Below are 230,686 nucleotides of genomic sequence, written 5' to 3' on the forward strand. Positions count from 1 at the left end.
GAGGAAATAAACAAAGCTTTGGAAGTGCTGAAAGCGGGCGGTGTAATTCTTTATCCAACTGATACCATTTGGGGTTTAGGCTGCGATGCAACCAATCCGGAAGCGGTAGAAAAGGTATTGAAAATAAAAAATCGACCGGCAGAAAAAAGCCTGATTGTTTTGTTAGATACAGACAGTAAATTACAAAGTTATGTAACCGAAATTCCCGATGTTGCTTACGATTTGATTGAATACGCGGAAAAACCCTTAACCATCGTTTTCTCAGGTGCAAAAAACCTGGCAAACAATGTAATCAATACAGACGGAAGTGTAGGCATCAGAATTGTCAAACATGATTTTTGTACACCCCTCATTCAACGGTTCAAAAAACCGGTTGTATCTACTTCTGCTAATCTCAGTGGTGAACCGTCTCCTAAATTTTTCGATGACATTGAACCTGCCATTGTCGATGCTGTAGATTTGGTAGTTAATTTTGAGCAGGAAAATCGTACAGCAAAAACGCCTTCAACTATTATGAAGATATCTTCTGGTGGCCAATTTGAATTTTTACGAAGATAGACAATCGAGCCAAATGCCCTTTTATTCGCCTTAAAGGCAGCAACGCCAAATGTTTTTCTTAATTTCGTGCGGTAAAAGGTACACACAATTATGCAGGAAAAATTAACTGATGGCGATAAGGACTTTTCGTTGGAAGACATTCCCTTTTTAAAAAAATCGATCTTTCAGAATTCAGGCGTAAAAAACGAACCCGGAGATTTAACGCCTATTTTTAGAACCTTATCGATCATTGCAGACAAAAGTGAACTGAAAGCTTTTGTAATTGGTGGTTTTGTACGCGATCTGTTTCTTCAGCGCCCGTCTAAAGATATCGATGTTGTTGTTGTGGGCAGTGGGATTGAATATGCAGAAGCTGTAGGTAAAAAACTAAACAGCAAAGTTGCCGTTTTTAAAAACTTCGGCACAGCTAATATCAAATATCAGGATATTGAAGTAGAATTTGTTGGTGCCAGAAAGGAATCTTACCGATCGGACTCGCGTAAACCAATTGTTGAAGACGGGACTTTAGAAGACGACCAACTTCGCCGTGATTTTACCATTAATGCATTGGCCATAAACCTAAATAAAGACAATTTTGGTGAATTACTGGATCCTTTTAATGGATTGGATGATTTAAACAATAAAATTATCCGTACACCTTTAGATCCTGAAATTACCTTTTCTGACGATCCTCTACGTATGATGCGTGCCATTCGTTTTGCATCGCAGCTAAAATTCAGCATCGATCAAAACGCATTGATAGCAATTAAAGCACAAAGAAAAAGAATTTCAATCGTTTCAAAAGAACGTATCACAGACGAACTCAATAAAATTATCCTTTCACCAAAACCTTCTATAGGATTTAAACACCTCTTTGACACCGGTTTACTGGAAATTATTTTCCCTCAAATGGCGCAACTTTATGGTGTAGATATCATTAAAGGGAAAGGCCATAAAGATAATTTTTACCATACATTAGAAGTATTGGATAACATTTGTGCAGATACAAACGATCTTTGGTTAAGATGGGCTGCCATTTTGCACGACATTGCCAAACCCGCTACCAAACGATTTGAAGAAGGCCATGGTTGGACTTTTCACGGCCACGAAGATAAAGGCGCCAGAATGGTTCCAAAAATTTTCGCGCAGCTAAAACTTCCGCTAAATGAAAAAATGAAATATGTGCAAAAATTGGTTCAGCTTCATTTAAGACCAATTGTACTTGCACAAGATACCGTTACAGATTCTGCCGTAAGGCGCTTATTATTTGATGCTGGCGAAGAAATAGAAAGCCTGATGCTGCTGTGCAATGCGGATGTAACCACAAAAAACGAATACAAAAAAACCAAATACCGCAACAACTTTGAGCTTGTTAAACAGAAGCTGAAAGATGTAGAAGAACGGGACAAAATTCGCAACTGGCAACCGCCAATTACCGGATTAGACATTATGGAAACCTTTAATTTGCAGGCGGGCAAAGAGGTTGGTTTAATTAAAAATGCGATTCGCGAAGCGATTCTGGAAGGCGATATTGCAAATAATTATGCTGAAGCCTTCAATTTTATGCTCAATCAAGCAAAACAAATGGGATTGAATCCTGTTAATAAAAATTAATTGCCGAAAGGATTGTTACAGCCGCAACTTTGTGGTGCAATAAAATAATTTTACTTTTACGGTTCCAAAATACAATAATGGCTATTTATAAATTTAGAATTACTTTTGAAGATTTTGATGATGTTGTAAGAGAGATCGACATTAAATCAAACCAAACATTTGAGGATTTGCATCGCGCAATCCATAAATCTACAGGTTATAATGCAGAAAAATCTTCTTCATTCTATGTAAGTACAGACAACTGGTTAAAAGGCGATGAAATAGCCTACTTACCAAGCGATCGTAAAAAAGACCGTGTGGTGTTGATGGAGAAATCCAAACTAAGTGGTTTTATCGAAGATCCGCATCAGAAATTCTATTATACCTACAACTTCGATCGTCCATATGATTTTCATGTAGAACTGATTAAAATTGTACTGGATGCTGATCCAAGTATTGAATACCCTTTTCTGGCTAAAAGTGCCGGAGAAGCACCAAAAATTATGGAACGCAACAGTCCGCAAGCAGTTGATCCGCGGGGAGCAGCTGCAACAGCCAGCGAATTTGATTTTTTAAATGAAATGAATTTTGTTCCGGAAGATACCGATGAACTGGAAGCAATGGGCGAAATGGGCATCAATAAAGAAGAGCGTGAAGATGATGATGACGAAAGTGAGGAAGACGATGAATTTGGGGATGAATTTTCGGATAACGACAATTATGACGAAGACCACAAAGAAGATTACTAATCGAAAATAAAACGTTGCAAAAGCTGTCAAATGAAAAATTTAGACAGCTTTTGTTTTAAATACACGAACCATTGAATACCTCACCAACACGTAAAAAAACACTTATCTCTGTAGTTGGCCCAACAGCAATTGGCAAAACAGCGTTAGCTATACAACTGGCTAAAGAATTTCAGACAGAAATCATCTCATCAGACTCCCGGCAGTTTTTCAAAGAAATGGCTATAGGCACGGCAAAGCCGGATGAAAGTGAACTTGCTGCAGCCAAGCATCATTTTATTAACTCTCATTCCGTTACACAATTATTTAGTACCGGCGATTTTGAAGTTGAAGCGCTAAAAACTTTAGACCAGATTTTCTTGGATCATGATGTGGCCGTTATGGTTGGTGGTTCTGGTTTGTATATAAATGCACTATTAAATGGTTTGGACGAAATGCCGGAAATTGATTTGAATATCCGCGCATCTTTGAACCAAAAATTTGAAAAAGAAGGTCTATCGGCCATTCAAAAAGAACTTGCAAAGCTTGATCCCGAATACTTTGCAAAAGTAGATCAGAATAACCCTCAAAGAATGATTCGAGGATTGGAAGTCATTCTTTCTACTGGACAAAAGCTCTCATCTATGTTATCTGCAACTAAAAAAGAACGTTCTTTTCATGTTATCAAAATCGGATTGAACACAGACAGAGCTGTTTTATATGATCGAATTAACAAACGTGTAGATCAAATGATTGAAAGTGGTTTAATAGCAGAAGTCGAGTCGCTTCTTCCCTATCGGCACTACAATGCTTTAAATACCGTTGGATACAGTGAAATATTTGATTATCTCGACGAAAAAATCTCTCTTGAAGATGCCATTTCAGCAATCAAGCAAAATACCCGTCGGTTTGCAAAACGCCAGCTTACTTGGTTTAGAAGAGATGAGGGAATTACCTGGTTTCAGCCTGAACAATGTGAGGTTATTGTATCCAAAATTAGGAAAGATTTGAATGCATAAAAAAAGAGACATTGGCTAATGTCTCTTTTAAATTTAGTCTCTATCACCCGATTAATTCGGAAATTTTACTGCTCTATACTTTGTAATATCGATAGTTGGGATTGCTGAACCATATTTCCCATTGATTGCATCGATAAAGAAATTTGCAATTACCGCGTTTCCTCTTGGGGTTAAATGTATTCCGTCAAGAGAAAATGCGCCGCCGGATATAAATGCAGAGGTCAGATTAATCCCCTGGATAGGCAATCCACCCGGAATACTTAATCTGTTCATGTACGTATATGTATCTGCAACTGCAAGATCCTTACTCGCTGCTAACGATTTGATTGATGCATTGTAACTGTTCACATAATCCTTAACGCGGGCAACTTCTTCGCTATCTAAAACCCAGCTGCTTGCAATTGGATTAGTTGGCGTTAAACCAATACCTTGCGCAAATTGTGTAGCTGCAGAGAAATCAAGACGAAATAAATCCTGATTAGTTGCTGCTCTTGAACCAGAAGCCGTTTGAATATAAATATTCGTCAATGCCGGATTAATTGCTGCTGCACCAGCTTTTAATGCTGCTGTAGTTACCGTGTGGAAATACGGAATTGTAGTTACATCAGGTATTGTGGCAACAATACCTTTTTGGCCGCTCGCTGTCAATACAGTTAATAAACTAGAATAAGCGGCAGCAAAGGCAGTTTTATCTGTTAGATTGTTGGTTGCTCCGGTTACTACACCACCATTTGTTGCATAACCTAAAACATCGTTATTTCCCAACCATAATGAGAAAAACGTGTGACTTCTACCGCCAATAAAAGCAGCGTATGAAGTTGTACCAACACTGGCATCAGCCAATACACGTTCAAAATACGGATTTAATGCACTATATGCAGGTACAGTTGCCAAAGCAACACTCATACCTGGTATTCCAAGATTTTGAATTTCAGTAGTGTATTTGGTTAGTAAAGTACTGCTTGAATTTCGCCAAGCATTACCCGAATTTCTGCCTAATGTTGGCGTGCCATTTACCAAAGCGGTTAAAGTTATGTAACCCGAACCATCAGATTGTGCATCTGTAAAAAACGGAGATGTGAAACTTCCTCCACCTACAGAAGCCATTTTCTCTGCAATGAGATTTGGATAGGCAACTTTTTGCCCTTCTAAATACAATCCTCCATCTGCAAAGCCTGCTGTAAGGGAGTTACCAACTGCAATGTATTTGCTAAAGTTAGCAGAACCGGCTGTAGTTCCCGCAGTTGTATCAATTTCTGGTTTACATGATGCTACGAATAATACGGCAGCAGCAACAAAACTATTTAATATAATTTTTTTCATTTGTAAATCTCCTACCATTTATAAGTTAATGAAAGTCCTGGTGCATACACCAAAGTTTTAAAGGTGCCGTCTAAACCAGTTTCCAGATTTTTTTGAGTACGTGCTTTAACATCTTCAAATAAGAATGATGCGTTTAACTCAAAATGGCTTGTGGGTGCATAACCCAAACCTACGCTAAGTAAATAACGATCAGCATCTGGTGCCTCTGGTGTAACATAGCCATCTTGAACAGGTGTAAAAGCATAACCAACACCTGCACGCAATGCCAATTTCTCACTCGCCTGATGATTAATACCCAATTTTACAGATGCACCATCGCGATAGTTGCGCTCAGAACGTGTGTCCAATAAGGCAGAAGTATTAGTAGCATAATCAAAAGCCAATTCCTGATATACACGCCATTGCACCCAACTCGCATCAAAAGCAAGTTGCGTTTTCGACGATAATGGAATACCAATACCTAAGGTAGTGGTTGAAGGAAGTGGTAATTCGGCATTAAATGTATTCCCGGCAGGAAACGAAGTCCTAAGTGACTCTGGAACATCAAATGTTGCAGAACCTCCATTCAATTTTGTATTTACTTTAGATTTGTGTACTACCGCGAATGAGATATTACTAAGTGTTTTGATATAAATACCTGCATTCCATCCCCATCCGTCACCGGTTCCATCTAGTGTTGCCAAACCAGATCGGCCATCAGGATAGTTAACGGGTAATGCACGTTGAAGATTAACTTCTCCATGGTTATAAACCAAACCAGCGCCAATACCTATTGCATCCGTTATTTTAACGCTTAATGTTGGCTGAAAGTAAATTGCCTTTAGATTAAGTGAAGTTAAGGCATAACGGCCAGACCAGTTTTGTCCCCAATCTACCATTCCGCCAAATGGAGTGTAAACACCTAAACCGAGTTTCCATTTATTCGATTTTGGCCCCCAAACTGCGTAAAATTCAAAAGGAGGTGCAATATTATTTTCTACGTTCTCGTTTACATTTGAACCCCTTAATTGAAATGTTGATTTGAATAATAACGGGCTTACACCTGCTGACACGGAATTCTTCTCTAAGAAGGATACTGCACCAGGATTATAAAAAACAGAAGCTTCATCTAAAGCCAATGCAGAACCTGCACCCGCCATAGCATTTTGCTTTTGTCCTTGTAAATTTACCTGGAACCCCTGCCCAAAAACCCACAATGGAGCAGAGAGTAAAACGCTCAATAAAATTTTTCTCATATTATAAATGGTTATATAACAAATATATATTATGTATGCATAGTATCCAACTATTTATGCAAAAGTTTTGCCTTTAAAAATCTAAGCCTGAGCGGTTGGGCCTCCAAACCCCATTGGATATGGAGATTCATTCTGCGCCTTAATCCTACCGTTTACAGCTTCAAATTTTTCTATATTATCCTCTAGTGCTGCCAGTAATCTTTTCGCATGCTCTGGTGTTAAAATGATTCTTGATTTCACTTTAGCTTTTGGAATACCCGGCATTACGCGAATAAAGTCCAATACAAATTCGGTATTGGAATGGGTAATAATGGCCAGGTTTGAAAAAATCCCTTCTGCTATCTCTTCGGATAGTTCAATGTTTAATTGGTTTTCGTTGTTTTGTTCTTCCATGATGATCAAAAGTAAAAAAATCTTCCGCTATGCACTGATTAAACAGGAGATTTTATGAAGTGTTTTAAAGATACCTTCGCATTAGGTAACTTTTATGAAACTATATTTTTCGGTTTAATATAGTCAGTGCCTCTTCGTCTTCATATTTAAGAATAAGAGATTTTAACTTGACTTTAAGCGACTCTTTAATTGTTTGATAGGCTGGATCTGCAATCAAATTCCGAACCTCGGTCGGATCCTTCTTTAAATCGTAAAGTTCCCAGGTTTCCACACCATTATAGAAACGAATTAGTGTATAGTTATCTGTTCGTATACCAAAATGAGGCGATACGTAATGCGGGCCAGGATATTCGTAATAATGATAATATGAACCTTCAGGGCTCCAGTTTTTAATTTTAGGATTTTTCAGTACGGGAAGAAAAGATTTTCCCTGCATACTTTTAGATGGCGCAATTCCAGCCATGTCCAGTATGGTCGGTGCCCAATCCACGTTTGAAACCAGCTGATTTATTTTCTTTTTCTCAATTTTAAAAGAGTTGGGCATTCGTATAATCAGGGGTGTACGAAGCGATTCTTCATACATAAATCTCTTGTCAAACCATCCATGTTCTCCTAAATAAAAACCCTGATCGGACGCATATATAATGATCGTATTCCCCATCAGGCCGTTTGTCTCTAAATAATCCATGATGGCACCGATGTTTCTATCAAGAGACTTCGCTGTAGAATAATAGTCTCTATTATATTGCTGAAATTTCCATTCTATCAATGCTTTTCCTTCTAATTTTGAAGCAGCGAAGGTCTTCGAGCGTTTTCCAAAATAATCATTGTACGCACGGCTTTGAACGCTATCCATTCCTGCATATTCACCTTGCTCATAATATCGTGCAGTGGACGCCTGAATATCATTCGGATCAAAGCTTGATGATAAGGTTTGCTTTTTTGAAATTAAGGGTACACCAAAGGGCTGCCCCACTTTCAAGTCAGACTTTAAAGTCATACTTTTATCAATACTCATTTGTTGTCTGGCAGCGGCCTGCCTTTCTGCATAATTGTCATAAAAATTTTGCGGAAGCGGAAACGTAACCGAATCGAACGCACCTAAGTCTTGAATAGCTGGTAACCACTCCCGATGAGTTGCCTTTTCTCCTACTACCAAAAAAAACGGTTTATTCGGATCTCGTTTATCCAGATAGTCTGTCGTTAAAGAAGTAATCAGATCACTTACATAGCCATGATAAGCGATAGTATCATTATTTTGGTTGATAAAATCCGGATTAAAATAATGCCCTTGAGCTGGCATCACATTCCAATAACTGAATCCTCTTGGTAAGCTACCTAAATGCCATTTTCCGATCCATGCTGTTTGATATCCGTTGTTTCCCAGAATTTCGGGCAAAAAAACCTGATTGGTGTCGAGAACACCATCGTTAACTTTATAGCCATTTTTATGGCTGTACTGACCAGTAAGTAAACTTGCACGGCTAGGTCCACAGATAGAATTAGTTACAATAGCATTATCAAACCGCATCCCTTCTTTTGCAAGCCTGTCAATGTTTGGCGTGCTGGCTAAGGCATTACCGTAGGCGCCAATGGCCTGAAAAGCGTGATCATCAGAAAGAATAAAGATAATATTTGGCTGTTTTTTTTGAGCAGATGCCAGGGAGTTAAGCAGAATAAACACCCAGAATATATAATTTTTCATTGTAGTAGAAATTGATTAAGTACTGGGATGCGTTACAAAATTAAACTTTCTTATGAGAAGGCTTACAAAAGATACCAAAAAAAATCCCCCAAGATCTGAATCTTGAGGGATTTTAAATATTGAATCAATCAAATTAAGCTTCTACTTCTTCTTGTTTCGAAGCTAGTAACTTATCGTATTCTTCTTGAGAACCAACGATGATTCTTTCGTATCCACGAACACCTGTTCCTGAAGGAATCAAGTGACCAACGATCACATTTTCTTTCAAACCAAGCATATTATCGCGTTTACCTGCAATCGCCGCCTCATTCAATACTTTCGTTGTTTCCTGGAACGAAGCCGCAGAAATGAATGATTTAGTACCTAATGATGCACGCGTAATCCCTTGAAGGATTGAACTTGCTGTAGCTGGTCTGGCGTCACGTACTTCAATTTGTTTTAAATCTTTACGTTTTAATTGAGAGTTTTCATCTCTTAATCTACGCAATGAAACAATTTGACCTGGTTTAAACTCAGTAGAATCACCTGCTTCAACAATTACTTTTTTATCAAAAATCGCATCGTTTTCTTCCGCGAAATCCCAACGGTCTACCGCATTGTTTTCTAAGAAAATGGTATCTCCCGGATCTTCAATGTGTACTTTCTGCATCATCTGGTGAACAATAACCTCGAAGTGTTTATCATTGATTTTCACACCTTGCAAACGGTAAACCTCTTGGATACCATTTACTAAGTACTCTTGTACTGCAGCCGGGCCTTTAATTGCCAGGATATCAGCAGGAGAGATTGAACCATCTGATAAAGGCATACCTGCTTTAACAAAGTCATTATCCTGTACTAGAATGTGTTTAGACAATGGAACAAGGTATTTTTTAACTTCACCATCTTTAGATTCAATTGTGATTTCGCGATTACCACGTTTAACACCACCTAAAGTTACAACACCATCAATTTCAGTTACTACTGCTGGATTAGATGGATTACGTGCCTCAAATAACTCTGTTACACGAGGCAAACCACCCGTAATATCACGTGTTTTACCAGTAGCACGAGGGATTTTAGCAATAATCTGTCCGGTTTGGATTTTTTCACCTTCGTCTACCGAAACGTGAGCACCTACCGGAATGTTGTATCCTTTAACAAACTCGCCTTTCTTATCAACAATCTGAACAGAAGGGTTTTTAGTTTTATCACGGGTATCGATAATTACTTTTTCACGGTGACCAGTCTGCTCGTCAGATTCTTCACGGAAGGTAACACCTTCAATGATCGCATCAAACTGCGCTTTACCCGCAAATTCAGAAATGATAACCGCGTTGTATGGATCCCAAGAACAAATCTTATCGCCTTTTTCAACTTTATCACCTTCTTTAACGAATAAGAATGCACCGTAAGGAATATTATTGGTTACGATCACCCGACCTGAACCTGGCTCAACAATTCTGAACTCACCTGAACGGCCCAATACAACTTGTACTTTACCATCTTCAGTTTCTGTATCTACTGTACGGATATTTTCAAATTCAATTACACCTTCAAATTTCGCAACGATGTTAGATTCTGCAGCAATGTTTGATGCAGTACCACCCACGTGGAAAGTACGAAGTGTTAACTGTGTACCCGGCTCACCGATGGATTGTGCAGCAATTACACCAACTGCCTCACCACGCTGAACGCGTTTACCAGATGCAAGGTTACGTCCATAACATAATGCACAAACACCACGTTTAGATTCGCAAGTTAATACCGAACGGATTTCGATGCCTTCTAATGGAGATTCTTCAATTAGTTTAGCAACATCTTCGTTGATATCTTCACCCGCACCTACCAACAATGAATTATCCAAAGGATTGTAAACATCGTGTAGTGAAGTACGACCTAAAATTCTGTCATATAATGGTTCAACAATATCCTCATTATCTTTCAATGCTGTAGTGTACATACCTCTTAAAGTACCACAATCTACATCATTAACGATCATATCCTGAGCAACATCATGTAAACGACGAGTTAAGTAACCCGCATCCGCCGTTTTTAACGCCGTATCCGCCAAACCTTTACGCGCACCGTGAGTAGAGATAAAATACTCTAATACCGATAAACCTTCTTTAAAGTTTGATAAGATCGGGTTTTCAATAATATCGCCACCTGAACCTGATTTTTGAGGTTTTGCCATCAATCCCCTCATTCCGCATAGCTGACGAATCTGCTCTTTAGAACCACGGGCTCCAGAATCAAGCATCATATATACAGAGTTGAAACCTTGGTTATCGCTAGAAAGTTGATTCATAACGAAAGTGGTTAATCTGTTGTTGATACGTGTCCAGATATCGATAATTTGGTTGTAACGTTCGTTGTTTGTAATGAAACCCATGTTATAGTTGTTTCTTACTTCTTCAACTTCGTTAGCTGCCTGCTCCAATAATGTATGTTTTTCTACCGGAATGTTTACGTCTTGTAAGTTGAACGATAAACCTCCCTGGAAAGCCATTCTGAAACCAAGTTCTTTGATATCATCTAAGAACTGAGAAGCACGGGCCATACCGGTCATCTTAACTACTTCACCGATAATATCTCTTAACGATTTTTTAGTTAATAATTCATTGATATATCCAACTTCTTCTGGCACCATTTGGTTAAACAATACCCTACCAACTGTAGTTTCTGTTAATTTATTCACGATAGAACCATCGTTTTGCTTAACATTAACTCTTACTTTGATAAATGCATGTAAATCAAGTTCTTTCTCGTTATAAGCAATAATAACTTCTTCCGGAGAATAGAAATTTGAATCCTGTCCTTTAACAACACGAGTTTCATCTGTTCTACGGCCTTTAGTAATATAATAAAGACCCAAAACCATATCCTGAGAAGGTACAGTAATTGGCGTACCGTTTGCAGGGTTTAAGATATTATGTGCAGCCAACATCAAAACTTGGGCTTCCAAAATTGCTGCATTACCTAATGGTAAGTGGACAGCCATCTGGTCACCATCAAAATCCGCGTTGAAGGCCGTACAAACAAGTGGATGTAATTGGATCGCTTTACCTTCTACCAACTTAGGTTGGAAAGCCTGAATACCCAAACGGTGAAGTGTAGGTGCCCTGTTCAGAAGAACCGGGTGGCCTTTCAACACGTTTTCTAGGATATCCCATACCAAAGGATCTTTTCTATCTACAATTTTTTTGGCTGATTTTACCGTTTTTACCACACCTCTTTCGATCATTTTACGAATGATGAATGGTTTGTACAGCTCAGCAGCCATATCTTTTGGCAAACCGCACTCGTGTAATTTAAGGCTTGGCCCTACAACAATTACCGAACGTGCTGAATAATCCACACGTTTACCCAATAAGTTTTGACGGAAACGACCTTGTTTACCTTTCAAAATATCTGAAAGTGATTTTAAAGCACGGTTACCTTCAGTTTTTACTGCATTAACTTTACGTGAGTTATCGAATAATGAATCTACAGCTTCCTGCAACATCCTTTTCTCGTTACGTAAAATTACTTCTGGTGCTTTAATCTCAATCAAACGTTTTAAACGGTTGTTACGGATAATTACACGACGGTATAGATCATTCAAATCTGAAGTCGCGAAACGACCACCTTCCAAAGGAACCAACGGACGCAATTCTGGTGGAATAACCGGAACAATTTTAACAATCATCCATTCCGGACGATTCTCAATACGTGTGTTAGCACCACGGAAAGCTTCAACAACCTGAAGGCGTTTTAAAGCCTCATTTTTACGTTGTTGAGAAGTTTCATTTGCCGCTTGGTGACGAAGATCGTAAGATAAGGTATCTAAATCAATACGTTTCAATAAATCTTCTAATGCCTCTGCACCCATTTTGGCTACAAATTTGTTAGGGTCTTTATCATCCAGATATTGATTTTCTTTAGGTAATTTATCTAAAATATCTAAGTACTCTTCTTCTGTTAGGAAATCCATGTAGTTGATTCCTTCTTCGGCCATTAAACCAGCCTGAATCACTACATAGCGCTCATAATAGATAATTAAATCTAATTTTTTAGTAGGCAAACCTAATAAATAACCGATTTTATTTGGCAAAGAACGGAAATACCAGATATGCGCAACAGGAACCACCAAACTGATGTGTCCCATACGCTCTCTACGTACTTTCTTTTCAGTTACCTCTACACCACAACGATCACAAACAATACCTTTATAACGGATGCGTTTGTATTTACCGCAATGGCATTCATAATCCTTAACCGGACCAAAAATACGCTCGCAGAACAAACCATCACGTTCCGGTTTGTACGTACGATAGTTAATGGTTTCTGGTTTCAACACCTCACCGCTTGAACGTTCCAAAATAATTTCCGGAGACGACAAACCAATAGTGATGGATGTGAAATTGCTTTTTAATTTATTATCCTTTTTGTAAGACATATCTCTTGTATAAGGTTAAAGCTTAAAGCTTAAAGACCAAAGTTTTAAGCTCTAGTCTTTAAGCTTTTCGCTTAATTAATCTAACGTAATATCTAAACCTAAGCCGCGCAACTCATGTACCAATACGTTGAACGATTCTGGTACACCTGGAGTAGGAAGGTTTTCACCTTTAACAATGGCTTCATAAGTTTTTGCTCTTCCGATTACATCATCAGATTTAACGGTTAAGATTTCCTGAAGGATATTGGCCGCACCGAAGGCTTCCAATGCCCAAACCTCCATCTCACCAAAACGCTGACCCCCGAATTGGGCTTTACCACCCAATGGTTGTTGTGTAATTAATGAGTAAGGTCCGATTGAACGGGCGTGCATCTTATCATCAACCATGTGACCTAGTTTCAACATATAGATGATACCAACAGTAGTTGTTTGATCGAAACGCTCACCAGTTAAACCATTGTACAGGTAAGTTTTACCTGATGCAGGAACATTAGCTTTGGCAATCCATTCTTCTACCTCATCATGCGTTGCTCCGTCAAAAATTGGTGTTGCAAATTTAACCCCCAATTCTTTACCGGCCCAAGCCAATACAGTTTCATAGATCTGACCGAGGTTCATACGTGAAGGTACACCCAGTGGGTTCAACACAATATCAACCGGACTACCATCTGATAAGAAAGGCATATCTTCATCACGTACAATACGTGCAACAATACCTTTGTTACCGTGGCGTCCTGCCATTTTATCACCTACTTTTAACTTACGTTTTTTAGCAACATAAACTTTTGCCATTTGTACAATTCCGGATGGAAGCTCATCACCTACACTAATCGCAAATTTATCGCGTTTGTAAGCACCAAGTTCTTCGTTTACACGAATACCGTAGTTGTGAAGCAACATTTTAATCAGCTCATTTTTGTCGTCATCAGTAGTCCATTTGTTCGGGCTAATGTGTTCATAATTAAGCTCTGCTAAAATTTTCTGTGTAAACTTAGCGCCTTTAGCAACCAATAATTCTTTGTAAATATTGAATACACCTTGTGATGTTTTTCCATTTACAATGATGAATAATTTGTCTACCAATTCTGCTTTTAGTTTCTCTACAACGTTATTGTAGTTTTTATCCAACTTCTCAATTGCAGATTTTTCTTCTGCTTTTGAAGTTTTCTTGGCACGGCTGAATAATTTAGTATCAATTACAACACCCTGGATCGAAGGCGGAGTTTTTAAAGACGCATCTTTAACATCACCGGCTTTATCACCAAAAATTGCACGTAGTAATTTCTCTTCCGGTGAAGGATCAGATTCACCTTTTGGTGTAATCTTACCAATTAAAATATCACCTTCTTTTACTTCAGCACCAACGCGGATAATACCGTTTTCATCAAGGTCTTTCGTAGCCTCTTCAGAAACGTTAGGAATATCTGGTGTCAATTCCTCTTCTCCACGTTTGGTATCACGTACTTCTAATTCAAACTCTTCAATATGCAATGAAGTGAAAACGTCATCACGAACAATACGCTCGTTAATTACAATCGCATCCTCAAAGTTGAAACCTTGCCAAGGCATGAATGCCACTTTCAAGTTTCTACCTAAAGCCAATTCTCCGTTTTCTGTTGCATAACCTTCGCAAAGTACTTGTCCTTTTGTAACTTTCTGACCTTTTCTAACAATCGGTTTTAAGTTGATACAAGTATTCTGGTTGGTTTTTTTGAACTTGATTAAACGATATGTTTTGCTATCACCTTCAAAAGAAACTAAACGATCGTCTTCGTTCCGTTCATATTTAATGGTAATTTCATTTGCATCAACATATTCTACAACTCCATCACCTTCTGCGTTGATCAAAGTTCTTGAGTCACGTGCAACGCGACCTTCCAAACCTGTACCTACAATTGGCGCTTCAGGACGTAACAAAGGTACGGCCTGGCGTTGCATGTTAGATCCCATCAAAGCCCTGTTCGCATCATCATGTTCCAAGAAAGGAATTAATGAAGCTGCGATAGACGTAATCTGGTTTGGTGCAACGTCCATCAAGTCTAATTTCTCAGGCTCGATAATCGGGAAGTCACCTTCGTAACGTGCTTTAACACGTGGAGTAACAAAATTACCCTGATCGTCATATTCCGCATTTGCCTGAGCAATGGTTTTACCATCTTCATCTTCAGCAGAAAGATAAATAACGTCAGAATCTACAACAACTTTACCATCTTCTACACGTTTGTAAGGTGTTTCAATGAAACCCAGGTTGTTGATTTTAGCATGTACGCATAAAGAAGAAATCAAACCAATGTTCGGTCCCTCTGGAGTTTCAATTGTACACAAACGACCGTAGTGGGTATAGTGAACGTCACGAACCTCAAAACCAGCACGCTCACGAGATAAACCACCTGGACCTAAAGCTGAAAGACGACGTTTGTGCGTAATCTCTGCCAAAGGATTGGTTTGATCCATGAATTGTGACAATTGGTTGGTACCAAAGAATGAATTGATTACAGAAGATAATGTACGCGCATTGATTAGATCAGTTGGCGTAAATACTTCGTTATCGCGAATGTTCATACGCTCACGGATTGTTCTGGCCATACGTGCCAAACCAACACCAAACTGTGCGTACAATTGCTCACCTACCGTACGTACACGACGGTTTGATAAGTGATCGATATCATCCACTTCTTCTTTAGAGTTGATCAATTTGATCAGGTATTTAACAATTGCAATAATATCTGCTTTTGTTAACACTTTTACATCATCCGGAGTATCCATTTTTAATTTACGGTTGATGCGGTAACGACCAACATCGCCTAAATCGTAACGTTTATCCGAGAAGAATAAACGATCAATGATACCACGTGCAGTCTCCTCATCAGGTGGTTCTGCGTTACGCAAAGCCCTATAGATGTTTTCAACAGCCTCTTTTTCAGAGTTTGATGTATCTTTTTGTAATGTATTATAAATAATGGTATAATCTGCCTGGCTTGCACCGTCATCTTTAGATAAGATAATGGTTTTAACACCTGCATCAATTACCATATCAATGTGTTCGTCTTCTAAAATGGTTTCTCTTTCAAGAATCACTTCATTACGATCGATAGAAACAACCTCACCAGTATCTTCATCTACAAAATCTTCTACCCATTTTCTCAATACCCTTGCCGCAAGTTTACGTCCGATGTATTTTTTAAGGCCAGATTTACTAACCTTCACTTCATCAGCAAGGTCAAATAATTCTAAAATGTCCTTATCAGAATCGTATCCAATAGCACGTAATAGTGTAGTAACCGGGAATTTCTTCTTACGATCGATGTACGCGTACATCACGTTATTAACGTCTGTAGCGAACTCAATCCATGAACCTTTAAAAGGAATAACACGTGCAGAATACAATTTGGTTCCATTAGTGTGACGGCTTTGGCCGAAGAACACACCTGGTGAACGGTGCAACTGAGAAACGATAACACGTTCTGCTCCGTTGATTACAAATGTACCTTTAGGTGTCATGTAAGGAATAGTACCTAAATACACATCCTGGATGATGGTTTCGAAATCCTCATGTTCCTCATCATTACAAGAAAGCTTAAGCTTTGCTTTTAATGGAACATTGTAGGTTAAACCACGTTCGATACACTCATGTATATCATAACGAGGTGGATCAACAAAATAATCAAGAAACTCTAATACGAAGATGTTTCTTGAATCTGTGATCGGGAAGTTTTCGGCAAACACTTTGAACAAACCTTCGCTAGAGCGATCGTCTGATGTAGTATCTATCTGGAAAAATTCTCTGAATGATTGCAATTGCACATCCAAGAAATCTGGATAGTCTATGATGTGCTTACTCGTTGCAAAATTTACTCTTTGTTCGACTTTCTTTGCCAATGGACTAAAAGTTTTTTAGTTTAAGAATAAACTATTTGTTTGGCTTTGGTTAAAGCACCTCATCAACCAAACAAAATGAGATGTTTATAAACAGGTAAAGACACCGACATTTTCAGTCGGTGTCTGATACTTTTTTAGCGAAGCTAAATTAAGTGATTACTTAATTTCAACTACTGCTCCAGCTTCTTCTAATTGTTTTTTCAAAGCTTCTGCTTCGTCTTTAGCAACACCAGCTTTTAATTCTTTTGGTGCACCATCAACTAAATCTTTAGCTTCTTTCAAACCTAAACCAGTTAAGTCTTTAACCAATTTAACAACTGCTAATTTCTGACCACCAGCTTCTTTCAAGATTACGTCGAAAGAAGTTTTCTCAGCAGCAGCAGCAGGTGCATCACCACCAGCAGCAGGTGCTACAGCTACAGCAGCAGCTGCAGGCTCGATACCATACTCGTCTTTTAAGATTTGAGCTAATTCATTAACTTCTTTAACTGTTAAGTTTACCAATTGCTCAGCAAACGCTTTTAAATCTGCCATTTTATTAAGATTTTAAAAATTTACGTAAAAATAATTTTGTTTAATTTGCGAACTTAAGGTGTTCGTTAACCTTCTCTTTCCTGAAGAGTTTTAACAATTCCTGCAATTGTGGTACCACCTGATTGAAGTGCAGATAGAACATTTTTAGCTGGCGATTGTAATAGACCAACAATTTCTCCAATAAGCTCTTCTCTTGATTTCAGGCTTACTAATGAATTTAATTGATCGTCACCAACGTAAATAGATGAATCTATATAAGCTGCTTTCAATAGAGGTTTTTCACTTGTTTTTCTCAAAGCTTTGATCAACTTAGCCGGAGCATTAGCTGTTTTTGAGAATAATAATGATGAAGAACCTTTTAAGGCTTCGAATATCTCAGAAGAATCGCCATCTAAACTTTCGATCGCTTTGCGGATCAAAGAGTTTTTAGCAACTTTCATTACGATATCGCTTTCAAAACATTTGCGACGGATTTCATTAATCTTCTCAACAGAAAGGCTAGAGGTATCAGCAATATAGAAATTGCCGTACTCTTGCATTTGTCCTTGTAGTTCTAAAACTACTTCGTTTTTTTCTTCTCTGTTCATGATTAAATCCCCGCTACTGATTTGGTTTCAACTGCAATTCCAGGACTCATTGTAGAAGACACGTGAATGCTCTTAAAATAAGTTCCTTTAGCAGCAGATGGTTTTAATTTAGAAATCACTTGAATTACTTCTAAAGCGTTTTCATAAATTTTCTCTGCTGGGAATGATACTTTTCCTATCGAGGCGTGTATGATACCCGTTTTGTCTACTTTAAAATCGATCTTACCACCTTTAACATCTGTTACAGCTTTACCAACTTCGTTAGTTACTGTTCCAGATTTCGGGTTTGGCATTAAGTTCCTTGGTCCTAAAACACGGCCCAATTTACCTACTTTTGCCATACAAGCTGGGGTAGTGATAATAATGTCTACATCGGTCCAACCACCTTCAATTTTAGCCACATATTCGTCTAAACCTACGAAGTCTGCGCCGGCTGCTTTTGCTTCTTCTTCCTTATCAGGAGTTACCAAAGCTAAAACACGTACAGTTTTACCTGTTCCGTGTGGTAAAGTAGCAATACCACGTACCATTTGATTGGCTTTACGTGGATCTACACCTAATGAAACATCAATATCAACTGATGCATCAAATTTAGTTGTAGTGATTTCTTTTACCAAAGCAGCAGCAGCCTGTAAAGAATAAGCTTTACCAGCTTCTAATTTAGCATGTGCCTTTTTTTGATTTTTAGTTAATTTCGCCACTGTTGTAAACTGTTTTTTAATTAATTGTTCCAGGGTGCGTCACCAGAAACGGTGATTCCCATACTGCGTGCTGTACCAGCAACCATACTCATTGCGGATTCGATAGTGAATGCATTTAAATCAGGCATTTTATCCTCAGCAATAACTTTAATTTGGTCCCAGGTCACCGATCCAACTTTTTTACGGTTAGGCTCAGCAGAACCACTCTGTAATTTAGTCGCGTCTTTCAACTGAACTGCTACAGGAGGGGTTTTGATGATGAAATCGAATGACTTATCAGCATAAACAGTAATTACAACCGGCAATACTTTACCTGCTTTATCTTGGGTACGAGCATTGTACTGTTTGCAAAACTCCATAATGTTTACCCCTTTAGCACCTAATGCAGGCCCTACTGGTGGCGATGGATTTGCAGCTCCGCCCTTGATCTGTAATTTGATCATTGCACTGACTTCTTTTGCCATTTTGTGTTTTTAATTTATTTAAAACTCAATGTTAAATTTGGAAGCATGTAACATTTTATTTTCCAGCGGTTTTATACAAAACCAAAAGGACTGCAAAGATATGAATAATCTTGCAGTCCCCAAATATTTTTGAAAATAAATTCTATTCTTTTTCTACTTGCATGTAGTTCAACTCAAGTGGCGTTTTTCTTCCGAAAATCTTCACCATAACTTTGAGTTTTTTCTTCTCTTCATTCACTTCTTCAATAATTCCAGAGAAACCGTTGAAAGGTCCATCCATTACTTTGATGTTTTCACCAACATAATAAGGAACATTCATCATCTCGCCTTGCTCACTCATTTCATCAACCTTACCTAAAATACGGTTAACTTCTGCCTGGCGCATTGGAATTGGATTACCTTCTTTATCACCCAGGAAACCAATAACACTATTGATACCTTTAATGATGTGTTCCAGCTCTCCATCAAGAGTTGCTTCGATAAGTACGTAGCCTGGATAATAGTTGCGTTCTTTAGCAATTTTTTTACCATCTCTCATCTGGTAATATTTTTCCATCGGGATCAATACCTGAGGTACCAAATGCGAAAAACCTAAACGGCTAATCTCTGCATCTATGTATTGTTTTACCTTTTTCTCTTTACCGCTAACAGCTCTTACTACATACCACTTTAGATCGCTCATTACAGGAAATTATTAATTAGAAAGTGATTTATAAAAAGTATCTAAAACAAAGGTAGATCCTTTGTCCATTGCAAAAATTACAATTGCAATAATTAATGAGGCAACCAACACAAGAACTGCAGAGCTTTGCAATTCTCCCCATGTAGGCCATGTAACCTTTTGAGTCATCTCCTCGTATGATTCCTTTATAAACTGAACTACCTTAGCCATATCAAAATTGTTGAATGTGTGAATGAGTAAATGAGTGAATGATAATATCTGAAAGCTATCTTTCAAATTCAATCATTCACTCATTTAAATACTCAATTCTTAATTAAGCACGGGAACAAGGATTCGAACCCTGATCAAAGGTTTTGGAGACCTCTATTCTACCGTTGAACTATTCCCGTGTATTTTAAAAAGAGCTAGCCGAAACCAGCTCTTTTTTATTATTGTAGCTTAAAATTAAGCTAAGATTTCAGTTACCTGACCAGCACCTACTGTTCTACCACCTTCACGGATAGCGAAACGTAGACCTTTTTCCATTGCGATTGCGTTAATCAACTTTACAGTGATTGTAACGTTATCACCTGGCATTACCATCTCAGTACCTTCAGCTAGAGAGATCTCTCCAGTTACGTCTGTGGTACGGAAATAGAACTGAGGACGGTATTTGTTAAAGAATGGAGTGTGACGACCACCTTCTGCTTTTGACAATACATAGATCTCAGCTTTGAAATCAGTGTGAGGAGTTACTGAACCTGGTTTACAGATTACCATACCACGACGGATATCAGTTTTCTCAATACCACGTAACAATAAACCTACGTTATCACCTGCTTCACCATAATCAAGGATTTTACGGAACATCTCAACACCTGTTACAGTAGATTTCAAGTTCTCAGCACCCATACCTAAGATCTCAACTGGATCTCCAGAGTTGATTACACCACGCTCGATACGGCCAGTTGCTACTGTACCACGACCAGTGATTGAGAATACGTCCTCAACTGGCATCAAGAATGGAAGATCAGTTAAACGTGGAGGAATTGGAATGTAGCTATCTACAGCATCCATTAATTCCATGATTTTACCAACCCATTTAGCATCACCATTTAATCCACCCAAAGCAGAACCTTGGATTACTGGAATATCATCACCTGGGAATTCGTAGAAAGATAACAATTCACGAACTTCCATTTCAACTAGTTCTAATAATTCAGGATCATCAACCATATCCACTTTATTCATGAATACAACTAATGAAGGAACACCAACCTGACGAGCCAATAAGATGTGCTCACGAGTTTGTGGCATTGGACCATCAGTAGCAGCAACAACGATAATTGCACCGTCCATCTGAGCAGCACCAGTAACCATGTTTTTCACGTAATCCGCGTGACCTGGACAGTCAACGTGTGCATAGTGACGGTTAGCAGTTGAATACTCAACGTGAGCTGTATTGATAGTGATACCTCTTTCTTTTTCCTCTGGTGCAGAGTCAATTGAATCGAATGAACGTGCCTCAGTTAAACCAGCATCAGCCAAAACTTTTGTAATAGCCGCTGTTAAAGTTGTTTTACCGTGATCGACGTGACCGATTGTACCGATGTTTAAGTGCGGTTTACTGCGGTCAAATTTTTCTTTTGCCATTTTATTTATAACTAATTAGTAGGTTAACTTTTTTATTATTTTATTTATCGTTTTGATACAATTTGTAACACAAAAAACCTTGTCTTTTCTGCTTGTACAGATTAACAAAGTTTTCTTTAGAGCCAAAGATGGGACTTGAACCCACGACCTCTTCCTTACCAAGGAAGTGCTCTACCGCTGAGCTACTTCGGCTTTTTACTTTTTCGCTCTTTAGTTCATTTGCTCCTTCGTTCATCAGTGAATGAACCGCTGAACCAATTTACTATTGAACATTAATGAGCGGAAGACGAGGTTCGAACTCGCGACCTATAGCTTGGAAGGCTATCGCTCTACCAACTGAGCTACTTCCGCTTTAAACAATGAAGACTGATTGTTTCTGGAATGATGGAATGTTTACACTCACTCATTTACATATTCACTCATTCACTCATTAGATTTAGTGGGGAGAGAAGGATTCGAACCTTCGAAGTCTTACGACAACAGAGTTACAGTCTGTCCCATTTGGCCGCTCTGGTATCTCCCCATCTTTATCTTAATCGTTTACACGTTTAAGATAAAAGAGCCTCCTATCGGAATCGAACCAATGACCTACTGATTACAAGTCAGTTGCTCTACCAGCTGAGCTAAGGAGGCTTTTAAATTTTGTGCAAGTATACGAAAAAAGTTCATTTTTCATACACTCAACGTGTTTTTTTTAAAATTTTATCTTTTTAAAGAACAACCCTTTTTTGTTTGGCTTAACGCCCTTTCCGAAAGGGAATGCAAATATACACACTTATATTTCACTTCAAAATTATTTTAAAAAAAAATAAACAAACCAACATTTCGGCTGGCTTGGTTTTTCCACACTTTAGTAAATATGATATTCATAATCAGATATTTCTATGACGCATTTTTTCTTAAAAAAAAATCATTTTTTTTTGACTCCTTTAGGTTTACAGATACCTCTACCCTACTTAATCCGATTAATCTTTCTTATTTTTTTATTCAGGCTGAGAGATAATCTTCAATTTTTCATCCGTCAAAAGCTAAATCCAGCATCTTTTTTTTCAAAATATCTTAAGAAAAAAAAATATCCCGTCATATATAAGGAATAAATATTGGAGTTTTACTGGCTATCCCTTTATTTTAAACGAAGAGAAAACCCAATTTTTTAAGAAGTACCAATTGCTTTTCTATTAAAACAGATAAAATATCAAGATAACGATCTATGCCAAGCACATATTTTTTTGCTTATCGGCTCTACGAAGTTTTAAAAACAAAGGAGCGGTAAACTTTACCGCTCCTTTGTTTTTATATGCTATTTCAGCCTTAAAATTCCGAAGCTTCACTTTCGGTTAACATGGCTTTGTGTTCGCTTAGTTTTGCGCGCGTCTTATCTTTATATTTAGTGATTTGTTTTCTAAGTGATTCGATAGCCAGATCTGTGGCTTCTTCAAATGATTTACATTGTTCTTTAGCAAATAGCGTTCCGCCAGGTACAATCAGTTTAATTTCACTAATTTTATTGGCCTCATGTTCTACATTCTCTAACTTTAAATACACTTCGCCGCTAATGATCTGATCAAAAAACTGATCCAGTTTATTCGCTTTCTTCTGGATAAAATCTAACAACTTACTGTCTGCATTGAAATGGATTGATTGAACTCCGATTTTCATTTTTCCTCCTTTTTTTACGCCTTTGGATGGGCTTGTTTATAAATTGTTTTTAATCTTTCGATTGAATTATGTGTATATACCTGAGTAGCTGCCAGGCTTGAATGCCCCAGCAGTTCTTTAATTGCATTTAAGTCTGCACCGGCGTTTAGCAATGACGTTGCATAACTGTGGCGTAGTACATGTGGACTTTTTTTATCCTGCGTAGATATATACTTTAAATATCCGGTAACAATCCGGTAAATCAATTTTGGATATGCTGCAGCTCCTGAATTGGTAACGATTAATATAGGCAAATTGTTATTATATTTTTGCAACTTTTTTTGTTCTATATAGATATTTAGCTGATTGATAAGCTGTTTATTTATCGGAACTATACGTTGTTTATTTCTTTTACCCAGAACTTTAAGCGTATTTGCATAGAAATCAACGTCGTGTTCTTTCAATTGTATTAATTCTGCAAGACGAAGTCCGGCGCCAAACAACAATTCAATCACCAAGTGATCTCGTAAGCCATTAAAATCGTCTTTGAAGTACACTCCAGAATCTAAAAGATGATCCATTTTCGTTGCATCAACAAATACCGGTAAACGTTTTGGAACTTTTGGTGCACGGATTAATACAGTAGGGTTTTCTTCTATTTTTCCCTCTCGCAGCAAAAACTTATAGAAACTTTTTAAACTGGATATTTTTCGGTTTATAGTTGTGGCAGAGTTTTTTTCTTCAAGCAGAGAAACCATATAGCTGCGCAAATGTGTATGCTTAACCTCTGTAAGCGGTAATGCATATTCCTGATCGATATAGGCAGAAAATTGCGTCAAATCTGCCTGATAAGAAGTGATGGTATGCGGAGATGAACGTTTCTCGTGGGATAAATAAATGATGAAACTTTTTAACAACATAGGGTATCGTTTACTCTGCCATTATGATGAAGGTACGAATACTTTTGATATAAAGAAATTGTTAAATCAATGAAAATGTCATATAAATAAAAACCCCTCAAGGAAACTTGAGGGGTTTTGAAAATCTATATAGAACAACTTAGATAGCTGTATCTTGATTCATGTTTTGAATATAAACAGCATGTTTAATTTCAGTACGACGAGCTACAGATTTTTTCTCGTAAGCCTGACGGCTACGCAACTCTCTTAAAACGCCAGTTTTCTCGAATTTCTTCTTGAAACGTTTAAGGGCTTTATCTAATGATTCGCCGTCTTTAATATTAATCATAATCATAACGCTGAAATACCTCCTCTCTTTTGGGATTGCAAACATAAGGATTAATTTCTGAATTATGAATTATTTTTTCAATCTGCATATCCTGTTCAAAATATTCATAAGATTGATATAAGTTGTTTTCAAAATTTCTACAGAGAAATTAATTATCGGTCATTAATCTGTTGTATAACAATTCTGCTTGCGAAATTGGAAAAATATAAGATCTGCTGGTAGAAGGCACAGAAGATACAGTTCCTTTCGCTGGCAAATCTAATCCGAGGCGCAGTAAGTCCGGGCTTCTCAAACCTTCACCAAGCAATTCAATATTTCTTTCTTTTAAAAAAGCATCACAAAGTGCTTGCGCGCTCGCAAAACTTCCTGCTGTAAAAGTGGTTGTGGCATCAGAACGCTGGCGAACAGCATTTAGCAGGGCAACCGCTCTCGCATCTACAGAGTTGGTATTTCTGGCAATTGCTTCTCCCAAACTCAGCAATACTTCGGCATAGCGAATAACGGGCACATAATCTATATATGGCGAAGGTGTTGGAAATTTACCCATCAGTTTGCTCGAAACATTACTTATGGTTGCGGTTCCAATCAAATTTCTTCTGGCGTCAGTCGTTTTCCAGCCTGCATCGGCTATAATGCCGGCATCATTCAACTTAAATTCACGTACCGAATAAAAGTAAGAACCCAATGCCGATTGCCCCGTTGCCACGTCTGTTCCGGCATTCATTGGCGCAGACATTATGGATTCTGTAGTTGTATATGGCGCTTTAAAAACATTAGCAACATCTGCCTGAAGTGCATTTGCAACACCAGTTGTGGCGGTAAATGGCGCAGCTGTACTCACAATTTTATTGGCTTCTGTAATTACATCGGCATAACGTTGCATACTTAAATACACGCGGGTTTTGAGTGCGATGGCAGTATTGCGGTGCCCGCGAACAGTATTGTCATACGCTGTAGTATACGTTAATGGTAATCCGGTTTCTGCATCGTTCAAATCCGAAATAATTTGCGCATATACTTGAGCTACCGTACTTCTCGCCAAATCGTAATTTCCGGCGCCCTGGTTTCCGGTAAGCCTCAAAGGCAAACCTGGTTTACTTCCATTACCGTCCCAATACGGGCGTGCGTAAAGCTGCAATAAACTATAATATGCAATCGCGCGAACCATTTTTGCTTCAGCTACGTAATTTGTAGCAAGCGTTGCACTTACTGTCGCGGCACCACCAGCGGCCATTCCGTCGATAAACAAATTACACCTGTTAATTACAGTATATGCAGCAGACCAAAGATCTGTAACTTCTTGTGAATTGTTTGATGACGTAAAATTCCAAACCTGATAAGCAGTTACTGCATTTGTAGTTAAATTGATGTAATTATCAGCGCGGACTTCATTATATACAATATATCTTCCGCCATAAAAATTGTTTACTTTTAAACCTGCATAAAAACCGAGCACCTGCGCTTTTATTCTATCGGCTGTTGCAAATGAGGCTTCAAAATCGACAGCGCTCAACGATTTAGGATTTAGATCTTCTTCCTTTCTGCACGATGAAGCCACAACAATCATCAATGCAAATGTGTATAAAATTACTTTTTTCATTCTGATGTACTTAAAATTTGAAATTCACGCCTGCTGTTACTACTCTACCACTCGCTACAGAGTTACGTTCTATACCTTGGGCACCGTTTGATCCTCCGTTGGAAGATACTTCTGGGTCAGTTCCATTGTATTTGGTTAGGATAATCAAGTTTTGTCCACTTACATAAAACCGGGCGCTTGAAATTTTTAATTTAGATAAGAAACTGGCTGGAATTGTATAACCTAATGATATATCTCTTAATTTGATAAAATCGCCTTTGTATACATTAATATCTAATGGAACTGCAGAACCGTTAGACATGTTATCACCTGCGACAACTCTGGGAACTGAAGTAATCTGACCTGGAGTTGTCCATCTGTTTAAAATATCTGTAGAGTTATTCCAGAAACGCTGATCCATAATAGATGCCTGAGTACCATTATAAATATAGAATCCGCCTTGATAGGTAAAGGTTAATCCCAGATCAAAGTTCTTATAATTGAATGTATTTGTAAAACCACCATAAAATTTTGGCTGTGAGTTTCCGTAGATGGTTTGATCTACCGAACTGATTGCCGGCGCAATTGTACCATCTTCATATCTCCATCTGTTGGCAACTGCAGCGCTATGGTCATAAAGCACTCTGCGACCTGCGGCATTAATAAAAATTCGTCGGCCTGTTGCCGGATCAACACCATCTGTTCTGGCAACATAAATCATTCCGAGCGAAGTACCGACTTTAGAAATACTTGCCGTTTCTAAGGAAGATGTTGCCGTGGTGAATTGCGTAATATCTGGCGTAAGTGCGGTAATCATATTTTTATTGTAGGTGAAGTTGAAAGACGGACTCCATCTGAAACTGCCTGTATTAATTGCCTGTACATTTACTGCAAATTCGACACCGCGGTTGTACATAGAGCCGATATTCACCTGAGGATTATTTGGCAAACCGGCAGAAGGCGCTTGCTGAACATTATAGATTAAACCATCAATATCATTACTGTAATAAGCAGTTTCGAAAGTGATTTTATCTTTCAAAATTCCAAAGTTGATACCTATATCGAGTTTTTTACTCGTTTCCCAGCCTATTTCGCTATTTCCTGCAAAGTTAAATGCTAAAGTTGGCGCTCCACCAAATAATCCGGCAGAATAAGTAGAAAGCGATGCATAATCATTCAATCCGGCAAAATTTCCTACTTCGCCATAACTACCTCTTAAACGGAAGCTGCTGAACACCTTTCCAATTCCATTATTTTTCCAGAAATCTTCTTGTGCAATTTCATAACCCGCACCTACGCTATAGAAATATCCAGCTTTTTTATCAGGGCCAAATGCAGAATATTCATCTCTACGCAAGGTTGCGTTGATAATATATTTTTTCTTAAAATCATACGCCAACCTGCTGAAGAAAGAAACCAGGTAATTTTCTCCATATGTGCCATCGTTGGTAAATTGTGTGTAACCAGCAGTAAAATCGTCAAAAGCTTTATCAGACAATCCGGTTCTTGTGGCGCTGAAAAATCTTGAAGTTGTTTTTTGCTGTTCTGTTCCTAACAAGAGCGAAAACGTATGCGCGTCATTGAAGGTTTTATCAAATTGCGCAGTTGTAGTCCAAACCCAGCGTTTATTCTGGTTATTGCTTAATGTTGCAGATCCGCCACCGGCAAAACCATCGCCATTAATCGGATTGGCAAAAGAATCGTTGTTGGCCAGTAAATAATCTATTCCGTAAACACTTCTCAAAGTAACCCACGAAGCGGGTTTGTACTGAACAAATGCGTTAGATTGAATCCTGTTTAGATAATTATTAGAACGATCTAAATCTATCTGCACTACAGGATTGTAAAAACCCACCTGAGAAACTTTGTTGTTCATTAAACCGAGATTATTTCCGCTTAAATTGTAAGAACCATCATTGAGATACGGAGAAACGTTTGGCGCATTAACCAAGGCAACACGGCCCAAACCTGCAGTAGAAAATGCTTGTCCGTTTAATGATCCGGAGCTAATTACCGCAAGATTAGATTCTGAGGCATACTGCAATTTAGCGCCAACACTCAATGCTTTACTAATGTTATGTTCTATATTAAAAATACCGCCAATTCTTTTATAATCATTTTTTTGAATGATACCTTGCTGAGCAGTTTGATTGATAGACATGTAATACCTGGTAGATTCACTTCCGCCAGAAACACTTAAAGCATTACTATAAGATGTACCTTGACGATAAGCATAATCATACCAATTGGTATTGATGGGTTGTCCATCTGGCCCATTGGTTAATGCATATTGGTTGGTTGCACTAAATGTACCGGCATTACGCAATCCTTCGTTTTTGATGTCTGTATATTGGAAAGCATCCAATATCTTCGGCAAACGCTGTACGTTTGTTAATCCGGCCCAGCCATCATAAGTAACTACAGCTTTGCCCGATTTACCTTTTTTAGTCGTAATCACCACTACGCCATTTGCCGCGCGACTACCATAAATTGCGGTTGCAGCGGCATCTTTTAAAATATCCATCGTTTCGATGTCATTCGGGTTAATACTCGCTAAAGGATTTGCCGCCGCATTCGTATTGCTCACATTTTCCGTAAACGTTGCGACACCATCAATAATAATTAAAGGATAAGAGCTTAAAGAAATGGAATTTGTGCCGCGAATACGAAAAACAGGCGGGTTATTCAACACGCCGTTTGGAATTGAAACCTGAACACCAGCGGCTTTACCGCCCAAAGCCTGGTCAAAACTTTGTACAGGTTTATTAGCCACCTGGTCTCCTTTAATTGTGGCAACAGAGCCAATAAGATCTCTCTTTTTTACGGTACCATAACCCGTTACTACTACATCATCTAAATCATTCATTTCTTCAGTTAAGGAAGCATTGACTGTAGATGAGGTGATGGAAATCGTTTTACTTTTAAAGCCTACAAAACGAAAAATAAGGCTATTGGTAGATGTGGGAACAGAAATGGTATACATACCATCTGCTCCGGTTTGGGCAACAATTCTGGTTCCCGGAGCAATAACAGAAACACCCGGCAAAGGCAATCCGTCGTTAACACCAGTTACTTTTCCTGAAATTTTCTTCTGTTGGGCCTGCGCTGAAAAGCAAAGCAGAACAAAAAGGAAGACGAGTAATTTTTCTTTCATGCTGTTTGGTTTAGTTAAATCGATTATTTATTAAAAGTTTAGGGTATTCTTCAATAAAAACCTAATAATCGACCAACAAGCCAAAAAGCCCATCTATAAAACAAAAATCCGCACGGATCTGATTAAAAACTTTGTAAAATAAAAAAGTATTGCAAAAAAATTTAAAAAGAGCATCATGACCTTTTAAATATTCGCAATACTTGATTAGTTTTTTAGTTTAGTTTAGGTTACTGAGATAAAAAAACGAAAAATTTTTATTAAAAAAGAAGATTCTATAAATTTTAACGTTTTTATTTATAAAGAATCAAACAAAAATAATATTTATTCGATTATATCAACTATAAAAAATAGAAAAATTACTTTATAAAATATAAAATCAACAGAAAGAATAAAAGATTTTAAATTTTAATCTTTAAATCCCAAAAAAAACGAAACTAAAATCCAAAAAAAATCCGGAGACCTTAGGGTCATCCGGATTTGCTCATACTATATTTGGTTTGTTGTTTCTTTTTATCTTGCTTAGCTTAGAATTTCACGTGCAATTACAATTTTTTGGATTTCGGAAGTTCCCTCTCCTATCGTACACAATTTACTGTCTCGATAAAATTTCTCTACTGGAAAATCTTTTGTATAACCATAACCACCGAAAATCTGAACTGCGTCTGTCGATACTTTAACTGCCACTTCTGAAGCAAAGTATTTTGCCATTGCAGATTGTTTGGTTACGGGTTGATGCCTGTTTTTTAAATCTGCAGCCTGCCTGATCAACAATTCGGCAGCTTCAATTTCTGTAGCCATGTCGGCAAGCTTAAAACTTATTGCCTGATAGCTTGAAATTGGTGCACCAAACTGATGTCTTTCTTTAGAATAATTTACCGCAGCATCAAAAGCGCCTTTCGCAATACCCAAAGAAAGTGCCGCAATAGAAATTCTTCCGCCATCTAAAACCTTCATTGCTTGCTTAAAACCTTCGCCTATATTCCCCAGCAAATTCGCTTTTGGCACACGGCAATTGTCAAAAATCATTTCTGTCGTCTCTGAGGCACGCATACCCAATTTATTTTCCTTTTTTCCGGCAGAAAACCCAGGTGTTCCGCGCTCCACAACAATTGCAGAAATGCCTTTAGAACTGCCAGATTCTCCTGTGCGCACCATTACTACTGCAACATCGCCACTTTTTCCGTGCGTAATCCAGTTTTTAGATCCGTTTATAATATAATCATCACCATCTTCAATAGCGGTAGTCATCATTCTTAAGGCATCAGATCCAGTATTCGCTTCTGTTAAACCCCAGGCGCCAATCCACTCTGCAGATGCCAATTTCGGCAACCATCTATGTTTTTGTTCATCGTTTGCAAAAGCAAGAATATGCCCGGTACATAAAGAATTGTGCGCCGCTAGTGATAAACCAACCGAGCCGCAAACGCGGGCAACTTCTACAATAACATCTACATATTCCTGATAGCCTAAACCAGAACCACCAAATTCTTCCGGAACCAAAACCCCCATCAAACCCAATGCGCCCAGTTCTTTAAAAACATCTACCGGAAAATGTTGGGTTTCATCCCAATCCATTACATTCGGTCGGATTCTCTTTTCCGCAAATTCGCGAACCATTGCCTTTACGCTTTGTTGCAATTCAGATTCTGAAAAATTAAATGTTACGCTCATTGCTTTTTTTGTTAGCCTAAGCACAATTATAAACAATTATTTGCGAGAACATTACCATTAAATATTTGCTTGGCGATAGAATAAAATGGTATTCGGTTCAATTCTTTTGAACCGAATTTTTAAAGGCCTAAACCGTGACCATAATTAAAAAATGAGATAAGGCGAAATTTTTTCGATGATTGATGGGTTTAACAGAATAACTTTAGCCAAATCGCTTTTATCCCGATAAACGCCGTGTTGTTTGCGGTATTGAATAATGGCATTCATCTGTTTATAACTTAAATAAGGAAAAGCTTTCAGGTCTTCAAATTCAGCAACATTAATTTTAATTGCTTTCATTTTTGTTGCATCTACATAAAACTGATCTTTTATCTGAGCAAACTTCACAGAATCTAGGCCATACACCTCCATAAGTTGCGTTTTGGCATAAAAACCGCCAAGTCGTTGCCGATAGCGTAAGATTCGATTTGCAAAAGTTCCGCCAATTCCGCTAATTCGATCTAAAGCAGCAGAATCTGCACCATTAATTTCGATGTAAACCGGTGCCTTCTTTTCGAATGCAGGATTCATCGGCTTTGCCTTTGAATCGTATGCAGTTTCTTCCGGAATATTCACATACGGGTACAACTCTTTATACAAGCCTGGAGAAATGGTATACATTTTTTGAAGATCTGCAGGCTGGCGAAATTTACCACCTTTGCGCACATAATTTAAAACTGCACCAGCTTGCTTCTCTGATAAACCCAATGCAACCCAACCGGTTTGATCTAAAGTATTTGGGTTAAAATAAAAAAGTTTCTTTTTTTTAGCAGTATTTTTTGGGACCGCAGAATGTAACGCTTTGCTTTTTTCTAAAAATTCCAACTCTTGCAGATTTGCACGCAAATTAATGTCATTTATTGGCGGCGATTGCAAATACCTATATAAATAAGGTATACATTTTACCAGCAAAACAATCAGAATAAGTACAATGAGGCCATTATACTGGCTTCTGCTAAAACCAAAAGATTTGTTGAGCCAAGTTCTCATACCATTTTAACATACCTTATTCTAAATATAAATCTTATTTTTGGGATTGCAAAACTGCATCGTTTTGCCATCAACACCTTAATAATTTTATCTTATGAAGATCATTACAACCTCAGAATTTGCTAAAGCCACGAAGATTGATAAACTTGGCGTACCGGGTTTGGCAGGATTACTGATGGAGATCATGAAATTGAACGACATTAATGATGTTTTCGCTCAAAATCAACACTTTAAAGGACTTGAATTTGTAGATAAAATATTGGAAACCATTGGTGTTTCCATCGAATTTGATGAAGATGATTTAAACTCAATTCCTAAAACAGGTCCATTCATCGCAATAGCCAACCATCCTTATGGCGGCGTAGAAGGTTTAGCCTTGGTTAAACTTTTATGCACTGTGCGGCCAGATGCGAAGGTAATGGTGAACTTCATCCTGAAAAAAATACCCAATCTGGATGAATTTTTCGTTGCCGTTAATCCCTTTGAAAATGTTCAGCATTCCTCCAGCATCAGCGGTTTAAAGACTACTTTTGACTTGTTAAGAAGCGGTACACCTATCGGGATTTTTCCGGCAGGAGAAGTATCTACATTTAAAATTGATGCACAGCAAGTAACAGATAGAATGTGGCATCCCGTGGTTGGAAAATTGATTTCAAAAGCGAAAGTTCCAGTTGTTCCCATTTATTTCCACGGAAATAATGGTGTTTTCTTTAACATCCTGAGTTTTATTCACCCAACATTACGTACAGCAAAACTGCCTTCAGAATTTCTCAATAAAAGTGGCCGCACCATTAAAGTACGTGTTGGAAAAGCGATTACCGTGAGGGAAATTGCCGCGATGAGCAGTACAAAACTGCTGGATTATCTGCGCGCAAGAACCTATTCATTAGGTGTTGGTTTGGATACCGATAAAAAACTTTTCAATCCTTTAAAACTGTTTAAAATCAGGAAAAGTCCGGCAGCGATTATCGAAGAAACCTCAAGAAACCTGATTAAAGCTGAAGTAGAAACACTGGAAGATTTTAAAGTGTGGACCGAAAAAAACTATGAAGTGTATATCGTTCCGACGCTAAAAATCCCTAATATTTTGCGGGAAATTGGCAGGTTAAGAGAAATTACCTTCCGCGAAGTAGGCGAAGGCACAAACAAACAAATTGATCTTGACAATTACGACATTTACTATAACCATTTATTTATTTGGGATAGAGAGCTGGAAAATATTGTTGGTGCGTATCGCATTGGAAAAGGAGATGAAATTTTAGAAAGCCTGGGCAGACGTGGTTTTTACCTTTCAGAATTATTTAAAATGAAAGACCAGTTTTATCCAATGTTGAGACAAGGTATAGAATTGGGACGTTCGTGGATCAGGAAAGAATATCAAGGAAAACCGCTTCCATTATTCTTGCTTTGGAAAGGAATTTTAAAATACCTGATCGATAATCCTCAGTATCGTTATATGTTTGGCCCTGTAAGTATCAGTAATAATTTCTCGAAATTTAGCAAAGCACTGATTGTGGATTTCATCACCAGAAATCATTTCGATTATGAAATGGCTAAATATGTGAAGCCAAGAAATAAATTCAAGGCAGATCTTTTGCCTATGTCTACAAATCCTTTAGTAGAAAGCAGCGAATCTTTCAAAGATCTGGACGGCATTATTGGCGACATAGAAAATACACACATTAAAATTCCGGTATTGTTGCGCCAGTACATGACGCTGAATGCTAAAATAATCTCATTTAATATAGATCCGAAATTCTCGGATTGCCTTGATGGATTTCTGGTTGTAGATACGCACAATATCCCGGCAGAGATGATTGAAAAGTTAGGCAAAAATTTATAGTCATCTTATTTAAAATAAAAAACCCAGACATCCATCTGGGTTTTTTTTTATCAACTAACCTAAACTTTATAAATACTAACCAAATATTTATACCACAAAAGTAGGTTTAGAATATTAATTAGATATTAATTCAACGTTATTGTTAAATCTAAAAAACCTATCGGAAAAATCTCCAATGTTAACTTTCCGTAACTTCCACAGCCACTTATTCACGTAAACATATTGTTGATTTCACGTTAATTTATTGTAAATTCATTCTACCAAATATAAGCAGAATGATTACAGCGGGGCATTTCTTAAAAACAGTACTTTGTATCTGTTTGTTTATCTCTTTAAATAATAGAGCGAGCCATGCACAACAACATGCTATAGAATTTTACGACGGAACTTTCAATTTCGAAACCGACAGCTCCTTACAGATCCATGTGCCTAATCGCCCAGAAAAATCAGAAATTTTAAAATTTTATACGAATATCTCCGCGCTACCACAAAGTGCCATCATTGAACAACTGAAAATATTTAGAGCTAAATATGAATTAAACGATTGGATATTTTACCAGCTCATTCGCAAAACAGCGGAAGAAATTAGTCCGAAAGCCCAGAACTATTTCAGATACACATTATACAAATGGTATCTGCTTTGCAAAACCGGCTATGATGCACGTTTGGCTGTAGGGGATAATCAGGTAATATTTTATGTGAGAAATGAAGAAGACATTAGCGATATTCCATACTTTGAAATTTACGGAAGAAAATACACCTGCTTAAATTATCACGATTACGGTAAACTTTTTAAACGGGCTGATGCATATGTACCTATAGCAATTGACATTGGTGGCGCAGACAATGCTTTCTCGTACAAAATTAACCGAATGCCAGATTTTAAACCAGCAAATTATTCTGAACGTGATCTGGCCTTTAATTACAAACACACCACCTATCATTTTAAACTAAAAGTAAATAAAGATGTAAGCAGCATTTTTGCCAATTACCCTGGAGTAGATTTTGAAACGTATTTTAATATTCCGGTTAGTCAGGAAACCTATAGTTCTTTAATTCCTGTACTAAAGAAAAATACTGTTGGGATGAGCAAAAAAAAGGGTGTAGATTATTTGATGCGATTTACCAGATATGCTTTTTTGTATGAAGATGATGAACAAAATTTCGGCAAGGAGAAAAGGTTATCGCCAGAAGAAACATTGCTCAATCAATACAGCGACTGTGATGATCGTGCTGCGTTATTTTTCTATCTGGTAAAGGAAATTTACAACTTGCCAATGGTTGCCGTTCTGTATCCCACGCACTTAACTATGGCTGTTGGTTTTGATCAGGCTGTGGGCAATTTTATTGTATATAAAGGAAAAAAATATTCGTTCTGCGAACCTACACCACAAGTAGAGAAACTAAATATTGGGCAGCTTTCTTCAACACTGAAAAACGTACCTTACCAAATCGTCTATGCATACGAGCCTATCAAACGTTAATTAAATATTTATATTTAATGTTATCGTTAAGTTAAACGAAGGCAATGCAATTTATTTATTCTATTTTTATTTTCGCTGTGCTAAAAAGCAGCGTATCCCTTATGGCTGCTAATGTGTTCATCGTTGTAAAAGAATATTTTGCTAAAATCCAACAACATTCAATCAAAGCCCGCATATTATCGCAAATAAATGACGATAATACCTTTATCTTTCAGTTAAGTCATTATTATAAACGTACGAGCGAGCTTGAGGCAAAAGTGCCATCTTCTCATTTTACTTGCTTTTCAAACGCAGAACGTCATTTGCTTCAATATTTGGATGAAATGCAGAATACACTTGATTTAGGTGGCGCAGTAGAAACAGCAATGGCATTCTAAAGTATGTTTCTTGTAATTTGTACCAGTTGTGTTAACCATTATTTTATTTGTTAACATAATGATAATATTAATTTAATATTTCGAAATTCTATCTTTGGCGAGTAATTATTCCGTAGCGCTAATGAAAAAAGAGAAGAAGAAGTCGTCCAAAACTTCCGCCCGTAAACAAATCCGAAAAGAAATCGAAGTTCAATTATTTGCCGAATTTCTAAGCATTGCGAATCAGTTTGGAAAAGTAAAGAAAGCCGATAAGCTTATCGAAAAATTTGCAAAACAGATGGCAAAAAAAATCACTATAGAACCTAAAGACGATTCGCTAGAAGGTTTTGTAAAAGAAGATGAAGTATCTATTGTCGCGCCTGAGGTTAAACCTATAATTAAAAAGGCAACTGCAAAAAAGAAAATAACAGCACCAGCAGAAGCTGAATAACAATATTTATGAACAAAAATGACTTCTAGTCGGAAATTCATAATAGCGTGATAGATTCAATAGAATAGGAACATACATTTGATTGATTGGGTAATTACAGGAGGTTACAACTCTTTCACTGACAACTCTCTCCTGTTTCTTGAAAAAAAGGATTCATATTTGAGCGGCTGTCACAAGACACTGCCTCTACTCCGATTACCGGCGAACTATACGCGCAAAAAGCGATTTTGTTTGGCGCATTATTCCAAAAGCTTACTATTAAAGGTTCGCCCAGATTTTGATTGAATACAGTTTTCAGAAATGGTAATTGGCAGATCTTTATACAACTTTATCAATAAAGAGCCTTAATCATAAGAATTAAGGCTCTTGAGTGCAGAGTGTCTACAGAATATAATATTTTTTTAACTGAACGACTGAGGTGAAATCGACTCCAGACAAAGCGACAGCAGAAGTAAAGTAAAAAATAGTCAAATCCAACCACAGGCAGAAATGGTAATGCCGCGGATGGTTTGATTATTGTTAATTCACAGTAAGCGTTTTACTGGCAACCGATGAACCGGTATATTTTCCACCGATGATTGTGCATTTTAACTCATAGTTCCCCGATTCGAAACCAACTTCATCTAAAATAGAATCCGTATTATCAGTAAATTCATAGTGGTAATTGGTTCCGTTGATCCCATTGATCTCCCATTTATAATAGATTCCACTTTCTAATGAAGAATAACTAGAATGAAAAGTAGATTGTCCGTAACGCCCTACAGTTGATGGTCCGGAAATATATGCATTTACCTGCCCTGTAGTAATTAATGGGTACATCGATGATATTGCAATATCGTCATAAATTGAAGGTAAAGCAGGATAGCTTCCATATTCAGTAAGAGCTGTTCCTCCATTCATTACCGAATTTGGATCACTTGATAAACTACTTGGTGTATTGGCAATATCTGTAACTCCACCGCTCGGAATAGGGTCATTTAGATACCTCCAGTTAGTGTGAACTAAACCTAAAGTATGGCCAATTTCATGAATCATGTTCCATGCTGCATTTAAAGGATTTAAGCCGGGAAAATCAGAGTTTATGTAGATCGTATTTCCAACCTTATTATTTCCGTTGGGAACTAATGCAGCTGCAGCGGTATTTTGTGATAGTGTACCATTATCTGCATATATTGTAATATCTATTGCGGGACTATTGGTGTACTGCGAACTCGAATTCAACAAATGTAACTTAATATTATTGCCTGCGGTCGAATTCCATACACGTACTGCGGTGAGCAATCCACTGTACCATGAGCTGTTGCCCCAAACGCCCTCGCCAAATGATATATAAACGTTCTGGTTATTTGCTGGACCTGCAATATAATTGGTACGGGTTTGAGATATTTTACCCGAGTTACCTGTGGTGGCAGTTGTTTTAACCGGATTATTTTGTAAAGATTTCTGATCCAATAAAATGTCACCTTCAACCAGATAAAAGTCTTTTAATACTTCGATATTTTTTGTGTCGAAGCCCATTGCACTGATTTTGGAGAGCACTAAAGCGTCTACCTTTGAGAAATCCGTGCTTTCGATATTGGTTTCAGTTTTTTTACAAGATACAATGATTAGTGTGAGTGCTAAAGCGCATAAGCCAACAATCCTAGAATGCGTGCTTAATTTAGATGTTCTTTTCATGATATGATTTACATCATTCAATATAAAGATCTCATTGTTAAATATTTAACACCATAACATTAATTTATCAGGATTATACTTAGGCACACTTCAGTGCAAATTGAATCCATATTCTTCTAACAAAAAAGGTGTTTACCCTTACGGTGAACACCTTTTAGTTATAGTTGCCCATTAAGGACGTCCATTAGATAGATTTACTGGTTGCTTTTTTAAATATTAAGGTCCGCTTACATCGTAAGCAGACCTTAGTATTAACTCTTTAAAGAAAGATTAGTATGTATTTGATTTTGGAGTCCAACTTGCCCAGCCTGTTGTCCAATCGGTTGTGCCAAAAGCACCTTTGTATGTAACTTTTTCAAAGAAAGCGTCTGTTTGATCTCCTGTAAACGCAGCGCCTGTTAAGGCGATAGAACCTGTTGTAGGAAGCAAGTTCGGCGATGTTAAATTGAATGGATTAGTCAAACCTGCAGCAGCAGATGATGAAATACTCACTGTACCTGAAGCTAAAGCTTTGGCCTGAATAGCTGCTGCAGATGCACCAGCAACGGTTACATCACTTCCCAATTTGAATGGATCTGCGAGTGCAAATAAGATGTTATTATTAAATAGAGAAGTCCCGTCGATAAAAGCACTATATGTACCGTTAGACTCTAGAGACAATCCACCTTTAGGGTGGCCAAGTAATATAGAGTTGTTTAACACAAATGCGGTATTTCTTCTCCATCTGTTAGCAAAATTGTGGTTTGCTGCTGTGTTTGCTGCTCCATTTGGGCCTAATATGGTAAAGTTAGATAAGTTAGGTCTTGTACGAGGAGTACCATTAGAACCATTGGCATCGTTATCGCACTCAATACCATTTCCAGCGTCCCCACCATCTACAAAACTTGGATCTCTCAAAGACATCGCAAATTGAATCTTACCACGGTATCCGTTGTCAAAATCGAAATCATCATCCGCAGTTGCATAAGCGATTAGATATTTTGCGTTAACAGTACCACCAAAGAATTCAAATGCATCATCATTACCATATGAAACCATGATATGATCGATTGTAGTGCCAGATCCAACACCACCTAAAGTCAATCCGTTAATTTCTGAGTTCGGTTGTGCTGCAATACCTGCAAATTCTATACGGATATATTTTAATGTTCCAGAGTTGTCTGTATCAATAGTACCCCCATATTGTTTACCAATTCCGCCTTCAATAGTAGGATTGGTCAAATTTACAGTTGCTTTACCCAATATCACAATTCCACCCCAATCGCCAGGAGCTCTTTCTGCCGCTGGTCTGCCAGAAGTGAAAATAATCGGTGAGCTGGCTGTACCTTCGGCCATAATCTTTGCGCCTCTTTCAATAATCAAAGCGCCCTTAGACGATACACTTGATTTAATGATAGTACCTGGTTCAATTGTTAACGTAGCACCCTCCTCAAAGTAGGTATAGCCAGATAAAGTAATTGTTCCTCTTCTAACAATCACATTTTGGCCTGCAGTATAGGTTCCTGTTAAAGTTCCTCCATTAGCGATTTCTACCGTACCTTGTTCGTTTGTTTCTTCGTTATTCTTCTTACACGAAGTAAAATAGATCATAACTGCTGCCAGAATGAATAATGGTTGTTTAATTTTCATGTTACCCTGTTTTTTGATTTTAATTATAATGTCTATGCTATAGGAATAAAAATTGTCTTGATATCTTTTCTAGATTTTTTACTTATTAAATGATAAGTTGTAACTAAAGCTTAATGTGAAGTTAGTGCCATATTTTGTAGAGATATATTGTTTATCGACACTACTGTCAAAAGCTGTTTTGTCATCCATATTTAAGTAAAAGATGCTTCGCTGATTTAGAATATCACCAGCATTCAATTTTAACTCTGCCTTGTTTTTGAGAATTTTTTTGCTGATCTGAAAGTCGAGAACATCTCGCGCATTTTCCCATATATTTGGAATCAGAGTATTGCCAACAAAAGCAATTCGCTGTCCTACCCGGTTGTAGAGTCCAGTAAATGTGAGTCCGGTTGAAACGTTTGCATATTGCAACCCGGCATTAATCAAATAGGGAGATTGGCCTTGTAACGGACGGTCTGAGGCACCTAAGTTACCAAAACTTACTTTTGATTTAATATAGCTTAAATTGGCAAATACGGTTAAATCATTGAAAAAACCAGTGTCTTTAATAAAGTCAAATCGTTTACGAACATCAATTTCGGCTCCAAATGAGTAAGCTTTTTCTACATTCATGTAGTTAACTTCTCGTCGTTCCGGCGTACCCCCTTCATCTAAAGTTTGCTCAATTGCATTATTAAAATCTTTATAGAACAGAGAAAATGTTAACACTTCACCAGCACTTGGATAAATCTCATATCTCAAATCAGCATTATTGATTGCTCCACGTTTTAAAGATGGATTACCAACTGTAGAAGTTTGACTTACGAAATCATAAAATGCAAAAGGAGCCAATTCCCGAAGTTCAGGTCTCGAAACTGTCCTAGATGCAGACAATCTGAAATTACTTTTTTCGTTGATAGAATATGTATAATTGGCAGAGGGAAGAACATCGATAAAAGTTTCGTCAGAACTCGTAGAAACTCCGCTCAAATTTACATAATCAATATTTTGATAATAATGCTCTAAACGAGCTCCCCAACTTAGCCGAGATTTCTCACCAATATGATTATCAAACATCAGGTAGCCGGCATTCAACATAGATTGTGCTTCATATGAATCTGTATTACCTGTAAAATCCGTGAGATAAAAACCCCCACTTGTAGAAATATTCTGAGGTTGAAAAATCTGATCTTTCGGTAAGCTTAAAATAGTCTCATCATAAGAAGCAGATCCAGAAGAATTAAATTGGTAGTTGAATATTCTAGCATTAAAATCTCTAGTTTTATACATACTCAAAAAGCCAGCCTTTAAAGTGCTTTTTCTTTTGAACATGGTAAAAGGTAATGTATAATTAGCCAATGCGCCAAAGTCATTTTCCTTCATATCTGAAAAGAATCTACGACTATTTCGATCTACCAAAGAATAGCTGGTAGACCCTTCGCCACCTACCTGACGATAATATATTGATCTTAAATCTGGTTGATCGCGACTAATATTTGAATAATTCAGGTTCCAGTTGATCTTTTGGTCGGGCTTTTCAAATTGGTGTTCCCCTTCCAGTTGCGAATTAAATATTGTTTTGCGGCTTTTATCTGAGTTATTTAGGCGTAGGTTTGCATCAATATTGGTATTAAACCCATTACGATCTACATAAATATCTTCAAGCACATTATTGAGTAAATTCTTAAAACTGAACTTATTTTTCCCTTTCTTGTAGGTAATGTTTGCTAATGCACCAACATTCGTTGTGAAAACATTCTGGGTGTCGTTATAATCGTAATAAATGTCTCGGAAATCATTTTGGTAATCATTACGCGTTACAGGATTGATGTTCTGCGAATTCCTGTACGATAAAGACACTACGCTTCCGAGGGATCCTCCATTACTAAAGTCCTTACGATTACCCCATGTAATTTGATGGTTTTGCGAAGGTAAGGCTTTATAAATCTGCTCTCCGTAAGCATTTGGAAGTTGCTTAGTAAAATTAACTTTCTGTTGTGCGGTTAGCGGATTGTATTGTTGAAAAGATGAGGGAAATGAGGTGGGCAAATTTCGATCGGATCCGATTAATCCGAGATAATCTGAACCTTGACGTTGACTTGCTGTAAAGTCTTTAAATGTTGATTGTGTATTATATCCCCAACTCGTTGAAAAATTCAGGTAACTTTGATCTGGTACATCTTTCGTAACTACCTGTATAATTCCACCTGCAAAATCTCCGGGTAGTTCGGGAGATGCCGTTTTGTAAATGATAAGGTTATCAATCAAATTTGCTGGGATAATATCAAAAGAGAATGCTTTTTTATCTGGTTCTGTGGAAGGAAGCAACGAATTATTCAACATAGTTGTATTGTATCGATCTGCCAAACCTCTTATTACAACAAATTTATTATTTTGAATACTTGCCCCGCTTACACGCTTTAAAACCTCCGAAGTATTTCTATCTGGAGATCTTTGGATAATCTCTGATGATATTCCACTGGAAATAGCGATGCTATTTTTTTGCTGAGCATAAAGTGCATTGATGCTTTCCTTTTTGAATGAACCTTTAATGACTACATCAGAGAGATTTTGCGAATTTGATTCTTCTAAAACCACGTTTAGGCTAGTCACTTTGCCATCTATAACTTCGATATCCGAAATTTCTTTACCAAGATAACCTACATATTGATAGGTTAGAGCATATTTTCCTTTGGACAAATTTGATATTGAATACTTTCCATCAACATCCGTTGCTATTCCTTTATTTGTTCCTTTAACCTTAACGCTAACCCCAATCAGGGTTTCGCCGGTTTTCTTATCCGTTACTGTACCGGAAATTTTAGCCGTTTGAGCATAAACAGCTACGCTTATAAAAGATACCAGTAAAGTTAGTACTGTCTTTTTTAGATTAGTAATAATATTCAAGTTGCCTTATTTTAGTTTCCGCCACAAAACTATTACGGCAATGTTAGCTTTAAGTTAGATGTTAATTAACATTTGCTTAGCTTAAAGTTAAAATAATGTTAGCCAACTTCAGCTTAGTACTGAATACCTGCCCTCTTACATATAAAATGCAATAACCAGATTGGCCCGATTAATAAAAACTTAACATCATCCAAAAAACTCGGCTTTTTGCCTTCAATTTTATGACCGATAAATTGGCCAAGCCATGAAGCAATAAAAATGAATGCATATATGGCATATGCAGTGCCACTACCCAATCCTACCAATTGTTCTATTTTAACAATTATGTAGCTCATTAAACCTACAACCCAAATCATCATAAAAAAAAGAACAGGCGATAGCGTAAAATAGTAGTATAAACTGAAAGCCAGCAAAAAAGAAGCCCAATTGAAGAAACCATTATAAGCTCCTAAAAAACCAATATGCGGAAATGGAATCTGCCAAACTAACCCCAACAAGCTAAATACGATTAACGGAACACAGATCCAGTGTACCATTTTGTTGGTTGGGTTCTGATGGCTCTCTGCATATTTATCAAACAACACATCAATCGGGCGTTTTGCCTTTAAGTTTTTTATACTCGGTTTACTCATTTGTGGTAAAATTAAGAAAAAATTCAATGTTCAGTTTAACAATAGCTGCTGTCTTTTTTGATCATAAAAAAAGCGATGATAAAATCATCGCCTTTAACCTAATAATTAATTGTTACTATTTTGCAAAAGCTACCGATCGCGTTTCACGGATTACGGTTACTTTAATTTGGCCGGGATACGTCATTTCCGTTTGGATACGGGTAGAAATATCTGCTGCCAGCAACTCAGCCTGCGCATCTGTTACACGTTCGCTTTCTACCACAACACGCAACTCACGACCGGCCTGAATGGCAAATGTCTTTTCTACACCTGGATAAGACAAAGCAAGTTCTTCCAAGTCTTTCAAACGTTTGATGTAACTTTCTACAACTTCCCTACGTGCACCCGGACGCGCGCCAGAAATGGCATCACAAGCCTGAACGATTGGAGAAATTAACGATGTCATTTCTATTTCATCATGGTGGGCTCCAATTGCGTTACAAACTTCAGGATGTTCTTTATATTTTTCTGCAAGTTGCATACCCAAAATTGCGTGTGGCAATTCCGGATTATCATCCGGAACTTTACCAATATCATGCAGCAATCCGGCACGTTTAGCTAATTTTGCATTTAATCCAAGTTCTGCTGCCATAGTTGCGCAGAAATTAGCTACCTCTCTAGAATGGTGTAATAAATTTTGACCATAAGATGAACGGTAACGCATACGCCCAACCATTCGGATAAGTTCTGGATGAAGACCATGAATACCCAAATCAATTACAGTACGTTCACCGATTTCAATAATTTCATCTTCAATTTGTTTCTTGGTTTTGGCTACAATTTCTTCAATACGCGCCGGGTGTATACGACCGTCTGTAACCAAACGGTGTAAAGCCAAGCGGGCAATTTCACGTCTTACCGGATCAAATCCCGATAAGATAATTGCCTCTGGTGTATCATCAACAATAATTTCAATTCCTGTAGCGGCTTCAAGTGCGCGGATATTCCGGCCTTCACGACCAATAACACGGCCTTTAATTTCGTCACTTTCAATATGAAATATAGAAACAGAATTTTCGATCGCAGCTTCTGTAGCTGTACGCTGGATGGTTTGAATAACTACTTTCTTAGCCTCTTTGCTGGCGGTTAACTTTGCTTCATCAACAATGTCTTTTACTTGCATCATCGCTTGTGTACGGGCTTCCTGTTTCAGATTTTCAACCAATTGTTCCTTGGCTTCATCAGCAGAAAGGCCAGCAATGCTTTCTAGTTGTGTTAGATGCTGTTTTTTTAAAACTTCAACTTCATCTTGTTTTTTTACAGCCAAATCGGTCTGTTTTTCAAGATTAGACTTTACTTTATCAATTTCCTGTTCTTTTTTATGCAGGTTTTCAGTACGTTGATTTACAGATTGTTCTTTCTGTTTTATTGTATTTTCGCGTTGATTAATGGTATTATTCTTAGAGTTAACCTCTTGCTCATGCTCCGCCTTTAACTGTAAAAATTTCTCTTTTGCTTCTAAAAGTTTATTCTTTTTTAAAATTTCTGCATTATTTTCTGCGTCTTTTAAAATCTTCTTCACTTTGTTTTGAGCGGCAATTTCCTGTTGTTTTAACAGGTTGCGAAGTAGGTATCTCCCCACCACTATCCCGATAACCAAACCTGTAATTAAGGCAAATAGGTATCCTAATATTTCAACTGTTTCCATTTTGTTTTATAAGTAAAAAAAAACCGCAACTAATTTTTTAAAGTTTCATCATTTTAAACCTCAACTAAGCATAATTAGGATTTAAGCCATTTTCAGATGAATGAACAAATGAAATCCGCCCTCTTAACCCTATAGATATTGAAGTGTTAAGTTTTATAAATTTTGAAACTCAAAAACTAGCTGCGGCTATATTTTTGTGCTAATATAATAAAGCATTAGCCATATTGATATGATCAGTATAACCAGTACTTTAAAAGAACGTACCTTTTTTTTATTTAGTGAAGAACCCGTTTAATAAACCATCCAACTCTTCGACTTTATCGGCAACAGCAGTATCTTGGTTTTGAACTTTATTTTCTGTTCTCAAAACGGCAGTTGCATAATGCAAAACGGCCATTGAAAGTAGATCCTGCTTATCTCTAACCGCATAATTTTCCTGATAGTCTTTTATGCGTTCATTGATCATTTTTGCCGCCCGTCTCACAATTTCTTCTTCTTCCATGTTTACCTTTAAGGGGTAAATGCGGTCGGAAATGGTTATTTTAATCGAGATTTCTCCCATTGTTTAGCTTAGTTTCAGATTTTTACGCATTGTGTTATTTTTTCAGCAATGCGATACTTTTATCAATCTCCCGCACAAAATCGTTAATTTTCTGTTTAATATCAAGCGATTTCTCACTTGTTCCCTCAATGCTTTTCGCCAATTTTGTAACTCTGATTTTTTCTTCCAGATCTACATTTTTGGTTTTTGCGGTATCCACTGCAACTTTTAACGATTGATTTTCAAGCTTTAATAAATCATTTTCTTCCTGTAACGCATTACACAACTCGATCAATCGGGTTGTTTTTTGTAATACTTTATCTAATTGATCTGCAACAGAAGCCATGAATTTATTTCTAAAAATACGAATTAATATTTTATTTCCTAATTTCTGCGCCGGCTTGTTGCGTTAAATTCGCCATTAACTTCTGCATTGTGCTATCTATCTGCTTATCTGTCAATGTTTGCTCTTCATCTTGCAAAATAAAGTTCAAAGCGTAAGATTTTTTGCCTTCTGGCAGTTTATCGCCTTCGTACACATCAAAAACACCAACATCCTTAATCAGTTTCTTGTCGGTTTTAAAGGCAATACCTTTAAGTGTTTCAAAAGTAACAGACAGATCAATCAACAAAGATAAATCTCTTCGTACCTGAGGGTATTTTGACACCTCTTTATTTACGATTTTATTTTTACGGATAATATCCAACAAAGTTGCCCAATCAAAATCTGCATAGAAAACCTCCGCATTTACGTCGGCAAGTTTCCGATCAGCTTTTGTTGCTGCACCGAAATTTACCAGGGTTTTGTCTCCTCGGAAGTATTTAATTCCGTAAGCGAAATTTTCATCATTTAATACGTCAGTCTGGAAACTTGAAATGCCCAAACGCGAAATAATTGCATCTACCGCTGCTTTTAAGTTATAAAAACTTACCGACTTTGAAGCCTGGTTCCATTGTTCGCTTTGTTTACCTCCAGAAATAAGCAATAACAAACGCGGGCGTTCTACATATTTTTCGTTAATGAGGTGATAGGTTTTACCAAATTCATAAAACTTCACATCTGCATTTTTACGGTTTTGATTGTATGTTACACTCTCTAACGCGGGCATTAAAAGATTTTGGCGCATTACATTCAAATCGCTGCTTAATGGATTTAAAATAAAAACGGCTTCATTCAGATTTTTAGAATACGCAGATTTAGTTAAAGAATTGCATAAAATTTCTGCGTAACCATTAGCGGCCAACATATCTGCAACCACATTTTGTGTATTTTCTTTATCCGGATGATTAGAATAAGACAAAGATGCATTTACCTTTTTCGGGATTTCAATGTTATTGTATCCATAAATCCTCAAAACCTCTTCTGTAATATCACACTCGCGGGTAACATCAACTTTATATGAAGGCACTCTTAGCGCCAAAGTATCTTCTGATGTTTTGCTTGCGGAAATGCCAAGTGCGGTAATAATACTTTTGATTTCTGCCGAAGGGATATTTGCTCCAATCAATTTATTGATGTTTGTGAAACTTACTTCAAACTCGAAAGGTTTTATGTGTTTTGGATAAAAATCAGAAATAGATGAAGAAATTTCGCCGCCGGCAATTTCTTTAATCAGCAAAGCAGCATATTTTAAGGCAATTACTGTAATCTCCGGATCAGTACCGCGTTCGTAACGGAACGATGCGTCTGTTTTCAGGCCATGTTTTTTTGATGTTTTACGTACAGATACGGAGTTAAAATATGCACTTTCCAGAAACACATTTTTAGTCTCCGTACTAACACCAGAGCTTTTACCGCCAAATACACCAGCAATACACATTGGTTCTTCAGCATTGCAAATCATCAAATCTTCTGCATTCAGCTTGCGTTCAACATCGTCTAAAGTAGTAAAAGGTGTACCTTCTGCAACTTTTTTAACGATAACTTTTCCTCCAGCAATCCGATCGGCATCAAAAGCATGTAACGGCTGCCCCAAACCATGTAAAATATAGTTCGTAATATCAACCACATTATTAATAGGACGAAGTCCGATAACTTTCAGTTTGTCTTTCAACCAGTCTGGCGATTCTTTTACCGTAACGTTTGAGATGGTTAAACTGCTGTACCGCGGACAAGCGTCTTCGTCTTCTACAGTTACAGGAATAACCAGATTTTCATTATCTACTTTAAATTCAGCAAGATCCGGAATTTCATAAGTAGATCTGAAATAGGCAGCCAAATCGCGGGCAACGCCTAAATGCGAAGCAGCATCAGCACGGTTTGGCGTTAAGCCGATTTCAAAAACGAAATCGTCTTCCATCTCAAAATAGTCTTTTGCCCGTTGGCCAACCTCAGTTTCGGCCGGTAAAACCATAATTCCGTCGTGAGATTTGCCAAGTCCAATTTCATCTTCCGCGCAAATCATTCCTTGAGATACTTCTCCTCTGATTTTGGATTCCTTAATTTTGAAAGGTTCTCCTTCTAGCGGATATACCGTTGTACCAACTGTGGCGACAACAACTTTTTGTCCGGCGGCAACATTTGGTGCGCCACAAACAATTTGCAGATTTTCTGCCCCACCTACACTTACTGTAGTAACCCTTAACCGATCTGCATTTGGATGCTGAACGCAGGTTAAAACTTCGCCAATAACCAAACCTTCCAAACCGCCAATCACTGGCTGAACTTTTTCTACACTTTCAACCTCCAAACCAACATTGGTCAGAATTAAAGAAAGTTCTTGTGGTGTTTTGTCTATTTGAACGAACTGTTTTAGCCAGTTATATGATATTTTCATTTTAGCGTATGAAGTTTAAGTTGGGCGTAAAGATCTTTCTTATGGCTACAACTCGGATTTTATAAAACGCAAAGATAATATTCTAGCCGAAACGTTTAATGTAAAGATGAGATTTATAGCAAAAAGCTGAGAATTTTTAGCGTTTAAAGCTATATAGAACAGTCATGTTTAATGTGCGATCTGGGGTTTATGGATAAAAACATCCTTTCTGAGGTAAACGCAACGCTAACGGATAAACATTTTAAATACAGTCATGATCGCGATAGCTGTAATAATCATTTAAACCAAACACAATATGATCTGCAACAAAAAGATTAAGGGCCTGCCCTACGCTAACCAGATTCTTCGTGATTTTATTATCCGCATCGCTTGGTTTAACATTGCCAGATGGATGATTGTGGGTCAAAATCAGGCTGGCAGCATTGTGCTGCAGGGCAATTTTAAAAATAATTTTTGCATCTACAACTGTGCCCGATTGGCCTCCTCTACTGATCAAATGTTTACCCAATACATGATTGGCACGATTGAGCAAGATAATCCAAAACTCCTCATGATCCAGATCAGCGAGCGTATTGCGCATGTAATCGTAACCATCTCTTGCCGTTGTAATTTTAAAGGCGGTTTCGGTATCCTTTTCGCGCCGCCTTAAGCCCAATTCCAGTGCAGCAACTATAGATATTGCTTTAGCTTCTCCAATACCTTTAAACTTAGATAAATCTGCAATAGAGGCTGTTCCAAGTTTAAAAAGGTTATGGCCATAAGAAGCCAAAATTCGTTTACTCAGATCTACAGCAGTTTCCTGAGCATTTCCTGAACCGATAAGTATGGCAATAAGTTCTGCATCTGTTAAATGCCGCCGACCGTGCAGAAGCAATTTTTCACGCGGCCGATCTTCTTCTGCCCACAGTTTGATCCCCAGTTTATGATTGTAGTTCTCCATTTTTTACGAAACAAAAAAAGCATCCCAACTTTTGGTTGGGATGCCGTTTCTAATATCGTAAAAAATTGGCTTATTTTAAACCGTTAACGAATTTCGTTAATTTTGATTTATTGTTAGCCGCTTTGTTTTTGTGGATTACATTTTTCTTAGCTAAACGATCTAGCATAGAAATTACTTTAGGCAATAATTCTGAAGCAGAATTTTTATCTTCAGCTGCACGTAATCTTTTAATAAAAGTACGAGTAGTTTTTGCCTGATACCTGTTACGTAAACGTTTTGTTGCGTTTGCTCTAATTCTTTTTAATGAAGATTTATGATTTGCCATTTTTATTTAGCCTTTATTTTTTTCTTTAATCGTTTCCTATAATTCGGGTTGCAAATATAGAGTTATTGTTTTAAAATAACAAAACAGTTTTCAACTTTTTTCTTCTTTATATTTTTTTCCCTTCAGCACGGCAAATATAAGGGTATTGGATGATTTTCAGCGATTTAGTTTATGCCTTTGTTATAATGCCATTCTATGCGATCGCATTCTATCGGTAACATTATCAATTTTTATTAGAATAAAAACATTAAAATATTAATTTTGGAAAAACGAATCTGAGTGAAAAAACGAATAGCCATCTTTGCATCCGGTTCTGGGTCTAACGCACAGAAGCTCATGGAGCATTTCAAAAGGAGTAACGAAATCGAAATTGCTTTGGTTTTAACCAACAATCCGGATGCATATGTATTGCAACGCGCAGACAATTTCGAAATCCCGACACATATTTTTGATAAGAACGAATTTTACAAAACCGAAGACGTTATTGATCTACTCAGAAATCTCGATATAGATTTTATAGTCTTGGCGGGCTTTTTATGGCTAATCCCTAAAAGTTTGATCAGCGCATATCCTGGCAGAATTGTAAATATCCATCCGGCTTTATTGCCTAAATATGGTGGCAAAGGCATGTATGGAGATTTTGTACACCATGCCGTACTGGCTGCAGGCGAGCCTGAAGGCGGCATTACCATTCATTATGTGAATGAACATTATGATGAAGGAGAATACATTTATCAGGCGCGCTACAAAATTGACAAGGGCGACAGCCTGGAGATGGTAAAATTTAAAGGCCAGCAACTGGAGCACCTGCACTATCCCAAGGTTGTAGAAACGCTGGTAAAAAAAGTCAAGAAATAGGGTTTTAGCCTGCTAGAGCTGAGCAAATGATCGTTTCTGAATCTAAAAACCCTCCATTTAAACAAAGTTTTTTTATTCACACAAAAAAAATACAATAACAGAGGGTTTACATTTCATAAACCGTGGGGTTTTACTACCTTTGCGGCTCAAAATTTCGAGTAGAATGAGTCAATCCATTAAAATCAAAAACGCTTTAATTTCAGTATATTATAAAGATGGTTTAGCGCCATTGGTAAAATTGTTAGCCGAACAGGGTGTGCAACTATTCTCTACAGGTGGTACAGAACAATTTATCAGGGATTTGAATTTACCGGTTACAGCCGTTGAAGATTTAACGGGTTACCCGTCAATTTTAGGTGGAAGGGTAAAAACCTTGCATCCAAAAGTATTTGGTGGTATTTTAAACCGCAGAGCTTTAGCTGGCGATCAGGAACAGATTTCGCAATATGAAATTCCGGAAATTGACCTTGTGATTGTAGATCTTTATCCCTTTGAAGAAACAGTAAAAGCAGGTGGAACAGCTGAAGAAATTATTGAGAAAATAGATATCGGCGGAATTTCACTTATCCGCGCAGCTGCAAAAAACTTTAACGATGTAGTTATCATCGCATCTAAAAATGATTATCCAAGATTACAGGCACAGTTAGAAGAACAAAATGGCGAAACAACCATAGCACAACGCAAAGCTTACGCTAAAAAAGCTTTCCATACCTCTTCTCATTACGATACTGCAATATTTAACTACTTTAATCAGGAAGATCCTCTTTATGTTTTCAAACAAAGTGTAACCGAAGCCAAAACACTTCGCTACGGAGAAAACCCTCACCAGGGCGGTGTATTTTATGGCGACCTGGATGCAATGTTTACCAAATTAAATGGGAAAGAACTTTCCTACAATAACCTGGTAGATGTTGATGCGGCTGTTGCGCTTATTGATGAGTTTGAAGAACCAACTTTTGCTATTTTAAAACATACAAACGCTTGCGGTGTAGCCTCACGCGAAACGGTTAAACAAGCATGGATTGATGCTTTAGCCTGCGATCCGGTTTCTGCTTTTGGGGGTGTGTTAATTACCAACAGAGAAGTAGATTTGGCTACAGCAGAAGAAATCAACAATTTATTTTTCGAAGTGTTAATCGCGCCTTCTTATCAAAAAGAAGCAGTAGAATTGTTCAGCAAGAAGAAAAACCGCGTAATATTACAACGCAACGAGGTAGAATTGAGTAAAAAACAATTCAAAACCTTATTAAACGGTGTGATTGAACAAGATAAAGATTTGGTAATTGAAGGACCAGAGCAAATGACTACCGTTACGGAAAAAGCACCAAGCGAACAGCAATTAAAGGATTTATTCTTCGCAAATAAAATTGTTAAACATACCAAATCCAACACAATTGTATTGGTTAAGGACGATGTTTTAATCTCGAGCGGCGTTGGTCAAACTTCACGTGTTGATGCTTTAAAACAGGCAATAGAAAAAGCGGCTTCTTTCGGTTTTTCTGTTCAGGGTGCTGCAATGGCCTCTGATGCTTTTTTCCCTTTCCCGGATTGTGTAGAAATTGCTGCTGAAGCCGGAATTGCTGTGGTTTTACAACCTGGTGGTTCTATTAAAGATGCAGATTCTGTTGCAAAAGCCAATGAAAAAGGAATTGCAATGGTAACTACAGGAGTAAGACACTTTAAACACTAACCGCTTTAGCGGAGAGCGGAGAGCGGCAAGAAAAAGCTTAAAGCAAAAAGTAGACAGATTAAGGCGCTTTTTAAGAAACTTTAGGCCTGAGGCTTTCAGCTTTAGGCGCTCAGCTTTAATACAAATTAATTGCCTGTAAAACAATTTATTGATTGAAGAGATAGGACTTGAGACAATAAAAAAGCTATTTTTACATTTAGGATATATATAGTTTAAAAAACATAAAGACATACACCTTACATGGGATTATTCAATTGGTTTACGCAAGAGGTTGCCATAGATTTGGGCACAGCGAACACCCTAATTATACATAACGACAAAGTAGTTGTAGATGAACCATCTATTGTTGCTTTTGATCGTACGACAAACAAGGTTATTGCCATTGGCCGTCAGGCGATGCAAATGGAGGGAAAAACCCACGATAATATTAAAACTGTGCGTCCGCTGAAAGATGGAGTTATTGCCGATTTCAATGCTGCTGAAGCAATGATTAAAGGCATGATCCGAATGCTGAATGGCGGTAAAGGCTGGATGTTTCCATCCTTACGTATGGTAATTTGTATTCCTTCTGGGATTACTGAAGTGGAAAAACGTGCCGTGCGCGATTCTGCCGAAATTGCCGGTGCAAAAGAGGTTTACCTGATTCACGAACCTATGGCTGCTGCCGTTGGTATTGGAATTGACGTAGAAGAACCGATGGGTAATATGATTATCGATATTGGTGGCGGAACTACAGAAATTGCAGTTATTGCTTTATCTGGTATTGTTTGCGATCAATCTATCCGCGTTGCGGGAGACAATTTCGACTCTGATATTGTAAACTACATTCGCCGCCAACACAACATTATGATTGGCGACCGTACGGCAGAAAAAATTAAAATTGAAGTTGGTGCTGCCTTGCCAGAATTGCAGGATGCGCCTTCTGATTTTGCGGTTCAAGGTCGTGATTTAATGACTGGTGTACCAAAACAAATCACCGTGTCTTATACAGAAATAGCACACTGTCTGGATAAATCCATTTCCAAAATTGAGGAAGCGATTTTAAAAGCTTTGGAGATTACCCCACCAGAACTTTCTGCAGATATTTATCAAACCGGGATTTATTTAACCGGTGGTGGCGCTTTACTTAGAGGTTTGGATAAACGCGTTGCAGCCAAAACAAAATTACCGGTACATGTGGCAGAAGATCCATTACGTGCTGTGGTACGTGGTACCGGAATCGCCTTAAAAAATATTGGCGGATATAAATTTTTAATGCAGTAAATTAGATGCGAGATAGGAGATTTAAGAATAAAACCTGAATCTCCTATCTCAAATCTTCCGTCTTAAATCTCAATAGCAATGCGTAACCTTTGGATTTTCATAAGCAGATACAACGCATTTTTCCTGTTCATCATTTTTTTCCTTATTGGCATTTACCTAACGGTGAAAAATAATGGTTATCAGCGCAGCATTACTTTAAACTCCACAAATGAAGTTGTGGGTACAGCTTACGAACGTTTAAATGTTTTTAAACGTTACCTTAATCTGGGCATCGTGAACGATAGTTTGGCGGCAGAAAATGCCAGACTTAAAACACATATTTTAGCTTTAACTACGGTAGATTCTGCCAAAGATGTTAAGGTTATTGATACACTTACCAACCAACAATATACCTATCTTGCAGCAAAAGTGATCAAAAATTCAATCACCTTGCGCAACAACATCATTACCATTAACAAAGGAAAACTAGATGGAATAGCCGAAGGAATGGCCGTTATTGCACCCCAAAAAGGTGTTGTTGGCTTTATTCGCGATGTTTCTGATCATCTGGCAACTATACAATCGCTTTTGCACAAAGATACAAAGGTGAGTGTAACACTTAAAAAAAGTAATGCGCTCGGATCTTTGGTTTGGGGCGATAACAACTTCGATATAAGAAAGGGCTTTATCAAAGAAGTGCCCAATCACATTAAAATGTTCGTTGGCGATACCGTCGTAACCTCCGGTTTTGCATCTTTTCCTGCCGGAATCCTGGTGGGCAAAATTACCAAGACAAATGTCGTAACCAATGATAATTTCTTATCGGCAGAATTAAATCTTTTTACCGATTTTGGAACCTTACAGTATGTTTATGTAATTAAGGACAAGCTGGCTCCAGAACAAAAAACATTAGAAAGCGTAGCAAAGGCAAATGAACAGTAGAATCATCATTGTAAATGTAATCCGTTGGTTCATCCTTCTTTTTGTGCAGATTTTCCTGCTCAAAAATATGGGCTTTTATGATCTATCTACTCCTTTTATTTACATCTTATTTTTATTATTGCTGCCCTTTGGCATGCCAAATATCATCCTTTTTCTCCTGGCATTTGGCACCGGTTTAACCTTAGATGCTTTTTACGATACACTAGGCGTACATGCTACTGCCTGCGTAGTACTTGCATTTGTACGAATATCGTTTATCAACATCAGCTTAAACCGCGATTCTATCGATGATCCCGAACCTTCGTTAAGTTATATGGGCTTCAGGTGGTTTGCACTTTATGCTTTACTTTGTGTGCTTGCGCATCATTTGGTCCTATTCTTTCTGGAGACATTTAAATTAACCGAAATTGCCTATACATTGATGAGATGCGGCCTAAGTTGTATCTTTACCTTACTGCTGATTTTATTGGTAGAATTTATATTCTTTAGAAGAAGGGCGCGTTAATGGATCAGTTGTTCAACCGAAAATACATCATCCAGGGTTTATTTATTGTTGTTGTACTCATTTTGCTGGGAAAGTTGTTTTATATCCAGATTGTGAGTGATAAATATTTTCTTTCTGCAGAAAGTAATGTCTTACGCCGGATTTATAAATATCCCGCACGTGGAGCCATTCTGGATCGCAATATGAAAGTTATTGTACAGAATGAACCCGTGTATGATTTAATGGTTACACCAAATGAGGTGAAGGAATTTGATACCGTTGCTCTCGCAAAAGCCTTAAATATCGAAATTGACGGTGTGCGCGAAAAAATGCGGAGAGCGAAACTAAAATCTACTTACCAGGCCACTTTCTTTGAACGCCAGATTTCCGTGCAAAGTTATGCCCGTTTACAGGAAATTATGTACAAGTTTCCGGGTTTCAGAACTCAGGACAGAACCATCAGACATTATCCGGATAGTGTGGCGGGCCAATTATTCGGTTATGTGAAAGAGGTAAGTCCGAAAGACATTGAAAAATCTGAAGGGTATTATCGCCCTGGTGATTTTATCGGAAAAAGCGGACTTGAACTTTCTTACGAAGAATATCTGCGTGGCGAAAAAGGCGTCATCAACACGCTTTACGATGTACATAATGTGCCGCAAGGGAGTTATGCTGATGGAAAATACGACATTAATGCCGTTACCGGCGAGCGCCTAATTTCTTCTTTGGATATCCGCATCCAGCGACTGGGAGAAGAATTGATGCAGAACAAAGTTGGTGCAATTGTAGCCATTGAACCTGCAACAGGTGAAATTTTAGCTTTTGTGAGCAGTCCGGGTATAGATCCAAACCAGTTTGTAGGAAAAGACTGGGGTAAAAACTACATGAAATTATTGGCTAATCCGTATCGCCCGCAACTTATTCGGCCAGTTGCTGGTCAATATTCTCCAGGTTCTTCATTTAAACCAGTGGATGCTTTGGTTGCCCTTCAGGATGGAGCAATAGATCCAAGCACCACTTTTAATTGTCCGGGTTATTATATGGCCGGAAATCACAAGGTGAAATGTGAACACGTAGATGGAACAATCAATATGCAACGCGGCATTGCCCGGAGTTGTAATACCTATTTCTGCCACGTTTTCCAAAATATCATTACTAAGAATGGTATGAAAAACCAACGCCAAACCTATGCGAACTGGCATGAACAAATTTCTAAGTGGGGTTTTGGTAAAGAATTGGGCATAGATATGCCTTTTGAAAAGAAAGGTATCTTTTATCCGGCAGAGCATTATGATAAAATTTATGGCAAGCGCTGGGGCTATACTACTGTAATTTCGCAAGCTATTGGTCAGGGCGAAATTACTTCTACCCCACTCCAAATGGCAAACGTTATGGCGGCAATTGCCAACCGTGGATACTATATTAAGCCGCATTTAATTAAAGGCATTGGCGATAAGAAAGTAGTAAAAAAAGAATATGTAGAGAAAAACTATGTTGGTGTTGATGCGAAATATTTTACGCCGGTTATTGAAGGTATGCGCGATGCAGTAAATGCACCTTGGGGAACTGCAAAGCAATCGCAAATCAATAACATCTTAATGTGCGGAAAAACCGGAACGGTTCAAAATCCACACGGTAAAAACCACTCTGTATTTATTGGTTTTGCCCCAATGGATAATCCAAAAATCGCCATTGCTGTAATTGTGGAAAATGGTGGTTTTGGCGGAAGTTATGCCGCGCCAATTTCGAGTTTTATCGTAGAAAAATATCTGACAGACACCATTAAGCCTAGAGGGAATGGTTACACGGTTAAAGCTTTTGCAGAAACCAATTTGCTCCCAACTATTATCGATAAAACTAAAAAACCGAAATTATCTAAAATAGATAGCCTGCAAATTAAAAAAACAGATTCTTTAAAGCGTGTAAAAGACAGCTTGAAAATAAAAACACCGGTTCTGAAACAAACTGTTGCAATTAAACCCCGGTTAATTAACACACTAAACACCAATAAAACAACCGCTCAACAGTAATGCAACAGCAGCAAGGAAACCGTTTCTTTTTTAACGTAGATTGGATTACCGTACTCATCTATATTGCCTTGTGTGCCGTAGGTTTTGTAAACATTTATGCTTCTATTTACAATCCGGATAAAGCCATCGGTTTTGATTTTACCAGCAGTTATGGCAAGCAATTAATCTACATTATCACCGGATTAATTCTGGGTTTATCTATATTACTTTTTGATGGCCGTTTATTTAATGTATTTGCACCTTTTATTTATGGCGCTACGATTTTATTGCTCATTGCAGTATTATTTGTTGGTCGTAATGTTGGTGGCAACCAGGCTTGGATTCCGTTGGGGTCTTTCCGTTTACAACCTTCAGAATTTGCAAAATTTGGTACTTCATTATTGTTGGCCAGGTACGTCAGTACTTTCAACCCGAAGTTTAGAGACATTAAAACCATCGCCATTGCCGCATTAATTGTGCTTATGCCTTTAATGCTGATTATGCTACAACCAGATACCGGTTCTGCTTTGGTATTTTTGGCCTTTATGTTCCCGCTCTATCGCGAAGGTTTATCCGGATATTTTTTATTGGTTTTTTTGGGTATGATTGCCCTGTTTATTGCAGATTTCCTTGTTCCTACATCAATACTCATTACCATTATTGTTGCCATTGGTGCGCTATTTATTTATGCCAATAAACGCAAACAAAAACTAATAATCACAACGGTGCTGGTTACTATTGTTGCGGTTGCTTACCTGTTTGTTGTACGTATTGCTTTTGACAAGGTTTTACAGCCTCACCAAAAAACACGTATTGAGTTAATGCTTGGATTAAAAACCGACAATAAAGGTGCCGGTTACAATGTAATTCAATCGCAGATTGCGATTGGCTCCGGACAGGCAACGGGCCGCGGATGGTTGCAAGGAACGCAAACCAAATACGGCTATGTACCCGAACAGAGCACAGATTTTATTTTCTCAACAGTAGGCGAAGAATGGGGTTTTGCTGGTTGCGCCGTCGTTGTCGGACTATATACTTTTCTCCTGCTGCGTTTGGTTAACATGGCAGAAAGACAACGTTCTACTTTCTCTCGTGTATACGGCTACAGTGTAGCTTGCATTTTATTTTTCCACGTGTTTATTAATGTCGGCATGACGATTGGCATCATTCCAGTTATTGGAATCCCTTTACCTTTAATAAGTTACGGAGGTTCTTCATTATGGAGTTTTACCATACTCTTGTTTATCTTCCTTAAATTGGATTCTAACCGGATGGGTTTTATTTAAACTGAAAGAAATACCGATACGGGCCTAAAAAAGGCAGAATACTTAACGACTTTATCCAAAAGAATACATCGCTTTAGGAAAAAGTCTTAAAGAATTACAGGCGAGATTATTTATTTACTGAATCTTCTGTTCAGCAATTCATAAAACTGATCTACCGTATTTTGTTTAGAAGCCCAATTATTTTTAACGGCATAATTTTTCTGTAGAAAAGTATCTGCAGTTTCAAAACTTTCCATTTTATTAATAATATCGATCACTTCTGAGTACGCCAGATTGTAGCCATTAAACAATTCGCGGATAAACAACAATTTCTCGTTCAGGTTTATCGCCTGTTTTAAATCTCCTATTGGTGCTTTAACTTCTTGCGGTTGGGCATTTGTTTTTGCAAGCAAATCATTAAGTGTAGGTGCAGGATTTGAAGAAATTGGCTTTTCTACAGGTTTTACAGGCACAGCCTGAGGCGTAAAAACTGGGCGGTCATCAACCTTTGGCGAAATAATTGCATCATCAAAACTAATCGTTTTTAAGGGTGCAACTGGCGTGTTTTGTTCTGCAACTGGTGTTTCCGGTTCTTCCTCATCTTCTTCCTCTTCCATCACCACCATAGCCATTTCTGTCTCATGCGGAATTAAAAATGGTTCTGGTCCAATTTCATCTTCTTCTGTAACTTGAGCTGTGCCGGAAGCGGTTTCAGTTTCTTGCTTTTCATGAATGCGTTTCTTTTGCGCTAAAATTTCTTCTTCAGCTTCGCTCAGTTTGCGGTCAAAAATTTCTTCAACAGGTTTCGCTTCATAATCAAACTGATCGTGTTCGCTGTGGTTACCCAAATCAAATTCAAATGTATAATCATCCTGATCGGGTTTAAAGAAATCCTTATTCAATACTTCTTCGGCTATCTCCTCTTTATGTTGTTCATCGTTCTGTAATTCCAATTGGGTTTGTAGATCTACCCTTTCCTCCTCTTCTTCTGCTTTCACAATTTCTTCAAGCTGAATGGGATCGGTTTCTTCTTCAACCTTGTTGTTTTGTGGCAAGGGAAGAATATTCGCGACAGGGGTTTGAGGTTCAATAGCTTTAACCGGCTCTTGTGGATTTTGTTCACTCAGTTTCTTTACAATCTGAACATGATCCGACAGAAAACTGGCATTTGCAAGAAACAGCTCCAACTCCAAACCATTTAACTGTTTTGGATTTTGAGCCAGAAACTCATATTGTTCATTTAGTTCTGAAAGAATGTTGCCTATTTTCCGGAAGATATCTTGCTGGTTCATCATAAGGTATAAACGAATTTTAGATCGATTTATGTTGGTAACTAAGTGCCCAAAAATAACACATAATTCTCATATTTGTTCGGTTTAAATAATTTAGAATTAACTCGGGAATCAAACAAGCGGCATGTTATTTAGTGAACAAAATTTTAGGAGACGTGGAGAATTTTCAGGAAGTATAGAAGTAGTATGTGGCTCTATGTTTTCTGGAAAAACAGAAGAACTTATCCGCAGACTAAAACGAGCACAGATTGCCAAATTGAATGTTGAAATTTTCAAACCCAAAACCGACACTCGTTATCACGAATCTGCAGTAGTTTCTCATGATCTAAATTCCATCTCCTCTACGCCGGTAGACAATGCATCTGCCATACTTTTACTGGGCGCCAACACGCAGGTTGTAGGCATTGATGAAGCTCAATTTTTCGATGATGAATTACCCGATGTCTGTAACAAACTGGCAATGAAGGGAATCCGCGTAATTGTTGCCGGTCTGGATATGGATTTCACCGGAAAACCGTTCGGTCCAATGCCTGCGTTAATGGCTATTGCAGAACATGTTACCAAAGTGAACGCAGTTTGCGTTTGTTGCGGAAACCCGGCTTTATACAGTTACAGAACGGCAAATAACGATGCTACAGTACTTCTGGGCGAAAAAGAAAGTTATGAGCCAAGATGTAGGGCATGCTATAATGTTGACAATGGATAAACTTTTGTATCAAAAATCAATTCTCGTTTAGTTAAGAAAATGATTGGTCTTTCTCATTAACATTAGAACGGGATTAGATTTCTATCATTTTTTTTGCACGGTGATAACATTTTGCTGACGGCTGCATGAATGCACAGACTTATCTTTGTAAAAGTGCTTAGATTCCTTAGAAACTCACCTTTAAGAAATGTGATCGGTATCATACTGATTGGCTTGTTTACCCTAAAAATGGGTGGACCGGTTTCTACCTTTCTGGTAGGGAAATACTGCTGCTGTATGAAATCTGAAAGTGACCTTGAAAAGGCAGAGAAAGAGGAAAAAAAACAGTACGAAAAACAATTCAAATCATTTGAGTATTTAAGCATCCTGGAAAGCAGAATTGTATGGGCAAATGACTTAAATCTTTATGTAAATAAAGACCATCAGAATACCTTCTACAGGATAGATCATTTCGGTACTGTACCTACGCCGCCTCCAGATGTCATCGTCTGATTTTTGAAGAAGTATGCGTTTGAACAGGCGCAAAATCATCACTTATATCCGGAAATTTATTTAAATGAAAAAAACAAATTCAGGTTCTGCACCTACGCCTTTGCGCAGGCTGCTCTCTATGTTACATCCAGAGCGCAAAACCATAAACTATATATTTTTATATGCCGGTATTATCGGTATTTTAAGTCTGTCTATCCCCGTTGGAATTACGGCTATTTTTAACCTGCTTAGCAATGGCGCAATGTACAGCTCAACTTATATTCTAATTCTTGCTGTATTGGTGGGTGTTGTTTTGGGAGGAATTATGCTCATTGGCCAACTCAGCCTGGTAGAATATCTGGAACAGAAAATTTTCCTTAAATCTTCTTTAGAATTTGCGTATCGCCTGCCTAGAATTAAAGAATCGGAATTGGAGGGCGAAAATCTTGCCGAATTGGTGAACCGTTTTTTCGACGTTATTACCATTCAGAAAGGTTTGATCAAATTGCTTATCGATATTATTGCAGCTATTGTAACAGTTTGCTTCAGTGTGGTATTACTTTCTTTTTACCATCCGCTATTTCTCGCCTTTGGCGTAATTGTAATCATTGCCGTTGCACTTGTTTTGGTATTGTATTATAAACGCGGCATGGACACCAGTATTCAGGAGTCGGAGCACAAGTATGAAACGGTAGCTTATCTGGAAGATGTAGCCTCACGCATCCAAGAATACCGTGGAAATGAGGAAATGATGTTGAAAGTGATTGCGGATACCGACAGAATTACCGGGAAATATCTGGCATCGAGGAATGACCATTTTACCATACTGAAACGCTTTTTTACGGCTTCGGTTCTCATCAGAACTTTTCTATTTGGTGCAATGCTTTTATTGGGTTCTTATTTTGTTGTAGAACGTCAAATGACTTTCGGCCAATTTGTGGCTGCAGAAGTTGTGATAGTTCAAATCGGCTATGCCATAGAAAAATTTCTAACCACCTTAGATACTATTTTTGATATGCTAACCGGAAGTGAAAAACTGGCTGTTGTGACAGACCTTGAATTGAATGAGGAGGTAGAAAAACATGGGTAGTAAAAAACACAAAGTGATGAGAAGACCCTTAAACTGGGAAAACCTCTCTCAAACCGGAAAATCGCAATTATTAAGCAATAGAGGTTCTATTTTACTTGGCCGCGTTCTGGCCGTTGCCGGTATTTTATTTATCATTATCCTGTTTCTTCCGTGGCGCCAAACTATCCCTGGTAAAGGAACAATTACTGCGCTAAGACCGGAAGATCGCCCGCAAACCGTGCAAAACCAAATTGGTGGCCGTATTGAACGTTGGGCAGTTAAAGAAGGAGACGAAGTTAAAAAAGGCGATACCATTTTAGTTATTTCTGAAACCGCACAATCTTATTTTGATCCTGAACTGCCCGTTAGACTGGATGAACAATTATCGGCCAAGCGAAGCAGCGAATTGGCTGCCGATCAAAAAATGACGGCAACAAATGCACAAATTGCCGCTTTAACTTCTGGTTTACGTTTTCAACTGGCTTCTGCGCAAAACAAAGTCATCCAATCCAGAAACGTAGTTAAAATAGATAGCGCAGATTTGATCGCGACTGAAAGTTTTTATCAAACCAGTAAGGTGCGTTTAAAGCGTTACGAAGAAGGTTATAAAAATGGTTTGTTTTCCTTAACAGATATTGAAACACGCCGTTTGAATCTTCAGGATGATGAAGCGAAAGTAGTAAGTGCGCAAAACAAACTTACAAATTCTCGCCAATCGCTCATTAATGCGGTAATTGATTTGGATAATATTCGTGCAAAATACAATGAATCTTTAGCGAAAGCACAGTCAGATTTAGGTTCGGCATTGTCTAGCAAAGCATCTGCGCAGGGCGATATCTCAAAACTCAGAAATGAAATTGCCAATATTGATGTACGTCGCGGCTTATACATTGTACGCGCACCGCAAAGCGGATTTGTGGTAAAAACCATGAAAGCAGGTATTGGAGAAAACATTAAAGAAGGCGAATCTATTGCTACACTTCAACCTGCAACACCTTTAATGGCGGCAGAAATTTTTGTAGATGCCATGGATGTTCCGCTAATTCTTGGCGAAAGTCCTGTTCGGTTGCAATTTGATGGCTGGCCTTCGGTGCAATTTTCTGGCTGGCCATCAGTGGCTGTTGGGACTTTTGCCGGTACAGTAACGGTAATTGATAAAGTAAGCAGTGCGAATGGCAAATACCGTTTGCTGGTTAGGCCTGCAAACCCATTGCCTGAGAAAGATGAACCTTGGCCAGAGCAACTTAGATTGGGTTCTGGTGTTTATGGCCGGGTTATTTTAAGAAGCGTACCGGTTTGGTATGAAATCTGGCGGAAACTCAATGGTTTCCCTCCAAACCTGGAAAGAGAACCTAAGCTGGAAAATGGAAAATAGTGTGTTATGACGAGAAAGAAAATCATTTTCCTTTTATTATGCCTGTTTTCCCTGCAATCTGTTTTTGCGCAAAACAATTTTCTTCAGCAAAAAATCTTTACGCTAAATGATTTGGAAGAATTGTTAATGGCAAACCATCCCGTTGTTAAGCAAGCAAAATTGCTTAGTGAAACGGCAAAAGCGCAAGTGGCGCAGGCCAGAGGAAAATTTGACCCAGCTTTAAAAACAGAGTTCAGAAACAAATACTTTGGCAATACCGATTACTACAACAATTGGAATAGCGAACTGAAAGTACCTTTATGGCTTGCTGGTGCAGATTTAAAAGTAGCTTACGACCGTAATGTGGGCACATATGCAAATCCAGAAACGCGTACCTCTACCGCAGGTTTGAGCGGTGTGGGTATCAGCATTCCGCTTGGACAGGGATTTATTATAGATGAACGCAGAAATACGTTAAGGCAGGCAAAAGCAATGCAAGATTATGCAGAAGCAGAACAGGTAAAAGAAATTAACTCCGTTTGGTTTACTGCTGTAAAAGATTACTGGAACTGGTATTATGCTTTCAAACAATATGAATTACTGCAAGAAGGCGTTCAGCTTGCAGAAAAACGTTTCCGGGCTATTGCCTTGCAAACAGAACTTGGCGACAAACCAACAATCGACTCGGTAGAAGCCTCTATCACTGTTCAGGAACGAAAAATTCAGTTGGAAAAATACAGCATCGAATTTCAGAATACAAAATTGTTGCTGTCTAACCACCTTTGGAATGAAAATCAGCAACCTAGTGAGTTGCCCGATATCGCAATTCCGGTTTCCGTAGACGATAAGAATTTAATTCCGAATGCCTCGTTACTCAATTCATTAATGGTGCAGGCCCAGGATCAACATCCTGAATTGCGTAAATTAGAGAGCAAAAGCCAACAATTAACGTTCGAAGAATCTTATCGGAAAGAAATGTTAAAACCGAAATTAAATGTTACCGGAACATTGATATCCAGTCGGCGAAATTTTAACGAATATGTGCCCGATTATTATGATTTCAACTTTAGCAATTACAAGTTTGGTTTTGAGTTCGCAATTCCTCTTTTTCTGCGTACCGAGAGGGCAAAGCTGAAAGAAGTACGGCTTAAACAAACCGCGTTGCGTTACGATCAATTATTGGTGGGGAGAAATATTCGGAATGATATTATGACCAAATATAATGATTTATCGGCTTACAGCAAACAATTGCAGTTACAGGTTATGAGTATCGGCAATCAGCAAACTTTATTAAATGGAGAACTTCAGAAGTTTGAGCTGGGAGAAAGTACGCTCTTTATCATCAACAGTCGGGAAAGTAAATTGATTGATATGAAAATGAAAAGGGAAGATCTGATTTCCAGTTACAACAAATCTCTGGCAGAACTTTACTACAAAGCCGGAACAAGGTTATCAGAAAAATAAAACAAAAAAATGGCGCAGGAGATTATGCCTGCGCCATTTTTATACTTTAAGCTTATATTCTTTAACAAGAATTTTAATCGGGATTTTCAATATTGTGCTGAATTGTCTGATCATAGATAACGACAAGCTGCGCTGATCATTCAACACTTTACTTAAATTGCCTTTATCTCCGTAATCTTTGGCCAAATCAGATGGCTTTGGATCAAATTCTTCCATTCTTATTTTTATGTTTTCTATCGGATCAACTTCAGGCAAATCCCAATAATCTGCTTCATATTTTTGAATCAAATGAATTAAAAGTATTTTTTCTTTATAGTCATCAGACTCTTTTGGCACATATTTAATTGTTTCGTATCGCGCTGATGCCAGGCTGTAATCGTCCTCATTCTCCAATAAAAACCACTGATTCTGTGTCTTCATAATTTGATGTCGTTTTGATTATATATTTTTTGCATCGACCCTATTGTAGGCAGCATGTGTACCTACAAACCTAATTTCTACTAATTGATCGTCGAAATCGCATGTTGCCGGCCAAAGTCGGCAACCCTTTCAAATAGATAATTCTCATCGTAAACTTTAAATACTTCAGATCGCAACTGGATAACTAAATAAAGATGAGAAAAAGCAAAAAATGTCTTGCTGGCACAAGTCAACATTTCTCCTTGTAAACAAATGTTTATATTGCCTGAAATGAACAATACAGAAAAGCTCAGCAAATTTAGAAATGCCTTATCAAAATTCGTTGAATTTGATGCGCTAGAATGGGAAATTTTCTGTGCACACATTCAGTTTTCAACTTTAAAGAAAAAAGAATATTTTGCTACAGAAGGGAAAGTTTGCACCGATATGGGATTTATAGCAAGCGGTGGTGTTCGATATTATTATCTGAAAGATGGAGTAGAAATTACAGGTTATTTTAGTTTTGAACATGATTTCGTCAGTTCCTATAAAAGCTTTTTAACCGGCGAACCTTGCCTCAACAATATTCAGGCATTGGAAGAAACTGAATTGATCTTGATCTCAAAAGACAACATTCACGCTTTGCAAAACCATCCAAAACTGGCCTATAAAATGGAACGTTTTGGCCGTTTAATGGCCGAATATTATATCTGTTGTTACGAAGATCGTGTAACGGCATTCATTACTCAAACTGCTGAAGAACGTTATCTCGATATGGAAAGGACAGCAAAAGCGCTTTTTCAAAAAATCCCTCAGCATTACATCGCTAATTTTTTAGGCATTACGCCGGTTTCTTTATCACGCATCAGAAAACGTACGCTTTTGCAAAAAGCATAAGGTTTGTAGGCTTCGCATTTTACCTTTCATTTATCACATCAAACACCTACAAATTCTAAACAAACCAGCCCAAACTAACCAAACTCTTAATCAACTTGTAGCATAAACCTTATCTTTTGTTAACGTTTTCTTCGCTTGGCCTGCATTAACTTTGTTTTACCAACACAGAAAAATTATGCACACTATATTGGGCGCCGGCGGGCCAACAGCAAACGCACTAACAGCAGAACTTATCGCCAATAATGAACATGTTCGTTTGGTTAGTCGCAGGGCGATAAATTACCACAATGAAAATGTTCAGTGGATGAAAGGCGATCTGCTGAACCAACAAGAAACGATAGACGCTACAAAAGGATCGGCGATCATTTACATGTGCGCCGGATTGGTATATGACACCAAAATATGGCAAGAACAGTGGCCGATTGTAATGCAAAACATAATTGCCGCCACAAAAGCCAGCGGCGCAAGATTAATTTTCTTTGATAACGTATACATGTACGGATTGGTAAAAGGCGAAATGTGTGAAGATTCACCAAATCATCCAAGCAGTAAAAAAGGCGAAGTTCGGGCTAAAATTGCAGAAATGCTGATGAAAGAAGTAGCAGAAGGAACTATCAATGCAACCATTGCCCGCGCAGCAGATTTCTACGGAACGGAATCTACAAATAGTTTTTTCGATATGATGGTTCTGAGCAAATACGCAAAAAAAGAATCGGCGCAATGGATTGGCAATCCAAAGACACTACACAATTTTACCTATATTCCTGATACGGGCAAAGCACTTTATTTGCTGGCCAAAGCACCAGAATCTGCCAATCAAATCTGGCATTTACCCACAGCAAAACCTTTGTGCGGCGAGGAATTTATACAATTAGCTGCAGAAGTGTATGGTGTAAAACCGAAATTTAGTGCAATTAATAAAACTATGCTTTGGCTGGTTGGACTTTTTAAAAAAGTTGTTGCGGGCACCGTAGAAATGTATTATCAATATGAAAACGATTACAATTTCAACTCTGATAAATTTGAGAAAAAATTCAATTTTGAGCCAACAAGCTATCGCGATGGCATAATGCAGATGTCTAAAACATTGTATAAAAAGCAGGATTAATACAAATTTTGGTTAAAAAATTTGAAATCTTATCTTTAACCGAAATGCAAAATACAACTACCGGCTTGCCGGCAAAAACCATATCTGTTTTAGGATGCGGATGGTTTGGGTTAGCGCTAGCCAAAGAATTGGTTGCCAAAGGATATAAAGTTAACGGTTCTACAACTACGCCAGAAAAGCTGAACCTGTTAAAAGCCGAAAACATAACACCATTTTTAATTAATTTCTCTGCAAACCAACAACATGCAGATGAAGTTTTTTTCAACTCTGATGTGCTGTTTATTTGCATCCCACCGAAAAGAAACAGTTCAGAGTTGACGGATTATCCTGAAAAAATCAATTCTATTCTGCACCGGGCTAAACCGAATCAGCAAGTTGTACTGATCAGCTCAACAAGTGTTTATGGCGATTGTAATGAAGTGGTAAATGAACACAGCGAAACACAGCCGGATACAGCATCTGGTAAAATAATTCTTACTGCAGAACAGAATCTTCATCGCCTTCGGCCAGAAAATGCCACAATTATCCGCTTTGCGGGATTGATTGGACCAGACCGAAATCCCGGAAGGTTCTTTGCTGGCAAAACAAATATCGCGAATGGATTGGCTCCTGTAAACCTGATTCATCAGATTGATGCCGTTGGTTTCGCCTGTGCTTTGTTAGAAAAATCAGCATTCGGCCATACCTTCAATGCCTGTAATCCCAATCATCCTTCAAAAATGGATTTTTATACCGCTGCTGCAAAAGAAAGTAACTTGCCGTTGCCAGCGTTTATTGCAGAGAAAATTAGCTGGAAAATTGTAGTGAGTTTAAACGTTAATTTATTGGGTTACATGTTCCAAAAGCAATTGTAAGACACGCTTTAGAACCGAAATTTAACTCAACAAACCTAAAAGTTCTTTCTTGTTCAGTTTTTTAAAAAACGAGCCATCGGTTTGAATTACGTCGCGCACAAGATCTTTCTTAGTGGCTTGCAGTTTCATGATTTTCTCTTCTATCGTATCCGGACAAATCAACCGTACGGCCATTACATTTTTCTTTTGGCCAATGCGATATGCACGATCTATGGCTTGATTTTCTACAGCCGGATTCCACCACGGATCAACCAGATAAACATAATCTGCTTTGGTTAAATTTAGTCCGGTTCCGCCAGCTTTCAGGCTGATTAAAAATACGGGCACATCATCATTCTCCTGAAAATTATCTACCGCAGCTTTTCGGTTTCTGGTTTGGCCAGTTAAATAAGCATATTTTATGCCTTTTAATTCCAACTGTTTTTTAACCAGTTCCAGCATGGTTACAAACTGCGAAAAAACTAAAATCTTATGGTTTTTAGCTTTGCTTCGAATTTGTTCAATCAGTATTTCAATTTTAGATGAAGATTGAAGATAAGATTTCCCATCGGCCAATAAAGCTGCAGAATTACAAATCTGGCGCAATCTTGTAATACCTTTAAGCACATGCATTGCACTTTTAGGCAATTCATCGTCCGTTTTTTTCAGAATATAATCCTGTATTTCCTTTTTGTTGGCTTCATAAACTTCGCGTTGCTCCTCTCCCATTTCGCAGTACAATACAATCTCTGTTTTCTCTGGAAGCTCTTTTGCTACGCGTTCTTTTGTTCGCCTTAAAATAAAAGGTTTAATCTTTCGCTGAAGTTCTGCAGCACGTTTACTGTCTTTAAACTGATCAATTGGTGTAGAATATAAATCGGCAAATTGTTGCTTGCTGCCAAACAAACCCAAACAAGCAAAAGAAAGTTGCCCATACAAATCAAAAGTATTGTTTTCTATTGGCGTGCCCGTTAGCACAATTTTATTGCGCGATTGCAACATTCTCGCCGCTTTGTATCGCTGCGATTCCGGATTTTTGATATTTTGCGATTCATCCAGAAAAATATAATTAAAGCGGTAATCTTTTAAGAAACGAATATCAGAAAGCAAAGTTCCGTAAGATGTGAGGATGACATCGTAGCGATCAAAATCTTCTACAACTTTGCTTCTGTCGCTTCCATAAATAGTTTTTACCCGCAATGATGGTGCAAATTTTTGTATTTCATCTATCCAGTTAAAAATCAATGAAGCCGGTACTACAACAAGGTTGGTGTTAAAAGAAACTTTCTCGCGTTGCGACAGAATAAAAGCCAGAACCTGTATGGTTTTTCCCAATCCCATGTCATCTGCCAGGCATCCGCCGAAATTAAAATCATCCAAAAAGTTTAACCAGTTTAAACCTTCTTGTTGATAGGGGCGCAATTCTGCTAGTAAACCTTCTGGTACTGCAACATCTGCAATAGCATTGGTATCGTCAAACTTCTGTTTATAACTGATAATTTCATTGCGTACATTTCCGTCAAGCAAAGCATCTTCGTAGATTTCATCAAGTGTGGCGAAACTAATTTTTGGTGTTAGAATTTTATTGTCAACAATTTCGCCGGCATTAAAATACTGTGTAAACTTAACCAACCATTCTTCTGGCAGAATACCTTGTGTGCCATCATCAAGTGTTACAAACTTGCTTTTGTTGCGGATAGATTTATGCAGGTATTTCAGCGCAACTTTCTGCTTACCAAATTTCACTTCGGCTTTGGTTTCAAACCAATCTGTTCCGCTTAAAACCTCAATATTAACTTCGGCTTTGAAAGGATTAAGTTTATTGTTTTTGAGCTGATTAAAACCCAGAATATGAATGTTTTTGCTTCGCCAGGTTTCAAAAGTTTCCAGAAACCAATCCAATTCAAGAAATCTTTTGCGGTGGAGGTAAAATGCATCATTCGTTTCCTGCTCATAAAAAAAATCATGCTGCCTCATAATTTCTGCGATAAACTGCAACTCGGCATTTTCATCCCGATGAACGGTAAAAACATTACCCAATTTATCTTGTGCCTGAATTTGTTTTTTAGACAATACCGGAATTTCGATATTGCCGTAACGCATTACCGGGGTTATAAGTACGTAGTCTTCTGATTCTGACAGGTAAAGCAATTTTTCATTTTCAAGATCAAAACCTTTTTCTTCGATCTGCCTTTTGGTGGCCGGTTTTAGATAAGAATAATCTACACGGAGATTGCCCTCAAGTGGAATGAGAATGCTTTTTTGAAATTCAGGGTATTTGCTTTTATGCAAAATAAGCCGATTACTTTGTTTGATGAAATAACCAATTACACGCAAGAAATCCAATCGTGGAATGAGGTACAATTGATCTTTAAGTTGAATAAAGTACTGATATTTCAGCATTAGATTATCCAGTTCATATGTTTTACCTTCTAAAGAAATCCGGCCGGTAATTTCATAAAAATCATCTTTTTGATTAACAGAAAGGCGCAAATCAATATCCAGAATTTGCAGATTAACCGGCAAAACAGAACTGGACTGAATATTTGCCGATATTTTCGGCTCGTGAATATAAAAAGGCCAGTTAAGCGGATTTTTAACTACCGCTTTTATGGCATTCATTTCTTTTTGAGAAAAGTCTGAATCGTAATTTTGCTGAAAACCCGCCACTGCACCAAAAAATTTAGCCTCATCTGTATCTGTTGTTGTAAAGATCAAATCTGCCGGATCTAATCTGTTCATCGGATTTTTTAACTTATTATTTTTGGTTTTAGCGGCTTCATACAACTCTACAACAAGATGGTTATAATAGCGATGCGGTGTAAGTACAATCAGTTTGTTGTTATCGTTTTGCGCCGATTTACCAGCTATTTCCGGTTTTGACGAAGGAAGTAAAATGCTTTTCAGTTCTTCTTCTGCCTGTTTATCAAAAGCCTGAAAAGGAATTTTTGGCATAATCTTAAAGGCATCTTCTTTATATTGAACAACAAATAAATCGTCCAAATCTTTTTCATTTTCCAATCCGTAACTTTGCGCTACGCGCTTTATCTCTTGCTTACGAAGTACTTCATCAAAGAAAATCCGCAGCGCATCTCTTTTCAGAATATTGTATAAAACCTGTGCCTGGTGGCTGCAAAGCCTATTTTTAGATTCGGTACATCTGCAAGAAAGCTTTAATCCATTTTGGTTTTGCCAAAGTTGAACGATAGGAAAATATTCTTCTGCATCGGGCTGACTGAACGCAGCATAATCGATTTCGATTTGTACCGGAAGCAAAGAAAAATATCCGCGCAGATTGGTATCTACTTGTGTGCTGAGGTGTTTAAGAATGAAAATTGCATTCAAATCCTTCAGATTAAAACCGTTGATGTTGTAGGTATTCTGATTTTCTTCTGAAGGATTTTGATCTGCCATAGAAAACTACAAATGAGATTTTAAATCGGCAGGAGAATAGTTAATGGATTTTAAAGTTTTGTCATCCGCTTTGCGGAAAACAAGAAACAAACCATCAATTTCTTTATAATAAGATTCTGTTTGGTCTTTATCAAAATAGTGCTGAATTGTTGCTTCTGCTTCTTCTACAGTTTTGCAGGCTTTGCTCATGTTAGAACGGTGCACTTCATCAAAAAGGGTTTTAAATTTTTCACCAAGGCCAAACTCATGTATGGCGCCGGCTAAAACATACTGCAAATCGCAAAGTGCATCGGCAACCTCAACCAAATCATCATTTTCTATGGCTTCTTGTAATTCTTTCAATTCTTCTGCAAGCAAAGCAACGCGTAAATTGGCTCTTTGTTTTGAAGGAATTATTGGTGTTTCTAGTATTGGATGTTTAAAAGTTGTGTGAAATTCGGCAACTTGGGTTAATGCGTTTGTTTCTTGCATGGTGAGTTTTTTTATTCTGGGAGACAAACTTAAAAAAATCTTTGTGTTTACCGGAGATCTTAATAAAATCCCGGAGATTTTGAGGGCAAATGTATATAAATACGAATCTGCGCTTTTCAGCAAAAAACTAAGAAACAACCTTTATCTTCTTTCTCGGATCATTTTAAAGAACTCTTCTTTATATGTATCTCCTACCGGAATGGCCTGCTCGCCAATAAAAACGGTATTTCCATCAACCATTCTGATCTTATCAACAGAGATGATGTATGATTTATGCACGCGGTAAAACGGTGGCTGTGGTAAATCTGTTTCCAACTCTCGTAGCGATTGGTAAGTGATTATCCGCTGATCTGCGGTGTAAACGGAAACGTAGTTTTTTAGACCTTCTATGTATAAAATATCGCTGTAATTTATTTTCAGGAATTTGTTTTTAGTATCGCCTTTTATAAAAATATAGCCGGGTTGGTTGTTGTGATTTGCCGCCACATGATCTGTTTTTACCGCTAAAACAGGTTCTAATATTTGCTGCGCTTTTGTTGCAGCCTGGTAGAAGCGCTCATAAGAAATTGGTTTTAGAAGATAATCAACAACATCGAGATCAAACCCGTCCAAAGCATATTCCGGATAAGCGGTTGTGAGGATTACTTTACATTTACCGCCGCAAATTTTTAGAAACTGGATTCCGGTAAGTTCAGGCATTTGAATATCGAGAAAAACCAAATCAACTTTTCCTTCTTGTACCATTGCAAGGGCGTCAAAAGCATTTGTTGTGGTCCCAATCAATTCTAAAAAAGGCGTTCTTTTGATAAATGTGGCGATAATATCTGATGCATACGCTTCATCATCAACAGCAAGGCAACGGATCATTTGAATTTAAAGTTTAGAATCAGACTTATAAGATATTTTTATTTCTTCGGTACCTCAAGCTTTGAGCTTTCGGTTCTTCAACTACAAATTTAAAATTAAAGTTGATTTGTAGGTATTTCCATTGTTGGCGACGAGTAAATCGTGTTTATCGGGATAAATTAAATCTAAACGGCGGTAAATATTCACCATACCCACACCACTTGAACGGTCTTTCTGTGCATGACTGATTTTATTGCTTACTTCAAAGCTAAGTCTGTTGTTCTGCACTTTCAGTTTTATCCGTACCGGGCGACTTTCATCATTCACAACGCCATGTTTAAAGGCATTTTCTACAAAAGGAATCAACATTAAAGCGGCAATTTTTTGTCCGTCTACACCTTCGGTAACAAATTCTACATAAAAATTAGGTTCAAAACGCATTCTGAACAATTCTATGTAACTCTCCAGATAATCTACTTCTTTATCTAAACTTACTTTGCCATCTGCACTTTCACTTAATGTGTAGCGCATCAAATCTGACAGGCGCAGAACGGCATTTGCCAGTTTATCAGAAACCGGAATCGCCAGTGCATAAACATAATTTAAAGTGTTGTACAGAAAATGCGGGTTAATCTGCGATTTTAAAAAAGAAAGCTCTGCTTTAATCACCTCATCTTTCAATTCGCGGTTGCTTCGTTCCGTTTCAAAACTCAACTGAACGCCATAAATTGCTGCTGGAACAACGATGTACGGGATACTCCAGTAAATATTATCGGTGATATAATCTAAAGCAGTAGTTCCTTCAAAGTAATTGTGAATGCCAAACCACTTTAAAAACAGTACTTCTTCTAACAGGTAACGAGAAGCAATAAAAATAACCATTACGGCCAATACACCAGCAATAAGTTTTGGCACTTTACTGCGTGTTAAATATTTAGGATAAACCCAGGCATAACACAGGTAAAACTCTACGATATGCAAAAAATCCATAGACAAACTAAACGCAGATTCATTGATATCCATGCCATTAATTAATCTTGCTCCGTATTGATAACCCAATACGAGTAACCAGCAAATGATATGTATAGAAATTATTTTAAGCATTTTCATGCTCTAAAACTAGATAAAGGTTTTTAAACTGCCTATTTTCTTATTCCAACGGCGGAAAAAATTATCCCAAACACGCGTTTTTCCGGACGAAAAGCGCCAGCGCCCCAAAAAGCAATTCGGATAATAATTTAAACCGTTGGGATTATAAAATTTACAGCCCGAAGCAACTTCTGCACTTTTGAATCGTCATTTAATTCCAAACAATATGAAAACGATTCTCCATTTCTTTACCCTAATTTTATTTGTAACTGCATTTTCAGGCAAAGCGTCTGCGCAACAACAAGAGGTTTTATTAATCGGCACTTTCCATTTTAACAATCCTGGGTTTGATGGTGTTAAAACCAATAAATTTGATGTTCTGGACAAACAACCGCAAGCAGAGCTTGATGTACTGGCGGCCAAAATTGCCAAATTTAATCCCGATCGTTTCTTTGTAGAATGGAAGTTTAACCAACAAAACGCATTGGATTCTTTATACCAAATCTACCTTAACGGCAACTATCAGAATTATATCGATCAAAAATTTAAAGCTGAAAAATCCTATTCATCATATAACGAAGATGAAATTTTCCAACTGGCTTTTAGAAGCGGCAAAAAAGCCGGATTAAAAACCATAAACGCTATGGATTACACGATGGATTTGCCTTTTGATTCTGTACAAAAAGCAATGAAAAATGCCGGACAAACTGCGCTCATGAACGAAATTGATGATTTGTTTAAGCGTATTGGCAATCGCCAGAATCAGAAAATGAAAACTTTGGGTTTAACCGATTTACTGCTCGATTTAAACACTTCAGCATCCAGAAATGAAAATGCAGGTTTTTACTTACAAACCCTTAACAAAGCAGGCAAACCAGACGATTTTGCCGGTGCATACATGGTTTCTGAATGGTTTAGAAGAAATCTGTACATGTATTCCATTGTACAAAAAATTACCCAATCAAAAGACAAGCGCATTGTGATTCTTCTCGGCGCAGGCCACATTGCCATGATCAAACAATTTATTGAAACCGAAAACAGGTTCAAAGTAATTGAACTGAAAGATATTTTAAATTAAACAACTCTACATTAAACTGCACTAAACATGAAATATTTTGCCGCAATACTTTTAATTTCGCTAAGCTATTTTGCACATGCTCAAAACACAAATGTAACCGGACTGATTACCGATCAACACAAAAAACCGCTTGATTATGCGTCAATTGCATTAATTCGCCTGCCAGATTCTACAACAATTGGCACACAGGTAACTAAAACAGACGGCACTTATACATTCAACTCTGTAAAAGCCGGCCGTTATATTATAAAAGCGCTTATTGTAGGTTATAAAAGAAATCAAACCTCAGTATTTGAAGTAAAAGACGCTTCTGTACAATTGCCAGCATTGGTTTTAATGGAACACGCAACGGCACTAAGAGATGTAAATATCGTTTCAAAAATGCCGGTTATCGATCAGAAATCAGACCGTACAATTGTAAATGTAGAACAGATGAATACTGCTGGAGACAACGCACTGGAAGTGATTAGTCGGGCGCCCGGAATTAAACTAGACAAAGATGACAACATCATCATGAAAGGAAAAAGTGGCATTACGGTAATGATTGACGGAAAAATGAGTTACATGACAGGCGCCGAATTAACCACTTATTTAAAATCCCTTCCGGGATCAGTTTTGAGTAAACTCGAATTAATTTCCAATCCGCCTGCCTCTTTGGATGCTGCCGGAACCGGAGGTTTTATCAATATAAAACTTAAACGCAACCGCATGCAGGGTACAAATGGAAATGTAAATTTTGGCGGCGGTTATGGCAAATATGAAAAAATATACGGCGGTGCAAATCTGAATTATAATGTAGGCAAACTGAGTACTTATGTGCGCCTGAATGCCGGCCATTACAATTCATATAACTTATTAACCTTAAACCGCCAGATTGGAGATGAACAATACAATCAGGAAAATTATTGGCACCCGATAACAAAAAGCTACAACTATTCTGCAGGTGCAGATTATTTCCTGAGCGATAAACACACTTTCGGCGTAATGTTTAAAGGATATACTTCTCCTGTAGAAACCGAAGTAACCAGCACTTCGCCAAATTATAACGCACAGGGCATAAAACAAGGCACAGTAAACATGTTTAATCCACAAGACAACCAATCTTCAAATTATGCAATCAACCTCAATTACCGGTTTAAAATAGATTCTTTAGGAAGAGAGCTGGGTTTTGATGCCGATTATGTAAGCTACGATATGGATCGCTCAGAAACCTTTACCAATACCTACTTGAATGCATTTGATCAGTTGATTGGCAATCCTATTTACTTGCGCAATATGGGCATGGGCAAAACATCAATTTATGCTTTAAAAGTTGATTATGTTCATCCCTTTAATAAAAATCTAAAGCTGGAAACCGGATGGAAAAGCAGTTGGGTTAATACACAGAACGATTTAAGTTTTGACTCTTTAAAAACTGCTGGCTGGATAAACGATCCGCGCCGTACAAATGCTTTTACTTATACTGAACAGATTAATGCCGGATATATTTCACTTGCGCAAAGCTTTAAGAACTTGGATTTAAAAGTAGGATTAAGAGCTGAACAGACGCTGGGCAATGGCTTTTCCTCTGGTACATCAACCGTAATAGAGCGCAAATACTGGAAACTTTTTCCAAATGTTTCTATGCTGTATAAAGCTGGTGAAAACAATCAATTTACGCTTTCTTACCGCAAAAGCATCAACCGTCCGTCATATGGAGACCTGAATCCCTTCGCTTTTTATAGCGATCCATATACGGCCTTACAAGGAAATCCTTTACTTCAACCTTCTTATGCAAACAACTTCGAATTTAATTATACTTTAAAAAATTTCAGGTTACTAACGGTTAGTTATGCGACAACGAAAGGATCTCAATCCAATGTAATTTATCAAAATGACGTCACTAAAGAAAGCATTAGCAGGCCAGAAAATCTAAATTCAGAAACCAGTTTATATTTCGCAACAGGTAGTCCGTTTGATGTCGTAAAATGGTGGAATAACAGTACAGAATTTTCTGCGGGATACAACAGAGTGTATTCGCCGGTACAAGGAACCGGATATAATGCATCACAATGGAATTGGTCTGTAAGTACAGATAACACCTTCACACTGCCAAAACAATATTCATTGAGTTTATATGCATATTACTATTCGCCATCAGTTTCTGGGTTGTATCGCAACCTGGCCAATTACGCATTGAACCTGGGTGCAAAGAAAACTTTCTGGAAGAAAAATGCAACTATTGCCTTTAGAGCAAATGATATTTTTGCAACCGGAAAGTTCAGAGCTTTACTGCAATACAACAACATTAATACTTATTGGCAAAATGAATGGGAAAACAGAAAATTCTCACTCAACTTTACCTATAAATTCGGAAATATGAAAATCAAAACCGCAAGAAGCAGAAGAACCGGAACAAGCGAAGAAGAAGGACGGGTTGGAAATTAATTGATCAGGGAACATTGAAGAGAGTGAATGATTGATTGCGTAAACAAGTGGAAAATTGGCAAAGCGCTTATACTCAAAATCACATAACGGATTACGATTCAATCATTTGCTCACTCATTCAAAATTTATTTCCGATTGATCGAAATCATTAAAGTACCAGCAACATCCAAATGGTGCATGCAAAATGCCCTGAATTTCCAAGTGGCCCGTTTAACATTTTAAATCCGGCTTTTTCATAAATACCGATTGCTTTTGACAATTCTGGAAGCGATTCCAGGTACATTTCATTATACCCGTAATGTTGGGCAGATTCTATACTTTTTTGCATCAGCATTTTGCCAACTCCAGTTCCTCTAACCGCAGCAGAAACATAATATTTCACCAATTCTACACAACCTTCAGGTAATCCATCGGTAGGAAAAATTCCGCAACCGCCAACGATTTCGCCATTTTGCTCGGCAATCCAATATGCTGAACCTTCGATCTTAAATACTTCGGATAGATGATCCGTTGTTGGATCTGTATATACCGTTCCGGGACGATCTGTTTTAAACTCACGCATTACTGCTCTAATCATTTCAGCAGTTGAAGCATTGTCTTTTTCTTCTAATTTTCTATAGGTAACGGACATGGAATATTTTTCGGGCTAAGTTATAAATGCCTAGCCAACATTTAAAAAAAACAAACAAATTCTATTGTAATTGTTTATTCTTTAATAAAAGCTAAAGGATATGGAAAATACAGATAAGAAAACTACCGCAGAAAACGAGCATCCAAAACCGACAGAAGATGTACAAATGGAAATTGAAACGGTAATTCCATCAACCGCTGAAGATGCGATTGAAGAACGAAAAAATGCTTTTCAGGATGAAGATACAAAACCGCAGGAGGAACAGGAAACTGCAGAAAAAGCTGCAAATCAAGACGTAAAAAAAGATGAAGCTGTTCAATCCAAATCCGTAGAAAACGAAGAGAAAACAGAAAATGATTCGCCTGAAGTGCATAATTCTCCCGATAATGAAAAAAAAGATGGCGATGATGAACGCGATCAGATAGAAACCATTACGCCCAGCGCCTAAGTAGCAATTTAAAGTCTTGCCTAGGCACACTGAAATAGTTTTATAAATTTGGCGTTATTGTTGTTAGCACAACACCAGCAACACGAAATAAAATGAAACAGAAACTATTGCTTTGTCTTTTCACTGTAGGCTTATTAAGCTGTGGAATTAACAAACAGGCCCAACAAATTAAAGCACTTGAAAATTGCAATTACAAAATTACAGGTGTGCAGCAAGTAACGGTTGCGGGCGCAGACGTAAAACAAATTCTTGAACAGCAGAATTTTAACTTGGCCAGTTTGCCTGGTGTAGCTTTGGGTTTGTTGCGAAAAGATATTCCTTTGCGTGCCAATGTCAACTTAGAAATTTCTAATCCATCAAATCAATTGGCTGCAATCAATCAGTTTGAATATAAAATTTTGGTGAATAATACAGATTTGGCAGAAGGTTTAGTAAATCAAAATGTAAGTATTGGTCAAGGCCAAACGGTAACAGTTCCCGTTCAGCTTACCAGCAATATTTACGGATTAATTTCTAATACCAATATCTTTAATGATATTCTTAAAGCGGCAAAAAAGGGATCGTCTTCTAAAGATGAAAAACTGGGTTTATTAACCATCAAAATTAAACCGACATTTATGCTTGGCAACACGCCGGTAAAATATCCGGGTTACATTACAATAAATAAAGACATTAGCAGTAAAATTTTGCTGTAAACAAAAAGCGCTACCAAGTGGTAGCGCTTTTTGTTTGAAAACATTTTAAGATTATGCAGCATCTATCGCTTCGCGAAGTGCTTTTGCCGCTTGCGCAGGATCTTCTGCAGCATAAATTGCAGCACCGGCAACGGCAACCTGTGCACCCGCTTTAATTACTGCACTTACGTTGTCTAAATTAACACCGCCGGCAATGGAAACTGGTACGCCAGCTCTTGCAGCTTCATCAATCAAAACCTGGATAGAATAACCTTCAGTCCATTGCTCGTCTAAACCAGCATGCAACTCTACAAACTCTACGCCTAATGCAGTAACTTCTTGTGCTCTTTTTACGCGGTCTGGATAACCAATTGTATCTACAACAACACCTTTTCCATGTGCTTTTGCTGCTTTAACTGCGCCAATAATTGTTGCATTTCCGGCTGCACCCATAACGGTAACCAAATCTGCACCTGCTTTAAAAGCAATATCAGCTTCAAGTTCTCCTGCATCTGCAGTTTTTAAATCTGCAAACACCAATTTATCGGGGTGTGCCTTTTTCATTGCTGTGATTACTGAAGAACCTACATTTTTGATTAACGGAGTACCCAATTCAATAATATCTACGTAAGGAGCCACTTTTGCAGCCAAAGCCAATGCATCTTCTGTGGTTAATAAATCTATTGCTACTTGTAATTTTGCCATGATTTTATATATATAATTGTTAATATTCTTCCTATTCAAGGTTTGCGTGTCTTTTCCAAAGTTCCTCAGCAGGTGTTCCGTCAAGTTTCCAAAGCGATTGAAAAACAGCATCCATTAAAAGCAATAAAAACTGTTCAAATAAACTTCCTGCATATTGCTTAGAGTTTGCACCGCCATGATCTTGCTTTTCTGCAGCTGCAATCCGTACGCTGTAATCTGCAAGGGCAGCCAATGGCGATTGAATATTGGTGGTTAACGCCACAACCGTAGCACCTGCCAACTTCGACTTTTCTGCTGCGCGAACAATGGTACTCGTAGTTCCCGATCCGGAAGCCGCAATCAGTAAATCACCCGGCTTAATGGCTGGCGTTGTGGTTTCTCCAACAAAATAAACGTTCATACCCAAATGCATTAAACGCATGGCTGCTGCCCGCATCGCAAAACCAGATCGCCCGGCAGAAATAATAAAAATTCGTTCTGCTTGCTGGATATAATTGACGAAAGGAATTAAACTCTCCAGATCCATTTTTTTGGTGAGTGCGAGATTTTCTTCGAGAATTAAATCGAGACTCAATTGAAGATCCCAGATTAATTGTTGATTGTCCATTGTTTCTTGTTGCATGTCGGCGTTCATAACCTTGTTTTATGGTCGGCTAAAGTAGCGCGCGGGTGTGGATTACCTGTTATACATTTCACACATTATGTTGGACAATTGGGAAATTTTCAGCCGAAAAAGTCATCTTTAAACCATAAAAAACGGGCATTTCCTTATAGTCCTCCTCAATTATCCGATTATCCAATACAACAATTTCCGATTGGGTATCTTTGCTTATCATGAATAACCCAACAACAGCCGTACTCGAAAAATCTCTGATTTACATCCGCAATCTGGCCAATTGTCCGCCGAGTTATCTAAACGATCCCGGAAGGAAAGATTTTTTCGAAATTGTATGGTTGAAAAATGAGTACCCACTTCATCAGGTAGAAGAAGGACAAAACATTCAGGGCGATTGGATTTACCTTATTCCACCCTATCGCGTACATCAGCTTAATAAAGCGGGCAAAAACGGCGAATTAATTTCTTTTAAACGGGATGTTCTGGATGAAGGCGACAAGGAGTTTTTTCTGGATCTGTTTAAAATGTTTAACGTTCAGGGGGAATTTTCTTGTTTAAAACTGGATGTAAATTCCTCATCGGCTTTGCAGGGCATTTACAGTTTAATGGCGCAAGAATATCAGGCGCAAAGTATAACCATGGTTAAGGCCTTTCTGAAAGTATTTCTGTTAAAACTGATTCAGGTGAAAGAGCATGAATTTACCGAGCACGACATTAACCAGAAAAGAGTTTATGCTTTTTTGATGTTGTTGGAAAGTAATTTTAAAGAAATGCGCCAAATTGATTTTTATGCTGATGAATTGGGCATTAGTGCAAAAAGACTAAATCAAATCTTGAAAGAAAAATTGGATAAAACGGGGATGCAAATTATCCACGATAGGATTATACTGGAAGCCAAACGGCAAATTATCCACAGTGAAAACACAATAAAAGAAATAGCCTATCAGTTGAGTTTCACCGATAGGCCATATTTCAGTAGGTTTTTTAAAAAGCAAACCGGGCAAACGCCCGAAGAGTTTCAGCGCCAGGCCAAAACCCATATAGAGTCTAAATTTAATACGTTGGTTTAAAACGATCCTTTTGGTGTTCCGACCATTCCATTAAACCGATCTACATTGAGTTTTAAATTTGCGGTCCGATCTTCAGCAACAGAAGCGAATGTTTTTGCTGCTGTTGTAGAACGTGCAGCAGTTGATGACGTTGTAGATGTTGGCAAAACAAATGTGCCTCTTTCTGCATAATTAAGCGCATATTTCAGTAATGTTTCCTGCGTGTCGCCAAAGTTTCTGGACAGATCTTCATTAGCCTGTTGGTCTGGCGTCATTCCGGCATAATAACCGCCACTATTTGCCTGATTTTTGGTTTCAAATTCAGGAATATACATATCGAAATCATTAATCCGGATCGGGAAAAATCCTACCGGCTTACCGTATGTCGTTCCGCCGATCACTTTCACATCCATGACAGGTTTCAAATTATTGATGGTCAGCTCGCTTGCGGATGCAGTAGCACTTGTAACCAGAAAATAAACTCTGCTGATGTTTAATGTTCCGGCTTTGGCAAACTTTTCAATATTATCTGCACTCGTTGTAGAATAATTCAAATCGGCATAAGTTGCATATTTCCCGTTAACACCCGAAGTAAAAGTTTGTAAGCCTCCAGAGGTGCCTAGCAGCGGCTGATGTACTAAAATTGAAGTCTGTCGTTGCGCTGTGGTGAGGTTTTGCAAATAACTATTGTAAAAGTAGGTAAACATCGTACTACCTGTTTGCGCAGCAGGTGCAATGTAATTTGTAAGTTCAGCAGCAGTGCTCACATAACCACCTCCATTTGTTCTCAAATCAACAATTAGTTCTGTAATCCCTTCAGAAGCAAATCTTGAAAATACCGATGCGAGCTCTGAGCTTACATTATTTGTGAAACTATTAAATACCATGTAGCCAACCTTTTTAGAACCTACGGTATATACATTCGTGTATAAAATTGGACTAAATGTGTAACTGGTTTTTGTTAGCGTTACAGTTTTTGACGTACCAGTCAAATCTGTGAAGGTTAATGTTAAGCTATTTGCTGTTCCAAAAATAGCCGCATTGAGCATATCTATAGAGGACGAACTAGTTGAATTAATATTCGTGCTACCATTTACAGCTGTTATTAAACAGCCCCTTGTTAAGCCTGCAAGACCTGCAGGAGAAGTTGGATATACATAGCGAACGTACAATGTCGTCTGGCTTCTAAAACCAGCAGAAAAACCGAAATCGGTAGATGTGCCATCCAAATCTGCTTTCAATGCGCCTCTGCTTCCTGTAGTTGTGGTCACATAATCAAGGTAAGAATATTTTGGTTCCGTGTACCCAGCTAAATATTCATATGGCCTTCCTGTACTTGCATTAATTGCAATCTGGCTCAATGCATACAACTCTGTTTCATTTGAACTGTAACTTCTTGGGTTAAAAGCCTCATAAGTTGGCAATGATGTATTCCAGTAATAAAGTTCTTTTGCATACAGAAACATAGAGTCTCTGGTCAACTCTGTTCTACTTGCGGTAGTTGTTGTGGTTGTAGTTGGTGTGGTTGTAGGCGTTTCTGTGATGCTGGTTTTTTTACAGGAAGCGACCAATCCTGAAGCAATACCAACCAGCATTATAATTTGGTAGAATTTTATTTTTCCCATGTTTCTTTGATAGATTATTTTTATAAGACGGCCCTGTAAAAATCCGTATGCAGTTTAGCCAGCATTAGATAACTGAAATTAGTTCATAATATTGTGTTGGGACGACAGGTATCGGCAAAAGGCTTAAATCTCCCGATAAAATTAGTGAATATTTTTTCACTATTATCGGGAGCATTAAAATAAAAAATGCGTCAAGTCTGTCTAAAAAATCTACATTTCTCAACAACTGTATTTCTGCTGCTTTTCTATAATTTGCCTAGCTATCTACGTAGAATCTTTTTGTAGGGATGTAGAAAAATTGTTTTTTTTTATACTAATCTATAGCGGCATCTAAAAAAATGGTCAGTTGAATACAAGGCTTACCAAACGGTTGTTCTATGCATGGTTGGTGCCGCGGTGTACCACAATATCTCCAGCTTTCAGCAGCGTTTCACTTTCATCAACGATCGAAAAAAGTTCGCCGCTTAAAATGATGATATAATCCAGAGTATTTGTTTGGTGCACCATTGGATGCGGTTCGCCTGGCTCCCATTATAACGTCCAACTCTTCATCAAGCGGAATCTGCGCATAACGGAAATAACTTCCGTTTTTGGGCGTATTGGGGAAAGCAGAATTTTCAAGTGGATTTTCTGCGTCCAAACTCACCGGACTGGAATTGGTATTATAAGTATCAGATATAATTAATCCAGGGAAGTGTTTAGAAACGTTTTTCACCAATTGATCTTCTTCTATAACAGATTTGCCATCTTGCACTCCCGTAACTATTCTTCAGGGAAATGTATTTATTTTTCCACTTTCCTAATTGATTTTTCTATTTTATTCTCATCATGCAAAGCCTTCAACCTCCTCCATATTATTTATTAAAACGCACATCTCGATTATTGCGCTTACAAAAGCTACAACGCCAAAACTATTCATCGTAAAATTTATATTTGCTATGGTTTAACAATTGGTAACCGGTAACCTGGGGGTAAGTATGGCAAAAATAAAAAACGGTGAGATGAGGAGAAATGCCACCTGCGGTGAAGAACCGATGGCAATACACGATAGTTTGAACGTGCTTGGCGGAAAATGGAAACTGATGATTTTATGCTTCCTGGCAAACAGAATACATCAAACCATTCATTTCGCCAAACTGCTAAAAGAAATCGGTTCTATATCTGGAAAAATGCTGCGCAAAGAATTGAGAGCATTGGATCCTTTTACCAGTAACAGAAACATTCTTCCAATTAAATTCTGATATTACGTGAAAACAAAACTTATAATCGCCTGCTTGCTGTTCAGTATTTCTGCCTCTGCACAAGTGTTGCGCCACAGAACAACATTGTTAATGGGCAGCCGCTTTGACATTACTATTGTTGCAGAAGATTCGCTTAAAGCCGAACAAAATATAGATACCGTAATCCACGAAATTAGCCGGATTGAAGCATTGATATCCGATTGGAAAGCAGATTCTCAGGTATCAGAGGTAAACCGCCAAGCCGGAGAACATCCTGTTAAGGTAGATAAAGAAGTTTTTGATTTGGCCAAACGCGCCTTAAAACTTTCTGAACTTACTGGCGGAGCATTTGATATTAGCTTTGCTGCGATGGATAGAATCTGGAAATTTGATGGGTCTATGGTCGAAATGCCTGCTCCTGAAGCTGTGGCTAAGTCTGTAGAAAAAGTCGGCTATAAAAATATTATTCTGGATAGCATCAATTCTACTATTTTTCTGAGAAAAAAAGGAATGAAAATTGGTTTTGGTGCTTTGGGCGAAGGTTATGCTGCAGACAGATCTAAAGCAATGATGTTGGCCAGAGGAATTAAAGCCGGAATTGTAAATGGTTCTGGTGATATGAACACCTGGGGAAAACACCCGAAAGGAAACCACTGGACGATCGGTATTACCGATCCTTTTCATAAGGACAGTCTTTATGCGGTTGTACCTTTACAAAAAAGTGCCGTAACTACGTCTGGCAGTTATGAAAAATTTGTAATTTTTAATGGCAAACGTTATTCGCATATCATCAATCCGGTTACTGGATATCCCGCTACCGGTTTATGCAGCGTTACGATATTTGGACCAAGTGCAGAACAGGCCAACGGATTTAGTACCTCTATTATGATTTTGGGTAAAGAAAAAGGATTGGAATTGATTAACCGTTTTCCGGAGTTTAGCTGCTTAATGTTTAGCGACGATGGACAAGTTTTCCGCTCAAAAAATCTAAGTGAAAAGACATTAAAAAACTGGCAAAATAATTTGTAAACAAAAACAGGATACTTTCGGTATCGTGTTTTTGTTTAATAACAATCCATTAAGATTTGCCCGTGTGATTGATAGTAACTTAACGATTTTCCGTTTTGCGATTGTGTTCTGGCATCGAGCCATTTCATTACGTCATTCTGCATACTCAGTGAGCCGCACAACATAAGCGTGCCTCCATTTTCTAGCGTTCGGATTACAAAATCACTGTCGCGTTCCAATAAATCTTTAACATATTGTTTGCCGCCTTCTCTCGAAAGCGCAACATTAAGCTTCGTTAATTTCTGATTTTGCAATGCCGATTGAAGCTGTTCGTTATAAAGTGAAACAGATGTTTCAGATCTAAATCCGCAATATAAATGGCATTTTGCCATACTTTCGTTTTCACCTATCATGCCCAAAAACGGCGCAATTCCGGTTCCGTTAGAAATAAGTATAACTGTTTTGGCTTTAGCGGGAAAATGAAAATGTTCATTTTGTATTACAGTTGCTGCAATACTATCGCCAACATTTAAGTTGTATAGAAATCCAGATCCCAAACCATTTTGATGCAGTTTTACGCTCAAGTGTACGTTGCCATTAACTTTACCAATAGAATATAAACGTTCGCGGTAATCATTTGCCGGATAAATGCCCAGTAAATCCCCTGAAGAAAATTTGTGCCTGCGTACAGGTTTCAGAGCAATCATAAATGATTTTTCTGTTTCGCCGGCAACGATTTTACTTGCCACCACAAATTTCTGGGTTTTTACGGGTTTGGTTTCCAGAAGTTGAGACAATAATGAAATTGAAATATCTGCAGCTTGCGACCAAACATTTGCCCAGTGGGTAAATTCTTCTGGTGAACGATCATTCACCGTGTGAATTTCTGTTAGCGGCTTTGCCCAAACTTGTTTAGAAAGCAGGTTATTGATCTCGTAACCGAATTTGCAAAAATCGGGATAAGTATGAGAACCAAATGCCACAACCGAAAACTTAATGTTATTTTTCTGCGGAAATTTTTCAAGCAAGTCGAAAAACTTAGTGCTGTTAGTTGGTGCATCACCAATGCCGTAAGTTGCCGTAAACACGAGCATTTGTTTTGCCTTCGGATATTCTTTATAAGCATTCAATTCTGACAGAAAAACTTTTTTACCCGCTTTAAGCAACTGTTGATGTATGGCTTTTGCAAAGCGAAATGTGGTTCCATTTTCTGAGCCAACCAAAATAATATATTCCGCCTGGTCTGATTTGAATTTGTTTTTTACACGGTTTGCCCTTCGTTTTAATGTCATAGCAAAACCCGAATAAATAAAAAACAAAATATTTACCGATGCCAAAGCCAGAACGATTGCCCAAATCATATGGCTACGGCCCGTATGAAGATCCATACTGAGGTTAGACAACATGGTAGACATTGCATATTTTTTTTCCGTGAGGATATCTCCGGTAATTTGGTTTACTGTAAGTTCCCGATCTTTAAGTTTGAGTGTATAATAATCTTCTACATCTTCAGAAAAAGGAAATTCTATAGATTGGACATCGGCAAGTGCCGTATTTTTAAAAATATCGAAATCTGAAAGTTTTTTCTGCGGAGCAGTTTTTAGCGCATCGAAATCTATCTTATGCGTAATCTTCTCTTCTTTTATCAAACCAAACCGACTCAAAGACATATATGTGCCGCTGAGCGTGATGATCAAAATCGGGATGAGTAGCAAACGCCCCAGAACAACATGATAATATTGTGCGAAATTATCGCGTACAATCTTCGCGAAGAAGCGTTTTAAACTTCTTTGTCGCTGGATGATGAGTACGGTACCGGAAACAGAGACTAAAAAAAGTAAAAAAGCCGTTATTCCAACAAACAACCTGCCAAGCTCATGCAAAAACAAAGAGCGGTGTAAAGTTGTCATCCATTGGAAAAATTCGCTCTCTTTTTCAACCTTTCCCAGTCCTTTTCCTGTAATTGGGTTGACATAGAAGTTACCGCTGGCATCGGTAGAATCGGTTCCGTTAACTTTAACAAACTGATTGGCATCGACTGCAAGTTCGCTGATGTCGCTATAATTCTTCTGTATTACGGGCAACACCTGAGCCAGACGAATTTCACTGAAATGCTCCGCTTTGTACGGGCGGGTTTTCTCAGTTATTGGTTTAAATGAAAGGATGATACCAGTTACGGATGCAAGCGCTATAAAAAGAAAAGAAGATACAGCCAAGGCTAAATGGCTGTATCTCCAGAAAGAAATGGTCATTGATAAAATTTTAATTGGCGCTGAAACGAACGTATCTGATGTATCCTGTTCCTTCGGTTTTTGCGGATAATCCTTCGGTAGTTAAAGGAACTTCAATATCTTTCAAGTTATATTTCTGATCTTCTACAGCGGTTTCAAAACGCAATTTGTAGCCTTTGTTAATTTTGGCTGTTTCGATTTCAAGAACGGCTACACTTCTATCGCCACCGGTTACAGATGCACCGCTAATTGCACTAATGTTTGTGGGTTTGGCTTTATAGAATTTATTCCACTCTTTTAAATCCGGATACCACTTTTTGTCTGATCCCATTACATAAAGTGTTTTCTCATAAGCTCCCTTTGGATCAATTAATGAAAGGGCAATATATGCGCCTTCTCCCATATAATTGGTCATCTGAACCATACACTTGTATTTTGTAGTTTGTGCAGAAACGTTCAAAGGTTTTATGAAAGCCAGAATCGACAGCAATAGTGATAATTTTAAAAAATTCTTCATTATATTATTTTAAGAAATCTACAGATACGTTGTTTTTTGTTAAAAATTCATTTTCCTTCGCCAAATCGTATGGCGTTTCTTCAAAGTTTGTTTTCAGCTCTTTTTTTGCACCTATAGAAACCAAATATTCTAAAATATCAGTTTTTTTGGCGGTCATAGCTGCTTTATGCAAAGCCGTATACCCTTCTTTATTCTGAATATTTACATCAATTTTTAAAGGTTCAATACGCTTTAGAAGTGAAATATCGTTTTTGGTCAAAGCAAGGTGATACAGCGTATTTCCATTTTTTTGAATGGCTTTTAGATCAAATCCTTTGTCAGTTAATACTTTAAGTTTAGCCTCAAAATCTGCTACCCTTTGTGGGTTATATCCCTGAATCAGATAAGCCGCAAGGTTTTCGCCATTTTTATCTTCAACGCTGAAGTTTGCACCTTTACTTAATAAAAACGCTACCACTTCTGCAGAATTTCCACGTACAGCCATTGCCAGTGCAGAAACACCTTGTGCATTTAACTGGTTAATATTTTTTACGCTTTTAGCGAGTAATTCTATTGTTGGCAAATCTCTGTTAGATGCCGCTGCGACTATAAAAGCCGTATTTCCGTCTTTGTCAGCTTGGTTTACGTCTACTCCTTTTGACAAAAAGTATGAAATAATTTCTTGTTGTTTTGGTCTTTTTACAATGTAACTGAGAACATTTTCTCCATTAGTACCAACTGCAGTAGGTTTAATATTCAGGCTTTCCAGAAATTTATAAACTTCCATTCCGTTTGCATCTCTTCTGGTGCCTTGAGCTGCCAAAATCATTGCATTATCATTGTACTTAACGCCTTTAGCGATAAGTTTTTTCATCAGTTCGATATTTCCACCTTTTGCTGCATAGTTTACTGCAGTGTTCCCGGCAGCATCTTTGCTATTTAAGTCAAGACCTTTAGAAATAAAATATTCCGTCAATTTCAATTCCGGATCATTTGGAACTGCAATTAGAAGTGCATTTGCACCATCGTGGTTCAAATCGGTTTTCAACTTCTCGCCACTTTTAATAAACAAATCGTAGATCGCTGTATTTTGCTGGCCAGCTGTAGCCGCAAAAGTCAATGGCGAATAACCATGGCTATCTTGCGTGTCCAGTTTTGCACCGTTTTTCAGGAGATATTCCACAACAGCTACATTACCTCTCGATGCAGCCCAGAAAACATACGTACGGCTATCATGCGTAAGTTTATTTAAATCGTTCCCTTTTTGGCTAAGCAAATAAATTATAGATTCCGCTGGCGCATCATTGTTAATGGCCATAACAACCGGATCAAAAGACATCGGGTTCATCTGAGAAGGGTTGTTTCCCTGCTCAATTGCGTCCTTAACAGCAGTTACATCTGGTTTATCTTTCCAAAAAGCTGCTTCAAGAAATACGTTTTTTTGTGCTTGTGCGGCGAGCGATGCGATAGTAAGAATCGCCATGAATATCTTTTTCATTTTAATATTTGCAGTTTAGAATAGGTGTATAGTTCCGTCTTATTGATCTGACAATATTCCGCAAATTTAATAAGATTGATTCTAAATAAAGATATGTTTGACATTTTTATTTAGACAACATTGTTATTACTCAATTCAAGGATGAAGCGGGAAATGGAATTGAATTTCCTGACCGATTGGAAGATTGTAAATAGCGCTAACCAGATGGATAAATTGCTCGCAGAATTGACCAAACTTTAATTGATCAGCTTAATAAGGTCCTGGCGAAAAATTTAACGTCGCTTAAAACTTTTTAAAATGAAAAAAGCCTCAGCGAACTGAAGCTTTTTGAAGTGGTGCCACCTGGATTCGAACCAGGGACACAAGGATTTTCAGTCCTTTGCTCTACCGACTGAGCTATGGCACCTCCCGTTTGGGATTGCAAATGTAGTAATGTTTTCTTCAATTGCAATACAAAAAACCATTTTTAATTAATAAACAGGCAGCAATAAACGTAAGCCTCAATAAATCAGTAAATTATTTTTTACCTTATTTAAAGTTTCATAAAGAACATTGTTGATACGCGAGCAGAAAAATTCATTTTTTTTTAGCAGCAAAAAGGTAAATATCTTTATATCCTCTTACGAAAAAACTAAATCGATTTAAAACATTAATTTTCGTAGTTTAGAGTTGCTAATCCAAATCATTTTATGAGAAAAATTTATCTTTTTTTACTGAGCGTGCTTTCAATTATTCCTGCATTTTCAGATGCACAGAACACTGCAAACACCTTACAAGAAGCGTCTTACCAAATGCTTAACCAACCTTCTGGTTTAATTTTTCCAAGCGGAAACCATCCCGGCAAGATCTGCGGAATAATCTTCCGCAAATTTTCTCAAATAAATACCAGCCATTGAGTGGCCGACTAAAACATAAGGTTTCGGGCAATTGGTTTGTTCCAGCAACACGTACAATTCATTGGAAATTGAAGCATTTGATTTGGTTGTATCTCCGTTTTCACTGTAAAACAGTCTGCTTTTGTCATAAGAAATCGTTACGGCATTCTTTGCAATTTCTTGCAGCACTTATCGCCAAATAGAACCATCAGAACCTAATCCCGATTGGAAAACAACCGTACAATCGCCTTGCCCTATTTTGGTATAGTGCAATTTATACTTCCCTACCTGCGCAAAAGTTCCTTTTCCTTTCAATCGTTTTTCCATTTGCCACCGACTGTATTGTTCATACACTAATCCAACAAAAAGCAATCCACCGATACTGAGAAGAAATGAAAGCAATATTTTTAGCGCCGTTTCCATAAGTCATTTTTATTCGACAACTTCCTCTGCTTTGGTTGTCAGGGTTTTTAATCCAGGTTTAAATTTAACGTGCCCTGTTGAACCAGAACTGACAACAGGTTCTTTTTTTGCCGTTTTCTTTTTGAATTTGCGGCCATACCAGATTAGAAAACCCGTTATTGGTAAACTTGCACCAATTAAAGACGCTAAAAAAGCCATTATTTTTCCTGGGAAACCCAAAATGCTGCCTACATGAATATCGTAATTCATCCGGCGTAATTTGCCGCCGGCAGATGCCTTTTGGTAATCCATACCATATAAACCTTCACGTTTAAATTCTCTTAAAGTGTGCTGGTCGAAATTGTAGCTCTGATTGTTATAAAACTGCCCCCGATTGGGATAGACAGTTATGCTGATGGTTGCTTTTGCTTTACTCGTATCCGGAAAATTATAATAGAAGCCTTCACTTTTTGGATGTCTGGCCACCACTCTTTGCCAAGCCAGATCCATCGCTTTTTCTGGAGTATAAAACTTTCCGGCACTGAGCGAATCAGACTCGAACCTTGGATAATCGCCAAGTTTTTCACCACCTGTAGTTACCCAATACAATCCCTGACTGTACCAACTGATGCCATAAACCATTCCGGTTAAGGCAATAAATAGTAGAAAAATTAAAGAATAAAAACCCAGGACATTGTGCAAATCGAGGTTTACTCTTTTAAATGATGCGCCCCATTTGATTTTAAAACTCTTATCTCTGGTAGATTTGTTCCACTTTTTCGGGTACCACCAGATTAAACCGGTAATAAGCAGTACAACAAAAACCATTGTACCGTAATTTACAATCGGCCTGCCAATGGCGTAAGGCATCCATAAAAACCGGTGACCGTTAAGTATAAATCGAAAAAAATCGACTTCGCCTTTTTTATGTTCAGTTTTACTGATGAGTTGCCCGTTGTAAGGATTTATTTTTAGAGATGTACCGCCGCCGCGTCTGCCCAGCTCTTTTGCACCGCGTAGGTTCAAAGTAATTGCTCTCCCCTGCTGATATTGTGCATATGACACAACTTTATCAGGATACAATTTATGTGCAATGGCCGATAGTTGCGATGGTGAAATCACAGGCTTATCTTGTCTGGAAATTTTAGTTTCAGGTTCCAAAAAGCCAGTTATTTCTTCGTTAAAAACCCAAATACATCCCGTTAGGCAAACAATAAGCACAATGACACCAGATATAAGTCCGAGCCAGAGATGGAGCCATTTATTGATCCGCGTAAACATCGAATCTTTATTTTTTTTCTTTACCGGATTGGATTGTATTGCTGCTGACATTGTGCGTTATGTTATGAAGGGTTTAAATATTTTTATTGAAGGTGTTGGATTGCTGTGATTAATCCGCCTTCTACTTTTAATCCTCTAGTTGCTGTTGCAGATGCTGCATCAACTTTGTACACGTAGCTTGTACCATTGGTTAGGTTAAGGCCGATGTAACCGGTATTACCATCTTTAGGCGTATAATTGGTTGTAGTTACGCTGCTGATTTCCGAATCAATTGGGAAACCGCTTACTTTTTTGAAGGTTTTATCCACTACATTTAAAATTCCGATGGTTTTACCTACCACATAAGCTCCTTTACTTGCTTTTGGCGTTGCGTTAACCACAAAATTATTGTTGCCCAAATACATCCAGTTGGTGATTACATTTCCGCCAGATATGGTTTCAAAGTCAAGGAAATACGTTAAATCAAATTCCGTTGTTCCGGCTTTAATTTTAGTAATTGCAGATGGTTTAGTAGAACTTAAAACAGCATTTGTTACGGCTACAGATGAAGAAAATGCATATACGTCACCATTTTCAACAAGACCTAAACCATCCGTGAAATAACGACCGATAAAACTCGTCCGGTCATCTTTAATTACTTTTTCCAGTTTCATATCTGGATAAGAGTAAACGGCAATCCATGCATTATTCGGATAATTTGTTCCGAAAGATTCGCCACAACATGCTTTAATAGAAAAATATGGCGCATAAACTTTGCTGCCAACTTGTGTTAACCAGCTAAAATGTGCCGATTCTCCGTTGTTCGATGGTGCTTGAACATCAATTGTTCCTTCAGCAGCAATGAGTAAACTATTGGTGTTAACGCGGTACCAATTTGCAAGTGGTGTAGTGATGCTACGGGGAATTTTCACCAATAAAAGATCATCATTTACCGGCGCAAAAGCCTGAACCGTTTCGGTCTGGAAGTTTGAAAGTTTATTTAATTTTCCCCCCAAAATATTATAGGTAGTTACTGCACCTGGATTTCCCTGTCCATAAAGCAAACTGAAAAATTTGTTATTTGAGGTGACATAATAACGGTATGTTCCATCTTGTTCTACACCATTGCCTACTGTGGTAATTGATCCACCCTCTAAATTACCAGCGGTTAGCAAGTAATCTGCCACACCTGTTGATGCAACAGGCGTTACAGCTAGAATGTAATTTCCAGGATTTTTTGAAGTAGATTCTTCAGAATCATTTTTAGAGCATGAGCTGATTACGGCCGCTAGCGCCAAGGCTAAAAAAGCCCGGGTAAAATTGGTTTTCATATTAATGATTATTAAAATTAATGTTGTTTAATTCAGAAAATATCTCAGGTTCAGGTAAAATGCCCTTCCTGGTTTTTGGAGACTAAAGTTGTCATACAACCTGGCGTCAGTCAGGTTTCTGGCTTCTACACCGATATTGTACCGACCGTTTTTCATGCTATATACTACGTTTACATCGTGATTAAGCTGTTGTGGAACAATGTATTTTCCATCACTCGAAGCTCTTCCTCCCTGGCTTGGCCAGTATAACCAGAAAGCATGAACATACAATAAGTTGTACCCTAAAGTTAGATGATTGCCTTTCTGGCCTATATCTCGTAACGAAACTGCAACATCTGCATTCCCATACAAATACGGGATGTTTGGCATTTGATCTTTATACACAATGCTTACCTCTGAAAATTTCAGTCCGGTTGCTGGATTGATCTCATACTTTTGCTGGTTCTGAATATATTGATAGGTAAGCGTTGTTCCCATACTCAACCAGTTTTTATACGAGTAACGGATTTCTGCATCACCACCAACTGTGCGTACGCCATCCCGGTTGTCGGCAACGAGTTTTGATTGATTTTGGTTCAATCTGTTATAAATGAAGTTGCTCGCATTCCTATAAATGGCGTTGGCATTTACCGCAAAGTTATGGTCTTGGTTTAAGGTAAAAGTATAGCTCAATCCGAGATTGGCATTATTGCTCTTTTCTGGTTTCAAATTGGCATTTCCTTCCTGATTTTCTACATCGCCGAAAATCTCCATCGCCTCTGGCATCCGGTTGGTTAATTCATAGGAAGCTTTTAATTGCAGATTGCGGTTTAGAAAAAAGGTAAGGGCAGTTCCATAACCCAGGCGATTCATATTATCTCGGTTGGCGCCACTACCTGTTCCGTTTACTGTTGCCTGATTGATAAATTTCCCGAATACGGTAGCGCTCCAATTGTCCTTTACATCGTAATTGTAACCCAATCCAAGCACATTTTTATTGGTTTTTTTTGGCCGTTCGTAGTCAGCATTTGTTGGGTTTAAAGCATCACTACCTTTACGATCGAAAGTACTGAACACATTGCTTAACGCAATTGATTGATGTTCGCCCAGTTTATAGTTAAACATAGCGGTTGCCAATCCATTGTTGTTTTTGTATTTATACAGGCTTCGCGAACGCTCGCCATTGCTTCCATTGGGTTTACTGTTTCCGTACCAATCATATCGCACATTCATTGTATCAATATTCTGTTCGGTACCCAGATTGTAATTGGCGTTGATGGTTACATCCAAGCCTTCAATCAGATTCTCTTTTTTATATTTTAATGAAGGCATCAAGGTGTTGCCTCGTCTGTGCCATCCACCAAAAACCGAAACCATCCGTGCGCCAGTCTGGATTTCTTTATAATTCTGGCCAACAGTTACGCCCAGTAATAATTTATCTGCATAACGCTTACCTACAACCCCAACATTTGCAATTACGCTTTCATTGTGGTATTTATCATGAAAGCGACGCAATTTGGCTGCAGGAGAATACGCGCCGGTATAAATATCAGACGCCTCAACAGTAACTTTGTAATCGTTATCAGAATAATTTTGAAAAGCATTTAACTGAACAGTAAAACCACTTTTGCTTGTTGCCGCGGCATTAATAACACTGCGATGGGTATTGAAAGAACCATAAGAATATGACGCATCAATATAATTCCTATATCGATCGCCCGTAACGATATTGATTGCGCCGCCCAAAGCATCAGATCCAAGCCACATTGGTACCACACCTTTATACACCTCAATACGATCTGCGATGTTGATGGGAATATTATTGATCTGGAAAGAAGTTCCGAAATTATCCATCGGAATACCATCAATAAAGTAACGAATATGGTTTCCGGAGAATCCATTGAGCGAAAGATTAAAGTTAGATCCAACCCCACCTGATTCCCTTACACGAACACCAGCAACTCTATCAAGTGCACCAGAAATATCAAGCGTAGAATTATAGAGTTTTTTAGCATCAACCGCAGTTACGTTAAAGGCTTGCCGATTGACTTCCTGACTGGTTGTACGCCCGATGACGTTTACCGTCTCCATTTGCTCTTCAGATTCGTAAAGCGAGAAGGAAAGTTTAATCTCTTGTCCTTCTGCTAAAACAACTTCTTTCTTTTGTGTCTTAAAGCCGATGGCTGTTATATGAAGTGTGTGGCTGCCTGCTTTCACATTTGCAATCCTGAAATAGCCTTTCTCATCTGAAACGGTACCCAGACTGTTTTTCTGAATTTTTATCGACACACCCGGCAGAGGGTGCCCTTCAGCATCTCGCACCTGGCCACTTACCGTAGCTGTGCGGTTTTGGGCAGATGCAAAAATTACACAGGCACATAGTATGCCCAAGAGCAAAAATTTCTTAATTTGCATGACTTTTAATAGCGATTAAAGGTTGAACTGGAGTTCCGGTTTATGCCACACGGGTCCGAAACCGTGTGGCTTTTTTTTGTGCAAAGATATATCTATTTAGAACAAGTCCAAATAAATACAGACGATTTAAGCATTCAAAAAAACCCATACAAGACTAACTGTCTTAATTACAAGTCTTTAGAACAAATATTTTAAATTGAAGAAGAATTCAAGCGAGGCAAAAGAAATACCGAACGGTTCATATATCTCATTAATTTTAACATTGTAAGAAACGTTAAAACGGAAGCATTTTTAATGAAGGCGGGAGCCAAAGAGGAAATTTTGATCAAAAAAAAGACAGTTTCAATTGTCTTGAACTGTCTTTTTTGAAGTGGTGCCACCTGGATTCGAACCAGGGACACAAGGATTTTCAGTCCTTTGCTCTACCGACTGAGCTATGGCACCTCCCGTTTGGGATTGCAAATGTAGTGTTCTTTTTTTAAAAGCAAAACTTTTTTTTCAAATAGAAATATCCGCATTGATTATCAGCGAATTAATTTTCAAAAAGCTAGCTTAGAATCATTACAAACAAACATTTGTATGATTTTTTTTATGCATGCATAGTATTTTATTAAAATTAATATTTTATTTTAGCGCTAAATCAGAATACTAAATGGTATCTCAAATCCTTTTCATAGCCTTAACCCTGGCAGCTGTAGGGCTGTTTACGATGAATATGCGTAAAGTTATCCGCAACATCCGTTTGGGAAAATCCGCTGACCGAAGCGATCAGCCTAAAAAACGTCTGATGACCATGTTACGCGTAGCTTTTGGTCAATCGAAAATGGTTGTACGTCCTATTCCAGCCTTTCTTCACTTCTTCGTTTACGTTGGTTTTGTGATTATTAACATTGAAGTAATGGAAATTATGATCGACGGAATATTTGGAAGTCACCGCGTCTTCCATGGATTGGGTGGTTTATATAATTTTCTAATTGGTTCTTTTGAAATTCTGGCTTTTACGGTATGGCTTTCCTGCGCAATTTTCCTTGTCAGAAGAAATATTTTAAAAATCAAACGCTTTAGTGGAGTTGAAATGACCAAATGGCCGAAATCTGACGCCAATTATATTTTGATTACCGAAATTCTATTAATGAGCGCATTTTTGTTAATGAATGCCGCTGATGCCAAATTACAAGCTTTAGGAGCAGGGCATTATGTGCAGGCAGGCGCTTTTCCGGTAAGTCAATGGCTAACAGATCTTCTTCCATCATCAGATAATGCACTGATTGCAATTGAGCGTGGCTGCTGGTGGTTCCACATCATCGGCATTCTGGCTTTCTTGAACTATTTGCCTTACTCCAAACATTTCCATATTCTTTTCGCTTTTCCAAACACATATTTTTCCAATCTGGAACCAAAAGGAGAATTTACCAATATGGCATCGGTTACCAATGAGGTTAAAGCAATGCTTGATCCATCATTTGTTCCGGCAGAGACCGAACCGGGAAAATTTGGTGCAAAAGATGTGACAGATCTGACTTGGGTAAATCTGATGAATGCCTATACATGCACCGAATGCGGTAGATGTAGTTCTGTTTGTCCGGCAAACTTAACAGGCAAGTTATTATCGCCAAGAAAAATAATGATGGATACCCGCGATCGGGTTACCGAAGTTGGGAAAAACATCGAAAAACATGGACCAGAGCATCAGGATGGTAAATCCTTGCTTGACGATTACATCAGCAGAGAAGAAATCTGGGCCTGTACAAGTTGTAATGCCTGTGTTCAGGCTTGTCCGGTGAATATAGACCCGCTTCAAATCATAATGGAATTGCGCCGTTTTGCTGTGATGGAGGAATCGCAGGCGCCATCCAGCATAAATGCCATGATGGGGAATATCGAAAACAACCAGGCTCCGTGGAAATATTCTCCGGCCGATCGTTTTAACTGGGCCGAAGGCAACTAAAAACTAAAATTGATTAAACTAAAGGTCTTTACAAATCTGGGATCATCGGCATTATTCAAAATTTGCTGCGCGACACTAGATAATTGACACTTATTACTGATACTGAATTACTTGATATTAAATACCAATATGGAATTTAAAGTACCTACAATGGCCGAATTGATGGCCGCAGGAGAAGAGCCAGAAATCCTTTTTTGGGTGGGTTGTGCCGGCAGTTATGACGAGCGCGCTCAAAAAATAACCAGAGATATTTGTAAAATATTACACCATGTAGGCATCAAATATGCTGTTCTTGGCACCGAAGAAAGTTGTACGGGCGACCCGGCAAAAAGAGCTGGAAATGAGTTTCTTTTCCAGATGCAGGCTATGACAAATATTGAGATCCTGAACGCGTATAACATTAAGAAAATTGTTACAGGCTGCCCGCATTGTTTCAATACAATAAAAAATGAATACCCTGGTTTGGGCGGTTCTTATGAAGTCATCCACCACACTCAACTTATTCAGGGTTTGATTGATGAAGGCAAATTAAAAGCAGAAGGTGGTGAAAGCTTTAAAGGGAAAAAAATCACTTTTCATGATCCCTGTTATCTGGGCCGCGGGAATGGCGTTTATGAAGCGCCGAGAAAAGCACTTGAGGTTTTAGATGCAGATTTGGTAGAAATGAAACGTTGCAAGAGCAACGGACTTTGTTGTGGTGCAGGCGGCGCGCAGATGTTTAAAGAACCTGAAAAAGGTAATAAAGATATTAATGTGGAACGTATAGATGAGGCATTACAAACCAATCCACAGATTATTGCAGCCGGATGTCCATTTTGTATGACGATGTTGAGTGACGGTGTTAAACTAAAAGATAAAGAACAGGATGTAAAAGTTCTGGATATTGCCGAAATTACGGCAAGAGCTAATGGATTGTAGTGGATTAAAAAAATCCACTACAACCTTTTAACATATCGTCTACCCCAGCTCTCGCTCCTTTTTTTTATCATCTCTTTTAACCAGTAAAAATTCGCCATTGGCCAATTGCAGATAGCCATACTCATAGCAAAAAATGTAAGTATTCCCGTTTTGGGCTATGTAGACATGTGTATGGTAATCAAACCGAAAACCCGCGGCCTGTAGCTTTTCTTTGGAAACTCTCTTTTTATCTTGTGGTACCAAACGACTTAAAATCAATCGGTTTTTTTTTAAACACGCATTGATCTGTTTCAAAACAGTGGAATCTTCTATTTTTTGACGGTTATTGTAATTATTGCGGCAAGCATCATCACAATATTTCTTATCGGCACGGCCATAAAGCGGTTTTGAACAATCCAGACATAAACGTTCCATAATAATCAGACTTTAATATTATGGGATGACGTTTAAATATATAAAAATTGAATAAGGTTATTGCTAAGTAGCCGTTTGCAAACGTTTATAATTGCTTACAAACAGGTATAAGTAGTTAACTTACGGATAAGTGCGTTTAAGATTCCAAACTTTGTTGCATCAATTGCCAGGGTGGCAGATGAAGAACCATTAAAAATCAAATAAGTTATGGAAATTGTAACAAACAAAGTTGTTCTGAGCGGATTTGCAGGAACAGATGCTGAGGTAAAAATTTTATCTGAAAATCAAAAACTTGCAAAGGTAAACCTGGCAGTTCACGAGAATTATAGAAATATGTCTGGAGAAGAAGTTAAAAAAACCCAATGGTTTAATCTTGTATTTTGGAATGCCAAGGCGGATTTTGCCGAAACAAATATTAAAAAAGGCACTCAGCTAACCATTGAAGGCAAGCTACAGACTGGAAGCTACATAGCAAAAGATGGAAGTAAGCGGTACACCTTAGATATTATTGTTCAAGATGTCCAATACAAAGCACTGGAAATGACAGATTAAATGCATCAACAAAATCTAATTCCAGCCAGGCATCCAAACTGCGGATTTGCCCTTCTGTAAAACTCAGATCGGCACATCCTGCTTGCCGCGTGTTCAAATTGTGTTTCTCTAAATACAGTATATATATGAATTTCTTGATTCCAAAATAATAACCTATTAATCCAATACCTGATTTGTACAACTAAAAAAATACCTTATGTAACAAAATGATATATGCGTGATAGTTTACATCAGAAATGTTAACTTTAAACTCATGCAATTCCTTCTAAGCACATCGCCCTAAAATGTGTTACACTATTATAAGAATAGAACAGAGTTGTAATCCCATACGTTTTCCAAACCAATTTATTCAAAGCGTATGCAAAAACTATTATTGCTTTTGGGGCTACTGATATGCACCACCCACAATCTGTTTTCGAAAAGTTTCAGTAAAAAAAACGAACACCCCATTACAAAAATTTCTATCTTAAAAGCCTTTGTTCAATTTAAAGGTGTGGTACAGGACGAAGATGGACTCATCCTTCATGGCGTTACAGTTGTATTAAAGAATACTGCAAAAAAAACACAGACAGATGCCAATGGTCAATTTACCATTGATGCCGAACCAGGAAATGTACTTGTTTTTTCTTTTATTGGCTACCAAACCCGAGAAATTACATTGAGAGAAGACAAAAACCTAAAAATCATTTTGAAAGGTGATAACCAAAACCTTGAAGAAGTAACAGTCACCTCGCTGGGGATTGAACGGCAAACCAAAACTTTAACCTATAGTACTCAGAGTGTAAAAGGCGAAGAACTAACCAAAGCAAAAGATCCAAACCCTATGAATAACTTAACAGGAAAAGTTACAGGGCTACAAATCAACAGAAGTTCATCTGGTATGGGTGGTTCCGTACGGGTGACTTTACGTGGGGATAAATCAACTCGAAACAACCAACCCCTCTATGTTTTAGATGGCATGCCAATTTCCAACACTTCTGGCAGTGGAGCAATCGATACGTTTGGTGGCCAAACCGATCGAGGTGATTTTCTCAGCACTTTAAACCCTGACGATATTGAATCCATAACAGTATTAAAAGGTGCTGGAGCCTCTGCACTTTACGGTAGCCAGGGTAGTAACGGGGCCATTCAAATTGTCACAAAGAAAGGGAAATCAGGAAATACCAGAATAGATTTTTCCAGCAACTTTATGATTGATCAGGCTGCCTATTTACCAGATATTCAAACTTCATATTTGCAAACCAGTGCAGGAAGTGAACAAAGCTGGGGAGCAGCAGGAACATCAACCAATCAAGTGAATGATTTTTTCCAAACCGGTAGTACATGGATCAACTCTATTGCTTTAAGTGGTGGTACAGAAAAAGTTCAAAACTATTTTTCTTACGCAAATACTGATAATAAAGGAATTATGCCCACTAATACCTTTAAACAGAATACCATAAGTTTTAGAAATACAATGAAATTTTTTGATGCACTTACATTTGAGGGTAGTTTAATGTATAATAATCAAAATATTCACAACAGACCATCCAGTGGTATTTATTTCAACCCTTTAAGTGGTTTATATCTTTTCCCAAGAGGTTTAGATTTCCAGCAATACCAAGATAATTTTGAAGTTTTTATGCCGAGCAGAAATATGATGCGGCAAAATTGGTGGAACATCAATGCCGATGAAGGTCTAAGCGGATCAGACACACAACAAAACCCCTATTGGATCTTAAACCGAAACGCAACAGATCAACAAGTACAAAATCTAGTGGGATCTGCAAAATTAAGTTATAACATAAATGATTGGTTAACCGTTTCTGCCCGCGGCAATATATAGAAAGTTTGGAACAACTACACTCGGAATATTTATGCAACAACGCAATCTACTCTATCAGGACGGCAAAACCTGAGTTTAAATCCAGCATTATACGACAACGGGCGATATCAACTTGAAGAATCCAATACAACAGTTTATTATGGAGATCTCTTGCTTATTGGTAATAAAAGAATAAATGATGATTTCAAAACAAACTTTACTGCAGGTGCGTCAATAAATGATGAAAAAACCAAAGGTTTTAATATAGATGCAACAACCTTACGTGTACCTAATGTTTTCAACGTCGCAAATATCCTCCAATCAGACCCAGCGACTGGATTTACATTGACTGAAGTATCACCAGCCAGGCGGCAGGCACAGTCCATATTTGCGTCTACGAATATCGGATACAAAGAAAAAATATATTTAGACCTGACCGCTCGGAATGATTGGTCCTCTACCTTAGCTTATACTCCAACTGCAAAAAAAGGTTATTTTTATTGGTCTGCTGGGTTAAGCGTATTATTAACTGATCTATTTAAAATACCCGGACTAGATTTTGCTAAAATCCGCGGTTCGTATGCGAAGGTAGGAAATGATATTTCACCATACGCATCATACCCATTAGCAACTCTAAACAGCGGAAATCTTGCACCAAATATTTCGGGTCCATATATGGATATTCCATTGAGACCAGAAACAATCCAGAATTTTGAAGTTGGAACGGAACTTCGTTTCCTGAATAATCGTTTGTCTCTTGACTTTACCTTTTATAATGGCAATACCATCGATCAATATTTCGAAATCACTGCGCCAGTTGGCTTCTTATATTCGAGAGCTTACTTTAACGCCGGAAATATTCGGAACCGTGGAGTTGAGATTTCGCTTAGCTACGATGTATTTAAAAACAATCAGCTCTCCTGGAATACATCATTTAACTTCACTGCAAACAGGAATAAAATTTTGGAATTGGCACCCGGAATTATTGGAGAAGATGTCGCATATACGATTGGAGGTTACAATGTTTTGAGGCAAGGTGGTTCTTTCGGAGATTTATGGGGAACAACATTCTTACGTGATGCTGCCGGAAACATTGTGGTAAGTGAAAATGGAACTCCTCAATCTTCAGGAATCAGTGGTTATCTTGGAAATTCTAACCCTAAAGCAATGCTTGGATGGAATAATAATTTTAGGATTAAACATTTCAGCATAGGTTTATTAATTGATGGTCGCTTTGGTGGACAGGTAATGAGCTTAACACAGGCATACCTGAACAGCTATGGCGTAAGTCAGGAGTCTGCTGATGCAAGAGCAGATGGAGGCATAAACATCTCAGCTGTAACTGCAAATGGAGCATCATGGTCTGGAGCAATACCGGCACAAGCGTATTATACCGGTATTGGCAATAGAACGGGAATAAATGAAGGCATGATTTACAGTGCAACCAATATCCGACTTCGGGAGTTTTCAGTATCGTATACAATTCCTCTACAATCCAAAAAGATTAGCAATTTAAGTATCGGCCTTTTGGCCAGAAACCTATTCTTCTTCCAAAAAGACGCACCTTATGATCCCGAATTGAGTATGTCTACGGCAACGAATGGTGCGGGTCAGGGCGTTGATGTTTTTGGTCTACCAACCACAAGAAGTTACGGAATTAACTTAAAATGCTCATTTTAAAACATTTAGAACTCATCGAAATGATTAACTATATAAACCAATATGTACTTGTAGCTGTTGTACTTGTTTTAATTACGTTCTCCAGCTGTACAAAAAATTTTGAGGAAATTAATACCAATACAATCGGTATTACTGATCAACAGGGACAGGCTGACGGCACCTTACAAATCTTGCAATTACAACAAGCACAACGGGCCATTGTAAATGTGATTAACAGTGCCGATGTATATCAGGTTTCTCAAAACTTAAATGCCGATGTATTTAGCGGATACATGGCGAGCCCAACCAATTTTAATGCCAACCAAAACAATTTAACTTACGCCCTTCAGGTAGGTTGGAATAGAGCTGCGTGGGAAAGAGCATATAGAGAGATTATGAATCCATTATATAGAGTTGAAACAACAATACGTGGAAATGAAACATTAAATTCAATTTATGCAATGTCAAAAATATTGAAAGTGGAAGCTATGCATCGGATCAGTGACCTATATGGTCCAATTATATATTCACAATATAATATTGCAAATAGCGATGGGGGCGTAGAATACGAAAGTCAGGAACAGGCCTATAATAATTTTTTTGCAGACTTGGACACCGCTAGAAACTTGCTTATCCCATTATTAAATCAACCTGCATCCACTATTTTCAGTCGGGCCGATTTGGTCTATTCCGGAAATATTAACAATTGGTTAAAATTTGCGAATACATTGAGGCTAAGATTAGCGCTTAGGATTTCAAACGTTAATCCAACACTAGCGAGATTACAAGGAGAAAGTGCGCTAAATACAGCTAATGGCGGTGTTATAGAAAATAATACAGAAAGTTTTATCATAAATCTTCAAACCGACAATCCATTGAATACCATAAATAACTCATGGCATGACATTGGCATGAGTGCTGTAATGGAATCTTTCTTAACAGGATACCAAGACTCCCGGATAGCAAGTTATTTCCAGCCCGCTACTGATCCTCTAGTCCTTGGTCAGTTTAAGGGAATTCGCCAGGGAATTAATATTGATGCTAAAGCCAGATATGAAAATTATTCCCGCTTGGCTCCTATGGGCATGACTGCACAATTATTAAAGGCACCAGAAGCCTGGTTTTTAAAGGCAGAAGCCGCTTTAAAAAATTGGGCAAACGCAGGTTCTGTACAAATGAACTATGAAACAGGCATCCGGCGCTCATTTGAACAATATAACTTGTCGGCCTCAGTCGCAGAATATATTGTTGATAATACCAAGAGACCCGCACCTTACATTGATCCGAAATCTGCTACGACCACAGGCGTTGCAGCTCCGGGAGCAAATGACGTATTAGAAGGCTCTCCCTATCTAAGTACGATCACGATCCGTTGGGAGGAAGCAGCATCCACAACAGATAAGATGGAGCGAATTATTACGCAAAAATGGATTTCAATGTATCCCGATGGTGCCGAAGCATGGGCAGAGCAGCGGAGAACTGGTTTCCCAAAATTGTTTCCTATTGTAGTCAATTACAGCAACGGAGTTATTCCTTCAGTGCCTGGCATTCGCAGATTGCCATTTTCGGATATAGAATACAATAACAACCGCGCAGCGGTAACACAGGCAGTTAGCAGCTTATCGGGGCCAGATAATGGTGCCACACGATTGTGGTGGGATGTATTATAGAAAACAACCGAGGATATTTAATAAAGAAAATCAAGCAAGTTAAAATCTGCTATAGAAATTTCTTTATAAGATGCTTGAATAAGAATGGTGCTGTGCAAAAAGGCTGCATAGCATCGCTCTTGCGTTATCATTCTATTTTAACCTGAATGAAATTCCACTATAGAAATTAATACCTGCGGCAGCATTAAAATATCTGCCACCAACGGCATTCAAATCATTACCTAAACTATATTTGGCGTCCAATACATTATTTACACCTGCAAAAATATCTACCTTGGTTTTTCCAAGCGCAAGCGTTCTGATGCCGGCTTTTAGCTCAATCAAATGATAACTTTTAGCGAGAACTGTTCCGGCATCGTTAAGGGGAATAGACGACGTAAAATTATGCTGGGCAAAGAAATAAATTTCTTTAGAGAAAATAAATTCGAGGCTGCTTACAGCCACATGTTTTGGCACACCTGTAAGTTTATTTCCATTATACGAAAGGTTCGCGGATGTAAAATCATCAAACTTAAAATTGCTATAACTGTAACTGCTGCGCAGGCGAAGCCCGTGGAGAAATTGATTTTTCTGCCTGATAATCCAAACGGAAGTTTCCAGCTCGAGGCCTCTTTGTTTTGTTCCCCCAGCGTTTAAAAAATACTCAGCTCCGCCATCATTTAATCTTCTCACAATAGCGTCTTTGAGCCGATAATCGAAAGCATTGACATTTGCATAAAACCTATTATTTGCGCTATTAAACCTTAACCCCAATTCATAATTCCATCCATATTCAGCCTGAAGGTCATTGTTAATCACCTGATCTGAAGAGCGAACTTCAGCAATGGTTGGTGGCGAATATCCTTTACTTACGGAGGTTCGAATAGCAAATTGCTTGGTAAATAAATACGACGCTGCAACTTTTGGCATAAACTGCGCATCAAACCGTCGGTTTTGTTGCATGGTAAATACAGGAAAAAAACGCTGGTAGTTGTAATTGAAAAAATTAATGCTTGAACCCATTTCCAATAAAAGTTTCTCCATTACATCAATATTTACCCGAACAAATGCCAGATTCTGAAAGGCTTTAAGATCATCATCGGCTTGCATATTTCCCATCGCCCCGGAATTGTTGTCGTAATTTTTGACTTGGGTTCCGGTACTTCCGCCTTCAAAACCCGCTTGCAGATGATATGCAACAGCGTCACCACGTGTAGAAAACTCTAAAAATGTGCGAAAACCTATAGAACCCTCATACCTGTTTTCGTAATTGGTGATGAATGGATTCTTAAAATCGGTGTAAGTGGTAAATAGCGCAAACACATGTTTCAGTTTTGGTAAAATCTGATAGCTGTTGGAAAGACCTGCAAAAAAGGTTTTATTGTAAATTGCAGCCTGCTGCGCAACTGAACCCGGAAGTGCTGCTGTTGATGGCCGTGCCGATTTCGGATCCTGATCATATTGTTGCTGAGTTAAACCTCCGGGAGTTTTATATTCCAGATCACTGTAAAATGCGTACAATTTCAATTCGCCAAAACTGTTATAATTCCACTTGTGCATAGTTTGGATAAATTTACGCTGCATAGCGCTGTTTTCGCGATAGCCATCACTGCGCTGATAACCTTCTGATACCGAAAAACTATAATTTTTAAACTGCCTTTGTAATTTTGCAGTTTGATGAAACATGCCAAAAGAACCGCCCATAAGTGATATTTTCGTTTCATTGCCTTGCATTTCTTCAGTATTGATTAAAACTGTGCCGCCGGTGCTTGCGCCGTAAATACTGGCTTCTGGCCCTTTATAAACTTCCATAGACGTTAATGCGGATGGATCTAAAGCGTTTAGATACGTATTTCCGCTTGCATCAGTTAAAGGAAAATCGTTTATATAGATTTTGATGTTACGGATGCCAAATGGAGATCTGAGTAAGCTGCCGCGCAACGAAAGCCGATAGCTTCCCGGCGAACGTTCTTCCATTCGTACACCTGCAACTGTGTTAAATGTACTGACGAGTGATGAAGTCTGCTGGTTGCGTACCACGCTGCTATCAACTAGATCAACTGCCGATACCGATCTTAACAATGCCTGTTTATTGTAATATCCTTTTACGGTAACTTCATGAAGGCGATTTGTAGAATCTGCGGGAGTCTGCTGCGCCATTACAGCAAAGCTGAATGGGAGAAAAATGAGCGTAAATACTGTTTTCAAATTCGTTTGGTTGATAAAAAGCCCAGGTTTAAATTGGTTTGACCAATTTAAACCTGGGTAAATATTAAATTATTTTGCAGCAACTCGCCAAACAATTCCGCTTACATCGTCTGCTACCAACAAAGCTCCATCTGGCGTTAGAGTTACACCAACGGGTCTGCCGTACACTTCGGCTTTTTCCTCGTTGGCAATAAAACCGGTTAAAAAATCTTCCAGTTTGCCTGCAGGTTTTCCTTCTTTAAATGGAACAAAAGCAACTTTATATCCGGAAAGACTGGAACGATTCCATGACCCGTGCTGACCAATAAATGCTCCGCCCTGATATTTTGAAGGGAATTTTTCTGCTTTATAAAAAGCCAATCCAAGCGAAGCTGTATGCGCACCAACAGGTACGTCGGGAACAATTGCCGATTTTACCAAATCTGGCTTCTGCCCTTTCATTCGAGGGTCTTCGTGCTGTCCGTAATAAGAGTATGGCCAACCGTAAAAAGCACCAGGTTTTACACTGGTAATGTAATCAGGCACCAGCTCGTCGCCCAAACCATCGCGTTCATTTACCGCAGTCCAAAGCATATTTGTTCCAGGTGCCCAATCTACGCCCACAGGATTTCGCAAACCACTTGCATATATTTTTTCGCCGGTTCCATCGGGATTTACTTCCAGAATATTTGCCCGGCGCATTTCGTTTTCCATTCCATTTTCACCAACATTACTTCCAGAACCCACAGTGATGTAAATTTTGCTTTTGTTTTCATTGGTAATCAAGTTACGCGTCCAGTGATTATTGTATCCACCAGCGGGCAAACTCACAATTTGTTTACCGGTTCCGGTAATTTTCGTATCACCGGTTTTGTACGGATACTGCCACAAACCATCGGTATTAGCGACGTAGAAGGAATTTCCGATAATCAATACGCCGTAGGGCTGGTTCAATCCCGATAGGAAAGTATAGGTTTCATCGGGTTTTCCATCCTTATTTAAATCGCGATAAAGTAGAATGGTATTTGCACTTTTGCCCGGAACCTCTGATTTCGCTTTACCAGAAATCAGATTTGCAGCTTTAGTTTTAGCATCGCGCTCAGAATTAGACAATACGACTAAGACATCGCCATTTGGCGCAATATACATATTTCGTGGACTCTTAATATCTGAAGCAAACCGACTTACAACAAAACCTTCTGGTGCAATTGGCATTTTACCCGCAGGCCAGCCAATCACCTTACTAAATTTATTTTTGGACGCCTTTTCATCCGGCGCAGGCAACTGAAGATCTTGTGTCTGCGTGCTTACAGTATCTGATTCTTTCGAAGCATTTTTTTCTGAACTACCATTGCAAGCCGTTAAGGCTGCAACAAATACGGCCGCCAGCGATAAGTATGTTATTCTCATGATTAGTTTTTTAGTGAACGATTATGACATAACAGCAAACTGTTTGGGATGTTTGTAACATCTTAAAAAGGAGAAGATGGAAAGAAAAACATGTCCAGAAGAAATGAAGCTTAAATTTATGGACTAGTTTACCAAATTTTCAATTAAACGACTTTCAATTTCTTTTGCATTAAGTAAAAGTGCTGCAAAATGAGAATCTGATTTCACCAGTAAAAATTTTGAACTTGGCAGAATGATTGCTGTCGTGCCGCATTGAACTTTTTCTTTAAATAACATTTTCCTTAAGAAACCAGAATCCGTTTCAATTTCCAGTCCTTTAGTTTTCACGGCGCTAAAATTATTACCGGCTTCGGCGTATTGATAAATGGCAATTCCGGGCCGGTCCGCAGCTTTTTCCTGAACATTTTTTTGGAAAGTCCACCGTAAATTATTAATGAACTCCGGATTTTGCCCTTCCAAATCATTCCAACAGGCATCGTTATTAAAATCATATTTAATAAAAATGGTGTCTTCCAATTTAACCCGTTCGTTTTGTGAAAGATACGTACGCAGCGAATCCATTTGCGCATCGTTCAAGCTTCCGGCAGCATACGGTTTTTCGGTATACATTTTTGGAGAACAAGCATAAAAGGCGACAGAAACCAATAAACAGGAAAGTAAAGATTTTAAATTCATACACTAATTTTAAAGATTGAAACCGAAAATTTTACCACTTAAATGCGTAAAAATAAAGAAAATTAACAGCTGCGCACCTTTGGTTTTGCAACAAAATGATGCACTATAATTAAACAATAGAATGTTCCTTAATTCATCTCTTTCTTTTATCTTTAGGCGATTTTAAAAATGGCACCTAAAACCTTAGGCTGTACATTACGTTTCACATAAAAAGAAAATCAGTATAACATGTCAAACACTTCAAAAATTATCTACACCAAAACTGATGAGGCGCCAATGCTGGCCACTTATTCTTTACTACCTATTGTTCAGGCTTTCACCGCTTCAGCAGGAATTGATGTAGAATTAAGAGATATTTCTTTAGCAGGAAGGATTCTGGCTATTTTTCCCGAGTACCTGAAAGACGATCAAAAAATTGGTGATGCACTTAGCGAACTTGGCGATTTGGCGACAACACCAGAGGCGAATATCATCAAATTACCTAATATTTCGGCGTCAATTCCTCAGTTAAAAGGCGCAATTAAAGAATTGCAATCACAAGGTTTTACAGTTCCGAATTATCCGGAAGACGCACAGAGCGATGAAGAAAAATCTATAAAACTTAAATATGCAAAAGTTTTGGGTTCTGCTGTAAACCCGGTTTTACGTGAAGGTAACTCTGACCGTAGAGCGCCAAAAGCGGTTAAAAATTATGCAAAACAAAACCCGCACTCAATGGGTAAGTGGTCTGCAGATTCTAAGACCAAAGTTGTCAGCATGACTGAAGGTGATTTTTATGGTTCTGAAAAATCTACAACCGTAGAAAACGCAACTCAGTTTAAAATTGAATTTGTTGATGCAAACGGAACAGTAACCGAATTAAAAGGTCTTGCACCTTTGAAAGCAGGCGAAGTGATTGACAGCTCTGCAATGAGCCTTTCTGCTTTGAAAGCTTTTGTTGCAAAAGAAATTGCAGAAACAAAAGCGGCCGGCGTATTGCTTTCAGCACATTTAAAAGCCACAATGATGAAGGTTTCTGACCCAATCATTTTTGGCGCTATCGTTGAAGTTTACTTTGCTGATGTTTTTGAAAAATACGCAGCTTTATTTAAAGAACTTGGTGTTGATACACGCAACGGTTTAGGCGATGTTTATACAAAAATTGCAGGTAATGCTCAGGAAAACGAAGTAAAAGCAGCTATTGATGCTGCAATTGCAAACGGACCTGGATTGGCGATGGTAAATTCTGATAAAGGAATTACCAACTTACACGTACCTTCTGATGTAATCGTAGATGCGTCTATGCCTGCAATGATCCGTACTTCTGGTCAAATGTGGAATAAAGAAGGAAAACCTGAAGATACCATTGCATTAATTCCTGACCGCAATTATGCTGGTGTATACACTGCAACAATTGAAGATTGTAAAGCACATGGCGCTTTTGATGTAACCACTATGGGTTCTGTTCCTAACGTAGGTTTAATGGCGCAAAAAGCTGAAGAATATGGTTCCCATGATAAAACTTTTCAGGCTACTGCGAGCGGCGTAATCCGAGTTACAGATGCTGAAGGCAAAGTATTTTTCGATCAGAAAGTAGAACAAGGCGATATTTTCCGCATGTGCCAAACCAAAGATGCACCAATTCAGGATTGGGTAAAGCTTGCCGTAAACCGCGCACGTTTATCTGAAACACCTGCAGTTTTTTGGTTAGATGAAAATCGTGCACACGATCGTGAAATCATTGCTAAAGTAAACACGTATTTAAAAGACCACGATACAGAAGGATTAGACCTTCGTATTTTAGCACCAATTGAAGCTACAAAATTCACGTTGGAGCGCATTCGCAAAGGCGAAGATACCATTTCTGTAACCGGAAACGTATTGCGTGATTACCTTACAGATTTATTCCCGATTTTAGAGTTGGGTACATCGGCAAAAATGCTTTCAATTGTTCCTTTAATGAATGGTGGTGGTTTATTTGAAACCGGCGCCGGAGGTTCTGCACCAAAACACATCGAACAATTTATTCATGAAGGTTACTTACGTTGGGATTCATTAGGTGAATTTTTAGCATTACAAGCTTCTTTAGAGCATTTATCGCAAACTCAAAACAATGCAAAAGCGCAGGTACTTGCTGATGCATTGGATGAAGCAAATGCGAAGTTCTTAGCTACAGATAAATCTCCAGGCAGAAAACTGGGAACTATCGATAACCGTGGTTCACACTTCTATCTGGCATTATATTGGGCTGAAGCTTTGGCTGCACAAACTAAAGATGCAGATTTGCAAGCAAGATTTGCTCCATTAGCTAAAGCATTACAAGAAAATGAAGCGAAGATTAATGAAGAATTAATTGCTGCACAAGGTCAGCCTCAAAACGTTGGTGGTTATTACAACCCGAACGATGAATTGGCGAGCAAAGCAATGCGCCCAAGTACAACATTAAATACTGCGTTGGCAAGTTTATAACATAAGCCAAAGTATATATCAAAGCGTCTTTAAATTCATTTTTAAAGACGCTTTTTTTATGTCTTATAAATTTGGCTTTTGATTATCCGTTGTGCCTTTTAGACGAAAAATTGCAGTTGAAACTCCAAAACATTTCATTAATCAAACATAATTGTGTAAGGTAAAAAACCAAATACCCTGCGGTTTGTTATTCATTCACATAAATTAAGGAGATTACGACCATGGCAAATAACGCAAAAGATAAATTAAACAGTACTACCGAAAGCACAGATGTAAACAATGAAAACTTGTCTTACGATGAAACAAAAGACAGTTATGAATTGGACGTAAAAGGCCGCGACAAAGATTATGACCACCCAATGGGTTATGAAACTGTGGCTGCTGGTGCTAAAGATGATGATTCTACGTATGATGAAGCAAATCCTTACGTAGGTGATGAATATGCGAAAGATGAAGATATTGCCAGTGACGAGCTTGAAGAGCTCGGCATGCATGTAGATAACGGCGAAAGTGTTAAAATAAATGCTGAAGATGAATTTCTGGCACGCACACCAGAAGACAACCGAGATGACCTTGATGAAGAAGGTTATCCGAAAAATGATGCACCCGAAAAATAGCCAGTGTATCCGTCGGGATGACGGCGTTGGCAAAAACAATCATAAATGGAAAGCAGGATGATGCAAAGAAAGCGTTATCCTGCTTTTTTTATAAGCGGGAAGTTATTTCCGAGGCCCAGAACTTTCTGTTGTTCAAGACAAATTTTTCGACATACCCATCTCTGAATTTTAGTTTTAATCCATTCGGAATAATTTTGAACGTGCTGTAAAATTCAACAGATTGAATTTGCGAAAAATGCACAATCAAACTTTCTTGCTGTATATTTAATTTATGCGCTGTAAAAGCTAACCGATCTTCAAGCAACAAAAGTTTTCCGCCGATAGCTTCAAAATTCTTAATCCGATTGGCCAATCCTGCATAGATTATTTTTTCGTTTTGTGCAATTACTGTAGCGTCTTTCGCCAGTGTGCGCAGTTGCCATCGTAAAAAAACAAAAATAAACAAGCCAAAAATAAACCCCGCCAGTGGCGCAAGCAAAATGGCATGAGCAAAATCATATTTTACAGCTTGATAAACCCCAAAAATAATGGAAAACACCAGTGCAGAAAACAAGGTGTTTTTAAGTGTCGTTTTGGTTTCTGAGTTCATTTAGTTATGGATTTATATCCAAATTAAATCTTTTCCTCAGTTCTTCCAATTTCGGATTTTTATTAACGAGATAATCGTATTTCTCGCGGTTCCCGTAAAGCCTGTTTTCAATTTTACGTTCCATGATTTTATAAACTACCTCTACGCCAAAGTTTCTAAGTTCAAAACGCAGAAAGTTCATGAGCTCTACAGATTCTTGCTGAACCAACTGTTCTTGCGTTTTACTTTCTACAGAAATTTCAATCACCTCAGGTTTCAAAAGTGTTGGTGCAAAATTATTCAGAATCGTAAAGAGATTAATTTTATCATTTGCTTTAAGTTTTTGGGTAAATGCGCTCCAAACTTCAAGCAAACGGTCATACGTAAATTGTTCGCGTGCTTCGCCTGTTACCACTTTTGGTTCGTTATCGGCATCGCCATTGGCCACACGTTCCAAATCATTAAGTGACGGAATTAACGTACTCGCAGCTTTCGATTTCGGAATATTAATGCTGATTGAAGTTGCCGACGGCATGCTTGTCGCTTTTCTTTCTTCAACAGGTTTTGCCGCAGGAGTCGCAACAGCCGCTACCGGAGCTGCAACTGCAGGAATTTCTACTGGTAAAGGTTTAGAAACTAAGGTTTGATTTTGCGGATTTTCCGCTACGACATTAGTTTTTTTTTTATCCTGATCTTGATCAGTTGCTTTGTTATTGGTGTTTAAAGGTTGTTGGGCGAGATTGACGACCGACCGTATATGACACATTTTTATTAAAGCAAGCTCAACCTGTAAACGTTGGTTTTTTGAATTTTTATAATTCAAATCACAGCTATTTGCCAGATTTAAAGCCGTTAACAGAAAAGAGAGTTCTGTTTGCCTGCACTGCTCCAGGTATTTTTGTTTAATATTTTCACTTACCTCAAGCAACTTAATTGTGGCGCCGTCTTTTCCTACCAAAAGGTTACGGAAGTGTGTAGACAAACCATTTATAAAGTTATTGCCATCAAAACCGTTGTTCAGGATTTCATCAAACAAGAGTAAAGTCTGACTTACATCTCCGGCTGTAAGAAAGCTGGTTAATTTAAAGAAGTAATCGTAATCCAGAATATTCAGGTTATCGATTACAGCTTTATAAGTGATATTTTTATTGGCATAACTGGCAATCTGATCGAACATGGAAAGCGCATCGCGCAAACCACCATCTGCTTTTTGGGCAATGATGTGTAATCCGTCAGTTTCAAAAGCAATGCTTTCGCGCTGCGCAATTGTGGCAAGATGATTGGAAATGTCATCAACCTGGATTCTATTAAAATCAAAAATCTGACATCTGGATAAAATCGTTGGCAGAATTTTATGCTTTTCTGTGGTTGCAAGAATGAAAATTGCATAAGAAGGCGGTTCTTCAAGCGTTTTCAAAAATGCATTAAATGCACTTTGAGAAAGCATATGAACCTCATCAATAATGTAAATTTTAAACTTTCCTGCTTGTGGCGGTATCCGAACTTGTTCAATTAAACTTCTGATATCATCAACAGAGTTGTTAGATGCAGCATCAAGCTCATGAACATTAAAAGAATGGCCGTTTTGAAAAGACTGGCAATTTTCACACTGTCCGCAGGCTTCCATATCTGCTGTAGGATTGGTGCAATTAATGGTTTTTGCAAGTATCCGTGCACAGGTTGTTTTCCCAACGCCACGCGGACCGCAAAATAAAAATGCCTGAGCAAGCTGATTATTTTTGATGGCATTTTTTAGCGTACCTGTAATATGCTGTTGCCCAACAACGGTTTCAAACGTAGCGGGACGATATTTACGGGCAGAAACGATAAAATTTTCCATCGGCACGAAAATAGGAATTTTTTACCTGTTGTAGGGTTCAAAAAATGTAATGTTGAAAAGTTGATACCGCTTTTGGGGATAAATTGAAGTACTCAGTTATTGAACTTCGTTATGGACATCCTGAATTTTAACGGCGTTACGTTCATTTTACTTTTAAAAAGCTTACTGAAAGATTGCGGATGTTCAAAACCCAAACCGTATGCAATTTCATTGACGGTAAGCGAAGTAGAACTTAGTGCATCTTTTGCTTTTTCAATGAGTTTATGGTGAATGTGTTGCTGTGTATTCAATCCGGTCAAAGTCCGCAGCATATCACTAAGATAATTGGACGAAACATTCAATTGTTCTGAAAGATAGGCAACGGATGGCAAGCCAATTTGACCTGGCTGATCGGAACTGAAATAACTTTCCAGTAAATCTTCCAGCTTGGTTAACAAATCGCTATGCGCAGTTTTTCTGGTCAAAAATTGCCTGTGGTAAAAACGGTTTGCATAGTTGAGCAGTAAGTCCAAATGTGAAACCAACACATCCTGACTAAAAAGATCGATCGACGTGTTGTATTCCAATTCTATATTAGACAGCAAGGATTCTAATATCGCTTCCTCCTGTTCGGATAGATGTAGTGCCTCGTTAACTGCATAAGAGAAAAACCCATAATCCTTTATTTTCTTACCTAAGGGATAATTGCGGATCAGATCTGGATGAAAAAACAGTGTCCAGCCATTACAATCGGTTTCGCCTTCATCTTCTGTGGCAATCACTTGTCCGGGCGCAACAAAAGTTAGTGTTCCTTCATCAAAATCATAGTAATTTTTTCCGTAGCGCATTTTGCCTTTGAAGTCTTTTTTTGCCGAAATCACATAGAAATTGACAATTGAACCTTTCCAAAGATCTTTCGGAATCTGCGGAATCCCGGCGTGTTGAAGCAAACAGATTTGTGGATGATGTGGCTTAGGCAATTCAAAAATCCGCAACCATTCTGAAATGGAATTGACAACAGAAGGGAGTGTATGTTTTTTCATGTCGGATAAAAATAAACAATTGCCGCCACAACTTTTGGCGGCGGCAATTGAAATATTGGATTACTTATCGATCATAGTTAAGCTTACTTCATCATAGCGATCGCCTGTAGAAAGACCCAGAGGCACAATACTTTCTAAAAGTTCCATTTCCTCGTTCGTTAACACTACATCAGAAGCGGCAATATTTTCTTCAATGTATTTAACGCGTTTAGTTCCGGGAATTGGAATCGTGCCTTTTGCGATTACCCAGGCAATAGCCAGTTGAGCTGCACTGATATTTTTAAGCTTCGCGATTTTCTGAATTTCTTCTATCAGCAAAAGGTTTTTCCTAAAATTTTCGCCCTGAAAACGCGGGATACTTCTGCGGAAATCATCAGCTGGAAAATCGGCTTCACTGTTAATTTCACCGTTCAGGAAACCACGACTTAATGGCGAATAGGAGACAAATCCGATACCCATATCGTGCATTAATTGTAAAAAACCATTTTCTTCAACCGTGCGTTCAAAAAGAGAATACTCGGTTTGCACAGCTGAAATTGGATGCACTTGGTGTGCTTTTTTCAACGTTTCGGCAGATACCTCTGAAAGCCCAAGATATTTTACCTTGCCTTCTATTACCAAATCGGCCATTGCGCCAACAGTATCTTCGATTGGTGTTTCAGGATCTTTGCGGTGTAAATAATACAAATCTATATAGTCTGTACCAAGGTTTTTAAGAGAACGTTCTACTGCTTTACGCACATATTCTGGCCTGCCGTTAATTTTCCAGGTCATTTGCGCGTTATCGTCAATTTCAAATCCGAATTTGGTAGCGATGGTGTATTTTTCACGATTGCCTTTAATTGCTTTGGCCACCAATCTTTCATTGACTAGAGGACCGTACAAATCTGCCGTATCTAAAAAATTGTAACCGAGTTCAACCGAGCGGTGAATGGTGGCAATGGATTCTTCTTCGTTAGATTTACCATAAATATCTGCTCCGGCGATCTGGCTCATCCCCATACAACCCAAACCTTGTTTGGGCACTTGTAATCCTTGGCTACCCAGATTTATTTTTTCTATGCTTTTCATACTTAATGTTTAAATGTTACTCAACAAAAGTGCAGCAAGGAAGCGAAAAAAAAGTAGCCAAAACCACGGATGTACAAGCCAAAATGAGTAATCTATCGGATAACATTTACGCATCCGACAGATTATTTATAACTATGTTAGGTGCTGATGTAAATCCCCTACTCTTTCGCAGCCCACCTGATCCATTACTTGTTTCAATTGAGTTTTAAGCATGCCGATAGTATGATTTCCGCCTTGTGCGCCCAAAGCGCCAACGCCATACATAAATGTTCGGCCTAAAAAAGTAAAATCTGCTCCGGCAGCTATAGTTGAGGCAATATCCGGACCTGTACGAATACCGCTATCCATCATAACAGTCATCTTATCACGAAATTTAGGCGCAATTTCAATTAGTGGTTTAATGGCAGACTGTCCAGAATCGAGTTGTCTTCCGCCATGATTAGAAACGATTATTCCATCTAAACCTAAGTTTAATGCCAATTGCGCATCTTCTTCTGTAGCCACACCTTTAATTACCAATTTGCCTTTCCATTTATCTCTGATGGCAGAAATGCGGTCAGCATTTAATCGGCCGGAAAAAGTCCTGTTCATATACAAACCCAATTGCTTCATATTTAAACCTTTGGGCATGTATTTTTTCATTGTTTCAAAAGCTGGCTGTCCATGAAATAAAGTGCGTAATGCCCATTCTGGTCTGCCCATAATCTGAAGCATATTCCTAACAGACATTTTTGGTGGCATAGCCAATCCATTTCGTATATCGCGTGGGCGGAAACCAAAACTTGGTACATCACAAAGTATCACCAAAACCTTACACCCAGAAGTTTCTGCACGGTTTAAAATATCATCTTTAATTTCTTTTTCTGCCGGATGATACAATTGGTACCAGGCATTTCCTTCTGTAATTTCCATAATCCGTTCAATTGATGATGTACTTACTGTACTCAAAATATAAGGGATATTGTGTTCAAAAGCAGCTTTAGCCAAAATCTCTGGCGCATTTGGCCAAATTAAACCTTGCAAACCCACTGGAGCAATTCCGAACGGTGCATCATAAGTATGACCGAACAATTCAGTTTTCAGGTTGGCTTCTTTAAAATCGCGTATATAAAAAGGCAAAAGTTCTAAAGCCCGGATATCTGCAGTATTGCGCAGCAGGTTTACATCTTCATTACATCCTCCATCCAGGTATTCGAAGGCAAAACGGGGAACTTTACTTTTAGCTTTGTTTCTTAAATCATCTACCGACGGAAAATCGGCATTATAGGTCCAGCTCATATTTATATCAGTTTTTTAATTTACATACTACGTTGAATAGCCGAATAATATTTCAACTGTATGATATCACTTGGAGCGGGATTGTCATTCCAGGCATCATTTATCGCCAGTGCAGTTCCTATTGCGGTTGCCTGCGAAACAGATGAAGCATAAACTTCTATATCGGGGATGGAGATTGCTAATATATGCATATAAATTTCATTTCTTCCAAATCCGCCATCGACAAAAATCCTTCTTACACCTTCATTTAAAACCAGTTTAAGCGAATAGATTTGCTGTTTGACCAAATCGAATATCAATTGGTGATAGGCTTCTTCTGCAGTTTGAAATAAATTAAGATCGCGGTTACCAAATAAAGACTTTTCGGCAAAAACATCTTGCGGCCATTGATTTTCGGGAATTTTATTGGCGAGTTTAAGAATCATCCCCGCATTAAATTTCAGATGTTTGAACAGGTACGCTGCGCGATTAAAATGTTCAGCAATTCTTTTCAACTGCACTTCATGTTCATAACCCGCGAAAATCCGGGAGGCTTTCACGGCTTTTCCCTTAAAATGCATATAACAAAGACAATCCTGCTTAAGTTCTTCTTCCGTTAAAATCTCCTGATTAAAGGGATTTAAACTGATGCACCACGTTCCGGTAGAAAGCAATACAAAAGGATTAGCAAAATTTGCCAGATAAGGAATAAGCGCTGCGGAACTATCGTGCAACCCCACTCCTACTTTGATCTCATGACCTTCGAATTCAATTTTTGAGCTAGAATCTGCAGGTGTAAAAGTGCCTAATTTCTCCAGAATCCCTTCTTTAGAAACCCATTTATGGTAATCATTTCGGGCAAAATCCCAAAGTTGTGTATGGCAACCAATACTGGTAATATCTGCAACAGCTTTACCTGAAATCAAATAACTCAGGTATTGAGGCAAATGAAGTGCGTATTTAACTTTCGCAAAAACCTCTGGTCTTTCCTTTTTGAGGCGATACAATTGCATTCCGGAATTCAAACTGCCCAACACTGGCGAAGCCGTTTCTACAGAAACCGTTCCTTCGCCACCATATTTGGCATAAAATTCCTGTTTTAGTTCTTCTGGATAATCTTTCAGATAATTGTATAAAGGTGTAAGCGGCGTTCCGTGTTCATCCAGGTACACAAAACTTGCACCATAAGTAGAAAAATTTACGGCGCGAATGTCGTACTGTTTCAGTTCTAAAACCTGATGAAGCGAATCAAAAACCGATGAACGCAGGCTTTCCAGATTTTCACAGGGTTCGCCGTCTTCATCTTTGGTTTCTACAAAACGTGCAGATCGTTCATAAACAATATTGTACTGTTCATCAATCAAGAATAATTTTTTATTGGTTTTGCCAACATCAAATATCGCAGCTACTGCTTTTTGCATGTTTTTCCTCCTTTACAATCCTGTGGCTACGGTTGCTTTGCCGCGTGCGTCAATTAAATTTTTACGCACATCAATTGATCGGTAAAGTTGTATTGGCGAGATGGCCGCACCGGCACGAAGTCTGGCTTCGGCTACTAAAGGACGTAAATCGCTTCTGAAAGTATGTTGGAGAATTTCCTGTGCAGCCGCTACATCATTATTCTGTTGCGCATTTTCCAGCGCTTTTCTATCTACCAATAAAGCCTGCGCGTAAGCAATCATAATGGCCTCTACAGATTGCAGTAAATCTTCTAACGGATCTTTCACATTATGAGAAGCATCAATCATCCAACCCAAATCGCGCGTATGGTTCATGCCTTTTGCATCCATTCCGCCAACAAGCTCATTGAAAATTAAAAATAACTGATAAGGTTTTATACTTCCGGCAGTTAAATCGTCATCGCCATATTTCGAATCATTAAAATGGAAACCGCCCAGTTTGCCTTCCATAAGTAAAAGCGAAACAATCTGTTCGATATTTGCATTGGGCAAATGGTGGCCCAAATCTACCAGTGTATACGCTTTTTCGCCTAATTTATTGGCGAATAACAGCGATTGCCCCCAATCGCCAACTGTAGTTGAATAGAAGTTGGGTTCAAATGCTTTATACTCTACAAAAATCTTCCAATCTGCAGGTAGTGCAGAATAGATTTCCTGTAAACTCTCTAAAGTATTTTCAAAGGCTTTACGGAAATTCAGTTGCCCGGGAAAACAAGAACCATCAGCCAACCAAACCGTTAAGGCTTTAGAACCCAATGAAACCCCTTGTTTAATCACTTCAATATTGTGTTCGATGGCTTGTTTGCGAACCGCTTTATCTACGTGTTGTAAAGAACCAAATTTATAACTCTGTGCGCTGCCGGGTTGATCTTGAAAAGTATTTGAATTCATCGCATCAAATGTCAATCCGTAACCGGAAGCGAGTTTTTTCAACTCCTCGGCATTTTGTGGAATATCCCACGGAATGTGGAGCGAAATTGCACCGCTTGCACCATTTAGCGCATGCAATAAACCTACATCTTCAATTTTTTCTTCTATGGTGCGCGGCTCTCCGCCAGAAATGGCGAAACGACCGAAACGCGTACCACCTGTACCTAAAGCCCAGCTTGGTATCGCGATTTGAAAATCTACCAGTTTTTGAATTACGTTTTCAAAGTCTACGTTAGGCCAGTCTTCTTTTAAGAAAGAAAGTTTGCGTTGTTGCGCATTGAGTAAAGTATCGTTGTGTTTCTGAATCTGGTTCTGCTCAATATTCATGAATATATTTGGTTGCACACCTTACAAACCGTAAGATGTTGGTTTAGGTAAAATTAAATTGGTAAACCTTTCGTTAATACCGAAAGGTTTACCGTAAAAAACTATCGAACGAAGGCCATGGCAACGCCACCATCTACATTCAGTACATTTCCGGTTGATTTGTTGAGCAAACCGCCAACAAAAGCAAAACATGCATTTGCAATATCATCCGGAAGGATAATCTGGTTCAATAAAGTACGTTTTGCGTAGTAAGCCGGCAATTCTGCTACTGTGATTCCATATGCTTTGGCGCGGCCTTCTGCCCATCCGCCGGCCCAGATATTGCTATCGCTGATTACCGCATCCGGATTTACAACATTTACGCGAATATTATCTGCGCCGAGTTCTGCTGCATTTAATCTGCTTAAATGAAGCTGTGCAGATTTTGCACTTCCATAACCTGCATTATTTGGTCCGCTTACCAGCGCATTCTTACTCACAATATTAATGATATCTCCGCCAATACCTTGCTTTTGCATCACAAAAGTTGCAGCCTGTGTAATAAAAAACTGGCCTTTCACTAAAACATCGTACAACAAATCCCAGTCTTTTTCGGTGTGACCTGCAATGGTTTTAGAAATAGATAAACCTGCATTATTAATTACAATATCAACACCACCAAAAGCAAGCGCCGCAGCATCAAATGCCGTTTTTATGCCTTCGGCACTGGTTACATCCAAAATTGCCGTTGTGTATGCATCTTTGCCAAATTGTGCATGAAACTCTTCGCCTGCTGCTTCCAAACGCTCGGCATTCATATCATTTAAAACCACAACGGCACCTTCTGCAACAAATTTTTTGGCAATAGCTTTACCAATTCCGCCTGCACTTCCTGTAATCAACGCAATTTTGCCTGTTAAAGGTTTTGGCTTAGGCATACGTTGAAGTTTTGCTTCTTCCAGCAACCAATATTCGATATTAAATGCTTCCTGGTGCGGAAGAGAAGTATACTCAGAAATGGCTTCGGCGCCTTTCATCACGTTGATGGCGTTGATGTAAAACTCTGCTGCAACGCGTGCCGTTTGTTTATCTTTAGAAAAAGTAAACATCCCGATACCCGGATATAAAATTACAACTGGATTGCTATCGCGAATAGCCGGACTATTATCGTGTTTACAGGTTTGATAATAGTCTTCGTACATTTTGCGGTAGGCTTCAAAAGCAGGTTGCAATTTTGCTTTCAACTCATCTGGGTTAGATAAATCTTCGCCGCTGGATAAATCCAGAACCAACGGACTAATTTTGGTGCGTAAAAAGTGATCCGGACAACTTGTTCCCATTGGCGCAAGTCGTGAGAGATCATTTGAATTGATAAACTCCAATACGCGTGCATCATCAGTAAAATGGCCAATCATGTGTTGTTTTGATGAACACAATCCGCGTAAAACCGGCGCAATTGCAGCAGCTTGTAATTTTCTCTTTTCTGCCTCTGCACTTTCAATTTTTTGTCCGCCAAAAACAGGAGCTTTTTTACCATAATTTTCATTAAGGTATTCCGAGCAGATTTCAATTACGTCAAGCGTATTTACATAACTCTCATAAGCTGTATTTCCCCAGGTAAATAAACCATGCGAACCAAGCATAATACCGCGGATGCCCGGATTTTCATCCAAACATCTTTTTAGTGTAAGCCCAAGTTCAAAACCAGGCTTTTTCCATTCTACCCAACCAATGGTACCGCCGAATAATTCTTGAGTAATTTTTTTCCCGTCTTTTGCTGCTGCAATCGCAATTGCGGCATCAGGATGTAAGTGATCGATATGAGCAAAAGGCAAAAAGCCGTGCAAAGGTGTATCAATAGATGGTGCTTTAGAACTTAAATCAAAAATGCAATGGTTAAACAATTCTACCATTTCATCTTCATGTTCTACACCGCGGTAAATATTTTGCAGACTACGTAAACGATCTACATAAAGTGCCGCCAAGCCGCTTTTTTTAAGTGTACCCAAATCGCCACCAGAACCTTTAACCCACATCACTTCAGTTTCATTTCCGGTTAAGGGATCTTTTTCCAGCAATTTACAAGAGGTGTTTCCACCGCCATAATTGGTAAGGCGTAAATCTGCACCCAATAGATTTGAGCGGTAAATAAGCAGTGCAACTTCATCTCCCTGTAGTTTTGCAGCTTCCTGCTCATCCCATAAATAACTCACGTATTTATAACTTTTGGTCTCTACTGACATTTTTGTATTTTATTTTAATGTTTAATCTTTAAGTGAATTGCCATAACCAACAATAAGAACCGAAGCGATTATGGTTAAAATGCCCACCACAATGGTGATGCTTGTTTTTCTGGAAACGCCTTTCCATTCTTTGAGTACCAAACCCCAAAGGTTAGCCACCAGAATAATAAAAGCCATGTGCAAAATCCATGAGCTGGCGCCGTTGCCCATTTTGCTTTCGCCCATTCCGTAAAAGAAAAATTGAAGAAACCAGGTTGTTCCGGCCAGCGCAGAGAAAATGTAATTTTTAAGTAGTGGAGCTTTTTGGTCGGTATAATTGCCAAAGGTTTTATTTTTTGCATTTAAAATCATGCACCAGATAAAATTTACGGTAAGTCCGCCCCAAAGCACTACAACGTAAGTAACATTATTCTGAAAAAGGAAGTTTCCGGTTTCTGATGGATTTGCCGCTTTCCAGATGGTATTTGCGGCATCGGCCATGGGTTTTCCGGCTTCTAATCCAAAATTGAAACACGCACTTAATACTCCGGAAATACAGCCCACAATTATGCCCAACCCAAATTTATATTCGGTTTTTACCTGAAGGCCGTGTGGATCGGAAATATCTTTTTTCATTTCGCGTTCCTTCATTGTTCCGGCTTTGCCGCAAATAATAATTCCTACAATACAAACCAGCAAACCAGTAAGTACCATGCGTCCCCAATCGGTTTGTAAAAACATAGAGAAGGTATCTTTTCCTTCCTGCGGAAATACATTAAAATAAATGGAAGGCAAAATAGAACCCAGCACCATACTGATACCCAGAATAATTGAACTGCCCAATGAAACGCCTAAATAGCGCACCCCCAAACCATAAGTTAAACCGCCAATACCCCAACAAATGCCAAAAAAATAAGTAATCAAAAGAATATGGCCTGGAGTAGACGAAATAATATCCATGAAGTTTGGCATGGTCAAATAAGCCGCCAACGGTGGTACGATTAACCAGGAAAACAGTCCGCCAACTATCCAATAACTCTCCCACGCCCATCCTTTAACTTTTTTATATGGAATGTAAAAGCTACCGGAAGCGAAACCGCCGATAAAGTGAAAGATGACGCCGAAAAGTGCTTGCATATCTGGTTTTATATTTGGTTTCCTAATGTAGAAATTGCTTAAAAATGAACTGTCATGTACTGTCATGGAGCCGGTGGCGAAGAGCGTGGAGCGAAAAGCCAAAAGCGGAAAGGTGAAAGGCAAAAAGCAGAAAGAGAAAGCGTGGAGCAGAGAGCTGCAAAACGAATCCCGGCAATCTTCTCTGTGCTATTTTGTGGTTTTCTCCGTGTCTAACATTGTACAAACCCTCTGCTCTCTTTACTAATAAGCAATCGCTATCTTTGGATATGAAACCTGAAGAACTGATCGATTACATTTCTATTGATGAATATTCTGCAACCCCCAAATACAAACAGCTCATCAATGCTATTTTGTACGCGATTGAAATTGGAAAAATGCAAAAAGGTTTCATGTTACCTTCCATAAATGAACTGAGTTTTACATTTGAAATCTCGAGAGATACAGCAGAAAAAGGTTATCGACATTTGAGAAAAATGGGTGTTGTAGAGTCGATTCCCGGAAAAGGATATTTTATTATTAACGCTGATTTTTCCAGAACGCTTAAAATCTGTTTGCTGTTTAATAAACTCAGTACCCATAAAAAAATAATTTATGATTCTTTTACCAGAGCCATAGGCGATCAGGCAGCAATTGATCTGTACGTATACAATAATGATTTTTCTATATTTAAGAACCTGCTAAACAGTAAAAAAGACGATTACACACATTACGTAATCATCCCGCATTTTAATGAAGGCGAAGATCGTGCACAAGAACTTATCAATTCCATCCCGCGGGAGAAACTCGTTATCCTGGATAAATTACTTCCCGAAATATCAGGTGCATATGCCGCAGTTTATGAAAATTTTGATCAAGATATTTACAATGCACTTGAACAGGCACTTGAGCCGTTGTCTAAATACCACACTCTTAAAATTATTTTTCCTCAACACAGTTATTTCCCCAAAGAAATTCTGAACGGTTTTTACCGTTTCTGCCAGCAATATGCCTTTAACCATGAAGTTGTGCACAAAACAACAGAACAGACTATTGCCACTGGCGAAGTATACATTAGCTTAATGGAAGATGATCTGGTAATGCTAATCGAAAAAATTATTGCGCTTGGTTTAGAAGTTGGAAAAGATGTAGGCGTAATTTCTTATAATGAAACGCCGTTAAAAAGGATTATTCTAAACGGAATTACCACCATATCAACAGATTTTGCGATGTTGGGCACTGCGGCTGCAAATTGTATTTTAAACAATCAGAACGAGAAAATACCAGTTCCGTTTTATTTGAACTTGCGTAAATCTCTTTAAGAAAAAAGGGAAATCCGATTAGAATTTCCCTTCATAAAGGCAATGTTATTTGTTTTGTCTGCTGTCGCTGATTCTCAAATGTTCATCTTTCGGGAACCAGGATTCATGCAAAGGATAAACATTATTCTTTTTGGCTTCCTCTTCAAAAAGAGCGCGTAGCTCGGCAAGTTTCTGTGGATATTTTGCCGAAAGATCTTTCTGTTCGTTAAAATCAGTCTGCATGTTATACAGATGCCAAACATCATTCAGATAAGATTGTCCGGGAGTATGTAACGTTGCCGCTTTCCAACCGTCTTTGTACATCGCGCGGGATGCGCCGGTTTCATAATATTGCTGGCGATGTTTGCTTTCTGCATTAGCTTGAACAATAGAATATGCAAAACTAACACCGTCAATTGGCAATTGCGGATAACCGTTGATTGCCTTTGGTACATCTGCATGTGTAAGTTCCAGTATAGTTGGCCAAATATCAATCAAATGAACATATTGTTTTCGCAATCCAGCTTCCTGAATCAACTTTGGTGCATAAAAAATCATAGGATTGTGTGTTCCTCCTTCAGAATTTGCATCGGCTTTCCAATATTTGAATGGCGTATTGCTCACCTGTGTCCAGCCAAGAGGAATGTCTCCTTTGAAATCCTTTCTGCCTATTCGGTCTATATTTTTCAAGGCAGCTTCAGCACGTTCAGTTCTACTCAGTTTATCCAAACCCAGAGGTTCGCCCGGAATGTCTTCTGTATATTTCGTTGCGCCATTATCGCCGATGATAATCATTACCACGGTATTTTCCATCTGGCCAATCTGCCCGATGAAATCCAGAATCCGGCCAACTTCGTAGTCCGTCTGACTTAAAAAACCTGCATGAGCTTCCATTGCTCTGGCCGCAACTTGTTTTTCTGCCTGTGGCAAGCTGCTCCACGCAGCAATTTTTTCGTTGCGCGCCGGCAGAGTTGTATTCTGTGGCACTACGCCAAGTGCTTTCTGCCTTTTTAAGGTTTCTGTACGGTAAACATCCCAGCCAGAATCAAATCGGCCTTTATATTTATCAATCCACTGTTTATGTACCTGCATAGGCGAATGCACTGCTCCAGGAGTTAAATACAGAAAAAATGGCTTTTTAGGATCTGCTTTTTTCTGATCGCCAATATAAGCGATAGCCTGATCTGCAAGATAAGTGTTCAGGTGTTTGCCCAGCGCTGTATCTATAGGTGCTTTAGTAATTCCTTCCCACAAAACCGGATAATACTGATCTGTTGCCGACTCATGAAAACCATAAAACCTATCGAAACCACGACCAGTTGGCCAACGGTTAAAAGGCCCCGCAGCAGAACGTTCTAAAACAGGTGTAAGATGCCATTTGCCCACAGCAAAAGTATTGTATCCGTTTTCGCGCAGCACTTCTGCAATTGTTGCTTTTTCAAACGGCATATATGCATCATAACCTGGCGCATCAAAAGCGGTTTCAGTAAAATGACCCATATGCACATTGTGATGATTGCGTCCGGTAAGTAATGCTGCGCGAGATGGTGCACACAAGGCTGTTGTATGAAAATTTGTGTATTTAAGCCCTTTTTTTGCCAACCGGTCAAAAGTTGGTGTTTCTGCAATTCCGCCAAAACTGGCCGATGTGCTATAACCCACATCATCTAACATAACAACCACAATATTCGGCGATCCGGGTTTGGATTTTTTGCTGTACGCTTGCCTGAACAATTTTGATGTCGTATCCATCAACAAAGGATCTTGCTTGTATTGCTTTTCCGGGCTGTACTGTGCAAATGCAGAAATGGAAAAAAACATGCAAATAATTGTAAAAACCGAGAGAGATGCTGGATGATTAACTTTCATATTCGGTACCTGACTTTTGATAAACAGCTTGAAAATAGGGATAATTATTTTAACCAACCGGATTTAAACCTCACCTATCAAGAATTAGAAGCAAAAAACAAATCTACGCAGTAAAAAACCTCGACTAAACACTCATTTGCAACACCTTAACAAAACCGTTTAAAACTAGGACAAAGTCGATAGTTTTATTTTGAGTTTTTCAAGCTGTTCTAAACCTTCAGCCATTTCTTCCTTGGTACACGAAATAAAGTTTTTAAATAGTTTTTGATAGTAACCAATACCATCCGCTAGCTTTTGCTGAAAACTGCCCAAACGGTTTTTTTTCTGATCAACTACATTTTTCAATTCTTCTGCCAGGTAATTGATGTATAAATCCAATTCTTTTAAAAACATATGCGGCCTGATGCTTTCTGCCAAAATGTTCACCTTGCCATAAATGTGGTCAACCATTTCATGAAGCGAATAAACCCGATTGAAGTACGCCAGGTTTGGTCCCGGACATATCGCAACAGCTGTATTTTCGCGAGGTTTGGTTAGTTCATACTTCAGGTAAGTTGAAGCACAAAGACCTTCGCATAAGCACACTTTTTCTGTAACAAAGTGGATTTCTTTTTTAAGCTCGCTTTTTCCTAAGTCCGCTGCCTGAAGTTGATTGATTTTTAAATGCTGATATTCTCTTGATGCCGTGCAGATTGGTTCTGAGGTAAATTCTGTGTTGTTGCACAGAAATTTTTTCTTGCAGGGACTTCCCGGTCGGCCCTGAGCAATACGTTCCAGCCGTTGCTGTTCTATTGAACTGCCTTTAAAATTATTAAAACGAATGCCCAATGGCGATGAGTTGCTTAGATAAAAATCACTTTCATTTGCTTTAGAAAGCGTTTCTAAGGTCTCGGGATCTACATTTGTTGCTTCCGGAACCAATAAAAACGGACTGCCCCAGCCTGTTGCATCCAAACCATAATGTTGCATTAAAAATTCATGCTCTTTGGCTGTTCCAATGCCGCCCTGAACGGTTAAACGTTGCGGCGGAGAAAGATGTATGCAAATACCTTTTTGGTGCAGTGCAGATGCGTACATTTCAAAAAGTTCTGTGCGCATGGCTGTCCGTTTTTGTTTAAATTCTTCCAGAATGGGGCCAAGTAGGTAACCTTCAGTTGCAAAAGCATGGCCTCCGCAATTCAAACCAGATTCAATCCGAAATTCCGAAACCCACAATCCCTTTTTCGCCAGAAATTTGGCTTGAATTAACGCTGAGCGAAAATCACTTACTTTTAGAATGATTTTTTTTACAAACTGGCCCATTTCTGAAGGCAAAAAATCTTTGAAATTCTCCAGATAGCTGTACAATTTCGGATTCATACCGGCAGAAAGTATAACTGAAGATTGTAAACGGCTTTGCGCAAAACCTCTTAAAGCGGAAAGCGCATCTGTATGATCATCGCCTAAATACACGCCGTTTGCGTAATTCATCTTGTCTACTTTTGCCATAATATTCACATCTATAGTACCTTTAAACATCATTTTGCGTAAGAATTGTTGTGCCACAGTTTTGGATTCTCCTTTCGGATACAACTTCATCAGTTCATAATCTTGTTTTAAAGCTGCAGCATCTGGTAGCATTTCGAAATACCGATCAATCTCACCGCCTACTCCAAATTCTTGCGTACAAAGCAAATTAAACTGTTCATTCACCAATTCATTCAACAAATTCAGGTACGCTGTAATTCTTTTGGCACGGTAGTCTTGATCTGTTTTTTGTATCGGAATGAATGCTTTTCCGTTTTCTGCAGAGTGAAATTCGCGCATACGTTCTGTCAGTTCATCGTCCACAATAGAAACAACAGAACTAATTCCGTAGCGGGCAATTTTTAATGGCGTATCTATCGAATAACCTAAACCTAGAACAGGGATGTGAAAAGTATGCTGCATGATGATTTGATTTTCATACAAAACTAACTACAGCGAATCTGCGCAAGCGGAATGCCGCGCACAGAATTAGGTGATGATGATCATGTTTTTGGTAAACGCCTAAATAAATCCGCTATTCCTCGACGTAAATCCACGATATATCGGCAAATGAAATTGACTCCAAAATAATTAAACAATTCGTTAACAATAAGTTAAACATAGGCTTGTATTTTGTAAGTACTGGAATAAATCAGAATTTAAGCAACAAGTTTTCTTACTTGCAAAAAAACTGATATACATCAATTATAAAATTAAAATCCATAAAATTTACCACTATGAGTACCATTAAAGTTAAAGACGGAACAGAGATTTATTACAAAGACTGGGGAACCGGACAACCAATTGTTTTTCACCATGGCTGGCCTTTATCCGGCGACGATTGGGATTCTATTATGATGTTTTTCCTTAAAGAAGGATACCGCGTAATTGCACATGATCGCCGCGGCCACGGACGGTCTGGGCAGGCCAATGACGGCCACAACATCGATACCTATGCAGCAGATGTTGCTGAACTTACGCAAGCACTTGATCTGAAAGATGCCATTCACATTGGCCATTCTACTGGTGGAGGCGAGGCGATTCGTTATGTAGCGCAACACGGTCAAGGCCGAGTTGCAAAAGCGGTATTGATTAGCGCAGTTACGCCAATGATGATTCAAAATGAACATAACCCTGATGGCGTTCCACTTTCAGTTTTTGATGAAATCCGCCAGGGAACAGGATTTGATCGTTCAAACTATTTCTGGGATTTCCCAACCGCTTTTTACGGATACAACCGCGAAGGTGCTAAAGTATCTGAAGCCGTAAAACACAATTGGTGGAGACAAGGTATGATGGGTTCGGTAAAAGCACATTACGAAGGAATTAAGGCTTTTTCTGAAACTGATTTAACCGAAGATCTAAAAAATGCAAATGTTCCGGTTTTGGTTATGCATGGCGAAGACGACCAGATTGTTCCTTATCACCAAGCACCAAAAGCCGCTGCTTTGTTGAAAAATGGCAAACTAATTTCTTATCCAGGTTTCCCTCATGGAATGCCGGTTACAGAATATGAAACCATTGCAAAAGATATCCTGGCTTTTATAAAAGGATAAACTGCAACAAAGAAAGTTGGCCAATTTTGGCCAACTTTCTTTGTTTAATTGCTAAGCTGGCATTTATGACTTCTATTGCTCGTTTCCCCATAGAACTAAGGTTTAGAATCAATTATTTAAGTTGCATGCTAAGTTTTGCCATTTAAATGCAATACATTAAAAACTGGTTTTGACATAGTTTCGTGTATCCATTTTATTGTAAATGGGCTAAAATCGTTTTCAAAAATGCTCACATAAGATTGTTCCCGATCAAGTTAACGACCCCCGTTAATTTCTGACGCGAGTTTTGCAATGTCTCCGGTCATTTTTGTAGGCGAGTGGCAATCGCAGTTGCTCAAACCAATTATGTAAATATCTTTCTCCGGAAGATAAATACCCATCGTTTTAAATCCAAAAATACTGCCGCCATGCTCTCGGCTTTCTTCGCCATTAAGCATTCTAATGTGCCATCCATAACCATAATGAATAGATTCTCCGTTGTTTAAAGTATAAGGTTTGAACGCTTTTGTCGTTTCGACGGGGTTGAGCAATAGATTCTTATTAAGTGCGTTCTGCCATTTCAGCATATCGCCGGCAGTAGACATTAAAGAACCTGAAGAAAATGGAACACTGAAACTAATTTGAGTTTTGTTTACATACCCGCTTTCTTTTTGCTGATAGCCGTATGCACGCTGCTTAATAATTTTACGATCGCTCGCATATCCGGATTGGCTCATCCCTACCTTTTTAAAAATGTGATTAACGATGAAATCTTCATAACGTTCTTTAGAAACCGACTCAATGATATATCCCAAAAGCACATATCCTGAATTGTTGTAGTCAAATTTTTCTCCGGGAAGAAAATCAACGGGCTCATTTTTAAAAAAATCTACCATTTCTTTTGGTGTCATTTCTTTTTGGGCGATGCTTTGCAAAGCCTTCATTTTTGTAAAATCCTTGATTCCGGAAGTATGCGTAAGTAAGTGATGGATAGTTATATAATCTCCTCCGGGATAGTCCGTTACATATTTAGATACCGGATCGTTTACCTGCATTTTACCTTCTTGTTCCAACATCAAAATTGCAACAGCGGTAAACTGTTTAGTCATTGATCCGAGTTGGAATACATTTGCGGGCGTTAAATCTACATTCAACTCTAAATTTGCTTTGCCAACAGCCTTTTGATAGATCACCTTATCGCCTTTTGCAACCATGAATACACCGCCAGGGCCGTTCAGATCTTTAAACTCAGCCGCGATAATACTGTCTACGCGATTCTCAAAAGTTTGCGCAAAAACAGTCTGATTAATAGAAATCACAAAAAAAGCAAAAAGGGTAAAAAAGCGAAATGATAACTGCATGTATTTGTTTTTTAGAGATGAACAATTCCAATAATTCGAAGGTTAGAAACAAAGTAAATAAAGTTGTTACAAACACAACTGTTTTAACGATTTTAGACCAATTAAGCGATTCAAAGATCCAGATTGGTTTGTCAAGCAAACATTACAACCATCAAAATCGCGCTGGACAACGAATAACATCTGCTATTTTATCGGTTCAGAGAGCCTCAGACTGATTTTGTCAGTAAATTGTCTTATTTAAAACGAATATAAACTATTTAACATTCCAAGCGCGAGATGAATTGTATGTTTGCAGTTTAAAATCATTCCAAATAACATGCTTAAAAATTACAAGAATTACCTTCTATTGCTTCTCGCAACATTATTCAGTTTCGCCACTTTGGCGCAAAAGAATACGGGAAATATCAGTGGCACAGTGCAGACCTCGGATGGGATTTCTGCCGAAGCCGTTGAAGTATCAATCAAAGGTGTAGCCAATACTACTGCCGATAAAGACGGAAATTATAATTTAAAAAACATTCCTTCCGGAACGTATACCATTACAGCAAGATTAGTGGGTTTAATTCCGAGTTCAGCTCAGGTAACTGTTGTTGCCGGTCAAACTGCAATCATCAATCTTTCTTTGCAAGCTACCAATCAGCAGTTGAAAGAAGTGGTAATCAGCACCGGAAAACGCAACAAATATGCTTCAAAAGAAAGTAATTTTGTTTCTAAAATGCCTTTGCAGAACCTCGAAAATCCGCAGGTTTACGCTGTAATTGGTAAAGAATTATTGGCTGATCAATTGGTAACCAATTTTGACGATGCACTTAAAAATGCACCAGGAATTGATAAACTGTGGTCGTCTACCGGCAGAAGCGGTGATGGAGCAGGTTATTTCTCTTTAAGAGGATTTGCCGTTCAGCCAACTTTAGTGAATGGTTTACCTGGTTTAACAAACGGTAGTTTAGACGTGTCTAACGTTGAGCGTATTGAAGTACTTAAAGGCCCTTCAGGAACACTTTTTGGCAGCAGTTTAATCTCCTATGGCGGTTTAATTAATACCGTAACCAAACAACCTTTTAACAGTACTTCTGTAGATGTAAATTACACAGCTGGAAGCTATGGTTTAAACCGGATTACTGCCGATGTAAATACACCGCTTGATGCAGAACATAAAGTTCTGTTCAGAATGAATGCCGCGTATCATGACGAAAGCAGCTTTCAGGATGCAGGTTTCAAAAAAACCAGGTTCTTCGCACCATCGTTATCTTATCAGGTAAATGATCGTCTATCGTTTTTATTCAACGCGCAGTTTTTGGTATCTGAAGGCACTAATCCAACTATGTTGTTTTTCAACAGAAGTGCTCCGCTCGGCTCTACAACTTTAGAAGCTTTAGGTTATGACAATCGTAAATCTTACACCAGTAACGATTTAACAATGAATAATCCTGTAACCACTATACAGGCACAAATGAATTACCAGATTTCTGATCAATGGCGTTCACAAACGGTTGTATCTCGCGGAACGGCAAAATCTAAAGGTTATTACAGTTACCTTTTTGAAGGCATCAGTACAACAACACGCAGAGGAAATGGAATTTTTGGCCGTTACATTACCGATCAGAATTCTACAACAGAAACCTCAGACATTCAACAAAATTTCATCGGCGATTTTAAAATCGGCAATATGAGAAACCGCATTGTTGCAGGTTTAGATTATTATAACCTCACTTCCATCAACAACAGTTCAAATTATGCGGGTTTTGGTTCGGTAAATTTATTGGTAGATGCATCTGAAAACCTGACTAAGCAAGCAGCAGATGCGGCAATTGCTACAGCGGGTTACGGTGGCAGTACGAGAAGTACACAAGAGACCTATAGTGCTTATGTTTCTGATGTTTTCAACATTACGCCAGCTCTTTCTGCAATGGCCAGTTTACGTGTAGATCGTTTTCAAAACGGTGGTTTCAGTACTAATGCAGATGATAAATACGGACAAACCGCCTTTTCTCCAAAATTCGGATTGGTTTATCAGGTATTGAAAGATAAATTATCCGTTTTCGGTAACTATATGAATGGTTTTACGAACGTTGCTCCAGTAAACCAGGAAGTAAATGGGGCAAATGTTGTCACAACTTTTGATCCTGAACATGCAAACCAAATGGAAGCGGGTATTAAAACAGACCTTTTTGAAGGCCGTTTATCGGGTTCATTAAGTTATTACGACATTAAAGTATCTAATATTGTATTGAGTACAGGTTTAAATCAATATTCGCAAGGTGGAGATCAATACAGCAAAGGTTTCGAGGCTCAGATTACCGCAAACCCAATTGACGGTTTAAACATCATTGCAGGTTACTCGAAAAACAAAAGTAAACTAACCAATGCAACTGCAAATACTGAAGGCAGAAGACCAGTGGGTGCAGGTCCGGAAGATTTGGTTAACCTTTGGTTAAGCTACAAAATTTCTTCTGGTGCAGCTAAAGGTTTAGGCTTTGGTTTCGGTGGAAATTATGCTGGTAAAAACAGCATTGTAAACGATGCAACTGTTGGTGTATTCACTTTACCCGCGTATACCATTTTAAATGCTTCTGCATCATACTCGTCCGGAAAATATACTTTCGGCTTAAAACTGAATAACCTGACAGACAAAGAATATTATAAAGGCTGGACAACGCTAGAGCCAATGGCACCACGAACTTTTGCGGGAAGTATTGGTTATCATTTCTAAGCGAAATAAAGCTTAACAAAAAAAAGCTACATGCATTTAGAATTTGCATGTAGCTTTTTTGCATTAAGCACTTAACAGAATATCAATCTGTACGATATGAATCTCATAAATTGTTGTTATTGAGCAATGGTTTCGGGTAAATAACTTCTCCAAAGCAAATAACCTAAACGGCCACAGGTTTCGGCCACAAAATATTCTACATCTGCCGGAACATCATTTACGATGCGATAGCGGATTTTATATTTCGGATTGTAGCTGATGTATACTACAAGATCATCATCGCCCTGCGCATCTTCACTTAGGAGTGCGAAATGGCTGTTTTGTAAATCTCGTGCTGCGCGCTGTAACCGATCATTCATTACCCTGGCCAGCGATTGTTGTGGCTTAAATTCTGTCTCTAAAATTGCCAGTACTGTTACCGTCATCCGGCAAATCTAACATTGAAAACCACATGTTCAAAAGAGATAAACATAAGTAATTGTAAATGAGAAATATTTTTTTTCACAAAGAATAATTATGTGGATAAAAATGTTGAAAACAGCATTTCTGAACCCATTTTCCTAAAATAGCCTCAGTAATTACATACGCGTATGATTATTCGCAAAGCGATGATTACTTTTGCCAACGCATAGCGATTTTACATCAAAAGATGGAGAACAATTTTTTAAACATTAACCAGATTGAAGAGGTATCATCCTTCACAGATTTGGTAGAAACCAAATTTAGCGGAGCGATGAATGCGGTTTTCTGGAGAAGAAATCTGATGGGCGATTTCGCTGAAATTGTTTCAAAGCTTCAACTCATAGAAAACCTGACGGAAATTTCAATGGAAGATCTGTTTGCACTAAAATTATCTGAAAAAGGAAATTTAGCGAGAGAAACCATCTCAAGTGATTTCCGGTTATTGGCAGACTTTGGAGCATCGCCAACACTTAATTTAATTCAAAGCTACGCACGCGATGAGGAATTTGATTTTATTTCAACTGATGTTTACTCTTTTCATGTAGATCGCTCTCCTATCGGCAGCGATACTTTTTTATGTACATATTACGGTGCTGCAAGCGAAATTATCCCGAATCATCAGGCTGAGCAAAAAATTTTGATTCCAGAAATCCGCCAGAAACTTAAAGAATTGCATAATGGCCCTGATGCTGAATTTGAATCCTTTTTACAGGAGTATTTTTTTGATTTACACTATCAGGCAAAACCAGGCGCTCAGCCAATAAATCTCGGCCTGGGCAATTTGTGGCGACTGGCTGTAGATCATCCTGAGCAACTAGTGTTACCTTGCGTACATCGCGCGCCTGTAGAAAATAATGGCGAACTTAGGTTAATGATAATTTGTTAAGTTAAAACTCATTGATCACTTACTCGTATTACCAACAGAATTATTCTGAGGTTTATTAACGAAAAATTAAGACATCAAATCCATCTCCACCTTTTCTACACTTGGGTATTTGCTGAGGTGTTTGACGATCGCTTTCAAAACTTCGGGGCTTGCTGCATCGAGGTAGATTTTAATTAAACCTTCTTCTGTTAAAGAGATTTTCCAGTTGTGCACTGCCTGTAGTATTTTGCCTTTTTTGATTCCTCTTGCTAGCGCATCGGCGTTTTCATTAAAAACCACGATAACCTCATCCAGCGTACGTCTAATTTCTTCTACGCCTGTTTGCTCCTTTAACCGCACAAAAACATCCATGCTGTAAGCATAATCTCTTATCTCTAACTCAAAAGGAAGATTTTTTAACTTAAAAGGTGGCTTTTTGTTGCCATAAAGCGACAGGTCTTCGTAGTATTTTTCTGGCGTAACATCTTCCAGCCAACAGTCCAAATCCTCTTCATCAAAACCTTCATCACAAATCCTGACGATATCGCCACTCTTGGACTTCCAACAGAATTTAAAGTCATGTCCTATCGTGCTTGCTATGCCAAAACTCAAGTTCAGACAGGATATTTCCCCTTCTTCATATAGGTCAGGGGTATTCGCCCTTGGAGATCGCCGGGCTACCGCAAATTGTGGGGACGGAGACAAACCCGTTGCCTGTTTCACTAATGCAACTATTTTACGGTCCATAAAATCATAAAAATGACACTAAATGGTATCAAGACCTTTTCATCGTAAAACCTTTTTATCCCTGGATCTTTTGAAAAAAAATGTAATGCCATAAATTATAATTGAATCGATTTGTATTAAAAACTAAGTCATCAAATCCATCTCTACCTTTTCTACACTTGGGTATTTGCTGAGGTGTTTAACGATCGCTTTCAAAACCTCGGGGCTTGCCGCATCGAGGTAGATTTTAATTAAACCTTCTTCTGTTAAAGAGATTTTCCAGTTGTGCACTGCCTGTAGTATTTTGCCTTTTTTGATCCCTCTTGCTAGTGCATCGGCGTTTTCATTAAACACCACAATAGCTTCATCCAGCGTACGGCTTATTTCTTCTACGTCTGTTTGCTCTTTTAACCGCACAAAAACATCCATGCTGTAGGCATAATCTCGAATGTCTAACTCAAAAGGAAGATTTTTTAATTTAAAAGGTGGCTTTTTGTTGCCATAAAGTGACAGGTCTTCGTAGTATTTTTCTGGTGTAACATCTTCCAGCCAACAGTCCAAATCGTCTTCATCAAAACCTTCATCACTAATCCTGACGATATTGCCATTCTTGGACTTCCAGCAAAACTTAAAATCATGTTTTACTGAATTTGCAACACCGAAACTTAAATTTAGACAGGATATTTCGCCTTGTTCATATAGATCAGGGGTATCTGCCCATGGAGATCGCCGGGCTACCGCAAATTGTGGAGAAGGAGACAAACCGGTCGCCTGTTTCACTAATGCAACTATTTTACGGTCCATAAAATCATAAAAATGATCGCTAAATGGTACCGATGCAGTGGTATCATAATTTTGTTTTATCCCTAGATCTTTTGAAAAAAAATGTGATGCCATAAATTTAATTTGAAATAATTTACATTAATGCGGCTACTCTAAAAATGCGATAAGCCAGGATAAAAGTGGGTATATCGTCTACGACCCCCACACCAGCAGTCAGAAAATCTTCTACTATAGTCCCAACTACTAGCGTTACCGCAGCACCAATTGCGGCTGCTCTAACATAACCCGCCACATCTGGATTATCGCGCATAAACTCTGATATAATTCGGTCATAATTGTATGCGAAATTAAAATTCTGAAAAGACTTCAGTCTTTCTATAAGTGACTTAAATTTTTCTGCGACACTTTGTGGCGTAGGTTGGAGAGCCGGAATTTGTTGTATGGGTATACGATTATATCCTATTAAAGCCGGTTCGATTAATAATGCTTGTAAGTTTTGTGTAGCGGAATAAGGCAGTATAACCGGCGCAAAATTGGTTCCCTTAACCCAACTGCTAATGCCACCACCCAAACTACCTCTACAGTGTTGGTTGGCTTTCTCCACATAATTATTTACCTCAGTACGTCCTGCAGTCAAATTAGCTTCAGTTACTTCGGATTTTATCTCAAAAATTTCACCGGTAAAGGTGTTAGCAAGATCTGCCCGGCCTGGGTTAGCTGGGTTATTGCTGCTGGTTTCGGGTATCCAATACTCACGCTGCGCGGTTACATTTAAAGAGAGGTAGTACAATTGTGTTAACCAATGTTCGCGGTTGCCATTAAAAAAGAGATTGCCAGCCAAATTTGGCGCACCATTGCACAGGTAAGATAAGGAAAGATTTGCTTGTTGATCTTCGTAGTTGATCTGGTTTATTATTGCCTGATCCTCAAGTGTGAGTTGATAGTTGGTGAAATACATATTCGTTAAGCTGCCCTCAAATGGGTCACCATCCGCGAGAATTCCAGCCAGATCAGATGGCATATTTTGATTGAGACAGCCATAGTAACGATTTAAGCTATTAATGGTGGTGGTCACAGCATCTCCACAGTTCATTGTTGTATATGGGTCAAGAGTGCTGCCAGGCGTCCACTCTTCATTGTATTTTAATCCCATCACAGTTTCGAAAAAAACACCTAACAAATCCTGAATACAATCGTCAGTTGGCAAACTGGCTATTTTTTCATGGTATAAACTCAATGCTGTATTAAAACCACCTGCCTTAAAACTCGCCATTAAATCTGTATATAATTTATCGTATTGTTGATCAAACCAATCGGTCAATTCCAATGGAATACAATTCGGGTCATCGTAAAATGCAGTATATGGGTCTTCAGAATTAATTAGCATCTGCATTTTACTTTTGAGCAGGCTATTAAGATTTTTAGTATCGGTTCCAGCTACATATACGATGCCCTTACCCACATTCTGAGTTTCTAACGTTTTATATTGCAAAAATAATGCATCCAGGGTTTTCTGATGTTTTAAACCCTCATTAATTTCCGTGTAATGTCTGAGATAAAGACTGTCCAAATATTGGTCAATTCCCTCATCACTCTTCCCGGTTGCCATCTGTATCTTCTTTCGGTAATAGGCTTTAGCCACATTAATTGGTTTTAGCATCGCAGCCCAGTTTTTCAAAATTTCAGCATCCGTACTCTGATCTGAATTATTTTTCGCTATCCGGATGGTATAAGGTAACCACCGTCCGCTATTAGCCTGAGCCCAGTAATTAGCGCGGAGGCCTTAAAATGCGAGCTTTTCATTCGTTTTTTAATTTAGACGTTAACATTTAGTTTGACGGAAAACCCCTGTTGATTCAAATTATGATATCAACCGCAGCTTCCTTTAAGGTTGTTTTCGGACCTATATGTTTTAGTATAGTGTCAGAAATACGATCAGCCCCTACGTCGATTTGATTTTTTTTAAAAAATGTATTTTTCTAAATCGCGTATCTAAAAAAGAAAAAGTGAATTTGCTGAGTCTAAAATTTTAATATAAGGTTTTAAGATAGTCAACGATTCGAACAAGTTTCAAATTGTAAAAGTTCTGTATATTTGGTTGGCAACATTTAGCTGACTTGGCTAGATTAAAAGATTAACCCGTATGGAATTTAGCCCGAATAATCATGCTGTGAAATTGTGTTTACAAGGTATGGCCATGGAAGACATTGCTGCAAATGACGCAGCCGTTAAGTTATTTTTTCAAGCGTGGAACATAGCAAACAATGATTTTGAGAAATTTATTGCAGCACACTATATCGCACGTCAACAAAAAAATACTTTTGATAAACTAAAATGGCTTGAAACAGATTTACAGCTTGCATTAAAAGTAAACAATGATGCCGTTAAGGCGGCCTTCCCCTTATTGTATTCAAATATTGCCGCATGTTATGAAGAACTGGGCGATCAGGATAATGCTAACAAAAATCGGGAACTGGCAAAACAATCCGAGGGTGCACCATCAGACAAAGGGCCTTTTTATCATGGAACCAAAGCCAATTTGCAGGTTAATGATTTACTCGTTGCAGGTGGAAACTCTAATTTTAAAACAGACCTAATCATGAACCACATTTATTTTACGGCCTTGATTAATGGTGCAGGTCTTGCTGCAGCTCTTTCGAAAGGAGATGAACCCGAACGTGTGTATCTGGTTGAGCCAACAGGAAATTTTGAAGATGATCCTAACGTAACGAATAAGAAATTCCCTGGTAATCCCACCCGTTCATACCGTAGTGAGATGCCGCTTAAAGTTGTTGGTGAAATAAAGGGTTGGGCAAAAATATCGGCTGATGATCGCAAAAAATGGCAGGAAAAGCTGGCCAATAATAAGGGAGAAATCATCAATTAGAAATACTTATTATAACCACCAAAGAAAAACTTCTTTAAACAAAAAATTCTCCGGTGTATATTGAAGCATTTTTCTGTAAGCTCACTCATATGGTATTTGAATCTTTTAAATTAACCAGCTTCAGATAAAAATTATTTTGGTTAATTCAACATATAACGTGCGATCGTCCAAAAACCATTTCATTTTCATCAAGAAAAATTCTTTGTTTAGCTCTTCGGTTTTTTTGTCCGTTTGCATGTATACCTGCGTTCCGGTTGATTAACACGAACAAATGATCAGGTCGTCATTCATCGATACGATTTCTTCAATCTTGAAACTTAAACGGAATTGAATTCTGCTCTGCTTCCAAAGTACCAAATGCCTTCACAAAAGCTGCTTCTGTTGTGCTAAATCTGAAACAATCTGGAGCTCGCTCTTCTGCCGGATATAGATAGAAACAAAAAAAGCCAATCTTTCGATTGGCTTTTTTATGTGATCCCGCTGGGATTCGAACCCAGGACCACTACATTAAAAGTGTAATGCTCTACCAGCTGAGCTACGGAATCATTCCTTTTGTTTAAGGAAGTGCAAAGGTATAAAATTATTTAATTGTTCAAAAGATATTTTAAATTAAAAATTAAAAGCGCTGGTTTACAGCTAAATATTTTTCTTAAGCGGAACATCAAACCATCTTCTGCTGGTAATGGATGAGTTGTCTTAAACATTGATTAGTTTTATTTCACTTCAAAAATGTATTCTCCTGCAGAAACTGCAGATTTTGCAGAGGTCAATTTGCCGCCCAAATACACCTTCTGACCTACCTTGACCGGAAGTTCTACACTGGCCGATGAATTTGCAGGCACCTTTACGGTGTACACAACGCCTTTACCTTTTCTCTTCCATGATGATCGGATTAGACCAAATGGCCCTTTATGACTGGCGGTAAAATAATTTAGTCCTTCTACAAAATGTGGCTGCAAGATGATGTGTTTAAATCCAGGATTTTGCTCATCTATTTTAATTCCACCAACCCCTTTAAAAAACCAGCCACCAATTTCACCAAACATCATATGGTTATCAGAAATGTCCCTTTTAGCTTCCATATCCCAGTTTTCATGCAAGGTGGTCGCACCGTTTGCAATCCACCAACCCCAACCCGGATAAGTATCCTGTGCCGCAAGCTTATAGGCCGTTTCAGATTGACCGTTATCACTTAATGCATTTAAAACGGCTTTTGCGCCCAAAACACCAACATCTATATGCATTCCATCTGCGGCAACACGTTTAGCCAGATTTTCGGCTACTTTAAGCCGATATTCTTCAGGAACAATTTTCCAATGTAAGGCCATGCTCAATTCCGTCTGTACGCCATCGCCATAAATTGCAGTTACCGAATTAAAAAATTTGGCATTTATCGCGTTTTTAATTTTATCAGCTAAGGCGGTATAAATTAGGTAATCATTTTGTCGATCGAATAATTTGGCTGCTTTGGCTAAAATTGTAGCATCTACATAGAAATAAACAGATGAAGTATATTCCAGGTTGGATGAAGATTTTACCGGCACCCAGTCTCCCCTACCAAATGTGGTTAATCCATCTTTACTTATGCTGTTCACATAATTTACATATTGTTTTATATTGTTGTAATTGTCTGAAAGCGCCTTTGAATCGCCATAGAACAGATATAGATTCCAGGGAATGATCGCAATTGTGCTGGTCCAGTCTGTTCCATTTGCAGTACCATATCCCCAACCGCCTGTTGGAATAATATCGGGCAAAACACCGTTTGGTTGTTGCTCATCGCGGTGATCGCCCATCCATTTTTCATAAACCGTTAAAGCATCAAAATTGTAAAGGCCCGTTTCAACAGCAAAATGACCATCGCCGGTCCAGCCGTTTTTCTCCCGTTGCGGGCAATCTGTAGGGAAACCGAACAAATTAGAAAGGTAAGAATTGTTTGTAGCCCACCAGATTTTGTTGATTAAAGGGTTTGAGGACGATAGTTCGCCGGTTGCGGGCACATCGCTATGCATAAAATAAGCTGTCAAACTACTCTTTTCAAAAGTTAATGGTTTTGATGTGGTCACTTCAACGTATCTAAAACCTTTATAATTAAATAACGGCATAAATTCTTCTTCACCCATTCCATTTAAGATAAAAATATCTGTCTGAAAAGGATCAGAATCATCTTTTGGGCGATAGTATACATCGATATTGGATAAGTCTGCGCGGCCGTTTACATATAGGCGTTCGGTATGTTTTAGTTTGATGACTGTGCCCTTCTCTCCGGATATTCTGATTTTGCTAACTCCGGCAATATTTCGCCCAAAGTCAAACAAATACGTCGTATCGTTAAATTTCCGGAGGTTTTGCGCTTTTAGTTCTTCAACATTACGGATTGGATACATGGTTTGCGAAACAATATTTTTTGATGGCGCTGCGCGTAGCGATACATCTTTCCACTTGCTATCGTCAAATCCGGCGGTATTCCAACCTTTCTGCTCCAAACGCGCATCGTAATGTTCTGCCGTATAAATATTATTAGAGATGATTGGCCCGGAACTGGTTTTCCATCCGTCGCCGGTTTTGATAATCTCTGTGGTACCGTCTGTATAGATGATGCGTAAATCCATGCAAAAAGCCGGTCTTGCACGCCATGGCGCGCGATCGAAATTCCAAACCGCCAACGCCTGATGATTGTACCAACCATTTCCTAAAACAACACCAACTGCATTTTTTCCTTGCTGAACTTGGGCAGTTACATCGTAGGTTACATATAAATTACGGCGATCAAAACGGGTATACATTGGATCGAGGCGATGGTCTCCAACCTTTTTTCCATTCAAATAAAGTTCATACAAACCTGCGGCAACAACATATGCTCGCGCAGATTTAACTGATTTTGCCGGCGAAAAAACTTTTCTAAAATATGGAGCAGGTCTTTTGTTGATATCGTTTCCATCACTAATCCAGGTTCCACTCCAATTGGAAACATCCATCATTCCGGTTTCAAAACTCGATATTTTTGCGGGTAAAGGTTTCCCATCCCGATCCCAAACCTCAATCTGCCAGAAATATTTGGTAAATGGCAGTAAAGCTTTTCCGTTAAAAACAACTAAAGATTCTGCACCAACTTTTTTCCCTGAATCAAAATGGATCATCATTTCGTTTGCAAGCTGCAGAGAGTCTGTGCCAATGCGCAGTCTGTATGCACTTTGTGCTGCTCCGCGGCGAGAATCTTCCATCATCCAGGAAAAACGTGGATTTGGATTATCGATACCCAAAGGACGCACCAGATGTTCGCATTGCATTTCTGTAATTCCGGCAGCGTAAACGAAGTTTATTGCAACTACAAAAAGTAAAGTCAAAAATGGAATTTTAAATGGTTTAGTAGAGATGTTGTTCATATTTTTAGTGGAGATAACGTTTTCGGCTTTCCTTGAAAATGGCAAGTAAACTTTCTGCGTTTACAATATTATAAAACGTTTTATTAAGTTATTACTAAAATTCATTTTGCGATATTTTTTATCGCTTACTCAAAATAAACAATTGCAAAGGGCTGATCTGTCCTGTACTGTCTGTTCGGTTAGGAAATTTAACACGCGCACAAAAAATCAGTGGCTAATATCTGCATCTCTGTACGCAATTAACTTCATGTAGCAGAATTGTTTCCTTAAACTTTATACCGCATTTACAGTTAATCAATTATAGATTTTAGTTCGTTTCGGTATTCAGACGCACTTTTCCCGGTAAATTCTTTAAAGAGTTTATTAAAGTGACTAAAATTGTTAAAACCACTTTCAAAAGCGATATTGGCGATACTGGTTTTCTTTTCTGCCAGCAATTTTGAGGCGTGTACCACGCGATACTCATTCACAAAACCGGTGAAAGTTTTTTTGGTAATTTTTTTAAAATAACGGCAAAAAGACGGAACGGTCATGCTAGACATCTGCGCAATGGTGGGCAAATCTATATGATCCTGAAAATGATCTTTCACATAATTAAACACCAAATTAATGCGATCATTGTCTTGCACCTGCATTTCCATTGCAAAACCGGCCGCATTTAAAATGCGGAAATCTTCAGATTTTTCTAAAGTTTTTAATACAGCAAGTAGTGAGAGCAAGCGTTCAAAAGGTTCCTGATCATCCATCTGTTCTATTTTATTGCCCACTAAAGCTTTACTTTCAGCGCCAAAGGCGATACCTCCTTTTGCTTTTTCAAACAATTCTAATATGCCTTTTGTCTCCTGAAGGTTAAGAAAATCATCGCCCAGAAAACCAGGTTTCATCTGGATGACGGTTTCATTTTTGTTTCCAGTTTTGGTATCTGTAAATCCGCAATGCGGCAAATTGCTGCCAATGAGAATGAGATCGCCATCTGTATAATAAGAAAGATGGCTACCGATTTGTCTCTTACCTGCTCCGCCATTTACAAATACCATTTCAATTTCGGGATGATAGTGCCAAAGGTGCGCCATATCATTTGCATTTTCCACGTACTTGGAGTAGCGGAATGAACTACCGAAAGAAGGTTCAATCAATTCAAAACCAGGCTTCATACTATTCAAAATTATTGCACAGCAAATTAACAAAAATATACTCTACTATGCTATTATTCCAAAAATCGGTCGCTTTAGGTTAAAATAGCATACATATATGAAAATATGGTGGTAGCTGGGCGTGCTGTATTGCCGTAATTTAGTAGTGGTTAAATAAAATAGTAAAACTCATCAATATTAGGTTATGAAAAAGTTCTTAAAAATCGGAATCGCTGCAGCATTGCTCCTAAGTACTGCAAGTGTATTCGCTAACGATGGCGATTTAAAATTAAAAGTTAAAGGAGAAAAAGAAAAGTTCATCCGTTTTTCTATCGATAAAGCGAACGATGTGAATTTATCTTTAGTAGCGAGCGACAATGAAGTAGTATTTCAGGAGCAAATCCACGCAGATGCTGCAACCAGCAGAGTGTATGATTTGAATGCGCTTCCTGATGGAAATTATTTCTTAAAACTTGAATCTGACAGTACACTAACTGAATATAAAGTGGCAATTAAAGATGGTGAAACCATTGTGTCTGACCCTTCTGTTAGAGAAACCTTCAAACCGGTTTTAAAAAGAGTTGGCGATGAAATTGTTCTTGAAGTTGAAAATAAAAACCAAGAACCGATTGAAGTTCAAATCTATAATGAATACAACGATGGCATGTACACAGATGTATTCAAAAACAAATCTAAATTCACCAAGAAATTTAACGTTAGTCAAACTGATGCAGAATCTTTAACTTTTATTGTTAAAGTGGCAAAACAACGTTACGTTAAAACCATTTCATTACGTTAGAATATCCTTATAGCTAATTGATAGTGGGAGATGATCGAAAGATGATCTCCTTTTTTATTGGAAGGAGAGTCTGGGAAGTTGGGAGACCAGAGTCGGAAATCAGGAGTTTAATCTTGAGTTTAAATGTTGAAGAACGAAGTTTGGAATTGCAGATTATTGACATAAACCCATCTGTTATCCAAAATCCAACTATTCGTTTCCGATACCTCTATATTTTTCCAATTAATCATTTGATTTTAAGAAATATATTACTACATTTGCAGCCCGATTTAACTCGGAATTAAATAATTAAAACAATTAAATAACAATGAATCAGTACGAAACTGTGATCGTTCTAACCCCGTTGTTGTCAGAAGATGCAGCTAAAGAAGCATTAGCTAAATTTACAAGCATCATTACTGAGAGCGGAGCCGAAATTATCCAAGAAGATAATTGGGGTTTGAGAAAATTAGCGTATCCGATTGCTAAAAAAACAAACGGATTTTTCAGCTTAACTGAATACAAATCTTCAGGAGAGGTGATAGCAAAATTAGAGCTTGAATTAAAACGCGACGAGCGTGTTTTACGTTTTTTAACTGTTAGGTTAGATAAACATGCTGTTGCTTACAATGAGAAAAAGCGTAGCGGTGCATTTAACAAAAAAACTAAGGAGGTTGCTGCGTAATGGCTAGAGAACAAATTCAATACGTAACTGCCCCTAAAGTAGAGGATAACCGTAAAAAATATTGCCGTTTCAAGAAAAATGGCATTAAATACATTGATTACAAGGATGCAAACTTCTTGTTGAAATTCATCAACGAACAAGGTAAACTTTTACCACGCCGTTTAACCGGTACTTCTTTGAAATTCCAACGTAAAGTGGCTCAAGCGGTAAAACGTGCCCGTCACATTGGTTTGTTACCATTTGTTACTGACCAATTAAAATAGGAGGCTGCTGATATGGAAATTATTTTAAAACAAGATATTAAAGGCCTTGGTGAAAAAGATGATGTAGTTACTGTAAAGCCAGGTTATGGCCGTAACTATTTAATCCCTCAAGGATTCGCAGCTTTGGCTACTATTTCTGCAAAGAAAGTATTGGCTGAAAACTTAAAGCAAGCTGCTTTTAAACAAGATAAAATTAAGAAAGATGCTGAAGGCGTTGCTGCTCGTTTGACTGATGTTAAATTGACTATCGGTGCTAAAGCTGGCGAAAGCGGTAAAATCTTCGGAGCGGTTAACACCATCCAGATTGCTGAAGCATTAAAAGCTCAAGGCTTTGATGTTGACCGTCGTCGGATCACTTTCGAAACTGAACCTAAATTTGTTGGCGAATATGTTGCTAACTTAAACTTACACAAAGAAGTGAAAGTTCAGGTTCCTTTCGAGGTTGTTGCTGAATAAGCACTTCTTAAATAAAATAAAAAAGTCCGTTTTGATATCAAAACGGACTTTTTTTTGCCTTTGTTTTTTATTTGGACGTAAATACATCCATAATCTTCATCACCTCAATTGCATCCTCTGCGCTACATGGATTTTCTAACCGTTCGCCACGAAAGTATCGGTTTACTTCTTCAATCATTGCCTGCTCTACATGCGGAATATTATCAAAAGTTATTTCTGTACTTTCTCCTTCAACATTCATCTTGAAATCATAACCGAAAGCAGAGAAAGTGATTTTTCCTTTACTTCCGTAAATTTCAATCACATCTACAGTATCTCGCTTGTCTACTCCGAAACTCCAAAGGCCGTTAAACAAAATATCCTGCTCAAAAATCAATGTGCCGGCAACCAAATCATCAACTGCGTTTATTTTACGCTGATTAAGCGCATTACCTTTTACCGATTTTGGATAACCAAAAAAATAGATCAACAGATCGAGCTGATGTGGTGCCAAATCATGAAACAATCCGCCACCGGAAATCTCCGGATCTAATCTCCAGTTGGTTTCGCTTTGCGCAACCAACTGAGGTGCAAGAGGCTGAAAAAAACGCAAGTTAACGAACAACACCTGCCCTATTTTTTGCTCTTCCAAACTTTGTTTGATGTAAAGGTATTTTGGCTGAAACCTTCGGTAATGCGCTACGGTAAGTTTTGTTCCTGATTTTTGGGATGCGGAGAGCATCCGCCTAGCCCCTTCCGCATTCAATGCCATTGGTTTTTCTACATACACTGGTTTTCCCGCTGCTAACGAAGCTACAGCGTATTCTTCATGAGAAGCTGGCGGAGTAGCGATATAAACCGCCTGAACTTCCTGATCCTGTATCAATTCATTTGCAACCGTATAATAACGATCTATGCAATGACGTTTGGCATAATCTGCAGCTTTCTCTTCATCCCTTCGCATTACTGCAAGCAAGTATGAATGTTCAACTTTGTTAAATGCCGGACCGCTTTTCACTTCAGTCACATCTCCGCAACCAATAATTCCCCAGTTTAATTTTTCCATTGCTCTCGGTAAATTAGCTTGGCTTAAGCCTTAGTTTTAGTTGGGCGAACTTCAATTTTACTTGGCAAAGTTCTGGCTGGCATAGCCAATAAATCTACAACAATTTGCCCCATATCTTCGGGTTGAATCTTCCACGAATCTTTTTCGGCATCTGGCTCGTGGTCATTAAAATGTGAAGCTACGGAACCCGGCATAATGGTACTCACACGCACATCCTGATCGCGCAGATCCAACATCACCGATTGCGTAAAACCGGTTAATCCAAACTTGCTGGCGTTATAAGCAGAGCCACCAGCAAAGAAATTTGTGCCGGCCAGACTTGAAATGGTAATAATAGCGCCTTTGTGTTCTTTAATTTGTGCTAAAGCAGATTTTATACTGTAAAAAACGCCGGTTAGATTGGTGTCGATAATATTGTGCCACATCTCAGGTTCCATTTCATCAATAGAGGCGAAACCACCTACACCTGCATTTGCAATAAGCACATCTAACCTGCCCCATTTTTTCACTATAGCTTCTACAGCCGTTTTTTGTGCTTCGAAATCACGCACATCTACTTCCAAAGCAAGAACATCGTCTGTTGAGCCAAGTTTCGCGGAAGCTTGTTGAGCACTGTCCAGATTTCTGCTCGTGATCGCAACGGAATATCCATTTTTTAATAAGACCTGAGCAATTCCATAACCGATTCCTTTATTTCCTCCTGTAATCAAGGCAACTTTTTTCATATTCTTTTATTTAACCTAACGTATAAGGGAGGAAGATGTTTAAATAATTTATGGGTAAAAATAAAGATCAGGTTTGATACTTTGATCACTTTGTCTGAGTGATATGCAATAAAAAATCCGAAAATCAGGATCACAGATTGCGCAGAAATTTTATATCAAAACGCACTTGGAAAAATCATTAAAAGACTTTTACTGTGGCTAAAAAGTCTTGGAAGATTATGAATATGATGTTAGCAAAACATTCATCAGGAGATCATGAGTCGCTCCGTAACGGCTAGTCTGGGCGCAGTTAATTAATGATGAAATAGAAAGCCGGATTAGCGCTAACTATCCGGCTTTGTATCCTACCTATTGTTTTCTAAACCCCGGCCTATCTTATGTTGTAGCTCATCAATACGTTTAGACGCCTCTGATTTGGTCAAGCCTTCTTTGAATTCCTCACCTGCCTCATCCGATAGTGTCTTAAGGTAGGAGCTTTGCGCTCCGGTCATCGGCTCACCGCCAGTTGTCCAATCGTCAGGATTTTTTTCCGTATTGTCGCCTGGTAAACCCATGTTCGGTATTTGATTTTTATGCTGTCCGTTGTTCATAATATTAAGAATTATTGTTAATCGTTAACATCACGCAGCGGCGCATGGTTTTTGGAAACCATAAGAAAATCTATTTAACCATTACGAAGAATCGTTTTACTTCAATGAAGATCGATGGTGTATTTTATATCTCCTCTCTCACAGTCCATCGAAAACAGCGTATTATGAGCCGGGGATGTTCAAACACTAGTTTTGTTTTCAAAGTTTTCCTTATTATTGCGCTCTCGATGAGTTTACCTTCAGATAAATCATTCAATATACAAATAATGTTTATGATGCATATACTCAGATCATCCTTGCTGGGTGGACTATTATTAATTTCTGTTACTTCTTTTGCCCAGAAGCATTTTACGCCCGAATGGAGCAAGGGAATTGTGTGGTACCAGATTTTTCCAGAACGCTTTAACAATGGCGATCCTACAAATGATCCCAAGGTATAAGACCAAGACGGAGCTTACCCATTTGATACCACATCCCCTTTTCAAATCCATCCCTGGACGAGCGACTGGTACGAGTTGCAACCTTACGAGCAACAAAATGGTAAGGATATTTACTACAACCTGCAACGTAGACGTTATGGCGGAGACTTACAGGGCGTTATCGATAAACTGGATTACATTAAGTCTCTAGGGATTGATGCCATTTACATGACCCCTATTTTGCCTACCGGTCGGTGTCTTCACCGATCGGTTTTAACATAGCGATTACGTCGGTCGGTGAGGACACCAACCGATAGACTTTCGAAACTTCATTTATATGCGTATTATCTATCCATTCATCTACCGGTTGGTGTCTTCACCGACCGGGTTTTACCATAGTGACTGTCTCAGGTGATGATAACACCAACCGATAGACTTTCGAAACTTCATTTATATTCGAGTTATCTATCCATTTTTACCATAGTGACTGTCTCAGTTGATAATAACACCAACGGATAGACTTTCGAAACTTCATTTATATTCGCGTCCATTTACCTACCGGTTGGTGTCCTCACCGACCGGGTTTTACCATAGTGACTGTCTCAGTTGATGATAACAACAACCGATAGACTTTCGAAACTTCATTTATATTCGAGTTATCTATCCATTTACCTACCGGTCGGTGTCCTCACCGACCGGTTTTAACATAGCGATTACGTCGGTCGGTGAGGACACCAACCGATAAAGAAATTAACCGATAGACTTTCGAAACTCCATTTATGTGCGTATTATCTATCCATTCGCCCACTGGTTGGTGTCCTCACCGACCGGTTTTACTATAGTGACTGTTTCAGTTGATGAGGACACCAAACGATAAAGAATTTTTCCTTCTCCTTACAAATATCCTTTTTTGCTACCTTTGCATCATGACCAAAAAACGTTCTGCAAAACCAAAAAAAGCCAGAAATCCACTTCTTCAAAAAATCATTGATATAACATCCAAAGTGTTTCTGTATTTTTTGTTGGTTTCGGTACTCTGGGTTATCGCTCTGCGTTTTATTAACCCGCCTATAACCTTACTTATGGTATTGCGTAATATTGAGCGCAAAGCAGATGGAAAATCGTTCAAAACGGAAAAGAAGTGGGTAAAGTTTGATGACATTTCAAATAACATGAAAAGGGCAGCTGTTTCTGCAGAAGATCAGCTTTTTTTGAAACATATTGGTTTTGATTTTAAAGCTATTGAAAAAGCCTTTGCGGCAAATGCTAAGAACAAAAAAAAGGTCAAAGGCGGAAGCACAATTTCTCAACAAACGGCTAAAAATGTTTTTTTATGGCCGGGTCGTTCCTGGATCAGAAAAGGTTTTGAAGCCTATTTTACTTTGCTGATTGAAATTTTCTGGAGCAAAGAACGGATTTTAGAGGTATACCTAAATGTAATTGAAATGGGTGATGGCATTTACGGAGCCGAAGCCGCAGCGCAAGAATATTATGGAAAATCTTGTACCAAACTAACCAAAAGGCAAGCGGCTTTAATTGCATCGTGCTTTCCAAATCCACGCAGATGGACGCCAAAAAACGCAACACCTTATATCCGTCACAGACAATATCTTATTCTTAAAAACATGAACCGCTTAGGCCCGCTGGATTTTTAAGCTAAAAAATTCCGTGGTCTTTATTCCATCTGATTTTCACGCCACCTTTTCCGTCGTCTACGGCTTTTAGATGCAAAACAACGCCTTTCATCCGGTCTGCGGCTTTTTCGCGCGCACTCTTGCCTTTGTCTTTTTCCGGGTTTCTTAGAGGAATATCCATTGCAATGTCCGTTCCATTAGTAATTCCATATGTGCCCTGAACATCGAAATTAAGCGCACTGGAATTAACCTTTAAAGGTAAAATATCTACTTTATCACCTTTAATCAACAAAGTTCCATTCAAGTTATCGAGCTGAATATTGGATAAATCTCTGTTGGCAAAAGCATATTTCTGCACCACTTCCATTGGCTGAAATTTAACCAATGCTGCTTTGCGCAGACTAAAATTCACCTTACCACGCATAGACCGCGGAAGCATTTTACCACTCTGACTTACACTGCCGGTTAAATTACTTGTTGACGATAAGTAACCGGTCAAGTTTTTACTGGTGATAGAGGTTTGTCCAAAATTGTCAAAGGCGTAGAAGAAATCTTTGATATTTACATTATTTACGACGGCATTTATGTTAAAATTATTGGATTTACCCACCTGTTTTACCAAACCATTTAATGAAAGTGTTCCTCCAGCATGATTCAAGGCTATTTTATCTAAATGAATACCATCTTGTGCCAATCCGATATTGGCCACCAGGTTTCTTGCCTGAAATTTATTATACACAGCACGGTCTACTTTTAACAACATCTGTACGCGTGCAGCGTCAATTACTGTTTTCATTTGCGTAGAAATCTCCTTAACAGAATTGCCAGGTTTACCTCTTACATTTTTGGCTTGTTTACGTTCATTTAAAAGCGGCATTAGCTCGCTCAATTGAAGATAAGGACTATACAATTCCAGCTTAGCATTAATCAATTCCGGATCAGTATAATAGAAATTCAGAAAATTCTTAACATATAAATCCATATCCAAAGAACTTTTGCCCAGTTGAAAATGCCCTTTAGTAATCCTTAAATCCCTATCGTCAAAGTTTAAATCCAGCGCGCTGTTTTCCAAATGGATATTGTTTGGTAAATAAGTAATATCGGCATTGGTAACTTTAATACTGCCTTTTAAACGTGGCTTCGAAAATTGGAAATTATCAATATCTGCCTGGCAATAAAGTTTTAAATCGGCATTGCCGGATTTGAAATTAAATGCCTCGCCACCAATAGATGTATTTAAATTATCTAGCGGAAAAACCGCAGTAACCAAACCCGTTGCGATTGGCCTGGCCAGGTTGGTTACCATAAAACTATCACACCGAATAGGTGCATTGTAATAATTGGCCTTTAGGTTTTTGAATTTAATGATGGTATTTTCGTCCCCAATTGGCCGGTTTAAAGTGTCTTTATTGGTGAAAGAGCCATCAAAATCACAATTCTTGAGCTGTCCGGATGGAATGGTTACCGTATTGTTGCGCACAGTTACAGCAACGTTTATAGAAGGATCTGAATGTGCTCCGCCCTTTCCGTCATCAACAATTCTACCGGTTACAGCAATTGGATTATCAATTTTAAAACGCAAAAGCTTTGAAGAAATATTGGGCGCCAGCAAACCTGCAACATGGCTATACAGTACTTTTGGCACATCAATATCTATAGCAAAGGATGTTTGTTTTGCGCCAGTATTAATTTGCGCGCCAATAAAATAGCTATCGCCACCAATATTTAATTTTTCTTTACTTATGGTTACAATTTTGTTATTGTCGTTGTAGTTAAATTTCAAAGTACCACTAAGGGTTTTATCTTTCAGAAAACTTCCTCTGCGAGTGTTAAAAGCAAAACTTTTAATAAGCGTATTAATTTTCACCTCGCCTTCCCAACCGCCAAATGGGTAATCAATTTTGCCCTGAAGGTTTTTAACATCAAATTCAAAACGTTTGAAGCGCTGCTGATTATCGACCACCAACCGAACATTATTCATGTTTATGCGTTTAATTTCTGGCGCACTACTGCCTTCTTTATCTTTTTCTGGCGCTGGTTTTGGTTTATTGGTTTTAAATATGCTGGTGTTGCTGTATCCGGTAGAATCTGTATACAAATAGAGACTGGCATCATTTACAGTGATGCGATTGATGCGCGTAGTGCCGAAAAGCAGGTAAAAAATATTAAGTGCAACATCGATATCGCCCGCTTTAAGCAAATCGTGTTTGTGCTGTGCGTAAAGACTATCTTTAAGAGAAACCTGTTTTAAAGAAACCGAAATGCCGGGAAAAGCTTTAAGCAGAGAAGGCTCCATGCGGCCAATTTCGGCCTTTCCATTTAAGTTATTGTTTAAAGCAAGTAAAACCTTATCCAGTACCTCTTTTTTATTCCGGCTGATGTACAATGATCCGCCTACCCAGATCACAATTAATAATCCGAAAAGAGTAGCTAAAATGCTCAGAGAGATTTTGATCCAACGCGCCATAAATTTTGATTGGTATATTTATAGCAATATAAATGGTTTCTGTGGCTTTTTGTTTGAGTGCTTAGAAAATAAATCACAGGATTAGAACATTTCAAATGCAAACCGGTTGCCGCCAAAAGGTATACGCTAATATGTAGGAAAAACCGTAGCGTGCCAGCTATCGCGAAAGGGTACTTCCCATTTGCTTTCTAATTCTGCAAGGGTTTGCACCATATTATTGAAAACGATTGTATCTGGCGTAATTTGTTTAATATTTACCAGGGTTTCAAAATCTTCTTTTCCATTAACCACCACTTCGCCATTTACGCGATAAGCTAAATTAAAACGGTTAAAAAGATCAACGTTATATTCTTGTTCAATTTCTTTTATAATCCGAACAGAACTATCGATAGAACATCCTGTTACATTTGCCTGAGTTTCATCTACCGTTAAAATAATGAAAAAGCCGTAACGAATTTCTGCCGAAGCCAGCAATTCGTTTCCGTGCGCTTTCCATTGACTGGTAAACCCTTCAAGTTTCTTTAATATTACCGTTTCTTCGCTCTGCGAAAATTTACGGTCGCTTTGGTAGATCCAAACACGCGATTGTGGAGAAAAACTCATGGTACAAATTTATCAATTTAATTATTTTGCTTCGTTTTAAACGTCATCCGCATGAAAAAGTTTACATTACGCTTGAAAACTACATGGATTATAGGCCTTAGCTTATTTCAGTGCGCTTTTTCAGATCCAGACAACAACGAGCAATATATTAATTTTCTACAAAAGACCTTTGTCGATCATTATGATCTGAATCAGGAACGTAAGCAAATTAAAAGTTTTGAGCTTAATATTACCAACAATGGCTTTTGCCGGTACAAGCGTTATTTTATTAACGGTAAAACTGAATATTTCGCATTTAAAATTTCGAAATTTAAAGATCTCGATTATTCAGGAACAAACCTTTCGGGCAAATTATGTATCCGAACCAAGAGTGATGACATTATTGTGCAAACCTATAAGGATAAGGGCGGCGATGTAGACTCTATGACGACCAACTTTAGCATTCCGATGAAAAACTTAGAAGCAGAAGATTTGATAGAAATACGCGATAAGTTTAGCAGAATCAACGTTCAGCCACAATAGTTTCAACAAGCCGAAAATGAATTTATTCCACAACGATCCTAAAAATCTAAATCTTTTGCCCCAAGATGGCGAAGTATATTACTACGGAAAAATCTTATCATCGGCAAAAGCGGATGAATATTACGTGCGCCTAATGGAAAATATTGCCTGGCAAAATGACGAAGCCTTTATTATGGGCAAGCACATTATTACCAAACGAAAAGTGGCTTGGTATGGCGATAAAGCATTTGAATATACGTATTCTAATGCATCTAAATCCGCACATGTATGGACTGAAGAACTATTGGCTTTGAAGAAATTGTGCGAAATCCATTCGGGAAAAACATTTAATTCCTGCTTATTGAATTTATACCATAATGGCGATGAAGGTATGGCTTACCACAGCGATGATGAAAAATCGCTATTAAAAAACGGCGCCGTAGCTTCATTAAGCTTTGGCGCCGAAAGGAAATTCTTATTTAAACACAAACAAACTAAAATTACCATTTCAACATTTCTGGAACATGGCAGTTTGCTTATGATGGAAGGTGAAACGCAACAGAACTGGTTGCACCGCTTGCCGCCTACAAAAAAAGTAAATCGGCCACGGATTAACCTCACCTTCCGTACAATGGTTTAATGTTATTGTTTAAACTCGCTAATGTCTACAATGCGGTCGTCATCTGCACCTTTTTTCAAAAATTCTGTGCCCTTTGCATTTTTAGACCAAACGTAATTGCTTTGAATTTCACTGTTTAAATCAGTTGAATGCAAAACTTTCGCCGGAACGGCCAAAACAGAAGATTCTCCTGTACGGTAATTGGTTTGGTAAAAAGCTTTATCGGTTACAAATAAAAGCGTCGTTTTATCGCTAGAATACATGAAAAATTTACCTTGTATACGTTCTGCATCATTCTCTCTGGTCAATGGATACAATTTTCCGTTAACTACATTAATTACATAATCGTTGTTGATTAACAAGTAAGTTACTGTTAGGTCTTCAATTCCTTTGGTAAATTTCCGATCGTCTTTTCCGTTAGATGCTTTGTTAATATTTATCGCTTCAACAGATCCATTTTTTAGGCTGAAAATGTAAAGTGGAGAGAGAACACCCATTTGATCGTCTACCTGGGCGAGTATGGCTGTTTTTTGAGAATTGATGTAACGCGCTTTGCTAAATTTGGATAGTGGTGTTTTCTGCGCGCCTTCTACAGACAATACGGTATCTTTAAAAGCAATAGCAAAGCGATCGGCATCAGCGGTTTCGCCTGAATCGGTTTTTAAAATGGATAAAATAGCTGTTTTTGAGCCCGTAGATTCATCAAAAAATTCTCCTTTGTTTAGTGCTCTGGGCGAAAGGGTTTTACTCTCTTTAGTTTTGGTACAGGCAAAAACGCTAAGGGAAATAAAGGCGATAAAGAGTAGATTTCTCATGTTTCGATGTGATTATTTTTCGCCTAATTTACGATCTTAGTTTTAAACTTATGTGCAGCGTGGACGAGTTTTATGAAACAATACATCGATTTGTTACAGTCAATATCCTCCAAAGTCAAGCACTAAATTTTGAACCTGCACTTTCGTAAATTGCTCAGATGAACATATTAATTGAAACACCGCGGCTTTTAATCCGCCAATTGGAATTAGCAGATGCACCAGGCATGTTTGAAATGGATTCAAATCCAAGTGTTCAAAAATATTTGGGTATGCAACCTGTTCGTAGTATTGAAGAAAGCATTAAAAGCATCCAGTTTATACGCCAACAATATCTGGATTACGGTGTTGGCAGATGGGCTGTTATTGAAAAAGAAACCGACAATTTTATTGGCTGGTCTGGTTTCAAATGGATTACAGATTTAACCAACGGACACCGCAATTATCCCGATCTCGGTTATCGTTTTCTTGAACGTGCATGGGGGAAAGGTTATGCCAGTGAAGCCGCGATTGCAGCTGTAGATTACGGTTTCAAAACACTTGCTTATCCAGAAATTTTCGGCATTGCCGATGTAGAAAATCTCAGCTCAGTTCGTATCCTTGAAAAGGTAGGACTCAGAAAGTTATCCATTTTTGACTACAACGGCCGACCGCATCATTGGTTAAAGGTTGAAAACAAACTGGCCAATTCCGATTATAAATTTTAATTTCGCCGCATAAACCTACAAAACATGGAAACAAAAGACAGTAACGGCAATATTTTAAACGAAGGAGATGCGGTAACGGTAATCAAAACTTTAAAAGTAAAAGGAATGGCAGCAGATATTAAACAAGGTACCGCTGTAAAAAATATTCGCTTAACAGATGACCCGAAAGCAATAGAAGGTAAAGTTAATGGAACAGTGTTGGTGCTGAAAACAGAATTTCTAAAGAAAAAAAATTAAGCCTTTTCTGCCCTATTCTATGTATGGATGAAGTTAATTCACTTGCATAGATGGATTTGGATTAATTTTTGTACCACAGACACTTAACTTACCAACCCATATCTAACAATGAAAAATCTTATTCTTTTTAGTTTCCTGATTGTCTTATTTAGTGCATGCAGCAACAAATTTTCGGCAGATAGCTTGCAAAATACGAAGTGGCAGCTTACAAAATTGCCAGGTTTAGCACTACCGGCAAACGGACAGGCAACTCTTAATTTTAGCGATAGTTTACGCATAAGCGGAAAATCATTCTGCAACAACTTTGGCGGACAAGCAGAAATATCTGGCAAGAACGTTTCATTGAAAAATATTTTTGGCACCAAAATGTTTTGCCAGGAAACCGATGCGGCGGAGCGTGCTTACCTTCAAGCAATCAATCAGGTTAATCAAGCAAAAATTGATAACGGAAAGCTTTACCTTATGCACGGAGAGCAAACACTTTTAGTGTTCAATAAATTGAATTAAACCCTATCAGACATTGTCGGTTTAAAAAACCAGTTCTGATTTTAAGTCACCAGATGGCAAGATCAATCTTTAAAAACCTTAAGTTCTTTTTTATAACAGGAAGAAAAGCGTTTATTCTTTTTCAGAAAAATGATCCGCTGCGTTTGGCGGGTGCAACTGCATTTTTCACAAACTTCGCACTTCCGCCTATTTTATTGATTCTAATCTGGCTTTTCGGGATGTTTACTGACAGAAGAACATTTATTACCAATTTATTTGGCCGATTATCTAGCTTATTGGATAGCGATAGTATTGAACAAATCAGAAGTACACTCAGAAATATCCGCCGTATTGATCAGGCCTGGTATGTAACGCTGTTGAGCTTTGTTTTTTTTCTTTTTGTAGCAACAACACTTTTTAATGTAATTAAAAATTCTTTAGAACAGATCTGGAATATTGGTCAGAAAAACAAAAAAGGAATAGTAAGTACTTTACGCTCACGCGGCATTTCAGTTACCATAATTGTACTGGCGGGCATATTATTTTTTATCGGCATACTGGCCGATAGTGCGCAAGCCTACATTGGCAGTTATTTAAAAACCAGCTCGCCATCTTTTAGCTTAATCCTGAGTTCAATTTTAAACCAGCTGGTATTCGTCATCATTGTTACGACCTGGTTTACCATACTTTTCAGGTATTTAACAAACGGAAGGCCAACCTGGCGCGTTGCCATTTCCGGCGGTTTATTAACCGGTTGCTTATTCACTATCGGAAAATATCTTTTGAGAATTTTATTGCCATTAAGCAACATCAGCAATATTTACGGATCAGCAGGTTCAATAATTGTGATCATGCTTTTTGTATTTTATTCTTCGTTAATTTTCTACTTCGGCGCTTCATTTATTAAAGCGTTAAGTGTACAAAGTCGCACGCCTATAGTTCCTAAAAACGGATCATTTGCATATGAATTGACAGAAGTAGAAATGGATTGATTACATTAGCAAGACCTTACTTTACATAAACAACAATAGATCTTCCCTCAAAAAGTTCAGCTGAGACGAATTTATCCGCTTTAGATTTGATATAATCTATGCATGGTTTTGTATCAGGCTTGTCCGTATTGTCCAGAAAAATTATTGTTCCACTGTGGAAATTCGGTTCTAAGCATTCAAATACCGGAAGATAAAGTTGTTTTGCGCCATCTAAAAACAAAAAATCAACTGGTTGATCAACGGCTTTTAGTGTTTCCAGCGCATCGCCCTTCAATAATTTTACATAATCTGTTAAACCTGCTTCATTGATATTATTTAACGCTGGTGCCCATTTTGAACTTTCCATTTCTGTCGTGGTTACCACACCGCCATTGTCTTTTGCTGCTGCCGCGAGATAAATGGTAGACACTCCAAAAGAGCAACCAAATTCTATAATATTCCGGGCATTTTTAAGCGTAGCCAACCAATACAAAAACTCGCCTTGCATTGGTGAAACGGCCATAAATCGAGTTGAATTATCTTCAATTACAGCGCCTGGCTTAGATTGTTCATTTGCTTTTTCATGTAAAGTAATAAGCGTAGCAACTAATTTAGGTTGTGATAAAGTATTCATCGTGTTTAATTACTGAGTGATTTTATTAAGTTCTTTTCGCTAGTACTATCCGATTGCTTTTGTACATTCATTAGAATTTCTACTAAGAATAAGAACCATAACCTACTAACGTTTGGACAAAGCGATAAGTGTAGTTCTGACCAAATCAATCAAAAATGTGGCAATAAAAAAAGGCGATTGATACAGGAGAAGCCCAATCAATCGCCAAAGAAATAAAACTTATTTTACAGATCAATATTTCCGTTTAGTTTAATCGAATCACTTGATGGGCCGACCATAATTTGATAGGTTCCTTTTTCAAGCGACCAATTTCTGCTGGTATCGAAAATCATTAAATCTGCATTGCTTACCGTAAAAACAATATGCTTATTTTCACCCGATTTAATATTCAGCCTTTGAAAAGCTTTAAGTTCCTGAACCGGAAGCACGATGCTTGAATTTTTATGTGCAATGTATAATTGCGGAACTTCATCGCCAGAAAGATTTCCGGTATTTTTTACATCGAACGTTACCTGGATTCCGTTACGCGCATGGGCAACATTTAAGTTGCTATACTCAAATTGCGTGTAACTTAAACCATAGCCAAAACTATAAAGCGGTTTGCTATCGCCTTCTACATAATCTCGTCTGGCCGGGCGCGTGGCATTGTAATACACAGGCAACTGTCCGACAGATTTTGGAAAAGAAACCGGCAGTCTGCCCGCAGGATTGTAATCTCCAAATAAGACATCGGCAATGGCTGTGCCGCCTTCCTGGCCAGGATACCATGCATTAATTATACCGTCTATATTGTCTTTTGCGTAATTCAAATTAAGCGGACGACCCATAATCAAAACCAATACCACAGGTTTTCCTGTCGCCTTAAGCGCCTGCAAAAGTTTAAGCTGATCGCCCATTAAATCCAAAGTAGACCGATCAAAACCTTCACCACTTTCCATATCGCTCACTTTGCCCGCAGTTTTACTGATGCTGGCTGCACCCGATGATTCATAAGCGGTTTTAAAATCACGTGCACTAGATCCTCCAAGTACCACAACTGTAGCGTCAGATTGTTGTGCAAGCGCAACGGCCTCGGCAATTTTACTTTCAGAAGTATCTCTGATAGAACAGCCTTTCACATATTTCACGTCGACACTTTTGTCCAACTTATTCTGAATACCTTTCAATACCGTAATCACATTATCTTCGCTTTGCGGAGCCGTATAATCACCTAACTGATTATACATCTCGGCAGCATTCGGACCAATTACGGCCAGCTTTCTTAAACTCTTGCTTAGGGGTAAAATATTGTGATCATTCTTCAGCAAAACGATTGATTCTCGTGCAACATCTGCAGCAAGTTTGACTTTCTCTGCACTCCGAACCATCTTTCTTGCCTTTGCCGCATCTACAAACGGATTTTCAAAAAGTCCCATTTGAAACTTCAGCCGAAGTACACGGCTCACGGCGGTATCCAATACATTTTTGGAAACCAGGCCATCATTTACTGCTTTAATCAAAGCTTTTCCATATCCATAACCACTAAGATCCGCATCCAGACCAGCATTTATTGCCAATGCGGCAGCATGTTCAGCATCTTCTGCAACATGATGGCTGTTTACCAATCCGGAGATGCTGCCCAAATCAGATACAGAAAAGCCTTTAAATTTCCACTGGTTGATTAATAGATCTTTCAGTAAATACGCATTTGAGCTGCATGGAATTCCATCAATTGAATTATAAGCAGTCATAACCGAAAGTACACCTGCATCTACCGCGGCTTTAAATGGAGGATAATAATATTGATTTAAACTGCGTTCGCCCACAGAAATGCTTCCTCCGTTATGTCCGCCTTCAGGAGCGCCATAAGCCATAAAATGTTTTAAAGTTGCAATCACCTTTCCTTGCTCCTCCAAGCCGTTGCCCTGCATTCCTTTTACCATGGCTACACCCATTCTGGATGTTAAGAAAGGATCTTCTCCATAAGTTTCTTCCACTCTTGACCATCGAGGTTCTCTGGCCAAATCCAATACTGGTCCGTAGCCAATCTGGCCACCTTGCAAACGGGTTTCTTCAGCAATAGCCGAAGCCATTTTTTGGATCAATTGTGGATTCCAGGTACTCGCCTGCCCAATTGATGTCGGGAAAACCGTAGTACCGATAGCCATATGTCCATGCGGACATTCTTCTGCCAAAAACAACGGTATACCCAATCGCGTATTTTCCACTGCATATTTTTGAAGTGCATTTGTTGCTTTTGCTGCCAACGTAGGATTTAATCCGTTTGCTAAAGTTTTCTTTGTCCACGGATCTGCACGTAGCGTTGCCCAAAGCATTCCGGCAAATTGTTCTTGCTCTAAAGTTTTAAAAGCCTGACTTACCTGAACCGAGTTTCCCTGTTTTTCGTACATTTCCCAACCTAAAAAAGTTGAAACCTGTCCTACTTTTTCAGCAACGCTCATTCTGGAAAGCAGATCTTTTACACGACTTTCTACCGGTGCTTTAGCATTTTTATACGTAGCGTTTTTAAGATTTTCTTGAGCAAAGCCAAAACTGGCGGTGCAGCAAATTATGGTGGTTAAGTAGTATAGTTTTTTCATCATTAATTTAAGTCCAGGCTTTGCGCAAAAAGCGTAGCCAATTTCCATGCATTAGATTTTCCATGTCGTTTAGTGTATATCCACGTTTTTGAAACAAAAGTGGCACTTTATCCAGGTCGGCAATGGTTTCCAAATCATAAGGACATTGCTCTCTACCGAAAGCGCCATCTAAATCTGATCCGATACCAACATGCAGCGCATTACCTGCAAGCTGGCAAATGTGGTCGATGTGATCAATCATCACTTCCAAATTACAATTCATTGATCTGGGATCAGAAATTCCTCGTTTCCAATCCGGAACCATCATCCAGGCATCCAAAGCTGCACCAATTACAGCGCCGCGATTAATCAGTTCTTTGATTTGCTCATCACTGTATTGCCTGTTGTGGTTAACCAGCGCGCGGCAATTGTTATGGGATGCCCAGATGTTTCCATTAAAATGGTCTAGCGCATCCCAGAAACTATCATCACACAAATGTGTTGCATCTAAAATAATATTTAGTCTTTCCATTTCTGCCAGCAAACGGTAACCATCAGGTCCCATTTTGCCTGTTGCGTCTGTACCTTGCGCATATCTTCCGGGGCCGTAATGTGCAGGGCCAATTGCGCGCAAACCGCTTTTGTAAGCGCGTTCTACATAATCAACAGACACTAAAGAATCTGCGCCTTCTAAACTTAAAATATAACCAATGGGTTTACGATCAGATGTATTGATATTCCAATTTTTCAAATGCTTTTCCAAACCTGCTAAATCGCGGATCTGATTCATTTCACCAGCATTTTCCATCGCCTGGTACCAGGCAAGTTGACCTTGCGTTTGTGCCCAGGCTTGCTCTGGCGAATGCCATCCCGGAAGGTGATTATCTGAAGCGACGTACCGCGCAATCTGTGTAGCCACAACTAATCCAATATTTCCTTTTCTTAATTCAGGAAGTGAAACCGTTGCTTTTGCGCGGTCTGGTTTATCCAGCAAACCTTGCTCGCGATTATTAATTTCCTGCAATGGCCGCGTCAAATCGCGGTTCCATTCCAGTGCATTCATACTTAAATCCAGATGGGCATCTATAACGAACATATTTAATATTTAAATCGTAATTTTTCTTTTTCTGGCGATAATTGGCCAAATTTCAATATCTGTTTCGGGTTGAATAGCATAAGCAAATTCATGCAGAGCAACGGTTGGACATACGTGAAAAGGGATTCCATACAATACGTCGCCAACTTTATACGAATGATTTTCCTTTGCCTCTAAGGTTAAATGTTCTTCGCTTTGCCCTAATGGAAGAAGTTCTGGCGCATTTAAAAATGAGACGCGCTTACTTAGGATGTTTTCTGCTGCAACAGCCTTATGGCCAAGATCGGTACAGATTACGTTTTTTTCTGGTAAGGAAATAATCCGGGAAACGATCAAAGCTGCAGGCAAAAATTCCTGTTCTTTAAACGCAGCTTGATAACCTTTATCCCAAAGGATAAAAGTACCCGGGCTACACACAAAATCTGTAGTTGCAGCATACATCGGGAAAGTTGGAGTACCGCCTGCTATCACAGTTATTTCCTGATTTAGTTCATTTTGAAGCGTAGTTTGCAAATCTGTTAAACTGGCAATTATTGGCTTTACTTTTTCTCCCCGCTGCGCGAAATCTTCATCGTGAATATGTCCATCATATGCATGTAAACCCAGCAATTTTAGCCTGTCAGTTTCAGAAATCATTGTGGCAAGTTCTGACACTTTCGTCGGAATAATTCCGGTACGGTTCATGCCAACATTTACATCAATATACACGTGAAATTCTATACTGTAATCCGTCGCGACATCAGCCAGTTCTCCAGCACTGAAGGCATTATCAACAAGACAGCTGAACCGCGTTTGCGGATATTTTTCCTGTAATTGAGCAAAACGTAGCAGATTTGGACCAACGGGCTGATAAGCCAGCAGAACATCTTCTGCTGCAGACTCACCTAGCATTTCTGCCTCGGCAATTGTTGCGCATTTGAAATGTGTAATGCCATGCGCAATCATCAATCCGGAAACCTCTAAACACTTGTGTGTTTTTACATGAGGCCGCAAACGCTTCAAATCTGGTAACATCGCTTTTAGCACTTTGATATTGGAGATCATTCGATCGACATAAAAAACTAAGCCCGGCGACTCAATTTCACCTACATTTGGAATGGTGTACCACTGCATTTTTTTATTTATTGTACAAACCCGAAAATGATTCGGGTTTGCAGAGATGAATCAAAAGAGTTAGTACAATTCTAGCAAAGCTTCAATTTCTACAGGAATATTATCTGGCAATGAACCGAAACCAACTGCACTTCTAACACCAATACCATTTTCCTCGCCCCAAACCTGCGCAAACAACTCGCTACAACCGTTGATAATAAACGGATGTTTTTCAAAATCAGGCGTACAATTTACCATACCCAATACCTTTATTACCCTTTTAACTTTATTCAGGCTACCCAAATTTGTTTTAATGGTAGAAAGCATAGTTAATCCCACTTGTCTTGCAGCAAGTTTACCTTCATCCTGGTTTATATCGGAACCAATACGTCCAATAATCAGACTTTTATCATCCTGTACTGGTCCGTGACCGCTTAGATATAAATATTTTCCGTCAATCAGATAAGGTTTGTAAACGCCCAGCGGAGCTGGTGCTGGTGGTAAATTCAAACCTAATTTTTCGAAACGTTCGTCTGCTGTTAAATTGTTCATTTTATGTTTTTATATAATTGTTTTTAAAATTAAGATCCCAATAAGGCCAACTAAGCCTACAATAGATTCCATTAATGCCCATGAGCGAAAAGTGTCTTTTAAACTGATGTTAAAATACTCTTTAAACATCCAAAAACCCGCATCGTTTACGTGAGAAAACATCAGGCTACCTGCGCCCACAGCGAGTACCATCAAGTTTGGATTGGTATGCGTAGACAACATTAGCGGAATTATTATACCCGCAGTAGTGAGGCCGGCAACAGTTGCAGAACCTACACAAAAACGGATTATCGCTGCAATAAGCCAGGCTAAGAATAAAGGTTCGAGGGCTAAATGTTGCAGGTAAACAGCAATTTCATTGCTCACACCACTTTGTGTAAGTACTTGTTTTAATGCGCCAGATCCGCTAATAATGAGCAAAATCATGGCAATATCTTTAATAGAACCCGCGTAAATTTCCATAATCTGCACCATCTTTTTACCTTGAGAAAGTCCAAGCAGATAGGTGGCTAAAACCAGTACCAGCAGCATAACAAATGATGGATTGCCCACCAAACCGAGCAAAGGCAACATGTACGAATCTTTAGGCAAGAGCAGCGGTAATATTGCGGCCAGCGCCAGAAGAATTACGGGCAACAATGCTGTAAAAAAACTTTTAAAGGTATTGGGCAATTCACTTTCTGGTAATTCTGCAGATACAAAAGAAGCGAGTGGCTGTGCTTGGATGTTTTTAAGCGTACGCGAGAAAAGCGGTCCGCCGATTAAAATTGCCGGAATGGAAACGACCAAACCATAGAAAAGTGTAAGTCCCATATCGGCGTTAAATTGTACAACAAGTGCCGAAGGCGATGGATGCGGCGGTAAAAAACCGTGCGTTACAGAAAGTGCGGCCAGCATTGGTAACCCGATATAAATTGCCGGGAGTTTGTAACGGTATACCACAGAAAAAATTAAGGGCACCATCAATACAAATCCAATTCCATAATATAAGGGAATGCCGATAATGAAACCGGTTAATACCATTGCCCACTGAATATATTTTGCGCCAAAAGCCTGCATCATTACCGATGCAATTTTTTGTGCCGCGCCGCTTTCTGCAACCAGTTTACCGAGCATTGCGCCAGCTACGATGATAATGACCAAAGAGCCGAAAACATCGCCCATTCCTTTTTCAACGGCAGTAACAATACCATTTAATGGCAAGCCCAAACCTAAACCCGCAAATAAAGAAACTGCCAGAAAAGAGAGAAATGCGTTAATCTTGCATACTGAAATGAGCAGTATTAGAAGAGCAATGCTTACAAAAACAATTAATACTGTCATTTATCTTATTGTTAATTCATCAACTAATAACCAGGCCTTGCCACCGGCGCCATAAAACCCTTCCGGGATAATGCCCTGATTGGCGGCTTGTACTTTAATGTAACGCGCTTTAACTTTAGGAAAATTTGCTTCTATCCGGTTCAGTCCTTCTTTCGGAAATTCTGTTGTTTCAAATGCTTTTATAAAACTTTTCCCATCTATAGAATATTCAAAAACCAGTTGTTTAGGTGCCCACATTTTTTGCCAGTGGTATTGTAAAATGCCAATACTGAATCCTGAAATTTCTTGTGTTTGGTTTAAATCAATTGTGGCCTCAAAATCATCGCCACTAAAGCCAAACCATTCGCCGGTATTGTAAAACGCAGCTCCTTCTATTCCATTTACCAGTTGTGCGGCTACAGGATTATAATTACCTGAAGGATTGTTTTTAAGTTCTACCTTTTTACCAAAAGCCAGACCGCGAACGAAACTTTGTTCATACACTGGGCCAAAAGGATTAACATTTTCAAATATTTGTGCTTTTATACTAGCAGATTTTACCGGCAGAATCGGCACAGTATATAGATGACTTTTTGCATTAGGCAAAGTTCCATTCAAAGTGTACCGAATCTGGCTGTTAGGCCGATCGGTTTTTAATGTAATCCCTGCCGATGAAGCAGATTCTAAGCGGATATCATCGTAATGATTTGCCGCATTCAGGCCTTTAAGATACTTCTGATGAAGGCGCAAACGACATAAAAAATCGGAATAATTTTTTGTGCTGTCGCTGGTCCATGCAATTTCAGCCAAAGCAATAATTCGGGGAAAGATCATGTATTCAGCTTTGCTGGCATCAGAAAGATATTCTGTCCATACATTCGCTTGTACGCCTCTAATGTATTTCTTTTCGTCTGTGCTAAGCGCAGATGGAAGCGGGTTATAGTTGTACACTTTTTGCAGCGGCGTGTATCCGCCTGCGGCAATTTGTTCTTCGGGATAAAGCGACTGGTAATAATCGAGATAAAGAAATTTCTCCGGCGTCATGATCACATCGTGGTGAAGTTTCGCCGCAGCAATTCCGCCTTCTTCTCCCCTCCAACTCATTACTGTTGCGCCCGGAGAAATTCCTCCATCTAAAATTTCATCCCAGCCTATAATTTTTTTTCCTTTTCCTTCTACATATTTTTCTATCCTCCCAATAAAATAGGATTGCAAACCGTGTTCGTCTTTAAGCTGTTCATCCGCTATGCGTTTCTGGCATTTCGGGCATTTTGCCCATTTTGTTTTCGGACATTCGTCGCCGCCGATGTGTATGTATTTTGAAGGGAAAAGCGGCATTATTTCATCCAAAACATCTTCTAAAAAAGAAAAAGTCTGTTCATTCCCGGAGCAGAAAACATCCTCGAAAACACCCCAATATGTTGCCGTTTGATAAGGCCCACCCGTACAACCCAAATTTGGATAAGCGGCCAGAACTGCTTGTGCATGGCCGGGCATTTCTATTTCGGGAATAACCGTAATAAATTTAGATTGTGCATAACGCACCAATTCTTTTACTTCTGCCTGTGTATAAAAACCACCATAAGGTTTACCATCAAAAAGATGTGGTTCTGCGCGTTTGTGGCCAATAAGCGTTTCATTTCTAAATGCAGATATGCGTTGCAATTCCGGAAATTTTTTTACCTCAATGCGCCAGCCCTGATCATCTGTTAAATGCCAATGGAAAGTGTTGATTTTATAAAACGCCAAAACATCAAGCCATCTTTTTAGTGTATTTATGCTGAAAAAATGGCGACCAACATCCAGATGCATACCGCGATAAGCAAACCGAGGTGCATCTTCAATAATACAATTTGGGATAAAGATTTTACCATTTTCAACCCTAATCAGTTGTAAAAGGGTTTGAAAACCATAAAATAAGCCAGCATGATCTGCTGCAATAAGTGATATCTGTTTACCACTAACCGACAACGCATAAGCTTCCGGTTTGGTAATTTTTTCAGCATCTATAGTTAACGTAATACTTTTTTGTTTAATCTGTCCGCTGTTTTCTACCTGAAGTGTTAGTCCGGCAAGTTCTTTAACAGATGCGGAGAAAAGATTTGTTTCTGCAGAATCTATTGATGTGCCCGAAATGATAAGCGTTTGTGCAGTTACCTCAAAACTTCCGCTTCTCATTTCCGTTTTTAAAGGTTTTGGAATGATGGAAAAAGTATTTTGCTGTGCGAAGGCAACCTTGCCGAAACCTGCCAGCAAGAGTAAAAAAACAAAAACCTTTAAAAACTTAACGTGCATATTTTATTTATTCTGCGGATTGAAAACTTTGTTCTCTCCTTCTACTTCTACGCCTTGTTGCAACGCAAAACCTTTGTATTCTAAGGCGCCTTTGTCTTTTAAATTGTTAATCAACACCTCGAAAGTTCCATCCTGTTTTATGGCAACAGTTTGTGAATTTTTCCAGGCATCGGCATATAATGTTTCTACCTGACCACGATATGGGCGATATTGAAAACCGGCCAGTTTAGGTTTAACCGATTGGTAATTTAGGATTTTACCACTCAAAAGCAATCCTTTATCTGTAACCTTAAAGTTACCGGTTTGCACCATTGCTGCATCTGCAAAAACAGGTTCGATATTTTCAAGTTTTATCACTACCGGATTTGGCCATTTGTGGTCATCGTAAATCCGCTGCGCTTTTACCGCCGAAATTTCCAGGCCGTTTTCCAACTGACGAAATGTAGAAGATACGTCCAAATCTGGTTTGTATTCAATAATCTGGCTGTTCTGGCCCAGTACGCTTACTTTGGTTTGCTGGGTTGATTTAACAGAATGCAGCAGAAACTTTTTCCGTTCGGCTTCATTCCAGTTTTTGGCATCCATTACAATGGCATAAAGTGTAGAAGGTGCTTTAAAAGTGAAATAAATATTTTTCTCTTTACTGACAACCCAGCTCCTCACCTTGTCCATACTTTCATGGTTGATAAAATACCAGGCTGCCATTTCGCGCAAGCGATTTTCCTGTTCATCGGCAAGGCTTCCATCAGCCTTTGGCCCAATATTAAGTAAAAGTGATCCGCCTTTGGCGCGGGCTTCTATCAGAAGATCAATCAATTGACCTCCGCTTTTATAGCGGTCATTTGTGGGTTGATATTGCCAGGCCGTTCCCATAGTAATTGGAGAAAGCCAAGGTTGCGTAACTTTTGTACCAGGTAAAGTTTGCTCTGGCGTAAGAATTGCGCCGCGCGTAATCAGTATTTCTGGCTGAAGCTTCCAGGCAGTTTCTTTAACAGTTTCTTTTGGATCGCCATCAATAAAAAGAACATCAATTTTACCATACTTGGTCATCAGTTCTTCGGTTTGTTTGCGGTTGTATTCGGCATATTGCTTTTTCAGATCAGCAGTCAAAGGCACATTATTCCGACTAATCGGAATATTATGGGTATACAGGAAATTGAAATCTTCAGGTGAGAAATAAAAGCCAACATCCAAACCTTCTTCTCGCGTTGCGTCTACAAATTCTTTCAGTAAATCTTTTTTATAAGGTGTTTTTGTGATGTTGAAATCTGTGGTTTTGGTATCCCAAAAGCAAAATCCGGCGTGATGTTTAGTGGTGAAAACGATGTATTTCATCCCTGCCATTTTTGCAAGCTGCGCAATTGCACGGGGATTAAACGATGCCGGATTAAAGGTTTTTGGCAATTCTTCAAAATAACGTTTAGTAAAATCATCAGATGCGCCAACCAATGCATGGCTAATTACAATACCCAACTGGGCATCAACATTAAAATGGATAAATAATCCGGCGCCGGTATCTTTAAGCCATTCCTCGCGGAAAGGTTTATTCAGGTTGTAACTGCTAGAAGTTTCATCTTCCACCACATCGTTGCGCTGCGCTTGAGCATTCAGCGCAATGCACAAAATGCTCAGTAATAGTATCTTTTTAATCATGAACTCTGAATATGAATCCCGCCGGAATTTTATCGCCCTGCGGGATTCTTTAATCGATTTATAATTTATCCCACCAGATACGCGTCAGAAATTCATCTGCACCCTGACGGGCAACCGCAGCATTGTATGCATCGCGGTTTAGGTTTTGCTCAGAAAGCGGGTATAACATCCGACGGAAAATTTGTCCGCCAGTGGCATTTCCAGGATATACAACCGGTACCAATGCTGGAAAGCCGGTTCTGCGGTAGTTTGAAAATGCTTCCTGTGCATCCGGAAATGCGGCCAGCCAAAATTCGGTATAGATCTGTTGAAGCTGGGCGCTTTGGCTTCCGGCGGTATTTAGAGGATGATATTTAATATAGGTGCTAATCTGTAAATCGCTTATTGCGCCATCTCCGGGCGCAATAATTGCCCATTGTTTCATCGCAGCGCGGATTCCATTTTCATAAAGTGTAGTTGCACTTGTGGTATTCCAGCCGCGCAATGTAGCTTCTGCTAAAAGGAAATTGGTTTCTGCAGTAGTGAAAATCAACTTCGCTCCAGAAAGCAGTAAAACTGTTTTTGGATTTGGTTCTGAATAAGTTACAAAATCTGAAGGTTTTGCACTCAGCGTGGCCGGCATTCCTTTTTGAACTGCCGCAGTTGTATCTGGCGCACCATTCACATATACCACAGAAAGCACAGCCAAACGCGGATCTTTATTGTTTTTCATGTAAGTGATGAAGGTATTCTGGTATTTACCACCTTCGGTATTGCTGTTTCCATCTGCTTTAATATAATCGCTGTTGTATAGGTTTAGCGCAATCGGATTTTTGTTGATGTCTTGTCCGGCATTGAGGTAATTGATTTTGGCAATATCAGCATCATCGGTAATTACTCCACCAGCAATTGCTTTTTTAACCCAGGTTTCTGCCAGCGTAGCATTTACTTTGGTCATACGCATACCCAATCTAAGCATCATTGAATAGGCAAATTTCTTCCACTTCACTGTATTTCCGCTATATACTAAATCTGCTGCACCAAAGGTAGGTTTGGTTGCATCAAGTGCCAATGCAGCCTGTTCAAGTTCCTTAAGCAAATCGGCATAAATGGCTTGTTGCGCATCATAAGTAGGTTTGTAATTGGCATCTGTAAAGCCTTTCACCGCCTGACTGTAAGGCACATCGCCATAGAGATCCGTAATTCTGCTGTAACAGTATGCTTTCCAAATTCTGGCTGTAGACAGTAAATTAATTTTTGTAGGATCTGCAGAAACAGCATTAATAACCAACTGAAGTTCGTTGATTTCCTGGTAATATGCGGCACTGAAAACCGCTGCCGATTGTTGGCTTTGGCTGGATACATATTTGGAACCAAAACCTGCAACATCGTTATAACTGGTGGTATATTGCATGGTGCCCAGCAAAAGATTGAGGTTGTTTTTTGCACCGTCGTAAAGTGCTTTTGTAAATACATAAGCAGGCTCTACAGTTGCTGATGCTTCGGGATCGGTATTGATTTCTTCGAAGTTTTTAGTACAGGAAGAAAAAATGCTCATCGTTAAAAAGACGCTGAAAACGATGCTATATTTTTGAATATAATTTTTCATGCTATAAATGCTTAAAATTTAACCATCAGATTCAGACCAAAAGTACGCGTGCGCGGCAAACCAATTGATTCAAAGCCCTGCGCATTGCCATTTGTATAGCTGGATTCCGGATCAAAATTATCCGTTTGCTTATAAAAGGTAAGGATGTTTCTGGCTACAAAAGAAATGCTTGCAGACTGGATTTTGGCCAGTTTCATTTTCTCTACCGGAATGTTGTAAGAGAAAATTGCCTGACGAAGTTTGATAAATGCACCATCGTGAACAAATAACTCTGAGTAATTTCTCAAGTCGTTATAATAGGCGCGTAAATCTGCCACCGGAACTGTTGCCGTATATGGATTTCCCGCCTGATCTACTCCGTTGAGTACCAATCCGCTTTCGCGGCCCGGAAGTGTAGATTTCATTAAGCCCAGTCGCGTTGCATATACTTCTTTGATGGAAAATACTTTGTTGCCAAATTTACCATCAACCAAAATACCTAACGTAAAGCGGCCGAAACGGAAATCCTGGTTTAAGCCCATTGTTATTGGTGCAACGCCGTCTCCAAGTTCTTGCAAACCTGTTGCCACTGGTCGTTTTGTGGTAGAATTGTATACAATTTGCCCTGCTTGGTTTCTCAAAATTCGCGTTCCAACAATTGTTCCGTAAGAACTGCCAACAGTTTGGTTGATATATCCCCAGTTTCCTACAGAAGTTGCCACCTGAAAAGTGTTGGTACCGTCTACCAATTTTATCACTTTACTTTTGTTGTACGCTAAATTGTAACTGATGTTCCAGCCGAATTTTTCTGAAGAAATGGCCGTTCCGGTTAATAAAGCTTCAATACCTTTATTGCTCAATTCGCCAACATTTAATACCGCATTATTGTAACCAGAGGTTGATGAAATTGCAGCATTTAAAATATCATTGGTTGTTTTTCTGCTGTAAACGGTTAAATCCAATCCGAGTTTACCTTTAAACATTTTAAGTTCCATACCCGCCTCGTAAGTTGTAGAAGTGTACGGTTTTAAATTCTGGTTGGTAATATCGTTACTGGTTACATTTTGCAAAGGCAAACCAGAACTTGGAACGTTGGTGTATGTCAGATTGATGCGATAAGGATCTGCTGCACCTCCGCCAACTTCTGCCCATGATGCACGAACGCGCAAAATATCAATCGAAGAAGGAAGCTTAAAAGCATCTGAAACGACGAAACTTCCTCCGACACTTTGATAAAGAATGCTGTTATTTTGCGGACTTAAAGTCGAAAACCAATCGTTTCGTGCAGTATACGTTAAGAACAAATAACTATTAATGTCTACATCTGCTGAACCGAAGAATGAATTGGTACGAATGCGTTGATAGGTTGGTAGAGTACTCGCAGTAGCCAGGTTTTTATAACTGTAGAAATATGGGATCACAAAAGATAATCCGGCAAGATCTAGTTGTTTATTTTCAAAACGTCTGCTGTTGGCACCGCCTAAAACAGAAATACCAATTTTGTCGGTAATTTTTGTTCGGTAATTACCGGTTACCAATGCATTTGTTTCTGAAACATCAGATTTAAGGCCGGTATATTGTCCGTTCGGGATATAAATGTCGCCGGTTGGCAAAATATTGGTGTAATTGTAATTATAGAAATCGCGACTGATAACCCCTTTTAATGTAAAGTTTTTTACAACGTTGTATGTGATGGAACCTTGACCGATAAAGCGGTTTTTAGTATCATTTTGCTGATATTTATTCATCACGAAATAACCATTTGTTGCAATACCGGCATCATTCCATGGTGTTTGATTTCCGGCAGAATCGAATCCGGGAGCCAGCCAACGCACATCGACAGTATTGGCCACTTCATAAGGTGTCCAGTTCGGATTACCCAAAGCGTCGCCAGCAAGTGTCCGGTTAAAACCACGCTCCAGATTGTATTGCGCCAAACCTTCTACAGTAATTTTATCGTTTATTTTTGCGTTGATATTCAAATTGGCTGTTTGACGTTTAAAACGTGTGCTGGAAATAATCCCTTTACTATCCAGATCGGCAAGTGAAAGACGATACACAATTCCATCATTTCCTCCGGCGAAAGCCAATGTATTGGTAAAATTGGTTCCGGTAGAATAGAAATTTTTGATATTGTCTTTCTGCGCCGAATACGGATGAACCAAACCATCTGCCGCTACATAATCAGAACCATCAATACGTGCACCAAAAGAAAGTCTTCCGGTTGCAATTGCATCATTTTTGGTCATTGGTTTTACACCATTCAAGCCTTGTCCGTATTCGTACTGGTAATCGTTATCGTTAATGGCCTGTTCAATGGTATAAGTGGAATTGTATTCAATACCTACACCTTTTTGTTTACGACCTTTTTTTGTAGTAATTAAAATAACGCCATTACTTGCTCTTGAACCATACAAAGCCGCAGCTGTTCCGCCTTTTAAAACGGTAATAGACTCAATATCATCAGGATTAATACTTCCGATACCGTCGCCGCGATCCACGTTATTTCCAAGTCCGTTGGTTGTAGCGGCGCCGCCCGGCACACTGTTATCAATAGGCATTCCGTTTACTACATAAAGCGGTTGGTTATTTCCGTTAAATGATCCGTTACCACGAATAATTACGCGACTTGAACCACCCGGACCGGTAGAAAGGCCAGTTGCGTTAACACCAGCTACTTTACCACTCAAAGCATTTGCAATATTGTTTTCTCTGGCTTGTGTAAATTCAGATCCTTTAACTTCTGTTACCGAATAACCCAGCGCTTTGGTATCTCTTTTAATACCCAAAGCGGTAACCACAACGTCGTTTAATTTAGCGCTGCTTTCTTTTAAAGTGATGCTGATAGGTTCTTTTAAATCGGTTACAGAAAAATCCAGCGCTTCGTAACCAACAGAAGCTACAGAAAGTATTATGGTTTGGCCTTTCATTGCATCAGGAACAGTTAAACTGAATTGCCCTTTTACATCTGTAGATGCGCCAATTTTAGTTCCTTTGATATAAACAGTTGCACCAATTAGCGGTAGTTTATCGCTATCGGAAAATACCGTACCGCGAATAACGTCTGCACTCTGGTTGTTTGCACTTTGATCGGTAATGATAAACTGCCCTTCGTTGATCCGGCTAAAATTAAGTTGAGTACCCGAAAGCGCCTGTTTAAGCGCAAGGTTCACGTCTGAAATTGCCAACAAATCGGTAGCGCTGTTTGCCGCAATTTTATGGTCTAAAATCCCCTCTTTATAGGCAATCTTAATATCGAATTTTTTCTTGATAATGTCTACCGCTGTTTTCAGTTCAAGCTTATTTTCTACAGCAACCTGTTCGCTGGAACCTCTGGAACGGGCAATATTTCTAGCCATCAGCTGTGCATGCCCTAAAAAAGTACAGGCACAGAACAGCAGGGTAAGGCAGCACAACTTTGCTACCCTATTCAGGTAAAGTATTCTCATAATAAAGTTTAGGTGGTTATGGGTTGATTGTTGTTTAGTTAATGTGGTATGCTTGGTTATTTAAGGTTTTATTGTTATGGTTTTATCGTTTTGTTGTATGGTTACATGTTGGGTGGTAGAGATAATGCGCAGTAGATCTTTCACATTGGCAACATTAATATCGCCTTCAATTCTATTGGTTCGGATAGAATCTGCTTCAATATTTACTTTGTATCCCAGGTCATCTTCCAGTACCTGCACCATCTCATCGAGAGTTGCATCTTGAAAAGACAATTGGTGTTTTACCCAAACGGTAAGTTTAGACGGATCTGCAAGTTTCTGTAATTTGGGTTTGGCATGACTGCTTTGGCGCAAATAATCGCCCGGTGCAAGAACAATTTCTGCTGTTTTCGCTTGGTTTTGCTGGTTATAACGTACTACAACTTTTCCACTTAATAAGCCTACATCGGTTTTTTCCCGGCGGTTTTTCACGTTAAAAGTGGTTCCTAAAACCGTTACATCCAAATCATCACAATGCACGGTAAATTTTTCGCCTGGTTTAATATTCTGCGGGTTTGTATTAAGGTGTTTAACTTCAAAAAGCGCTTCTCCTTCAATCCAAACTTCTCTTTTGCCTTCTTTAAAATTGCGTGCATAGTGCAGTTTAGAATTTCCGTTTAATGTAACCTGAGATCCATCGGGTAGCACAAAAACCTTCACTTCTGCATATGCCGTAGTTTGCGTAATATTTGGATAAAAATAGCGGTATAAGAAAATACTCATTGTGGCTAACACCAAACATGCAGCAATGCGGTAAAAAATTGAGCGGGTAAATTTAAAAACAGATTTTCCTTCTTTTTCCCGAATAGATTTGGTGATGGATGAAAATACTGCGGACTGCGAAGTTTCGTTGTGATGCGTATTTTGTTGACGATAGAGTTGAATAAGCTCAAGTGCCAGGTTTACTTTTTTTTCCTCTGATGGATAACTGCGGATAAAATTTTGCCAGAAAGAATGATCTGCTTCTTCAGGATTTACTGCAAATCGCAGGAAATCATCGTCGCAGAGATAATCTTCTATGGTAAAACGCAGGTATTTTTCATGCTCCATCACAATATATTGGCTTTGTTATATTCTCTATATACATGAACACCCCGAAATTATCCCTCCAACCCGACAAAAAAATTAATTTATTTCGAAAACACCCTTTCTGAGCGAAAAAAAGCACAATATCATCAGCAATTCACTGATCTTAACATTATGCTGAAGCTTATCAATTGCTTTATACAACAGTTTATATGCAGAAGTTTTGTTTAACCCCATTACTTCTGCAATTTCTTCATAATCTAATCCCTCGTAAAATCGGAGGAAAATAATTTCCTGTTGCCTTGCCGGAAGTTCGTTAACATAGCGTTGTACTTTTGCCTGCAAGGCTTTCTGTGTTTCATTTTCTATGAAACGCGTATCTAGAGAAACTTCAAAATTAAAAGGAAACTGAGCATCATCTTCTACAGGCACAAAGCGTTGCTGCTTTTCCATTTTACGAAAAATATGGTTGCGCAAAGCTCGATAAAGGTAATTTTTGACAGAAACCGGATCGCTTAATCTGCTGCGTTTAGACCAAAGTTCTACAAACAAATCGTGCACGGCGTCTTCAATGAGTTTCGCATCGCGGGTAAATTTGTAACCGTAATTGTTTAGTATTTTGAAATGTGTATTGTACAATTCCTCGTAAGCACCCCAATCTCCGGTTTTAAAGGAAAGCCAGGTCTGCAGACTTTTTTCTTGATCGGGATGATTATTCAGGGACATACAACTATTTTATTCGATCCGTTTCGAATTTAATGCAGTATAATAATTTAAAGGCGTAAACTAAAATTATCGCCAATGAATTTCCCACCCTTTGTGATCATTTGGGTAAAAAAGCAAAAAAAAGAGGATTGCCCGTTCAGAACAATCCTCAAACAAAATTTTTATACCCGGATATTAAAAAATCCGGTAGCCTAAGCCAACAGTAAATAAACTAAGTTTTGTACCTGGATAACCTGCTTTGTTAATTTTACTTAAACCAAGTTCATACCGTGCATCTACACTTAAGCGTTGCAGATCCAAACCAGCGCCAAATTGCCATGCAATAGCTTGATTTTTAAAATCGGCACGAAAAACATTTCCTGCAGCTTGATTAAAGCTTTGGTTTTCGTCCAATATGAAAGAAATCATTGGTCCGGTATTTAAACGTAAACCAACCCCTGCTGCGCCAAATTTGGTTCCTACTAGTAAAGGCACATCCAAACTGGTAAAACTTACTTTATTTACCTCTCCCGTTGCATCACTTACTAAATTTGTCTTTTTGCCAGAAATGTAAAGTTCTGGCTGGAAATGAATCCCCGCGCCACCAATACGCGCCCATAAACCGCCGTAAAAGCCGGCCCGATTGTCGCTGCTAAAGGTATTTTCGCTATCAAATTTAGAGAAGTTAGCTCCAGCTTTTACACCCATTTGAAAGGTTGGCAAAAGTTGAGCATGTGCAAATAAGCCTGTAATTAACAGGGCAACGGTAAGGCTAAAGATTTTCATAGATTTTAATTTAATTTATCCCGCATTGTTGATGGCTTCCTGAGCTTTCAGGGCATCTACATTATTTTTGTCGCCAAAATTCTGCGTTTTCCCTGCAAAGTAATCCAAAATTCCTGAGATTGTATCTAAGTTATCTGCTAAATTCTGATGAATATCTGGTAAATCTTTCTCCAGTCTGTTATCGCCCAGCTCAATATTATCAACCTCAATTTTACCAATTTTCTGAATAAGTGCCTGTTGCGAATTTTGTAAATCTTCCAGTTCCCGCACTATCTTTTCCATCAATTCAAACTTCTTTAAAGTATTCATAGGTTTTATTTTTTTAAGTTAAACGTATACACAATAAACCCCGGTGAGAACATTTTGTTTGAAAACGGAACATACTTTCACAAAGCATTTTGAAATGTAAATAATAACTAATAAATTAGTTTAAAAATTTTACTATGAAAAATGTATCTGTTTTGATCGCCCTGATGTTGATGTATTTTAGTGGTTATAGTCAGGATTCAGCTGTGCTGGATAAAGAAAAATTGTTCGACTTCTATCAAAGCCAACACTACGATCTGGCAGCAGATTATTTGATAAAAACGGCTGGTGCAGATGTTGCAGATTTTAAATTGCTTACTCAAATTGGCTATTGTTATTTAATGGCAGGCAAAAATGCCGAAGCGGAAAAATATTATGCAAAAGCCTATCAACTGCAACCGCACAACCTGCCTGTTCTTTTTAGTTTGGGCAGCATTCACAACCGGCGTGGAAATGTAGAGAAAGCGAAATTCTATTATAGCGAAATTGTGAAAATAGACAGCAACAATTTTAATGTATATAAAATTCTGGCTAACCTTTATGGCAAGAGTCAGGATTCTTTGAAACTGATTTACTTAATTAAAGCGAATACGATTAATCCTGCAGAAGGCGATGTTGCTGCAGATCTTGCCGATCAATATTCAGCCTATCAGCAATATCAAAAAGCATATGATGTGTTGAATATTGCCTTACAGGCAGACAGTGATAACCTAATGCTGCAACGCGAGAAACTGCCCATTGCCAACAATTTGAAAAAATATGATGAGGTCATTCGTTCCGGAGAAAGGTTACTGAAGGAACTTCAGGATGCAAGCGTAATTAAAGATGTCGCAAAAGCCTATTATTTTACCAAAGATTATAAAAATGCAGTAGACCGCTTCAACAGTTTAGAGCCCATGCACCTCGAAAACGAAATGACACTGTATTATACAGCATTGAGTTACCGCGCACTTAAAAACCAACAGAAAGCGACAGAATATGCCTTAAAAACAATAGATGCCGGAATTTCTACCAATACATCAAGTTATTATGGATTACTCGGTTTGGTTTACGAAGAGCGTGAAAAACTGCCTCAGGCTTTAGCCGCGTATAAAAAAGGACTTCAGTTTAAACAAAATCCATCATTATATTATCGCCTTGCGATTTATTATGACACCAAACTAAAACAGGAAAAAAAAGCGCAGAGTTATTACAATCTCTATTTAAAAAGCAAACCAGACCCTAAAGACAATAAAGATGAAATAAAATTTGTAACCAACCGGCTTGCGCAAATCAATTTACCACACTAAACCAGATCTTCAAATACCGGTTTAACGTTATCCCAGAAATCATCCAGTGCAATCATACGTGGCTTGAAAAAAGAAATGAGCTGAGGCCAGTGCTGCTGGTTAAAAATGCTTACCTGAGTTAGCGTAATAGAAATCTGGCTGATGGTTTTTCCGTAAGCATCTGTGGTATCGCGCTTCCAATCCCATTCTTCATTCAGACTGTTTTGTAACATCGTTTTGAACTGTAGAAACTGATCGAAAATCAAGTGCCGGATACCTTGATCTGTATGACTGAGTTCTATAAAGAGAATTGCTTTTTTATTGTCTACATCCATTTTAAAGAAGATGTTTTTAACGCCTGTTTTATAGTTGATCCAATTTACGGGCAATCCATTAGCCGATGGAACCGGCTTCATATACTGCCCGAAACTAATCCAAAACTGTTGGCGCAAATGCGCGGCTTCTTCTTTACTGTACATAATTATAAATCGAAAACCCTTCTAAAGCATTGCTTTGGAAGGGTTTTTATACTACAATTATAAATAGTTAATAGCGATATTCAAAATGGTAGACTCCTGAACCTATTTTTTCGGTTTTACCGGATTTGGGCAATACTACAGTAGCCGATGAATTTGGCGGGATCTGCACATCGAGCATAAATTGGCCATCTTTAAGTTTCCATGAAGATTTGATGGTTCCGTACATGCTTTCAAATGTTGCTGTTGCAGAAGTCAGTTTGCCGCCAGGATTTGGCGCAATCATAAATTGCTTGTAACCAGGAGAATCTTCAAGTGGTTGTATGCCTGCAATATTTTTATACATCCAATCTCCAATTGCTCCGTATGCGTAGTGATTAAATGAATTCATATCTGCCGTTTGAAAAGTACCATCGGGTTTCTGCCCATCCCACCTTTCCCAAATGGTTGTTGCACCCATTTTTACGGGGTACAGCCACGAAGGATAAGTTTCCTGCAGCAAAAGATCGTAAGCAACATCGGCATGATCAAATCTGCTCAATACATGGCAAAGATAAGGTGTGCCTAAAAAGCCCGTGGTAAGGTGGTTTCCGTAATCTCTGATATTTTGCACCAAACGATCTGCCGCCTGCGCCCGCAGCTTTTCTGGCAGCATATCAAACTGTAAAGCCAAAACATAAGCCGTTTGGGTATTAGAAACCAGCTTTCCGTTAGGTGTCATATACTCTTGCACGTAGGCCGATTTTATACTGTCTAACAATAATGAATATTTCTCCGCATCTTCTTTTTTACCTAAAACCATTGCTGCTTTAATAAGCAATTGAGTAGAATGCGCGTAAAAAGTTTGGGCAATCATGTATTTATCGGTAACTGCTGCTCGGCCATCGTTATCATCATTCGGGCGATAGAAAAGCCAGTCGCCAAAATGCGATCCACTGTTCCACAAATTCCCTCGCGATTTTGAATGGATAAAATCTACCCACTTTTTCATGCTTGGATATTGAATATCCAGAATTCCCTTATCGCCGTAAGCCACATACATATCCCAAGGCAAAATGGTTGCCACATCTGCCCAGCCTGCAGAGCCGGCATCATTTACCCCCAATACATTTGGAACAACAAAAGGTACAGAGCCATTACTTTGCTGATCGGCACGTACATCTGCAAGCCATTTGGCAAAAAACCCCGAAACGTTCATATTGTATGCCGCAGTAGATGCAAAAGCCTGTGCATCGCCTGTCCAGCCTAAACGTTCATCACGTTGCGGGCAATCTGTTGGTACATCTACAAAATTTCCTTTTTGCCCCCATTGTATATTGTGCTGGAGCTGATTAATTAAAGGATTAGAACTGGTAAATGTTCCTGTATTTTCCATATCCGAATAGAGCGCTACAGCGCTTAAATTTTCTGTTGTTAACGTACCTGGATAACCTTCAATCTGCACATAACGGAAACCTTGAAAACTAAAATGAGGTTCAAAAACTTCTTCATTTTCTCCTTTTAGAATGTAGGTATTTTGCTGCTTGGCAGAACGCAGATTCGTGGTATAAAAATTTCCGGATTTATCCAAAACTTCCGCATGGCGAAGTACAATTTTGGTTCCGGATTTACCTTTTGCACGCAAGATAACCCAGCCGACCAAATTCTGCCCAAAATCTACCACAGTTTCGCCCAATGGTGTTTTAAATACTTTTATAGCCTTAAATTCTTCGTGTTTGCTAACGCCTGGCCCTTGCATACCAACCAGCTTTTCAGTTCCCTTTTCTACAATAGAAACAGGCTTCCAGGTTTCTGATTCGGCAAAACTTGCGGTATTCCATCCTGTTTTTTCCAAACGCGCATCGTAAGTTTCACCATCGTAAATGCTTGACGAACGGATTGGCCCGTAACTGGTTTTCCAACTTTGATCGGTTTGGATTACCTCATGACTCCCATCTGTATATTCTATTTCCAGCTGCATCAATAATGCGCGCCGATCTCCGTAAAAACGGCTCTGATTGGTAAATCCAATTCGGCCTTTGTACCAACCATCGGCAAGTGTTACGCCTATTGCATTTTTTGTTCCAAGTGTTTTTACATCGATCCGATAAACCTGATACTGAATGTGGTCTTTATAGCTGGTCCATCCGGGCGCAAAATAATGGTCTCCAAGTTTCTTTCCATTTATTGATGCTTCATAAAAGCCTTTTGCGGTTATGTAGGCTGTAGCCGATTTTACTTTCTTTGTAAGATTAAAGCTTTTCCGCATCATCGGGCTGGCCAAACTGGAATCTGTCCCTTCTACTGAAATCCATTGGGCTGTCCAGTCTTTCTCTTCCAATCCGGTTCGAAATTGTTGCACATCAGACCAGGAAGAATGGTTTCCGTGATTGTCTTTTACACGCAACTGCCAGTAGTAAGTTGTTTTCGATGAAAGTTTATCTCCAGTGTAACGGTTAAATAAAGTATTTTCTGTTCTCTCTTCAGTTTGCCAGATTATCTTTTTAAAATCTGTTGTTTCAGACAATCTGATTTGATATTGCGTTTGCGCTGTATTTTTTATGGCCGAAACCATCTTCCAGCTAAAACGTGGCACAGCATCAACAGATGTTGGATTTCGACTGTATTCTACTTTCAAATCTTTCAGCGAAAGACGTTGCGCAAATAGTTGTACATTTTGAAACAATAATATAGCGACGAAGATGAATGGGATTTTTTTCATAGGAAAGGATTTCTCGAAATTTGGTTGCCTATACGATGTTCAAAAATATTCTTTAGCAAACTATCCTGTACTGTCCTGCATGTTGCTTGAGAAATTGCAGGATATGAGATTTTACCTTTCGTCTGATAGTCTGCTCTAAAATTGGAAACTGATTTCCGGTTTCTATCAAAATACATAATGAATTACTTTGCAGCAAAAAACTCCCGGAAACAAAAAAGCCTATCCAATAAAATTGCTGAACAGGCTTTTGATAAAGATTTTAAGCTATTATTTCGCCATTAAGCGGGCCACATATTTTCCGATAATATCAAATTCCAGATTTACAGTATCACCCACTTGAACTTCCTGTAAATTGGTATGTTCAAAAGTGTAAGGAATAATGAAAACCGAAAATTCAGCTGCTTGCGAATGTACAACGGTTAAACTAATGCCATTAACACAAGCCGATCCTTTCTCTACCGTGACATTTCCCGCAGAGGCATCATATTTAAAACGATATTCCCAGCTTCCGTTAAGTTCTTCGCGTTTTATACATGTCGCCGTTTGATCTACATGACCTTGTACAATATGGCCGTCTAAGCGGGCGTTCATTTGCATACAACGTTCAAGATTTACTCTGCTGCCCACTTTTAAACTGCCGAGATTGCTTTTTTGCAGCGTTTCATCAATTGCTGTTACCGTGTGCGATCCGTCATTTAAAGATACAACGGTTAAACAAACACCGTTGTGGGCAACGCTTTGGTCAATTTTTAGTTCATGACTAATGGCAGATGCAATGGTATAATGTACATTGCTGTGGTCATTTTTAATGGCTGTTACTTCGCCAAGGGTTTCGATAATTCCGGTAAACATTTTATTTCTGGTGCTATTATATATTCTTCAAATGCTTGTTTGGCGGTTTAGAAGAAACAGTTGCTATTCATATTTCAATCGGTTATTTCGCCATTCAGATTTTCCAGTTTTGCTTTTTGCCTCAACTGGTAAATCTGCAGGTTTACTAAACAGCTTTGCCGCAAAAACAGCGGCAATCAGCGCTTCATTTTGATCTACATTTTTTAACATATCGGGTTTAAAATATTTCCCTACAAAATGCGTATCAAAGTTGCCGCTTTTAAAAGCTTCGTGCTGCATTACAAAACTACCAAAAGCCAAAGTAGTTTCTATCCCGGTAATCTCATATTCCTCTATTGCACGCAACATTCTTTCTATGGCTTCTTCTCTGTCTTTTCCGTAAGTAATGAGTTTGGCAATCATCGGATCATAATAAATCGGGATTTCCATCCCTTGCTCAAAACCATCATCTACACGCACGCCAACACCTTTTGGCGTTACGTAAGTTTTTAATGTGCCAATATCCGGAAGAAAATTATTTGCCGGATCTTCCGCGTAAACGCGAATCTCTATAGCATGACCTTTAATTTCCAATTCCTGCTGCGTAAAACTTAATACCCTTCCAGCGGCAATACTTATTTGCTCTTTTACCAGATCTGTTCCCGTAATCAATTCGCTTACCGGATGTTCTACTTGCAGGCGCGTATTCATCTCCAAAAAGAAAAAATCAAGATTGTTATCAAGGATAAATTCTACTGTTCCGGCGCCGGTATAATTTACAGAACGGGCAACATCTACCGCGCATTTCCCCATACGTTCTCTGATTTCTGGCGTTAAAACCGACGATGGTGCTTCTTCAACAACTTTCTGATGCCGTCTTTGCACAGAACATTCCCGTTCAAAAAGATGAACGATATTTCCATGCATATCACCCAGAATCTGAATCTCTATGTGCCTGGGCGAACTTACATAGCGCTCAATAAACACAGAACCATCTCCAAAGGCCGATGTGGCTTCACTTACGGCAAGTTTCATCTGCTCTTCAAACTCGCCGGCAGATTCTACAATGCGCATTCCTTTTCCACCACCACCGGCAGCAGCTTTAATCAGTATTGGAAAACCAACTTCAATTGCGCGTTGCTTTGCATCAGCAACATCGGTAATGGCTTCTTCCGTTCCCGGAACCATCGGGATATTGTATTTCAGCGCAGCCGCTTTGGCAGAAAGTTTATTGCCCATAATCTCCATTGCATGGGCAGACGGACCAACAAGAATCAATCCTTCTGCTTCTACCAAACGGGCAAACTCTGCATTTTCTGAAAGAAAACCGTAACCGGGATGAATGGCTTCTGCACCGGTAAGTTTGCAAGCCTGAATAATTTTCTCGCCAACCAAATAACTCTGATTTGAGGGTGCAGGGCCAATACATACAGCTTCGTCTGCATAACGCACATGAAGTGCCGCTCGATCGGCTTCAGAATAAACAGCTACCGTTTTGATGCCCATTTCTTTTGCTGAGCGCATAATGCGCAAAGCGATTTCTCCGCGGTTTGCTACGAGAATCTTAGAAAAAAGTTTTGGGGATTGTATAGTTTCTGACATGATTGATGTTTCTGTATCGGTTAGATGGCTACAAATTAACGTTTTTCCTTTTGCTTGCCAACTTACAATTGTGCGCAACTTAAAAGTGTGAAAGAATGTCTATCGCTTGGTCAATTTTTTCAGATGGAAGATCTAAATGTGTAACCATACGAATGTGTGAAGGACTTGTTGTATTGCACCACAAACCTTTTTCTTTAAGTTGGTGTGCAATTTTCTCAGATTGTTTATCTTCTACCTCAAAAATGACAATATTAGTTTCTACAGGCATTACCGATTTTACAAACCTGGCTTTAAGTAAAGTTTCTGCCAGCGCCGCAGCATGTAAATGATCTTGTTTTAATCTTTCCACATTATGATCCAGCGCATAAATGCCGGCAGCTGCCAGAAACCCCGCCTGGCGCATGCCACCACCAAAAGCTTTTCTGATTTTTCTGGCTTTTTTTATCATGTCTTTATCGCCCAGAAGTACAGAGCCAACCGGCGCGCCTAAACCTTTAGACAAGCAAACAGAAATTCCGTCAAAATATTTCCCATAATCATGCGCCTTATCTCCAGTCGCCGCAAGTGCGTTAAAAACACGCGCACCATCTAAATGCAATTTAAGGCCTTTAATACTGCATAAATGGTGAATTGGCGCAATTTGCTTTAAAGTATAACAGCTTCCGCCGCCTTTATTAACTGTATTTTCGAGTATAACCAAACTGGTATCCGGATAATGAATATTGTCTTCATTTATTTCAGGTTCTATCAATTCTGGTGTTAAAATTCCCCGTTCGCCATGAAGCAAACGAACAGATGCCGCAGAATGGTACGCAATCCCACCCACTTCGTAACGATACACATGCGCGGTTTGATCGCAAATAATTTCTTCCATCGGGTTGGTAAAACACTTAATGGCAATCTGATTGGTCATCGTGCCTGAAGGGCAAAATAATCCATCCTCCATATTAAAGGTTCCGGCCAGTTTAGACTCTAGCATACGCACCGTTTCATCTTCGCCGAAAACATCGTCGCCAACTTTTGCGCTCATCATGGCTTCTAACATTTCCGAACCCGGCCGGGTTACCGTGTCACTTCTGAAATCTAAAAAAATCTTATTCATGCGTATAAATTCGTGTAAAAAATTGCTGACGTTAAAAAAAAAGACCAATGCCTTTTTGGGTATAATTTTAAGGATTTTAGCCGATTTGAGGGCGTATATAGTGTATTTTTTACACACCCCGTTTCCGGCAACAACAAATTGTTAAAAAATTATTAAAAAAAAGGATACAAAATATAAGAGTTTTTATACTTTTATCGTGCTAAAACCAAAAATAAATAAAATGATAGTAATTGCAGACGGTGGATCTACCAAAACAAATTGGTGTCTGATTAATGAGGCCGGCAGAAAAATTTACTTTAACACCGAAGGTTACAATCCGTATTTTTCAAAAACCGAGTACATTGTTAAGTCTTTGAACGAAACTCTTCCAGACCACTTGGAGAGAGAAAAATTAACAGGCGTTTATTATTACGGCGCTGGATGTTCTACACCTGCGAATGTGAAGGTTGTGGCTGATGCCATGAAACAAGTATTTGTAAATGCTGAAGTTTTTGTAGGCCACGATTTATTGGCATCTTGCAGAGCTTTACTGGGAAATGCTCCGGGTTTCGCTGCGATTCTAGGTACAGGTACAAACTCTTGTTTGTATGATGGAACGGACATTACGTTAAATATCGATTCATTGGGATACTTCCTGGGTGATGAAGGCAGCGGATCGTATATCGGTAAACGTATCCTGAGTGATTACATGAAAGGCTACATGCCAAAAGGTTTGCGTGAAGCTTTTTACGACAACTATGCCTTAACCAACGAAGACATCTTTGACAATATTTACAACAAACCGCTCCCGAACCGTTTCTGTGCAAGTTTTAGTAAATTTTTGTATGATTTTAAAGATAATTACGAAGATTATACCTTCAGCACTGTAGATTATGCTTTTACTGCTTTCTTTGAAAATCTGGTCATTCACTATCCAAACTACAAAGACCACAAATTAAATTGTGTAGGTTCTGTAGGATACAGTTTCCGCGATATTTTAAGTATTGTAGCCGATCGTTATGAAATGGGCGTTGGAAAAATTATCCGCTCACCAATAGATGATTTGGTACAATATCATCTTGATGTGGCAAAATAATTTTCAACTTTTAGTAAAGGCAAAAGCCAAAAGGTAAAAAGTAGAAAATATCGCCCATTAATAAAAATTTATAAGATAAAAAAACCGATTTGAGCTTTTCAAATCGGTTTTTTTTATCTCAGATTGCATTGCACGCTGAGTTTTAGAGCTGTTGTTTTTTGCCTCTAAAGTTCAGGTTTTACCTTAGTCTTTAAGTTTGATCCAATGCTAAAACGAAATTTCCTTACCGAACAATTTGGCATATTTACGTTTGTCAAAACGATAAAGTGTTGCTGCACGGTAAGAAACACCTTTTTGTTTTTCATCCAATTCTTTCAAAACACCGAAACTGACAATTTTCTTTCTAAAATTCCGTTTATCCAATTTCTTGCCCAAAATAAGTTCGTAAATATGCTGAAGCTGGGTTAGTGTAAATTTCTCTGGTAAAAGTTCAAAAGCAATAGGTTGATGTTTAATCCTGCGTTTAATTTTTTCAAGTCCTTTATCGTAGATCTTCTGGTGATCAAAAGCAAGCTTAGGCAAGTCAGATATTGGCAACCATTTTGCACGTTTTGCATATGTACTTACGGGGCGCAAATCTTTGTCTCCGCCTAAACGAATCAAAGCATAATACGCCAGCGTAATTACTCTACCTTGCGGGTGACGGTTTGGATCGCCAAATGCATAGTATTGCTCCATGAAAATGCCCCGTAAGCCTGTTAATTCATATAAAATACGTGAGGCTGATTGATCTAAACTTTCGTCGAGGCCAACAATATTACCGGGCAATGCCCACCAATCTTTAAATGGTTCTTCATTCCTTTCAATGAGCAGGATTTTAAGTTCCTTCCCATCAAATCCAAACAAAACACAATCTATTGAGAATACTGAATCTAAATGAGGTAAAATTTGTTCCAAGGTAAAATTTAATTATTTTAACGGATAAAGGTATGACTTTCAACATTAAGTAAAAAAAATAAAAAAAATTACTTAGTGTAGAAATTACACACTATATTCGTATAATAAAGATGGAGCCAAATATTAAAAACATAGCCGTATTGACTTCTGGAGGTGATGCTCCAGGAATGAATGCAGCGATACGAGCAGTAGTTCGTACGGGAATATACCATGGCATCAACATGTTTGGTGTTATGCAAGGGTATCAGGGTTTGATAAGTGACAACATAAAACCAATGGATGCCCGTTCTGTAAGCAATATTTTACACTTAGGTGGAACGATTTTGAAAACCGCACGCTGCCTGGAGTTCAAAACCGATGAAGGACAGCAACTTGCTTACGAAAATCTGAAGAAAAATGATATCGACGGATTGGTGGTAATCGGCGGAGACGGAACCTTTACAGGGGCCAAACGTTTTTCTGAAAATTTTGGCGTTAAAGTAATGGGTATTCCCGGTACAATTGACAATGATCTTTCGGGATCAGATTTTACACTCGGTTACGATACTGCAATTAATACTGTAATAGAGGCAATAGATAAAATCCGCGATACCGCTGATGCACACGATCGTCTATTTTTTATTGAAGTGATGGGACGCGACTCTGGGTGTATCGCTTTAAGAAGTTCAATTGCATGTGGTGCCGAGGCTGTTTTATTGCCAGAACGAGAAACCAGTGTGAATGAACTTATTGATAAACTTGCACTTGGTGCAGCAACTAAAAAATCATCAAGCATCGTGATTGTTGCCGAAGGGCACAAACAAGGCGGAGCTTATGATATTGCAAACCGAGTAAAAGAAGTGTTTGATCATTACGATACAAAAGTAACCATACTTGGCCACCTGCAACGCGGCGGAAGTCCAAGCAGTTTTGATCGTATTTTGGGCAGCAGACTCGGGTATGCAGCAGTAAATGCGCTTATTGCGGGCCAAACCGAAATGATGGTTGGACTTAAAGGGAACGACATTAGACTTACGAGTATTAAAGAAGCTTTAGCTTCTCATACATTTAAACTCGAAGCCGATTTAATTGAAATGACCGAAGTACTTTCCATCTAAATATGATAGCAGTTGTATATAGCGGATCAAAAACAGCATTTTGGAAATTGGCACAAAATGGCGTTGTAGTGGCGCATTGCAACACTGCCGGGATTAATCCTTGCTTTGTTGATCCAAAAACCATTTTGCAGATTTTGAACAAAAAAACCGTTCTAGTCAACAACGCTGAAAATATCAAAAGAATATACTTTTTTGCTGCTGGTGCATCATCTTCGGAAAGAAAATCCGAACTTGCAGAAACGCTTTCATCGTTCTTTAAATTCAGTAAAATAACAGTAGAAAACGATATTTTTGGAGCCGCAAAAGCAGCTTGCAACAACAATACAGGAATTGTTGGAATGCTGGGAAGCGGTGCAAATTGCACCTACTTTGACGGGAAAAAACCTGCTCCAAATAACTTTGGACTGGGCTATATACTTGGCGATGAAGGTTCTTCCAATTATTTCGGAAAAATAGTATTGAAGAACCTTCTCGGAAAGAAATTACCACAAGACCTGGAAGATAAATTTAATCGCCTGTACAATTTAGACCGGCCTCAGATATTGGAGCGGATTTACAATAAACCACAGGCAAATATTTTTCTAACTTCATTTTTTGATTTTATAACCCAAAATGCAGCACACCCTTTTGTTGCTGAATTAATTGATACCGGATTTGAAGACTACTTTCAGCTTTATGTGCTTCCAATTGTAGCCCGATATCCAGACCAAGACTTCCATTTGGTTGGAAAAGTAGCCGCAGAACTGGAAAGCCAGGTAAGAATAGTAGCCAACAGACACAAGCTAAAAATTAAAACAATTATCAAAGAACCAATACTTAATTTATTAAAACATTACATTAATTAACAAAAAACAATGAGCAAAATTGGAATAAACGGCTTTGGCCGTATCGGTAGACTTGTTTTTAGAGCTGCCTTAAAAAGAGGATTAGACATCGTAGCCATCAATGATTTAATTGAGCCAGACTACATGGCTTATATGTTGAAGTATGATACTGTCCACGGCCAGTTCGACGGTACGATCGAAGTTGTTGACGGTAACTTAGTTGTAAATGGCAAAACCATTCGTGTAACTGCAGAAAGAAATCCTGCGGATTTGAAATGGGATGCTGTTGGCGTTGAAGTTGTAATCGAATCAACTGGTTTATTCTTAACTCGTGTAGATGCGGAGAAACACCTTGCAGCTGGTGCTAAAAAAGTAGTATTCTCTGCTCCTGCTAAAGATGCAGACATCCCTACATACGTAATGGGTGTTAACCACGATAAATTAACTGCAGATCAGACAATCGTTTCTAATGCATCTTGTACTACAAACTGTTTAGCACCAATTGCTAAAGTATTAAACGATAACTTCGGCATTGTAGAAGGTTTAATGAGCACAATCCACGCGGTAACCGCTACACAAAAAACTGTAGATGGTCCTTCAGCTAAAGACTGGAGAGGTGGACGTGGTGGTTTCTCTAACATCATTCCTTCATCAACCGGTGCAGCTAAAGCTGTTGGTATGGTACTTCCAGAACTAAAAGGTAAATTAACTGGCATGTCATTCCGCGTTCCTGTTGCAGATGTTTCTGTAGTAGATTTAACTGCGCGTTTAGAAAAACCAGCTACTTATGAGCAAATTAAAGCCGCAATGAAAGCAGCTTCTTTAGAAGGTCCTTTAAAAGGTGTTCTTGCATATACTGAAGATGAGGTTGTTTCAACTGACTTTATTGGTAACGATCACGCTTCAATCTTTGATGCTGGCGCGGGTATCTCTTTAAATGATAACTTCGTTAAAGTTGTATCTTGGTACGATAATGAGTGGGGATATTCTTCTGCGCTTGCAAAATTCGTAGAATACTATGCAACACTTTAATGAATTTAATTAGCATTTAAGTTATTTTAACGAAAAGGCTCCAATATGGAGCCTTTTTTTTATGACAAAACATTTTTTCAGGAAGAAAACGAAACTAAATGACCAAAATTTAAGATATATAATATTTTATGTATTAATTTACTGTAAACACATGGTTAAATCATCAACATAAGGCATGTTTTCGAGTCTATTAACTGAAAAGAACACGTTTGGACACGATTTGAATATATTATATAATTTTTTGACAATATTTAACAATTAATGATGGATATTTTACCTTATATTTGTCACATTGACGGTTATAAGAAGCGACTTTTGAATTAACTGCAACAGTCAAAAAAAAATGACACAAAAAAGCAGGTTTTTTCTTAGTGTATTTTTTACACTATCGAAAGTTTTCCTATATTTGTATCATGATAGACAAACAAATGTTTATCACATTAAAAAGATAAATCATTTCCAATTAAACTTCGGTTTAAAGGAGATTAAAAACAAAGCCTGGCTCATAACAGGTTTATATTTGGTTAGAAAAAAGAGACATGTCTGGATGGAATGTCTCTTTTCTTATTTATGGCCAATTTTAATCTGAGTTGTACACCTAAAAATCGATTTTCCTAAATCTTCACCTTATCGGCGCGGTTGCGTATTCTGCTTAAGGTCTCTAATCTCATACCCAGGTAACTTGCAATACACCTTAACGGCACTCTGGCAAAAACGTGTGCATGGGTTTCCATAAAACGTTCGTAGCGGTTTTCTGCTGTCGGCAGGCGCGCAAGTATTGCACGCTCAGAAGCCTGATGATGTTGCATATTGAGAATTTTCCGCCCAATGATATTGGTTTCTGGATAAACATCATACAAATGATAGATCAATATTTGCGGAATAGCCACAAGTTTTGCATCCTCAAGTGATTGAATGTATTCGATAGATGGACTCGACAAATTATCGTAAGGATTTTGTATCGCGCTGATAAACTCGTTCCCAAGGCTAATCCATGTTGTGAGTTCTTTATCCTGATATTTTACGAAACCTCTGGCCAACCCTTTTGCCAGGAAAAAAACATTGCTATTGTACTCTAAAGGAGAGAGAATGTATTTGTTCTTTTTAATCTCGAGAAAGTGCGCGCCGCCTTCAATTTCCCTCACAAAACCATCAGAAAGCGTAGTGAGGTTTCTGAAATAAGATAAGACAGATTGGATCAGATGGTTTTTTTCGAGCTCAGACATAACATTAAGGGATAGCAAATACTCGATAAGTATAGCAAATACTACAGTATTATCAAAGAAAGTGCAAAAAAAATCGCTTCATATTAATTTATCGATACACTCAAAGCCGACATCAACGGTTTAAACAGTATGTAATCGCAATCAAATCATATTTAAAAATAACATTTGGGCCTGCGGCTTTTTTTTGTTACCAAATAATAACCCACTGATATTTCATGCGACCCATATTCATAGTTGCCAAGTTTATTCAAACTATAATCATACGCATAACCTACACGCAAATTCTGCCGTACAAACAACTCTGTAATTAAACCCAAAGCTGCACGTTGCCTTAAATCGCTCTGCAACTGAGGTTTTGGATACAGTTTTACCGATGTTCTGTAGGCTGCACCAATCCAAAAACGCTCTTTGAATAATAAAAAGGCATTCAAATCTAAAGATGTTGGCCCGCTTAAATCATCTTTAATCAAAAACGTTGGCCGGAATACACAGTCATAATTTAGCGGCAATGCCCAACCAGACGATAAATAAAAATGTGGCTGCACTTTATAACTTAACGAACTGTAAGAATCGAATACGGAAAGCGATCGCGAAAGCAAATTATCGGCAGAAAAACCGATAAAAAATTTTTCGTTAGAATAGTGTACACCAGCACGTATATCTGGACTAATCTGGCTCACTGCACCTGTCGGGATTCTTGCATCACCCTGATCAATCGGATCGAGTAAATTTCCGTTTGTCCCAACCTGAATTGCGCCAATACCTAAACCGAATGCCAGAATATTGGTTTCAGTTCGGTCTAATTTAATCCGGTACGCCATATTCAAAGAAGTATTTAAACTACTCTGTGCACCAATTTTATCTTTAGTCATAATTACACCTATGCCAAGGCTTTCGTCATTAACTGCTTCATCGGCAGAAATAGAAAGTGTTTGTGGCGCACCTTTTACGCCTGTCCACTGCGAGCGTACAAAGGCCTGCATGTACAATTCTTCTTTATATCCCGTATAACCGGGATTGATATACATACCATTGAAAACATATTGCGCAAACTGTGCATTTTGCTGCGCGAAACAACAGATATACAACAGAGAAAACAATGCAGTAAAACATACTTTTTTGGAGCGTGTATGATTTTTTAACATTACCTAATAATTGTGATGTAGCCCTTATACTCCAGCCAATCTCCTGAACCATTACGGACTTTAACGATATAGAAATAAGTACCATCGCTTAATCCGTTGGCAGTCCAGTCATTCAGATATTTATTAGACTGATAAACTGTACTGCCCCAGCGGTTAATGATGGTCAATTGATTTTGATCAAATGCATCGAGGTTTTCAATATGAAATGTGTCGTTCTTGCCGTCCCCATTTGGCGTAAACACATTTGGCACATGTAAACCAGCAATTTCTTTTTGATCTGTAGAGGTATTGTTTTTTAAATTTGGATCGTATTCATGTGCAGAAACAGTTGCTGTATTGCTAACCATTCCCGCTTGTTTGCTGCGTACACGGATAACCAATTCGGCGAACTCCGCATTGCGTAAAGATTCAATATCCCATTTTATGGTTCTGGTAGCAGGATCATAAAGTGCTAGTCCCATTGTTGGTTCAGCCAGACTTTCAAACTGCAGGTTCTCTGGCAGAATATCTAAAATATGAACAAGGGAGGCATCATCAACTCCATTATTGCGCACATCCAAATAATATTCAAAAACCTGGTTACTGTAAACCTGACGCTGTTCAGACCGTTTGGTTATTGCAACATCCGCAGAAAGCCTGCTCTGTACAACCACTTCAATTTCATCTGATAAATCGGAAGTACATCCTCCAGCATTAATTGAAGCTACTTTATAAATCCCGGCTGTAGCCGTAATAAGCGATTGTTTATTCTGGTTTGGCACCAAAATTCCGTCTTTGTACCAAATATACGAACTTGCACCTGCCGAGTTGGCACGCAGAACCACAGACGATCCTTTCGTAACCGTTACTAGCTGGCGTGCATTGGAGGCACTTTGCCCATAACTTTTGGCGATAAAAAACCAAAGGAATGGCAAAAACAAGAAGGTCCGAAACCTACTGCTCATATATTAATACTACCGGATTTTATTAGATTAAAATGTTACTGCGCCTGCCGTACCTGTAATTTCCGCTGGTGTAATGGTTGGTTTTGATGGTTTTGCTGAAACAGTTACGTTGTGATCTACAGTTTGCGGGCAATATTTATTTCCATTGATCACATATCCAACTTTTAATCTGTAGGTTTTAGTACCTACTGCAGGAGCAGCTGGCGTATAATCTTTTCCGTTTTCTCCTGCAATGGCAGTTTCACTTCCGCCGCTAACTGTATACCATTGGTAAGCCAGAGTGGTAATAGTTGGATCTTCAGGATTTGTAACTGAACCTTTTTGCGTTTGTGGGCTCTCCACACAAAAATCTGCCGCAGTAAAATTGACTACTAAAGGTTTCAATACATAAACCGGAATTTCTTGCATATCGGATTCACAGGCACCTGCTGTTGTGGCTTTAGAACTCAGATAGTAATAACCGGTTTTTAAATCTGCGGCTAGAATTTTTATTCCGCCGGATAAGGTTACCGGCGTAGATGCCATTGTGGTAGAGGTTGCGCTATAACGTACAATCCATTGCTGACCTGTAGCTGGTGCCGGGAGTATTAAATCGGCATCTTGGCAAAATAAATTTGTGCCTGCGGCCGCGGGCGATACCTGTGCATTTGCATGCAAGAAACTACAAAAAAGAATTAATGTAGCCACTACGAGAGTTTTTGTGATGATACGTGTCATGGGGACTGGATTTAAAATTGTTTCTATATTTTTTGTTTAATTAATATTGTGAACTGGTATTGAGCAGCACATGCGGCGCTGCCGGTTTTTGAACAATGTGTATTGTAAAAGGCATGGTGCGTGAGCAGCCATTTGCATTTTTGATCGTCAACATTCCGGAGTAACTCCCCGCAGCAATATTGGCGGGTAAAGTGAATGGAATATTTCCTGCCGGAAGTGTTGCATTTGTAATTGAACTAAAGTTTACATCTGCCCAGGTGATGCTATAACTTATCGGATTGTTAACTGCATTAGAATAGGTTAATGCGCTCATATTAAACCCTGAACAGATTTCTGGTACAGTGCCCAAAGCAAGATCGGGCAGCGCATTTACCTGAACAGGAAAAGCAACAGAATTGGCGCAAGTTGTAGCAGTTGCATTAATGGTATACAAAATTGAAATAGTTCCTGTGGCTTTTCCGGTAACCAAACCAGTGGCATCAACCGTTGCGATACCAGCATCTGAAGACGTCCAATAACCGCCAGAAACGGTATTCGATAATGCAATGCTTTCGCCAACACAAACCTGCCCTGCGCCAGAAGTAATACCAATTGTTGCGTACGGCTTAACCAAAACCTTTAAAGGTTGCCGTGCTGCACTTACGCAACCGGTAGTTTGGTTCACAGATTCTACATAGTAGGTTTTATCTGCGTTTAAAACTGCTGTAGTATATGTATTGCCGGTAAACAAAAGATTGCCACCAGTTAATGCATCGTACCATAAATAAGAAATTCCGCTTTGCGGATTATTTACAGACAACTGCGCGGCAGTTCCGGCACAGGTACTGGCATCTGTTACCGATACCGTGGGCAAAGGATTGATATTTAAAATTATTTTTACCCTTTCAGAAACGGACGACAGGCAATTGTCTCGCCGAGATTCAACATAATAAATATGCTGACCAACACTCAACTCGCCCGGATCATAACTTGGTCCGGTATAAACTGGAGTTGTTGCGTTCAAACTGGTGTACCAGTTGTAGGTTGTACAAGATTGCTGGTTGGCAACAGATAAAATATTGGGCTTGCCAAAGCAAATCTCTTTAATATCGGTTGCTTCCCCATTTATTAATGGTTGTGGCTTTGGAAGTACTTTAGTTACATTATAAATATGCATCTCGGTACCTACCGCAAGCAAACCTCCCCATGAAATTTTAACGCGATCGAAAGATGCAGCTACCGGGAAAGAAATTTCAAATTTTGTTGCAGAACCTGCCACTGGCTTAACAGTGACATTTGTAGTACCAAACGCACCTCCTACAGCGGTATTTTCGAGATAAGGTTGTATGGTAAAACCACTAAGCAAGTTGAGGCCTCCGCCTCCATCGTAAACAATTTTTACAGAATCCAAGGGTTGCGACGCTTTGGCGAAAATTGCAGTTAAAAATACTTCGTTTATGGCTTGCAACCCTGTATTTAAAGTAGCGTAAGTCGCATATGTTGGATCTGCATCTATCGCTGCGTATGAATTTGTAACCGCAGCTGTAGAGTTAAGTAAGTTTGCTCCGTTTACGCCTGTTAGCACATCAATTCCTTTATCGCAATCCAAATTAACCGTTGTAGTTTCTGTAGTATAGGCAGCAAAAACTCTCGTAGAAATACCAAGCGCAGCAAGTGGCGTAGCACTAAGTCGCACATATACACCATTATATGGCGCAGCAGAAGTAACATCCAGTTCTATAGCGCCATCGCCACTTAACAATCCGGCAATCGGTCCATTATATGTTGCGCTACGTGTGGCTGTTTTCGCAGTTGTATTCAGATTGATAAACGTACCAACTTCTACTGTCCCGCTTACGCCAACAAAGGCTGCGGGAAGAGAAATTTTTAATTTGGTGATTTTATTTCCAGCAACCGAAATTTTGCTTGCGTGTGATCCGTCATTAGTAAATTCCAAATACTGAATTACCTCTGAACTTCCGATAAGTGTATTTGCAGAAAGTGTAGAATATGATGAAGGGTCTGTATCGGCAGCATTTATATCATCCACAACCTTTCCGGGCGTAGCCAAAAGACCTGCAGACGTGCCTGCCCAGGTTTGAAAATTGGCATATAGGCGCGATGTATTCGTACATGTTTGCGCGTACAAATGACCACCCAGGGAAAAAAAACATCCGAATAGAAATAGACAAAAAAACCTCTTCAATTTGTTTGGGAGAGCACAACTTAGGGGTTTATTTGTGATCTTACGTAAAAAAGAAGTGCTTGGATTTTAGGTGCGTTCATTTTATTCATTTTTTTTTAAATGAATGACAACACGCTAACAATAATGGCGATAAGTTATCTGTTTTTTAGAATGGTAACGCCTAATGGAGGTAGATTTACAGTTATAGAATAGCGTTGCTGGTTGTACCCATCATTTTCAGCCAAGACATCTACCGCATTAATACAGCCGCTGCCAAAAAATTCAGGCGCATCCGTATTAAAGATTTCTTTCCATTTTCCGTCAAATGGAACGCCAATCCGATAGTTGTTGCGTAACACAGGAGTAAAATTTAACGCAATAATTAGAGTATCTTTAGCTTTTGGGCCTTTACGCATATATACGAAAACAGATTCATCGGCATTGTCTGCATCCAGCCACTCAAATCCTTCATAACTAAAATTGAAATGGTAAAGTGCTGGTTCTTTCCGCAATAAGAAATTTAAAGCTTTTACAGTTTCTTGCATGCCTTTATGTGGCGCATACTGCAGCAGATGCCAATCTAGGGATTGCGTAAAATTCCATTCATTTGTTGCGCCAAATTCATTTCCCATAAAAAGCAGTTTAGCACCAGGATGGGTAAACATGTACGCGTAAAGCGCGCGAAGGTTTGCAAACTTTTGCCATTCATCGCCTGGCATTTTATAAATCATTGGTGATTTGCCATGCACAACTTCATCATGAGAAAATGGAAGCATAAAATTTTCCGTAAATGCGTAAGTCATACTGAAACTAAGCAGGTTTTGATGGTGTTTTCTTCCTAAAGGGTCTATTCTGAAATATTTTTCCGTATCGTTCATCCATCCCATCATCCATTTCATTCCGAAACCCAAACCACCAGCATGCACCGGATGTGTTACGCCATGATAGGTGCTGCTTTCTTCGGCAATGGTGTGAACGCCTTCAAAATTTCCGTACACTGCTACGTTTAAATCCTGAAGAAACTGAATGGCACCAAGGTTTTCACTTCCGCCATACTCATTTGTTGCTGCATCTTTATCTTTTCGCGAGAAGTTAAAATAAAGCATCGAAGCAACAGCATCTACACGTAATCCGTCTGCATGGTATTGATCCAGCCAAAAAATAGCGTTACTGATTAAAAATGACCGTACTTCATTCCGGTCGTAATTAAAAATATACGATTTCCAATCGGGATGAAAACCTTTCCTCATATCTGCGTGCTCGTAAAGATGTGTACCATCAAATTCATACAAACCATGTCTGTCGCCCGGAAAATGTGATGGCACCCAATCTAAAATTACGGCAATGCTGGCTTTGTGCAGTTCATCAATTAAAAACATAAGATCTTCTGGCGATCCATATCTGGAACTTGCAGCGAAATAACCTGTAATCTGATATCCCCAACTCGGGAAAAAAGGAAATTCCATCACGGGCATCAATTCTACATGGGTAAATCCCATTTCTTGTACATACGGAATAAGTGTTTTGGCTACTTCTTTCGCGGCAAGCACACGTTCCGGATCTGCGGGATCACGCTGCCATGAACCCAGATGAATTTCATATACGGAAATGGGTTGATCCAGCGCATTAATCTGCGTACGGGTATTTAGCCATTTTTTATCTTTCCATTTGTAATCGGTTTCCCAGACGATTGAGGCAGTTTGAGGCGGGTGTTCCCAACGGCGCGCGTAAGGATCGCCTTTTTGATGTACAGAACCATCAAAACCCACAACAGAATATTTGTAAACCTCGCCCTTTGCCAAGCCTGGAATAAAGCCTTCCCAAATGCCAGATTTGTCTGGTCTTTTATATAAATGATGTGAAGATGCATCCCAGTTATTGAAGTTTGCAACAACACTAACCTGATGCGCATTTGGCGCCCAAACCGAAAAATAAACCCCTTTTACCTGATCAACTTCAAGAATATGCGAACCCATTTTTTCATACAAACGAAAATGCTTGCCTACAGAAAACAGATCAATATCATATTCAGTAAATAAACTGTGTACCCAAACCGATTGGCTCTGGTTTGTTTTGTTGCTGCTGATTTTTTTGGATGAAGGGACTTTCTTAGGTGTTGGCATGTAGTTTTGGTTAGATATATTTAACCCCAAGTACTAAACAGTATTTGGGGTTAAAAGATTTAGAGACTTAAAATTAAAATCTCAGAAAAAGTTTTGGTGCATTTAAAATGCAGGCAATTGTGTTCATCAGTTGTAAAATCTGCGATCTCGCGACCATCTACCACCACCTTTTTTACCTGAAATGCAACACCATTCACATTACAATTGTAAAGTTCATAATTTGGTGTATACATCCCTTCGCTCACCTGACTAATTTTTATGGAAGTGCTATCTCCTTTTACAACAAATTTTTTCTCCAGATAAATTTCCTGCTCGTAAGCGAAAGTATCTCCGTGGTCTTCGTACATAAACGAATTGACTTCGTAATCGCTGTTGTAAATATTCAGAACCACTTCTGTAATTGATTTTTCATCAACATACTGCATCACCGGATATTGCGGGATAACAGAACCTGCACGAACAAAAATCGGCATGCTGTCAATTTTGGCTTCAACAGTATATTCATTTTCACCATCCAGCATTTCATTTGTCCAGTAGTTGTACCATTTTCCTTTCGGGAGATAAACCCTGCGTGAAATGGCACCTTGTTCTAAAACCGGGCAAATCAATAATTTATCGCCATAGGTAAATTCATCCTGACGGAAATGATTGCTTAGGTTTTCTTGCTCCAGCATGACCAAAGGCCGCAAAATTGGAAAACCATAACGGTGATGTTCCCAAAATACAGAATAGAAATATGGCAAAAGACGATACCTCAGCTCTATGAATTTGCGGTTGATATCTTCGAAAAATGTTCCGAAACTCCAGGGTTCTCTTTCGGCTGTATCTCCTGCAGAATGCGCACGCATAAAAGGTGAAAATGTACCCAATTGAATCCATCGGGTAAATAATTCGCCATCTGGCTCACCGCTAAAACCGCCAATGTCGGTTCCGCAGAATGGAACACCAGAAACCGATAAACGCTGACATTGGATATTGCCAATTTTTAAGTGTTCCCAAGTGGCAATATTATCGCCAGTCCACACGCTTGCAAAACGTTGCATTCCTGCATAGCCGGCACGGGTAATGGTAAACGGTCTTTTATTGCGCATCAGCTTTTTCAAACCTTCGTAGGTAGAACGTACCATCTGCATACCGTACACATTGTGTGCCTTGCGGTGAGAACCGCGAAATCCGTCATAATTGTGGCGTACATCATTTGGGAAAGTTCCAGAACCAAATACAGCAGGTTCATTCATATCGTTCCAGAATCCTGCAACGCCCATATCTACCAGTTCTTTGTACAAATTGCCCCACCAGGTACGTACTTTAGGATTGGTAAAATCTGGAAACTGGCATCGTCCGGGCCATACATGCCCTTCCATATAATAATCATCACTTCTTCGGCAGAAAAAGCGTTTCTCTTTTCCTTCTTTAAATACCCAATAATCGTCGTCTACTTTAATTCCGGGATCAATCATTACAACGGTTTTGAAACCATCGTCAGCAAGTTCGCGGATCATCCGTCTCGGATCTGGAAAATATTTTTTGTTCCAGGTAAAGCAACGGTAACCGTCCATATAATCGATATCGAGATAAATCGCGTCACAAGGGATTTTTCTTTCGCGAAACTGTCGTGCAATTTCTTTCACTTTAGTTTCAGGATAATAACTCCATCTGCATTGCTGATAACCTAAAGTCCATTTTGGAGGCATTGGATGCGTACCCGTTAAACTGGCATAGCGTTTTACTACATCCATCATATGCGGACCGTGGATATAGTAATATTGCAATTCTCCACCATCTGCCCAGAAACTGGTTTTCCCTACATCTTCGCCGCCAAAATCAAAATAAGACTTGAAGGTATTGTCAAAAAATATCCCGTATGCGGCATTGTTGTGTAGCCCGATATAGAAAGGAATGGTGCGATATAATGGATCTTGATTCCAGCCGAAAGAATAGGCATCAGTATTCCAATTTACAAACCGGCGACCGCGTAAGTTAAAATTGCCAGATTTATCGCCTAAGCCAAAGAAATTTTCTTCAGGGTGGCATTTTTTTGTGGCATAAATATAATATCCGCCAAAATCTACATTTTCTTCCCAATGCATTGAGTTGGCTTCATCAACCATCAACAGATTGGTTACATTGTCATGAAAAGAAATGTGAAATGTGGCTTTATCAATTTTACAGGTTACCGAGTTGGTAGATATGGAATAGGTTTCTTCCTGTTCAGTCATTTTAAAAACGGAAACCTTTTGATCTACTTCGGGAACGGCATATGAAAATTCATCGAGAAAAACTCCATGTGGAGCCAGACGAACGCGAATAATTTCATCGCTTACCACTCTAATTTCAACCCGTGCATCTCCATCGGAAAAATAAAACCGGTTGCCCTCCTTTTTTACCCTTTTTACAGTACCGAGGTATTGTTTTACAATGGGTTTTACCGAAATATCTACCGGATTGTTTAAATGTTGTATTTCTTGTTCCTTTTCGATCAGGTCTTTTGTATCGTCAGGCGTATCGTTTTGCGCTTCCATCCTTAAGTGTTCAAAATCTTAACAGCTTTTTATAAATGTTGAGGTCAATTAGAAAGCACTATATTACAAATATTTTATAAAAGGAGATAAATTAAATCATAAAAAAGCCCAGCTGCGTTTTAAGGCAACCGGGTAAGTTTTTGAGCAAAAACACTTACGGATTGAAGGTAAAAGCCAGGTAGTAAATGGCGCCTGCTGCCGGGTTTCCGTAAGATGTGATGTAATATTTGTTGAGCACATTTGATCCGCCTAGTTTTACCACTGACATTACTGAAGGGATTCTTAAACTTACTTGTGCATCTAATGAGCTATACGCCGGAACATTGCCTGCAGCGAATGATGAATTCCAGTAAAAGCTGTCTTGCCAACGGTAAGCAATGTTAAATCCAAAATTTTTGATAATTTCTTTATTGCCCAAACCCAAATTATACCGCACTTTTGGTGTATTAAAGTCGTTAATGTAGTTTGCGGGCAAATCGCCAATTTGATTGTAAGACACATTGCCGGAAACGTTATATTTCCCAATCAGATAATCTAAACCTAAAGCAGCACCATAAGAGGTAACTTTACCTTCTGCATTAACCGGCACGCCATATTTAACAAAACTTCCGTTTACATCCTGATATACATTTACGGCAGTGATAAAATCGCGGTATTCGTTGTAATAGGCATAGGCATCAATCAAAAATTTTGGACCCAGCAGGCCTTTGTAACCAATTTCGTATGCTTTAACGCTTTCCGGACGAACGCCTCTGGCATCAAAAGTATATTTTTGCAGCAATGCGGCGTTTGGTGCACCAGCGATTACTGAGGCCACGTAAGCACGATAACTGCTTTCTGTAAATCCTTTCTGTGCTTCAACATTTAGATTGTATTTGGTTAAAAACTCTGGCAAACCACCAATTAGTCGTTGCACACCACCACCAACAGAAAGATCTATATATTGGTTTTGCGTGGTTGGATTGCGGTAACCGGTTTGAAAAGACAGGCGGATATTGTTGTTTGGCGCAACGGTAAATACACCAGTTACACGCGGTGTAAACCGACCCTCAAAATTGGTACTTTTATCGTATCGCCCCGCCACAGTCAACTTGAAGATCTGGCCAAATTTCCGTCCCAATTGTGCAAATGCACCATATTCATTAATGTTAATTTCGCGATTCAAATCATCAAAAATAGTTCCGCCAGAGCGCAGCTGGTAAAGTCTGGATGATGCGCCAACCTGCAACTCTACCGCATTATTTAATAGGTTAGTAAAATTGTACATCCCTTCATAATGATACAAATTGGTTCGATCGTCAAACTTCGCTCCATAAATCCCTTTTGAAGGATCTGTAGCACTAATGGTGGTATTCTGAATTTGTTGTTTTAACGATTCAAAGGCTGGTGTTCCGGGTTGTGCGCGCCCAGCATCGGCCGCAGCTCTGGCTGCTGCATGTGCTGCGGCATCTCCAGCACCTTGAGAACGGGCTGCAGAATAAGCCAATGTATAAGTTGGAAACCATTGTCCTGCTGTTGGAGATGATTTTTCATTTATATAGCTACCTAAAATGGAAGCGATGTAAGAATCTCCGGAACGTTCTTGTGTCGTGTATGCACGCAAAAAGAAATCTTGTCCTTTTATTTCAGCTTTGTATTGGCCGATATTAAAATTGCGAAGAGAATACCGGTCTGATCCGGTATAAACAGAAGTTCCTGTGCCCCAGTTGGCCTGCAAAGTTGCCTGAATGGTAGAAGTAATATTGTAATATAATGCTCCGGATGCTTTCATGGATTTTGTATCATAATCGACAAGGTCTGATTCATTGTAGCCTGTGCGCGATACGGTTTGACTTGGTGTGGTTTGTTTATTAAGGCTATACATTACGCCTAAATAAGGTAAAGCTGGCCGTAACGCGGCGTAAGTCGCGTTGGAGCTTACCATAGAAACAATTTGAGGATAGGTTAATCCTGCATTTATAAAATTATTAAATGCGGCAAAGCCGGCTGGCGAAGATGCCTGAAAAGCTGCCTGGACAGCGCGTGCCGCGCCAAGTAAATTGGAATTCACCTCATCGCCGTAAACATTTACGCCGTCATATCCAGGATCTGAATTGCGATCGCCGGCTTTTGGACTGTTGGAAATCCGATCGAAATTGGAATAATTTCCGGCAAACCAGTCTTTGGCCTGCAGATAAGAAAACGCTGCTTTCGCACCAAATTTATTGTTCCAGGATTTCGCCACGCGAACATCAAGTTGATTAAATTGTTGTACACTGCTGTTGTCATCATTCACGTGGTTAACGCCCGTTTTGTACTGAAAACTTGCACCCGGATAACGAAACGGATCTTTAGAAGTCATCAGTAAAGTTCCGTTGATGCCACCTGCGCCATACAATGCAGAAGATGCACCAGGCAAAAGCTCTACATTATCAACATCAAGCTCAGTAATGCCGACAATATTGCCAACAGAGAAATTAAGTCCCGGTGCCTGATTGTCCATTCCATCAATATATTGGTTAAAACGGGTATTTCCATTAGAATTAAATCCACGCGTATTGATGGATTTAAACGTTAAGCTCTGCATACTGCTTTCTACGCCTTTCATATTGTTTAGCGCATCATAAAATGAAGGCGCTGCAATTTCGCGTATAGAAGCAGCACTCATGCGTTCTATAGAAACCGGAGATTCTAGTATGCGTTCTGGTGTACGTGATGCGGAAACTACAACATCGCCACCCAAAACAACTTCTGGTTGCATTTCAATATTAATACTTTCACTTTTAGAACTTAACTGGCGCTCTTGTTTGGCATAACCCACGTAAGAAAACTGTAGTGTAAGTGGAAAGGTTGCAGCAGTACTCAACGTAAATTTACCCTGTGCATCACTCGTGGTGCCTCCACTTTTTCCTTTAATTAAAATCGTAACACCGGTTAAGGGTTCTTTAGTTTGACTATCTGTAACAGTTCCCTGGATAATGTTTGTTTGTGACTTGGCAACTGCAATATGCAGCGCAGCGAAAATCAACATCAAATAAAAGATGCGTGAACCCTTCCTGCTCATAAGTTAGTTGATTGGTTATTTGGTTAGCGATTAATTAGTTATATAAACTTAATTTGTTTTTCTGAATTAAACAAATTTGTGTTACGCAATAAGTATAAATCAATTTTGTAATTTTGACCGCCATTTAGTTTATCGTACTTTGCATATTTAATAACAATATCTTAACAATTTGATGTTGAACTTTTAGCTACCTACAATGAATAAAATCAAAGCGCTTTTCTGCATAATTATACCTATAGCTATTGCTTTTCTTTTTAATACCAAACTTGGCGATACACCACCTTTGTTAAAATTTCTAAATCCTTTCCGCGGTTTTTGGCAAAACGCCGAGAACAACCATTTTATTTTTAACCACAAAGTGAAGATTAAAGGTGCGAAAGATAAAATTGAAATTGTATTTGATGACCGCATGATTCCGCACATATTTGCGCAGAACGATTACGATTTGTATCTGGCACAAGGTTATGTTACGGCCATGCACAGACTGTGGCAGATGGATTTCCAGACGCGCTTTGCAGCCGGAAGAATTAGTGAAGTAGTAGGTAAAAAAGCTATAGAAGTAGACCGTTATCAGCGCAGAATGGGAATGGTATATGGTGCAGAAAAATCATTGGAAGGCATGATGGCCGATCCGCAATCTCGGGAAATGATCCAGGCGTATACCGATGGAATTAACGCATACATCAAAACGCTTTCTCCTGCCAGTTATCCTCTAGAATATAAAATTCTGGATTTTAAACCTGAAAATTGGACACCAATAAAATGTGCGCTGCTGCTTAAACAAATGTCTGCAGTTTTGGCAATGGGTTCTGATGAATTTTATATGACGAATATTCTAAAAAAATTCGGCCCGGAAATTACCAAAAACCTTTTCCCCGATTATCCTTTCCGCGAAGATCCAATTATTCCGGTAGGTACAAAATGGGATTTTAATCCATTGAAAATTCCGGCAACGCCACAGAGTTTTACAGATGCTACTACCGGAACCGTACAAACAAAAGAAAAAGAAGAAGGCATTGGCAGCAACAACTGGGCACTTTCTGGAAGTAAAACCGCTTCAGGTTACCCAATTCTGGCGAATGACCCACACCTTGATCTTACTTTGCCATCCATTTGGTACCAGATTCAGCTACACGCGCCGGGCATAAATGCTTACGGTGTATCTTTACCGGGCGCACCTGGTATTGTAGTGGGTTTTAACAATAAAATTGCCTGGGGCGTAACCAATGTTGCTGCAGATGTGTTGGATTTTTATCAGATCAGATTTAAAGACTCTACACATAACAATTACTGGTACAAAGGCAAGTGGAATGCAACCGTTAAGCGGAATGAAGAAATTAAAATCCGTGGCGATAAATCAGAAATAGACACTGTTGTTTATACGCACCACGGTCCGGTTGTATACTTTCAAAAACCCAAATACTCCAGAGCTGGAAATGTACCTGTGGGCGACGCTTTGCGCTGGATTGCACATGAAAAATCAAACGAACTAAAAACCTTTTACCTGTTAAACCGCGGAGAAAATTACAATGATTACCGCAAAGCTTTAAGTTTTTATACTGCACCCGCACAGAACTTTGCTTTTGCAAGTGTAGACAATGATATCGCCATTACACCAAATGGGAAATTCCCTTTGAAATGGAAAAACCAAGGAAAATTTATTCTTGACGGTACCGATCCGGCTTACGATTGGCAAGGATGGATTCCAAACAACCAGAATCCTACGGTAAAAAATCCGCCAAGAGGATTTGTAAGTTCTGCAAATCAATCTTCAACAGATCCAAGTTATCCGTATTACATCAATTGGGAATTTTCTCCTTATGAGCGTGGTAAACGGATCAATAATCGTTTAAGTGCAATGAATAAGGCCACTGCAGATAGCATTCGCTTAATGCAAACGGACAACTACAGTATTTTGGCGCAAAATGTATTGCCTGCACTTTTACCATTGTTAGATCCGGAGCAACTTAATGCTACTCAAAAAGAAGCCATGTCTATCACGGCAAAGTGGAACAAACGTTATGATGCCGGTGAAATTGCGGCCAGTATTTTTGAAATCTGGACAAAACGACTAAGCTTTGATATCTGGGACGACGAGTTTACCGTTAAAGGTATCCCAATGCGCTATCCTTCTAGAGACAGAACGGTAGAGATGATTTTGAAAGAACCCAATGCGCCCTGGTATGACAACATCAATACCAATAAAAAAGAAACCCTTACCGATTTGGTAAATGAAGCGTTCAAATTTAGCTGCGATAGTCTGGAACGCCGTTTCGGGCCAATCAATAAAGAATGGGCCTGGGCAAATGTAAAACAAAGCAACGTACCACATTTGGCAAAAATACCTGGTTTCGGATCTAAAATACTGATGATTGGTGGCGCGAAAAGTACAATAAATGCTTTGGGCGAAACCAATGGCCCATCATGGCGAATGGTGATTGAACTGGGCAAAACACCTAAAGGACATGGCGTTTATCCGGGTGGACAATCCGGAAACCCTGGAAGCAAGTTTTACGATAACATGCTGGATACCTGGGTAAACGGACAGCTTTACGATTTGTTTTTCATGCAAAACCCTACCGATACATCTGGAAAAATTATCTCTCGTTTAAAAATTTCAAAATAACCAAAATGGTATTCATCGCAATATTAATTATCTGTTTTCTGCTCCAAATGATTGCACCTTGGTGGGTAATCATTGTTATCTCTTTCGCTACATGCGGCATCATTAGTAAAAGTGGGAAAATTGCCTTTTGGCATTCTTTTTTAGCCATCGCCTTATTGTGGATTGGATATGCCTTATTTAAAAGTTTGCCGAATGATAACGTTCTTGCCGGCAGAGTTGCCGTAATGACGGGTATAAAACTGTGGTGGGCTTTACTTATTGTTAGTGGAATATTGGCTGGTTTGGCAGCTGGCATTAGTGGTTTTTGTGGATATCATTTCAGAATGGCCATGCTGCGCAAAAAAACTGACGAAAAAATAGCATAAGCCTTCGTACTTTTGAGCCGTGAATATAAATAGCGAAGAAATATTTTCCATACCCAATGCACAGCAGTTTGAACAGATTACCTTAAAAATTTTCAAACATCAGGCTGCAAATTGCCAGGTATATAAAGATTACATTTATCATTTGGGCGTTAACCCAGATCGCATATCTACAATAAAACAAATTCCTTTTCTTCCAATTGGCTTTTTTAAATCCCATAGTGTACTCAGCAATCAGAATCCTGTAGAAATTACCTTCAGCAGTTCTGGCACAACCGGAATGATTCAAAGCAGCCATCATGTTACAGATGTGCAGCTTTATGAGCAAAGTTATCTTAAAGCATTTGAACAGTTTTACGGAAAAGTAGATGAATATTGTTTTTTAGCTTTGTTGCCTTCCTATCAACAACGTGCAGGTTCTTCTCTTATTTACATGGTGAATGACTTAATCCAGAAAAGCAATCATCCAAAAAGCGGTTACTTCCTTTACAACCATGATGAACTGTTGGAGACATTGATGGAACTTAAAGCAAGCGGACAGCCTACAGTATTAATTGGCGTAACTTACGCCTTACTGGATTTTATTGAAAAATTTGATATCGATTTTCCTGACCTAATTGTGATGGAAACTGGCGGAATGAAAGGCAGACGGAAAGAAATGGTTAGAGAAGAGTTGCACAGCGTACTTACTCGAGGCTTTGGCATCTCCGCTATTCACAGCGAATATGGAATGACCGAATTACTTTCTCAAGCCTATTCTTTAGGCGAAGGTTTGTTTCAATGCCCGGCTTGGATGCGCGTTTTGATTCGCGATACCAATGATCCACTTTCATTAATTGACGAAGGAAAAACCGGAGGAATAAACGTCATTGATTTAGCCAATATCCACTCTTGCAGTTTTATTGCAACTCAAGATCTGGGCCGTATGGATGTGGAAGGTAATTTTGAGGTTCTGGGCAGATTTGACAATGCCGACATCAGAGGTTGCAATCTGCTGGTTCAATAAACCATATTAACTAGCTTTCTGCGCACATTGCGCACAAATTCCTCTTGCAATTAAATTCAGTCTCTCTACTTTAAAACCTTCCGGAACATGAGGTTGCGGAATCTGTACATTATCCAGGCAGTAAATTTTATGGCAGTTTTCGCAGTCGAAATGAACATGTTCATCCTGATGTTTGTGTTCTGTACAACCGTGAGAACAAATGGCATAATTCGCGGTTCCGTGACTATCGAGCACCTTATGGATAATGCCTTTTTCTTCAAAAGCCTGCAATACGCGATATAAAGTAACCCGATCTGCATCTTTTCCCATTACCTGTTCCAAATAAGGTTGAGAAGTCGCAGAATCACGGCCATTTAAAATTTCCAGCACCTGCAAACGTGCAGCTGTACGCTTCAATCCATTTTTAACCAATAGTTCTTCAAATCGCTCTGTGTTGTTTTCCATAACTTTGCAAAAATACGCATTTATATACTGATTTTGGCATTTTTGATGGTGATTGGGGGTGCGTAACTCGCATCTTTACTTTCCAGTTTCAATATACCTTTTACTTGTATGGGCTTATCGCTGTAAGCAATGGGACTGTCCATCTCCACCATAATCATTACCGGAACACCATTCTGCCCACAAAAAAAGCATTGATTAATTGGCAATGTGGCCAGCAAAAATTTTTGTTGTTTTTGCCCGCTTTTTATCGGGATAAGATAACCTTTAAGTTCGAAAGGTTTGTTTTCAAATCTTTTGATCAATTCAGAAAACATCGGGATCAGCTGGTTCTTTTCTGTAAGTTCAAACTGCACCGAGCCGATAATGTCCCAATTTAGCGACCTGAGCTGATCATTTGGATTGTGTTTTTGCGTTTGAGCAAAGCCCTGAAACCGCAAAAATATGAGCAAAAAAACGGCAAACAATTTCATAATTGTATCGCATTAAGTAAGAAAAATTCAGAGCGCCCATCGCCAGATTCGTTTATGATAAATTTCCCGCGGATGCGGATAGGTTTATCTGTCCAGTTAACAGCCTTTTGTGTTTTAACTTCCACCATTGATGGGATATCGCCCGAACCACAAAATGGACAAGATTCTATCGGCACAATAGACAACATAAACTGCGAAAAACTATTGCCTACTTTTATAGGAATAATGTAGCCCGGAAGCTCTATTGTTTGGTTATTTAATGTTCTGAGTTCTGCAGGAAAGATTACCTTCCAAACCAAAGGCTTTATTTGTTTTTCTTGTCGCAAAGCGATAAGACTCCAATTTGCCGTACGTAAATCTGTATGTACTTGCGGTTGCGCCTTTAGGTTGAAATAAGAAAGAGAAAAAATAAGGGAAACGATTGCCGCTAAGAGTAATTTATTCATGAGTCAGTTTTGCATTAAGCAGGAAAAATTCGCTGCGGTCATCGCCAGAAGCATTGATCTGAAAAATGCCTGTAATTTTAATTGGTCTTTCCGTTATGGCTACAGGTTTGGCCATCTTTACTTCAATCATCGATGGAATATCTCCAGAACCGCAATACGGACAAGATGCAATTGGTACAATAGAAAGCAAAAACTGCGAAAATTTTTCCCCCACCTTTGTCGGTATCATATATCCCGGCAGGGTAATTTGCTTTTTGTTCAATGCTTTCAGCTTTGCCGGAAACACACTTCCCCATTTTCCGGGAGAAAGTTCTGCATCGTAACGTAAACCAATTACATTCCACGTGGGCGTACGCAAATCGGTGTGAACAATTTGTGAAAAACTACAATGCATACTCAATATAAACAGAACGCCTAAAATTATCTTTTTCATGCTAATTGTCTTTATTTAAAGTTTTCGCTATATCTACATGATAACTTTGAAACGCCGGAATAAGCGATGAAATTACACCAATGGTAATTCCTGAAATTAATAGATAAATTTCACCAATATCAAAATGTAGCCCGCTTAATCTGGCCTGAGAGGAATCTTGATAAAATCCAATAAGGGAAAGTGAAAAATGCCCGATACACAAGCCAACAAGTGTACCGATAAAAGTGACCAGAATACCTTCTATCAAAACCATTATAAACAGTTTACTTTTAGAAGCACCCAAACAACGCATTACGGCCAAATCGTACTTTCGTTCTTTCATAGCATTAAACAGACTAACAAAAATACTGAAGCAGGAAATGGCCATAATTAATACAGCGAACCATTTGAGTGTATTGATGCCAACGCCAATAAGTGAGAATAAACGGGCACTTTCCATAGCAGGCGATGCGGCTTGCATGCCAGTACTTTTATTTACCATTCTTGGAAATAAAATAACCGACATTGGTGAACGGTACTGAATTAACAATGAAGTAATTTCCCGATCTGTAATCTCTTTATGTTCTTCACTGTCTGCGTGATGATGGTGTACATCGCTTTCGCCCTTTTCGTGCATTTTATATACACTGCCAATATTGGTTAAAACCAAATTATCGGTTACATTTCCCTGCAGTTTTAAAATTCCGCTTACGCGGTATGCGTGTTGTTTGTGTATATCATCGCCACCGGTTAAACCATGTGCACCGAAAAATGTATCGCCAATTTTAAGTCCGGATTCTGCGGCCACAGTATTGCCGAGCGTAACTTCCAGATCTTTTTTCCAGAAACTGCCTTGATTGATTTTCAGTCCGTACAAATGAATAAAGGAAGTATCGGTACCAACAATTCTAAATCCATTGTAATTATCACCTAAAGCCAGCGGAACAGCACGTTTCACCATCGGGTTGCGCATAATTTTTTCGGCTTCTGCAACCGGAATATTTCCTGTAGGAAAATCTATATGGTAAATACTGCTTAAAATGAGCTGCAACGGACTTCCTTTTGCACCAACAACCAAATCAATATCTTTTGCATTTGATTCTAATTTGCCAGAAATCTGGATTGAACCCAATAACAACATTGATAAAATTCCCACACCAAAGGAAACCAACAATACATTTAAGCAAGTAGCAAGTTTGTTTTTTGATAAGTTTTTGATACAAATTTCAAATAGCGTGCTCATAAAGTATATGTGTTGGCAATAAATGGAGAAATGCGGGTATCATGCGTAGCAATAAGCAATGCGGCGCCATTGTTTTTAGCTTGCGTAGTGAGCATATTTACAACGTGACGGGCGTTGGTATCATCCAAACTGGAAGTTGGTTCATCAGCAATTAATACATCTGGCCGGTTCACCAATGCACGCGCAACAGAAACCCGCTGCAATTGCCCCTGACTAAGCGCAGCTGGGTATTTTGAAGATTCGTCGCGGATTGCTAAGGCATCAAGCAAGCTCAGGTTATGTGCATGATCATTTGGCAATCCGGCCATTAAAGCGGCGAGTTCCAGGTTCTCCAATACATTTAAAGATCGGATGAGATGCGGCCGCTGAAAAACAATTCCAATATGCGCACCTCTAAACTGATCTCTTTTACGCGCAGGTAATGAATATAAATCAGTTCCATCTAGGTTTACGGTACCTTGAGTTGGCGACAATAAGCCTGAAACGATGTTTAAAAGCGTGCTTTTTCCACTTCCTGATGCACCAAGCAACAACCAATGCTCCATATCGGCAATTTCCCAATCGGCGAAATCAATTTGCCTTTTGCTGTCATAACGATGTGTTAAAGATTTTATCTTAATCATTAGCCAAACGTGTTTTTGATGTGTTTACTGTTTTTGGTGCCAAATGTTTTATGGCGTATTGCCTGTACAGTTCAATTCCGTCATCGGTACTGTGTTTACAAGACGGTGCAAGCATTGAAACGCAGGCCAACGTGGTGGTAAATAAAATTTTGTGTAGTTTATTCATGTTATGCCAGATTAATGTTTGTGTTTAATGACGCAGGTATTTAGAAGTTTAAGGTTTACAAAATGTGCGGCGGCGATGATAACACCACCCAAAGGAATTAGTATCGGTTCTAAAGAATCTATGCCCAGAAAATGCCCGAAACCGATGAAAGAAAATCCGATAACAAGCAAAAATACCGGCAGTATTTTTTGATGGTCTTTCCGATACGCGCGTCCTAAACTCCAAATACCAAGCAATAATGACAGTACAATCATCCCAATTTCTACTGCTTCATTGGCTAGAAATTCAAGACCCCATAGCGGTAACATGGTAAGCACAAATGGCAAAGCAGCGCAGTGAATTGCACAAAGTGTTGACGCTGTGATCCCTATCCTATCCAAATTTATTTTCCTCATTGCTAATTTCATATCTATAATATTAAGTGCACAAATATAAAAGCAATATTGTTGCATTTGTGAATTTTAAAAATATATTTGCAACATAATTGCATTAACATGATAAAGAAATTACCCGTAACCGTCTTAAGTGGTTTTTTGGGAAGTGGAAAAACCACGCTGCTAAATGCCATACTGGCGAATAAGAACGACCTAAAAGTTGCAGTGATTGTAAACGATATGAGTGAAATCAATATCGATGCTGCTTTGGTTAAAAGTCAGAACAGTTTGTCAAAAACGGATGAAAAACTGGTAGAAATGAGCAATGGCTGCATTTGTTGTACACTGCGCGAAGATTTAATGATAGAAGTAGAAAAGCTGGCTATGGAAAACAGGTTTGATTACCTGTTGATAGAAAGCACTGGTATTTCTGAACCGATTCCGGTTGCACAGACGTTCAGTTTTAAAGATGAACAATCTGGAATAGACCTTAGTCGGTTTAGCTACATTGATACGATGGTTACTGTTGTAGATGCGTATAACTTTTATAAGGATTTTGGTTCTGCAGACCACCTTATACAGCGCAATCTGGTAGAAGACGAGACCGATCGCCGTACGGTTGTGAATTTGCTTACCGATCAGATCGAATTTGCAGATGTTATTCTGCTCAATAAAACAGATTTAGTCAGTGAGCTAGATTTAAACGTACTTTCTTCCTTAGTTCGCAAACTTAATCCTGGTGCGAAGATTTACAATAGCCAGTTTGGAAGTATCGCCCCGGAAAAAATTTTAAACACTAAACTTTTTAATTTTGAAAATGCTTCTGAAGGTGCAGGTTGGAAAAAAGAACTGGAAGAAACGCACACGCCAGAAACAGAAGAATATGGTATCAGATCTACGGTATTCCGTTCCAAAAAGCCTTTTCATCCGCAAAGATTTTGGGATTACCTAAATCAATATTTCCCGCCTAACATTATCCGTTCTAAAGGAATTTTTTATCTGGCCGCAATTCCAGATCAGGCCATTAATTTTTCACAGGCCGGAGGCTCATTAAGAATTGATCCTGCTGGTGTTTGGTGGGCAAGTATGGATTTTGATGAGCGTGAATCTTATACCGATTACCTGGAAAACCGCGCAGAGATCCATGAAAATTGGGACGATGACTTTGGCGACCGTATAAATGAATTGGTGTTTATAGGTCAGGAAATGGACAACGAGGATTTGCAGAATGCTTTACAAGAGTGCCTTTTATCTGATACAGAAATCAAATTGTTTAAAACCGGTTTCGTTTTCAGTAATCCTTTTAAAAAAGTAATTTTCTAAAACAAAAACGGCCCGAAAAAACGGGCCGTTTATTTTAATATCATAAAAACTACTCTGCGATAAGTAGGAAGTAATTTTTCTTGCCTTTTTGTACCACAACGAACTGATTGTTGATTAAGTTTTCACTATTAAAGATCTGCGCAGTATCTGTGACTTTCTCTTTGTTAATAGAAACTCCTCCACCTTGAATCAGCTTTTTAGTTTCGCCTTTTGAAGGAAATACGTTGGCTTTTTCTACCAATAATGTTGCTACGTCAATTCCAGCAGATAGCTCTGATTTGGAAATTTTAAACTGCGGAATACCTTCAAACATTTCCAAAACCTGTACGGCAGATAAACTTTTAAGAAATTCTAAAGTACCATTTCCAAAAAGGAATTCGGAAGTTTTGATTGCTGTTTCTAAAGCTTCAACAGAATGCGTTTTAATTGTAATGTCTTCTGCTAATGCTTTTTGTAAAATACGTAAATGCGGTGCAGCTTCGTGCTCAATTTCTAAAGCTTCTATTTCTGTTTTAGTCTTTAACGTAAAAATTCTGATCCACTTTTTAACATCATCATCAGATGCATTCAACCAAAACTGGTAGTATTTATATGGAGACGTTTTCTCCGGATCTAGCCAGACCGCGCCACTTTCGGTTTTACCAAATTTGGTTCCATCTGCCTTTTTAATCAATTGCGTAGTAATCGCATAAGCCGTACCAGCATCTTTTCTTCTAATCAACTCTGTTCCGGTAACAATGTTGCCCCATTGATCAGAACCGCCCATTTGAACCAGGCAGTTGCGGTTTTTCCACAGGTAATAAAAATCGTACCCCTGGATAAGCTGATAACAAAACTCGGTAAAAGAAAGTCCGGAATCTCCTTCCAAACGTCTTTTAACACTGTCTTTTGCCATCATATAATTTACCGTAATGTGTTTACCAACATCGCGAATAAAAGTAAAAAGATTCATTTCTTTAAACCAATCGGCATTGTTCACCATCACTGCGCCATTACCGGCATCCTCAAATTTTAAGAATTTAGCCAGCTGAACTTTCATGCCATTCAGGTTATGCTCAACCATTTCTGGTGTTTGAAGATTGCGCTCATCAGACTTACCTGATGGATCGCCTACCATTCCTGTTGCACCACCAACCAAAGCAAAAGGTTTATGGCCTGCATTCTGGAAATGGATCAAAGTCATAATCTGCGTTAAATGGCCTACATGCAGTGAATCTGCGGTTGGGTCAAAACCAATATAACCAGAGGTCATACCTTCGTTTAACTTCTCCTCCGTATTCGGCATAATGTCATGTAGCATACCGCGCCACCTTAACTCTTCAACAAAATTGGTCATTATTATTTTTGATTATTTGTGCGCAAAGATAAAATTTTCATTAGGTTAATCCGTATTAAGCTATAGATTTCTGAGTGTCAATACGCGAAAAAAGCTATCTTGCGGATATGAACTTTCTTTCCCATTTTTATTTCGATAGATTAACGACCGATCCTAATATTGTTATGGGAACGGTTTTACCAGATCTAATTAAGAATGCCGTTAAAAGTGCAAACCTGTATCCGCAAAAAAATGAATTCCTTTTTTTAGCCGATGAAAATCAGTCTTTTTTGCTTAAGGGATGGAAAAGACATTTAGAGGTAGATTTATATTTTCACTCATCAGACTTTTTCTTAGAGAAAACTACCGCGTTAAAAACCTTGATCAAACCCGTTGTAGAAGACACCTCCGTACGGCCGTCTTTTTTGGCGCATATTGGTTTAGAATTACTTCTGGATCACTTACTTATTGAGCACAACTTAGTCCAGGTTCATGAGTTTTACGCGCATTTAAAAAACGTTGATCCATCTGATTTAAGAACTTTTTTAGATCGCTGCGGAATGGTTGAAAGTCAGGTTTTCTTTAATTTTTTGGAGAATTTTATCAGCAGCAAATATTTACTGAGCTACCAAAAATTGGAAAATGTTAGTTATGCACTTAACCGAATCTGCATGCGTTTATGGCCAGAAACGCTTAGCGAGTTGCAACTGCAGAAATTAACCTTCCAACTGGCTATTTTCAAAGAAGTTCTGGAAAAAGATTTTATGAAAATTTTCGGTGAAATTTCAATTAAACTAGATTAGTTAACATAAATGCATTACGAATCAACTTCTATCCATGTAAATTTAACATACAATATTAACTTCGCATGGATGAAGGTCAGAAGAGCAGAACTAAGGGTTAACGCTGCAGTGAAAAGAGGTACATCTGTTACAATGATGGATCACTTTAGTTAGGCAAAACTACGCTGGCGCTAAATGTAAGTTAAACAGCGTTCTGCTCCATCATTATCAAAAGGATTTCACATGGACTGAGAAGATATCAAACCACAAAAAAAGTTGTGGTGTATTCTGGTACAGACAACTTTCCGATGGCAAATGAGGTTACCGCCATACCTTTAGTAAATCTTATAACCGATTGTTTTTAAAAAAGAAACTTACCAGACACTCCAATTTTAGAGTCTAAAAAGATTAGACATTCAACTTCTTCAACATAAATATTAATCACTTTCCTTTTTTATCTTTGTGCCATGCCCAAAATTGCAATACAAGAGGAAATGGAGAACCTGGTTTCTGAGCTAAACCAGCACAACTACAATTATTATGTGCTGGCAATGCCAACCATTGGTGACTATGAATTTGATAAAAAACTTAAAAAGCTAACGGAGCTGGAAAAAGCAAATCCAGAGTTTGCTGATCCAAACTCGCCAACACAACGCGTAGGCGGAGACATTACCAAAAACTTTATCACCGTAAATCACAAATATCCGATGCTCTCTTTAGGAAATACCTATAATGAGCAAGATTTGCGCGATTTTGATGAACGTATCCGCAAAGCAATTGGCGATAAGTTTGAATACGTCTGCGAACTTAAATTTGATGGTTTATCCATCAGCCTTACGTACGAAAATGGGAAACTTCTACGTGCAGTTACCCGTGGCGATGGAAGCAAAGGCGATGATGTAACCAGTAATGTAAAAACCATACACACCATTCCGCATCAGATTAAAGCAAGTGATGCACCAGAACATTTTGAAATCCGAGGAGAAATTTTTATGCATAAAGCCGCATTTCTGCGTCTAAATGCATCCAGGGAAGAGCTTGGCGAAATCCCTTATGCCAATCCACGGAATTTTGCTTCTGGAACAATAAAAATGCAAGACAGTAAAGAAGTGGCAAAACGCCCTTTGGATGGTTTTATTTATTTTCTATACACCGATAAAAACGAGTATAAAAGCCACTGGGAAAGTTTGCAAGCAGTAAAAAATTGGGGCTTTCACGTTTGTGAACATACTAAACTTGCCAACAATATAGATGTTGTTCTGGATTTTATCCATCAATGGGAAGAAAATCGCTTTAAACTTAGTTATGATATTGATGGAATTGTAATTAAAGTGAATAGTTATGCACAGCAACAGGAATTGGGTTTTACTGCCAAATCTCCGCGCTGGGCAATTTCTTATAAATACAAAGCCGCCGAAGTTCAAACTGTTTTGGAAAAGGTAACGTATCAGGTTGGAAGAACCGGAGCAGTAACACCTGTGGCAAACCTAAAACCTGTTTTACTTGCAGGCACAACCGTAAAACGGGCAACTTTGCACAATGCAAATGAAATTGAACGATTGGATTTGCATGAAGGTGATACCGTATTTGTGGAAAAAGGGGGCGAAATTATTCCAAAAATTATAAAGGTAAACCTGGATGAACGCAAAACTGGATCATCAAAAATTCATTATCTGAGTCATTGTCCAGAGTGCGGAACCGAATTGATTAGAAAAGAAGGCGAAGCGGTACATTATTGTCCGAATGATGAAGGCTGCCCGCCACAAATTGTGGGGAAAATCCAGCATTTCATTTCGAGAAAAGCCATGAATATTGATGGCTTGGGCGATGAAACCATAGAAACATTTTACCGCAATCAGCTTGTCAATCACATCAGTGATTTGTATACGTTGAAAGAAAAATCCGATGAGCTGAAAAACATCGAACGTTTCGGGCAAAAGTCTATAGACAATATGCTTGCTGGGATAGAAAGATCAAAAGAAATGCCTTTTGAAAAAGTTTTATTTGGTTTAGGTATCCGTTATGTTGGCGAAACAGTTGCCAAAAAACTCGCTGCTGCTGTTAAAAATATAGAGGTTTTAAGCAAATCAACTATAGAACAACTTATCGCCATTGACGAGATTGGACAACGTATTGCAGAGAGTATTGTTGAATATTTTTCAAAAAAAGAGCATTTAGACCAGATAGATTTGCTAAAATCTGCTGGATTATGCTTTGAAATTGAAGAAAAGATAATTGAACTGGCTAGTGAGCACTTAATTGGAAAAACATTCGTAATTTCGGGAGTTTTTGAAAACTACACCCGTGATGAGTTAAAAGACATCATTGAGGCAAATGGCGGCAAGATACTGAGTGGCATTTCTGGTAAACTAAATTTCCTGGTAGCCGGAGACAATATGGGGCCTTCAAAACTGGAGAAAGCAACCAAACTGAACATCCCGATAATCAGCGATGCCGAGCTTTTAGAAATGGTGAAATAAATGAAAGATAAATTTTATTAGCGTGTATACCAGCTAAACCTGCTATCTATTAAGCGCTATTAAAATTCAATAATTATAATTAAAAAATGAACAAATTTCAGGGTACTGGTGTGGCATTGGTTACACCTTTTAACACAGATGGATCTGTTGATTACGATGGTTTAAAAAACCTCGTTAATCATTTGATCGACGGAGGGATAGATTACCTCGTCTCCTTAGGTACAACCGGCGAAACCGCTACAATGACTAAGGACGAGAAGAAGAAGGTGTGGGCATATACCGCTGAAATTAATGACAATAGATTACCACTTGTAGCCGGCATTGGTGGAAACGATACACTTTCTGTTGCAAATGAAATTAAATCTTTTGATGCGCAAGGATACAGTGCAATTCTTTCTGTAAGCCCTTATTACAATAAACCAACTCAGGAAGGAATTTATCAGCATTATAAATATTTGGCTGAAGTTTCTCCTTTAGATTTGATTTTATACAACGTACCTGGCCGTACAATGAGCAACATGACGCCGGAAACAACTTGCAGATTGGCGCATGACTTCAAAAATATTATTGCCACAAAAGAAGCTTCAGGTAGTTTCGATCAGTTTAATCAGATTATGAGAGATAAACCGGAAGACTTTTTACTCCTTTCTGGTGATGATCCGATAACGCTCCCAATGGTTGCATTAGGAGCTTCAGGTATTATTTCTGTTGTTGCAAATGCATTGCCTAGAGTTTTTTCTGATATGGTTAGGCAATGTTTGGCTGGCGATTTTGCTGGCGCTTTACCTGCTCATCTTGGTTTAATTGAATTTACCAGATTGGCATTTGCCGAAGGTAACCCTGCTGGAATTAAAGCCGCCCTTAAACATATAGGCATTTGTGGTGATACGGTTCGTTTGCCATTAATTAAAGCTTCGGCAGGTTTGAAACAGGCTATTATAAAGGAGATTGACAAGATTGGGCAACCGGTCGCACAAACTAAATAAACTTTCTTTTCTTAAAATCAGTTAACAAAAAAGCAGATCACTTCATGTAATCTGCTTTTTTGTTGACTGAGAGATTGGTTTTGCAAAAGCCGCGCAAGCAGTCCGGGGCTTTAAATTCATTCAGAAACTTCTAATATCCTTTGGCTGCCTGAGCAGCTTTAAGGTTTACATTTCGATCTACAGCAGTTTGCGGATATGGCATTAGCATAAAAATTGGTTGCCAAACACGTGTCTGCACCACGCCATTAGTGATGTCATAGGTGGTTTTCATCACAGTTTGGCCGATTGACCAGCGACGGATATCAGAGTACCGCTGACCTTCTCCAGCAAGCTCAATTCTTCGTTCGTTGCGAATCAACTCCCGAAGCTGAGATTGAGAAGCGAATGTGGTTCTGTTCACTGCTGGCATTCCAGCTCGATCCCTGATATCATCAATTGCATTATAAACCGTAGCATCCGGACCACTGAGTTCATTTTTAGCTTCCGCATAACTCAAAAGAATTTCAGCATAACGAATAATGGGAAAATCCTGAGCGCCATCCCACTCGTTCTGCGCGCTTTCAGGCGCTGGATCTACGAGCTTTTTAAAGTTATAGCCGGTAACGCTATTATTGCCCCCGCCTTTCCCCCAGGCGAACCGGTATCCCGAACCAATCCTTTGCCAGGTAACCTGAGGAAATAATATTGATGCATATAATCGTGTATCCCGATTTTTAAATTCATTTGCATAAGCAGCGTTTGGCGTGCCATTGTTATAATAGGCAGCACGTTGGGCAGCGCTGGGTGGTGTGAACAAATTGCCGTTTCTATCCCAGTAGGCATTCACCAACTCTTGGGTAGGCGTAATGGAACTCCACCCCCCTAAATCACTCGGGGGAAGTAAGGTGCGTAACCCGTTGCCATAAACGTATGAAGAATTGGAAATATTCTGTGAGGCCAAGACAATTTCCTTACTCGCCGCTTCATTTGCTGCCCAAAACTGCTGTTCATAACTTGCAAGACCTTTATAAAATTTTTCCTTTTCAACATCATTTGCAAAATTTACATATGCCGAGAAATCATCAATCAGATCCTCAGAAGACAATGTGCTTTTACGAAACAATTGATAACCCATTGCCATCACTTTTTGCGCACTTACCACTGCATCCTGATATTTTTTATATTGAAGTTGAATGCGAACAAGAAAGGACCAGGCTGCTCCAGCTGAAATTCTTCCGTCCTGAACAATGTTAGCATTCAAATCTGGAATAGCATTTTGTATTTCTGAAATAGCGAAGTCAATCACCTCTGATTCTGCAGTAGGCGAAACAGCCGTTTCGGATGGATCAATATAACTATTTTTCAATAGCGGAACCGCACCGAAAGTTCGGGCCAAATCATAGTAGGTTATCGCGCGTAAAACTTTGGCCTCAGCAACATATCTGCGCATTACTTCTGGCGACAATGGTGCTTTAGCCACATTATCTAAAAAATAATTATATCTGCGGATATAGGTGTATCTACTTCCGTAACCTTGATCAATAGTGGCATTGATATTCCCGGCAGAAACCGATGGAGAATTACTTTCCCAAGAGTATTGTGCGTAAGCGTTGTCTGTAGAAGCGTCTTCATAAGCGTTGTTAAAGGCATTTGACAAATAGCCATAACATCCGTTTAGTGCCAATTTTGCATCGTTGGCACTTGTCCAAAATGAATTGCTGGACAACTGGTCCTGCGGAACATAGTCTAAAGAAGATTTTTTGCACCCTGCTGCAATTACCGATAACAGGGTTATGATGTGTATTATTCTTTTCATGGATTAAAAAGTTAAGTTTACGCCCAATGAGTAGGATTTTAAGGCTGGATAAGTAGCGCGTGAGGATGCAGACTCCGGATCAAAATCTTTAAGTCTTTTATCGTCTCTGAAAGTTAAAGGATTGTTGCTGGAGAGATAAAACCTTAACTGAGCGATCTTAAGTTTGTTCAAAACAGATTTAGGCACGGTATAACCAAGCGTTAAACTTTTGATCCGAAAATAATCTGCATTAAATAACCAGAAATCCGATAAGACCAAATTATGCGCATTATCAGCAGAATTAAGTACCCGGGGATAAGTTGCATTCGCATCTGGATTGGTTGCCGTCCATCTATCTAATACAAAACCCTTCGCACCAGCACCATTAAAAAATGCTTGTGAAGCTTCATTTTCAAGATAAACTTTTACTCCGTTTACACCCTGTCCAATAACAGAAAAATCAAAGTTTTTGTAGTTTGCCGTAAAATTTAATCCATAAATGAAATAAGGCACATCGTTCCCGGCAATAATTCGATCCTCGCCATCTATCTTGCCATCGCCGTTTTGATCTACGTATTTAATGTCGCCGGCTTTTGTTGCATTGGATTGAAAGGCGCTCTTGGCAACCTCATCGTTTGATGTGAAAAGACCATCTGATTGATACATATAAAATGAACCAATTGCCTCGCCTACCCGATTGATATAATAGCCACTTGCCGGCGTTTCTGTTAAACCACCAAGCTCAGCAACTTTATTCCAGACTTTACTTACATTACCAGCAATGGAATACCTGAAATCATTAATTTTTCCGCTGTAAGAAAGTGAAAGCTCAAAACCAGAATTTTTAACCTGACCTATATTTCTTGAGGGCGCCTGCGTATCGGTTAGGCCGGCTTCAGAAGGTACGCTGGTATCTGTAAGCAAAATGTCTTTTGTCATTTTTGTAAATACGTCCAGCTGGATATTAAAAGCTTTAAATAGTGTTGCATCTAAGCCGGCATTGTACATATCTACTTTTTCCCAGGTCAACAAATTGTTGGCCAACTTTCCCGGATACACACCGTATTGCTGACTTTGATCGAGAATGACTGTTGTACCTGAGGTAAGTCCATCATAGAAATCATAATTTCCAACATTGTTTGTATTGCCAAGTTTTCCATATGAAATCCGAACCTTTAATTCATTTACCGCATTCAAATCTTTCATAAAGTCTTCCTGAGACAAACGCCAGGCAGCAGAAGCCGCCGGATAAAAACCATTTCGATGACCTGGAGCAAATTGCGAGGAAGCATCCTGACGCAGACTTATCTCGATTAAGTACCGGTCATTATAAGCATAATTTAACCTTCCAAACACAGATTGAAATGCCCGTTGCTGTATTGCCCCAGTGGAAGTCGTATTTTCAGGAAGTGTTGAACCGCCATTGATTGCATTCAGATCATTATTAACAAAATCTTTCCGAATCACCTGAATGACCCGGTCGTTATAATTCTCATAACTTACACCACCTAACATTTTAAAATAATGTTTATTTATGGCATGCTCATAACTTGCAGTTGCCTGAGCGAGCAGTCTACTGGTATTTTGCCAGTTTTCAGTAAGTTGATTGACGTTCACTGCGGTACTTGTGATTGGGGCACCGGTAAAGAAATTATTAATTGGATCCATGCGGTTAATAAAAGCGCTGTTTACCAGATTGTAGAAATTATAAGAGAACATTCCACCAATTTCAAGGCCTTTCAAAGGCGTATAGGTTCCATTTAAATTTCCAATAAAGCGATTTGTATTGTAGCTGTTTCTTCCTCCTTCCGCTAGTTGACGCAAAGTATTGTCTCTTGCTAAAGTGGCATCAATCAATCCTCCATTTACACTTCCCCACGCTCCGTTACTCTGCCTTGCAACAAGTAATGGAGTTTCCCTAGATAAGGTAGTAAAGTTGATCGCTCCATTTTCATTATCGAAACCATCACGAATGAAAGACAAATTACTACTTACTTTAAGTCTCTCAGAAATCTGAGTCTCCGTATTGGCACGCACAGAATACCTTTTCAGATCTTTACCGGGTATAAGAGAATTTTGTGTGAAATAAGCGCCTCCCAAATAATATTTAGTTTTTTCTCCTCCTGAAATATTGAGTTGGTGTTCCATCATTGGAGCGTTTTCCCTCAAGGTTAATGCAAACCAGTCGTTATCAGGATAATTATCCGGGTCTGTCTGGTTGATGATTTTCTCCATTGCACTGGCAGAGTATGCGGGTGACCTGCCTGCATTTGTATTGGCCTCGTTTCGCAAGGTTGCGTAATCATAAGCGCCAACAAAATCCGGAAGATAGGTTGCAGATTGTGTAGCATAATATGCATTATAACTAATTTTCATTGCGCCGCCACCACGTTTTGTGGTTACCAAAATAACACCATATGCCGCACGAGATCCATAGATGGAAGATGCGGATGCATCTTTTAGTATGGATATATTTTCTACATCGTTACTATTAATCCGGGCAAAATCTCCTGCCGGAACGATAACGCCATCTACAACATATAATGGTTCTGAAGCCCCAAGATTTCCACGACCCCGAATGTTAATAGAGCCAAGATCAGCACCCACGTCACCCGGACTCGATTTAACAGCCATTCCGGGTACAGCACCTTGAAGTGCGTTTGTTAGGGAGGTTACCGGACGGTTGACCAGATTCTTGGTATTAACAGTATTTACTGCACCAGACAGGTTTACCTTTTTTTGTGTTCCATAACCCACAACAACTACATCATTTAAGTTATTATTTGGTGAGTCATTCATTGTAACTGAAAGCTGACTTCTACCTGCTAAAGCAATTTCCTGAGACTGATAACCAATAAATGTAAAAACAAGTATTGCCTGTCCGGAGGCTTTCAAGCTGAACCCACCGGAGTTGTCTGTACTGATACCTGAGTTACTTCCTTTGACTTTGACGCTTACGCCTGGCAATGGCTGCCCTGAACTATCTTTGACTGTTCCGCTAATTACCAATTGGGCATAGCCGGCCAGGGATAGAATGGCAAAGACAACGGTTAACAGTGCCTTCCTTCTGTAAATTTCTCGCATAATTAGTTTTGTTTAGATTTTTGCTAATCATAAAACTAAAAAACTTCACTTCAAAGACACCGTAAATCACTGATAAACAACACGCAAACGTTTGTTTTATCCTACCAAATCAATCCCCCGATCATTGAATACTGCTTGAACCATGATCTTAACTTGCAAATGTTTATAAATCTGTTCAGAATTTCTGCCAGGCGGGAAAATAAATTGAATTTCTTAGATTATTATAGAGAAAAATTCTATCTGGCCAGTTAAATTCAGGAGAAAAAGTATAGGAGAGGATGCTATTAGGGAGCTCAGCAACCAAATGATGAAAAACTTAATCAAACGATTGCGTGAGAAAAAATTAACATTGGCTTAATCCGCTTAGCACGAATATGCCCTTAAAAGAAAGGATGTTGTCGAATGAATGGAAAGAAAACTGATCTAAGCAGAAACGGCCAATGGAGCGTAATCCAATGGCCGTTTACATAAATATCGTGGTTCTTTTAAGCTTTATTTTTTGTGTCCTGAACTTCCAAACGAATGGCTTGAGCAAGGTTTTTTAAATCCTGCATTCCTTTACGGATTCTGGTTCCAGCTGCACTGTTACCTTTGTTATAAAACTTGTCTGCATCAGCTTCTAAAGCCGCCACTAAACTTTTTACTTCTTCGAATTTTTTCATTTTGAGTACTCCTATAATTTTTTTGAGGTTGGGGTTTTTTATTATCTCACTCTAATTTAGAGGGTTTACTTCATAAAAAAAACTTTTGAAGCAATAAAAAACAGCCTCAAAAGTGGTTTTTTTCCACATTTACTATTTTTTATACATTAAATGCTTGATAATAAAAGACAAAAAACTGATTATCAATATATTACAAACATAACTAAAACAAAAAAGGCCTCCTAAATCAATTTAGGAGGCCTTTTAAATATATTAAAATTTACGCTTGCGCAAATTGGTTCTCTTGATAGTAGCCATTAGATAGTTTCTCAGAAACTTCGCTAAATGCATCCAAAGTACGTTGAACATCTTCAAGTGTATGTACTGCAGTTGGGATCAAGCGCAATTCAATCATGCCTTTCGGAATTACAGGATATACAACAATTGAGCAAAAAATTGCATAATTTTCGCGCAAATCATAGGTAAGCGCCGTAGCATCAGTCAATTCGCCTTTAAGAAAAACCGGGGTAACAACAGAATCGGTTACACCCAAATCAAATCCGCGTTCGCGCAGACCTTTTTGCAGCGTCATTGCAATTTCCCAAAGTTTATCTTTTAATTCAGGTTTGGTTCTTAACAATTCCAGACGTTTTAAAAGACCAATTACCATCGGCATTGGAAGTGCTTTGGCAAAAGTTTGTGAACGCATATTGTAGCGTAAGAAGTTCACAATTTCTTGAGTTGAGGCTACAAAAGCTCCAATTCCGGCCATTGATTTTGCAAAAGTACCGAAGTATACATCAATGCCTTCAATACAATCCTGTGCTTCATGCGTTCCTGCACCAGTTTTTCCCATAGTACCGAAACCATGTGCATCATCAACCAAAATTCTAAATTCAAAATCCTTTTTAAGGTCAACAATTTCTTTTAGTTTACCTTGGGCACCACTCATACCAAATACACCTTCGGTAATTAATAGAATACCACCGCCAGATTCTTTGGTCAATTTAGTAGCACGTTCCAATTGCTTACGTGCACTTTCAATATCATTATGTTTATACACAAAACGTTTACCCAAATGAAGGCGTAAACCGTCGATAATACAGGCATGAGATTCTGCATCATATACAATAACATCGTTACGGTCTACAAGTGAATCTATGATGGAAACCATACCCTGATATCCATAGTTCAATAAAAAAGCATCGGGTTTACCTACAAATTCGGCAAGTTCCTGTTCAAGTTGCTCGTGGTATTTAGAATTTCCACTCATCATTCTGGCGCCCATTGGGTAAGCCATACCAAATTGCGCTGCAGCTTCTTCATCTGCTTTTCTAACCTCAGGATGGTTTGCTAATCCTAAATAATTATTCAAGCTCCAAACCAAATGCTCTTTTCCACGAAATTGCATATGCGGAGCAATTTCTCCTTCTAATCTTGGAAATGAGAAATACCCGTGAGACCATTTCTGGTGCTGACCAAGCGGTCCCATGTGCTTTGCTATCTTATCAAATATATCCAATGTAATATGTATTTATTGTACTTTAAATTTTGCGAATTTACGGTTTATTCCACTTAAAATCAACTTGATCTATCTCTTAACGATTAATTTAAAACTTTTTAACGCTCTAATTTGATGCCAAAAAAGCCCCGATGGTCATTCGGGGCTTCAATAAACTTGTTATGATTGGTTAATCAACATTATCATGTAAAAAGGAGTTGTTCGGTCTGATTTCGGTTCCACCGTCCTGATCATTACTTAAAGTAAAACGGCTAACCTGAGATTCAGACGAATGCTGCACTTGTTGCAGTTGCATTTGCTTACGTTTATAAGCAGGTTCACTTTCTAATTCTTGCAATCCATTTGTGGTACGCAATTTCATGCTTAAATCTTTCAAACGCAAAATACGTTCTTTTGATTTACGCAACTGCTCTTCCATAGATTCGTCGTTCTTATCATCGTCCAAACCTACAACAGGCATTTCTGGCTCAGGCTCAGGAACTGGTGTATTGGCAATTGGTGTTTCGAACACGAAATTAGGTTCTGCTAGTTTCACCTCAAACTCAAAACCGCTTTCCATTGGTGTTTCGTTATGTGGTGGTTCTTCTTCAATTAAAGTATGACGCACAATATTAGATTCTGCATCTGGAGTAGATTTTTGTTGCTCTGTTGAGCGGTTAAACATCCCACCAAATAAATCTGCCTGCGGTACTTCTTCCTTCGCTTTCATTACCGGTTCATAAGATGGAACTGGTTGTTTTGGCTGAATAAAGGAATTTACGGGTTCTACCGGACGAACCAGGGGCGCTTCTTCTGGTGTAAGTAAAGAGATCTTTTTCTTGTTTTTCTCTTCATTTACTCTTTGCTCCGATGTTTGAAAACCTGTTGCAATTATCGTAACGGAAAGATTATCGCCCAATGTTTCATCGGTACAATTACCCCAGATTAAATCTGCAGATAAACCTGCTTTTTCCTGAATGTAATCGGTAATGATAGACACTTCATCCATCGTAACTTCTCTCAATCCAGAGCTGATGTTTAATAAAATATAACGTGCGCCTTCGATTTCGTTATCTTTCAACAAAGGAGATGCCAACGCACCTTCAACCGCCTGTAAAGCGCGATCTTCACCTTCTGATGAATGGCTACCCATAATGGCTACACCGCTGTCTTTCATTACAGTGCGTACATCTTTAAAATCAACGTTGATATAACCAGGTACTGTAATGATCTCTGCAATTCCTTTTGCTGCTGTGGTTAAAATATCATCAGCCTGCCCAAAAGCGGAGCCTAAAGTTAAGTTGCCGAAAATTTCGCGAAGACGGTCATTAGAAATAACTAGGTAAGAATCTACATATTTCTTCAATTCTTCCATACCTTCTTCTGCCTGAAGTCTACGTCTTTTGCCTTCGAAAGAAAATGGAGTAGTAATTATGGCAACAGTTAAAATGTCTAATTCTTTTGCTGCTTTTGCAATAATTGGACTGGCGCCTGTACCAGTGCCACCACCCATTCCGGCAGTAATGAACAACATTTTTGTTGTGCTGCCCAACATAGATTTAATATCGTCGATATTTTCTATTGCTGAGTTTTTGCCAACTTCAGGAATTGAACCAGCACCCATTCCTTCAGTTAAACTAGCCCCTAATTGTACCTTATTTGGTATCGGACTGCTTTCTAAAGCCTGAGCATCTGTATTACAAATAATAAAATCCACACCTGTGATTCCCGACAGGTACATATGGTTCACTGCGTTGCCGCCACCGCCTCCAACACCAATTACCTTGATGATTGAAGACTTATCTTTTAACATTTCGAACTGCATAATCTTATGAATCAGTTGTTTAAAAATTTTTAATTCCTGTTCATTACTCCACGTAATATTAACACTTTTTCAACAGAGGTTTTCCACAAGTGTTAAGAATGTGGAAAACTACTGTTTTGTTGAAAAATATCTAGCTCTTCAGGTAATCTTCATCGCTTACATTCATATCGTCCTGAATGAATGTTCTCGTTTTTGCCAGTAATTTATCGAACAATCCTGAACCGCGTTTTTCCTTTTCTTTTGGTGCTTTTGATTTGTCTACAAACACGCCAGGTTGTTTCAGTTCTTCAATTAACTCTTCCGCCTTTTGGATTCCTTTAATCAACAAACCTACACTGGTTGCATACATAGGGCTTTTAAGATCATCATAAATGGTTTTCGGCATCTCCTCATATTTCGAAAGATGCTCGTTCGGGTAGCCGATACGGCAATCCAATCCGGTTACATATTCTACGAGCTGGCTGAGGTGTTTCAACATTGCTCCACCGCCGGTAATTACGATACCACCAATTAATTTTTTCTCGTATCCGGATGATTTTATCTCATAGTAAACATGCTCGATAATTTCCTCCATACGTGCCTGAATTACATAAGCCAGGTTTTTGACAGAAATTTCTTTCGGCTCGCGACCACGCAATCCCGGAACGCAAATGATTTCATTTTCTTTATTTTCTTCTGCCAACGCAGAACCGAAACGCGTTTTTAACAATTCGGCCTGGTTACGCATTACTGAACAGCCTTCGCGAATGTCTTCAGTTACACTATTTCCACCGAAAGGAATCACCGCCGTATGGCGAATAATACCTTCATGGAAAATGGCAATATCTGTTGTACCACCACCAATATCAACCAAAGCAATACCTGCTTCTTTTTCTTCATCGCTCAACACCGATTCAGAAGAAGCTAATGGCTCAAGAATTAAATCCTGAGTTTGTAAACCTGCATTGTTTACGCACTTCATAATGTTCTTTACCGCAGTTACCTGACCAGAAATAATGTGGAAGTTGGCTTCCAAGCGTACGCCAGCCATACCGATAGGGTCTTTAATTCCCGGTTCATTATCTATGGTAAATTCTTGTGGCAGAACATGAATAATTTCTTCTCCTGGTGGCATTACCAGTTTAAACATATCATCAATTAATTTATCGATGTCTTTCTTACCAATTTCATTATTCAACTCACGGCGCGTTAAAATACCCCGATGCTGCAAACTTTTTATATGTTGACCGGCAATACCCACATTCACCACCTGTATTTCTACGTTGGATTGTCCGCTTGCCACCTCAACCGCCTGGGCAATACCCTGCACGGTTTTTTGAATGTTAGAAACCACACCACGTGTCACTCCCGCCGATTCTGCCTTCCCGATTCCTAAAATTTCAATTTTTCCATGTTGCGTCCTGCGACCGACAATAACACAGATTTTTGTAGTACCGATATCTAGACCGACTACAATTGGCGACTGACTGGTAAATTTTGCCTTGTCCATATTCGTTAATGTTGTTGAGTTATATATATTGTTTCTCTGGGTATCTATTTATTTCTTTTCTCGGTTTTCGCTGCTCCGGCATTTGCCTGCACCGGTTTACTTTCCGGTTTCTTTACGTCAGGCTTGACCGGTTCTTTTTTTTTTGGAACGGTACTGGCCTTCTGCGTTTTTAGTGCTTCGCCAATAACATCCCTGATTAGCGAGTCTGCTACTTTTTGTTGCGTCCGGATACTATCGGTAGGCGAGGCCGGTTTCGGTTTTGCTGATTTACCTGTAGAATCACGCTTTTCGCAAACAACTTGATTGCTGTATTTTATACTAATGGTTTTATACCTTCTGGCAATTACTTCTGGTATAGCTCTTTTGTAAAAAACTTTAAGGTTGCGCATTTTCACATCAAGTGAATCTGCATTTCCCAGGATTATGGTTTCATCACCTACGCGTGGAATTAAAAGCATATCGTTTTTTTCATTTACGGCAATCTGCTCAATCTGGTTATCCCAAAGCGTATCACGTTTGATATATTGTGCCGTTTTAAACAAATCTCTGGCCAATTGTGTGTGTAAAGTATCTACACGACTGCCAAAAACTTCGGTTATATTTCCGGTGGCAACCAAAACATTTGCTGTAAAATTTGACGATATCGGCATTTTTAATCCTTTATCATCGATGTAAAAATCTTGTCCGCCGGCATTTAAAATCCTTAATATCGGTTCACGCTGCATAATCTCTATACTCAATACGCCATCCATGTCCATAAATACCTTCGCAAAGGCGATGTAAGGGTTGGCCTTTAGCTTTTCCTCTATTTTATGGATGTTGATTTGTTCCAGATTTCTGCCTAATAAAACACCCTGATCTGCTCTAAGAATAGCGTCTACTTCTTCGCGTTCTATAAAATTATCTGCACCCGGTATAATAATTTTGATATCACTACACGTTACCGCGCGTTTTTTTACGTTGATAAAACTAAAAAGCGTTACTACGCCTGCCAGGGAAATTGCCCAGGCAAAACAAGTAAGTATCACTTTCCAATTTATCCGTTTAAGCATAATTCAGTATTTCTTTAAGTGGATCAATCAACGTATCGATATCTCCGGCTCCAACTGTTAAAATTAATTCGGGTTTAGCTTGTGCAACGTATTGAAGCACAAAATCTTTTCCACATACTTTTTTATTTTGTGATGTTATTTTTTCGAGTAAAAACGTCGAATCTACACCTTCTATAGGCAATTCTCTGGCTGGATAAATATCCAGCAAAAGCAATTCATCAGCTGTGCTTAAAACTTTTGCAAAATCATCTGCAAAATCCCGCGTGCGTGTAAATAGATGTGGTTGAAAAATAACTGTTAATTTCTTTTCAGGATATAACATCCTTACGGCATCGAAACAAGCCCTAAGTTCTTCAGGATGATGGGCATAATCATCAATATATACTTGTTTTCCGTTGTCTACAATATATTCAAAACGACGTTTTACACCTTTGAAACGCCCTACAGCCTGTTTAATTTTTTCGGCATCTATCCCTAACTTAAATGCAATAGCAATGGCCACAGTTGTATTCTCCACATTATGTAAACCCGGCAGCATTAACGGAATATCATTTAACGAATGTTCAGCATCTTTATAATCGAAAACAAACTTTGCTCCTTCTACACGCACATTTGAGGCTTGTGCTGTTGCGGTATTATTTGCGGCATAACTAATGTAATTGGAAAGCGGCAAACCGTCATGTGCAAACAACTGTCCGTTTTCTTTAAGCTGACTTGCGAATAAATGGAAAGATTCTTCTAAGTGGGATTTATCGCCATAAATGTCCAGATGATCTGCATCCATCGACGTAACTGCTGCAATGTCTGGATGCAACTTTAGAAACGACCGGTCGTATTCATCTGCCTCTACCACGACAACATTATTTGATCCGAAGAGCACGTTACTATTATAGTTTGAGGTGATGCCGCCTAAAAAAGCAGTGCAATCATAACCGGTATCTTTTAGGATATGTGCCACAATTGAAGACGTA

The 230,686-nt window shown here is 38.7% G+C and carries 190 protein-coding genes and 8 tRNA genes (2 of these 198 running past the window's edge); 68 read left to right on the top strand and 130 right to left on the bottom strand.

What is annotated here, in order from left to right:
* The 4 genes from ACJVDH_RS13880 to miaA form a co-directional block, all read left to right on the top strand.
* A protein-coding gene (locus ACJVDH_RS13880) for an L-threonylcarbamoyladenylate synthase (RefSeq protein WP_443944007.1) crosses the window boundary here: on the top strand, positions 1 to 558 show its 3' portion. Its footprint begins 9 nt before the window's first position; only the last 558 of its 567 coding nucleotides appear in the window; the start codon falls outside the window, past its left edge; it ends in the stop codon at positions 556 to 558.
* A 90-nt stretch (positions 559 to 648) separates the two neighbouring features.
* On the top strand, positions 649 to 2,151 hold the full coding sequence (locus ACJVDH_RS13885) for a CCA tRNA nucleotidyltransferase (protein ID WP_443944008.1): 1,503 nt from the start codon (positions 649 to 651) through the stop codon (positions 2,149 to 2,151).
* A gap of 77 nt (positions 2,152 to 2,228) precedes the next feature.
* Positions 2,229 to 2,879 carry an IS1096 element passenger TnpR family protein gene (locus ACJVDH_RS13890; protein WP_443944009.1) on the top strand — a complete coding sequence of 217 codons (651 nt, stop codon included), beginning with the start codon at positions 2,229 to 2,231 and terminating at the stop codon, positions 2,877 to 2,879.
* A gap of 71 nt (positions 2,880 to 2,950) precedes the next feature.
* Positions 2,951 to 3,874, top strand: coding sequence for a tRNA (adenosine(37)-N6)-dimethylallyltransferase MiaA (gene miaA, locus ACJVDH_RS13895; RefSeq protein ID WP_443944010.1), 924 nt, complete (start codon positions 2,951 to 2,953; stop codon positions 3,872 to 3,874).
* 51 nt (positions 3,875 to 3,925) lie between these two features.
* Here the strand turns inward: miaA and ACJVDH_RS13900 are convergent, their stop codons facing one another.
* The 25 genes from ACJVDH_RS13900 to ACJVDH_RS14020 all read right to left on the bottom strand — a co-directional run bounded on the left by ACJVDH_RS13900 (position 3,926) and on the right by ACJVDH_RS14020 (position 31,748).
* Positions 3,926 to 5,197: an SGNH/GDSL hydrolase family protein gene (locus tag ACJVDH_RS13900; protein ID WP_443944011.1), complete on the bottom strand. Its 1,272-nt coding sequence runs from the start codon at positions 5,195 to 5,197 to the stop codon at positions 3,926 to 3,928.
* An 11-nt stretch (positions 5,198 to 5,208) separates the two neighbouring features.
* Positions 5,209 to 6,432, bottom strand: coding sequence for an OmpP1/FadL family transporter (locus ACJVDH_RS13905; protein ID WP_443944012.1), 1,224 nt, complete (start codon positions 6,430 to 6,432; stop codon positions 5,209 to 5,211).
* 81 nt (positions 6,433 to 6,513) lie between these two features.
* On the bottom strand, positions 6,514 to 6,825 hold the full coding sequence (locus ACJVDH_RS13910; RefSeq protein ID WP_443944013.1) for a DUF3467 domain-containing protein: 312 nt from the start codon (positions 6,823 to 6,825) through the stop codon (positions 6,514 to 6,516).
* Between the two features lie 100 nt (positions 6,826 to 6,925).
* Complete coding sequence (locus ACJVDH_RS13915) at positions 6,926 to 8,530, bottom strand: sulfatase family protein (RefSeq protein WP_443944014.1); 1,605 nt, start codon at positions 8,528 to 8,530, stop codon at positions 6,926 to 6,928.
* 133 nt (positions 8,531 to 8,663) lie between these two features.
* Complete coding sequence (rpoC, locus tag ACJVDH_RS13920) at positions 8,664 to 12,950, bottom strand: DNA-directed RNA polymerase subunit beta' (protein ID WP_443944015.1); 4,287 nt, start codon at positions 12,948 to 12,950, stop codon at positions 8,664 to 8,666.
* A gap of 75 nt (positions 12,951 to 13,025) precedes the next feature.
* On the bottom strand, positions 13,026 to 16,829 hold the full coding sequence (gene rpoB, locus ACJVDH_RS13925; protein WP_443944016.1) for a DNA-directed RNA polymerase subunit beta: 3,804 nt from the start codon (positions 16,827 to 16,829) through the stop codon (positions 13,026 to 13,028).
* Between the two features lie 156 nt (positions 16,830 to 16,985).
* The gene (rplL, locus tag ACJVDH_RS13930; RefSeq protein ID WP_443944017.1) at positions 16,986 to 17,363 is read right to left on the bottom strand and encodes a 50S ribosomal protein L7/L12; all 378 of its coding nucleotides are present in this window, start codon (positions 17,361 to 17,363) and stop codon (positions 16,986 to 16,988) included.
* A 65-nt stretch (positions 17,364 to 17,428) separates the two neighbouring features.
* The gene (gene rplJ, locus ACJVDH_RS13935) at positions 17,429 to 17,950 is read right to left on the bottom strand and encodes a 50S ribosomal protein L10 (protein ID WP_443944018.1); all 522 of its coding nucleotides are present in this window, start codon (positions 17,948 to 17,950) and stop codon (positions 17,429 to 17,431) included.
* Positions 17,951 to 17,952: 2 nt separating this feature from the next.
* Positions 17,953 to 18,651, bottom strand: coding sequence for a 50S ribosomal protein L1 (rplA, locus tag ACJVDH_RS13940; RefSeq protein ID WP_443944019.1), 699 nt, complete (start codon positions 18,649 to 18,651; stop codon positions 17,953 to 17,955).
* 20 nt (positions 18,652 to 18,671) lie between these two features.
* A complete protein-coding gene (gene rplK, locus ACJVDH_RS13945) occupies positions 18,672 to 19,115 on the bottom strand; it encodes a 50S ribosomal protein L11 (RefSeq protein WP_090884121.1) in 444 nt (147 codons plus the stop codon).
* A 142-nt stretch (positions 19,116 to 19,257) separates the two neighbouring features.
* Positions 19,258 to 19,797 (bottom strand): transcription termination/antitermination protein NusG, encoded by a 540-nt coding sequence (nusG, locus tag ACJVDH_RS13950; RefSeq protein WP_443944020.1) that lies wholly within the window; start codon positions 19,795 to 19,797, stop codon positions 19,258 to 19,260.
* Between the two features lie 12 nt (positions 19,798 to 19,809).
* The gene (gene secE / locus ACJVDH_RS13955; protein ID WP_443944021.1) at positions 19,810 to 20,007 is read right to left on the bottom strand and encodes a preprotein translocase subunit SecE; all 198 of its coding nucleotides are present in this window, start codon (positions 20,005 to 20,007) and stop codon (positions 19,810 to 19,812) included.
* 108 nt (positions 20,008 to 20,115) lie between these two features.
* A tRNA-Trp gene (locus ACJVDH_RS13960) sits at positions 20,116 to 20,186 on the bottom strand.
* A gap of 55 nt (positions 20,187 to 20,241) precedes the next feature.
* Complete coding sequence (tuf, locus tag ACJVDH_RS13965) at positions 20,242 to 21,429, bottom strand: elongation factor Tu (RefSeq protein ID WP_010601091.1); 1,188 nt, start codon at positions 21,427 to 21,429, stop codon at positions 20,242 to 20,244.
* 120 nt (positions 21,430 to 21,549) lie between these two features.
* Positions 21,550 to 21,621, bottom strand: a tRNA-Thr gene (locus tag ACJVDH_RS13970).
* A gap of 86 nt (positions 21,622 to 21,707) precedes the next feature.
* A tRNA-Gly gene (locus ACJVDH_RS13975) sits at positions 21,708 to 21,780 on the bottom strand.
* Positions 21,781 to 21,869: 89 nt separating this feature from the next.
* Positions 21,870 to 21,952: transfer RNA gene (locus ACJVDH_RS13980), tRNA-Tyr, on the bottom strand.
* Between the two features lie 37 nt (positions 21,953 to 21,989).
* Positions 21,990 to 22,062 (bottom strand) — tRNA-Thr (locus ACJVDH_RS13985).
* Between the two features lie 678 nt (positions 22,063 to 22,740).
* On the bottom strand, positions 22,741 to 23,088 hold the full coding sequence (gene hpf / locus ACJVDH_RS13990; protein ID WP_443944022.1) for a ribosome hibernation-promoting factor, HPF/YfiA family: 348 nt from the start codon (positions 23,086 to 23,088) through the stop codon (positions 22,741 to 22,743).
* 14 nt (positions 23,089 to 23,102) lie between these two features.
* Positions 23,103 to 23,987 carry a tyrosine-type recombinase/integrase gene (locus ACJVDH_RS13995; protein WP_443944023.1) on the bottom strand — a complete coding sequence of 295 codons (885 nt, stop codon included), beginning with the start codon at positions 23,985 to 23,987 and terminating at the stop codon, positions 23,103 to 23,105.
* Between the two features lie 139 nt (positions 23,988 to 24,126).
* Positions 24,127 to 24,321 (bottom strand): 30S ribosomal protein S21, encoded by a 195-nt coding sequence (gene rpsU, locus ACJVDH_RS14000; protein WP_443947627.1) that lies wholly within the window; start codon positions 24,319 to 24,321, stop codon positions 24,127 to 24,129.
* A gap of 142 nt (positions 24,322 to 24,463) precedes the next feature.
* Complete coding sequence (locus ACJVDH_RS14005) at positions 24,464 to 25,915, bottom strand: RagB/SusD family nutrient uptake outer membrane protein (protein ID WP_443944024.1); 1,452 nt, start codon at positions 25,913 to 25,915, stop codon at positions 24,464 to 24,466.
* 10 nt (positions 25,916 to 25,925) lie between these two features.
* Positions 25,926 to 29,048, bottom strand: a complete 3,123-nt coding sequence (locus tag ACJVDH_RS14010; protein ID WP_443944025.1) for a SusC/RagA family TonB-linked outer membrane protein — start codon at positions 29,046 to 29,048, stop codon at positions 25,926 to 25,928.
* 519 nt (positions 29,049 to 29,567) lie between these two features.
* Complete coding sequence (locus ACJVDH_RS14015) at positions 29,568 to 30,719, bottom strand: acyl-CoA dehydrogenase family protein (RefSeq protein ID WP_443944026.1); 1,152 nt, start codon at positions 30,717 to 30,719, stop codon at positions 29,568 to 29,570.
* Between the two features lie 144 nt (positions 30,720 to 30,863).
* A complete protein-coding gene (locus tag ACJVDH_RS14020; protein WP_443944027.1) occupies positions 30,864 to 31,748 on the bottom strand; it encodes a ComEA family DNA-binding protein in 885 nt (294 codons plus the stop codon).
* A gap of 94 nt (positions 31,749 to 31,842) precedes the next feature.
* On the opposite strand from ACJVDH_RS14020, the gene ACJVDH_RS14025 reads away from it, so the two are divergent.
* From ACJVDH_RS14025 to ACJVDH_RS14040, 4 genes are all read left to right on the top strand, one after another.
* On the top strand, positions 31,843 to 33,591 hold the full coding sequence (locus tag ACJVDH_RS14025) for a lysophospholipid acyltransferase family protein (RefSeq protein WP_443944028.1): 1,749 nt from the start codon (positions 31,843 to 31,845) through the stop codon (positions 33,589 to 33,591).
* 275 nt (positions 33,592 to 33,866) lie between these two features.
* Positions 33,867 to 35,075 (top strand): hypothetical protein, encoded by a 1,209-nt coding sequence (locus ACJVDH_RS14030; protein WP_443944029.1) that lies wholly within the window; start codon positions 33,867 to 33,869, stop codon positions 35,073 to 35,075.
* 44 nt (positions 35,076 to 35,119) lie between these two features.
* Entirely contained in the window at positions 35,120 to 35,452 is a 333-nt protein-coding gene (locus ACJVDH_RS14035) for a hypothetical protein (RefSeq protein WP_443944030.1), read from the top strand.
* A gap of 121 nt (positions 35,453 to 35,573) precedes the next feature.
* A complete protein-coding gene (locus tag ACJVDH_RS14040; RefSeq protein WP_443944031.1) occupies positions 35,574 to 35,882 on the top strand; it encodes a hypothetical protein in 309 nt (102 codons plus the stop codon).
* 519 nt (positions 35,883 to 36,401) lie between these two features.
* On the opposite strand, the gene ACJVDH_RS14045 is transcribed toward ACJVDH_RS14040, so the two are convergent.
* The 10 genes from ACJVDH_RS14045 to rpsT form a co-directional block, all read right to left on the bottom strand.
* Positions 36,402 to 37,559, bottom strand: coding sequence for a hypothetical protein (locus ACJVDH_RS14045; protein WP_443944032.1), 1,158 nt, complete (start codon positions 37,557 to 37,559; stop codon positions 36,402 to 36,404).
* Between the two features lie 270 nt (positions 37,560 to 37,829).
* Positions 37,830 to 39,188, bottom strand: a complete 1,359-nt coding sequence (locus tag ACJVDH_RS14050; protein ID WP_443944033.1) for a hypothetical protein — start codon at positions 39,186 to 39,188, stop codon at positions 37,830 to 37,832.
* Between the two features lie 78 nt (positions 39,189 to 39,266).
* The gene (locus tag ACJVDH_RS14055; protein WP_443944034.1) at positions 39,267 to 42,074 is read right to left on the bottom strand and encodes a TonB-dependent receptor domain-containing protein; all 2,808 of its coding nucleotides are present in this window, start codon (positions 42,072 to 42,074) and stop codon (positions 39,267 to 39,269) included.
* 113 nt (positions 42,075 to 42,187) lie between these two features.
* A complete protein-coding gene (locus ACJVDH_RS14060; protein ID WP_443944035.1) occupies positions 42,188 to 42,706 on the bottom strand; it encodes an Mpo1 family 2-hydroxy fatty acid dioxygenase in 519 nt (172 codons plus the stop codon).
* 115 nt (positions 42,707 to 42,821) lie between these two features.
* Positions 42,822 to 44,393, bottom strand: a complete 1,572-nt coding sequence (gene rny, locus ACJVDH_RS14065; RefSeq protein ID WP_443944036.1) for a ribonuclease Y — start codon at positions 44,391 to 44,393, stop codon at positions 42,822 to 42,824.
* 271 nt (positions 44,394 to 44,664) lie between these two features.
* Positions 44,665 to 44,955, bottom strand: coding sequence for a cell division protein ZapA (locus tag ACJVDH_RS14070; protein WP_443944037.1), 291 nt, complete (start codon positions 44,953 to 44,955; stop codon positions 44,665 to 44,667).
* Between the two features lie 34 nt (positions 44,956 to 44,989).
* Positions 44,990 to 45,280, bottom strand: coding sequence for a hypothetical protein (locus tag ACJVDH_RS14075; protein WP_443944038.1), 291 nt, complete (start codon positions 45,278 to 45,280; stop codon positions 44,990 to 44,992).
* A 31-nt stretch (positions 45,281 to 45,311) separates the two neighbouring features.
* On the bottom strand, positions 45,312 to 47,711 hold the full coding sequence (gene pheT, locus ACJVDH_RS14080; protein ID WP_443944039.1) for a phenylalanine--tRNA ligase subunit beta: 2,400 nt from the start codon (positions 47,709 to 47,711) through the stop codon (positions 45,312 to 45,314).
* Between the two features lie 241 nt (positions 47,712 to 47,952).
* Complete coding sequence (radC, locus tag ACJVDH_RS14085; protein WP_443944040.1) at positions 47,953 to 48,651, bottom strand: RadC family protein; 699 nt, start codon at positions 48,649 to 48,651, stop codon at positions 47,953 to 47,955.
* A 70-nt stretch (positions 48,652 to 48,721) separates the two neighbouring features.
* Positions 48,722 to 48,976 (bottom strand): 30S ribosomal protein S20, encoded by a 255-nt coding sequence (gene rpsT / locus ACJVDH_RS14090; RefSeq protein WP_090884174.1) that lies wholly within the window; start codon positions 48,974 to 48,976, stop codon positions 48,722 to 48,724.
* Between the two features lie 279 nt (positions 48,977 to 49,255).
* Here rpsT and purN point away from each other — a divergent pair, with 279 nt between their 5' ends.
* From purN to rodA, 7 genes are all read left to right on the top strand, one after another.
* Positions 49,256 to 49,834 (top strand): phosphoribosylglycinamide formyltransferase, encoded by a 579-nt coding sequence (gene purN, locus ACJVDH_RS14095; RefSeq protein WP_443944041.1) that lies wholly within the window; start codon positions 49,256 to 49,258, stop codon positions 49,832 to 49,834.
* Between the two features lie 163 nt (positions 49,835 to 49,997).
* On the top strand, positions 49,998 to 51,524 hold the full coding sequence (gene purH, locus ACJVDH_RS14100) for a bifunctional phosphoribosylaminoimidazolecarboxamide formyltransferase/IMP cyclohydrolase (protein ID WP_443944042.1): 1,527 nt from the start codon (positions 49,998 to 50,000) through the stop codon (positions 51,522 to 51,524).
* A gap of 240 nt (positions 51,525 to 51,764) precedes the next feature.
* Positions 51,765 to 52,787 (top strand): rod shape-determining protein, encoded by a 1,023-nt coding sequence (locus tag ACJVDH_RS14105; RefSeq protein ID WP_039478263.1) that lies wholly within the window; start codon positions 51,765 to 51,767, stop codon positions 52,785 to 52,787.
* Between the two features lie 78 nt (positions 52,788 to 52,865).
* Entirely contained in the window at positions 52,866 to 53,708 is an 843-nt protein-coding gene (gene mreC / locus ACJVDH_RS14110; protein ID WP_443944043.1) for a rod shape-determining protein MreC, read from the top strand.
* Complete coding sequence (locus tag ACJVDH_RS14115; RefSeq protein WP_443944044.1) at positions 53,698 to 54,213, top strand: rod shape-determining protein MreD; 516 nt, start codon at positions 53,698 to 53,700, stop codon at positions 54,211 to 54,213. The genes mreC and ACJVDH_RS14115 overlap by 11 nt, the downstream gene beginning before the upstream one ends.
* The gene (gene mrdA / locus ACJVDH_RS14120; protein ID WP_443944045.1) at positions 54,213 to 56,222 is read left to right on the top strand and encodes a penicillin-binding protein 2; all 2,010 of its coding nucleotides are present in this window, start codon (positions 54,213 to 54,215) and stop codon (positions 56,220 to 56,222) included. The genes ACJVDH_RS14115 and mrdA overlap by 1 nt, the downstream gene beginning before the upstream one ends.
* Positions 56,222 to 57,487 carry a rod shape-determining protein RodA gene (gene rodA / locus ACJVDH_RS14125; protein ID WP_443944046.1) on the top strand — a complete coding sequence of 422 codons (1,266 nt, stop codon included), beginning with the start codon at positions 56,222 to 56,224 and terminating at the stop codon, positions 57,485 to 57,487. The genes mrdA and rodA overlap by 1 nt, the downstream gene beginning before the upstream one ends.
* Positions 57,488 to 57,597: 110 nt before the next feature.
* Here rodA and ACJVDH_RS14130 read toward each other — a convergent pair whose 3' ends face one another.
* Positions 57,598 to 58,761, bottom strand: coding sequence for a hypothetical protein (locus ACJVDH_RS14130; RefSeq protein WP_443944047.1), 1,164 nt, complete (start codon positions 58,759 to 58,761; stop codon positions 57,598 to 57,600).
* A gap of 121 nt (positions 58,762 to 58,882) precedes the next feature.
* On the opposite strand from ACJVDH_RS14130, the gene ACJVDH_RS14135 reads away from it, so the two are divergent.
* The 5 genes from ACJVDH_RS14135 to ACJVDH_RS14155 all read left to right on the top strand — a co-directional run bounded on the left by ACJVDH_RS14135 (position 58,883) and on the right by ACJVDH_RS14155 (position 63,822).
* Positions 58,883 to 59,464, top strand: a complete 582-nt coding sequence (locus ACJVDH_RS14135; protein ID WP_443944048.1) for a thymidine kinase — start codon at positions 58,883 to 58,885, stop codon at positions 59,462 to 59,464.
* Between the two features lie 129 nt (positions 59,465 to 59,593).
* On the top strand, positions 59,594 to 59,956 hold the full coding sequence (locus tag ACJVDH_RS14140; protein WP_443944049.1) for a hypothetical protein: 363 nt from the start codon (positions 59,594 to 59,596) through the stop codon (positions 59,954 to 59,956).
* 64 nt (positions 59,957 to 60,020) lie between these two features.
* Positions 60,021 to 61,025, top strand: a complete 1,005-nt coding sequence (locus ACJVDH_RS14145; protein WP_443944050.1) for an ABC transporter transmembrane domain-containing protein — start codon at positions 60,021 to 60,023, stop codon at positions 61,023 to 61,025.
* A gap of 16 nt (positions 61,026 to 61,041) precedes the next feature.
* Positions 61,042 to 62,379, top strand: a complete 1,338-nt coding sequence (locus ACJVDH_RS14150; RefSeq protein ID WP_443944051.1) for an HlyD family secretion protein — start codon at positions 61,042 to 61,044, stop codon at positions 62,377 to 62,379.
* 6 nt (positions 62,380 to 62,385) lie between these two features.
* Positions 62,386 to 63,822, top strand: a complete 1,437-nt coding sequence (locus ACJVDH_RS14155) for a TolC family protein (protein ID WP_443944052.1) — start codon at positions 62,386 to 62,388, stop codon at positions 63,820 to 63,822.
* Between the two features lie 39 nt (positions 63,823 to 63,861).
* Here the strand turns inward: ACJVDH_RS14155 and ACJVDH_RS14160 are convergent, their stop codons facing one another.
* Positions 63,862 to 64,242, bottom strand: coding sequence for a helix-turn-helix domain-containing protein (locus ACJVDH_RS14160; RefSeq protein WP_443944053.1), 381 nt, complete (start codon positions 64,240 to 64,242; stop codon positions 63,862 to 63,864).
* A 270-nt stretch (positions 64,243 to 64,512) separates the two neighbouring features.
* On the opposite strand from ACJVDH_RS14160, the gene ACJVDH_RS14165 reads away from it, so the two are divergent.
* From ACJVDH_RS14165 to ACJVDH_RS14175, 3 genes are all read left to right on the top strand, one after another.
* Positions 64,513 to 65,118: a Crp/Fnr family transcriptional regulator gene (locus ACJVDH_RS14165; protein ID WP_443944054.1), complete on the top strand. Its 606-nt coding sequence runs from the start codon at positions 64,513 to 64,515 to the stop codon at positions 65,116 to 65,118.
* A gap of 175 nt (positions 65,119 to 65,293) precedes the next feature.
* A complete protein-coding gene (locus ACJVDH_RS14170; RefSeq protein ID WP_443944055.1) occupies positions 65,294 to 66,226 on the top strand; it encodes an NAD-dependent epimerase/dehydratase family protein in 933 nt (310 codons plus the stop codon).
* 44 nt (positions 66,227 to 66,270) lie between these two features.
* Positions 66,271 to 67,080, top strand: a complete 810-nt coding sequence (locus tag ACJVDH_RS14175; protein WP_443944056.1) for an SDR family oxidoreductase — start codon at positions 66,271 to 66,273, stop codon at positions 67,078 to 67,080.
* 21 nt (positions 67,081 to 67,101) lie between these two features.
* Here ACJVDH_RS14175 and ACJVDH_RS14180 read toward each other — a convergent pair whose 3' ends face one another.
* The 4 genes from ACJVDH_RS14180 to ACJVDH_RS14195 form a co-directional block, all read right to left on the bottom strand.
* Positions 67,102 to 70,473, bottom strand: a complete 3,372-nt coding sequence (locus ACJVDH_RS14180) for an SNF2-related protein (RefSeq protein ID WP_443944057.1) — start codon at positions 70,471 to 70,473, stop codon at positions 67,102 to 67,104.
* Between the two features lie 6 nt (positions 70,474 to 70,479).
* The gene (locus tag ACJVDH_RS14185) at positions 70,480 to 70,944 is read right to left on the bottom strand and encodes a hypothetical protein (RefSeq protein ID WP_443944058.1); all 465 of its coding nucleotides are present in this window, start codon (positions 70,942 to 70,944) and stop codon (positions 70,480 to 70,482) included.
* Between the two features lie 141 nt (positions 70,945 to 71,085).
* Positions 71,086 to 71,811, bottom strand: a complete 726-nt coding sequence (locus ACJVDH_RS14190) for a LytR/AlgR family response regulator transcription factor (protein WP_443944059.1) — start codon at positions 71,809 to 71,811, stop codon at positions 71,086 to 71,088.
* A gap of 81 nt (positions 71,812 to 71,892) precedes the next feature.
* Complete coding sequence (locus ACJVDH_RS14195) at positions 71,893 to 72,894, bottom strand: sensor histidine kinase (RefSeq protein WP_443944060.1); 1,002 nt, start codon at positions 72,892 to 72,894, stop codon at positions 71,893 to 71,895.
* Positions 72,895 to 73,105: 211 nt separating this feature from the next.
* Here ACJVDH_RS14195 and ACJVDH_RS14200 point away from each other — a divergent pair, with 211 nt between their 5' ends.
* Both ACJVDH_RS14200 and ACJVDH_RS14205 read left to right on the top strand, forming a co-directional pair.
* Positions 73,106 to 73,957: a DUF5694 domain-containing protein gene (locus ACJVDH_RS14200; protein WP_443944061.1), complete on the top strand. Its 852-nt coding sequence runs from the start codon at positions 73,106 to 73,108 to the stop codon at positions 73,955 to 73,957.
* Between the two features lie 27 nt (positions 73,958 to 73,984).
* The gene (locus ACJVDH_RS14205) at positions 73,985 to 76,384 is read left to right on the top strand and encodes an outer membrane beta-barrel family protein (RefSeq protein WP_443944062.1); all 2,400 of its coding nucleotides are present in this window, start codon (positions 73,985 to 73,987) and stop codon (positions 76,382 to 76,384) included.
* Between the two features lie 148 nt (positions 76,385 to 76,532).
* Here ACJVDH_RS14205 and ACJVDH_RS14210 read toward each other — a convergent pair whose 3' ends face one another.
* On the bottom strand, positions 76,533 to 77,015 hold the full coding sequence (locus ACJVDH_RS14210; RefSeq protein WP_443944063.1) for a GNAT family N-acetyltransferase: 483 nt from the start codon (positions 77,013 to 77,015) through the stop codon (positions 76,533 to 76,535).
* Between the two features lie 100 nt (positions 77,016 to 77,115).
* On the opposite strand from ACJVDH_RS14210, the gene ACJVDH_RS14215 reads away from it, so the two are divergent.
* Both ACJVDH_RS14215 and ACJVDH_RS14220 read left to right on the top strand, forming a co-directional pair.
* Positions 77,116 to 77,463: a hypothetical protein gene (locus tag ACJVDH_RS14215; protein WP_443944064.1), complete on the top strand. Its 348-nt coding sequence runs from the start codon at positions 77,116 to 77,118 to the stop codon at positions 77,461 to 77,463.
* A gap of 92 nt (positions 77,464 to 77,555) precedes the next feature.
* Positions 77,556 to 78,158, top strand: coding sequence for a hypothetical protein (locus ACJVDH_RS14220; protein ID WP_443944065.1), 603 nt, complete (start codon positions 77,556 to 77,558; stop codon positions 78,156 to 78,158).
* A gap of 51 nt (positions 78,159 to 78,209) precedes the next feature.
* On the opposite strand, the gene hxlA is transcribed toward ACJVDH_RS14220, so the two are convergent.
* Positions 78,210 to 78,842 carry a 3-hexulose-6-phosphate synthase gene (gene hxlA, locus ACJVDH_RS14225; RefSeq protein ID WP_443944066.1) on the bottom strand — a complete coding sequence of 211 codons (633 nt, stop codon included), beginning with the start codon at positions 78,840 to 78,842 and terminating at the stop codon, positions 78,210 to 78,212.
* Positions 78,843 to 78,873: 31 nt separating this feature from the next.
* Positions 78,874 to 79,476: a 6-phospho-3-hexuloisomerase gene (gene hxlB, locus ACJVDH_RS14230; protein ID WP_443944067.1), complete on the bottom strand. Its 603-nt coding sequence runs from the start codon at positions 79,474 to 79,476 to the stop codon at positions 78,874 to 78,876.
* 200 nt (positions 79,477 to 79,676) lie between these two features.
* Between hxlB and ACJVDH_RS14235 the strand changes: the two genes are divergently transcribed.
* Positions 79,677 to 80,528: a helix-turn-helix domain-containing protein gene (locus ACJVDH_RS14235; RefSeq protein ID WP_443944068.1), complete on the top strand. Its 852-nt coding sequence runs from the start codon at positions 79,677 to 79,679 to the stop codon at positions 80,526 to 80,528.
* Here ACJVDH_RS14235 and ACJVDH_RS14240 read toward each other — a convergent pair.
* Both ACJVDH_RS14240 and ACJVDH_RS14245 read right to left on the bottom strand, forming a co-directional pair.
* A complete protein-coding gene (locus tag ACJVDH_RS14240) occupies positions 80,525 to 82,132 on the bottom strand; it encodes a S41 family peptidase (protein WP_443944069.1) in 1,608 nt (535 codons plus the stop codon). The two genes, ACJVDH_RS14235 and ACJVDH_RS14240, sit on opposite strands and share 4 nt — an antisense overlap.
* Positions 82,133 to 82,571: 439 nt before the next feature.
* Positions 82,572 to 82,886 carry a hypothetical protein gene (locus ACJVDH_RS14245; RefSeq protein WP_443944070.1) on the bottom strand — a complete coding sequence of 105 codons (315 nt, stop codon included), beginning with the start codon at positions 82,884 to 82,886 and terminating at the stop codon, positions 82,572 to 82,574.
* Between the two features lie 247 nt (positions 82,887 to 83,133).
* On the opposite strand from ACJVDH_RS14245, the gene ACJVDH_RS14250 reads away from it, so the two are divergent.
* Together ACJVDH_RS14250 and ACJVDH_RS14255 are read left to right on the top strand one after the other, a co-directional pair.
* Positions 83,134 to 83,373 carry a winged helix-turn-helix transcriptional regulator gene (locus ACJVDH_RS14250; RefSeq protein ID WP_443944071.1) on the top strand — a complete coding sequence of 80 codons (240 nt, stop codon included), beginning with the start codon at positions 83,134 to 83,136 and terminating at the stop codon, positions 83,371 to 83,373.
* 6 nt (positions 83,374 to 83,379) lie between these two features.
* Complete coding sequence (locus ACJVDH_RS14255) at positions 83,380 to 84,381, top strand: FAD:protein FMN transferase (RefSeq protein ID WP_443944072.1); 1,002 nt, start codon at positions 83,380 to 83,382, stop codon at positions 84,379 to 84,381.
* Between the two features lie 35 nt (positions 84,382 to 84,416).
* On the opposite strand, the gene ACJVDH_RS14260 is transcribed toward ACJVDH_RS14255, so the two are convergent.
* From ACJVDH_RS14260 to ACJVDH_RS14305, 10 genes are all read right to left on the bottom strand, one after another.
* On the bottom strand, positions 84,417 to 86,612 hold the full coding sequence (locus tag ACJVDH_RS14260) for a PepSY domain-containing protein (RefSeq protein ID WP_443944073.1): 2,196 nt from the start codon (positions 86,610 to 86,612) through the stop codon (positions 84,417 to 84,419).
* Between the two features lie 10 nt (positions 86,613 to 86,622).
* Positions 86,623 to 87,108, bottom strand: coding sequence for a DUF2271 domain-containing protein (locus ACJVDH_RS14265; protein ID WP_443944074.1), 486 nt, complete (start codon positions 87,106 to 87,108; stop codon positions 86,623 to 86,625).
* A 4-nt stretch (positions 87,109 to 87,112) separates the two neighbouring features.
* Positions 87,113 to 88,585, bottom strand: a complete 1,473-nt coding sequence (locus ACJVDH_RS14270) for an ankyrin repeat domain-containing protein (protein WP_443944075.1) — start codon at positions 88,583 to 88,585, stop codon at positions 87,113 to 87,115.
* Positions 88,586 to 88,918: 333 nt separating this feature from the next.
* Positions 88,919 to 88,991, bottom strand: a tRNA-Phe gene (locus ACJVDH_RS14275).
* A 406-nt stretch (positions 88,992 to 89,397) separates the two neighbouring features.
* Complete coding sequence (locus ACJVDH_RS14280; protein ID WP_443944076.1) at positions 89,398 to 89,649, bottom strand: hypothetical protein; 252 nt, start codon at positions 89,647 to 89,649, stop codon at positions 89,398 to 89,400.
* On the bottom strand, positions 89,650 to 89,883 hold the full coding sequence (locus ACJVDH_RS14285; protein WP_443944077.1) for a hypothetical protein: 234 nt from the start codon (positions 89,881 to 89,883) through the stop codon (positions 89,650 to 89,652).
* Between the two features lie 9 nt (positions 89,884 to 89,892).
* Entirely contained in the window at positions 89,893 to 91,194 is a 1,302-nt protein-coding gene (locus tag ACJVDH_RS14290) for a PepSY-associated TM helix domain-containing protein (protein WP_443944078.1), read from the bottom strand.
* 32 nt (positions 91,195 to 91,226) lie between these two features.
* Positions 91,227 to 92,453 (bottom strand): DUF4374 domain-containing protein, encoded by a 1,227-nt coding sequence (locus ACJVDH_RS14295; RefSeq protein ID WP_443944079.1) that lies wholly within the window; start codon positions 92,451 to 92,453, stop codon positions 91,227 to 91,229.
* Positions 92,454 to 92,480: 27 nt separating this feature from the next.
* Entirely contained in the window at positions 92,481 to 94,847 is a 2,367-nt protein-coding gene (locus tag ACJVDH_RS14300; protein ID WP_443944080.1) for a TonB-dependent receptor, read from the bottom strand.
* A 371-nt stretch (positions 94,848 to 95,218) separates the two neighbouring features.
* Positions 95,219 to 95,291 (bottom strand) — tRNA-Phe (locus ACJVDH_RS14305).
* Positions 95,292 to 95,499: 208 nt separating this feature from the next.
* Here ACJVDH_RS14305 and ACJVDH_RS14310 point away from each other — a divergent pair.
* Together ACJVDH_RS14310 and ACJVDH_RS14315 are read left to right on the top strand one after the other, a co-directional pair.
* Positions 95,500 to 96,795 (top strand): 4Fe-4S dicluster domain-containing protein, encoded by a 1,296-nt coding sequence (locus ACJVDH_RS14310; protein ID WP_443944081.1) that lies wholly within the window; start codon positions 95,500 to 95,502, stop codon positions 96,793 to 96,795.
* A gap of 129 nt (positions 96,796 to 96,924) precedes the next feature.
* The gene (locus tag ACJVDH_RS14315) at positions 96,925 to 97,713 is read left to right on the top strand and encodes a (Fe-S)-binding protein (RefSeq protein ID WP_443944082.1); all 789 of its coding nucleotides are present in this window, start codon (positions 96,925 to 96,927) and stop codon (positions 97,711 to 97,713) included.
* 39 nt (positions 97,714 to 97,752) lie between these two features.
* Here the strand turns inward: ACJVDH_RS14315 and ACJVDH_RS14320 are convergent, their stop codons facing one another.
* Positions 97,753 to 98,127 (bottom strand): hypothetical protein, encoded by a 375-nt coding sequence (locus ACJVDH_RS14320; RefSeq protein ID WP_443944083.1) that lies wholly within the window; start codon positions 98,125 to 98,127, stop codon positions 97,753 to 97,755.
* 207 nt (positions 98,128 to 98,334) lie between these two features.
* Between ACJVDH_RS14320 and ACJVDH_RS14325 the strand changes: the two genes are divergently transcribed.
* From ACJVDH_RS14325 to ACJVDH_RS14340, 4 genes are all read left to right on the top strand, one after another.
* Positions 98,335 to 98,679, top strand: coding sequence for a single-stranded DNA-binding protein (locus tag ACJVDH_RS14325; protein WP_443944084.1), 345 nt, complete (start codon positions 98,335 to 98,337; stop codon positions 98,677 to 98,679).
* A gap of 358 nt (positions 98,680 to 99,037) precedes the next feature.
* Positions 99,038 to 100,504 (top strand): TonB-dependent receptor plug domain-containing protein, encoded by a 1,467-nt coding sequence (locus ACJVDH_RS14330; RefSeq protein ID WP_443944085.1) that lies wholly within the window; start codon positions 99,038 to 99,040, stop codon positions 100,502 to 100,504.
* A gap of 150 nt (positions 100,505 to 100,654) precedes the next feature.
* Positions 100,655 to 102,163 (top strand): hypothetical protein, encoded by a 1,509-nt coding sequence (locus ACJVDH_RS14335; protein ID WP_443944086.1) that lies wholly within the window; start codon positions 100,655 to 100,657, stop codon positions 102,161 to 102,163.
* Positions 102,151 to 103,812: a SusD/RagB family nutrient-binding outer membrane lipoprotein gene (locus ACJVDH_RS14340; protein ID WP_443944087.1), complete on the top strand. Its 1,662-nt coding sequence runs from the start codon at positions 102,151 to 102,153 to the stop codon at positions 103,810 to 103,812. The genes ACJVDH_RS14335 and ACJVDH_RS14340 overlap by 13 nt, the downstream gene beginning before the upstream one ends.
* 132 nt (positions 103,813 to 103,944) lie before the next feature.
* On the opposite strand, the gene ACJVDH_RS14345 is transcribed toward ACJVDH_RS14340, so the two are convergent.
* The 3 genes from ACJVDH_RS14345 to ACJVDH_RS14355 form a co-directional block, all read right to left on the bottom strand.
* On the bottom strand, positions 103,945 to 105,999 hold the full coding sequence (locus ACJVDH_RS14345) for a TonB-dependent receptor (RefSeq protein WP_443944088.1): 2,055 nt from the start codon (positions 105,997 to 105,999) through the stop codon (positions 103,945 to 103,947).
* A 69-nt stretch (positions 106,000 to 106,068) separates the two neighbouring features.
* The gene (locus ACJVDH_RS14350; protein WP_443944089.1) at positions 106,069 to 107,388 is read right to left on the bottom strand and encodes a PQQ-dependent sugar dehydrogenase; all 1,320 of its coding nucleotides are present in this window, start codon (positions 107,386 to 107,388) and stop codon (positions 106,069 to 106,071) included.
* Positions 107,389 to 107,511: 123 nt separating this feature from the next.
* Positions 107,512 to 108,063 (bottom strand): hypothetical protein, encoded by a 552-nt coding sequence (locus ACJVDH_RS14355; protein WP_443944090.1) that lies wholly within the window; start codon positions 108,061 to 108,063, stop codon positions 107,512 to 107,514.
* A 228-nt stretch (positions 108,064 to 108,291) separates the two neighbouring features.
* Here ACJVDH_RS14355 and ACJVDH_RS14360 point away from each other — a divergent pair, with 228 nt between their 5' ends.
* Together ACJVDH_RS14360 and ACJVDH_RS14365 are read left to right on the top strand one after the other, a co-directional pair.
* Positions 108,292 to 110,511: an NADP-dependent isocitrate dehydrogenase gene (locus ACJVDH_RS14360; protein ID WP_443944091.1), complete on the top strand. Its 2,220-nt coding sequence runs from the start codon at positions 108,292 to 108,294 to the stop codon at positions 110,509 to 110,511.
* 221 nt (positions 110,512 to 110,732) lie between these two features.
* Positions 110,733 to 111,128: a hypothetical protein gene (locus ACJVDH_RS14365; protein WP_443944092.1), complete on the top strand. Its 396-nt coding sequence runs from the start codon at positions 110,733 to 110,735 to the stop codon at positions 111,126 to 111,128.
* A gap of 88 nt (positions 111,129 to 111,216) precedes the next feature.
* Here ACJVDH_RS14365 and ACJVDH_RS14370 read toward each other — a convergent pair whose 3' ends face one another.
* The 9 genes from ACJVDH_RS14370 to rhaT all read right to left on the bottom strand — a co-directional run bounded on the left by ACJVDH_RS14370 (position 111,217) and on the right by rhaT (position 122,941).
* The gene (locus ACJVDH_RS14370; protein WP_443944093.1) at positions 111,217 to 111,717 is read right to left on the bottom strand and encodes a hypothetical protein; all 501 of its coding nucleotides are present in this window, start codon (positions 111,715 to 111,717) and stop codon (positions 111,217 to 111,219) included.
* 4 nt (positions 111,718 to 111,721) lie between these two features.
* Positions 111,722 to 113,536 carry a DNA polymerase III subunit gamma/tau gene (locus tag ACJVDH_RS14375; RefSeq protein WP_443944094.1) on the bottom strand — a complete coding sequence of 605 codons (1,815 nt, stop codon included), beginning with the start codon at positions 113,534 to 113,536 and terminating at the stop codon, positions 111,722 to 111,724.
* Between the two features lie 92 nt (positions 113,537 to 113,628).
* Positions 113,629 to 114,558, bottom strand: a complete 930-nt coding sequence (locus ACJVDH_RS14380; RefSeq protein WP_443944095.1) for a helix-turn-helix domain-containing protein — start codon at positions 114,556 to 114,558, stop codon at positions 113,629 to 113,631.
* Positions 114,559 to 114,618: 60 nt separating this feature from the next.
* On the bottom strand, positions 114,619 to 115,629 hold the full coding sequence (locus tag ACJVDH_RS14385) for an aldo/keto reductase (RefSeq protein WP_443944096.1): 1,011 nt from the start codon (positions 115,627 to 115,629) through the stop codon (positions 114,619 to 114,621).
* 132 nt (positions 115,630 to 115,761) lie between these two features.
* On the bottom strand, positions 115,762 to 116,907 hold the full coding sequence (locus ACJVDH_RS14390; protein WP_443944097.1) for an alpha-hydroxy acid oxidase: 1,146 nt from the start codon (positions 116,905 to 116,907) through the stop codon (positions 115,762 to 115,764).
* Between the two features lie 20 nt (positions 116,908 to 116,927).
* Positions 116,928 to 118,307, bottom strand: a complete 1,380-nt coding sequence (locus ACJVDH_RS14395) for an FGGY-family carbohydrate kinase (RefSeq protein ID WP_443944098.1) — start codon at positions 118,305 to 118,307, stop codon at positions 116,928 to 116,930.
* Between the two features lie 12 nt (positions 118,308 to 118,319).
* The gene (locus tag ACJVDH_RS14400; RefSeq protein WP_443944099.1) at positions 118,320 to 119,603 is read right to left on the bottom strand and encodes a TIM barrel protein; all 1,284 of its coding nucleotides are present in this window, start codon (positions 119,601 to 119,603) and stop codon (positions 118,320 to 118,322) included.
* Positions 119,604 to 119,704: 101 nt separating this feature from the next.
* Positions 119,705 to 121,825, bottom strand: a complete 2,121-nt coding sequence (locus ACJVDH_RS14405) for a bifunctional aldolase/short-chain dehydrogenase (protein ID WP_443944100.1) — start codon at positions 121,823 to 121,825, stop codon at positions 119,705 to 119,707.
* A gap of 21 nt (positions 121,826 to 121,846) precedes the next feature.
* Entirely contained in the window at positions 121,847 to 122,941 is a 1,095-nt protein-coding gene (gene rhaT / locus ACJVDH_RS14410; RefSeq protein ID WP_443944101.1) for an L-rhamnose/proton symporter RhaT, read from the bottom strand.
* A gap of 266 nt (positions 122,942 to 123,207) precedes the next feature.
* Here rhaT and ACJVDH_RS14415 point away from each other — a divergent pair, with 266 nt between their 5' ends.
* Positions 123,208 to 124,239, top strand: coding sequence for a GntR family transcriptional regulator (locus ACJVDH_RS14415; protein WP_443944102.1), 1,032 nt, complete (start codon positions 123,208 to 123,210; stop codon positions 124,237 to 124,239).
* Positions 124,240 to 124,284: 45 nt separating this feature from the next.
* Here ACJVDH_RS14415 and ACJVDH_RS14420 read toward each other — a convergent pair whose 3' ends face one another.
* Both ACJVDH_RS14420 and ACJVDH_RS14425 read right to left on the bottom strand, forming a co-directional pair.
* Complete coding sequence (locus tag ACJVDH_RS14420; protein WP_443944103.1) at positions 124,285 to 126,039, bottom strand: arylsulfatase; 1,755 nt, start codon at positions 126,037 to 126,039, stop codon at positions 124,285 to 124,287.
* Positions 126,040 to 126,252: 213 nt separating this feature from the next.
* Positions 126,253 to 128,016: a hypothetical protein gene (locus ACJVDH_RS14425; RefSeq protein WP_443944104.1), complete on the bottom strand. Its 1,764-nt coding sequence runs from the start codon at positions 128,014 to 128,016 to the stop codon at positions 126,253 to 126,255.
* Between the two features lie 314 nt (positions 128,017 to 128,330).
* Between ACJVDH_RS14425 and ACJVDH_RS14430 the strand changes: the two genes are divergently transcribed.
* Positions 128,331 to 129,149 (top strand): alpha/beta fold hydrolase, encoded by an 819-nt coding sequence (locus tag ACJVDH_RS14430; protein WP_443944105.1) that lies wholly within the window; start codon positions 128,331 to 128,333, stop codon positions 129,147 to 129,149.
* 254 nt (positions 129,150 to 129,403) lie between these two features.
* On the opposite strand, the gene ACJVDH_RS14435 is transcribed toward ACJVDH_RS14430, so the two are convergent.
* Positions 129,404 to 130,489, bottom strand: a complete 1,086-nt coding sequence (locus ACJVDH_RS14435; RefSeq protein WP_443944106.1) for a serine hydrolase domain-containing protein — start codon at positions 130,487 to 130,489, stop codon at positions 129,404 to 129,406.
* A gap of 316 nt (positions 130,490 to 130,805) precedes the next feature.
* Here ACJVDH_RS14435 and ACJVDH_RS14440 point away from each other — a divergent pair, with 316 nt between their 5' ends.
* Positions 130,806 to 133,202 carry a TonB-dependent siderophore receptor gene (locus ACJVDH_RS14440; RefSeq protein ID WP_443944107.1) on the top strand — a complete coding sequence of 799 codons (2,397 nt, stop codon included), beginning with the start codon at positions 130,806 to 130,808 and terminating at the stop codon, positions 133,200 to 133,202.
* A 116-nt stretch (positions 133,203 to 133,318) separates the two neighbouring features.
* On the opposite strand, the gene ACJVDH_RS14445 is transcribed toward ACJVDH_RS14440, so the two are convergent.
* Positions 133,319 to 133,627, bottom strand: coding sequence for a hypothetical protein (locus ACJVDH_RS14445; RefSeq protein ID WP_443944108.1), 309 nt, complete (start codon positions 133,625 to 133,627; stop codon positions 133,319 to 133,321).
* Positions 133,628 to 133,851: 224 nt separating this feature from the next.
* Here ACJVDH_RS14445 and ACJVDH_RS14450 point away from each other — a divergent pair, with 224 nt between their 5' ends.
* Positions 133,852 to 134,550, top strand: coding sequence for a DUF1826 domain-containing protein (locus ACJVDH_RS14450; protein ID WP_443944109.1), 699 nt, complete (start codon positions 133,852 to 133,854; stop codon positions 134,548 to 134,550).
* 66 nt (positions 134,551 to 134,616) lie between these two features.
* Here ACJVDH_RS14450 and ACJVDH_RS14455 read toward each other — a convergent pair whose 3' ends face one another.
* The 3 genes from ACJVDH_RS14455 to ACJVDH_RS14465 all read right to left on the bottom strand — a co-directional run bounded on the left by ACJVDH_RS14455 (position 134,617) and on the right by ACJVDH_RS14465 (position 137,698).
* Positions 134,617 to 135,276 (bottom strand): hypothetical protein, encoded by a 660-nt coding sequence (locus ACJVDH_RS14455; protein ID WP_443944110.1) that lies wholly within the window; start codon positions 135,274 to 135,276, stop codon positions 134,617 to 134,619.
* 123 nt (positions 135,277 to 135,399) lie between these two features.
* Positions 135,400 to 136,152, bottom strand: coding sequence for a hypothetical protein (locus ACJVDH_RS14460; protein ID WP_443944111.1), 753 nt, complete (start codon positions 136,150 to 136,152; stop codon positions 135,400 to 135,402).
* Between the two features lie 19 nt (positions 136,153 to 136,171).
* On the bottom strand, positions 136,172 to 137,698 hold the full coding sequence (locus tag ACJVDH_RS14465; RefSeq protein WP_443944112.1) for a hypothetical protein: 1,527 nt from the start codon (positions 137,696 to 137,698) through the stop codon (positions 136,172 to 136,174).
* 813 nt (positions 137,699 to 138,511) lie between these two features.
* Here ACJVDH_RS14465 and arr point away from each other — a divergent pair.
* A complete protein-coding gene (arr, locus tag ACJVDH_RS14470; RefSeq protein WP_443947628.1) occupies positions 138,512 to 138,925 on the top strand; it encodes an NAD(+)--rifampin ADP-ribosyltransferase in 414 nt (137 codons plus the stop codon).
* 472 nt (positions 138,926 to 139,397) lie between these two features.
* Here arr and ACJVDH_RS14475 read toward each other — a convergent pair.
* The 3 genes from ACJVDH_RS14475 to ACJVDH_RS14485 form a co-directional block, all read right to left on the bottom strand.
* A tRNA-Lys gene (locus ACJVDH_RS14475) sits at positions 139,398 to 139,470 on the bottom strand.
* A 168-nt stretch (positions 139,471 to 139,638) separates the two neighbouring features.
* Positions 139,639 to 142,311, bottom strand: coding sequence for a family 78 glycoside hydrolase catalytic domain (locus ACJVDH_RS14480; RefSeq protein ID WP_443944113.1), 2,673 nt, complete (start codon positions 142,309 to 142,311; stop codon positions 139,639 to 139,641).
* A gap of 290 nt (positions 142,312 to 142,601) precedes the next feature.
* Positions 142,602 to 143,465, bottom strand: coding sequence for an AraC family transcriptional regulator (locus ACJVDH_RS14485; RefSeq protein ID WP_443944114.1), 864 nt, complete (start codon positions 143,463 to 143,465; stop codon positions 142,602 to 142,604).
* 184 nt (positions 143,466 to 143,649) lie between these two features.
* On the opposite strand from ACJVDH_RS14485, the gene ACJVDH_RS14490 reads away from it, so the two are divergent.
* The 4 genes from ACJVDH_RS14490 to rplI all read left to right on the top strand — a co-directional run bounded on the left by ACJVDH_RS14490 (position 143,650) and on the right by rplI (position 145,626).
* Positions 143,650 to 144,243 (top strand): hypothetical protein, encoded by a 594-nt coding sequence (locus ACJVDH_RS14490; RefSeq protein WP_443944115.1) that lies wholly within the window; start codon positions 143,650 to 143,652, stop codon positions 144,241 to 144,243.
* Between the two features lie 307 nt (positions 144,244 to 144,550).
* Positions 144,551 to 144,907 carry a 30S ribosomal protein S6 gene (gene rpsF / locus ACJVDH_RS14495; protein ID WP_443944116.1) on the top strand — a complete coding sequence of 119 codons (357 nt, stop codon included), beginning with the start codon at positions 144,551 to 144,553 and terminating at the stop codon, positions 144,905 to 144,907.
* Positions 144,907 to 145,170 (top strand): 30S ribosomal protein S18, encoded by a 264-nt coding sequence (gene rpsR / locus ACJVDH_RS14500; RefSeq protein WP_443944117.1) that lies wholly within the window; start codon positions 144,907 to 144,909, stop codon positions 145,168 to 145,170. Before rpsF ends, rpsR begins: the two co-directional genes overlap by 1 nt.
* Positions 145,171 to 145,182: 12 nt before the next feature.
* On the top strand, positions 145,183 to 145,626 hold the full coding sequence (gene rplI, locus ACJVDH_RS14505) for a 50S ribosomal protein L9 (protein WP_443944118.1): 444 nt from the start codon (positions 145,183 to 145,185) through the stop codon (positions 145,624 to 145,626).
* 67 nt (positions 145,627 to 145,693) lie between these two features.
* Here rplI and ACJVDH_RS14510 read toward each other — a convergent pair whose 3' ends face one another.
* The 3 genes from ACJVDH_RS14510 to ACJVDH_RS14520 all read right to left on the bottom strand — a co-directional run bounded on the left by ACJVDH_RS14510 (position 145,694) and on the right by ACJVDH_RS14520 (position 147,986).
* Positions 145,694 to 146,671 carry a Gfo/Idh/MocA family protein gene (locus ACJVDH_RS14510; protein WP_443944119.1) on the bottom strand — a complete coding sequence of 326 codons (978 nt, stop codon included), beginning with the start codon at positions 146,669 to 146,671 and terminating at the stop codon, positions 145,694 to 145,696.
* Between the two features lie 23 nt (positions 146,672 to 146,694).
* A complete protein-coding gene (locus ACJVDH_RS14515; RefSeq protein ID WP_443944120.1) occupies positions 146,695 to 147,396 on the bottom strand; it encodes an SDR family oxidoreductase in 702 nt (233 codons plus the stop codon).
* Positions 147,397 to 147,740: 344 nt separating this feature from the next.
* Positions 147,741 to 147,986 carry a DUF3072 domain-containing protein gene (locus ACJVDH_RS14520; RefSeq protein ID WP_443944121.1) on the bottom strand — a complete coding sequence of 82 codons (246 nt, stop codon included), beginning with the start codon at positions 147,984 to 147,986 and terminating at the stop codon, positions 147,741 to 147,743.
* A 272-nt stretch (positions 147,987 to 148,258) separates the two neighbouring features.
* Here ACJVDH_RS14520 and ACJVDH_RS14525 point away from each other — a divergent pair, with 272 nt between their 5' ends.
* The 3 genes from ACJVDH_RS14525 (at position 148,259) to mtgA (ending at position 150,060) form a co-directional block, all read left to right on the top strand.
* Complete coding sequence (locus tag ACJVDH_RS14525; protein WP_443944122.1) at positions 148,259 to 148,426, top strand: hypothetical protein; 168 nt, start codon at positions 148,259 to 148,261, stop codon at positions 148,424 to 148,426.
* Positions 148,427 to 148,501: 75 nt separating this feature from the next.
* Positions 148,502 to 148,687: an alpha-amylase family glycosyl hydrolase gene (locus ACJVDH_RS14530; protein ID WP_443944123.1), complete on the top strand. Its 186-nt coding sequence runs from the start codon at positions 148,502 to 148,504 to the stop codon at positions 148,685 to 148,687.
* Positions 148,688 to 149,331: 644 nt separating this feature from the next.
* A complete protein-coding gene (gene mtgA, locus ACJVDH_RS14535; protein WP_443944124.1) occupies positions 149,332 to 150,060 on the top strand; it encodes a monofunctional biosynthetic peptidoglycan transglycosylase in 729 nt (242 codons plus the stop codon).
* A 1-nt stretch (position 150,061) separates the two neighbouring features.
* On the opposite strand, the gene ACJVDH_RS14540 is transcribed toward mtgA, so the two are convergent.
* Both ACJVDH_RS14540 and ACJVDH_RS14545 read right to left on the bottom strand, forming a co-directional pair.
* The gene (locus tag ACJVDH_RS14540) at positions 150,062 to 152,506 is read right to left on the bottom strand and encodes an AsmA family protein (RefSeq protein WP_443944125.1); all 2,445 of its coding nucleotides are present in this window, start codon (positions 152,504 to 152,506) and stop codon (positions 150,062 to 150,064) included.
* Positions 152,507 to 152,632: 126 nt separating this feature from the next.
* A complete protein-coding gene (locus ACJVDH_RS14545; protein WP_443944126.1) occupies positions 152,633 to 153,109 on the bottom strand; it encodes an ABC transporter ATPase in 477 nt (158 codons plus the stop codon).
* Between the two features lie 51 nt (positions 153,110 to 153,160).
* Here ACJVDH_RS14545 and ACJVDH_RS14550 point away from each other — a divergent pair, with 51 nt between their 5' ends.
* Both ACJVDH_RS14550 and ACJVDH_RS14555 read left to right on the top strand, forming a co-directional pair.
* Entirely contained in the window at positions 153,161 to 153,631 is a 471-nt protein-coding gene (locus tag ACJVDH_RS14550) for a hypothetical protein (protein WP_443944127.1), read from the top strand.
* A gap of 16 nt (positions 153,632 to 153,647) precedes the next feature.
* Positions 153,648 to 154,250, top strand: a complete 603-nt coding sequence (locus ACJVDH_RS14555) for an alpha-ketoglutarate-dependent dioxygenase AlkB family protein (RefSeq protein WP_443944128.1) — start codon at positions 153,648 to 153,650, stop codon at positions 154,248 to 154,250.
* Positions 154,251 to 154,252: 2 nt separating this feature from the next.
* Here the strand turns inward: ACJVDH_RS14555 and ACJVDH_RS14560 are convergent, their stop codons facing one another.
* Positions 154,253 to 155,044 (bottom strand): hypothetical protein, encoded by a 792-nt coding sequence (locus ACJVDH_RS14560; protein WP_443944129.1) that lies wholly within the window; start codon positions 155,042 to 155,044, stop codon positions 154,253 to 154,255.
* A 158-nt stretch (positions 155,045 to 155,202) separates the two neighbouring features.
* On the opposite strand from ACJVDH_RS14560, the gene ACJVDH_RS14565 reads away from it, so the two are divergent.
* The 4 genes from ACJVDH_RS14565 (at position 155,203) to ACJVDH_RS14580 (ending at position 157,463) form a co-directional block, all read left to right on the top strand.
* Positions 155,203 to 155,748: a GNAT family N-acetyltransferase gene (locus ACJVDH_RS14565; protein ID WP_443944130.1), complete on the top strand. Its 546-nt coding sequence runs from the start codon at positions 155,203 to 155,205 to the stop codon at positions 155,746 to 155,748.
* A gap of 24 nt (positions 155,749 to 155,772) precedes the next feature.
* A complete protein-coding gene (locus ACJVDH_RS14570) occupies positions 155,773 to 155,985 on the top strand; it encodes an alkylphosphonate utilization protein (RefSeq protein ID WP_443944131.1) in 213 nt (70 codons plus the stop codon).
* Positions 155,986 to 156,093: 108 nt separating this feature from the next.
* A complete protein-coding gene (locus ACJVDH_RS14575) occupies positions 156,094 to 156,492 on the top strand; it encodes an META domain-containing protein (RefSeq protein WP_443944132.1) in 399 nt (132 codons plus the stop codon).
* A 53-nt stretch (positions 156,493 to 156,545) separates the two neighbouring features.
* On the top strand, positions 156,546 to 157,463 hold the full coding sequence (locus tag ACJVDH_RS14580) for a YihY/virulence factor BrkB family protein (protein WP_443944133.1): 918 nt from the start codon (positions 156,546 to 156,548) through the stop codon (positions 157,461 to 157,463).
* A gap of 16 nt (positions 157,464 to 157,479) precedes the next feature.
* On the opposite strand, the gene ACJVDH_RS14585 is transcribed toward ACJVDH_RS14580, so the two are convergent.
* The 14 genes from ACJVDH_RS14585 to ACJVDH_RS14650 form a co-directional block, all read right to left on the bottom strand.
* Positions 157,480 to 158,076, bottom strand: coding sequence for an O-methyltransferase (locus tag ACJVDH_RS14585; RefSeq protein ID WP_443944134.1), 597 nt, complete (start codon positions 158,074 to 158,076; stop codon positions 157,480 to 157,482).
* 224 nt (positions 158,077 to 158,300) lie between these two features.
* The gene (locus tag ACJVDH_RS14590; protein WP_443944135.1) at positions 158,301 to 160,658 is read right to left on the bottom strand and encodes a glycoside hydrolase family 3 N-terminal domain-containing protein; all 2,358 of its coding nucleotides are present in this window, start codon (positions 160,656 to 160,658) and stop codon (positions 158,301 to 158,303) included.
* Between the two features lie 4 nt (positions 160,659 to 160,662).
* Complete coding sequence (locus ACJVDH_RS14595; protein ID WP_443944136.1) at positions 160,663 to 161,730, bottom strand: dipeptidase; 1,068 nt, start codon at positions 161,728 to 161,730, stop codon at positions 160,663 to 160,665.
* Between the two features lie 9 nt (positions 161,731 to 161,739).
* Positions 161,740 to 162,843 carry a D-TA family PLP-dependent enzyme gene (locus ACJVDH_RS14600; RefSeq protein ID WP_443944137.1) on the bottom strand — a complete coding sequence of 368 codons (1,104 nt, stop codon included), beginning with the start codon at positions 162,841 to 162,843 and terminating at the stop codon, positions 161,740 to 161,742.
* A gap of 60 nt (positions 162,844 to 162,903) precedes the next feature.
* On the bottom strand, positions 162,904 to 163,374 hold the full coding sequence (locus ACJVDH_RS14605) for a RidA family protein (protein WP_443944138.1): 471 nt from the start codon (positions 163,372 to 163,374) through the stop codon (positions 162,904 to 162,906).
* Between the two features lie 9 nt (positions 163,375 to 163,383).
* The gene (locus tag ACJVDH_RS14610) at positions 163,384 to 164,697 is read right to left on the bottom strand and encodes a gluconate:H+ symporter (RefSeq protein ID WP_443944139.1); all 1,314 of its coding nucleotides are present in this window, start codon (positions 164,695 to 164,697) and stop codon (positions 163,384 to 163,386) included.
* Complete coding sequence (locus ACJVDH_RS14615; protein ID WP_443944140.1) at positions 164,698 to 166,971, bottom strand: glycoside hydrolase family 20 protein; 2,274 nt, start codon at positions 166,969 to 166,971, stop codon at positions 164,698 to 164,700.
* Positions 166,972 to 166,974: 3 nt separating this feature from the next.
* Positions 166,975 to 168,624 (bottom strand): alpha-L-fucosidase, encoded by a 1,650-nt coding sequence (locus ACJVDH_RS14620; protein WP_443944141.1) that lies wholly within the window; start codon positions 168,622 to 168,624, stop codon positions 166,975 to 166,977.
* Positions 168,625 to 168,682: 58 nt separating this feature from the next.
* Positions 168,683 to 170,212, bottom strand: coding sequence for a SusD/RagB family nutrient-binding outer membrane lipoprotein (locus tag ACJVDH_RS14625; protein WP_443944142.1), 1,530 nt, complete (start codon positions 170,210 to 170,212; stop codon positions 168,683 to 168,685).
* 11 nt (positions 170,213 to 170,223) lie between these two features.
* Positions 170,224 to 173,640 carry a SusC/RagA family TonB-linked outer membrane protein gene (locus ACJVDH_RS14630; RefSeq protein WP_443944143.1) on the bottom strand — a complete coding sequence of 1,139 codons (3,417 nt, stop codon included), beginning with the start codon at positions 173,638 to 173,640 and terminating at the stop codon, positions 170,224 to 170,226.
* 60 nt (positions 173,641 to 173,700) lie between these two features.
* The gene (locus ACJVDH_RS14635; RefSeq protein WP_443944144.1) at positions 173,701 to 174,729 is read right to left on the bottom strand and encodes a FecR family protein; all 1,029 of its coding nucleotides are present in this window, start codon (positions 174,727 to 174,729) and stop codon (positions 173,701 to 173,703) included.
* A 75-nt stretch (positions 174,730 to 174,804) separates the two neighbouring features.
* A complete protein-coding gene (locus tag ACJVDH_RS14640) occupies positions 174,805 to 175,431 on the bottom strand; it encodes an RNA polymerase sigma factor (protein ID WP_443944145.1) in 627 nt (208 codons plus the stop codon).
* A gap of 174 nt (positions 175,432 to 175,605) precedes the next feature.
* Entirely contained in the window at positions 175,606 to 176,196 is a 591-nt protein-coding gene (locus tag ACJVDH_RS14645; RefSeq protein ID WP_443944146.1) for a porin family protein, read from the bottom strand.
* A gap of 15 nt (positions 176,197 to 176,211) precedes the next feature.
* The gene (locus ACJVDH_RS14650) at positions 176,212 to 176,505 is read right to left on the bottom strand and encodes a hypothetical protein (protein WP_443944147.1); all 294 of its coding nucleotides are present in this window, start codon (positions 176,503 to 176,505) and stop codon (positions 176,212 to 176,214) included.
* A gap of 134 nt (positions 176,506 to 176,639) precedes the next feature.
* Between ACJVDH_RS14650 and ACJVDH_RS14655 the strand changes: the two genes are divergently transcribed.
* Complete coding sequence (locus ACJVDH_RS14655; RefSeq protein WP_443944148.1) at positions 176,640 to 177,791, top strand: tetratricopeptide repeat protein; 1,152 nt, start codon at positions 176,640 to 176,642, stop codon at positions 177,789 to 177,791.
* On the opposite strand, the gene ACJVDH_RS14660 is transcribed toward ACJVDH_RS14655, so the two are convergent.
* The 5 genes from ACJVDH_RS14660 to ACJVDH_RS14680 form a co-directional block, all read right to left on the bottom strand.
* Positions 177,788 to 178,249: a DUF4268 domain-containing protein gene (locus tag ACJVDH_RS14660; RefSeq protein ID WP_443944149.1), complete on the bottom strand. Its 462-nt coding sequence runs from the start codon at positions 178,247 to 178,249 to the stop codon at positions 177,788 to 177,790. The two genes, ACJVDH_RS14655 and ACJVDH_RS14660, sit on opposite strands and share 4 nt — an antisense overlap.
* 67 nt (positions 178,250 to 178,316) lie before the next feature.
* Positions 178,317 to 180,947 carry a family 78 glycoside hydrolase catalytic domain gene (locus tag ACJVDH_RS14665; protein WP_443944150.1) on the bottom strand — a complete coding sequence of 877 codons (2,631 nt, stop codon included), beginning with the start codon at positions 180,945 to 180,947 and terminating at the stop codon, positions 178,317 to 178,319.
* Positions 180,948 to 181,214: 267 nt separating this feature from the next.
* A complete protein-coding gene (locus ACJVDH_RS14670) occupies positions 181,215 to 181,799 on the bottom strand; it encodes a riboflavin synthase (RefSeq protein WP_443944151.1) in 585 nt (194 codons plus the stop codon).
* A 63-nt stretch (positions 181,800 to 181,862) separates the two neighbouring features.
* Positions 181,863 to 183,380 (bottom strand): acetyl-CoA carboxylase biotin carboxylase subunit, encoded by a 1,518-nt coding sequence (accC, locus tag ACJVDH_RS14675; RefSeq protein WP_443944152.1) that lies wholly within the window; start codon positions 183,378 to 183,380, stop codon positions 181,863 to 181,865.
* A 79-nt stretch (positions 183,381 to 183,459) separates the two neighbouring features.
* Positions 183,460 to 184,482: a threonine aldolase family protein gene (locus ACJVDH_RS14680; RefSeq protein ID WP_443944153.1), complete on the bottom strand. Its 1,023-nt coding sequence runs from the start codon at positions 184,480 to 184,482 to the stop codon at positions 183,460 to 183,462.
* A gap of 220 nt (positions 184,483 to 184,702) precedes the next feature.
* Here ACJVDH_RS14680 and ACJVDH_RS14685 point away from each other — a divergent pair, with 220 nt between their 5' ends.
* Positions 184,703 to 185,557: an N-acetylglucosamine kinase gene (locus tag ACJVDH_RS14685; RefSeq protein ID WP_443944154.1), complete on the top strand. Its 855-nt coding sequence runs from the start codon at positions 184,703 to 184,705 to the stop codon at positions 185,555 to 185,557.
* Between the two features lie 207 nt (positions 185,558 to 185,764).
* On the opposite strand, the gene ACJVDH_RS14690 is transcribed toward ACJVDH_RS14685, so the two are convergent.
* Positions 185,765 to 186,454 (bottom strand): NUDIX hydrolase, encoded by a 690-nt coding sequence (locus ACJVDH_RS14690; protein WP_443944155.1) that lies wholly within the window; start codon positions 186,452 to 186,454, stop codon positions 185,765 to 185,767.
* 110 nt (positions 186,455 to 186,564) lie between these two features.
* Between ACJVDH_RS14690 and pfkA the strand changes: the two genes are divergently transcribed.
* Genes pfkA through gap form a run of 3 tightly spaced genes read left to right on the top strand, consistent with a single transcriptional unit; the run spans position 186,565 to position 189,407 of the window.
* Positions 186,565 to 187,551 carry a 6-phosphofructokinase gene (pfkA, locus tag ACJVDH_RS14695; RefSeq protein WP_443944156.1) on the top strand — a complete coding sequence of 329 codons (987 nt, stop codon included), beginning with the start codon at positions 186,565 to 186,567 and terminating at the stop codon, positions 187,549 to 187,551.
* Positions 187,552 to 187,553: 2 nt separating this feature from the next.
* Positions 187,554 to 188,396, top strand: a complete 843-nt coding sequence (locus tag ACJVDH_RS14700; protein ID WP_443944157.1) for a hypothetical protein — start codon at positions 187,554 to 187,556, stop codon at positions 188,394 to 188,396.
* A gap of 9 nt (positions 188,397 to 188,405) precedes the next feature.
* Positions 188,406 to 189,407, top strand: a complete 1,002-nt coding sequence (gap, locus tag ACJVDH_RS14705) for a type I glyceraldehyde-3-phosphate dehydrogenase (RefSeq protein ID WP_443944158.1) — start codon at positions 188,406 to 188,408, stop codon at positions 189,405 to 189,407.
* A 614-nt stretch (positions 189,408 to 190,021) separates the two neighbouring features.
* On the opposite strand, the gene ACJVDH_RS14710 is transcribed toward gap, so the two are convergent.
* The 8 genes from ACJVDH_RS14710 to ACJVDH_RS14745 form a co-directional block, all read right to left on the bottom strand.
* The gene (locus ACJVDH_RS14710) at positions 190,022 to 190,633 is read right to left on the bottom strand and encodes a Crp/Fnr family transcriptional regulator (RefSeq protein ID WP_443944159.1); all 612 of its coding nucleotides are present in this window, start codon (positions 190,631 to 190,633) and stop codon (positions 190,022 to 190,024) included.
* A 152-nt stretch (positions 190,634 to 190,785) separates the two neighbouring features.
* On the bottom strand, positions 190,786 to 191,778 hold the full coding sequence (locus ACJVDH_RS14715; protein WP_443944160.1) for a PorP/SprF family type IX secretion system membrane protein: 993 nt from the start codon (positions 191,776 to 191,778) through the stop codon (positions 190,786 to 190,788).
* Positions 191,778 to 192,722, bottom strand: a complete 945-nt coding sequence (locus ACJVDH_RS14720; protein WP_443944161.1) for a gliding motility-associated C-terminal domain-containing protein — start codon at positions 192,720 to 192,722, stop codon at positions 191,778 to 191,780. Before ACJVDH_RS14720 ends, ACJVDH_RS14715 begins: the two co-directional genes overlap by 1 nt.
* Before the next feature lie 27 nt (positions 192,723 to 192,749).
* On the bottom strand, positions 192,750 to 193,439 hold the full coding sequence (locus ACJVDH_RS14725) for a hypothetical protein (RefSeq protein ID WP_443944162.1): 690 nt from the start codon (positions 193,437 to 193,439) through the stop codon (positions 192,750 to 192,752).
* A 40-nt stretch (positions 193,440 to 193,479) separates the two neighbouring features.
* Positions 193,480 to 195,567, bottom strand: coding sequence for an Ig-like domain-containing protein (locus ACJVDH_RS14730; protein ID WP_443944163.1), 2,088 nt, complete (start codon positions 195,565 to 195,567; stop codon positions 193,480 to 193,482).
* A 191-nt stretch (positions 195,568 to 195,758) separates the two neighbouring features.
* Entirely contained in the window at positions 195,759 to 197,726 is a 1,968-nt protein-coding gene (gene glgB / locus ACJVDH_RS14735; RefSeq protein WP_443944164.1) for a 1,4-alpha-glucan branching protein GlgB, read from the bottom strand.
* 59 nt (positions 197,727 to 197,785) lie between these two features.
* Positions 197,786 to 200,248: a glycoside hydrolase family 31 protein gene (locus tag ACJVDH_RS14740; protein ID WP_443944165.1), complete on the bottom strand. Its 2,463-nt coding sequence runs from the start codon at positions 200,246 to 200,248 to the stop codon at positions 197,786 to 197,788.
* Positions 200,249 to 200,402: 154 nt separating this feature from the next.
* A complete protein-coding gene (locus tag ACJVDH_RS14745; RefSeq protein WP_443944166.1) occupies positions 200,403 to 203,291 on the bottom strand; it encodes a TonB-dependent receptor in 2,889 nt (962 codons plus the stop codon).
* A gap of 196 nt (positions 203,292 to 203,487) precedes the next feature.
* On the opposite strand from ACJVDH_RS14745, the gene ACJVDH_RS14750 reads away from it, so the two are divergent.
* Genes ACJVDH_RS14750 through ACJVDH_RS14760 form a run of 3 tightly spaced genes read left to right on the top strand, consistent with a single transcriptional unit; the run spans position 203,488 to position 207,285 of the window.
* Positions 203,488 to 205,917: a penicillin acylase family protein gene (locus ACJVDH_RS14750; protein WP_443944167.1), complete on the top strand. Its 2,430-nt coding sequence runs from the start codon at positions 203,488 to 203,490 to the stop codon at positions 205,915 to 205,917.
* A gap of 5 nt (positions 205,918 to 205,922) precedes the next feature.
* On the top strand, positions 205,923 to 206,282 hold the full coding sequence (locus tag ACJVDH_RS14755) for a hypothetical protein (protein ID WP_443944168.1): 360 nt from the start codon (positions 205,923 to 205,925) through the stop codon (positions 206,280 to 206,282).
* Between the two features lie 19 nt (positions 206,283 to 206,301).
* Positions 206,302 to 207,285, top strand: a complete 984-nt coding sequence (locus ACJVDH_RS14760) for a LuxE/PaaK family acyltransferase (RefSeq protein WP_443944169.1) — start codon at positions 206,302 to 206,304, stop codon at positions 207,283 to 207,285.
* 6 nt (positions 207,286 to 207,291) lie between these two features.
* Here the strand turns inward: ACJVDH_RS14760 and ACJVDH_RS14765 are convergent, their stop codons facing one another.
* The 8 genes from ACJVDH_RS14765 to ACJVDH_RS14800 are packed head-to-tail and all read right to left on the bottom strand — an operon-like array spanning position 207,292 to position 211,496.
* Positions 207,292 to 207,729, bottom strand: a complete 438-nt coding sequence (locus ACJVDH_RS14765) for a Fur family transcriptional regulator (protein WP_443944170.1) — start codon at positions 207,727 to 207,729, stop codon at positions 207,292 to 207,294.
* Positions 207,730 to 207,749: 20 nt separating this feature from the next.
* Positions 207,750 to 208,199: a hypothetical protein gene (locus tag ACJVDH_RS14770; RefSeq protein ID WP_443944171.1), complete on the bottom strand. Its 450-nt coding sequence runs from the start codon at positions 208,197 to 208,199 to the stop codon at positions 207,750 to 207,752.
* Complete coding sequence (locus ACJVDH_RS14775; RefSeq protein ID WP_443944172.1) at positions 208,196 to 208,645, bottom strand: hypothetical protein; 450 nt, start codon at positions 208,643 to 208,645, stop codon at positions 208,196 to 208,198. The genes ACJVDH_RS14770 and ACJVDH_RS14775 overlap by 4 nt, the downstream gene beginning before the upstream one ends.
* Positions 208,638 to 209,078 carry a hypothetical protein gene (locus tag ACJVDH_RS14780; protein ID WP_443944173.1) on the bottom strand — a complete coding sequence of 147 codons (441 nt, stop codon included), beginning with the start codon at positions 209,076 to 209,078 and terminating at the stop codon, positions 208,638 to 208,640. The genes ACJVDH_RS14775 and ACJVDH_RS14780 overlap by 8 nt, the downstream gene beginning before the upstream one ends.
* A 1-nt stretch (position 209,079) precedes the next feature.
* Positions 209,080 to 210,300 (bottom strand): ABC transporter permease, encoded by a 1,221-nt coding sequence (locus ACJVDH_RS14785; RefSeq protein ID WP_443944174.1) that lies wholly within the window; start codon positions 210,298 to 210,300, stop codon positions 209,080 to 209,082.
* Entirely contained in the window at positions 210,297 to 210,923 is a 627-nt protein-coding gene (locus ACJVDH_RS14790) for an ABC transporter ATP-binding protein (protein ID WP_443944175.1), read from the bottom strand. Before ACJVDH_RS14790 ends, ACJVDH_RS14785 begins: the two co-directional genes overlap by 4 nt.
* Positions 210,916 to 211,089 (bottom strand): hypothetical protein, encoded by a 174-nt coding sequence (locus tag ACJVDH_RS14795; RefSeq protein WP_443944176.1) that lies wholly within the window; start codon positions 211,087 to 211,089, stop codon positions 210,916 to 210,918. Before ACJVDH_RS14795 ends, ACJVDH_RS14790 begins: the two co-directional genes overlap by 8 nt.
* Positions 211,090 to 211,100: 11 nt before the next feature.
* Positions 211,101 to 211,496 (bottom strand): MerC domain-containing protein, encoded by a 396-nt coding sequence (locus ACJVDH_RS14800; RefSeq protein WP_443944177.1) that lies wholly within the window; start codon positions 211,494 to 211,496, stop codon positions 211,101 to 211,103.
* 87 nt (positions 211,497 to 211,583) lie between these two features.
* On the opposite strand from ACJVDH_RS14800, the gene ACJVDH_RS14805 reads away from it, so the two are divergent.
* Positions 211,584 to 212,786: a GTP-binding protein gene (locus tag ACJVDH_RS14805; RefSeq protein WP_443944178.1), complete on the top strand. Its 1,203-nt coding sequence runs from the start codon at positions 211,584 to 211,586 to the stop codon at positions 212,784 to 212,786.
* Between the two features lie 49 nt (positions 212,787 to 212,835).
* Here ACJVDH_RS14805 and tyrS read toward each other — a convergent pair whose 3' ends face one another.
* Positions 212,836 to 214,122: a tyrosine--tRNA ligase gene (tyrS, locus tag ACJVDH_RS14810; RefSeq protein WP_443944179.1), complete on the bottom strand. Its 1,287-nt coding sequence runs from the start codon at positions 214,120 to 214,122 to the stop codon at positions 212,836 to 212,838.
* Between the two features lie 107 nt (positions 214,123 to 214,229).
* On the opposite strand from tyrS, the gene ACJVDH_RS14815 reads away from it, so the two are divergent.
* The 3 genes from ACJVDH_RS14815 (at position 214,230) to dapA (ending at position 218,349) form a co-directional block, all read left to right on the top strand.
* Positions 214,230 to 214,904 carry an ACP phosphodiesterase gene (locus ACJVDH_RS14815; protein ID WP_443944180.1) on the top strand — a complete coding sequence of 225 codons (675 nt, stop codon included), beginning with the start codon at positions 214,230 to 214,232 and terminating at the stop codon, positions 214,902 to 214,904.
* Positions 214,905 to 215,350: 446 nt separating this feature from the next.
* A complete protein-coding gene (gene ligA, locus ACJVDH_RS14820; protein WP_443944181.1) occupies positions 215,351 to 217,363 on the top strand; it encodes an NAD-dependent DNA ligase LigA in 2,013 nt (670 codons plus the stop codon).
* A gap of 86 nt (positions 217,364 to 217,449) precedes the next feature.
* On the top strand, positions 217,450 to 218,349 hold the full coding sequence (gene dapA, locus ACJVDH_RS14825; protein ID WP_443944182.1) for a 4-hydroxy-tetrahydrodipicolinate synthase: 900 nt from the start codon (positions 217,450 to 217,452) through the stop codon (positions 218,347 to 218,349).
* Positions 218,350 to 218,479: 130 nt separating this feature from the next.
* Here dapA and ACJVDH_RS14830 read toward each other — a convergent pair whose 3' ends face one another.
* The 8 genes from ACJVDH_RS14830 to murC form a co-directional block, all read right to left on the bottom strand.
* Positions 218,480 to 220,144 carry a RagB/SusD family nutrient uptake outer membrane protein gene (locus tag ACJVDH_RS14830; RefSeq protein ID WP_443944183.1) on the bottom strand — a complete coding sequence of 555 codons (1,665 nt, stop codon included), beginning with the start codon at positions 220,142 to 220,144 and terminating at the stop codon, positions 218,480 to 218,482.
* 3 nt (positions 220,145 to 220,147) lie between these two features.
* Entirely contained in the window at positions 220,148 to 223,207 is a 3,060-nt protein-coding gene (locus ACJVDH_RS14835) for a SusC/RagA family TonB-linked outer membrane protein (RefSeq protein ID WP_443944184.1), read from the bottom strand.
* 485 nt (positions 223,208 to 223,692) lie between these two features.
* Complete coding sequence (locus tag ACJVDH_RS14840) at positions 223,693 to 223,869, bottom strand: hypothetical protein (RefSeq protein ID WP_056871440.1); 177 nt, start codon at positions 223,867 to 223,869, stop codon at positions 223,693 to 223,695.
* A gap of 259 nt (positions 223,870 to 224,128) precedes the next feature.
* A complete protein-coding gene (locus tag ACJVDH_RS14845) occupies positions 224,129 to 225,370 on the bottom strand; it encodes an aminotransferase class I/II-fold pyridoxal phosphate-dependent enzyme (RefSeq protein ID WP_443944185.1) in 1,242 nt (413 codons plus the stop codon).
* A 169-nt stretch (positions 225,371 to 225,539) separates the two neighbouring features.
* Positions 225,540 to 227,174, bottom strand: a complete 1,635-nt coding sequence (gene ftsZ, locus ACJVDH_RS14850) for a cell division protein FtsZ (protein WP_443944186.1) — start codon at positions 227,172 to 227,174, stop codon at positions 225,540 to 225,542.
* A gap of 130 nt (positions 227,175 to 227,304) precedes the next feature.
* Complete coding sequence (gene ftsA / locus ACJVDH_RS14855; RefSeq protein WP_443944187.1) at positions 227,305 to 228,663, bottom strand: cell division protein FtsA; 1,359 nt, start codon at positions 228,661 to 228,663, stop codon at positions 227,305 to 227,307.
* Between the two features lie 44 nt (positions 228,664 to 228,707).
* Entirely contained in the window at positions 228,708 to 229,715 is a 1,008-nt protein-coding gene (locus tag ACJVDH_RS14860) for a cell division protein FtsQ/DivIB (RefSeq protein WP_443944188.1), read from the bottom strand.
* A protein-coding gene (gene murC, locus ACJVDH_RS14865; protein ID WP_443944189.1) for a UDP-N-acetylmuramate--L-alanine ligase crosses the window boundary here: on the bottom strand, positions 229,708 to 230,686 show its 3' portion. It continues 377 nt past the right edge of the window; the window shows 979 of its 1,356 coding nt (coding positions 378-1,356); the start codon falls outside the window, past its right edge — the gene reads right to left on this strand; the stop codon is at positions 229,708 to 229,710. Before murC ends, ACJVDH_RS14860 begins: the two co-directional genes overlap by 8 nt.

Source organism: Pedobacter terrestris (assembly GCF_052343045.1).
Lineage (GTDB): Bacteria > Bacteroidota > Bacteroidia > Sphingobacteriales > Sphingobacteriaceae > Pedobacter.

What these genes read in the sequence shown, in the direction of transcription:
- ACJVDH_RS14860 (WP_443944188.1), bottom strand. Translation starts at nt 229,715, where the DNA reads ATGCTTAAACGGATAAATTGGAAAGTGATACTTACTTGTTTTGCCTGG.
- ACJVDH_RS14745 (WP_443944166.1), bottom strand. Translation starts at nt 203,291, where the DNA reads ATGAGCAGGAAGGGTTCACGCATCTTTTATTTGATGTTGATTTTCGCT.
- ACJVDH_RS14785 (WP_443944174.1), bottom strand. Translation starts at nt 210,300, where the DNA reads ATGAGCACGCTATTTGAAATTTGTATCAAAAACTTATCAAAAAACAAA.
- ACJVDH_RS14180 (WP_443944057.1), bottom strand. Translation starts at nt 70,473, where the DNA reads ATGGCAGATCAAAATCCTTCAGAAGAAAATCAGAATACCTACAACATC.
- ACJVDH_RS14430 (WP_443944105.1), top strand. Translation starts at nt 128,331, where the DNA reads ATGAGTACCATTAAAGTTAAAGACGGAACAGAGATTTATTACAAAGAC.
- ACJVDH_RS14635 (WP_443944144.1), bottom strand. Translation starts at nt 174,729, where the DNA reads ATGGAGCATGAAAAATACCTGCGTTTTACCATAGAAGATTATCTCTGC.
- ACJVDH_RS14815 (WP_443944180.1), top strand. Translation starts at nt 214,230, where the DNA reads ATGAACTTTCTTTCCCATTTTTATTTCGATAGATTAACGACCGATCCT.
- ACJVDH_RS14390 (WP_443944097.1), bottom strand. Translation starts at nt 116,907, where the DNA reads ATGAGCTGGACCTATAATGCCGATTTTCCGTCGGTAGATGATTTAAGA.
- ACJVDH_RS14780 (WP_443944173.1), bottom strand. Translation starts at nt 209,078, where the DNA reads ATGAAAAAGATAATTTTAGGCGTTCTGTTTATATTGAGTATGCATTGT.
- ACJVDH_RS14610 (WP_443944139.1), bottom strand. Translation starts at nt 164,697, where the DNA reads ATGACAGTATTAATTGTTTTTGTAAGCATTGCTCTTCTAATACTGCTC.
- ACJVDH_RS14355 (WP_443944090.1), bottom strand. Translation starts at nt 108,063, where the DNA reads ATGAATTTAAAATCTTTACTTTCCTGTTTATTGGTTTCTGTCGCCTTT.
- ACJVDH_RS14320 (WP_443944083.1), bottom strand. Translation starts at nt 98,127, where the DNA reads ATGGAACGTTTATGTCTGGATTGTTCAAAACCGCTTTATGGCCGTGCC.
- ftsZ (WP_443944186.1), bottom strand. Translation starts at nt 227,174, where the DNA reads ATGCAGTTCGAAATGTTAAAAGATAAGTCTTCAATCATCAAGGTAATT.
- ACJVDH_RS14460 (WP_443944111.1), bottom strand. Translation starts at nt 136,152, where the DNA reads ATGGCATCACATTTTTTTTCAAAAGATCTAGGGATAAAACAAAATTAT.
- ACJVDH_RS14215 (WP_443944064.1), top strand. Translation starts at nt 77,116, where the DNA reads ATGGAAAATACAGATAAGAAAACTACCGCAGAAAACGAGCATCCAAAA.
- ACJVDH_RS13995 (WP_443944023.1), bottom strand. Translation starts at nt 23,987, where the DNA reads ATGTTGTTAAAAAGTTTCATCATTTATTTATCCCACGAGAAACGTTCA.
- ACJVDH_RS14625 (WP_443944142.1), bottom strand. Translation starts at nt 170,212, where the DNA reads ATGAAAAATTATATTCAAAAATATAGCATCGTTTTCAGCGTCTTTTTA.
- pfkA (WP_443944156.1), top strand. Translation starts at nt 186,565, where the DNA reads ATGGAGCCAAATATTAAAAACATAGCCGTATTGACTTCTGGAGGTGAT.
- ACJVDH_RS14640 (WP_443944145.1), bottom strand. Translation starts at nt 175,431, where the DNA reads ATGTCCCTGAATAATCATCCCGATCAAGAAAAAAGTCTGCAGACCTGG.
- ACJVDH_RS14555 (WP_443944128.1), top strand. Translation starts at nt 153,648, where the DNA reads ATGAATTTATTCCACAACGATCCTAAAAATCTAAATCTTTTGCCCCAA.
- ACJVDH_RS14300 (WP_443944080.1), bottom strand. Translation starts at nt 94,847, where the DNA reads ATGCAAATTAAGAAATTTTTGCTCTTGGGCATACTATGTGCCTGTGTA.
- ACJVDH_RS14570 (WP_443944131.1), top strand. Translation starts at nt 155,773, where the DNA reads ATGGAAACAAAAGACAGTAACGGCAATATTTTAAACGAAGGAGATGCG.
- ACJVDH_RS13905 (WP_443944012.1), bottom strand. Translation starts at nt 6,432, where the DNA reads ATGAGAAAAATTTTATTGAGCGTTTTACTCTCTGCTCCATTGTGGGTT.
- ACJVDH_RS14630 (WP_443944143.1), bottom strand. Translation starts at nt 173,640, where the DNA reads ATGAGAATACTTTACCTGAATAGGGTAGCAAAGTTGTGCTGCCTTACC.
- ACJVDH_RS14830 (WP_443944183.1), bottom strand. Translation starts at nt 220,144, where the DNA reads ATGAAAAGAATAATACACATCATAACCCTGTTATCGGTAATTGCAGCA.
- ACJVDH_RS14325 (WP_443944084.1), top strand. Translation starts at nt 98,335, where the DNA reads ATGGAAATTGTAACAAACAAAGTTGTTCTGAGCGGATTTGCAGGAACA.
- ACJVDH_RS14585 (WP_443944134.1), bottom strand. Translation starts at nt 158,076, where the DNA reads ATGAATACTTTATCACAACCTAAATTAGTTGCTACGCTTATTACTTTA.
- rplK (WP_090884121.1), bottom strand. Translation starts at nt 19,115, where the DNA reads ATGGCAAAAGAAGTCAGTGCAATGATCAAATTACAGATCAAGGGCGGA.
- ACJVDH_RS14265 (WP_443944074.1), bottom strand. Translation starts at nt 87,108, where the DNA reads ATGAAGAATTTTTTAAAATTATCACTATTGCTGTCGATTCTGGCTTTC.
- ACJVDH_RS14240 (WP_443944069.1), bottom strand. Translation starts at nt 82,132, where the DNA reads ATGGGAAAAATAAAATTCTACCAAATTATAATGCTGGTTGGTATTGCT.
- purH (WP_443944042.1), top strand. Translation starts at nt 49,998, where the DNA reads ATGAGTCAATCCATTAAAATCAAAAACGCTTTAATTTCAGTATATTAT.
- ACJVDH_RS14310 (WP_443944081.1), top strand. Translation starts at nt 95,500, where the DNA reads ATGGTATCTCAAATCCTTTTCATAGCCTTAACCCTGGCAGCTGTAGGG.
- ACJVDH_RS14005 (WP_443944024.1), bottom strand. Translation starts at nt 25,915, where the DNA reads ATGAAAAAAGTAATTTTATACACATTTGCATTGATGATTGTTGTGGCT.
- ACJVDH_RS14485 (WP_443944114.1), bottom strand. Translation starts at nt 143,465, where the DNA reads ATGAAGCCTGGTTTTGAATTGATTGAACCTTCTTTCGGTAGTTCATTC.
- ACJVDH_RS14170 (WP_443944055.1), top strand. Translation starts at nt 65,294, where the DNA reads ATGCACACTATATTGGGCGCCGGCGGGCCAACAGCAAACGCACTAACA.
- ACJVDH_RS14685 (WP_443944154.1), top strand. Translation starts at nt 184,703, where the DNA reads ATGATAGTAATTGCAGACGGTGGATCTACCAAAACAAATTGGTGTCTG.
- nusG (WP_443944020.1), bottom strand. Translation starts at nt 19,797, where the DNA reads ATGAGCGATCTAAAGTGGTATGTAGTAAGAGCTGTTAGCGGTAAAGAG.
- ACJVDH_RS14415 (WP_443944102.1), top strand. Translation starts at nt 123,208, where the DNA reads ATGAAACCTGAAGAACTGATCGATTACATTTCTATTGATGAATATTCT.
- ACJVDH_RS14350 (WP_443944089.1), bottom strand. Translation starts at nt 107,388, where the DNA reads ATGAGAATAACATACTTATCGCTGGCGGCCGTATTTGTTGCAGCCTTA.
- ACJVDH_RS14835 (WP_443944184.1), bottom strand. Translation starts at nt 223,207, where the DNA reads ATGCGAGAAATTTACAGAAGGAAGGCACTGTTAACCGTTGTCTTTGCC.
- ACJVDH_RS14595 (WP_443944136.1), bottom strand. Translation starts at nt 161,730, where the DNA reads ATGTTCGTTATAGATGCCCATCTGGATTTAAGTATGAATGCACTGGAA.
- ACJVDH_RS14045 (WP_443944032.1), bottom strand. Translation starts at nt 37,559, where the DNA reads ATGAAAAGAACATCTAAATTAAGCACGCATTCTAGGATTGTTGGCTTA.
- ACJVDH_RS14520 (WP_443944121.1), bottom strand. Translation starts at nt 147,986, where the DNA reads ATGAACAACGGACAGCATAAAAATCAAATACCGAACATGGGTTTACCA.
- ACJVDH_RS14190 (WP_443944059.1), bottom strand. Translation starts at nt 71,811, where the DNA reads ATGATCCGTTGCCTTGCTGTTGATGATGAAGCGTATGCATCAGATATT.
- ACJVDH_RS14455 (WP_443944110.1), bottom strand. Translation starts at nt 135,276, where the DNA reads ATGGACCGTAAAATAGTTGCATTAGTGAAACAGGCAACGGGTTTGTCT.
- ACJVDH_RS14260 (WP_443944073.1), bottom strand. Translation starts at nt 86,612, where the DNA reads ATGACCATTTCTTTCTGGAGATACAGCCATTTAGCCTTGGCTGTATCT.
- ftsA (WP_443944187.1), bottom strand. Translation starts at nt 228,663, where the DNA reads ATGGACAAGGCAAAATTTACCAGTCAGTCGCCAATTGTAGTCGGTCTA.
- rpsT (WP_090884174.1), bottom strand. Translation starts at nt 48,976, where the DNA reads ATGGCAAATCATAAATCTTCATTAAAAAGAATTAGAGCAAACGCAACA.
- ACJVDH_RS14725 (WP_443944162.1), bottom strand. Translation starts at nt 193,439, where the DNA reads ATGACACGTATCATCACAAAAACTCTCGTAGTGGCTACATTAATTCTT.
- ACJVDH_RS14250 (WP_443944071.1), top strand. Translation starts at nt 83,134, where the DNA reads ATGAGGAGAAATGCCACCTGCGGTGAAGAACCGATGGCAATACACGAT.
- ACJVDH_RS14070 (WP_443944037.1), bottom strand. Translation starts at nt 44,955, where the DNA reads ATGGGAGAAATCTCGATTAAAATAACCATTTCCGACCGCATTTACCCC.
- ACJVDH_RS14545 (WP_443944126.1), bottom strand. Translation starts at nt 153,109, where the DNA reads ATGAGTTTTTCTCCACAATCGCGTGTTTGGATCTACCAAAGCGACCGT.
- ACJVDH_RS14175 (WP_443944056.1), top strand. Translation starts at nt 66,271, where the DNA reads ATGCAAAATACAACTACCGGCTTGCCGGCAAAAACCATATCTGTTTTA.
- ACJVDH_RS14700 (WP_443944157.1), top strand. Translation starts at nt 187,554, where the DNA reads ATGATAGCAGTTGTATATAGCGGATCAAAAACAGCATTTTGGAAATTG.
- ACJVDH_RS14290 (WP_443944078.1), bottom strand. Translation starts at nt 91,194, where the DNA reads ATGTCAGCAGCAATACAATCCAATCCGGTAAAGAAAAAAAATAAAGAT.
- hxlA (WP_443944066.1), bottom strand. Translation starts at nt 78,842, where the DNA reads ATGGCAAAATTACAAGTAGCAATAGATTTATTAACCACAGAAGATGCA.
- hxlB (WP_443944067.1), bottom strand. Translation starts at nt 79,476, where the DNA reads ATGAACGCCGACATGCAACAAGAAACAATGGACAATCAACAATTAATC.
- ACJVDH_RS14185 (WP_443944058.1), bottom strand. Translation starts at nt 70,944, where the DNA reads ATGCAAGAAACAAACGCATTAACCCAAGTTGCCGAATTTCACACAACT.
- ACJVDH_RS14765 (WP_443944170.1), bottom strand. Translation starts at nt 207,729, where the DNA reads ATGGAAAACAACACAGAGCGATTTGAAGAACTATTGGTTAAAAATGGA.
- ligA (WP_443944181.1), top strand. Translation starts at nt 215,351, where the DNA reads ATGCCCAAAATTGCAATACAAGAGGAAATGGAGAACCTGGTTTCTGAG.
- ACJVDH_RS14655 (WP_443944148.1), top strand. Translation starts at nt 176,640, where the DNA reads ATGAAAAATGTATCTGTTTTGATCGCCCTGATGTTGATGTATTTTAGT.
- ACJVDH_RS14600 (WP_443944137.1), bottom strand. Translation starts at nt 162,843, where the DNA reads ATGCAGTGGTACACCATTCCAAATGTAGGTGAAATTGAGTCGCCGGGC.
- ACJVDH_RS14150 (WP_443944051.1), top strand. Translation starts at nt 61,042, where the DNA reads ATGAGAAGACCCTTAAACTGGGAAAACCTCTCTCAAACCGGAAAATCG.
- ACJVDH_RS14330 (WP_443944085.1), top strand. Translation starts at nt 99,038, where the DNA reads ATGCAAAAACTATTATTGCTTTTGGGGCTACTGATATGCACCACCCAC.
- ACJVDH_RS14210 (WP_443944063.1), bottom strand. Translation starts at nt 77,015, where the DNA reads ATGTCCGTTACCTATAGAAAATTAGAAGAAAAAGACAATGCTTCAACT.
- rhaT (WP_443944101.1), bottom strand. Translation starts at nt 122,941, where the DNA reads ATGCAAGCACTTTTCGGCGTCATCTTTCACTTTATCGGCGGTTTCGCT.
- ACJVDH_RS14590 (WP_443944135.1), bottom strand. Translation starts at nt 160,658, where the DNA reads ATGATGAAAAAACTATACTACTTAACCACCATAATTTGCTGCACCGCC.
- ACJVDH_RS14715 (WP_443944160.1), bottom strand. Translation starts at nt 191,778, where the DNA reads ATGTTAAAAAATCATACACGCTCCAAAAAAGTATGTTTTACTGCATTG.
- ACJVDH_RS14775 (WP_443944172.1), bottom strand. Translation starts at nt 208,645, where the DNA reads ATGAATAAATTACTCTTAGCGGCAATCGTTTCCCTTATTTTTTCTCTT.
- ACJVDH_RS13900 (WP_443944011.1), bottom strand. Translation starts at nt 5,197, where the DNA reads ATGAAAAAAATTATATTAAATAGTTTTGTTGCTGCTGCCGTATTATTC.
- rplI (WP_443944118.1), top strand. Translation starts at nt 145,183, where the DNA reads ATGGAAATTATTTTAAAACAAGATATTAAAGGCCTTGGTGAAAAAGAT.
- ACJVDH_RS14165 (WP_443944054.1), top strand. Translation starts at nt 64,513, where the DNA reads ATGAACAATACAGAAAAGCTCAGCAAATTTAGAAATGCCTTATCAAAA.
- mrdA (WP_443944045.1), top strand. Translation starts at nt 54,213, where the DNA reads ATGGATCAGTTGTTCAACCGAAAATACATCATCCAGGGTTTATTTATT.
- ACJVDH_RS14465 (WP_443944112.1), bottom strand. Translation starts at nt 137,698, where the DNA reads ATGCTAAAACCAATTAATGTGGCTAAAGCCTATTACCGAAAGAAGATA.
- ACJVDH_RS14540 (WP_443944125.1), bottom strand. Translation starts at nt 152,506, where the DNA reads ATGGCGCGTTGGATCAAAATCTCTCTGAGCATTTTAGCTACTCTTTTC.
- ACJVDH_RS14375 (WP_443944094.1), bottom strand. Translation starts at nt 113,536, where the DNA reads ATGGAAAATTTTATCGTTTCTGCCCGTAAATATCGTCCCGCTACGTTT.
- ACJVDH_RS14220 (WP_443944065.1), top strand. Translation starts at nt 77,556, where the DNA reads ATGAAACAGAAACTATTGCTTTGTCTTTTCACTGTAGGCTTATTAAGC.
- ACJVDH_RS14480 (WP_443944113.1), bottom strand. Translation starts at nt 142,311, where the DNA reads ATGAACAACATCTCTACTAAACCATTTAAAATTCCATTTTTGACTTTA.
- tuf (WP_010601091.1), bottom strand. Translation starts at nt 21,429, where the DNA reads ATGGCAAAAGAAAAATTTGACCGCAGTAAACCGCACTTAAACATCGGT.
- ACJVDH_RS14525 (WP_443944122.1), top strand. Translation starts at nt 148,259, where the DNA reads ATGATGCATATACTCAGATCATCCTTGCTGGGTGGACTATTATTAATT.
- ACJVDH_RS14740 (WP_443944165.1), bottom strand. Translation starts at nt 200,248, where the DNA reads ATGGAAGCGCAAAACGATACGCCTGACGATACAAAAGACCTGATCGAA.
- radC (WP_443944040.1), bottom strand. Translation starts at nt 48,651, where the DNA reads ATGGAGAACTACAATCATAAACTGGGGATCAAACTGTGGGCAGAAGAA.
- ACJVDH_RS14405 (WP_443944100.1), bottom strand. Translation starts at nt 121,825, where the DNA reads ATGTCAGTAGAGACCAAAAGTTATAAATACGTGAGTTATTTATGGGAT.
- ACJVDH_RS14160 (WP_443944053.1), bottom strand. Translation starts at nt 64,242, where the DNA reads ATGAAGACACAGAATCAGTGGTTTTTATTGGAGAATGAGGACGATTAC.
- ACJVDH_RS14270 (WP_443944075.1), bottom strand. Translation starts at nt 88,585, where the DNA reads ATGAAAAAGATATTCATGGCGATTCTTACTATCGCATCGCTCGCCGCA.
- ACJVDH_RS14755 (WP_443944168.1), top strand. Translation starts at nt 205,923, where the DNA reads ATGGTATTCATCGCAATATTAATTATCTGTTTTCTGCTCCAAATGATT.
- ACJVDH_RS14620 (WP_443944141.1), bottom strand. Translation starts at nt 168,624, where the DNA reads ATGATTAAAAAGATACTATTACTGAGCATTTTGTGCATTGCGCTGAAT.
- ACJVDH_RS14670 (WP_443944151.1), bottom strand. Translation starts at nt 181,799, where the DNA reads ATGTTTACCGGAATTATCGAAACCCTTGGCGAAGTAACAGCCATTAAA.
- ACJVDH_RS14380 (WP_443944095.1), bottom strand. Translation starts at nt 114,558, where the DNA reads ATGAAAAAACATACACTCCCTTCTGTTGTCAATTCCATTTCAGAATGG.
- ACJVDH_RS14510 (WP_443944119.1), bottom strand. Translation starts at nt 146,671, where the DNA reads ATGGAAAAATTAAACTGGGGAATTATTGGTTGCGGAGATGTGACTGAA.
- ACJVDH_RS13885 (WP_443944008.1), top strand. Translation starts at nt 649, where the DNA reads ATGCAGGAAAAATTAACTGATGGCGATAAGGACTTTTCGTTGGAAGAC.
- ACJVDH_RS14710 (WP_443944159.1), bottom strand. Translation starts at nt 190,633, where the DNA reads ATGTCTGAGCTCGAAAAAAACCATCTGATCCAATCTGTCTTATCTTAT.
- ACJVDH_RS14135 (WP_443944048.1), top strand. Translation starts at nt 58,883, where the DNA reads ATGTTATTTAGTGAACAAAATTTTAGGAGACGTGGAGAATTTTCAGGA.
- ACJVDH_RS14015 (WP_443944026.1), bottom strand. Translation starts at nt 30,719, where the DNA reads ATGAGCGTAACATTTAATTTTTCAGAATCTGAATTGCAACAAAGCGTA.
- ACJVDH_RS14805 (WP_443944178.1), top strand. Translation starts at nt 211,584, where the DNA reads ATGATAAAGAAATTACCCGTAACCGTCTTAAGTGGTTTTTTGGGAAGT.
- ACJVDH_RS14435 (WP_443944106.1), bottom strand. Translation starts at nt 130,489, where the DNA reads ATGCAGTTATCATTTCGCTTTTTTACCCTTTTTGCTTTTTTTGTGATT.
- ACJVDH_RS14800 (WP_443944177.1), bottom strand. Translation starts at nt 211,496, where the DNA reads ATGAAATTAGCAATGAGGAAAATAAATTTGGATAGGATAGGGATCACA.
- ACJVDH_RS14720 (WP_443944161.1), bottom strand. Translation starts at nt 192,722, where the DNA reads ATGAGCAGTAGGTTTCGGACCTTCTTGTTTTTGCCATTCCTTTGGTTT.
- ACJVDH_RS14050 (WP_443944033.1), bottom strand. Translation starts at nt 39,188, where the DNA reads ATGAAAATTAAACAACCATTATTCATTCTGGCAGCAGTTATGATCTAT.
- ACJVDH_RS14385 (WP_443944096.1), bottom strand. Translation starts at nt 115,629, where the DNA reads ATGAAAAGCATAGAAAAAATAAATCTGGGTAGCCAAGGATTACAAGTG.
- ACJVDH_RS14440 (WP_443944107.1), top strand. Translation starts at nt 130,806, where the DNA reads ATGCTTAAAAATTACAAGAATTACCTTCTATTGCTTCTCGCAACATTA.
- ACJVDH_RS14560 (WP_443944129.1), bottom strand. Translation starts at nt 155,044, where the DNA reads ATGAGAAATCTACTCTTTATCGCCTTTATTTCCCTTAGCGTTTTTGCC.
- ACJVDH_RS14295 (WP_443944079.1), bottom strand. Translation starts at nt 92,453, where the DNA reads ATGAAAACCAATTTTACCCGGGCTTTTTTAGCCTTGGCGCTAGCGGCC.
- ACJVDH_RS14615 (WP_443944140.1), bottom strand. Translation starts at nt 166,971, where the DNA reads ATGCACGTTAAGTTTTTAAAGGTTTTTGTTTTTTTACTCTTGCTGGCA.
- ACJVDH_RS14155 (WP_443944052.1), top strand. Translation starts at nt 62,386, where the DNA reads ATGACGAGAAAGAAAATCATTTTCCTTTTATTATGCCTGTTTTCCCTG.
- ACJVDH_RS14205 (WP_443944062.1), top strand. Translation starts at nt 73,985, where the DNA reads ATGAAATATTTTGCCGCAATACTTTTAATTTCGCTAAGCTATTTTGCA.
- ACJVDH_RS14140 (WP_443944049.1), top strand. Translation starts at nt 59,594, where the DNA reads ATGCACAGACTTATCTTTGTAAAAGTGCTTAGATTCCTTAGAAACTCA.
- ACJVDH_RS14060 (WP_443944035.1), bottom strand. Translation starts at nt 42,706, where the DNA reads ATGAGTAAACCGAGTATAAAAAACTTAAAGGCAAAACGCCCGATTGAT.
- rpsF (WP_443944116.1), top strand. Translation starts at nt 144,551, where the DNA reads ATGAATCAGTACGAAACTGTGATCGTTCTAACCCCGTTGTTGTCAGAA.
- ACJVDH_RS14105 (WP_039478263.1), top strand. Translation starts at nt 51,765, where the DNA reads ATGGGATTATTCAATTGGTTTACGCAAGAGGTTGCCATAGATTTGGGC.
- ACJVDH_RS14395 (WP_443944098.1), bottom strand. Translation starts at nt 118,307, where the DNA reads ATGCAAAAAGCAGTAGCTGCGATATTTGATGTTGGCAAAACCAATAAA.
- ACJVDH_RS14580 (WP_443944133.1), top strand. Translation starts at nt 156,546, where the DNA reads ATGGCAAGATCAATCTTTAAAAACCTTAAGTTCTTTTTTATAACAGGA.
- ACJVDH_RS14645 (WP_443944146.1), bottom strand. Translation starts at nt 176,196, where the DNA reads ATGAAAATCTTTAGCCTTACCGTTGCCCTGTTAATTACAGGCTTATTT.
- ACJVDH_RS14400 (WP_443944099.1), bottom strand. Translation starts at nt 119,603, where the DNA reads ATGAATATTGAGCAGAACCAGATTCAGAAACACAACGATACTTTACTC.
- ACJVDH_RS14840 (WP_056871440.1), bottom strand. Translation starts at nt 223,869, where the DNA reads ATGAAAAAATTCGAAGAAGTAAAAAGTTTAGTGGCGGCTTTAGAAGCT.
- ACJVDH_RS14020 (WP_443944027.1), bottom strand. Translation starts at nt 31,748, where the DNA reads ATGAGAACTTGGCTCAACAAATCTTTTGGTTTTAGCAGAAGCCAGTAT.
- ACJVDH_RS14340 (WP_443944087.1), top strand. Translation starts at nt 102,151, where the DNA reads ATGCTCATTTTAAAACATTTAGAACTCATCGAAATGATTAACTATATA.
- tyrS (WP_443944179.1), bottom strand. Translation starts at nt 214,122, where the DNA reads ATGACCAATTTTGTTGAAGAGTTAAGGTGGCGCGGTATGCTACATGAC.
- ACJVDH_RS14750 (WP_443944167.1), top strand. Translation starts at nt 203,488, where the DNA reads ATGAATAAAATCAAAGCGCTTTTCTGCATAATTATACCTATAGCTATT.
- ACJVDH_RS14450 (WP_443944109.1), top strand. Translation starts at nt 133,852, where the DNA reads ATGGAGAACAATTTTTTAAACATTAACCAGATTGAAGAGGTATCATCC.
- ACJVDH_RS14025 (WP_443944028.1), top strand. Translation starts at nt 31,843, where the DNA reads ATGAAGATCATTACAACCTCAGAATTTGCTAAAGCCACGAAGATTGAT.
- ACJVDH_RS14425 (WP_443944104.1), bottom strand. Translation starts at nt 128,016, where the DNA reads ATGCAGCATACTTTTCACATCCCTGTTCTAGGTTTAGGTTATTCGATA.
- rpoC (WP_443944015.1), bottom strand. Translation starts at nt 12,950, where the DNA reads ATGTCTTACAAAAAGGATAATAAATTAAAAAGCAATTTCACATCCATC.
- ACJVDH_RS14515 (WP_443944120.1), bottom strand. Translation starts at nt 147,396, where the DNA reads ATGAAAAAAGTTGCCTTGATTACAGGAGGAAATAAAGGAATCGGTTAT.
- ACJVDH_RS14660 (WP_443944149.1), bottom strand. Translation starts at nt 178,249, where the DNA reads ATGTACAGTAAAGAAGAAGCCGCGCATTTGCGCCAACAGTTTTGGATT.
- rodA (WP_443944046.1), top strand. Translation starts at nt 56,222, where the DNA reads ATGCAACAGCAGCAAGGAAACCGTTTCTTTTTTAACGTAGATTGGATT.
- ACJVDH_RS13890 (WP_443944009.1), top strand. Translation starts at nt 2,229, where the DNA reads ATGGCTATTTATAAATTTAGAATTACTTTTGAAGATTTTGATGATGTT.
- ACJVDH_RS14285 (WP_443944077.1), bottom strand. Translation starts at nt 89,883, where the DNA reads ATGGAAACGGCGCTAAAAATATTGCTTTCATTTCTTCTCAGTATCGGT.
- ACJVDH_RS14605 (WP_443944138.1), bottom strand. Translation starts at nt 163,374, where the DNA reads ATGAACAATTTAACAGCAGACGAACGTTTCGAAAAATTAGGTTTGAAT.
- rplJ (WP_443944018.1), bottom strand. Translation starts at nt 17,950, where the DNA reads ATGAACAGAGAAGAAAAAAACGAAGTAGTTTTAGAACTACAAGGACAA.
- ACJVDH_RS14790 (WP_443944175.1), bottom strand. Translation starts at nt 210,923, where the DNA reads ATGATTAAGATAAAATCTTTAACACATCGTTATGACAGCAAAAGGCAA.
- ACJVDH_RS14130 (WP_443944047.1), bottom strand. Translation starts at nt 58,761, where the DNA reads ATGATGAACCAGCAAGATATCTTCCGGAAAATAGGCAACATTCTTTCA.
- pheT (WP_443944039.1), bottom strand. Translation starts at nt 47,711, where the DNA reads ATGAAAATATCATATAACTGGCTAAAACAGTTCGTTCAAATAGACAAA.
- ACJVDH_RS13910 (WP_443944013.1), bottom strand. Translation starts at nt 6,825, where the DNA reads ATGGAAGAACAAAACAACGAAAACCAATTAAACATTGAACTATCCGAA.
- ACJVDH_RS14235 (WP_443944068.1), top strand. Translation starts at nt 79,677, where the DNA reads ATGAATAACCCAACAACAGCCGTACTCGAAAAATCTCTGATTTACATC.
- ACJVDH_RS14075 (WP_443944038.1), bottom strand. Translation starts at nt 45,280, where the DNA reads ATGGCTTCTGTTGCAGATCAATTAGATAAAGTATTACAAAAAACAACC.
- rpsU (WP_443947627.1), bottom strand. Translation starts at nt 24,321, where the DNA reads ATGATTATGATTAATATTAAAGACGGCGAATCATTAGATAAAGCCCTT.
- ACJVDH_RS14195 (WP_443944060.1), bottom strand. Translation starts at nt 72,894, where the DNA reads ATGCTTAAAATAATTTCTATACATATCATTTGCTGGTTACTCGTATTG.
- rpsR (WP_443944117.1), top strand. Translation starts at nt 144,907, where the DNA reads ATGGCTAGAGAACAAATTCAATACGTAACTGCCCCTAAAGTAGAGGAT.
- rplL (WP_443944017.1), bottom strand. Translation starts at nt 17,363, where the DNA reads ATGGCAGATTTAAAAGCGTTTGCTGAGCAATTGGTAAACTTAACAGTT.
- ACJVDH_RS13915 (WP_443944014.1), bottom strand. Translation starts at nt 8,530, where the DNA reads ATGAAAAATTATATATTCTGGGTGTTTATTCTGCTTAACTCCCTGGCA.
- ACJVDH_RS14145 (WP_443944050.1), top strand. Translation starts at nt 60,021, where the DNA reads ATGAAAAAAACAAATTCAGGTTCTGCACCTACGCCTTTGCGCAGGCTG.
- ACJVDH_RS14445 (WP_443944108.1), bottom strand. Translation starts at nt 133,627, where the DNA reads ATGACGGTAACAGTACTGGCAATTTTAGAGACAGAATTTAAGCCACAA.
- mtgA (WP_443944124.1), top strand. Translation starts at nt 149,332, where the DNA reads ATGACCAAAAAACGTTCTGCAAAACCAAAAAAAGCCAGAAATCCACTT.
- ACJVDH_RS14115 (WP_443944044.1), top strand. Translation starts at nt 53,698, where the DNA reads ATGAACAGTAGAATCATCATTGTAAATGTAATCCGTTGGTTCATCCTT.
- ACJVDH_RS14770 (WP_443944171.1), bottom strand. Translation starts at nt 208,199, where the DNA reads ATGAAATTGTTTGCCGTTTTTTTGCTCATATTTTTGCGGTTTCAGGGC.
- ACJVDH_RS14565 (WP_443944130.1), top strand. Translation starts at nt 155,203, where the DNA reads ATGAACATATTAATTGAAACACCGCGGCTTTTAATCCGCCAATTGGAA.
- secE (WP_443944021.1), bottom strand. Translation starts at nt 20,007, where the DNA reads ATGGCTAAGGTAGTTCAGTTTATAAAGGAATCATACGAGGAGATGACT.
- gap (WP_443944158.1), top strand. Translation starts at nt 188,406, where the DNA reads ATGAGCAAAATTGGAATAAACGGCTTTGGCCGTATCGGTAGACTTGTT.
- rny (WP_443944036.1), bottom strand. Translation starts at nt 44,393, where the DNA reads ATGGAAACAGTTGAAATATTAGGATACCTATTTGCCTTAATTACAGGT.
- ACJVDH_RS14680 (WP_443944153.1), bottom strand. Translation starts at nt 184,482, where the DNA reads ATGAATAAGATTTTTTTAGATTTCAGAAGTGACACGGTAACCCGGCCG.
- ACJVDH_RS14200 (WP_443944061.1), top strand. Translation starts at nt 73,106, where the DNA reads ATGAAAACGATTCTCCATTTCTTTACCCTAATTTTATTTGTAACTGCA.
- ACJVDH_RS14315 (WP_443944082.1), top strand. Translation starts at nt 96,925, where the DNA reads ATGGAATTTAAAGTACCTACAATGGCCGAATTGATGGCCGCAGGAGAA.
- ACJVDH_RS14665 (WP_443944150.1), bottom strand. Translation starts at nt 180,947, where the DNA reads ATGAAAAAAATCCCATTCATCTTCGTCGCTATATTATTGTTTCAAAAT.
- ACJVDH_RS14795 (WP_443944176.1), bottom strand. Translation starts at nt 211,089, where the DNA reads ATGAATAAACTACACAAAATTTTATTTACCACCACGTTGGCCTGCGTT.
- ACJVDH_RS14370 (WP_443944093.1), bottom strand. Translation starts at nt 111,717, where the DNA reads ATGAACTCAGAAACCAAAACGACACTTAAAAACACCTTGTTTTCTGCA.
- ACJVDH_RS14010 (WP_443944025.1), bottom strand. Translation starts at nt 29,048, where the DNA reads ATGAAAGAAAAATTACTCGTCTTCCTTTTTGTTCTGCTTTGCTTTTCA.
- dapA (WP_443944182.1), top strand. Translation starts at nt 217,450, where the DNA reads ATGAACAAATTTCAGGGTACTGGTGTGGCATTGGTTACACCTTTTAAC.
- ACJVDH_RS14420 (WP_443944103.1), bottom strand. Translation starts at nt 126,039, where the DNA reads ATGTTTTTTTCCATTTCTGCATTTGCACAGTACAGCCCGGAAAAGCAA.
- ACJVDH_RS14490 (WP_443944115.1), top strand. Translation starts at nt 143,650, where the DNA reads ATGAAAAAGTTCTTAAAAATCGGAATCGCTGCAGCATTGCTCCTAAGT.
- ACJVDH_RS14360 (WP_443944091.1), top strand. Translation starts at nt 108,292, where the DNA reads ATGTCAAACACTTCAAAAATTATCTACACCAAAACTGATGAGGCGCCA.
- ACJVDH_RS14035 (WP_443944030.1), top strand. Translation starts at nt 35,120, where the DNA reads ATGCAATTTATTTATTCTATTTTTATTTTCGCTGTGCTAAAAAGCAGC.
- accC (WP_443944152.1), bottom strand. Translation starts at nt 183,380, where the DNA reads ATGTCAGAAACTATACAATCCCCAAAACTTTTTTCTAAGATTCTCGTA.
- hpf (WP_443944022.1), bottom strand. Translation starts at nt 23,088, where the DNA reads ATGAAAATCGGAGTTCAATCAATCCATTTCAATGCAGACAGTAAGTTG.
- ACJVDH_RS14365 (WP_443944092.1), top strand. Translation starts at nt 110,733, where the DNA reads ATGGCAAATAACGCAAAAGATAAATTAAACAGTACTACCGAAAGCACA.
- ACJVDH_RS14650 (WP_443944147.1), bottom strand. Translation starts at nt 176,505, where the DNA reads ATGAATACTTTAAAGAAGTTTGAATTGATGGAAAAGATAGTGCGGGAA.
- ACJVDH_RS14030 (WP_443944029.1), top strand. Translation starts at nt 33,867, where the DNA reads ATGATTACAGCGGGGCATTTCTTAAAAACAGTACTTTGTATCTGTTTG.
- ACJVDH_RS14040 (WP_443944031.1), top strand. Translation starts at nt 35,574, where the DNA reads ATGAAAAAAGAGAAGAAGAAGTCGTCCAAAACTTCCGCCCGTAAACAA.
- ACJVDH_RS14575 (WP_443944132.1), top strand. Translation starts at nt 156,094, where the DNA reads ATGAAAAATCTTATTCTTTTTAGTTTCCTGATTGTCTTATTTAGTGCA.
- mreC (WP_443944043.1), top strand. Translation starts at nt 52,866, where the DNA reads ATGCGTAACCTTTGGATTTTCATAAGCAGATACAACGCATTTTTCCTG.
- ACJVDH_RS14550 (WP_443944127.1), top strand. Translation starts at nt 153,161, where the DNA reads ATGAAAAAGTTTACATTACGCTTGAAAACTACATGGATTATAGGCCTT.
- glgB (WP_443944164.1), bottom strand. Translation starts at nt 197,726, where the DNA reads ATGCCAACACCTAAGAAAGTCCCTTCATCCAAAAAAATCAGCAGCAAC.